We start from the raw sequence: 230,686 nt of genomic DNA on the forward strand, positions 1-230,686 counted from the left end.
CAATGATTTATGTTTGGGCATTTATCGCGCTTACCATTTTATCAATGATTTTAAATTATGTCATACCGGCAAAAACAAACCGGAAATATGGCGGAACACGCTGGGGAAGCATCGGATCAGTGATCGGAACTATAATCGGTGTATTTTTACCGATTCCTTTAGGATTTTTAGTCGGGATGTTTGCCGGCGTTTTTATTGGTGAACTGTTGCACGACAGCAAAGACATTAATAAAGCTTTAAAATCTACAAAGGGCGCGTTCATTGGTTTTCTCTACGGAACCGGATTTAATCTTGTCGTAGGAATAGCGATGTTTGTGGTGGTAATTCTTAATATGTGGGGAACAATTTAAAAAATGATGATATACAAAACTTTTCTGTCTGCCGTTTTAATGGCAAGTTTAACGAACTGTAATGCCAATAAAAACATGAGCGCAGACTCAGACAAAGCAAAGGTGGAAACTTCTGCACCAAGCAACAATCAGAAGAACACCGTTTATCTGAACGAAGGTGAAAATAAATTCCTGAGTGAATATCAGATGAATGTTACTTTTAAAAGCATTTCAGAAGACAGCCGTTGTCCGGAAGGTGTTCAATGCGTTTGGGCGGGAATTGCCGTGGCAAATGTAGAACTGATGAGCACAACAAGCCGTCCGATGACCGTTCAGATTGCAACCAGCGATCTGAAAAGTAAAAATCTGTCAAAAAAGGTCATGTTTAACGGATACGAAATCAGTCTTGTGCAGGTAAGCCCAAATTCGACGGAAACAAAAACGGCAGCGACTTTAAAGGGCAAATACAAGATCGGTTTGACCTTTAAAAAAGTGTAATAATTACCATTTAATTGCCTCTAAACCTTTTGAAAGAAGATATTCATTGATTTTTGAAAAAGGTTTACTGCCAAAAAATCCTTTATGAACAGAAAAGGGCGACGGATGAGGCGATTTCAAAATAAAATGTTTAGCCTGATTTATCAGTTCGGCTTTTTTTTGTGCAAATGCACCCCATAGAACAAAAACTACATTCTCTTTTTTGTCTGATATTTCTTTAATGATGTAGTTGGTAAACATTTCCCAGCCGATATCTTTATGAGAATTCGGCGTATGAGCGCGTACCGTAAGTGTCGCATTGAGTAATAAAATACCCTGTTTCCCCCAGTCGTCAAGCTCTTTTGAACTTCGCTCTATACCAAGATCACTTTTCAGTTCAATAAAAATATTTTTAAGAGAAGGTGGTGCGGAAACTGAATCTGAAACAGAAAAAGAAAGTCCGTTTGCCTGATAGTCATTATGATAAGGATCTTGCCCGATGATCACCACTTTCACCTCATCAAAAGGAGTAATTTCCAGAGCACGGAAAATCTGCTTTTTCGGAGGGAAAATTTTCGTGGTGGCGTATTCCTGTTTTACTTTTTCCCAAAGATTGGTAAAATAAGGTGTGTTTTTTATCGGAGCAAGAATTTCTGTCCAAGTCATTGGTGAGATTTAATATTAAAAATTCAATAATGAAGCCATGATGCGACTTCAAAGAAATACCGGCGGCAAATTTAGCTTTAAAGTTTAAGAAATTTATCTGCAAATCTCAAAAGCCACGATTCAAATAATACCGTTTCGGTTTTCAAATTAATTATCTTTGTACTGTGTATATTAATAAAGAAGATCTGAACGAACTGGAATTTCCGCAACTGCTTGCAGAGATTGCTCCATTCGCATATTCGCCGAAAATAAAAGAAAATATTCTTGCTCTGAGACCTATGAATATTGAGGAAGCTGAAGTTTCATTAAAAAAAACTTCAGAATATCTTTCAAGTTTTGAAAGTGCCAATGCGGTTCCTTTCAGCGAATATGAAGACATAGAAAATGAGCTGAAACTGATGCTCATTGAAAATTACCGCCTGGAAAACAGTGCGTTTTTAAAGATAAAATTACTGACAGAGCAAATAGGGAAACTCCAGAAGTTCTTTCCTACAATGCCCGAAACCTTCCCTACTCTGCTTCAGGATGTCTCTGTTCTGGAGTTCAAAAAAGAAATCATTGATAAAATCGACAAAGTTTTCAACCGTTTTGGTGAGGTAAAAAGTGAAGCATCACCGGTTCTTAAATCTTTACGTGCAGAAATTCAGCATGCTAAAAAAGCAATTCAGGAGAACTTTAACCGCGTTTTATTTAATTATGCCCAAAGCGATTTTCTGGATGACATCAGAGAAAGTATCATCGAAGATCAGAGGGTTTTAGCAGTAAAATCTGCCTATAAAAAGAGAGTTCCCGGGCGAGTTCTGGGATTATCCAAGACCGGTTCGATCACTTTTATCCAGCCTGACGGTGTGGTAAAACATCACTTCAAAATGCGTGAGAGTGAAGAAGAGGAAAAAAAAGAAATCGATAAAATTTTAAGACAGCTTACTGCGGAACTTGCAGAATTTCAACCACAGCTCTGGCGCTATCAGCAATATATTTTTGATCTTGATCTTACACGTGCGAAGGCAAAATTTGCGGAGATGGTTAATGGGATTTTACCGAAAATCAACCGTCACAAAACGCTACGCCTGAAAGATGCGTATCATCCGCTTCTTTGGCTCAGAAATAAAGCTGAAAACAAAACCATCTATCCGCAGTCGCTTACGCTTACCGATCACAACCGGATTATCTGTATTTCCGGACCAAATGCGGGTGGAAAATCGATCACGCTGAAAACCGTCGGACTTCTGCAGCTGATGATTCAGAGCGGAATTCTGGTACCTGTGCATCCGCGCTCAGAAATGTTTTTCTTTGATAAAATAATGACCGACATCGGCGATAATCAGTCGATCGAAAATCACCTTTCAACATATTCTTCACGTTTGAAAAAAATGGGCGGAATTATCCGCGAAAGTAATCCAGGAACGCTCCTGCTGATTGATGAATTTGGAACCGGTTCTGATCCTGAGCTGGGCGGTGCACTGGCAGAAAGTTTCCTTGAATTTTTCTATGATAAGAAAAGTTTTGCGATCATCACGACACATTATACCAACATCAAAATTGTCATCGAAGAACTGCCAAATGCGACAAATGCTGCGATGCTTTTTGATGAAAAAACTCTGGAACCGCTCTATAAACTGGAAGTTGGTCAGGCCGGAAGTTCATTTACTTTTGAAGTTGCTGAAAAGAATAAGATCCCTAGATTTATCATTCAGTCGGCGAAGAAAAAAGTGGAACACGATATTGTAAATTTAGATAAAACAATCGTGAAACTTCAGCAGGAAAAATATGAAGTGGAAAAACTGAAAACTGATCTTGTTGAGCGAAAAGGTTCTGTGGAAGATAAGCGCGATAATCTGCAAAAACTCAACGAGCAGCTACAGCAGAAGCTTTTCAACTTTCAGAAACTGTACGAAGATGAGCACCGCAAACTGCAGTTCGGAAATAAAATTGAAGCGTTTATAGACAGTTATACAAAGGGGAAATCGCGCAAAGATGTGGTGAAAGATTTTGTAAAAATTCTTGAGCAGGAAAAATTCCGTAAAATAGGCGCTGATAAAGATGAAACAAAACGTCTGCAAGTCGTAAAACGTAAAATCACTCAGCAACTGAAGAAAGTAGACGTGATCGAAAAAATCACGGAAACCAATGAAAAGATCGAAGAAAAACGACAGACTGACCGAAATGTCTGGCTGAAAATCGGTCAGCGCGTGCGTATTAAAGGAAGTACAAGTGTTGGAACGATCGAGAAAATTTCTAAAAATAAAGTAATTATCAACTACGGAACTTTTAAAACGACTATCGACTCGAACGAGCTTGAAAGAATTTAGATGACATATTAAAATTATTTTTTAATGATCTGAAAAGTCAGCTGTTCGCCGTTTGAAATGATTTTAACGAAAAATCTGTTTTTCATCAATTTTTGGAAGGACAATTCTATTTTCCTGGATGATGCCTTTTTGCAGAAACTGTCCGGAGTGTGTTACAATTTCGTATTCACAGTTTTCTTTCAGTTCTGAAAACAATAGAACATTGGCTCGAAAATCTTGCTTTACCGATATATTTTCGGTCTCGGAAACTGAAATTTGAGATAAGTTAATTTCAATTTGAAATGGCTTACCGGAAGACGCCAATAAAGATTGTGAAAGTACGAATGCTGCGGTTATGCTGAAAAATATTTTTGCTTTCATAATTTTAAATTTTTAATTGAATAAAACTTTCAAATTTTAGCAATACTTTAATAATATTAAATTTATTAAGGGTAATTTCTAAGCAATTATCAAAATAAATACCAATTTAGTATAAAAATAAAAATTTATGAACAGTAAAATAAGGTCTGTACTTTTTGCGTGTCTCGGATTACTTTTCGGGATGGCCGTGATGTGGGTTTTCAACAGTTTCTACCCTAAGAAAAACGAGGACTCTAAGAATAAAACCGAGAAAAATCATACTATAGATAAGAAACCGACACAGTCTGCAAACGATATTTTCATATTGACAAATGATAAAACGGTTGTTGCTTATGTAAAGAAAAATCATACACTTCCTGATTATTACATTACGAAGAATGAAGCAAAAAAACTCGGCTGGAAACCGGAAAGCGGAAATCTCTGCGAAGTTTTACCGAAAAAAGCGATTGGTGGAGACCATTTCGGAGACCGTGAAAAAAGACTGCCGGAAAACAGCAACTATTATGAAGCCGACGTCAATTACAACTGCGGAACCCGTGGTACAGACCGCATTATTTTTAGCACCGACGGAACGGTTTATCTTACAAAAGATCACTACAAAACTTTTCAGAAACAATAAAGTTTGATGAAGTTCACTGAAAACTATATTTTTGCACAAACAATTACAGAATGACGGTTTACATAGATTTTACAGATATTGGCGACGATGAAGATTTTTACGCTCAGCTTAAAGAAAAACTGACATTGCCTGAGCATTTCGGAGATAATATGGATGCGCTGAACGATGTTTTAACGGGCGATCTGGCAATGCCGCTTCATCTTGAATTTGTGAATATGAGCGTTGATCAGCTGGAAATTTTTGAAGATATGCTCACGATGCTTGAAGAAATTGAAGAAGAGCACCAAGGTTTTAGTTTTGCCTATTATCTTGAGCAATACGAAGATAACGAAAATACCGAAACGGAAGAATAAAAAAAAGTCTCTGCAAACTGCAGAGACTTTTTGTTTAAAAAATCACCATTCTGTTCGACCGGGAAATCGCATCCATTGCTTCTTCAAAATTACTGTCATCAGGTCGCGGCAGGTTGGCATTGTAAATTTTACCTTCAGGATCGACAATCATGAATCTTGGAATTCCGTTCACGCCCAACTGACCTAAAATTTTCGGATCTTCAATCCACCATTGCTGTACAGAAGATTTTTTGTTTTTAATATCAAGTTTCCACTTTTCTTTGTCTTCATCTACGCTTGCCGAGAGAAAAACAACATTGTCATTATATGCGTACTGCTCTGCCTGATACTCGAAAACAGGCGTCGTTTCTTTACACGGTCCGCACCAGGTTGCCCAAAAATCAATCACCACATATTTTCCTTTAAACTTCGAAAGACTCACTTTCTTCCCGCTTTCGTCCTGAAAAGCAATGACAGGAAAAGGTTTCCCTTTTTGCTGGTTATTGATCACCTGAAGCTGCTTCTCAATATACGATGCATACTTTTTATCATGAAACTGCCCTACTTTTGACATGAATAAAGCATTCCGCTGTTTTTCATCTTTAATCAAATCCATCATTTTTATCAGCTGAAAAGATAGCAGCTGATCCCGTTCAAGCCCTGAAGGCATGGCATGAATTTTATTAAAAATGATACTGTCGGGTTTATTCGTTCCGGAGGTTGGTAAAAGTTTTTTGATTCGGTAATCTTTATATTCTTTCACCGTGTATAAAATCGGAGCCGGTTTTTTCACAACATTCTGCAAAGTCTTTGTAAATTCTGCCGGCGGGGCAAACTTTTTATCGCTGAAAGAAGTCATTTTCTGATAATCGTAAATGGCATTCAGCATCTTCACGGCATTCAGCTGCTGCTGAAATTTTCTAAAATCATCCGCAAAATGTATATTCTCATTTGTGCGGTATTTTGCAAGATATTTTTCAGATTCTTTCCATTCATCCTGCGCTTCAGAATAAAACTTTTCAGGCTCTTTGGTGTATTTTTTCTGCGGAATAATCCAGCCATAAAAAGTTGACGGCCTTTCCTTCTGCGAAGCAATATACTGATCTTCAGCTTTGCGCGTACCTTTTACAACCACTTTGAAATCTTTAGGATCAACTTTAATATCAAAATTAATCTGATCTCCTTTTGACAAGACAAATACGTACCGCTTGCTGTCGACCACTAAATAATAAGTGCTCATCGGCAGATTTTGTTCAGATTTCCAGCTGAATTTTCCGTCTTTCACAGGAATTTTTGCCAGCGGCTCACCCATTTCTTCAGAAACAATGCTGATTTCTTTTACCGGCTTCGAAGACGAAATTTGCCCTGAGATCTGCGTATCGTAGCCTTTTACCGGATAAATAGGTTGCGTTATGAAAAAATAAAGCGCAACAGCAACTCCAATTCCCGCAAGTGTTTTTCCGACAGTAACGGTGTTTTTTGCAAAAGCATTTTTAAATCCTCGCCGGCTGTACCAGAAATATCCGAAGGCAAAAAAGGCAACCGTCCAGAACAAACTCAGGTATTCTGTATAATTAAAAAAATGATTGAGCTCCTGTGGATTTCCGTACGACAGCGCTGTATCAATATTATTGTACGGAGAAAAATCATAAATTTCCTGTCGCACTTTCGCAATGATATTAAGCACAAAACCCAAAAAACCGATAACAAAAGGCCAGATGAAACTCGGAATAATCACCGAAAGCATCAGCTGGAAAGATATAATCCCTAGACTTAAGACAAAAAGTCTTACAAATGTCTGAAACAGAAAATACATATCCAGCGAAAAATTAAGATTTTCCTGTGGAAAAAGTACCTGACACAGCGTGTAAAAAATTGCCGAACCGGCGAAATAAATCAACAGACTTATTGCAGTCAGCGCGACCAAAACCAAAAATTTTCCTGTATAAATGCTGAATTTGCTTAAAGGCTGTGTTTCAAGAAAAGTCCAGCCATTGTTTTTATGATCGGTCTGTGCGATTCTCACTGCACCAATGATGATAAATAAAAGCATCAGAAAACCGCCGTACGAACCTACTGTATCGATAATTCCATTCTGAATTGCAGACGTTGGGAAACTATCATAGACACGAGATTTTTCATTAAAAATTTCAATTACGAAATTCAAAACAGGTAAAAGCAGCGATACGATTGCTGCAAGAAGCATCAGCCCAAGATTCTTAGTTTTGAGCCATTCTGCGGCGAAAGCTGTCTTTATATAATGTAATTCTTTTTTCATCGTTTAGTTTTGTTTTGTAATATCCATAAACCATTCTTCAAGTCCGCCGGCTGCGGCAATCTGATAAATCTGAGCTCCATTTTTCACCAGAAATGTATTGATCGCGGCGATTTCCTCCTGAGAATTGGTGACGATAGCAATCTCGTTTTCAGATTTTAATTCGGTCGGATATTGGTCTTTCAGCAGATCGAGATACTTAGCAGCATCATTCAGCTGGAATTTTGTTTTCTGGAATTTATAAAGCGTATTTAAATCTTCCTTACTTCCCTGAAATTTTATTTCGCCGTGCGCGATAATTCCGAGATGCGTTACCATTTTCTCGATTTCCAAAAGTAAGTGACTGGATATAAAAATGGTCACGCCACGTTCGCGGTTGAGTTTAATAAGAAGTTCGCGCACTTCCAGCATTCCGTTTGGGTCGAGACCGTTCACAGGCTCGTCTAAAATCAAAAGTTCAGGATCGCTGATGAGCGCAAGGGCAATTGCCAGACGCTGTTTCATTCCCAAAGAATACTTTTTCATTTTAATATTTCGCGCGTGAGAAAGACCGACGGTTTCTAAAACTTCGTCTATTTTCCCAATATTAAGATTCCGGATAATGCATACGATTTTAAGATTGTCATAACCTGACAGATGATCGTAAAAAGCCGGATAATCAATCAGAGAACCAATATTCTGCAGGGCCTGCGGATAGATTTCGGAAACATTTTGCCCAAAAACTTTTACCGCATTTGTATCATCATTGAAAAGTCCCATGATGAGACGCATCGTCGTTGATTTTCCTGCGCCGTTCGCTCCTAGAAAACCGTAGATAGAACCTTTCGGTACCTGGAGATTCACATTTTTAAGAATCAGTTTCCGGCTGTCGAAACCGAAATTCAAATCCTCAATTTCAATGATGTTTTTCATGAAGTTTCTTTAGCAATAGGTATCGCAATTGTGAATTTTGTTACAAAAAAAAATGCGCAGACATCAGCTGCGCATGTAGTATAGAAGGTTGTTTTATTTACCTAACACTTCCATCAAAGGCTGACCGATATTACCGCTCGGATTTTCAATTTTTAAAAACTGTGCGATGGTCGGCGCAATATCTGTCATAAAATGAGAAGCATTGCTTTCACCTCTCGGCACTTTCCAGCCCATGAAAATCAGTGGAATATGTGCATCGTAAGAATTCCATACGCTGTGAGTCGTTCCTTTTTTAGCATAGTTCGGAAGCATTCCGTCGTGCGAAACAATCTGAATATCACCACTTCTCTGCCAGTTGTAACCGTTGATTACTCTGGTTTTTATCGGCTCCGGAATCGGTGCATTTGCTACATTTTTTAAATCAACCGCATACAAAACCCGAGGATCTTTATTTAGGTTTTCAATAATGCTTTTTTTTATGGCAGCTTCATCTAGATTTTTATCCTTAATTAACTGATGATCAAGATAAATCTGATAATTATCAATTCCCAGAATGATTTTGCTGGCAGCATATTTTGATTCCAATTCGGCACCTAGATTTTTCTCTAAGCCGTCATCAAAAAATCCGGTCATCATTTTATTTTCTTTCATATAACCTTCAGCGTGAGCGCCGCCGTGATCTGCCGTAAGGAAAACTAAATATTCACCTACACCTACTTTTTTATCAAGCATTTTAAAGAACTGTGCAAGTTCCAAATCTAGCCGCAGATAGGTGTCTTCCACTTCAATCGCATTCGGACCGTAAGCGTGTCCTACATAATCTGTCGACGCAATATTGATTGCTAGAAAATCTGTAACCGAATCTTCACCCAGCTGATAACCATTGATCGCCGCTTCCGCAAACCTCAGTGTATACGAATTTCCGAAAGGCGTTGTTCTCAGAACGCCTTTGTTGGCAGCGTAGTCTGATGCAAGACTGGAATAAGGAAACGTCGGATTTTTTGCCGAGCCCAGAGGTTTTTCCCAGGGAACATCATCACGTGTACTTTCGGTGTACTGACTGATCGGCAAAAGCGTATTCCACCCGTTGGCAACCAGTTTTTCTGCTATTTTCTGATTGTTAAAATCATTTACCCAAGCCGGAAGCGCATTCATATAGTAAGAACTTGTCACAAAATTTCCGTTCGTTTCATCAAACCAAAATGCACCGTTCGGATTGTGACCTGCCGGCAAAATCGAAGCACGGTCTTTGAGAGAAACGCCTACCACTTTCGACTGAAAATTGCTGGCGATACGCAGTTGATCCGTGATCGTTGTGCTCCAGAGATTTTTCGGTGAATGCCCACCTATTTTCTGATTTGTTGTGCCAACCCCTTTTACTTCAGAATCTTCTGTACAGTAAATATTTTTACCGGTTTGTTTGTCAGTCCAGTCATTTCCTGCAATCCCGTGAATTGACGGAACAGAACCTGTATAAATCGTCGTATGACCAATCGCCGTCACCGTCGGAACGTACGGAATCATCACATTATTAAAGGAAAACCCTTCATTCAGCATTCTTTTAAAACCGTCTTTGCTGTATTTATCGTAAAAACGGTAAAGATAATCCCAACGCATCTGATCGATCACAAGACCGACGACGAGCTTGGGCTTTTCAAGAGTTTGGTTGTTTTTTTTCTGTGCGTGAAAAGAGACAGCACATAAAAATGTCGCTGCAGCAATAGAAATCTTCCGTAACATGAAATATTTTTTGTCGGTGCAAATTTACAGTTTTTGACTGCGCGCAGAAATGAAATTCAGTTTAAATAAACCTTAAATATTCATCTTTATGAACAATAATTAATATGAGAGACGACTAATATTTATATTTTGAAATGAATTTAATGATTAAATTTAAGTACGAAAAACGATCATATGAATGATTTGCTTTGGAAGAAAACAGAAGATTTTGATTTTGACGATCCACCGAGCGAGTACAGTTTCAGCATTAGACTCGCTCATGAGAATTGCTGGACGGAGAATTTTACAATAAACGCAATCAAGGAATATAAAAAATTTATGTTTTTAGCAGCGGTTTCAGAAGAAATGGTGTCACCGTCAGACATCATAGATAAAGTCTGGCATCAGCATTTAATTTTCACCAAATCGTATCAGGTATTTTGTAAAATTTTAGGCAAACAGATCCAGCACATACCGTCAACGCATCACAGAAATGAGTCTGAAAGTTTTAAAGAAGCAAAAAAGAGAACAGAAAAACTCTACTTAAAAAACTTTGGTCACATTCCTGAAGAATTCTGGAAATCTGCATCAATTCCGAGCGGCTTATACCTAAAACAGTCGCGATTTAATGTAACCCAGATTACAAATTTAGTTATTGGCACAAGCATTTTACTGCTTTTTCCTTTATATCTTACTTTTCACGAAACAATTGCAACGGTTGAAAATGATCAATTTTACATCTCCTACTTTTTTTTAGTTACATTTTCACTGGCGATTGTTTACCGCTTTAATACTCTCGGAAAAAAAGAATTGATAGAAACGTTCAGAAATCAAAGTCTGATAAAAAATTTAAGCCGACCGGAAATTATCTATCTTATTTTCTCGGATGTTTCTCACTCTATAAAGCTCTCTGTTGACGGGTTAATCGGCAAGCAAATCATTAACGTTAATGATGATAAAACTTTAAGCGCAAAAAAATCCTGTGAAAATTTAAGCGCAGAAGAAACGCAGATGATACTGCAGATAGAAAGTTTTGGAAAAATTCATTTTGCTCATCTCAAAGCTTATCTGCTGAAGAAACCGTTTTACAAAAATGTTTCGCAAAGTATGGATGAAATAAAAAAACATTTGCTGCAGTCAAAGCTCTTTGTGAAAATATTTTCAGTTAACCTTACAGTTTGTGCGGTCCTGATGATTACCGGAATATTAAGGCTGGCTACCGGAATTTCGCGTGAAAAGCCTGTTGCCTGTTTATGCGTTCTGTTATTGATTATGATAACGGTTACTTTTCTGCACCTTAAAAGGCTAAGTCAGAATATGATCGTTGGTATATTTAGAAATAAATTCAGATCAAGACAAAAATCTTCAGAAAGTGAAGACACAGATTTTGAATTTGCTTATCTCACGCCCTTGCTGATGACTTCCAGCATGGTTTATAACAATTCATCAGTATTTTCAGAAGGTGCAGATTCCGGATTCTCTAATGAATCTTCCTGCGGCGGAAGTTCTTGTGGAAGTTGTGGCGGATGCGGTGGTGATTAAAAAAAATTCCGCGCCCTTCGGTCGCGGAATTCAATATATAAAGAGAAATTCTTAAAATTTCAGATCACCATTTACATCTCTCACTGCCTGAGCAGCTTCAGCAAATTTAGATTTTTCTTCTTCTGTCAAAGAAATATTTATGATGCTTTCTACACCGTTTTTCCCGATGATCGCCGGAACACCAAGACAGATGTCGCTTTCTCCATATTCACCATCAAGCATTAAAGAGCAAGGGATCATTTTTTTCTGATCACAGGCAATTGCCTGAACCATTACAGAAACTGCTGCGCCCGGAGCATACCATGCTGAAGTTCCCAAAAGTTTGGTCAACGTTGCACCACCTACTTTTGTTTCTTCGATTACATAGTTTTGTTTTGCTTCATCCAAAAACTCCGTTACAGGAACTCCGTTTCTAGTTGCTTTGCTCAACAAAGGAAGCATTCCTGTATCACTGTGAGCTGCGATTACCATTCCGTCAACATCAGAAATTGGGGCTTCCAAAGCTTCTGCCAATCTGTATTTGAATCGTGCAGAATCTAATGCGCCACCCATTCCGATAATTTTATGTTTAGGAAGACCAGAAGTTTTGTGTACCAAATACGTCATCGTATCCATCGGGTTTGCCACCACAATAATAATTACTTCAGGAGAGTTTTTCACCAGATTTTCTGTTACATCTTTTACAATTCCTGCATTGATGCCGATCAGTTCTTCTCTCGTCATTCCCGGTTTTCTTGGAATTCCAGATGTGATTACCGCGATGTGCGAACCAGCAGTTTTTGTATAATCGCCGGTAGTTCCGGTAATCTTGGTATCAAAACCATTTAAAGATGCAGTCTGCATCAAATCCATCGCTTTACCTTCTGCAAAACCTTCTTTGATGTCTACCAAAACAACTTCCGAACAGAAATCTTTCATGGCAATGTACTCTGCACAACTTGCTCCTACAGCGCCGGCACCTACTACGGTTACTTTCATAATATATTTTTTAATGTATTGAGTTTCTTTCTCTGATGCCCAAATTTAACAATTCCTGAAAAATTGAGCAATCTTTCAGGAATTTATATTTTATCAGTTTATATTAATTTGAAAATCAGTTTCCGCTTATTCTGCCAGCAAATGACTGTACTGTTTTTTGGCTCCTTTTAAAACTTCTGCGAAATGTTCTTCCTTAACTTCAGCATCCATCACTTCTTTGAAATTTTTCCACATCGCACCGATATTTTCTCTGTAGCAACCGAAGAAATGAAAAGTGACCTCTTCAAAACCTTCCGTTTTAGAAAGCTGTTTCGCAATTACATTTCCACCCAAAGTAGAACCTTCAATCACGTACATCGCGCCAAGCGCCTCATATTCATTTTCAAATTTTAAATCTGAATCTTCTTTTAGTTTTGGGAGTTTTAAAGAATCCGCATCTTTTTCAATTAATGACAGTTTCCTGCGATCTTCCAGCTGAAGTTTTTTACCAAATTTCTCAGTGAGCATCTCAAAAATCTCGTCTTCAGAATCATGTAGCATTTTGTGATTGCTTCCGATCATTTTCCGGTAATCTTCAAGAGTAAAAGTTTTACTGAAAATCTTTTTGGAGTTAAATTTCTCTTCTGCAGCGTCGTGATAATGCGCTGTATTTTGCTTTAAATATTCTGAAACCGTCATTAAACCAAACTTAAAACTTTAGGATTTTGAAACGTCAGAATAAATGATGTTCCGTTTTCGCTGCTCACATATTCAACATTACCGCCGATTCTTTTCATGATTCTGTGCACAATCGAAAGACCGACACCGTTGCCTTTAAACTTTTTGGCATTATCCATCCGGTTGAAAATTTTAAACATACGCTCTCTGCTGGCTTCAGGAATACCAATTCCATTGTCAGAAATCGTGTAAACAATTTTGTCTTCTTTTTCTTCACCCCGTATTTCTATTTTCGGCGCATCTTTTTGGGCTGAATACTTTACAGCGTTGTTGATGATATTTAAAAACACCTGATGAATCATTGTTTTATCCGCTAAAACTTCAGGCAAATGATGTATTTCCACTTCCGTTTTATCGCTACCGAAACTCATTTTTGCGTTGTCGGTAATTTTCTTAATAATCTGCTCGGTTTCAACCTTTTCAAGTTTAATATCGACGTGTTTGGCTTTACTTAACTGCAATACGTCGTGCATCATATCCGCCATGCTGTCGATCTCGTCGATGATGGCTTTTAGTTTTTTCTTCTGATTATCTTCAGCATTTTTCATCCCGTTCAAAAGCATCTGCGCATTCAGCTTCATGATGGTGAGCGGCGTTCCCAAATCGTGTGAAATGGTATAAGAAAAACTGTCAAGCTCTTCATTTACTTTTCTCAGCTGATCATTGAGACTCTTAATGGTCGAATACTGCTTGTGTGACGTTTCTAAAATAATATCACGAATCGCCTGAATAGCAATTTCGTTTCTTGTGCTCCAGCGTTTGCTGTGCCCTTTAATATCTTCTGTAAAAGCCTCAAAAGACTGTCTTGGCGAAACCATACTGCGCTCTTCTCCGTTTTCAGAAAATTTCTCAATTTTCTTCTCCGGATTTCCTGCCCAACTGATGTGTTCGTCAAATTCTTTCCGGAACCACATCAGAAGTTCTTTTTTGCTGCTGTCGATTATATAAATGACAATTCCTGCGCAAGATTCATCAAGCATTAATTCTGCTCCGAAATCCTTCAGAAAACTGCGGCTGATATAAACATTGTCTTCAAAGTTGTTTAAAGCCCACTCAGAAATATTAGTGATCGCTTCTCTATCCGGAACATTTCCTTCGACGATAATTTCTCCGTCATAAACCAATGCTACACCATCTGCCTCTATCAGTTTTCTGATTTTTTCTTTATTTTCTGACAGCGACTCCTGAAGCGTATCATAACGGAGGAAATCAGATTTTAAACTTGCCACTTTATCACTGAGGTTTACGCGGTATTCAAGTTCTTTTTTAGATTTAAACGAAGAAAAAGCGTTTGAGGCGAGCACGGTAAAAATTCCTGCCTGAACCCGGTCTTCAAGATCGATATGTTTTGGCGTAACATTCTGACAGGTCACCAATCCCCAAAGCTGATCATCAATGATAATCGAAACGCTGAAACTTGATGAAGCTCCCGAATTCTTTATGTACTGCGCATGAATAGGAGACATTGCGCGCGAACCGGCAAATGTTAAATCAATTAAATCTGGTTTTCGGCTGAGAATCGGCACGACATCAGAATGCACGTTGCTGAAGATTCTCTTTCTCTTTTTTAAATACAGTTCTCTTGCCTGTCTCGGAATATCAGATTCCGGATAATGCAAGCCAAGATAACTCTCAAGATTGTTATTGGTCTTTTCCGCAATCACTTTTCCGGAACCGTCGCTCATGAATTCGTAAACCATGATGCGGTCGTAGTTGATAATCTTGAACAGCGTACTGAGAAGCTGGTTCCAGATCTCTTCACCATCTTCGATGATGTAAAAATTATCGTATTTGTTGGTGATTCTTTTCTCAGGATTGCTGATAACTTCTTCGAATTCCAGGAAAACATTCTCTCCTGTACGGAAAACCGAAAAATGATAATTTTTTGCGCCGACCTGTATTTTATCAAAATACGTTTCATTTTCACGTCTCGTATGATACTCCAGATTGCGGAAAATATCCGACTGAGAAATACTGCGAAAAATCTCCGGCAGCTCACTGATCTTCTTTCCAAATAAATCATTTGGAGAACTAAAATTAAACAGACCGGTTATGTTTTCGCTAAAAAAGCTGATTTCGTGCGATGCAGCATCAATCCCAATAAGATATCCAAAACTCTGAATTGATCCGGGGATGTGAATGGGCTCATCGTGGCATTCTACAAAACTCATAGTAACTCTTAAAAACGATCAAAGTTAACTATTATTTTGAATTGTTTATAAAATCCCATAATAGATTTTATCGAACATAGATAATTATCTAATTATTATAAAGACTAGATTAAATTATTTAAATGATTTATTGCGAATTTATCAACCATTAAATATGAGAAACCACTTAAAATTATTTACATGATTTGTGAGTAGCTGAAATTATGCAGATTTGATAAAACAGATTATACTTCTTTATCGAAGTACAGCATATAATATTTTCCTTTTTCATCCTGTCCCTGCTCCAGCATTTTGCGGTCGCCGTGGATGTATATGTGAAAATTTTTATCCAGCTTAATAATGCTTTTAAAATGTCGCTGTGTTTTTTTTACCGCCGCCGGACTGATCGGGAATTCTTCAGCAATATTGACCTGCATTTCCTGCTCATAATCGGTTTTAAAATTATTAAAACTTTCGATAACATGCTCATCGGCAAGAACTTCAGCTGCAAATTCCTCCAATTTGAATTCTTCTTTTTCTTTAAAGAAATTGATCGATTTATTCAAAAAATCTGCCTGATCGGCTTTGCTCACTTCAAATTCCTGCGGAAGCTGCTTGGTGATATAATCTTTGTAGACCATCAGCTGTTCCTGTGTATGAAAATAATCGTCATCGCGCTGCTTCACCTTCAAAAAATCTTCGAACCAATAATACATATCGCCATTTTTGTTGTTGTCAACGACAGATAAAACGTAGCCGGTTTCCCTGGCATTATTATAAATCAATGCCGCTTTATCAATTTTTGAAAGGCTTATTCCCTGATCTTTTTCAAGTTCAAAAGCTTCATTTTTAGGAAAAATTTTGAGGAAAGATTCTCTTTTTTCTGTCTTAAAAATTCCGATTTTATCAACTTTTTCGTCACCTTCGCGGTCATCTTCAAAATAAACGATAAAAAGTTCACCGCCCTGTACACGCGGATTTTCTGCAGCAGCAAAAAGATGTTTGGCAATGTTTTCAGATTCCCAGAGAAATTTATCTTTATCATCAAAAATCTCTGAAACCGAGCTGTATACCGGATTATTAACGAGGTAAGAATCGCTGTAAAAGTGATACGTCTCTTCCGTTTTGAAAGAACCCAGAAAATAATTTTCAAGCATCTCTACAGTTCCTTCATCCAGCTGAAGTTCTTCCTGAGAAAGCGTGAGCGATTCGCTGTTAATCTTATTTCCGACGCGGTGTACAACTATTTTTGAAAACATAATATCGATTTTTTAGGGAGTGCAAATATATTCATTAAAAGAGAATTAGAAATGCTAATTTAAAATGGAAACTTGCGGAGATTTAAAACTTGATTTATGTATTTTAATTATGATTTCAAATTTTAACTGAACTTGGTATGTTTTTCGCAGCATGTTGATTGCTTATAAAAATCAGCACGATGGAGAATGTAGAAAACCAGGAAATGATCAATGAAAATGCTGCTGTTGATTATCTGATCATCAGTTATCCTGAGATTCAAAATGAAATTGCCGATCTCGCAGCCAAACAGAATTTTGCAGGTATTATACAGATTACGGTTGATCATCTTAAATCTTTGCTGATAGAATCGAAGACGAATATCGTCACTCAACGCATAAAAATGATGGATTGGTTATACCGGAACGGAACCTATTCTGTAAAACATATTATCGAGAATCTTTTCATCCGCGCTTTTGGAAGTTTAAAGAAACATACAAGCGGCAATCAATGGAACGAAATGTTTCAGTATCTGCCAATCGAATTTCAGCAAATTCACCTGAATCATGTAAAATTAGACCAAAGATTATTCAGTAAAAATTAAATAAAAACGCTCCAAATTCGGAGCGTTTTTTTTACTGAAGCTGAAATAGTCTCAACTGACTGTCGACGCCGGAAGTTTTTATAATTCTGTAAATCTGCTGATTATTAAGTGAATCTCTGATATACAGATCGGTTTCAAAATCGCTGTCGCGCTGAATATTTTTAGCCTTTAAGTACAGTCCGTTTTGACCGGATTCTGGAGGCGTAACCTGCATCGGAAGTTGATTTTCCCATTTAATATTGCCGGAAATATTTTTAATTTTAGTCAGTGTACCCAGTTTGCCGTTATTGGTCATCATCACACCGGAAATATCTCTCGAGTTATTGTATAAACCATACCGCAAATTTGCATTCTCTAAGTATGGCGATGCTATAGAATAAATATTTTCAATCTCATACCTATTTCCGTTTTTAAAAAAATCAACGCCATTTTTCTCAGGATTTTCTGTATTACCATAGGTTTGTGTGAGCGCTTTTGTAAAATCCTGACGTTCGATTTTCACAAGTTCTGCGGTATCTTTCTGCTTCTGATAGATGTCTCTGGCAGCAAAATAATTTGACGAATAGGTTTGATCCTGTACCAGTTTTTTACAGATGATTTCGTTACCATTTACTTTTTCGATTTTCAGCATGTACAGTTTATATTCTCCCATAATGGGTGTCCTTAGAACAAAAACCTGACTTGTATTGATGTTTTTCACACTGTTTTGCCTGAAGTCCTCTTCGTATTTTACCATATATCCGTTACTTTGCATCTGCGTGTACATCATCAGCAAATCGTCTCCTTTATAGTAAAATGAAAGGTAAGGAATCAGCAAGAGTAAAAACCAAAGCAGTTTATTGGTTTTGAAACCAACACGTTCTTCTTTCACCACATAAGTTTCTGAAAACCGGTCATGCCATCCGGTTTTCCAGAAAAATGAAACGGCATCAAACGGAATATGACGGCAAAGCGTTCGGAGAAAAATATTTCCTGATTGCGGATTCGTTGCCTGCGAAGTAATAACTCGGGATTCGGTGAGAAATTTTGCGGGCGTCGAACCAAAAACAATTTCAAAAAACGGATAATACAAAAATCTGCAGATAAATAAAAGCAGAAAAAGGGTAAGTTTACTCTCATTAAACGTTCGCATAAACGTCTCATTATTTCTCAAAAAGATTTCAAAAACCCGGAAAGCAACCGGCATAAAAACCAACGCCATAATCAACGTATCAACAAAAAAATGAATAAAACGCTGCATTTTTGGTGTGTCTGAGATTTTTACAGTTGTTTCAGAAACAGTTGTATCCAGCACTTTCTTTTCCCTGATTTTTTTTAAAATCATAAAAGCCAAAACAGCGTATGCAATGTTGAAAACCGGATATAAATACGGAAAAAAACTATACGCTTCACCATTTCTTTTGGGCAAAATAAAGAAAATAAACATCAGAATATTTACCAGAGAAGTTACATTTGAAATCAGTAATACAGCCATCGAGAAAGCGATCAACCGTGTATCTTTTTTGTTTTTAAGAAATATTGCAGCGCCGATAAGCATCATGAAACATACGAAAACTTCATATACGTCAAAGGGAGTTTTATCCGGACCGAGAAATAAAAGTATTGGTTTGAAAACCCAGTAAAGCTGCAAAAATGGCTGTGGCTCGTGAGCGTCAGTAAAAAATGTCTTTGCGAGAAAATAAGTTTTAAAGGAAAGTAAAATTCCAAGAATGGAAATTACAAGGGCAGAAAATCCGATTATGCGGACATCTTTTTTAGAATAAAGTTCTTGCATCAAGGTTTAATTTCAGCAAAAATAATTTTTTTGTAAAAATTTTCTGATTTAAAAATGCAAAGTTTAATATTATCTGATGTTTTATGGTAGATGAGAAATTTAACAGACTCTTTCTTCCAGCATTTGAATTGAAAATATCGGGAATTTGTCGCAATTCACTTTAAATGAAATGTTTTTTTCAGCTAAATACTCTTTGATCGTGCAGAAGAGAACACTTAGAATCCAGATATTGAGAGTCGCAGACTGCGGTTTGTAATTATTGATATTATTCCAGACTTTTTCGAATGTCTTATGAATGATTTCTTCAGCGTAAGACTGCGATTTAACTGCATTTAAAGCAACGCCGTAAAGCAGTCCGCAGTGTTTTGAATATAGATAATCAAAACCCACTTTCTTTTTCTGCTGAATAAGGCTGCAAAGCTCATCATCAGAATAGTTTTTCAAAATCTTTTCCATACTATTTGTGTTCACATTGTGATGAAAGATTTACCGGTACATCTTTATATTTATTAAAATGAAGAGAGTACTTCTTAAATGCTTCAATATGTGGTAATCAAATTATATGCTAAACTAGGGTTTTTATGACTGAAGTAATAAAGAATTAAATTATTCTGACTATTTAAATAAACTATTAGACTGTGTAAAATCTGATGGATTCTATTATTTAATACTATTCATGCTATCACATTTTGCTAATTTTCAGACTTTTAAATTCTTATGTTAGTAAATATAAAAGAACAGACGAAATTACTGCTTAAAGTTAATATCAGAATTTACAGTAAAAACGTAATCTTTTTTATTTAGAAATTAGACCTGTAGCTCCCGGTGTTCTCATGATTTTTCAAAATCCTGCTTTCAGACCGTCATCAAATTTCTTCACTTTTGTTTTTAGTCGTTTCTAATGACAAAAAATCATTCCTGTTTCATACGTCCAAAAAATACATTCTCTAAAAAAACACGAGATAAATGAGGATTGGGCATTATTAACAATAAAACTGAAATGAGACAGTAAAATTACTTCCTGTACAAACTCTCTGAAAAAAACAGCCATATTTTAAAGGACAATAAAGAAGAAGATATGCGTGAGATGAAATTCAAAAAAAAATTTAAACAGAACAAAATCGGCTTCCACATTGTGGAAGCCGATTTTAATGAACATTAAATAATTTGAAATTATTTTTTAACGATTTTTTTCGTCACTTTCTGTCCGTCATCAAGTGTGATATTGATTAAATACAAACCTGAAGGCAGACTCTGAAGATTCACCGATGAAATATTTTTATCATTTACATTCATCACACGCTGCCCTGAAGCGGCAAAAATCTGCACTTCAGTTATTTTAGATCTCGATTTAATAAACAACAGATCTGCAACAGGGTTTGGATAAATGGAAAGGTCATTATTTTCTTTAATCAGATCATCGACAGAAAGCGTACATCCTTGATTTACAGCAGCCACAATTGCTTGTCTTGGGCTTTCGCATCCGGTAAGGATTTTCCAGTTGTAAAAGAAATAATAGTATGCGGTTCCTAAACTACTTCCGGTAATATTAAGGGTACTGGGCACAGAATATGGATAAGATAAGTTGGTATCATCTCGGTACATATTTGTTATTCCTGTCCACGCACTTACACCCAATCTGTACGATGCTCCTCCAGCTATTGGAAAGTTCAAAGTAACCGTTTGAGGTGTTGATGCGGCCACAGAGTTTTGTCCAACCACATTAACTGTAGCAGAGGTAAGTGCTGTACCGGTAGCTGAAAATAAAGTAATTGTGGCAGTTCCTGCAGTTCCTGCAGTGGCTGAATACGGAAAAAGATCTACCGTTTTAAGTGTAAAATCTGACAGTGCTGTAAAAATCATGTATGAACTTAATGCTCCGCCAGTAGTTGCATTAGACTCAATAGATGTTTCTCCTGTACTAACAATTCCGCCGTTGCTTGCCGACACATAGTAATTCGTTGTTGTTGATAATGCCGGTGTAGTAAACACATTACCTGTTGCCAATGCATTTCCTCCGGTTGCGTTTGCATACCAGTTTGCAGTGACACCCGTACCCGTTGTAGCCGTAAACGTTGCTTGGCCACCAATACATACAGCTGGCGGTGCAGAAACAGAAAATGTTGGAATTGCACATAATGTGGTTAAAGATCCTGTAGCAGGAATCCAAGCGGTTTTATCAGTAGGTGAACAGTTTGATCTCACCCAAACAAAATACGATGTTGATGGATTTAATGGAGAAATAAGCTGCGAGTTTCCTGAAACTGATGTATATGATGGTACTGTAGCAGCTGTAGGAGCTATATTGGTAGTGCTAAAATATACGTCGTAACCCAATGCAGGTGCTGTAGCAGGAGAATTCCACTGAACAGTTGCCGAAGTGGTGGTGACATTGCCTGTCGTCACATTGTTTGGTACAAAACAAGTGGGTAATGTTTCCCAATAAAAATCATCATAGTAATATGATTTGCCGTCGGCAGTATTAACGATAGCCAATCTCGCTCCTGCCGGAACAGTGGCAGGGATTATTACCGTATATTCAGAACTGAGATCATAAGCAGTATTATTGATAGTGATGGCCTCAATGAGATTGAAAGATGATGAATTATTTACATCTGTTACATATCCTACATTTATTTTTCCTGGCAAAGCACTTACTTTTGCTTTAAATCTGAGCCAGTTTGTACCTGCATTAACGTTGCTAAACGGTGGCAGTACCGCAATGGTAGGGTTTTGTGTTGTAGAACTGAATTGATAAATATTTCTGGTGCCCGATGCAGGCGTTGTGCCGCTTATTGATAACGATCCTGTCCCATTTATTATACGGGCCCAGCAATCTGGAAAAATTGAAGCAATTGAATAGGAATCAAAATTTTCAGACAAAGAATTCACAGCCACACATAAAGTTTTAAAACTTGAGGCAGCTACCCAATTGCTCTTTTCTGTATTACTGCAAGAAGAACGCACCCAAAGATTATAAGTTGTATTTGCAGCAAGTCCATTTAAAGGTGCGGTGATTGCTGTAGGACCCACAGTGCCAGAAGGTGTGGTTGTTGAAATAGGTGCTGTGCTGCTCGTTGAATAATAAAATTCGTAGCCGAGAGCGGGGTTTGAAGGTGAAGCAGACCATAGTACAGATCCAGATGTAGATGAAATTACCTGAGACGTTAAATTAGTCGGAGGAAGACAGTTCGGTTTTTGTTCCCAAACCACATCATCCCAATAGTATGCGACATTGTCGGCTGAATTCATGACCGCCAAGCGAGCCGTTGAAGGAATCGTTGAAGGAATCATTACCGTATATTCTGAAGTCGCATCATAAACAGTATTGTTAATGTTTAAAGCCTGTAAGGTATTGAAAGTTCCCGCATCAGACGCATTTGTTACATATCCAATATACAAAACACCGTTACCTGAACCAACTTTTGCTTTCAAACGAAGCCAGTGGGTTCCCGCATTAACGTTCGAAAATACAGGCAAAACTACAACGGTAGGATTTTGAGTTGTAGAACTGTACTGATATATGTTTCTTGTTCCCGAAGCCGGGCTCGCAGAAGAAATAGACTGAGTTCCGGTTGTAGAAACGATCCTGTTCCAACAAAGAGGAACGGTATTTCCGGTGGCAAAATTGTCAAAATTTTCATTCAGTGATGTTCCTGAACCACAAAAACTTCTAAAAAGCGCCGATTGTTTCCAGGCACTTTTACTATTGGGCCCACAAGATGCACGTACAAAAAAAACATAATCTGTCTGTGGATTCAACGTTAAATTTATACTTGCCGATGTTGCAGTAGACCATGTAGTAGGCGTCATTATAGCCGCTGCCGGTAATACAGCATATTCCCAGCTTGTTTCAGATGCACCGGCTGCCCATATAGCAACTGCTCCTGTCGCAGAAAGAGAACTGATGAGGGGAACGCTTGGCGCAGGACACGTTACAGGAAAATTAAATCCTATTGCCGGTCTCTGTGCGGTACTTGACACCAAAAGATTATCCAATATTCCGGTCGTGGTGTTTACATATTTTGTCGTATTGAAGTTGCTTGTATTAACACATGGTGAATTAAAATCGTATAGCCAGGTAACATTTGTAGAATTACCGGTATTTACATATTCCATCAGCACCATGAGATTTTTCCCACTCGTATAACTGAAAGGAGTATTTAACGAAAACTGTTTCCATCCGGCAGCACCGGCAGCATTGCTTACCGGATTGCTGTCATATACCAGCGCTGCCCCGGTGATTAAGCCAGACCAGTCGGCATTTGCTACACCAAAATCATTATTATCCGTTTCCTTCAGATAAATTTTGAAGTTGGGAGATCCTGCGATATCTGTGCTGCTTACTTTATTAAAATACAGCGAAGTAATCTGCTGGTTTGCAATACCAATCAGTTGTGTCGACGGATAGATCACAGCAGTCCTGTTTGTAGACAGAGGACTTGTAGTGCTGTTCATGGGGCCGTAAGAATTGTTACCTGCTGTCGAACAGGTACCGCCAACCTGTACCAGTTGCGCGAAGGAAAAATTGGTAATAAGTAATGCCACAAAAATAGAGTAGCGTACCATTCCAACCTCCCGAACTTTCTTCTGAAGTAGAGAAAAGAGGTTAAGTTTCATCATAATTATAATATTTAAAGTTTTTTTTGATTAATATATTTGCCTCCTTCCACATCCAAAACAGGAATGATATACCTTATTTTGCGTGTAGCATTTTTCGTATAGAGTACTGATAAATAATAAGTAAGGAGGCGGTCAATTTTTTTTTAATAAAATTTTATTATGTTCTTAAAAACTATTTTTACTGTTTGTTTTTTACCAAAATCCAACCTGAGAATTTGATCGGTGTTTTGCTTTTTGTTTCGTTCCAGGTAATGCTGAACCAGTAATTTCCGGTAGAAACTTTCTTTGTTTTATTAATCGTTCCGTCCCATATATAACCAGAGGCCTTATCACCTCGAAAAATTTGAATACCATATCTGTCAAAAATTCCGAATACCAAATTAGATTTATTAGCAAGAGCGGAATAATCTAAAACATCATTTATCCCGTCGTTGTTTGGTGTAATTACGTTTATAATATTTGGTATGGTAACAGTAACCTGCAAAGGTAAGCACTGAAAAATATCTCTTACATATACTGTAAATTCTCCTCTCTTAATATTAGGAAAAACATTGGAATCCTGCCATTTCACATTGTCAAGTGAATATTGGTAGGGAGCCGTTCCTCCTACCACTGATACAGTAAGTCCGTCGCTGGCTATTTCGATATTTGATATAACAGGCTGTTTTGTAGGATAAACAGTTACAGTCTGTCTTGTCGTACACTCACCAGTTTTAAGATCAACCCAATATGGGCCTACATGTACATTAGATATAGCCTGTGTGGTTGCACCTGTACTCCATAGATAACCATTGAATCCAGGTCCTGCGTCCAAAGTGGTTTCACTTTCGATACAGATTTCCTTATCAATTAAAACCGAAGATTTTATCGGTTTTAAAACAAAGAGGGATATTTCGGCAACTCTGTAGCATCCGTTTGTATTGCTTACTCTTACATAGACAATACCATCTGCTGCAAGGTAATTTGTAGGATTAAGAATTTCATTGGTCTGGTCATTAGCATCAGGCAAAGACGGATAATAATTTTTAACGTTAGCTGGTTGAAGGGTAACAATTGCACTGGTGAGATCAAATATTCCCATAAGTGTATTACTTTCGGTAAAACATTTTCTTAAGGTTGCGTTAATCACTACAGGCCTTTCAGGTACTGTCAGGGTAAGCGTGATCTGCTCACAATCAACAAATTCAGGATCATTTCCGCAGAATTTATAGGTAATAACATCCGTACCTGTGAATCCTCCATTGGGAACATAGTTGATAACTCCTGTTGTAGGATTTATAATTGCTGTTCCGTTCGTAGGAGGCGTAATGATCTGAACAGTACTGGGAACTAAAGTTTGAGTAGAGGATGTAAATGCCGGAACAATATTTAAATAACCTTCGCATATCGTTTTAACAGCCGTAGATTCCTTTAGACAGGTAAATACCTGATAAGGAGCAGTTGTTGCAGGTGTACAAGATCCTACAGTGATTCTTACGGTATAATTTCCAGACTGCACGGGAGTATATGAGTTGCTGTTTGCTCCTGTAATAGGAACATCATTTCTAAACCATTGATACGTTTCATAACTGTCATCAACTTCCAAAACCAATCCGGGAACGCATTCTCCGGTTTGTTTTGCAATAAGCGGGATAGAAGAAAAACCTGCAAAATAACCACCGTATCCTACCAGACCACTTCCACCGGCAATTCCGGCTGTAACCGCTTTACTAGAAGTAATGGTAACGTTTCCTGTCATTCCGTTTAGAGAATACGTCTCCCAATCGCTGGTGCCAGTTACACTATACGGGCCCTGTGCAGGCGTTGGCGTTACGCCATTTACCAGTACCGCCGCCCCTTTTTCTGTTACGATATTAAGTTTCACATTGTTAGGAGCTTGGGGGAGCATTTCTATCATGCCGATTTCGTCAATTTTTCTTGGCAAAAGACAATTTAAGGGAGGAATAATATTAAATCCCACAGTTGCGCTGGAATTTGCTGTACCTGCAAGCAATTGATACAGATAAGCGTTTTTTGTGGTTTTTACATACATATTATAGTGATTACTTCCCTGATCGATGTAATTCATATTATTAGGCTCATTCACCCGATAATGTTGGCCTTCATTAATGGTAGCAACAGCAACAGGATTATTATTGATAAATATTTGAGTGTTGTCTTCTGTTGCTACCAAAAGCACATCTTCTGTTTTGGCGGCGATATTACCGAATCCTTTGATAATAATATACTCTTTTCCGAGCCTTTCGGTAGGAACAGACTGATCCATTATTATATCTCCACCTGTCAGCGGCGTTCCAATATTATATTCTCCCAGAAAGTTGCCGTTTGTTACTGATACCGGCTTGTTTGAAACTATTTTAGCACCTATAAAACCAGTTTTGTTTCCAGTTTGGTCACCTTTTCCTTCAATAATATAAGACTGTCCTTTGTTGAGTGTAATGTTTAAAACCGGAGAAGCTGCACCGGTAATACCATTGCTGAACACCACAGTAGGCGAATACCCAGAAATTGTAACAGTGGTATTGTCTTCCGTCGCCAGAATTCCTGTTGTGAAATTCATGATTGAAGTTGGATTTGTAATCGGGGCAGCAACTGCATAGAATTTTTTTCCAATTCCTGCTTTTCCTTTGGACGACAAAATTTCACCATGCAATGGAATCAAAAACCTGAATGTCGCAAAGAAAGGCTTGGTGCCTTTTAGATAGAGCCCTTTAGTACTTACCGTAAAAAGTTGTCCTACCGAAGAACCGATCATATCCCCAGCGTTTATGTCAAACACTTGCGGACTTCCTTTACTGATTGTTGAGGTTCCTAAGATATTTCCGTTATTGTAAATGGTAACCGTAAAAGGAGTTAATGAATCTGTGGAGAGATACAATGCCTGTTTCGCCACAATAGATAAATTGGAGGTAGAAAAAGGCGCAAACCAATGCTCTGTATCTCTCTGCGCTGAAAGTTTACTAAAGGCTAAAATTAATAATAGTGTAAAAAGTATTTTTTTCATAGTTTTTATGATCATAAAATAATAGTCCTTAAAAAGACACGTCATAGCAAAAATTATCAGTTTTGTTTAGTCTGCAGATTTTATTATCTGTTTCTCACAAGAATCCGCATGGTGTACTTTACAGGAATGCTCTCTTCGTTTGGTTCACTTATATTAAAGTAATACCTCGAGGTGCCTGTAGATTTAGCCTTGCCGGAGGACTTGCCATCCCATTTATAGTGATTGAACTCGCTGTAGTTTTTTATTCTTTAATAAATTTCTTCTGCACAGATCCTGTTATATCTTCAATATCAATGATGTACAGCCCGGAAATTAATTCGCTGACATCAATCTTGTTATTTGCAATAACGCCATTGGAGATTAACTGTCCTGATGCGCTGAAAATTTTATAATTTGCCTTTGCACTGATATTTTTCACATTAAGCAAAGACTTTACAGGATTTGGATAAAGCAGAATATCATTTTGATTAAGAGAATTCACTACAGGAAGTTTGCTGATTCTTACGCTGTAATCCTCAACTTCACCATTCTGGAAATTTGTACAGTTTACCGGAACGCCTCCTTTTTGCATTGCCACCCTCATCACTACATATTTAACATCGGTCATACTGATAAATGCATCTGTAGGCACGGTGAAGGTAGCGGTAGAAGTAGCATTAGAATTTGGTCCGTCTGCCATAATTCTTTCATTGATATCAAAATAACCGTTTCTGTTAAAATCGATCCACACTGCAACTCCGGAAGCTCCGCTTAGGGTTTTACTGATCGTGATCTTATTATTGGCAGATCCCTGAATCAACTCTATCTGAGCATCTGGAAGTCCCTTATAGTCGGTGTAATTTGATGCCGCAGAAATATTTTCCATTACCGGTTTACCATTCGGTACCACAGTTACTTTATTAATGAAATCAGCTGCAGAATTTCCGGAAGACATTTCACAGTAGACCACTGTTGGCGTTGCAAAAAGATAAAGTGGTGTAAAGTTTCCTGGCGTTCCGTTACAGACATTGACCACCTGCATCTCATACTTCGTCAGTTCCAAAAGCCCCGTAATTATATATGTATTTACATTTACAGAAATATTTGTCCAGCTGGGAACACCTATTTTTCTGTATCTTAAAATATACGAAGATACCCCCGGGAAGCTATCCCATTCCACTTCAGCAGTTGTTGGTGTAAGTGTGGTAATTTTGAAACCTGTAGGAGGCACCTCACACAACCTTACTGTTGTGAAAGCCTGCGTAGCAGACCAAGGATTTGGAGTTGTAGATCCTACACACTGACTTGCAACTTGTACCTCATAGAGTACATTTGAATTTAATCCGGTTATCGTATAGGAGTTTGAAGGCGGTTGGGGTACTGCAGGTGTATTCCAGGCAATTGTTCCTTCAACTCTCCATCTTAATACATAGGTCGCATTCGGTACAACAGGGTTCCATGTTACAACCGCAGAATTTGCCGTAATATTTGTGATCGTTACATTCGGTGGTGTAGGATCACATCTTGTCGTGAATGTTTGCGAAGGAGTATAGTTGCCTGCAACCCCATTTCCGCAGATTGCAGCAACTCTTACCTCGTAAATTGTGGCTGGCGTTAATCCCGTAAGCGATAACGGAGGGTTACCACCGAGAGCAGAAGCATTGAGAACCGTCCAGTTAGAGCCTGGTGTTGTTACAGGCCGGAATTCTACTTTAAAGAAATTATTATTTGCCGCAGAAACCCAATTAACGGTCGCTGAATTTTGTGTTATTGCATTAATATTCAAACCGGTTGGAGCAGAATTGCTACACGGTCGTAATTTCACTGCATAGTCTTCAACTTCCCCACTTCCCTGATTAACACAGCTTCCTGGTGCACCTCCACGGTTGAGAGCAACCCTCATCGTGGTGGTGTATGGCCCTGTGTAAACTCCTGTCGCTGGTACATCAAATACTGCCGATACGGGAGTTGATTGATTAGACGGAGACGTCAAAATTCTTTCTGAATCCGTAAAATTACCATCTCTATTCCAGTCGATCCATGCATTAACTGCATCAGAGAATGGTGTGCTGGGCCATGCTTTCGAAACTGAAATTTGATTTCCGGTAGATCCTACTTCCAAATTAATTAATGTTGCCGGAGTGGTGTAACTGATATAGTTTGTCTGAATGGATGTGTTATCCATTACAGGAAAATTCACAGGAGTTATTTTTACATTGGAAATATAATCATTCGTGCCAATTCCTGTCACACTGCAATACGTCAGGGAAGGTGTGGTGAAACTGATTGAAGGACCAAATGCACCCCACGTAGTTCCGCATCTTGCCTGTATTTGAACCTGATAAGCAGTTTGCTCCAAAAGACCTGTGATAGTATAAAAACTCTGTCCTGCAGCCAGTTCAACATATCCTAAAGGCTGCAATTGCCAAGCACCTGTCGCTCCTTCTCTCCATCTAACTCTATAGGTAGCGTTTGCAGTAGGTGTCCACGAAACGTATGCTGTTGATGATGTCAGATTACCCATAGCAGGCACTGGAGCCGTCGTACTGCATGGTTGAAGATCAATAAATTGAACCGCATAATCTTCAACCTCACCAAAGGTGTTTCCGGAGCAGGCGCCTGCAGAAGAAGCATATGACACTACGACCCTCATTTTAGTCGTAAGAGGTCCATTATATGTGACAGCTGGAACGTTAAACAAGCCTGTAACATTTGGTAGAGCACTGGGACCACTGGAATATATCAGCTCATTTGCAGCAAAAATTCCATTCCGGTCGTAATCGATCCATATACTTGTATAGTTGGCAGATTGTGAAGTAGTACCTGTCCATGTTCTTCCAACAGAGATAAAATTATTTTGAGTACCTCTTGCTAAGGTAATTGCCAAAGCAGGATTTGTCGAATAATCGGTATATTGAGATTGTAAAGATGTATTATTGAGGTTAGTGTTTGATCCTACCGGATTTACGGTAACATTTGAAATCCATCCATATACTCCGCTGTTGTTTTGTGCAACATGAGCACACCAGGCAACTGCAGGCGTTGTAAATTGTACAGGTAATGAGAAGTTCCCCTGTACACCATTACAGAGATACGCTACTCTGAATTCATACTGTATTTGTTCATTTAAACCTGTAAGGAGATAAGAGCTTACCGTGGGATTAGGACTTATTGTATTCCAGACAGAAGCTGGGCTGGTAACTGCTCTCCATTGAACGGCATAGGTTGCACCCTGAGCCGGCATCCATGACAGAACAGCACTGACAGGCGTTAGGTTTGCTGCTGCTAAATTTGTTGGTGCAGAACTCGTACAAGCTATTGGATCGATAAATCGAACAGCATAATCTTCAACTTCCCCATTCGTATTTCCGGAACATGCACCGGCTGTAGCTTCATTTGAAAGCTGAACTCTCATTCTGGTCGAATTAGGACCGGTATACGTTGTCAATGGAACACTGAATGTTCCTGAAACCGGTGTTCCTGAGTTGGCTCCGCTGGTATAGATTAAATCACTTGTATCGAAAAAACCATCCCTGTTAAAATCGATCCATACATTTGCGTAATTCACATTGGGTGTACCAGACCACGCTTTCCCAACAGAGATTTGGTTGTTTTGAGTTCCTCTGACCAACGTGAGATCCAAAGCGGTGTTGGTTGAGAAGTTGGTATACTGAGACTGTGCAGAAGTATTATTTATAGGAGTGGATCCTACCGGGTTTACAGTGACATTAGATATGTATCCAAAAACGGCACTGTTAAATTGAGCAGCATTCGGACACCATGCTACTCCCGGTGTTGTAAAGGTTACTGGAGTAGAGAACGCTCCCGCAGGACCTGTATTACAGATTGTAGCTATTTCTATCTCATATTGAGTAGACTCTAAAAGACCGCTACCAATCGTATAAGTATTGGTAAGCGGTGTTGTAAGATTTACAGTAGTCCAGGCACCGCCAGGCAGTGATCTGTATCTTAAAATATAGGTTGCGCCGGCGGTAGGTGTCCACGAAACATTAGCAGAACTTGAGGAAATATTATTTACTGCAATATTTGTCGGAGGCGTATTAGTACATGGAGCTAAAGTAGTTCCCTGAAGTTGCAGTGTAGGAATTGAAGATAGTCTGGTTGTTGATGCCGGCGGGGTTGCCGGATTAGGATTGGTTGTGAGATTGTAATAAATCATCCCTTTATTTGTTCCCGCAGTGTAGCCTCCCCAGTTGGCAGTACAGGCAGTTCCCGGCGAGTTTTCATCTACAGCAATCACTACATTGCTTGTTCCATCCCAGAGGAAAGGGGCGCTTAAAGGAATTGTTACCCAAGTTCCCGCAGTCATTGTCGGCAAGTTGCCGGAGTATACTTGCGTTAATGATGAAAACGGAACCCAGCTGGAGGTAGTTGCAAAGTCATTTTGAGCAGTATTTCCCATATAAACGACCCATTCGTTGTAAATCGACTGTGTGGCGGCAGTAGTTGAAACATAGAAATTGACAGCTGTAATATAAGTATTGGTTCCCACAGCAGTGGCCAATTCTGATGCGGTATAGATTTGTTGAGAATAATTAAACCCTGAACAGGAATATATCGGAAGAAACGCATTGTTTATGGGCGCTCCTCCGATCTGACCAGGCGTGAAAGGAGTTCCCGCCACCCAGATAGACTTATCTGCTGCAGAACATACTGACCGTACCCACCAATAATAAGTGGTGCCCGAAATCAAAGGAGATAGATTGGCTGTTAACCCCGAAGTTATCGTTCCTACGGTGGATGCAACGGGTGCAGTGTTGGTTGGAGAAAAATAGTATTCGTATCCGCCGGCAGGTGCCGGTGCCGGAGCCATAGGTGCAGTCCAGCTAATTGTTCCTGAGGTCGGAGCTAAATTTGTTACCGGCATTGCTGCAGGCTCAAAGCATGTTGGCGTTTCTATGATTTGCACTTCGTCCAATAAAATATCGTCGTAGAAATATCCATTTCCGAGAACGTCTTTATCAACGGTAAATTTTAGCTGCACAGTAGTCCCCACGTATGCCGCGGGTAAAGAGATACCAACGGTTCTCCATTGAGGGCTGTTGGTACTGCCTGCCCAGATCTGAACCCATCCCGCTCCACTGTTTACTTCAACCTTCAGCTGATTATTGTCATAATTAGGAACTGTACCTCCTGTAAGTGAAGTCAAATGATTTTTAAACCACTCAAATTTCACGTAAGGATTAGCTAATCCGGTAAGGTTGATTTGAGGTGAGATCAATTCTACGGTATGTTCGTTATCATACGGAAAGCTGGCACTTACAAATGCAACCGTTCCGGCAGGCCTTCCGCCATTTCCCGATGCTCCATACGACGCTGATCCGGAAAATTTCCATTTAACATTTAAATTTGTGGATGTGGTTGTAGGATTCTGACTTACCCAGCAGGCAGGTAAGGTGCCCGTACTGAATGATTGTAAAAAAGGTACTGGAAACGGTGCACATTGGGCAGATAATTTAGCTGTAAATGCCAATAAGAAAGCTGCTAAAAGTAAAAATTTATTCATACTTAGATACTATTGAATATAGATTTATTGTAATTTTTAATTTCTCTTAATCAGAACCAAAAAGATTCTCCACAGGAACATGCACAGTCTCATGCTTTGTCAAATCTGAATAACCTTTTTTTCCCTTTTCTGTTAATATTTTCTTGAAAGAAAGTGTTTCTGAGAAGAATAATTATAGAATATTAAATCTCCTGAAAACGGTAAAAATTTTTAAAAGCTAAAATTAAACTGACTGGAAAGTTTGGTCTTCACACGATAGAGGATCTTATTACAAAGAAATAGGTCAAATGCGAAATTGCGGAAAATCGGAATACTCAAAAAGTACTCTATTTTATAAAACGTTGAATATCATGACTATACAAAGTAAATAAAATGAGTTGGAAGTATCGGAAGATTAGGATTAAAATGAATATTTTAAAGATAAGTTAAGAAATAGGTAGCAAAAGTGGGTGGTTTGTTAACTATTATATCGTGTTTTGAGCCAGATATACAGATCTTCATTTGTAGAAATCCCCAGTTTTTTTCTGAGTGCGTATTTTTTATTCTGAATAGTTCGTACCGATTTAAATAATATATCTGCAATCTGTTTGGTATCGAAATTTAAGTAGATATACGCCAATAACAAAAAATCGCTGCTCTTCAGCGACGGCGAAATATCAAGCAGTATTTTTTCAAAATGTGGGAAGGTATCTATAAAATTACTGTAAAAATTAGAATCATTTTTTTTAGCAAGATTTATCAATTCATCAATCGTGAAATGGATTTTTTTCTTCAGATAATCGGTTTCCGCTTCAAATTCAGAGATCAAATGATTCTTCTCTGAAAGCCGTACATCTTTCTGCTGAAGCAATAGCTTGTTTTGTTTTGATTTATAACGGTAAAATATAAAGGACGCGATAGCTGTAACTGAAAATAGTAAAACAAACAATAGTTTTGCAGTGTTGTTTTCCCTGGATATATTACTTTTATTATCGGATAAAATAACACTTACAGCTTTTCTTACACTAATGGGATTAAGCTTTGTAGCCTTTTCGTTTTCTTTATTGTACTTTTCAAGAAATACATTCTGCTTTTCTTTCTCTCCAAGAATACCATATATTTTTGCAATGTTATCATACAGACTTACCCTTAATTCTGCCATTTCTATTTTTCTGCTCTCAATATCTTCTAAGGATTTGATATAATATGAAAGTGATAGATTATACTGTTTTTGCTTAAAATAATAATCACCAAAAGCCCTGTAGATGTACGCTTTAGTCTCGCCTTTCTCATTTGCAATAACGGCTAAGGATTTATTGAAATAAAAAAGCGCGGAGTCATTCTTTTTGAAATAATTAAGATAAACATAGCCTTTATTTGCGGATAGATTAGAAAAAGCTGCTTTGATATGTCTGGTCTTTAAAAGCAGCGGTTCTTTGGAATATTTTTCTTCCTTTTTCATCCATTCGACAGCTTTCTTATAATCACCCATATTCATATAAGTGGCTGCTATATTTCCGTAAGCTCGAAATTTAATTCTCGATGCCAGGGGCGTATTTTCATTGGCTACGAGTGTGAGTATTGATAAGTTTTCATTTAAAACCTCCGCAAACAGCCCTAATTTTCCAAAGTTGACAGAAGTTTCTTCTTTTACCAGTGCCTGCAAAACTTTATCCTTTTTAAAATACCGCTCTTTTTTTGCCTTTTCCAAATAGGTAAAACTTTCATTGGTAAGACCTAGATATCCTAATGTTTTCGCCATGTACACATAACTGTAGGCTTTTTTCTCAGAGTTGTCTATTTTTTCTGCAATCAGGCTTGCATCTTTAGCATAGCTAAGAGCCTTTAACCGGTTGCTCCATGCATATTCCTGATTAAGATCCAAAAGGCTATCAATTTTTGATATCTCTCTTTGTTGAGACATTATCAAATACGGGCTTACACTTAAAAATAAAATGATACAGTATTTATAAATAATTTTCATTTAGAGTTGAGTGTGATCAGGCCGTCAGTATACTTCAAAAATAGCACTTTTTTTATAATATTTGTTTTTAGAGAATAGGTAAAAATATTTTTGAGTATATGGTTGATTTTTTTTAGAATATAGCAGGGCAACAGCTTGCTGCCCTCTACCTCAATACATGATGACTTAATAATAATTTTATTCGCGATTATAATTTATATTCGTTCATTCAATAAGTATTTCAGTCTGCAGTCTTAGTGTAGGTTTTAAGTTATCGTTATAATAATTAACGTCGTTATAAAACTTCAAGCGGTGTAAGCAAATGTAAAATATTGCAACAGTAATAGAATTCTGCACAAGTTTAGATATCAAAAAACCGTCTTATAATTGCTTATAAGACGGTTTATCAATAATTATTATTATTCTAACTGAGGTTATTTCACTTCTTCAAAATCTGCATCCTGTACATCATCTGCACCGTTTGCCTGACCTTGATTCTGTTGAGCTCCTGCATCAGCACCCTGACCTTGAGCATACATTTCTTCCGAAGCGGCCATCCAAGCTGCATCCAAAGCTTCAGTTTTAGCTTTTACATCGTCTGAATTTTTAGCTTCATACGCTGTTTTCAGTTCTGCGTGAGCGCTTTCAACAGCTGCTTTTTTGTCAGCAGATAATTTATCTCCAAATTCTTTAAGCTGCTTCTCTGTCTGGAAGATCAATCCGTCAGCCTTATTAAAGATTTCCACTTCTTCTTTTCTCTTGTTATCTGCTGTCGCATTTTCCTGAGCTTCTTTTTTCATTCTTTCGATTTCCTCGTCAGAAAGTCCTGAAGATGCCTGAATCTTAATTGACTGCTCTTTTCCGGTTCCTTTATCTTTAGCAGAAACACTCAAAATACCGTTGGCATCAATATCGAAAGTAACTTCAATTTGCGGAACACCTCTTGGTGCCGGCGGAATATCTGTCAGATCAAATTTACCGATCTCCTTGTTATCATTAAACATCGGTCTTTCTCCCTGTCCCACTCTGATGCTTACTGCAGGCTGATTATCTGCTGCTGTTGAGAAAGTCTCAGATTTTTTGGTTGGAATGGTTGTGTTTGCATCAATTAATTTAGTGAAAACAGATCCCATTGTTTCGATCCCTAAAGAAAGTGGCGTAACATCCAAAAGAAGTACATCTTTCACATCACCAGTCAAAACGCCACCTTGGATAGCTGCACCGATTGCAACAACCTCATCAGGGTTAACACCTTTTGAAGCTTTTTTACCAAAGAATTTTTCAACCTCTTCCTGAATGATTGGGATTCTTGTAGAACCACCCACCAAAATTACCTCATCGATATCAGAAACTGACAAACCTGCATCTTTCAACGCTTTGGCCACCGGCTCCATAGAACGTCTTACCAAAGAATCAGATAATTGCTCAAATTTAGCTTTCGTTAAAGTCTTCACCATGTGTTTAGGACCTGTAGCTGTAGCTGTAATATAAGGAAGGTTGATCTCAGTCTGTGGAGAAGAAGACAATTCGATTTTTGCTTTCTCAGCGGCTTCTTTTAATCTCTGAAGTGCAATTGCATCAGATTTCAAATCAACACCTTCTTCAGCTTTAAATTCGTCTGCCATCCAGTTGATAATAACATCATCAAAGTCATCACCACCAAGGTGTGTATCTCCGTTTGTAGACAATACTTCGAAAACACCGTCTCCCAAATCAAGGATTGAGATATCAAAAGTACCACCACCTAAATCGTAAACTGCGATTTTCTGGTCTTTGTGGCTTTTATCTAAACCGTAAGCCAAAGCAGCTGCTGTAGGCTCGTTGATAATTCTTTCTACTTTAAGACCTGCAATTTCTCCGGCTTCTTTTGTAGCCTGTCTCTGCGCATCATTAAAGTAAGCCGGAACAGTAATTACCGCTCTTGTCACCTCCTGACCCAAATAATCTTCAGCCGTTTTCTTCATTTTCTGAAGCGTCATGGCAGAGATTTCCTGTGGCGTATATTCTCTGTCGTCGATTTTTACTTTTACCGTATCATTCGGTCCGCTCACTACTTTGTAAGGAACTCTGGAAACTTCAGAAGCGTCATCTTTAAAATGCGTCCCGATGAATCTTTTAATTGAATAAACGGTTTTTGTAGGATTTGTCACTGCCTGTCTTTTTGCAGGATCTCCCACTTTTCTTTCGCCATCTTCTGTGAAAGCCACAATTGACGGCGTTGTTCTTTTCCCTTCTGAGTTAGGGATTACTACAGGATCTTTACCTTCCATTACAGCAACACAAGAGTTGGTTGTACCAAGGTCAATTCCGATTATTTTACTCATAATATGTATATTTTTTATGTTTTAAATACTCACTAACAATCACACTTTCTCAATTTCTGTACCACTCAAAATTTTGTGACAAATTGACACATATATATAAATTTCTAAAGAATTGTTAATTTAGAATTAACCTGAAATATGGTAGAAGTTTTGCTTAAATTCTTATTTTTGAAACCACTATTTTATCAAATTTATGTCGCTACAATTCAATCCGAGAGATGTCACCTGGCTGGCTTTTAATGAAAGGGTTTTACAGGAAGCTATGGACGAAAATGTGCCACTGCAGCTCAGAATTCGCTTTTTGGGAATCTTCTCAAATAATCTCGATGAGTTTTTTCGTGTGCGTGTGGCAGGATTAAAACGCGCCATGGATTTTAAAGAAAAAGTCATCGCCGAATCTTTTTATCAGCCGCCTTCCAAGATTTTACAGAAAATTAACGAGATTGTTATCAAGCAGCAGGCAGATTTTGACAGAACCTGGAAGAAAATTCAAAACGAAATGGCTGAGCAGAAGGTTTTCATTAAATCTTCCAAAAACTTAAGTGCAGCACAGGCAGATTTTGTGCGTCAGTATTTCGATGAAGTGGTTGAATCGAATGTCATCCCCATACTGCTTCACGAAAACACGCCAATGCCTTATTACAGAGACAAAAGTCTGTATCTCGGTATTTCGATGCGGAAAAAAGAGTGGCATTATCACAGCAATTACGCGATTATAGAGATTCCTTCGCGGTTTGTAGGCCGTTTTGTGCTGTTGCCAAGCGAATTTCCTGAGGAGAAAAATGTCATGCTTCTGGAAGATGTGATTACATTTAATCTGCCGCATATTTTCAGCTATTTTGGCTATGACGAGTTTTCTGCCAATGCTTTTAAAGTAACGCGCGATGCTGAGATGGATATCGATAATGATATCAGGACAAATTTTGCAGAGAAAATAGAAAAAGGTCTGAAAAACCGACGTAAAGGTAAGCCGACGCGTTTTGTTTTTGATAAAGATATGGACAAGGCACTTCTTGAGCTACTCATCCGAAAACTAAATTTAAGCAAAAAAGACAGTATTATTCCCGGCGGGAAAATTCACAATTTCAAACATTTTATGGATTTTCCGGATGTTTTTGAGAAATACGTAAAACCTGTCGAGCGGACTTCATTCACACATCCTGCGTTTGAAAATACCGAGCGCGTGACGGATGTTATTTTAAAAGATGACGTTCTGCTGTCTTTTCCGTATCATTCATACACTCCGGTGATCGATCTTTTGCGCGAAGCTGCGATGGATCCTGATGTAAAATCGATTCAGATAACGGCGTATAGACTGGCGAGCAGTTCAAAAATTATTAATGCTTTAATTTACGCAGCAAGAAACGGTAAAGACGTTACGGTAATGCTTGAGCTTCAGGCGAGATTTGATGAAGAATCAAATTTAATGTGGAAAGAAATGCTGGAGCCGGAAGGCATCACTGTTTTGGTGGGAATTCCGAATAAAAAGGTACACGCTAAGCTTTGCATTATAAAGAAACGCGCAAACAACCGTACGTTGCAGTACGGTTTTGTAAGCACCGGAAATTTCAACGAAAAAACCGCAAGAATCTACGGCGATCATCTTCTGATGACGAGCGACCGTGCCATCATGGCCGATATCAACAAAGTTTTTTCTGTTTTAAAAAAGCCGAAAGAAGATTACATTCCGGTTTTGAAGACGTGTAAAAATCTGCTGGTTTGTCCGCAGTTTATGCGTGAAAAAATCGTGCAGCACATAGACCGCGAAATCGAAGAAGCCAAAGCAGGCAGAAAAGCTGAGATGATCATCAAAGCAAATTCGGTAAGTGACCGCGCGCTGATTACCAAATTGTATGATGCGGCTGAGCAAGGTGTGGTGATTAAAATGATCGTCCGCGGAATTTACTGCGCTGTCAATCAGAAAGATTTTAAATCCAAAATAAAAGCCATCAGCATCGTAGATGAATATCTGGAGCATGCGCGCGTTATGTATTTTTATAACAAAGGAGCGGAAGATCTCTACATTTCTTCTGCCGACTGGATGAACCGGAATCTCGATTACCGTATCGAAGCCGCCGTAAAAATCACCGATAAACTTCTGAAAAAAGAGCTGAAACACATCATTGATCTTCAGCTGAAAGACAATGTGAAAGCGCGGATTTTAGACAGGAAACTCAGCAATGAATACGTGAACAACAGCGAAGAAGAATGCCGCTCGCAGATAGAAACGTATCATTACCTGAAAAACCAGACTTTCGAAAGATAAATTTTTCGCCGTCAGATTTTTCTGTGAAAATATTGTACATTGAGATTTTTTAGCTTAAAACTCAGTTTAATTTCAACCAAAATTTTGATTCAAAAATGATCATTGCCGCGATAGATATTGGAAGTAATGCTGCACGACTTCTCATCAACGAAGTGAAAGTACGCGACGGAAAAACCGAATTTGTAAAACTCAACCTTCTGCGAATACCGCTGCGGCTGGGAATGGATGTTTTCACAATGGGAAAAATCGGAGACGAGCGACGGAATATGGTGATGGAATCGATGAAAATCTTCAGCGATCTGATGAAAATCTATAAGGTTGAACATTACCGTGCCTGCGCTACAAGTGCGATGCGTGATGCTGCCAACGGCCGTGAAATTATCGAAAAAGTGAAACAAAATTCAGGAATTGAAATCGAAATTATTTCTGGTGACGAAGAAGCTTCTTTAATTTATGAAAACCATGCTGAGGAAGGTTTAGACAAAAGTTTCGCCTATCTGTACATTGACGTTGGTGGCGGCTCTACCGAACTCACTTTCTATGAAAACGACGAAATGTTGTACGAAAAATCGTTTAACATCGGTACCATCCGTCTTCTTAACGATCTTGTGACCGACGAAAACTGGCGCGACATGAAAGAGGAAATCCGGAAAAATATCAACAGCAAAAAACCTATTGTCGCGATCGGTTCGGGAGGAAACATCAATAAAATCTTCTCGATGAGCAAAACCAAAGACGGCAAACCAATGGCAGCTTCTTATCTGAAAAAAGTCTACAAAGAATTCAGCGGTAAAAGTGTCGAAGAACTGATTACCGAGTACAAACTAAGACAGGATCGCGCTGATGTTCTCACGCACGCCCTAAATATCTACAATAATGTAATGACTTGGGCCGAAATCACACGCATCTACGTCCCGAAAATCTCGGTGGCGGATGGCTTGATTCATAATATTTATGAGAAGGTGGCGGGGAGGAAATAGATAAATTTATCGAAAACTACGGATGAAAATATTCTCTACAATTTTACTTGCAATTTTTCTATTCACGGCAAACTCTTGTGAAGGCCAAAACAAAAATTCTAAATTTAGTCATACAAAGAATGAAATTATGAAAGAGGGAAATGCTTTACCAGAAACAAATCAGAGTGACAAAATTGCTCTACTTAAAAAATCGATGCTCAACTATTTAAAGATCGCACAGCCTTCGTACACGAAAGCGGATGTGGAAATGTGTATTAAATTATTAGAGGATTATTGTGTGAAAACAGCTGCTTCAAAATCGAAAAATGAAGGGATGGAGATGGTAAAAATTACAGTTGAAAAGCTAAATGATCTAAATGAAAAATGTAATTCTGAACTGATAGAAACTTCAGAGCGCGAACAAATAGCAGATATTATCATTTCTGAAAGTGTGAACAAAGGGTACAGCAAACCTGATGATGATATTACTGAAGAGTGGCGGGAATGGTAACTTTTTTTAGATCATGAATTTTAAAATTACTGAAAATAAAAGTCTATTTAAACGGGAACTTCCGGTTATTCACAACAAAAATAATAGACAAAATAAAATTAGATTCACAAAAAGTGAGTACGAAGAGACTATCTTAAAATGGAGTTTATCTAAGTATATCAATGAACGAACTTACAATTCCGATGATTCCGAATTTTTTCCGATGTCATCATCTGAAAAACTTCAAAATGGGTTGACAAGCGATGACATTCTTAATTATATAAATAATAATATAATATTTGAAAATTACGAACCACAAGAGCAAGACTTTTTAAAAATTTGGTTAGAATATATACATCCTGAAATACACAGAAAGTCCAGACCATACATTTCAAACTATATGTCATTTATCTATTCAGGCGAGTGGTTTAGCAATAAAGGATTTGACCACTTGGATAATGTATATGAAGATTTATTTGAAGGCGAAATTTTTCTTTAGAAAATAAAATAAACATGCTTACACAAAAAAATGATTGTTTACATATTTAAAAAAATCAGTAATTTATAAAGAAGTACTCAATAAGATTGGCGCAATGTATTATATAATCAGGAGTGAAAAAATGCGTAAATTTTGATCTGATAACTAAAGCCAAACTTAGCTTTAGAAAATTATTACAAACAAAAACATCATTTTTTTGATTGCACATCAAATTAATATTATAGCCGCTTTTTTAACATAAATAATAATGACAGAAATAGAACTTAACAAAATTGAAAAGAGAGCAAATGATGCTCGAAAAGGTCCTTGGAAATTATACATAGAAGGTCGCGACCATTTTTGCGGATCAATTTTATAATGGTGTACGAAGGAACTAAAGATGAGTTAAACTTTGAAATCACTGATGCAACAATTGAAGATTATGAGTTTATAGCAAACGCTCGGCAAGATATTCCAATGTTAATAAAAGAAATTCGCAGATTGAATTTAGTTATAAAAAGCAATAATGGTAACTGCAAATAACAGCATTTTGCTGATTTTAATGGGTTTGAAAATGTTCGTGTTTACAAATAAACATTGTTTTGACGTGCTAATCTCAACATGTTTTACTCAGCTATTGAAGGTCACTTACCAAACTTAAACCACAACTAAATGAGCGATTTTCGACCAGAAACATTCTTGCAATTCATAAAAAAAACAAAACCATATTGGTCATTGAAGATAATATGGGTTTCAGCATTTATGTTTTTAGCTTTTGTTTTCTTCTGGACTTACAAAACTGATTTAAATGCATTTTGGGGATATTTTATTTTTTGTATAGTTGCACTGCCATTACAGGCAGGATTTGCATATTGGCTTTCATATAAAATGTACCATTTAGGCAGAATAGCTTTCCTCGATTTGAATGACAAAGAATTAAAAATTTTCAATGATGTGAATGTATTTGTAAAGGGCTTTGATTTATTTTCAAAAAAAAAATTTTATGATCTGAATGTTAGCAAGCCAATCTACGACTTTGAGCAAGCAGATATTATATTTTCGAAAAAGAGTATAATATTGTTAGGAAAATCAAAAATATTTGGAACGATAACTTTTGCTTCTCCGGTAGAATTATTTACGTCAAAAGCGAAAACAACCATAGCCAACGCAAAACTGATAGATTGGTCTGATTCTGGAAAAAGATTACAAATTGAAATTATAGACAGTAACTACGATAAACCAATAAAAATAGAATTTAAACGTAATTATGAAGAAATAAAACCTTGGCTAACAAAGGTTTTTCAATAGTAAGGTAAGACTGCATAGTTCTTTATATATATTTTCATCCCCGCTTCGCAAACTCTCCTGACTTTGCGACAGTTCTAAAACAAATTAATTCCAGCGTCAACTGAGCTTACGAAAAACGCGATTTAAGCTCCCGCATTTAGAAAACAGGCTCCCGCAATCAGTCTTTTAGCACCCGCAAAAAGAAAACAGCCACCCGCAAAGAGTCTTTGAGCACCAGCGATCAGTCTTTAAGCACCAGCAAAAAGAAAACAGCCTCCCGCAAACAGTATTTAAGCAACGGCATACAGTGTTTAAGCACCGGCGTTCAGTATTTAAGCTTCCGCAAACACGCAACTGGCACCTGCAAAACGTATTTTAGCACCGGCAAGTAGAAAACAAATTCCGGCAAGTAGTATTTTAGCTCCAGCAAGTTAGAAACGAGCTCCCGCGAGTAGTGTTTTAGCTCCGGAAAAAATGTTAAAATTCTGCAGCAATTAAAACTCTACGCACTGCGAAATGGAATCTGTGTTTTCTTAACTAATACTTAACAACAACCTTCATTTTCCCCAAAACCTTAATCATTTCGTAAACTTCCCGTAAAAGCCTCACAACGTTCATGCTTCATTTTTGCAAAAATTAATTTTGTTTACAATGAAGAAAAAATACTTTTTAAGAACATTGTTGCCGGTAGCAGCTTTATTCCACGGTGCACTTTCCGGGCAGACATTGCTTCATTACTGGAATTTCAACAACAGCAGTTCACTCGCTGCGATCACCACGCCTACGGCTACCCTTCTCAATGGCTCCATAACCGCCACAGCAACCGGAACCTCAGGAACCGATACCTTCATCGATTTTGCAAACGGTACGAATCAGAATTTTAATATCGAAAACCTTAACGCGAGAAACGGTGATGTCTCGGGAACGCATTTGAGGTATAATTATCCTATCAACGGAAACATTCAGTTTTCCTTGCCCACGACTGGATACAGCAATGTCTTGGTGAAATTTACGACCAGAAGATCAGGTTCGGGTGCGGGAACGCAGTCGTGGTCGTATTCTTTAGACGGAACGACTTTCATTCCTTATCAGACGATTTCTCCGCAGGATGGCAATCCGCAGCTGATTACTTTTGATTTCTCAGCGATTGCAGGCGTTTCAAACAACCCGAATTTTAAACTTAAAGCAGAATTTGCCACCGGCGCCGGAGGAAATGTCGGAAACAACCGTTTTGATAATTTCACAGTAGATGCAACTGCACTTGGCGGACTGGATACAACGCCACCTACAGTTGCGTATCTTCCTGCCAATAATGTAATCAATGCATCTACAACCGTTAATCCTACGATTACCCTTAATGAAAACGTGCGTCTTATAGACGATTCTGCCATCACCTCTGCAAATGCTCAGACTTTGGTTGAATTAAAATTAAATAATGCTTCCGGTGCGGCCGTTCCTTTCACGACAACATTTGCCAATAACCAGATTACGGTAATCCCGACTGGCGGTTTGCTTCCAAATCAGGCATATTATCTGGCTTTAAAACCAAATGTTATCGAGGATTTCAGCAACAATGCACAGACTGCGGCGACGTCATCAGTATTTACTACAGCCGCGACAAGCATCTCTTTTGATAAAACATTAATAAAGGTAAATGAAAACGCAGGAACTGCAGCTTTAAAAATCAATATCAATAATCCTGCTGCCGCAACGGTGAATCTTGTGGTAAAACCGGCGAGTTTCAATACGGCGACAAATGCAGATTTTACGCTCGCTAGTCAGACAGTTACCATCACACCTTCTACTACAAGCATTACGTTAAATGTTCCGATCATTGACGATAATTTGCCTGAGCAAAGTGCAGAATATTTCGTAGTAAGCCTCGAAAATCCCGTAGGAGCAACACTTGGAACGAATACCGTTTCTACAATTTATATCATTGATAACGATAAACCGGCACCCGCTCCTACAAATCAGATTTCATTAAATTATATCGGAAGCTTTGATCCGTCTGGCAACAGCACAAGCTCTACAGAAATTGTGGTGCACGATGCTGCAACGCAGAGATTATTTACCATCAGTTCGCTCACGGATGTTTTTGATATTATAAATTTTGCAAATCCGCTTGCTCCTTCAGTAATTACGACCGTAAACATGCTTCCGTATGGTGGCATCACCAGCATCGCTGTAAAAAACGGAATTGTTGCAGTTGCTTCACCAAATGCCACCAATCTACAGGGGAACGGGTCAGTAGTTTTCTTTGACACCAACGGAGTTTTCCTGAAACAGGTAAGCGTGGGTGTACTTCCCGACATGATTACTTTCACACCAGACGGCACTAAAGTTTTGACGGCCAATGAAGGTGAACCAAATGACGCGTACACAGTTGACCCTGAAGGTTCGGTGAGTATAATCGATATATCGGGAGGGATTTCGAATCTTTCCCAGTCAAATGTGACAACGCTTTCTTTCTCACCTTTTAACGGGCAGGAAGCAACTTTAGCTTTAACAGGCGGAAGAAAAGTAAAATCTACAAGTACGCTTGCTCAGGATCTTGAACCGGAATATATTACGGTAAGCACCGACAGCCAGAAAGCATGGGTTTCTTGCCAGGAGAATAATGCGGTTGTAGAGATTAATTTAGCGTCAAAAACACTCGGCAGTATTTGGGGATTAGGCAAAAAAGACATGAGTCTTCCCGGAAATGGCTTTGATGCATCTGATAACAACGGCGAAATTCTGATTGCCAATTGGCCTGTGAAAACCTATTATAATCCGGATGCAATGGCATCTTTCAAGATCGGAAACACAACATATCTTGTGACTGCTAATGAAGGTGATGAGAAAGATCTTGGCGGCTTCAGCGAAAGAACAACCGTAGGTGCGACCGGATATACGCTGGATTCTGCCATGTTCCCAAATGCATCGGTTTTAAAAGCTTCGCATAATTTAGGAAGATTCAGAGTGACCAACGTTAACGGAAATACCGATGGAGATGCAGATTTTGAAGAGATCAATGCATTGGGTGCTAGATCATTTTCTATATTTAATTCTGATAATAAACAGATTGTTTACGACAGCGGAGATCAGTTTGAAAGATATATCGCTGCCAATCACCCGTTGATTTTCAATGCCGATAATGAAGCCAACGGTGCAAAAGTAAGAAGCCGCGCAAAAGGCCCGGAGCCTGAAGGCGTTACTTTAGGAACCATCGGAACACAGACTTATGCCTTTATCACTTTAGAAAGAACTGGCGGTGTAATGGTCTATAATGTGACTGATCCGAACAACGTGACTTTTACGGATTTTAAACATTCAAGATCAACGTCTGCTTTTGGTGGAGACAATGGCCCGGAAGGTATCACGTACATCCCAGCAGCAAACATGAATAACGGAAAAGGCTATGTGATCGTTGCCAACGAGATCAGCGGAACGCTGTCAATGTACGAAGTTGCCCTTGCACCAACTTTATCGACAGGAGAGATCAAAACCGAAAAAGCGAGTTTCAATATCTTCCCAAATCCTGTGAATAAAGGAAACACACTCTATTTCAATAGAGCAATGGGTTACGAACTGTATGATATGAGCGGGAAAATTCTTTCAAAAGAAAAAACTGCATTGACTATTGATACTTCAAAACTTACCACTGGCGTTTATCTGATGAAAACTTCAGAAGGTGAGGCAAAGCGGATCATCGTGAAATAATTTTTTATTTTTATCTTTATTCTTCAACGCTCCGGAAAAATTTCCGGAGCGTTTTCTATGTCTTAATAAAATTGAATCAGAATAAATACACCCTTTTCCGTAAATGTTCTGGATTTTTAAAAACTGAAGATAAAACATGCTGAAAATACATTCCTCTATATTCACAGTCTCGGCTCCGACAGGTACTCTTGAAAGATTTTCAATCCAAAAAGATTATTTAAAGATCAATTTGATTATGACTTTATTGAATGGAAAAATGACAGCAATATTTACAGGCTTTTAGATGAAGCCGAAGTCAAGTGGGAAAACGTCGAACATTCTGTTTTTGATAGGTCATTTTACGGTAGATAATTTCGCATATCAGCTTCGGAAAGAAGATTGAAGAAACAATTGCAGATTGATTTTACCCTAATATTAGTTTCTCAATTAAAGAAGTTTAAAAAACCTTTTGACAAAGTAAAATTAAAATAAATCACTGATAATCAAAGTCTCGTAAAATTTAACGAAAGTCTTTCAGCAATTGAAGAATATATTATTGAACAGAAAAATCAGATCAAATATCACGAAAACAAAAGCCGAATTTCAAACGAAATCCGGCTCTTATTTAAATTAAAAAAAGATCTTACTCTACACTCACCACCTTATCGATTTCAGGAGCGTGTTGTTTAATTGTTGTTTCCACACCGAGTTTCAGCGTAGAAAAATTAAGCGAACAGCCAGAGCAGTTGCCGAGAAGTTTTACATATACAATCTGATCTTTCACGTCGATCAGCTCGATGTCGCCGCCGTCCTTATTCAGAAAAGGGCGAATACTCTCCAGCGCATTCATCACCTTGGTGACCGTCTGCTCGTGTGTTATATTGATTTCCATATTTTATGTTTGTTTTAGAAAATTTCTTCCGAAATTTATTTTTTTGGCGAACAACCAGCCATGGTTGTGATTTTTACAGCTTCAGTCGGCGGAAGAAATTTGTTTCTTTCTACCAGACTTTCTATCATTTTTTTCGCAGTTTCGTTGTAGATATCTGCGATTTTCGAATTCTCCTGCAACGCTGCCGGTCGGCCAACATCACCTGCTTCGCGAATGCTCTGTATTAAAGGAATTTCACCTAAAATCGGAATATTCAAATCATCAGCAAGATACTGAGCACCCTGATTTCCAAAAATGTAATACTTATTATCCGGCAATTCGTCCGGTGTAAAATACGCCATATTTTCTATCAGACCTAAAACCGGAATATTAATACTTTCCATATTAAACATCGCGATTCCTTTTCTCACATCAGCCAGAGCTACATGTTGAGGCGTACTCACAATCACTGCCCCAGTTACCGGAACTTCCTGAATGATAGACAAATGAATATCACCCGTTCCCGGAGGAAGATCTATCAAAAGAAAATCAAGTTCACCCCAAGCCGCATCCCTGATCATTTGATTTAAAGCTTTTGAAGCCATCGGACCTCTCCATACCACTGCCTGATTGGCTCCGGAAAAATATCCGATAGAAAGCATTTTTACACCGTAATTTTCAATTGGTTTCATTAGGTTTTTTCCGTCAATTTCTACTGAAATCGGCTTCTGACCTTCTGTATCAAACATCGTCGGCACAGACGGCCCGTAAATATCAGCATCCAAAAGACCAACTTTAAATCCCATTTTTGCTAAAGTTACCGCAAGATTTGCCGCAACTGTGGATTTACCTACGCCTCCTTTACCAGATGCGATGGCAATAATATTTTGAATTCCCGGGATTTGTTTTCCTTTAATCTGACTCAACTGAACTTCAGTTGGCTCCGGAGAAACGATTTTTAATTTTAAATGAACTTCTTCACCAAATTCACTCGCAAAAGCCTGCTTCATCGCTGCTTCAAGCTTCTTTTTCTCGTGCATGGCAGGCGAATGTGCCGTCATGTCGATGTACACATCATTTCCCATCACCTGAAAATTGGTAACAAGATCATCTACTTCTATTTCTTTCAGAAAATCCTGAACTTTATCTTTAGTCAACATATACTCAAAATTGTCTACAAATTTACAGAAAATTTGCGGGTTTCTCCGCATCGAATGCCCCTATAGATAAATTCACTGACTGGCCGAAATTCGTTTGATTTATTTGAAATTTTAAATTGGAATTCTAATAATTTCTATAATTCCCGTGTTCTCATCAGCATGCGCTGAGAAATAAGTTTTTACAAAATCTTTCGGATCTTCAGTTTCCATTTTTGCCTGAATATCTCTGGCTTTATGCGATTTTAAGAGCTTCGTCCACGGATACGATTTTTTAATACCGATTACATAAATCAAAATCTCACCATCGGTGATCTTAAATTTAAGAAAATTCTTATCGCCGGTATTGATTTTTGCGGAAGAAACTTCTGTAATATGAAGTTTAAAAAAACGGTAACTGAAAAATAAATACATCCCGAAAACCCACGAAAGCATGATGCCGGAAAAAACCCATTGAAAAATGAAATATTCTGCAGTTTCAGGAAGGATGATGTAGTTTTTTAATAACTGAATTTTCAGGCTGATCGCAACGTCTGCCAGTATTTTCAGTCCAAATTTCGGAAGTACAATCAAAACGGCAATCTGCACAGCAAGTGCCACACAGAAAAGTGATGAATGTAGAAATCGGTTTAAATTTCTTTCACGGTCCGAAGGCTCAGGATTGGCCACTTTTTTTACCGTAAAATATAGCATCAGCGGAAAAAGCAAAAGCATTAAACCTTTCAGCAAAGGATCGTCATTGTAATTCCAGATGTACGTGATCACAAAGGAGATCAGCAACATCAGGGCAGTATATTTATAATTGATAATGAAAAAAAAGGGAAGACCGGAAACGTCTTTTTTTGATTTTTCTTTGGAAGGAAAAACTTTTTTCAGATCATATTCAAGTGCAGAATTTCCGGTATGCCGCAGTTGCGGAACTTCAATTTTTTCCGGCAAAAAATCGGTAAGGTGACCAAAAGCGCCACCACCGCCGGATGTTATAAAATGCCTGATAAACCCTTCTGGATTTCCATCTTTTGAACTCAGTTCGTAGTGCGAATAATGATGAATGTCGCCCGTAAGCACGACATCAAATATCAGTTCTGAGCTGTTTTTATGATTTTTCGCGGTCTGGCAAAGGCTTCGGACAATAAATTCTAAACTGTCCATTCGCTGCCGCCGTTTGGCACGGTCCTTAAAGCTGTAATTGTACCAATAAGGTTCTGCAACAACCAATATCGCGTGATTTTTCTTATTTTGAGAAGAAATTTCCTGTACGTATTTCACAAAAAAATCAAGCTGCGGAATATCAATATCACCCAAAAGCTGATTATCAACACCAAATAAATGCACATTCTCGCGCAGTTTATAAGCAAAATAACTTCGGTTTTGCACCGTTTTGTAATTTCCGATTCTACATTTCTGACACATTAAACGAAAAAAAGCAGTCAGACCATCGTACCAATCGTGATTACCCGGAGTCGCAACGATAATGGGATTTTTATCGCTATTATCCGGCGACACAAATCGCAGCGGACCTTTAAAACGGTCCCGGTAATTGTCTTCTGAACCGGCAGGATATACCAGATCTCCACCAATGACGAGGGCGTCACCACGTTTTAAATCAATACTTTTATCTTGATTTTCACCCTTTGTAAGATTTGGAAAGCAATATTCAGGTCGTGTCAGATGATAAAAAACCGTTGTCGTCGGATCAAAACCGTCGCCTGTATCAGCAATGTAATCAAACCAGAATTCGTCTACAGACTGATTAGCAACATTGTCTATCAGCTCCCGACCGCTGTCTTTTCCCATCGCCGTCTGCACTTCCCTTTTATCGATGATGGAAAGAATGTCTCCGGAAAGAGAAACACGCCGAAAGGTATTGATAAGTCCGGAAAAATCAAACCATTTCACCGGCATCTGTGGTTTAAAAAAATAACTGAGATGGTAGTTTTTTCCACGCGAAATTTCCTGTTGCGGAGCGGACGATGCACGATGATTGTCTACAAAATAAGCGACGATGAAAGCTGCCGCGACCGCGAGCAAAATATAGAGTAAAATCATGACAGATTATTTTTGAGTAGGTTTGCCCAAAGTGCGCACATTGAGCATTTTTTTTAGCATATCAAACCAGAAATTCGATCCCAGACTTACCGCCAAAGCCGTAAGAAGAAAACCAAAAATCTTAAGCATCAACGACGAAAAATCATTTTTCATGTTAAAATTTTTCAACGTCAGGTTGTTGCTTTCATAGCCGAGCAGATTGTGCGAATCGACAAGCAGATTATCATACTCTTTGGCGATTTTTGCATTCAGAGAATCTTTTGAAACCTTGGCTGAAGCAGGAACTTCAGGATTATTCTTAATGTAATTCTCAGCCGACTGCACCATTTCTGTTCGGAGTTTTTCGTCATTGTTCAGCTTATCAATAATTCTCAGTGTATCGCCGTTGACGCCAATTGCGATGAAAAAGCCAAGGAAAATTAGCGTATACTGAACCTTTCTTGAATACCATGTATTCGCGCGCTGCATACATTCCTCAAACCAATGGCACATTTCTGTTTTAAAATTTTCAATACTGCCTTTCGACTTTTCAACCAGAAAATTGAGATGTTTTTTTGTGTCTTTAGAAAGCGATGCTTTGTCGATTTTCTCTTTAATAACGCTTAGTGACTCAGTGAATTCGCCATTATTGATAAACGTAAGAAAAGTCGTGTAAAAATCTTCATTCCGCATATAACTCGGCAGTTTTGAGTTTTTACCGGAAAATATCTTGTTTAAAAATTCAAAACCGGAAACATCATCACCGAGAAAAAGCACCAGAGGCTGAAGATAAAAAGCATTAATCTGCTGCGGATTTTCATCTTTATTGAACAGCATTTTCTCGATCGTTTTTTTAAGCTGAACCCCGCGCAGACGCATAAAAGTGGAAATCATTTCCATCAAAACCATTGCGAAAATACTGAGCAGAAGATAGACGAAGATCAGCCCGATGGCGACTTCGATAAGTTTGAAATTCATGGTGTTGTGTTTTTATTAGTTTACTTCAAATGTATCAAAATAAATTACTGCAAATCATGTTTTCTGAACGAAAAATTGCAACACTTTTAACAAAAGCATTCAGGCATTTCGTGACCCGCATAAAAGATGTATTTTTGTTGAAATCTGTTTTAAAAACTTCATGACAAAGATTTTTTATATGAACTCTAAAAAATTTACCCTTTTACTGATTTTGCTTTCGCTTAGTTTTCAGGCTCAGAATTTTTCGAAATATGTTAATCCGATGATCGGAACCGGCGGTCACGGCCACACCTTTCCTGGCGCAATAGTTCCTTTCGGCATGGTGCAGCTTTCTCCGGACACCAGAATCGACGGAAGCTGGGACGGCTGCAGCGGTTATCATTACTCAGATTCTGTGATTTACGGTTTTTCGCATACGCATCTCAACGGAACCGGCGTGTCGGATTACGGCGACATTATGCTGATGCCAACCATGGGAAAAGCAGGTCTGACGCCGAAAGAATATTCATCATCATTTTCGCATAAAAACGAAAAAGCAACGGCAGGATTTTATTCGGTAAAGCTTGACAAACACAATATTGATGTACGTCTGACGACCACCAAGCGCGTGGGTTATCATGAATATACGTTTAACAAAGCCGGAACAGCCAATATTATTTTAGATCTGAATCACCGCGACAAACTCCTTGACGGTGAAATTAAGGTTATTGATGATAAAACCATTGAGGTTTTCAGAAGAAGTGAAGCCTGGGCAACGAACCAGTATATTTATGCGAGAATTGAGTTTTCAAAACCGATGCCTTGGAGCAATAGTGTAAAGGGAACAGATAATCCGAAAATAGGAATTATCACGGAAGAAGCTACAACACTCCAGATGGTATTTTCAAATAAAGTTAAAAAAGGTGAAAAAATTCTGGTAAAAGTTTCAATTTCTCCTACAGGTTACGAAGGCGCGGCCAAAAATATGCTGGCGGAAGGAAAATCAAATAATTTTAATGAAATCCAGAAACTGGCAGTTGCCGACTGGGACAAAGAGCTTTCTAAAATCGAAGTTAAATCTTCCGACAAAGACAAGCTGAGCGTTTTCTACACGGCACTTTACCACGTGTTCACACAGCCCAATATCAATATGGATGTTGACGGGAAGTACCGTGGCAGAGACAATAAATTTTACATAGCCAAAGGTTTCGAATACTATACAGTTTTTTCTCTTTGGGACACATTCCGGGGAGCGCATCCGCTGATGACGCTGATCGACCGTAAAAGAACGGCAGATTTTATCAACACGTTCATCAAACAATACGAGCAAGGTGGCAAACTTCCGGTTTGGGAACTCGCTTCCAACGAAACCGAATGTATGATCGGATATCACTCGGTTTCTGTGATTGCTGATGCAATGGCGAAAGGCATTACAGGTTTCGATTATGAAAAAGCTTTTGAAGCTTCAAAAAAATCAGCGATGCTCGATATTTTTGGTTTGAATGCTTATAAACAGAATAATTTCATCAGCATCGATGACGAACATGAGAGTGTTTCAAAAACTGTTGAATATGCTTATGATGACTGGTGTATTGCGCAGATGGCGAAAATTTTAGGTAAAAAAGAAGATTACCAATACTTCATGAAGCGTTCGCAAAACTGGAAAAATCTCTACAACCCCAAAAACGGATTTATGCAACCGCGCAAAAACGGAAACTGGCTGGAGCCTTTTGAGCCTCGCGAGGTAAACAATAATTACACTGAAGGAAACTCGTGGCATTATTCGTATTCGGTGCAGCAGGATATTCCCGGACTGATTGCTGCGCATGGCGGAAAAGAAAAATTTGAACAGTTTATCGATGCAATTTTTGCAGCTCCTGACAAAACAACGGGACGAGAACAGGTCGATATTACAGGATTGATCGGACAATATGCGCAGGGAAATGAGCCAAGTCATCACATCGCGTATCTCTACAATTATGTAGGAAAACCTGAAAAAACAGACGCAAAAATTAAGTTTATTCTTGATAATTATTATAAAAACTCGCCTGACGGACTTATTGGAAACGAAGACTGCGGACAGATGAGCGCATGGTATATTTTGAGCTCGATGGGAATTTACGCCGTGACACCTGGCTTGCCCGAATGGCAGACGACTACGCCATATTTTGATGAAGTAAAAATTCATCTGGAAGACGGAACGACAAAAGTGATTACCAAAAATACTTCCCGCGAAATGCTTAAAACGTTAGGTTTTGAAAGCGCAAAAGCCTTTAAATATTTTAAATATGACGAACTCACTGCATCGCCGGTGATCGCGGCACCGAGAATTTTTGATCTGAATACATCCGTAGAAATTACACCGCTGAATCCTTCAGATAAAATTTATTACATGACTTTGGATGAAGATGATGCGAATGTGAGAAAGACTTTCAAACCATATAAAGGTCCTTTTACAATCGCAAAAACCACTCAGATCGCTGCATACGCAGAGCGAAAGGGAGAGAAAAGTTCGGTCGTACACGCCAACTCAAACCGCAGACCGAATAACTGGGATATTAATGTGGTTTCAAAAGCGACTCCTCAATATACAGCAAGCGGAAATCTTTCTTTAATCGATGGTATAAACGGCGATGCGAACTGGAGAAAAGGCGAATGGCTCGGTTATCAGGGGCAGACTTTTGAAGCGGTGATTGATATGAAGTCACCTCAGCAGATCAGCAATATATCTTCGTCGTATCTGCAGGACAGCCGGGCGTGGATTCTGATGCCGAAAAAAGTGGAATATTGGGCAAGCATGAACGGCAAAGACTATGTTTTGTTGAAAACGGTGGAAAATTCACTCGATGCTAAAGATGAAACAGTTCAGGTAAAAGATTTCCCGGCAGAAATTCTTCCGACGCAGGCGCGATATATTAAGGTGAAAGCCTATCATTACGGAAAACTTCCTGAATGGCATCAGGGAGCGGGCGGCGATGCTTATATTTTTGTGGATGAGATTTCGGTGAAGTAATTTTCTGCAAAAATAAAAAGTCCTCTTTCGTTTGAAAGAGGACTTTTTTATGGATTAAATTTCATCACATTCTGACCAGTTGAGCGGTTCTGGTAAAGACTGATTTGAAAACTCTATGTGAATCACTCTTCTTTTCTTTCCGTTTGTTGTGCGGTTTGAACCATGAAGAAGCAACGGTTTCATAATCATGATTCCGCCGCTTTTTACGGAGCAGATTTCTTCGGTTTCAATATTCCAGTCGATGGTTTCCGGCCGGTAAATGCCTTTTGCGTGTGATTTCGGAATGACCTTCAAAGCACCATTTTCTCCGTCGGTATCGTCGAGATGAATTCTTATGGTAAAGTTATTTTCAAGAATTTCTAAAGGTGGCTGAACGGCAAACTGATTCTGCTTGGTCGTCCACGGTCCGAAGTTTTCCAGATTAACTTTTTTATCGACAGAAATCGTTAAATCCTGATGATATGCAACATACCAGTTTGATTTTTCAGGCTTGTCGAAGTAAATGCTTTTCACAACGAAATAATCTTCGCCAGAGATTTCGCTGATGATCTGTTTTAAATTTTCATTAAAAATCAAATCTTTCACTTCCGGAATTTCCTTTAAAAACTGACGTATCGCAAAAAGATCTTCCGACTTTCTGAATGTATCTTTTGAAGTGTCAATATTCTGAATAACTTCTGAAATTTTTGCAATTTCTGAATCAGAATATATGTTTTCTAGAATGGTAAAACCTTTTTCGATGACCTCATTTTTATGTGGATTTAAATTGGTCTGCATAGCTAAAAGTTTGCAAAATTTTTATGTTATGTGAAATCTAAAACAGAAGATCACTTCCCTAGCCCCGATTGAAACGAAAATCCTTTTTTGAAAAAAAAGATCGAAGTGGAAAGCGGGAATAAGCTCCTAAAAAAGGTCAAACAGAAATTTACTGATGATCTTGTTTAATTTATCTACATATCTCCTCCATGGTTATCCAGCTGCCCTTCCCATTTTGAAACGGCTGAGGTGGCGAGCGCATTACCGAGAACGTTGGTCATGCTTCGGCCCATGTCACAGAAATGGTCGATCGGTAAAATCAACGCGATGCCTTCCGGAGGAATACCAAACATTGAACACGTCGCAACGATGATTACCAGTGATGCGCGAGGAACTCCGGCGATACCTTTTGATGTCAGCATAAGCACCAAAAGCATCGTGATCTGCTGCCCAACAGTCATTTCGACACCGTATATCTGCGCAATAAAGATGGATGCGAAAGTCATGTACATCATACTTCCGTCGAGGTTAAATGAATATCCTAGCGGAAGAATGAAAGAAACTACGCGGTTGTTACAGCCGAATCTTTCGAGCTCTTCAACCAGTTTTGGGAACACTGCTTCCGAACTTGTCGTGGAAAATGCAATGAGTAAAGGTGATTTTATTCTTCTTAATAATTCAAAAAGCCGGTTTCCTAAAATTAAATATCCAACCAGCAGTAAAACAAGCCAGAGAATGGCAAGTGCAAAGAAGAAATCCCGTAAGTAAATAGCGTAAACGGTAAATATTTTAAATCCATTAAGGGCGACGACCGCAGCGATTGAACCCAAAACGCCAAGTGGCGCAACCCACATAATGTAGCCTACCATTTTTAAAATCGCGTGTGCGATGACATCAAATATTTTAATAACAGGCTGAGCATAGTCGTCACCAAGATTCGCCAAAGCGACGCCGAACATTATGGAGAAAACCACAATTTGAAGCACTTCATTCGTTGCAAAAGCTTCAAATAAACTTTTCGGGATGATATGTTTTACGAAATCTTCGAGAGAAAAACCTTTACTTGTTTTCAGGAGTTCTTCAGCTGATGCAGCATCCTGAATCGGGAGCTTTGTCACATGGCCGGGCTCCAGCCAGTTTACCAGAATCAAACCGATGAAAAGCGAAACAAGCGATGCTGTGATAAACCAAAGCATAGCCTTCGTTCCTACCCTGCCGATCATTTTGATATCGCTCATCTTCGCAATTCCCACCACAAGTGTTGTGAAAACAAGCGGCGCAATAATCATCTGCACCAGACGGATAAACACCGTACCGAGAAGTTTAATATTGTCGCTGAACGGTTTTGCACTTTCCGGATACTGAAGATGTACAATGCCGCCAATCCCAACACCTATCAGCAGCGCCACAATGATGGCGATAAATAGCTTATTCTGACCTTTCATAAATTTAATGTATAGCCACAAATATAATCTTTTTCTGTTTTCGAGTCTCCATATGAACCTTTGTACCGATTATGGTATCTGGAATATTATTTGCCATCAAAATCCGCAAAAATAAAAGGTGCAGAATTTGCTGTGCAGTTGTTATTAAACTTGATTACTAACATTCAACATCAAAAAAATTCTATTATGAAAAAAACTATCGCAATGGCCGCTATGGCAATCGCAGTCTCTTTCGGATCGGTTTCATGTAAAAAAAACGTGTCTGATGCCGACCTGCAGACACAGGCGACAACGGTGATGACGGCAAACCCGAATGCATCTGTGGAGATCAAAGAAGGTGTTGCCCATTTGCAGGGAACATTTGCTGACCAGGCTGCCAAAGATGCTGCCATCAAGCAACTGAAAGAAATTAAAGGTGTAAAAGACGTACACGATATGTCGACCATAGCAGCACCGATGACTGCAACTGCGCCGGTTGAAACAAATTCGACAGCAGATCCTATGGTTCAGCAAAAAGTACAGGATGCCGTGAAAGATTTTCCGAATGTGAAAGTGGAAACCATCAATGGTGAACTGACAATAACAGGAAATGTATCGCAGCTTCAGGCAAGAAAAATCAAAGAATCTGTGGATGCTTTGAAAGTGGGAAAAGTAAACTACAATTACACCGTAAAATAATCTAAGATGAGCACATTACAGGACAAATATTCGAGCGTAGTATCTGCCGCGCAAAATGCAGAAGTATCAAATCTTCAGGTACAGGAGCAGGACGGAATTTTATACATTTCCGGTCACGCTTCCAACACCGCTGCTAAAGATGCAGTGTGGAATGCCTTAGGCGCCATCGACTCCAGCTATTCGGCGTCAGACATTAATATCGATGTACAGGTTGCCGGGCTGTCGGCTGGTGCAACGCTTACCATTGCAACCGAAGATTCTAATCTGAATATCAGACAGGAACCTTCTACAGATGCTGCCGTAGTCGGAAAAGCGACCAAAGGCTCTACCGTAACTTTGGTTGAACAGACCTCCGACGACTGGTGGAAAGTGAAAACTGCAGACGGAAGCGAAGGTTACGCCTACTCAAGATATCTGAGAGCATAATTTTAGTTTAAGTTAAAATAACAATCCCTGAAAGATGATTCTCTCAGGGATTTTTTATGGATTAAATGAAACCTATTTCGAACCCTTTGCCGATTTTACCAGTTCGTTGATCTGGGCATAAATATCATTGTAAGGCGGCACATTTTTCATCGCTGTGAGGAAACTCAGATACGCTTTTAAATTCTGCTCAAGACTTTTGCGGATGGAAGAAGCACTGTCGGTCTGGCGCAGTTCGGCATTGGCGGTTAACTGTTCGGCAATCGCCGTTTCAAAATCCTGCTGAAGCGTTTTCATTTCGTTAAAAGCGGTCTGCAGGGAAAGCAACGCGAGTTTCTGCGTATTGGCAGGAAGCTCAAGTTCCTCTATAAGCTTTTTCATCTGGGCGCTTTGCGACGAATAACTCTGGCGGTCGAGATCCAAACCATATTTTACGAAAACCTGATACAGATCTTCCGCTTCCTGAAAATGCGGCACCGATTCAAGCTGGCGGTGACCGTTCAGAAAAGCCTTCATTTTGCTGTACAGGGCATCCCGCGCATCATCGGCGGCGGCCACATCTTTTCCTTTTCCGCTGTACGTCTGTTTAGAATACACGGCATCATACGCGTTATACTCAGCTTCAATTGCAGTAAGCAGCGGATGATTGGCCAGCACCGGATATGTCGCGGAATCAGAAGCCTGCAAAATTCTGTTGGTAAGCGTTGCAAGGTCTTTGGTTTTGAGTTCAGATAATGTAATTTTCATATGATAGAAGTTCTTTTATTGTTGATTATATTAAAAATACGCCATTCAAATATAAATAAAATACCTTTTGATCTCAAACATTCTGTTTGAACAAAAAAAGATTTCCCGGAAAGCCCAAACAACGGTGTTTGTGATCAAACAGAAAACCGGGAAAGAACAAACAGGGTTGTTTGCGATCAAATGGAAATGCCGGAGGGGAAACAAGGGTGTTTTTAATGAAATGGATTTTTGTTTTTTGAACTTATGGTTTGCCATAAATTTATGTTAGTTGGAATTGTATATTTGAAACTTAGATAATCTTACTTTGAACCGAGAGAAAAATAGAAACTTCAAATAATATGTGATATGAAAATATTTCAATTCATTCTACTTCTGGTTATTGCCAGTTTAAATGCGCAGACAAGAGATGCCAGTGATTTTTTCGAAACTTTTCAAGTATATAGAAAAGTAAATAATGTATTATCTTTTATTGAAAAGTCAAATACAATTTTAATAAACGAGTATGAAAAATCTGTTATTTATGCTTTAGTTACGCCAATGCATGAGAAAGCTTTTGTAATCAGTTTAAAAAATCAAATGCCTACGAAATATATCAAACAACTAAAATGTTTTAAAATTAATGATAATAGGTTTATGGTATTTCTTGACAGATCGGATGAGAATTTTGGAGAAAACGAAATGTATAAAAAGAATTTTGAAATTAAAACGAATGAATTAGTTCCTTGCGACTATTTGTTTAAAAAGCTAAAAGAAAATAAACTGCCGAAAATTCCTGAAAACGTTTTTGCATACTCTATTTTTGAGGAAACTTTTGTTTATTTAGAAGACTTAGCTACATTTGATGCATTACAATATTTAGAAATAGAGTATGATCTGAATAGAACAAAATGATATTTGCATAATTAAGGAAACTTTCCACGCTGGCTTGAGCATATTGCTCGTGCTCATTGCAAAGCGGTAGCGAGCGTGACGCTCGCGCCTGCGGAAGAAATCTATACTAAAAGACCAGAAGAAATCCGGTCTTTTTTTATTTCAAAACCGCTGCTCAAACGATTAAATCTGTACATTAGCGGGAAAGATTTTTTATGAAGACTGCATTTTTATTTATCTTCCTCATGGTATTCGGAAACGCGCAGACGACGCCACCCGATACTTTCGTGAAGGATAATTTTACCAAACAGGAATTTTACATCCCAATGCGCGACGGTACCAAACTTTTTACCATCGCCTACATCCCAAAAGACATTTCGAAAAATAAAAAATATCCGTTCCTGATGCAGCGAACCTGCTACAGCATTGCACCGTACGGCGAAAACGAATACCGCAGAGCGCTCGGCCCAAATAAATACCTGATGCAGGAGAAATATATTTTTGTGTTTCAGGATGTGCGCGGCCGCTACATGAGCGAAGGTACGTTTACCAACATGACGCCGCAGGTAGATCACAAAACCAAAAAAGACGTCGACGAAAGTACAGATACGTACGACACCGTCGATTATCTCGTGAAAAACATCAAAAACAACAACGGAAAAGTCGGGCAATACGGAACGTCTTACCCGGGATTTTATACCGCAGTCGGTGTTTTGGCGCAGCATCCGGCGCTGGTGGCTTCTTCGCCACAGGCTCCGATCTCAGATTTCTGGAATGATGATTTTCTGCACAACGGAAGATTTATGCTCGGGTATTTCAGAACGTTTCCTGTTTTTGGTGTACAGAAAACAAAGCCTGAAACAAAAGCCTGGTACAGCGATTCTATGGTGAAAGTGCAGTCGGAAGACGGTCTGAAATTTTACCGCGAAATGGGAACTCTGAAAGACGGTTATGAGAAATATTATAAAAACAATTTCTTCATGACCGAGATTATGGATCACCCGAATTATGATGAATTCTGGCAAAAAAGAAGCCTTTTGCCACATCTGAAAAATGTATATCATGCGGTGATGACGGTCGGCGGCTGGTTTGATGCAGAAGATCTTTCCGGTCCGCTGAACATTTACAAAACCATCGAAAAAACCAGTCCGAAAGCCAAAAACACGATCGTGATGGGACCGTTTTCTCACGGTGCGTGGGCGCAGGAGCAGGGAAAACATTTTCATAATGAAATTTATTTCGGTGACAGCATCGCGACCTATTATCAAAAGAACCTCGAAACGAAATTTTTCAATCATTATCTGAAAGGCGATACCAAAAAAGATGCGGGTTTGCCGGAAGCGATGATGTACGATACCGGCGCGAAAATGTGGAGAGAATTTGCTTCTTATCCGCCGAAAGAAGCTAAGAAAGTAAGTTTTTATTTAGCTGATAAAACATTAAAAAATTCAGCAGGAAATGGTGTTTCAGAATATTACAGCGACCCGAACAATCCGGTTTTGAGCTCAGATAATCTTAAAGATTTTAACGGTTTTACGCCAAGAAATTACATGTCGGAAGATCAGCGTTTCGCAGAAGGCAGACCGGATGTTTTAACGTTCACAACAGATGTTTTAACGGAAGACATGACTTTTGCGGGAGAAATTATGGCGAAATTAAATATCGCTTCGTCATCTACTGACGCAGATTTTGCTGTAAAACTGATCGACGTTTATCCCGAAGATTTCAAACCTGAGCAGAAAAAAGACGGAGTTCTTTACGGAAATTATCATCAGATGGTTCGCAGCGAAATCATGCCTGCAAGATTCAGAAATTCACGAGAAAAAGCAGAAGCTTTGGTTGCGAATCAGAAAACGCCGGTGAATTTCAGACTACAGGACGTGATGCATACATTTAAAAAAGGACATAAAATTCAGGTGCAGATCAGCTCAACATGGTGGCCGCTTTTCGCGATCAACCCTCAGAAATTTATGGAAAACCCGAATTACGCAACGAAAGAAGATTACACAAAAGCGTTCATTAAAATCTTTGGCGACAGTTCGCTGGAAGTGGATGTTTTGAAATAAAGTTGACGGTTGACTGTAAGAGTTACGATAAAAATTAGCGGCAGAATGTGTCGCTTTTTTTATTTTTCAATCGTTCGGAAGGTGAGATTGATTCTCGGTGAATCTACTTTCTTTGTAGGCGGAAGGCGGTGCAGCCAGTGTTTCTGTGTTTCACCTTTCATCACCAGCAGACTTCCGTTTTCAAGATGAATATCGATCCGTTCGCACGTGGCTTTATGTTTAAAGGAAAACTTTCTTTCCGCGCCAAAACTTAAAGACGCAATCGCACCATTGTTCTTCAGATCTTTTTCGCCATCGCTGTGATATGCCATGCCTTCGCTGCCGTCGTGGTATAGATTCAGCAGGCATGAATTGTATGTTTCGCCCGAAACTTCTTCGCACTTGTGTTTTAATGCTGATAATTCCGGAGTCCAGAGTTTAGCTTTTTTGGTGCGTTTGGAATAGGTGTATTCGAATTCCTTTGCGCCAAACCATGCGACTTTTCTTTTGGTGTAAATCAGTTTTCCGAAAATCACGGCTTCATCAAATTCCCAGGGAATGTCATTCATTAAATACTGAAAATAAAACGCGCATTCAGCATCCGAAAAAATCTTACCGTAATAGTCTGCCGTACCTTCTTTCGGAAGAATATTGAAAGGAAAATGGTGATCGTCGTCAAAAAGGTTTTGCATTGCTGTTAAAATTGGAAATTCAGAATAATTTATTCTAATCCTGAGCTAAAACATTGATCTGCAATTCTCCTGAATAATGCAGGTAAAACAAAAATTTATGACTCACATCAGTAAAATGGTAATAAAAAAAATCACTGTCGCGCTGTGTCAGATGAAAAAAATGAAGTAAAAACTCGGTAAAAGATTCTGAATCAACAAGAATTCCTCCGTTAAATTTCTTTTCAATACCATTCGATTCAAAATAACCTAGCGTTTTTGTCAAATCTTTGAATACCTTTTTTTTATAGTTTTTTGAAATCCAAGGCTGATTGGTACCGTTGAAAAATAAAAGTTCTTTAATTTTTAAATCTTTAAAAATTACGATGATGTCTTTAATTACATTTTTTGGTGCATTTATTTTCGGCTTAACCCAATACGACGAATGAGTTTCAGGATGCCAAATAATATCTCTTTTCTTCTTCTCATCAAATTCAAACAATGGAAAATTGCGGTATTCAATTAGACAGATGTCACGCTTCTTTATTTTAATCATAGCTTTATTATTAGAGAAATTTAGCACTTTCCCACCCGATCATCAGCTCCTTTCTTTCACTTCCCCACATATAACCACCAATTTTTCCGGAAGCCTGAATAACGCGATGGCAGGGAATAATAAACGCAACCGGATTACTGCCAATGGCTGTTCCCACTGCTCTGGAAGCTTTTGTATTTCCAATTTGATCTGCTATTTTACCGTAAGTTGACAGTTTTCCCATCGGAATATTAAGTAAACTTTCCCAGACTTTGAGCTGGAAATCGGTACCTTTCAAATGAAGCTTAATGTTTTGAGGATTCGTCCAGTCTTTTGAAAAAATCGATAATGCACTTTGCTGTAATTCATTTTCCTTTTCAAAAAAAGATGCACTGGGAAATTTATTATGTAAATCTCTCAATGCATTTTCTTTATCTTCGTCGAAAGCCATGTAGCAGATTCCTTTATCAGTCGAAGCCACGATGATTTTGCCAAACGGACTTTCAGAAAAATGATAATCTATAGTCAAGTTTCTGCCACCGTTTTTATATTCTGCAGGCGACATGCCTTCAATTTTCACAAATAAATCGTGCAGCCTGCTGCTGCTTGAAAATCCGGTTTCTAAAGCGGCATCAAATAAAGTCGCCTTATCTGAAAGAAGACTTTTCGCATGTTCTAAACTTAAAAACTGTAAAAACTTTTTCGGACTCGTTCCTGCCCAGTTAGTAAACAGTTTCTGAAAATGCGCCGGACTCAAATGAACTTGTTCTGCCACTTCATCCAAATTGGGCTGAAGTTTAAAATTGCTGCGGATATATTGTATCACCTTTGCAATTCTGTAATAATCAATTTCGTCTTGTGCAGTCATTTCTCTCAGTTTAATCTCACAAATTTCAGCATAAAAACTCAAAAGAAAAATCCGTTTCCTGCGGAGTTTTAATCTCTGTTGATGTGATAATACGCCAGCATTTTATAATACAGTTTTGCCGCTAAAAATGCACTTGGTTTTGAATACGCAGAATCCATCAGCTCAACAATATCGAAAGCAACCACATTGCATTTTTCGAAAACTTTTCTCAGCAATTCTAAAGTTGGATACCACTGCAATCCGCCTGGTTCCGGCGTTCCCGTTGAAGGCGCAATAGAAGGATCAAACGCATCCAAATCGATGGTGATGTACACGTTTCCTGAAACTTTTTCCAGAACATCATTTACCCAGTTTTCATTATTGGCGATTTCGTGGGCAAAAAACACTCGTCCTTCCGGCAAATATTCAACTTCTTCCACATCCATAGAACGTATTCCTACCTGAATTAAATTATGCTTCTGATTCGCCTCGAAAACCGCACATGCGTGATTGGAAGTGGAACCGTGAAACTCCGGACGAAGATCAGTATGCGCATCCAGCTGAAGAACAGTCAAATTTTCAAATTTCTCTCCCACCGCACGAATCGAACCGATAGAAACCGAATGTTCTCCACCAAAAAGGGTGAAAAGTTTATCAGTCGCCAAAAGCTCTTTAGTTTTCTGGTAAACAGCTTCCGTCATCGCTTCCGGAGTTGAATTTTCAGAGATTTCACCAGCCATATAAACACCTTCCAGATAAGGTTCTGTTCCGGTTTCGATGTCATAAAGTTCCATATTTTCGGAAGCATCAAGAAACAGTTCCGGACCTTTGTCGGCACCTTTTCCCCACGTTGAGGTTCCGTCGTACGGTACAGTGATCAAAACTACTTTTGAGTTTTCTAATGAAGCATTTTCTTCGGGAATTCCTGCGTATGTTTTCATAATTTGATTTAAAATGTAAGATTTAAATATTTTCTCCAAATATATGAAGAACTTCGAAAAAAGCGGGAAACTCAATCTTAAGCGATGATTTTTATTTTAAATTTAAAAGAAAAATTCAGATTACTGAAATCATACATTCTGCATGAATTTCCTTCTTAATTCCTACCTTTACGAAAACTTTTTATGGCACTTAAAGCGGTACTTTTTGATATGGATGGCGTGATTGTAGATACCGAACCGCTTCACCGGAAAGCATATTTTAAAACTTTTGCAGAGCTCGGAATTGAAGTTTCTGAAGAACTGTACAATTCATTTACCGGCGCATCCACCAAAAGAGTTTGTGAAATACTTATTGCGCAATTTCATTTAAAACAAACCGTTGAAGAAATTACGGCGATTAAGAGAGACCATTTTAAAGATTATTTTTATCACGATGAAACGTTTGACCTGATTTTAGGGGTAAGACAACTTATCGAGCATTATTTCAATCACGGCATCAAACTTATCGTAGCATCATCCGCAAGTATGACCACGATAAATATGGTTTTTGATAAATTTAAACTTGAAGACTATTTTGGCGGAAAAATTTCCGGAGCCGATCTCACAGAATCAAAACCTGATCCCGAAATTTTTCAATTAGCCGCAAAAATGGCCGGCGAACCCATAAAAAACTGCCTTGTCATTGAAGATTCCACCAATGGTATAATTGCCGCTCACCGCGCCGGAATTTTCTGCGTTGCCTACAAAAGTCCGCACACGCACAATCAGGATTACAGTATGGCAAATATGATTGTCTCCGATTACTCTGAACTGGAAGTTGAGAAGATTGCCAAGTTTTTTTAAGCAAAACCAGCTCTCAAAATTATGAGAGCTGGTCTATATTGTTTGATTACTTTTTTACGATTCTTAGAGCAATAAACTTAATAACCTAAAATCTTCAAAATATCTTCCGGTTCCTGCTTTTCTCTAAAAATCTCATACTGAAACTCACCATCTTCATCTTTCTGAATCAAAACGTGTCTTGGCTGAGGCATTAAGCAATGATGCACTCCACCATATCCACCAATCATCTCCTGATATGCGCCGGTATGGAAAAACCCGATGTACAAAGGTTTTGTATCATTAAAAACCGGGAGATAAATTGCATTGGTATGTTGTTCAGAATTGTAATAATCGTCTGAATCACACGTCAATCCACCAAGAAAAACGCGTTCGTAAGAATCTTCCCAACGGTTGAGTGGCAACATGATAAAGTGACGAGAAATTGCCCACGTATCAGGAAGTGTGGTCATGAAAGAAGAATCAATCATATTCCATTTCTCACGGTCATTCTGACGTTTCTGAGAGATGATTTTATAAAGATTTGCGCCGCTTTCTCCGACAGTGTAACTTCCGAATTCGGTGTAGATATTCGGTTCCTCCACACCTTCTTCTTCACAGAACTTTTTGATCTGAGAAACGATTTCATCAATCATATACTGATAATCGTAATCAAAATTCAAAGAAGTTTTAATAGGAAAACCACCGCCAATATTCAGTGAATTTACTTCGGGTGCAATTTTTTTCAAACGTGCATATACACGAAGACATTTGTATAATTCATTCCAGTAATACGCAGTGTCTTTGATTCCTGTATTAATGAAAAAATGCAGCATTTTAAGCCTTGCATTCGGATGTTCAGCAATTTTCTGACTGTAATACGGAATAATATCGCGGTAACCGATCCCAAGTCGCGAAGTGTAAAATTCAAACTTCGGTTCTTCTTCAGAAGCGATTCTGATTCCGATGTCGAATGTTGTATCGATACTTTCTGTCAGTTTATCAAGTTCCCGGTAATTATCCAAAATCGGCGTAATGTTCTCAAAACCACTGTTGATCATCTCGGAAATTTTCGCCAGATAATCATCAGTTTTAAAGCCATTACAAATGACTTCGATATTTTTGTCGACCTTGCCCTTGTCATACAGCGCTTTCACAATATCCATGTCATAAGCAGATGATGTTTCAATTGAAATGTCATTTTTCAACGCTTCTTCAATCACAAAATTGAAGTGACTGGATTTTGTACAGTAACAGTACGTGTAACTCTTTTTGTAATCGTGCTTTTCAAAAGAAGCCTTAAACCACGATTTTGCTCTCTGAATATTCTGAGAAATTTTCGGTAAATAACTGATCTTTAAAGGTGTACCAAATTTTTCTATAACTTCCATTAGAGGAATATCATGAAAAAGAAGGTTATTTTCAGCAACATTGAATTCTTCCGTCGGGAAATACAATGTCTGATCGATCAGCTCAGAATACTTTATCTTCATTTTTTATTTAAACGTTTTTGCACTGCAAAATTGCTAAAAAAGTTTCGTTTTACAGTTTTAATTTATCTTAAAGTTTGCATCAGGCGGAATCGATGCGTTTTGCCAAAAACAAAGACGTTATACATAATCTGCGCCAACAAATAAAAGAATCTCGCCATCGTCGAATCTGATTTCAACTTCATCCTCATTTGCAAAATTTCGGGTGCTGATATTGGTTGTTACAGAAAGTGTTTCACCTGAAAGATTCCAGTTTAAACCTTTGGTAATGACGTTTTTAGTTTCAGGAAAAGGATATAATGACATCATTTTATTCTTTACATCGTTTATTTTATAATTTCTCCCAATAAAATAATACACAGAATTTTCATCAAAAAATTTAATTTCCAGATCATTTTTAAAACGAAAAGCGACGGTTAAATTCCCCAGAAAATGATCCTGTTCTCCTCCACTTCCACCAAAAACATCCACTTTTTTGTAACCTTTTTCCAAAATTATTTCCAAAGCTTTCTGAAAATCAGTTTTGTTTTGATCAGGTGTAAAAATAAATTTTTTGTGGTCAATTTTTTCATCAAAACCGTGATGCGAATCAAAGTCTCCCGAAATAAAATCAAGTTTATCCAACGAAAAACCCATCTTTTTTAAATAGTGAAAAGCACCGTCTGTGCAGGCAATAAGTTTGTAATGCTCGATATTTGGAAGAATTTCCGGCGGATTTCCGTTGATGAAAAGTAATGCTTTATCGCTCACTTGGATTCCAGTATTCTTCCGGTTCATTATTGATTTTCGAAATATATCGCGCCAAAACAAACAGATAATCCGACAGTCGGTTGAGATATTTGATCAGTTCGGCACGTACTTCTTCAGATTCATTTAGAAAAACCAATGACCGTTCGGCTCTTCTGCAGATCGTTCGCGCAGCGTGCAAAAATGTCGCAGATTTTCCGCCTCCTGGAAGTATAAAAAACTGCAAAGGCTCCAGTTTTTCCTCGAAAGCATCCATCCAGTTTTCAAGTTCTTCAATCTCCTCGTCTGAAATAATCAGTGGTAATCGCGATTTTCCATTGGCAAGCATCAGTTTGTCTGTGGGCGTTGCGGCTTCAGAACCAACAGTAAATAAGTCAAACTGAATTTTCTTCAGCTGTTTTAAAACCTCTTCGTCTTCAATAAAACTTTTGGCAATTCCGATGAAAGAGTTAAGCTCGTCGATCGTTCCGTAACTGTCAACGCGAGCGCTGGCTTTAGAAACGCGCGTTCCGCCATAAAGCGCAGTTTCACCTTTGTCACCGGTTTTTGTGTAAATTTTCATACGACTAAAATACCATTATTTTTCCACTTCCACATACTGCAAAACCGTATTGTCTTTAGGATTTATGATAATCGTGCTCGTGTTCGGGAATCGTTTGATCTTGTAATATTCGATGCTTTTATCATTTTTTAAATCATCCAAAAACTTCGGATCAATAACGTCGGCAGGAACAAATTTTTCAAGAAAACTTATTTTGTCGATAATCGACTGTCCATCTATTTTTCTCGCCGTCTTTTCAGATTTTGACTCGTCTGTTGTTGGCTGCGTTTCAAAAAAAGGCAAAACACTTGATTTCGGCGCTTTATATTTAAAAACAAATGCTTGAGAACCATTCGGAAACTTTATTTTTTTCCCTTTCAGTTCACTTACGGTGATGTTATCTGTATTTTTAAAAACCTGACTTAAAGGTACATCTTCCGATCCCAAAACCGAGTTGATAGATTCTGTAACGGTTTCACGAACGATCTTTTCTCCTGCTTCCGTTGCTCTTCTGGTAACGCTTTCTGTGGTTTTTGTTACCGTTTCGTTAATTTTTTCCTCCACTTTATTACAGGAAAACAAAACGCAGCTTCCGGCAATCGCAATCAATACTTTTTTCATCGGATTATTTTATCCTTTGTTCATCAATTTCACTGCCACAGCTTTCAAGCTCGCTGTTAAATAAAATTAAAAAAATCAGCATTTACAAAATACTACTGACAAACTGTTGTCACACAACGCCTGTATCTTTGCCTTAAGTTTAACATTTAAAACAAAAATTATGACAGCAACGACAACACAAACTGCACAGTTTATTTCTGCAGATCAATTACTTAAACATTGGCTTGGACACAGAAATCTCACGAGAAGAGTTATTGAATTATTTCCTGAAAAAGATCTATTTGAATTTTCTGTTGCAGGTTTAAGGCCATTTTCAAGCATGGCGATTGAACTGATCAGCATGTGCGGACCAGGATTAAAAGGTATCGTAGAAAAAAAAATGGACGAATTTTCTGAAGAAACTTTTAAGCCAAAGACCAAGAAGGAAATTCTGCAGAAATGGGACGAAGAAACAAAATTAATTAATGAATATTTTCCACAGATTTCGGAAGATCGTTTTCAGGAAACTTTTAATTTATTTGGTCAGTACGAATTTCCAGTGTTTGAAAATATCCTGTATTTTATTGATAATGAAATACATCACCGCGCTCAGGGAATCACTTATCTGCGTGCTTTGGGAATTCAGCCGCCGTTTTTCTGGGAACGTTTTTAAACTTTAAAACTGTTTTAAACTAATAATTCCTGTAGATTTCCAATTGAAAAAATTAAAATCTGCAGGAATTTATATGTTTTTATCATCCATTTTTTCAGATACTTTTTGCATCAAATCTTTCATTTTTTCTTTTAAAATTTCCGGTTCTAAAATTTGTGCAAAATCTGCGAAACTGATCAGCCAACGCGGAAATCCCTCGTCAATCCACTCGGTTTCAAAAGTCATTTCGACACCTTTATCGGTTTCTTTTTCTTCGGTTAAACCATAATAACTTTTAGAATTAATCAGATGCCCGACAATCTTTTTATCTACAAGTAATTTGACTTTTATGGAAGTTCGCGATGCCGTTTTCCGGTGATCATTAATTTTTCCGTACTCCTGCGAAAATGGAATTTCGGTTTTGATAATTTTTAAAATACGGTCGATTCTAAACTGCCTGAAATCTTTTCTTATAGTACAGAAAGCCAATATATACCAATACGAAAATTCATAAAAAACGCCAACCGCTTCAATATTCCGGACAGAAATTTCATCATTTGCGCCTTGGTAATCGAGCGAAAGCTGTTTTCTTTCGGCAATACTTTCGAGCACAATGGGTACTGTGTTTTTTACAGAATCATTACCTTTCGGAGCATAATCAAAAACATCAATCTGGTTTTCAATGGACTGAATAAGATTCTGATCGGTATTCCGCAGCACCGACCGGAGTTTTTCCATCGCGGTCTGATAATGTTTTCCCAAACTCTGATGCGAAAATTTTTGCATCAGTTTTTCAGCGGTAATAAAACTCAAAACCTCTTCTTTGGTAAACATCACCGGTGGAAGCTTGAAACCGTCCATCAGCGAATATCCGCTCCCGGCTTCACCTACAATGGGAATTCCTGCATTTTCTAAAGTTTTTATGTCACGGTAAATCGTTCTAATACTTACCTCAAATTTTTCGGCTAAATCCTGCGCTCTGACAAGCGGTTTCGACTGTAGCTGCGTGAGAATTGCGGTGACGCGGTCGATTTTTTTGAGGTAATTGTCGTTCATCTTCAGATTCTACTTGTAAGAATTCATCAGTTTATCAAGATTCAAACTTCTTGCGGAAGCGTCAAAAATTTCCCTATAAGTTCCATTCATCTGCACCAATTCATCGTGAGTTCCACTTTCTACAACATGGCCTTTTTTCATCACATAAATTTTATCTGAATCTAGAATCTGCGAGAGCGAATGCGAAATCATAATTACCGTTCGGCCTTCTTTAATCGCATCCAGCGAATTTTTGATCTGCTCCGTCGCGATCGCATCAAGACTTGCCGTAGGCTCATCCAGAAAAATAACCGGCGGATTTTTCAGAAATAATCTGGCAATGGCAATTCTCTGCTGCTGCCCGCCCGAAAGCTGCGTGGCATCGTGTTTATAATTCTCCGGAAGTTCCATTATCTGATCATGAAGATAGGCTTTTCGGGCCGCGTCCTGTACTTCTTCAAAACCTGCATCCATCTTTCCGTAGCGAATATTGTCTTCGATACTTCCCTGAAAAATATGATTTTTCTGCAAAACGATTCCAATTTCATCACGAAGAAAAGCATTATTGTAACTGTTCAGATTATTTCCGTCAAGCAAAATTTCTCCGGAATCAGGAAGATAAAATTTACATAATAGATTGATAACGGTTGATTTTCCGGCTCCGCTCAAACCGACCAACGCTGTGGTTTTTCCGTTTTCAATTATCATCGAAACATTCTGCAGCGCTTTCGCACCGTTTGGATAAGAAAAATCGACATTTTTAAGTTCGAAATTTCCTTTGATTTTGCTTTCGCTGAGCGTTCCGTTGGGCTCAGTTTCCTGTTCGGCATTCAGAATATCAAAATAACCTTCGGCATAAATCATCGCATCATTCATATCATCATAAATCCGGTGAAGCTGGCGAATCGGCGACGAAACATTACTGAATAACATGATGTGAAGCATAATTGCACCGATTGTCATCTGCTGATTCAGTACGAGATAAACCGTAAGCAGAATAATCAATACAACGCCGATCTGCTCGATAAAAGTTTTTAAACCTTCGTAAAGAAAACTGATTTTCCGTGTGTACATCTGGCTTTCCATCAGCTGCATCTGAAGATCGAACTGCTTTTTTCCTTCAAATTTTTCGCGCACAAAACTTTTAATTACCAGAATAGAATTGATCAGATTTAATAAACCTGACGTTTTCTGTTCGCGCTGATTTCTAAGCTGTCGCCGTACGCCGCCCAGTCTTTTTGCCTGTCTCGAAGTCACGTAAAAATAAACCGGAACAATAACCGTCGAAACAAGACCGACGTAGACATTCTGCATGTACATGATGACGAGCGCAATGAGCGCATTCGAAAACATCGGTAAAATATCAATGAAAAAATTCTGTACGAGTTTGGTTAAACTTTCGATGCCGCGGTCGATTCTGGTCTGTAGCTTTCCTGACGCATGGTTTTCATCATTAAAATAAGCCACGCGGTAGGTAAGAATTTTATCAATTGCAGACTGCGCCAAAACCGAACTTACATTAATCCGGATTTTTTCGCCGTAAAATTTCTGTCCAAAACTGATAAAAATATTAGCGATTTCTTTGCCTAATAAAATTGCAGAAATGATGAGAATCACATGCACTCCCTGTGACATCGGATTGGGAAGTTTGGTAAGTTTCTCGACTTCATCTACCGTGTATTTCAAAACTACCGCATTTACCTGAGCCGTAATCGCTCCGAGAAATGTGAGAAAAAGTGTTCCGTAAATCATCAAACGATATGGCTTGATAAATGGTTTCAACTGTTTGAAAATCCCAAAAATACTGATTGCTCTGTTGAAAGGTTTTGCCATGTTGCTATGAAAGAAAAAAACGCACCGATATTTTAGATTAAGGTACGTTTTACTGTAAATTTTAACGAAAAATTTTTTATTTCAAATTAAATTATCCTTCAAAAGTGTAAGTCGTCAGATAATGCAGTTCAGGTTTTCCTGCGGCAGCAGATTCGGCTTTTGCCTGATCTAAAGGATACAGAGAATTGATTTCCTTTTTTTGAAAAATAAATGAATTGTTGGCATTTTTATCAATGACATCAGAGAAAATATGTTCGATTTCTGAATTGGCTAGCGACGCAAAGCTGATGTCTTCAAAACCGTACATTAATCTTAAATCATCAAATTCTGAGAAATTTTCTTTTGTGAAACTTTCAAACTGAGATTTAGACTCAAAATTTCCTGCCCAGATATTGTACGCGTAGGTTTTAGATTTAGGCTTGTCAAAAATACTCTGATAAACAAAATTCTCTCCCAGATACGCTTCACGCACCTGAGGATCATTCGCCAAATCTTCCGGAAAGCCTTCTTTCAAAATCTTTCCTTCAAACATGATGTAGGTTTTGTTGGTGATCGCCAAGGTTTGCTGTACGTTGTGATCGGTGATGAGAATTCCGATGTTTTTATCGGTAAGACTGCGCACTATTTTCTGAATATCTTCAACAGCAATAGGATCTACGCCGGCAAAAGGCTCATCAAGTAAAATAAAACTTGGGCTTGTTGCAAGGCAACGAGCAATCTCTGTACGGCGTCTTTCTCCACCAGAAAGCAGATCACCGCGGTTTTTTCGAACATGCTGCAGAGAAAATTCTTCGATCAGTTCGTCCCGTTTTATCTCCTGCTCACGTTTGGAAAGATTCGTCAGCTGAAGTACACCCATAATATTGTCTTCCACCGAAAGTTTCCTGAAAACGGAAGCTTCCTGCGCGAGATAACCGATTCCCTTCTGAGCGCGGCGGTACATCGCATCCGTAGTAATTTCCTGCTTGTCGAGAAAAATTTTTCCCGAAGTGGGTTTTACCAAGCCTACGATCATGTAAAAAGAAGTGGTTTTTCCGGCACCGTTTGGTCCCAGCAATCCTACTATTTCGCCCTGCTGCACCTCCACAGAAACGCCTTTTACCACTTTTTTCGGACCGTATTCTTTGATTAAATTTTCTCCCCGTAAAATCATAGCAGCAAAGATAAAGATTTTTTCAGTCGGTAGACGTTGCCGCTGTTTTTTGATTTCTTTAAACATAAAAAAAACCGCAATTGCTGCGGTTTTCAGTTTTAAATCTTTTCAAATTATCTGTTTTGAAGTTCCTCAAGTCTTTCTTTTAAAAGCTCCTGATCGGTCATCGCATCCCAACCAATCACTGATCCCATAACCAATATAGTAATGAGGTAAAGTGCACTGAGAACAATTCCGATGATGGCCAAAATCTTTCCTGCATTAAGATTTCCGTAATCTGAATAAAGTGCTGGATTGGCGTCATACAGTTTTTTGTCTTTGTTGTAAAGCACCATCGCGATGATTCCGGTGATTAAGCCCGGAAGTCCGTAGCAGCAGCACGAGACGATTGAAACGATTCCCAAAACGAGCACAGCCGTAGCATTTGGTAATTTTTGCTGATTCATAATTTATAATTTTTAAAGTTTAGTTTAAATGAACAAAAAGGTGTTTGTAAAAATAAGAAATTATCATAATCAAAGAATTCAAAACGGCAAGCGTTATGATGATTACATTGTAATTTCTTTTCTTATCTAAAAAACCCAGTCCGGCAAAAAACAGAAATAAAATCAAAGTATATACCGCCGGAAACATGTGAAAAGCTTCTGAGAATTTCCCCTGAAAAACCATCAGCAAAGCTCTCTGAGTTCCGCAGCCAAAGCATTCTATCCCCAGAAATTTTTTGCTCGGGCAAGGCAGCATAAAGTCTTCAATCTTCACAGTTTACTTTTGAGGTTTGGCACGAAGATACTGTTTTGGAAAGAAATTTTCTTCATTTTCTTCAAAAGATCCATGCACCGCCAGATAAGGATTGCGAAGAATTTCACGGGCGACAAAGATAAGATCGGCATGGCCTTTTTCTAAAATTTCTTCGGCCTGTTCTGCAGTTGTAATCAAACCTACAGCGCCGGTTTTTACATCTGCTTCATTTTTAACTTTCGATGAAAACGGAACCTGATAACCATCAAAAACCGAGATTTTTGCGCCGTGAATATTTCCGCCGCTCGATACGTCGACCAAATCTACACTGTGTTCTTTTAAAACCTTCGCCAGTTTTACACTTTCATCCAGATCCCAACCATTTTCGGCGTATTCCGTTCCGGAAATTCGTACAAAAAGAGCAACATTTTCATTTAGTTCTTCATTAACTGCATCTACGATTTCCACTAAAAAACGAATTCTGTTTTCAAAACTTCCGCCGTACCGATCTTCGCGTACGTTCGAAAGCGGTGACAGAAACTGGTGAATCAGATAACCGTGTGCAGCGTGAATTTCAATTAAATCAAAACCGGCATCCACCGCTCTTTTTGCAGCAGCTCTGAAGTTTTCAACCTGATCTTTAATTTCATCTTCCGTCAAAACATGCGGAATTCTCTCGCCTGGCTGATACGGAATTGCGCTTGGGGCCAGAGTTTCCCAGCCTTCTTCCACAGAAATCTGCTTATTTTCCAACGTCGATCCTTTTCTTCCGGCATGAGATAGTTGGATACCTATTTTACTTTCGGAATTTCTGTGTACAAAATCTACAATTTTTTTGAGTTCGGCAGCCTGTTCATCATTCCATATTCCCATGCAGTGATTGGTGATCCGGCCCTTCGGCTCTACACCTGAAGCTTCCACTATAATCAGTCCGGTTCCGCCCTGTGCGCGGCTTCCGTAATGCACGTAATGAAAATCATTAGGAAGACCGTTCTCGCTGGAATACATACACATCGGCGACATTACCCAGCGGTTGGCAAGTTCTACATTCCGGAATTTTATTTTTGAATATAACATTGTTTGGTTTTTCTGATTCTAAATTTACAAAATAACATAGCTAACAAACATATTGCCAGCGTCGGCAAATTCAATTACTTTTACCGCCCTTTTATTTCAAGTTTATGAAAAAAGAACTCACGCTAAATTTCGATTATTTTACCGCGGCCGCAGAGCTTTCAGATATTGAAAAAACTTTATTTGAAAAAGCCAAAACTGCACGCGAAAAGGCATACGCACCATATTCTGATTTTTTTGTCGGATGCGCGGTACTTCTAGAAAACGGTGAAATTATCTGTGGCAACAATCAGGAAAATGCAGCTTTCCCTTCCGGACTTTGCGCTGAGAGAACTGCTGTTTTTTATATCGGAGCCAACTTTCCGGAGCAGAAAATTAAAAAAATATTCATCGTGGGCGGACCGAGAATTTTTTCTGAAAAAACACCTGCCATTCCACCTTGCGGTGCGTGCAGACAGAGTTTAATGGAATACGAAACGAAGCAGCACGAAAATATTGAAGTCTATTTCAGCAATCTGAAAGAAGAAATTTATAAAGTAAATGCTGTGAAAGATCTGCTTCCTTTTTATTTTGATTCGACGTTTTTGTAGTTTTAGGAATAAAATGCATACATTTTTCTTTTATTAAAAACTATATTTGCAAAAATTTTGGTTTCCAAGACATTGGAACGAAGAGGGAATCGGGTGCAAACCCCGAGCTGTCCCCGCAACTGTAAATCGCACGAAATTTTTTCTGTAGAATAACCACTGCTAACGCGGGAAGGTGCAGAAAAAGCGAAAGCCAGGAGACCTGCCAGGATTTTATAAAAAATAATTGTGCTCGGAGGAAGTGCAAAAGACTTATGGGTATAAAAAAATCTTCGGTTTTCGTTTTCAGCTTTCTGAATCTTGCGCTGTTCTTTGCGCAGGAAAAAAGCATTGATACAGTTGTAGTTTTCGACAATCAGATGAGAAAGGTAAAGCTTTTTCATCCGGTAACGACGCTTTCGCCGGCAGATATTCAAAAAAACTCTTCCAATCTTTCTGAGGTTTTACGTTTTCAGTCGCCGGTTTACATTAAAGAAAATGGCCGTGGCGCTGTTTCTTCGCCTTCATTCCGGGGAACAACGGCTCAGCAGACGGCATTTGTATGGAACGGAATTAATATTAATTCGCAGTTTCTCGGGCAAGGTGACATTAATAATATTGCGGTTTTTGGGTACGACAATCTCGAAATAAAATCTGGCGGAGGCAGTGTAATTTATGGAAGTGGCGCTATTGGCGGAAGCATTCATTTAAATAATGAATTAAGCTTTAATCAAGGTTTTCACGGCTCATTAAATTCTGAAATTGCATCATTCGGAACGTTCAATCATTTCCTGACGGCTTCCTACAGCAATGAAAAGTTCAGTTTTAAAGCCAGTGCCAATTATCTCATCAGCGAAAATGATTACGAAGTTCCTGAAAAGCGATACACGAATTTCAACGGAAAATTTCAAAACAATACTTTTAATATCAGTGCGGCTTATAAACTAAATTCTCAACAGATTATTTCTTTTCAAAGTCAGCTTTACGATGGTGAACAAAACTATCCGATCCGGGAAGAAAACGGCAACCGAAGCCGATACGACGCGCAGACTTTCCGCAGTCTTTTTGCCTGGGATTTTAAAACAAAAATTTTTGAAAACAGTTTTAAAGCAGCTTACACAGAAGATAATTTTCAGTATTTTGGAGATCCGAATAAAGCATACACTAGCGGCGGAATCAACAAAAATTATATTTTAAAAAACGACTTCAATTATTTTTTCAGTCCGAAATGGAATGTGAATGTCATTGGAGAACTTCAGCAAAATCAGGGTGAAGGTCTCGGAACTTCGGGTGTGGGAATTGTAAAGCGGAATGTGGGCTCACTATCAGGTTTGCTGCGTTATTTTGCTACTTCCAAGCTGCGTTTTGAGGCAGGTGTAAAACAGGATTTTGTAGAAGATTTCACCGCGCCACTTCTCTTTTCCCTTTCTGGAAAATGGTCTGTTTTCAACTTCTACTCTGTCAGTTTCAATACATCCAAAAACTTCAGATATCCTTCGTTTAATGATCTTTACTGGCAGCCCGGCGGAAACCGGAATCTGAGAGCAGAAAACTCTGTGCAGGCAGATCTTACGCAGGAATTTAAGTTCGGAAATCTACAGTTTTCATTTACGCCGTACTATATGAAAATCGATGACATGATTCAGTGGCTGAATACGCCATTTGGTTATTATTCGCCTTTCAACATCAACAGAGTTGAGTCTTACGGAATCGAATATCAGCTGAAATATTTTAAAAAATTTGGTGAGAATACACAACTTCGTCTGTCTGCAAATTATGCACTTACGAAATCGAAAAATTTGGACACCGGCTACCGGCTGATGTATGTTCCTTTGCATAAAGCCGCCGCTAACGCCGATTTTGAATATCGATTCCTGAAAATATACGCTCAGGGAATGTTTACCGGGCTCACTTATACTACTTCAAATGAAACCCGTAAAGACGCAATAGATCCTTATTTTGTAATGAACGTGGGAATTTCAGCAACTGTTTTGAAGGAATATACATTTGGGATGAGAATCAATAATATTACCGATACGGTATATGAAACTGTAGCGTTTTATCCTTTACCAAAACGCAATTACAGCTTTTACGCAACTTTAAATTTTTAAAAAATAAATATATTTTACATTATGAAAATCACTAGATTATTACAGCTTCTTTTCGGAATGCTTTTATTGTTAAATGTTGCCTGTTCGACAGAAGATGATTACGAAGAGGTGGCGAAACAAACGTATGATAACGGATATCTTCTTATTAATGAAGGAAATTTCGGCTCGCCAAATGCTGATGTTACGTACTTTTCTAAAGACGTAAACAATGTTCAAAACGGAATTTACAAAGCAAACAACGGCGAGGAAAATCTTGGTGATGTTTTGCAGACCATCGTTTTTGACGGAGATAAAGCATATTTGCTTTTGAATAATTCAAATAAAATACAGGTAGTAAACCGTTACACTTTCAAAAAAACGGCTCAGATCACAACTCAGCTTGATAATCCGCGTTACATGGCGATTACAAATGGGATGATCTATGTTTCTAATGACAAATATAACGGAGCAAAATACGTGAGTGTTTACAAAGTTTCTGATCTTTCTTTCGTAAAGAAAATAAACTTCACAGATACTGCCGAGCGCGTTTTGGTTGCCGGAGGAAATGTTTGGGTGCAGAATGCAACGTATGATTTTGGAAATAAATTCACAAAAATCAATACATCAACCAACGAAATCGACGGCCAGCCCATCACGCTTCCAAACGGAAATATCGTAAAAACTGTTACGAGCAACAACAATATGTACACGGTTACGAACGGAACCGCAAACTCATATATCTATGAAATCAACAGCGCGGGATCGATTACAAAAACGACAACGCTTACCGGAATTAATAACGCAAGAAATCTTCAGGTTGAAGGTGGAAAATATTATTTCAGTTCGGCCAACAAAATCTATTCGATGGATATGACAGCAACAGCGGTGCCTGCTTCGCCAATTATCACGGCTGTAGATGGCGGTGCGTATTTTACTCTTTATGGATTTACGGTTTTGGATGGAAAAGTTTTCACTACAGATGTTAAAAACTTCACGCAGGATAGCGAAGTAAGCGTGTATTCTTCTACCGGAACTTTCATCAAAAAGTTCACTTCGGGAAGAGGTTCTACAACCGTTTATTCTAATTAATATTTATCATCTTTAATAAAAATTCCGGGCGGTTTCTTCGAAACCGCCCGGAATTTTGCTTTATATAGGAAAAATATTTATTTACTCATCAAACTCAGTCCCAATATCTCAGCTTCTCTGATCACAAAATCACGCGCTTCCAGAGGGTCATTAGCAATCTCGCCTTCGAGAATCGCTTCTTTTACTTTTTCCTTTAGAATCCCAATTTCGCGGCCGGGCTTAAGATCAAACATTGCCATAATCTCTTCTCCCGAAATAGGCGGCTGAAAGTTTCTCACCTGATCTTTCTCTTCCACTTCCTTCATTTTCACGGCAACATATTCAAAGTTTTTCTTAAACTTTTCAACCTTTCTCGAGTTTTTGGTCGTGATATCAGCTTTGCAAAGGGTAAATAAATCTTCAATATCTTCTCCGGCATCAAAAAGCAATCTTCGAAGTGCCGCATCTGACGCGTCATCGGTAATCAGGGCAATCGGTCGCGAAGAAAGTTTTACCATTTTCTGCACATATTTCATGTCGGAATTCAGCGGCAGTTTCAGCTTCTGGAAAAGATTTTTTACCATTTTTGAACCTAAAAACTCGTGACCATGGAAAGTCCAGCCTGTACCTTCCACAAATTTTTTCGTTGGCGCTTTTCCGATATCGTGAAGTAAGGCGGCCCAGCGAAGCCAAAGATTATCTGTGTTTTCACAAATATTATCTACGACTTCCAATGTATGGTAAAAATTATCTTTGTGCGTCTGCCCTTCCACTTCTTCCACGCCTTTCAAATCGATCAATTCAGGAATAATTAACTTCATTAAACCTGTTTCTTCCATTAATTTTAAACCGACAGAAGGTTTTTCAGAAAGCATGATTTTATTAAATTCAACCATAATTCTTTCCATCGAAACAATTTTGATTCTCTCAGCTTCTTTTTTAATAGACTGAAGCGAATTTTCTTCAATAGTAAAATTTAAAGTTGAAGCAAAACGAATCGCGCGCATCATTCGTAAAGGATCGTCTGAATACGTCTGAGAAGACTCTAATGGTGTTTTTAAAACTTTATTTTCAAGATCATCTGTTCCGTTGAAAGGATCGATCAGTTCACCAAAATTCTCTGCATTCAGCGAAATCGCCATTGCATTTATCGTAAAATCTCTTCTTTTCTGGTCATCTTCAATTGTTCCACCTTCTACTTCGGGTTTGCGGCTGTTTTCGGTGTAACTTTCTTTTCGGGCGCCAACAAATTCAAGCTCAAGATCTTTAAACTTAATCATCGCAGTGCCGTACGTCTTAAAAACCGATACTTTCAGCTTCGGATCTAATTCTTTACCGACTTTTTCAGCCAACAAAATTCCGCTTTGTTCGGTCACAAAATCAATATCTGTCGACGCTTTCCTTTTCATGAGAAGATCGCGCACATAGCCGCCAACAACGTATACCGTTTGGTTATTTTCCGCAGCAACTTCAGAAATAAGCTTAAAAAGTTTCAGATTTTTATTCTGATTAAGATTGATCAACATTTTGAGAAGATGTTTGATTCTAAATTTGTTAGGTAATGTAAAACCATTAAAAAATCAGATTTCAGGGAAGATTCCGATTTTTTAATGGCTTTGTAATGTGCAAAGATAATTATTCTGAAAATTTTATTCACGCAAAACTTTTATCCTGTTATCATTCCAGATTTTTATCACGGACGAGCCTGCAAATTCTGAAACTTTTTCGCGGTTTTCTTCCACTGCATAATCTACGAGACTGATAATTTCTTTTGAAATATCAGAAAATTTCAACGGACTTTTATTGCCGCTGAAATTGGCTGAAGTAGAAACCAAAGGCTTGTTAAGTTTGGTAATCAGTTTTTTGCAGTACAAATCTTTTACAAGGCGAATTCCGATGCTTCCGTCTTCTGCAAGCAATTCTTTCGGCAAACCTCTTGGATTTTCGTACACAATAGTGACCGGCTTTTCGCTGAGATCCATGATTTCCCAAGCCATTTCCGGAACATCAACCAAATCCTGCAATCTTTTTTCATTTTCTACGAGAATGATCATCGACTTATTTTTCTCCCGCTTTTTGATGTCGAAAATTTTATTGATGGCGTCTATATTTGTAGCGTCACAGCCAATTCCCCAGATCGTGTCTGTTGGATAAAGGATTGTGCCGCCGGATTTTAATATTTGTACGATGTTTTCCATTTTTTAGGACGAATTACTTTAAAGTATTGATATTTGGGTTTTTTGAAGAAAAATCAATGTTATACAATCATTTTTTTTTAAAGAATCATTCACTGTAAAAATATATGTGAATTTTTTATTATTGTAGTTTAAGGTCGTATGTATATTTCTCCCACTTTTATTAAATGATACTGAATCGACAGTTAAAATCTTTTGAACTCCGAATTTTGATAACTGTCTTTTTTGATAATTCCTTTTAAATGCACAAAATATAAATATGAAAAAAATAAACAAAGGAAATATTAAAATGAAAGGAAACTTCTTTTTATAACTAGCTCCCAACATTTTTAAAACATTTTCATCCATTAAATCGGTAAGACCTATAAATTTATTTTTCAGAATATTCTTAGTTCTAAATAATCTTTGAACCAAAATTGCAAAATATAAGCACCCAAACCACAATATTGCTAACGGGAAAAAGAATATAACTTTTTTACCTACATTTTCATCATCGAAAAGCCACGAAAAAGCAAAACCAATTATAAAAGAGGCTGACATTAAAACAAATGAAATTGTCACATATTTTAAGACAATTTTTTTATGCATCAGAAATAAATTAAAATACTATTCTAAGTTATTACCTACTTTTTTAAGATTTTTTTAAAATCTCTTCTGGTAAGATGCTGCGAAAATAAAACAGGGAAATTCAATCGGGAACCTTCTTTTATTAAAGTGTAAAGAATCGCATCACCTTTAAAAAAAACCAAGATTGTCTTTTCAGTATTTTTCATACCAAAATCATCCGTAGGTTCATTTAAGAATATTAAATTATCCGATATTTTGGAAATTCTGTAATGATACTTTTTTCCGTATTCAAGAATTTTTTGCTTCGCATCTTCCTTATGAATTGAAAACTTAATTTCTCTGAGATTTTTTTCAAAAAACTTACAGTAAAAACCATACAGACACAAAGAAATAATTATCGGAAAAAGATAATAACCCACTCTATCGTTGCTTGATTGAGGATTGATTTGATCCAGACACAGAACTGAAGATATTCCCAATGCCACAAAAATCAAGTAGCTTATAAAACTATCAGATTTATCAAACCAGCTTTCTTCAAAAATCAGTTTTCGTGGTTTTATACTTTTTTCAATATCTAAATCCTTAAGCGTTCGCATCAACTAATATAAATATCTCTCCTCAACCACATTCAAATGATGAATATTATGCCCGACAATCATTTTAGCAATTGTTTCTACCGCAATTTCATTTCCGCTGGCAATTCCTTTATTCAATAAAACGGAAGGATTAAGCGTCTTACACATAATCTCAAAAGACTTTCGTACCGCCTGGTATTCCTCCAAAAGAGATTTGACGCTCCTCTCATTCGCAAAAGAATTTTCAGCATAACTTTCTTCATCAAACCCTGGTAATTCTTTCATTTCACCGCGGGCAAAAGCCAAAATTCGGTACTGAAAAATTCTTTCGGTATCGGTCAGATGAAGCAGAACTTCTTTCAGTGTCCATTTACCTTCAGCATAAGCAAAAATCGCCTGCGCTTCAGATAAACCAGAATACAAGTCGACTGTTTTCTCCTCTACAATTTTTAATTCGCGCAGCCAGTTTTCAGACGGAATAAGATCCAAATACCGCTGCACATATTTTTCAAAATCGGTCATGAGCGAAATCTAAGAAAATGCTTTTTCCAAATCTGCAATCAAATCTTCTGCATCTTCGATTCCAACGCTTAGACGAACTAAATCATCGGTGATTCCTAATTCTGCACGTTTTTCAGCAGGAATTGATGCATGAGTCATCAAAGCTGGGTGATTTGCCAATGATTCTACTCCACCCAAAGATTCGGCTAAAGTAAACACTCTAACTTTTTCCAAGAATCTAATCGCATCTTCTTTTTTACCCGATTTGAAAGTGAAAGAAACCATTCCTCCGAAATCTTTCATCTGAGCTTTTGCCAATTCATATTGCGGGTGAGATTCTAATCCTGGATAGATAACTTGCGCAACTGCAGGATGAGATTCCAGATATTTCGCCACAGCCATTCCGTTTTCAGAATGTCTCTGAACTCTTAATGCCAAAGTTTTAATTCCTCTTAACACCAAATAAGAATCGTGTGGACCCAAAATTCCACCGCTTGCAAACTGAATGAAGTGAAGTTTTTCACCCAACTCAGCATCTTTAGCAATCAAAGCTCCGGCGATTACATCGGAATGACCACCTAAATATTTTGTTGCAGAATGCATCACAATATCTGCTCCCAAATCGATTGGTCTCTGAAGATATGGCGTTGCAAAAGTATTGTCAACCGCAACCAAAATATTTTTTCCTTTTGCAATTTCTACAACTGCTTTGATGTCTACCAATTTCATCAAAGGATTGGTTGGTGTTTCAATCCAGATTAATTTGGTTTTATCGGTAATGACATCGTTGATTTTTGAAGCATCATCAAAATTCACGAAGATAAATTTCAGCTGATATTTTTCAAAAAGTCTGGTGAACATTCTATAAGTCCCACCGTATAAATCGTCCACAGCAACCACTTCGTCGCCCGGATTTAATAATTTTAAAACACAGTCAATCGCAGCCAAACCAGAACCGAAAGCCAAACCTCTCGCTCCGTTTTCAATGCTTGCCAAAGAGTCTTCCAAAGCCTGTCTTGTAGGGTTGGCCGCTCTTGAATATTCGTATCCTGAATGTACTCCCGGACTTTTCTGTGCGAAAGTAGATGTTAAAAAAACCGGAACGTTTACAGAACCTGTTGCAGATTCGTGGTGTTGTCCGCCGTGTATAACTTTTGTATTGAAATTCATTGTTTTATATTTTTGTTGGAAGTTGGGTGATGGAAGTTGGATGTTTTTGCAACTTTTCAAGATCCGCCTCCTTGCATTATTTTTCTATTAATTTTTCTGTTTCTTAGAGTTACCCAAAAGTATCAATTTTGAAAGAATTTTTGTGTTTCATATAATAACCTCTGTCAAGAGAAAGCCTCTGTCCATATTTCAAATCATATATTACAAATAACAAAAAGAGATGAAATGACGTTTTTTGCTTTATTCTATCGGTAATAATGTCTTCTTTAATTCTTATTCCGTTTTCATTCTCATACTCAATTTCTAAGTATTCTTCGATACCCTCGTTATCCCGAAAAGAATATTTCCATGATAACACTTCCCAAGAAATTGTTCTGGTATAATATTTCAAATAAGCTTTGTCAAAAGTCAGTACATTATAATTTTTATTTTTAACATAAGAATATTCTAAAGGGATTTTATTCTTTAAAATAAATTCTTCACAATGAAAACACTCTATAAAATCTTCTATTTCCTTTTTAGAAAAGTTTTTTTGAATGTCAAATTTATTATCATTAAAATATTCTCTGTAAAAAATAAAGCTTAAAAGGTTTTTATTATTTTTCAAATATTTATTTGCAAATACTTTTTCAAGCAAAGGAACGAGTGCTAAATAAAAAATTATAATACCTGCCAACCACGCAATTTCATATTCAGTAAGATTCAATAAAACTATAAAAATTGTGTTTATAATAAAAGCAAGAATAAAAGAGAATGTATTAATTCTATTTCTTAATTTCAAATATTTAGAAAAATCTTGCAAAAGAAACATCCTACATTTTTATCGCAGATTTTACCGCAAACTCTTCCGCTATTTCCTCAATCCATGCTGCAACATCTTCTTCGCCGGTAGCGCGCTGATAGGTGTTTCCGAGAGAAACCAGAATTTGATGCATGAACATTTTCATTTGGTCAACTGGCATTTCCTTAGTCCAAAGGTCGATTCGTAATGCTTCTGAAGTTTTTTCGTCCCAAACCGAAATCATTACCGCTTTGGTTTCCTCTTTTTCCACGCCGCCATCCGCAGCATTCCAAGTCATTTTTTCCGGGATGTGGTTTTCATCGAGTTCCACATCTATCGTGATCTGAGTTTTTCTCATTGTTTAATTTATTTGATAATCCTGCTAAAAAACAGCAGACATTTTATTATTCTAAGACGGGTTTGTAACTGCTTTCATTAAAAATTTTCGTAGCGTCCATTCTGAGGAAATCAGTCAGTTTTGTTTCCGGATGTTTAGCCAAATAAGCTTTACAGATTTGCCAGCCGGTAAAAATCCCGACCATCGGCGAAGACTGATTGTCTATTTCGGTATAAAATTTAGAAAAAGGTCCTGGCGCAATGAAACGCTCTGCCAGACGGTGATCGTCACCAAAAATTAAATTGCTTTCCACAAAATAATTATAAATATTCGCTTCATTTTGAGTTGCCCATGTGTACTGCTCTTTCGTATAATCCATTTTCAGATATTCCGGAGTTTCGGGCAAAAATGCATCCTGAAGTGTCATCATTTTTCCGTTGTAAATCATCAGATCAATAAATTTCTGACTTTTTCCGCTGTACGGAACAATATTTTCAGCGAAAACATGCGAAATTTTAGGAACCATATTTTCCACATTCATGCTTTTCTGAAAATAGAGTTCGAGACCTTTGTAATGTGGATTTTTAAAACCTAAAAAACCGGTAATATCGATAAACAGAAAATTGGTTTCCGGATCGTAGATGATCGGATCCTGCGCCATCTGAAGCGCAGACGAAAACAAATAGACTTTCGGTGTCTTAAACTGTGGAAAATAATATTTAATATGTGAAAAAAGATCGGTCAGCTCACGCGCAAGCTTCGGTTGATTAATCTTCTTAATGGCTTCCGTGTAGATTTTCACCTCCGTCGGATCACTGCGTCTTTTAGCAAAATCTTCGGCAGAAACCGTTCCCTGAAACCAAGGAAACTGCTTTGAAAAAGTTTCAATCGGCACATTCTGATCATAAAACATTTTTGAAATATCGGTGATCTGTACTTGTTGGGCCGGACTTTTTATTTCGACCTTCCAGTTGTTTTCGGTTTCCTTTTTGCACGACGAAAGACTCATGATAACAAGGCTTACGCATGCGGCAATTCTGAAAATCTTCATTATTTTTACCTAAATTTTGATGAGACAAAAATACAGAATTAATGGCAAAATCTTTTCATGCAAATGGAAAGACTTGATGGCTTAACCACTTTTAAGATAATTTACATGTTATTATCATTTAATGCAATAGCGAATTCAAATTCAAAAAAATTCAAACCTAATTAAAAAACAAAATATGCAGACACAAAAAGTAATCAATCATATCGTGCAATGGCTGACAGATTATGCGCAAAAATCAGGTGCGAAAGGATATGTAGTTGGAGTTTCCGGCGGTGTGGATTCCGGAGTGGTTTCTAAACTTGTGGCCATGACCGGTCTGAAAACTTTGCTGATCGAAATGCCGATCCGACAGAAAGAAGATCAGGTAAACCGCGCCAAAGAACACATGAAAGATCTAGAAAGCAAATTTGAAAACGTACAGGCAATGTCGGTAAATCTCACGCCGGCTTTCGAAGAACTTTATAAAACTTTTGACGTTCACGATGAAGAATTTCCAAATGAAAAGCTCGCATTTGCCAACACAAGATCGCGTCTAAGAATGCTGACCTTATATTACTACGGTCAAATCAACGGACTTTTGGTATGCGGAACAGGAAATAAAGTGGAAGATTTCGGGATTGGTTTTTATACGAAATACGGCGACGGCGGCGTGGATGTTTCGCCAATCGCTGATCTTTACAAAACGGAAGTGTATGAGCTTGCGAGAGCCTTAGATCTGATCGAAAGTATTCAGAATGCGATTCCTACAGACGGTTTGTGGGATGCAGAACGCACCGATGAAGATCAGATTGGCGCGACGTATCCGGAGTTGGAGAAAATCCAAAAAGAATGGGGAACAAAATCTGAATCTGACTACAAAGGCCGCGATCTGGAAGTGTACAAAATTTTCAGCCGTATGAGTAAAGCGGCGCAACATAAAATCAATCCAATTCCGGTGTGTGATATTCCTGAGGAGTATAGAAATTAATTTTTAAGTTTTAAAATCAAAAATAAATTATCTTTAAGCTTTAAAAATATACAGTATATGAACAGCTTTGCTGCAAAAAAATATCTTCTTTTACTCACTTTCTCAGTTTTCGGATGGTCTTTCGGGCAGAATAAAATACCGTTTGGCGTGGTAAAAGCCGAAGAAGGTTATGCAATGGTGCGTGTGCCCAAAGATAATTACCGCAAAATCGTCGATAAAATAAGGATGAAAAAAGGCGATGTTTTCGTCTATGTAAAACCTGCGCCGGGAGAAACCGACTGGATCTGGATCAAATATCCGGATAAAACCGACGACGAAAAACCTTTCGTACGATACGACAGCCTTAATAAAGAAGGTATGGTGAATAAAGACCGAATCGCTTATGTAGATCAGCTGCCGGCTTTCACCCCGACAAAATCTAAAAACGGAAGATCGGTTATTTTTACAGATAATTCTAACCAGAAAATACCTACGGCACAAAGAACGAAAGTGGTGATCGACGTTTATCCGTCCAATGCAGGCTTCAGAAAACAGGAAAAAGATGCTAACGGAAATATTATTAAAATCGATAAAGTAAAACCCTGGGGAATCAGCAAAGAACTTCCGGAAGGCATGACGGAAATTAAATCCATCCGTGTGCAGCAGCCAGGCAGAGGTTCGGTTTTTGTGCGGGAAGCGATCAAAAATCTTTTTCAGCCAACGATGGATTTTGAAAAAATGGGCGTGACTTCACTAGACGATAATAATATATTCCTATACATGATCAACGGAAGCGGAGAAAACAGATATGTGACTTTCTGGACAATCAAAGACGGCAAAGCCATCAGCCAGATTATTTATCATCAGCCGGAATAAATATCTTTAAAATTAATCAGTACTTTTGTGACTGAAACTGGTGCTGCGAAGTGTTTCGCAGCATTTTTTGTAACCGGTTCTGCCAAACGGCAGATGAAAAGGGAATCATGTGAAAATCATGAGCTGTCGCGCAACTGTATGTGACTGAAATTTTTATCAAAAAGCCACTGTGCTACGCATGGGAAGGCGGTAAAAATGTCACGAGCCAGGAGACCTGCCATTACTACTTTGAGCTAAAACTTTCGCGATTGAAGTTTGCCGGCTGTCGGTTTTATTTTTCCGGATATTTTCCGGGATAATATTCTGTTTTGCGGTGACTTTTTTCGTTTTTAAATATTTTAAAAATGACAACAGAACAGAGAATTGATTCTTCAGAAACACGAATTTTCAAAGCCGTATTTCCAAACACAACCAATCATTACGACACGCTTTTTGGCGGTACTGCGATGCAGCTGATGGATGAAGTAGCTTTTATCACCGCGACAAGATTTGCCAGAAAACGAGTAGTGACGGTGAGCAGCGATAAAATTGATTTTAAAAAACCAATTCCGGCAGGAACAATTGTCGAACTTATCGGAAGAGTCTCTCACGTCGGAAACACGAGTCTGAAGGTAAATGTAGAAATTTTTACAGAACAGATGTATTCTTATGAAAGGGAACGCGCGATCGTAGGAGATTTTACTTTTGTAGCGATTGATGATGAGAAAAAACCGGTGGTTATTTTGTAATGTCACTTGAGTTTTACAAATGATCACATTTTGATTTTGAATAAAATTGGGTTTCGGCGGGCAAAGCCCGCCGAAACCTTTTAAAATAAGCGTTAATTCCATCATATTTGCGCCGATTTCAAAGTAAATCCAGTCATATTCTAAGCAAATTTTCTCTCAATAAAAATCTAATTAAAAATTATCAGGCTCATTTTCAGCACTTTAAGTTAAAGTAAAAATTTATTTTACTACTTTGTATTGCATATTACCATTTTGTTTACATATCTTTGTAATGTAAAATCGAAGAAGGCAAGTCTAGCTAGCTGCCGAAAGAGATTTTCAAAGCAAACTATTTAAATCAATTACAAATGAATACTGAAAACACCAAAGCGCAAATGCGAAAAGGAATTCTGGAATTCTGTATTTTGAGCCTCATCAATCAACGTGAAATGTACGTGTCTGATCTGATCGACGAGCTGAAAAAAGGAAAACTGGATGTGGTGGAAGGAACACTTTACCCACTTCTTACAAGACTGAAAAACGGGGAATTCCTCTCCTACCGATGGGAAGAATCTACCGGAGGACCGCCCAGAAAATATTATCAGATCACCGAAAAAGGTAAAACTTTCCTCCAAGAACTGCTGATTACCTGGAAAGATCTGACAGATGCTGTAAACCAAATTACCCAAAAATCTTAAAAACTAAAGCTATGAATAAGACACTCTCAATAGGACTTGCCGGTTTTTCTTTTAATATAGAAGAACACGCATATATAAAACTCAGCGATTATCTGAACGCGTTGAGAAGCACGTTAGACGCCTCTGAAGCGGATGAAGTAATGCACGACATCGAAATCAGAATGGTGGAAATTTTCAAAGAATATCTTGCCAAAAGAGAAGTTATCAACGACGGAGATGTGGAGCGTGTAATCGCACAGATAGGTTCGCCAGAGATGATCGAAGAGCAGGAAGAAGCGTACTATTCTGATAAAAATACAAGAAAAGAATCAACTACAGGAACACTGTATACCGATAAAAAACAGCTTTTCCGCGATCCCGAAAGACAGAAAATCGCAGGTGTGTGTGCCGGTTTAGCTCACTACACCGGTTTAGACATCACAGCAATGCGGGCGATTTGGTTAGGAATATTTATTCTCGGAATTTTCAGCGAAGGAATTTCTTCAACTTTGATTTTCTTCGTATATATTATTCTCTGGATTATTTTGCCTAAAGCAGAAACCGCAGCAGATTTTTTGAAAATGAAGGGAAAACCTATCAATTTTGACAATCTAAAAACTGAGTCTAATAAACTGGTACAGTTTGCCAACGAATCTACACAGCGTGTCGGTGAGATTTATATCGAAAACAAACCCTACATCAACAGTGCTGGGAGCAGTCTTTGGAATGTTGTAAAATATATCTTCGGAGCGCTTTTTATTGTACTCGCCGTAGGGAGCATCATCGGAACGTTTGTGGTTTTCGGCCTCTTCGGCATCAGCAGTAATTTTCCGGGAGCGAATGAAATGAGATTCCTTTTCGACGACGACGGTCTTTACAGTGTGCTTTCTGCGATGATTATTATCGGATCATTAATTCCGGCGATTATTTTTACCCTGTTGAGCATAAAAATATTTTCTCCTAAGACAAAACTCAGAAATATAGGTTGGGTAATCGGCGCATTATTTTTAATATTAATGGGATTGGGAGCTTATTTCGCAGTGCAGATGGCACAGAAAGATATGTTGCTGAAAGGTCATAAAACAGATACACAGGAAGTAATGATTCCGACAGATTCTGATACGATTTATGTTGATATGAAGCAGATTGCGATTCCACAAAACTTTATTGGCTACGATGACGATTTGTATTCAGATAAAACCTCAGTGTACGAAAAAGAAGGAATTGATCTGGAAATCAAGCGTGTACCGAATCTTAAAACACCTTATTTAATCATTAAGAAAGATGCTAAAGGATATAACATACCTTTGACAGTTTCTGTACCGGTGGAAATTGTTGACAATAAAATTATTTTTCCCAATTTTATTAAATATCCATATGATCAGCGTTTCAGAAAGTATGACATCGATTACGAACTGGTAATTCCTGAAAGCTCGGTGGTTATTTCTCTGAAAAAAGATGATATTTACGTAAGCGGCGATGCCAACGGCGACGGTAGGGATGATAATGATGAGAACGAAAACGGCATCACGGTAGAAGAAAATAAAATTACCATCAACGGTTCTACGATTGAATACGATGAGAATAACAAAGACAGCGTCATAATCAACGGGAGAATATATGCTAATGATGAAGCCAAAAAAGTAACTGATTCTCTGAAGAAAGGTTTCAAAGACTCTAAAAATTTTGACATCAAAATAAAAGGAAAAAACGACGAAATCTCGATAAAAACCAGCAAATAACCTTGAGAGTGGATGAAGGTGTGAAAGGATAACAGACGTTTGAGATTCACATCCTTCTATTCTCAAAAGAATAAGAATTTTTTTTCAGGGATTCATTGCAAAAGCCCGAAAAATGTTTTATATTCGTAAAAAATTTCAACAACCAATAAACACATAGAAACAAAATGGTACAGGTAGTTTTAGAAATTGTAGTGAAAATCGCAGATTTGATCAGCGCATTATTTTAACGGAAATTAAATTTCGATATATTTGTAAGTATAACCAAAGTTTGGTTATACTTTTTTGTTTATACAGCATATGAAAAAAATATTTGCAAGACTTGTTTTAAAACTCATCGGCTGGAAGGTCGAGCTGCAGGGCGATGTAAACAATCTGAACCGTTGCATTCTCGTGGTGGCGCCACATACGCACAACTCAGAATATCTTCTTGGAAATCTCGCCTATCTTTCGCTTGGGAAACGGCTTAAAATCATCATCAAAGATTCGCATACAAAGGCTTGGTATGGCTTTTTGGTAAAGAGTTTTGGTGGTGTCGGAATCGACCGCGCACAAAAAAACGATCTCGTAAATTTCGTTGCGGAAGAATTTAGAAAAGATGATTTCAGTCTGGTAATCACTCCTGAAGGCACAAGAAGCTGGGTTCCAAAATGGAGAAAAGGATTTTATCACATGGCACTTGCAGCAAAAGTGGATGTAGTTTTGGCAGCCGGAGACTTTAAGCGCAAAACCATGTTCTTGGGCTATAAAATTCCGTTCGAAAGAATTGCTTCCATTTCTTACGATGATTTGCTTAAAGAAATTGAGGAATATTATATCAAATACGACATTACACCAAAAATCGCCGCCAACTGGAATCCAAAACTTTCGGGAGAATAGCGTAATTCTATTATATGAAAAGGAATAAAAAAGAAATTTTAGCATTTCTAAACAATTGGGGCAAAGAAACTTTAGGCAAAACTCTGGAAATACATTTCACTGATGTAGACCTGGAAAACGAGACTTTACAGGCGACGATGCCCGTGCAGCCAAAAGTGCATCAGCCATTTGGGATCTTACACGGTGGCGCGAGTGTTTCACTTGCCGAAACGCTGGGTTCATGTTTGTCTAACATTTTTATTGACGGAGAAAAGCAATACGCGGTGGGAACTAACATCAATTCCAATCATCTACGAAGCAAAAAAGACGGTATAGTAACAGGAACCGCCCGATTTATCAGGAAAGGTAAAACGATGCATGTTTCTGAAATCGAGATCCGCGATGAAAAAGATCAGCTGATCAATCATACGACGATGACGAATAATGTTTTGAATAAGTAAAAATGTAGACTCAAAAATAATTTGAGTCTTTTTTTTGCAACTTTTTCAGATTTAATCATCTTACAGTTAAATATTATTTATGAAAAAACTTCTCCTTTCTTTTTTATTCTTGCTCTGCTTATTGAATTCCTGTGCTGACGATGAAAATATTATGGAAAGCAAAGTGGCATCTTATGATGTGTATGTTGCCGGCAAAGAAAATAATATGGCCTGCTACTGGAAAAATGGCGTAAAGACTGATCTTACAAATGGCGCAGGCATTACTCCGATGAAAGTTATCGTGGAAAGTAATACTGTTTATGTATTAGGAGTTCAAAATAATACAGGATCTAACAGCGACTATTTTTTTTGGAAAAATAATGTGAGATATAATCTAAAAACCTATTTATCGGTCTCACCAACTTTCCGCCTCGTTATTAAAGATTTTGTTGTGAAAAATAACGTAGAATTATTCGCCGGATTGGTGGATGATGTGAATACACCATCGAGCTTCGCCGGAGATGTGTCTTACTGGAAAAACGGTGTCAAAACTGTTTTACAACTTAACCAATCACTTTACAACAAGATTTCGATCGACACGTATAATAATGATATTTATGTAAGTCCCAGTGGCAGCGGAGGATATTTTAAAAATAATACGTTCGTAAATACCGGTAGTGCCTGGTCCCAAAATTTCGCGCAGACAAACAACGACATTCATTTTCTGTATATACATAATAATAACCACAAACTAAGCTACTACAATACTGTAAACAACACAGTTTCGTACGAAAATGCATTCAACTACCCTAATATGACAGATTGTAAATTGATTGCCGATCCTTCGACCAATAATCTGTATGCTTTCAGTGAAGTTCTCGAAAGTGTTTATTATAAAAATAATCAGCAGATTACTGTTAATGATCCTGTATATCGGTTTATCGTAGATATGAAAGTCTTGCATGATAATATATATATGATCCGCGAAATTTCACCTTTTTCTACAACACCTATAAATTACAAAGTTTTTATTAATAATGTTGAGACGCAGGCAATAACCGGAAATATCGGCAGTTTCAATTCTGTTTTTGTGATTCCGAACTAATTTTTTACAAGCTTTTTTTTCTTTTTGCATCTACTATTTAAAAACCAATGACCATGAAAAATTTTATACTGCCTTTTCTGCTTTTGCTATTGTTTAATATATCTTGTGAAAATCAGGATGAACTGCTCGAAAGCAAAGTAGCGTCTTACGATGTGTATGTTGCCGGCACAGAAAATTTACAGGTTGCTTACTGGAAAAACAATCAGAAAACCATTTTACCAGGCGGTGATAATCTGAATGGTGTTCAGATAGAGGTTGATAATAATGATGTGTATGTTCTAGCTGTGAATATTGAATCCATAGATCAGGTTCCTGCGTGGTATTTTTGGAAAAACGGAGTGAAAAACAATGTTGCACAATACCTTAATGTGACTGAAAATACTACAACGGTAAAAGACAATCTCAGTCTTTCACGAAAAATGATCGTGAGCAATGGAAATGTCTATTTTGCCGGAACGATGAAAAACCCAAACCCTACATCAAGCGCAGATCAGTTTCAGATATGCTATTGGAAAAACGGAATTAAAACAGTTGTAAGCAGTACAAGTAGTGAATATGTTGGTGGATTTGAAATATTTAATAATGACATTTACATGGTGACACGCAAAAACTTTAACCCTTTAAATATGACCTGGGATCTTACGCATTATAAAAATGGTGCTGTTTTTTCTGCTGTTGCAAATACTTCCGTCGCGCCTGAAGACTATTATAAAAACTTGTCTGATCTTTTTCTGCTTGAAAAATCTTTTTCTAGTCCTCCAAATAATTATTCCTACACGCAGTCTTATAAAAATGTTCAGACTTCTGCTAATTTTAATATGCCAGCAAATATAAATACAGCTGCAATAAAATACATTTACTGGAATGATACAGACCAATACTACGTTGGAAACACTTTCTATTACAAAAACAGTACTTTGGTACAGATAAATGATCCCACTGGTTTTAATCAGATCGGACATCTTTTTGTAAATGATCAAAATATATACATGACAAGAATCCATAATAATATGGTGAAGTTTTACATCAACAATGTAGAAACAATGATGATTAATGATATAACGAAAGGTTGTCTTAACGATATATTTGTCGTTCAAAATTAAAAATATGATTCTTCAGAACTGGCAGAAAATATATATTGACTACTTTCCAAAACTTCTGGGGATCTGTCGGCGCTACATCACAGATCTGTCGACGGCGGAAGATATTGTACAAGACAGTTTTATAGCGGCTCTGCAGAAAGAAAATCAATTAAAAAACAACGAAGCAATATTTGCGTGGCTGAAGAAAATTGTGATCAATAACGCGCTTCAGCACATCCGGAAAACGCAAAACTCGAAAGTTATTTCCACAGAATCTGAAAATATTCCAGACACTTACACTGAGATGGCTTACACAAATATCGACGAACAAAAACACATTTTATCATATCATTTTACGCGGGAGCAGCTGTTGCAGTCGATCGACAGTCTGCCATCCCCCCAAAGATCTGTTTTCAATCTCTATTTCATAGACCAAAAGTCTCACGCACAAATTGCAAAACTTCTGGAAATACCGGTAAACACTTCAAAGTCACATTTACTGAGAGCCAAAAAATCGCTGCAAATTTATCTTAAAACACATTTCGTCAATAACGAATCTAAGAAAAATAGAGGGGCTTTACTTTTTGTATTTTTTGGTCTAAGCAATTTTGTCTGGGCAAAAACGTACGGCTCCTCCTTTGCGGATTTTACGATAAAACCACAAAAAAATCTTATCATTTCTGACAGAGATTTTAGAAAGGATTTCAAATTTCCATCATCACAAAAGCTTTTTAAAAAACAAATTATTGCTGGCGGAGTATTCCTACTTTTAATCATCAGCTTCTTTATTTTTTTTAAACCTTCATATTCGGGTAAAGCCACTGGTAATCAATTTTTAAAGAAGTCAAAAATTATAAAATCGTCAGAAGAAGAAATAAAAACATCTGATCAAAAAGTTTCTATCATTCAAAACATCGCCAATGAAGATATTTTAAAAGGTAAATCTGTAAAGAACAGCGTACCAGTAAAACAAACTGAAATCACTGTCAAAAAAAAGTCAGTTGACAGCCACGATAACGAAGATGAACCTGTGATTGTGGTGAAAAAAATCATTCAGAGAGATACCGTTTTCATAGAAAGATAATTGCCTGATGCTTACAAAAAAAATTCCCATCTTACTTTCCGTATTATTTTTATTTCTGGCGCAGGCACAACGAAAAAAGCGAAAAGACACGGTTGTGATCTATGAAAAAGTAATCGTGTACGATACCGTCTACAAATCTCGGGCTTTCAAAATAAAAGCTTCACCACTACATTTATCAAAACTTGATTTGAATTTCCGCAGAATAAATTTTCCGGCACCTCAACTAAAAAATACTGAAGAAAAACCAACTGAGAAAATAACAGAGAACTCATGGAATTATGGCATTTCTGCAGGTTTGGGTATGAAAAACAATAGTTGGTATTCTGATAAAAAACCGCAGTTTGGAGCATCAGGTTCACTCTGGGTATCGAAAACTCTTTTTACTCCAAAATTAACTTTAATGCTCTCAGCAAATGCCTTTTTGTGGAATTCAAGTTTTGATCTTGATGCGAATAAAGAAGAAACTTTTCTTGACGGTTTTTACTTTACGAAGGATCAACAGCCGTTGCTTTTCCAGCGCTTTAATAATAAATATTCGGAGTTTTTTCTTCAGCTAAAAGCTTTATATGAGTGGAAAAATTTCCGTCCGTTTGCTGGGATTACCGCGAGCCAAAGTTTTTATAAAATGCAGTTTTTAGTTCCTGAAAACAAAGTCTTGAATAAACTGAACGATTTTAAAAATAGATCAACAGACTTCGGTTTTGTACTAGGAATGCAATATAGAATAAGCAGGAAAATTTCTTTTGACCTTGAATATCAAGAGTTGACGAGGAAAGGTCTGAATCTGCGAAACAGCGATTTTGATTTTGAGATTTTTAAAGCAAACTCTAACTTTGCAGAGAGAAAAATTTTGGCCGGCATTTCGTACCGACTTTCAAGATAAAAAATTTCTTTTTCGATATGGTCTACTTCAAATTTCCTTTTAATGAAAAGCTTTTTTCAACTGATGAAAACACAGATGAAAGTACTGTTCAGTTCAAATCATTTGATGAAAATTTAAAAATTGAATTTCATGGTAAAATTATTGAAAGGCAAAGTTTGGAAATAGATTCTGAAAAATTTTATGAAACCTTAAAAAGTGGAGATCCACAAATTTTTAAAGAAGAAACGAAAGAAGAATATTTAGAGAAACTTCAAAATTTAATTCAGATCATAAAAGACAAAAACTTACCGAAAGTAGTTTTATCAAGACGAAAAATACGGGAAAACTATAAAATCGATCCTGAGAAAAGTTTTGAAAATCTTTGTAAAGCGTATCCTAATGCGTTTCGGTATATTTTCTTTAAAAACGGAATCTGCTGGATTGGTGCTTTTTCAGAACTTCTCGGAAAGTACAGTAAATCAGACGGCAGTTTTGAAACCATGAGTCTGGCGGGAACGCTTCCTGTAAGCGACGCGTGGACGGAGAAGGAAATCGAAGAGCAAAAACCTGTTTCACAGTACATCAAAAATATTCTGGAAAACTTCTCTGATGAGCTGAAAATTTCTGAAACATACGATCATATTTCAGGAAACATTAAACATTTGCGAACTGATTTTGAGGCGAAAATTCAGCGTAAAGATTTAGATAAAATCATCCATGAACTCCATCCCACTCCGGCGGTTTGCGGAATTCCCAAAGACATTTGTAAAACGATTATTTCAAATTTTGAGAAATATCCGAGAGAACTGTATTCCGGTTATATAAGGATAGAAACTGAAAGCGAAATTCATTTTTATGTAAATCTGCGTTGCGCGAGGATTTTTGAAAATTCAGTTCACGCTTTTGTCGGCGGCGGCGTTACCTCGCAAAGCAATCCAGAAAAAGAATGGCAGGAAACCGAACTCAAGTCTCATGCGATATTTAACAATCTGACAATCATAAAAAAAGGCATTTAAGAGAATTAAACGCCTTTTTTATTTTAAAAATTTTCTTATTTCTTCACACCGATTTTACTCCAGGTGTGCATTACGTACAGTAAAATAATTCCGATAATCGCTGTAGCAATCGAGAAGACTACTTTCGAATTATCTTCCGACATCATTTCTGATCTGTAATCAAAAGCGTATAAATTGATCGCAATGATTACGATTAAAATCACTAAAAATAACTTATAAAATCTCTGCATGATTCTTAAAAATTTACATAATTCTGCGCCAGTTGTGCAAAGTTGGCGGCAAATAATTTAATTGAAATCGCTAAAAGTATGATTCCGAAAACTTTCTGCAAAATGGAAAGGGTTGCCTCGCCCATTCTTTTCTCGAGCCACGTAGCCGATTTCAGCACCAAATATACGAAAATTGTGTTGAGTGCAATTCCTAAAATAATGTTAATATCATGAAATTCTGCACGTAAAGAAAGTGTCGTTGTTAAGGTTCCGGCACCTGCAACGAGCGGAAAAGCTATCGGAACAATGGATGCCGCTTTGGCTTCTGTAGTTTTATTGATTTCAATACCCAAAATCATTTCCAGTGCGATAATGAAAATAACAAACGCTCCTGCAATCGCAAAAGAATTCACATCAACACCGATAAATTTCAGTATTTTGTTTCCGACAAACAGAAAGACGATCATAATGACACCCGCCGTTAATGAAGCTTTTCTGGCCTCAATTTGGCCAAATTTCTGCTGAAGACTGACAATGATGGGAATAGAACCAATAATATCAATTACGGCAAACAAAACCATAAAGCAGGTAATGGTCTCTTTAAGTGAGATTTGCTGAATTATTTCCATCATAAAATTGAGAATTAATAATTTCGCAAAAATATAAATAAAAATTGTCTATTTGGTAATCCTGGAGTACAAATTGATAACTTCGTGATATAGATCATCAATTGATTCCTGAGACTGTACCGGTGAATATTTTTCAAACTGAAGTTTCTGATGCAGATTTTTATAATCTTCAACTGTCTGTCTTCCGGCTTGTTCTTCAATTATTTGATAAAAATCCAAATCATTCTGAGATGAATTTTCATATCTCAATTTCGAATCCATTTCATCGATGACCTGGTAAAATTTAGATCTGTTGTCTGATTTTTTTATCTGTTTTAAAAAGGAAAAATAATCTTCAAAATTAGTTTTCTGCTGAGATTTAAGATCCAATTCTGTTTCTGCTACCGAACCGACCGGCATCACCGGAATTGCTCTGGCAGCCAAAGATTTTCTTCTTTTTTTCTTATACGTAAAATACCCAATACCAATTCCGCCCAGAAGAACTGCATTTATAAACAGAATATTCCAGTTGAATTTTTCTTTTTCCTTAACCTTAAATGTCGCGGTTTTAATCACAGGATTATTGACGGTTTCAAGAATCGTATTGGTATATTCATTTACCTTTTCCACCGTTGTTCTAGCTGCCAACACTTCATCATGCGTAAAAGCTGAAAGTTTAAGCGAGTTTTCTCCTAAATCAATGTAGTCTTTCTGTTGAGGGTCAAAATAGGAAAAAGCTTCCGTTTTTACTTCAAAATCTCCGCTGTCTAACGGAATCAAAATATAATTTTCAAGAACTTCACCTTTCAAACCGTTTTTTCCCGGACGGGTTTTCACACTGATTTTCGGCGTAAAAATCTCGTATTTTTCTGAAGGTAAAATTTTGGGCAAAACAAGATCCGCTAAATTTCCTTCACCAGAAACTTTCACTGTGATATGAACAGGTTTCTTTTTTTCAACTTTCTGACCGGAAGTTTTTATTATTTTTACCGAAAAGTTTCCAACGGCGTTTTTAAAATTCTCCGGCGCACCTTCAGGAAGTTTTTTTACGTTGATTTTTACTTTATTAGAAAGTACTTTATTTTTTCCCGCATAGGAACTTAGCGACGCCGAAACCGAAGGCACTTCCACATAACCCGATTCTGTAGGAAACACCATAAATACCGCCAAAACCTGCGAAGGCATATTGGAAATCCCGGAAGGGTCGATGTCAGATCTGTTATAATTTACCGGATGTACATTTAGATTTTCCTGCTGTGGTAGACGCACATTTTTCACCTTCCGAAGGTTATCTATATTTTTAGAATACACGCGCAAAACCGCAACCGTTGGCTGATCTTGATACACTTCCCGGTCTTCTATTTCCATATTCAAGAAAACATCATTGACGTTGTTGGCCAAAGTAGTTTTTTTCTCTACATCACGGATGAAAACATTGAAAGGTTCCGTTTTATAAATTTTATTATTGACGGTAATCAGCACCGAACCAATTTTAATTTTACCTTTCTGCTTCGGCTCAAGCGCCAGACGTGTAACCAACTGCGTCATCGCAACATTGGTTTCTGGGTCAACCAAAGCATTGGTCACAGAACCCGAACCGATGATATTAAATTTTGATAAATCAGGAAGCTGCACCGGACTTTGCTGCACAAGATTATCACCATTCAGTTCAATTTTAATGGTAAGGTTGACTATATCTTTCGCGTTGTAATCAGATTTATCAGATTTCAAAGACATGTTTACCTGTCCGTAGGCGATTACGGAGATCAAAATAAACGATATGTAGATCAGTTTCTGCTGCATTACCAGTCTTTCTCATTGCTTTCCGGCATCGAGAATGTATTTTTATTTAAAATCTTTTTGGCTGTTTCCTTTTCTTTGTCGCCTACTTTGTCGAGAATCGCATCTTCGGTTCCTTTTGGCATTTTTCGGTTTGCAGTACCTTTGGGATCAGATTGATTTCCTTCCTGTCCTTTACTTTGGTTATCTACGCCTGTTCCGCCTTTATTTCCCTGATCTTTTGGATCGCCGCCGTTTCCTTTTTCTTTGTTTTTACCTTCGCCGCCACCGCCTTTACCAGATTTATTTTTCTGATCTTTTTTCTGCTGATTTTGTTTTTCTTTCAGCTTGGCGATCTCGTAATTTTTTCTTGTGGCTTCACTGTAGGGTTCCTGTTTCAGAGACTGCTTGTAGAATTCTGCCGCCTTTTCAGGTTGATTCATCTGCATGTATGTATTGCCAATATTGTGTAAGGCCGCAGCTTTATCAGGAATGGTCGATGAAAGTTTTTCGGCTTTCTGAAGTTCAGCTAAAGCTTCCTCATACTTTTTGTTTTTGTATAAAGCATTTCCCAGATTGTAATGTGCCGTAAAATCTTTCTGATTGGTTTTTATGGCTTCTACATAGCGCGCAGAAGCACCTTCAAAGTCACTTGCATTAAATTTCTGATTTCCTTCATACACCAAAGTGCGGTAACTTTTTTGCCCAAAGCAAAGTGCGCTAAGGGAAAAAGTGAGGAGAAACGTCAGAAAAATAATTTTAGTATTCATCACTTGCAAAATTATCCCTTTATATGTTAAGACGCAGGCAATTAATTGTTAAAATAGGGTTAAAGTAACAAGGCTTAAAATAGTGTGCAGAATACATTTAAATATTAAAATCTTTCTTAGGATTGAAAAAGAGAATAATCAGAAAAAAGAATATCGAAACGGCCAGAAAATACTGGTAATAATGATTGGCATTTTGCGACTTCACGAGCGAAAAACTTCCTGATCCGCTTTTGCTCAAAGCATCCAGAATCTGTGGTGGCGCATCATTCAGATTATTTCCGTCGATGTAGCTGCTGCCGGTAGATTCAGCAATTTTTTCAAGCGCTGAATTCTGGCGTTTTGAGATTACCGTTTGGCCATTCATATCACTTTTATAACCCATGAGTTGCCCGAGCAAATAATCCGGAACTGGCGCTCCCTCTTCTGTTCCGATACCTACAGTTGTGATCGCAATTCCTTCGTTTTTCGCCAAACGAATCGCAGCGTTGTCATTTCCTTCATTATCTTCGCCATCGCTCAGCATCACTACTTTTCTCGAACCTTTGCTTACATTTTTAAACTTATCGACGGCTGCTTCTACAGCTTTTAAGAAATCGGTTCCCTGCACTTTTATGCTTCCCGTTTCAATTGCATTAATATAATTTTCCGCTGAATTATAATCCGTTGTTAATGGCATTACTGAAACGGCCTGTCCGGCAAAAATCACAATTCCAACACGGTCATTTTTCATCTGCTTCATCGTGCTGATAACTACATTTCTGGCTTCAGCAAGACGCGAAGGTTCAACATCTTCTGCATTCATGGAATTTGAAACGTCAATCATGAAGATCACATTATTGAGTTTCTGATTGGTTTTTACTTCTTCCGAACCGCTTAATAAATCGATCGCCGCAAAAATCAGAAACAGCACTGCCAAAAAATACAGGGTCGGAAAAAATTTTATGAACTTTGAATCTTTTTCAAATAAAACTTCGTGAAATTTGCTTTCTGCAAACAGATTTCTTTTCCGTTTTTTCCAGCGGATGTAGCTCACCAAAAAAATAGCAAGAATCGGTAAAAGCAGCAGCAAAAGCAGAAACCAGTAATTTCCTAAATAAAAACCCATCAGCTTAAAAATTTATATAAAACCCACCGCACCATCGCATCCAAAAATAAAATCAGCAAAGCAAAAAGCAGAAAAACATTAAAATATTCTTCAAAATTGTAGAGTTTAGAAACCTTTGTATCGGTTTTTTCGAGCTGATTGATTTCGCTGTAAATCTCCTCCAAACTGCTGTTTGAAGTGGCACGGAAATATTTGCCGCCGGTGATCTGAGCAATTTCCTTCAGCGACGGCTCGTCGATTCTTACTTCAGTTTCAGTAAAAATTAAATCTCCGAAAGGATCAAGATTGGTCGGCATTAAGGCAAAACCATTGGTTCCCAAACCGATTGCATATACTTTTATGCCGTTGTTTTTGGCTAATTCGGCAGCGACCAGCGGTGGAATTGCATTTTCAATATTATTAACGCCGTCGGTCATCAGGATAATAATTTTGCTCTTCGCTTTGCTCGTCCGCAAATGATTCACCGCGACAGAAAGTCCTTCGCCGATTGCTGTTCCGGGATCGAGTTCTGTCGTATTCAAATTTTTCAGTTCATCAATAACCACCTGATGATCGGAAGTCACTGGAACTTTGGTAAAAGCTTCTGCCGCGTAGGTTACCACGCCAATTCTATCGTTGGGACGCTTATCCACAAACTGAATCGCAATATCCCGCAAAGCCGTCAGACGGTCAGGTTCCAGATCTTTTGAAAGCATACTGAGCGAAACGTCAATAGAAAACATGATGTCAACACCTTTTGTATCATCACGATCTTGCGATACTGTAAATGACCGCGGTCGTGCCATAGCAAGAAAGAGTGCAGAGAGAATCAGATATTTTGAAATTTTCAGGAAAAACAAAGCTGCACGTATGCCGCTGCTGCTTTCCATATTCTGAGTCGTCGGTACGCGAACGCCTTTTCTTTTTCCGGTACGCAGATCGCGGATGATCAGCGGGATGAAAGCCAGAAAAAGCAGCAAAAACCACGGGCTGTAAAATTCTATATCAGGCATCTTTCCTCAGATTTTTAAATTCAATATCTTTGGAAGAACGCTTCACAAAATCACGGATTCCAGCAAAATCCTGCTCCATTGTTTTTTGATCAGGGAAAGTTTTGGCAAATTTCACCAGATCTCCACGCACAAAAACATCTTCCACGGTTTTCTCATTCTCCTGCGAGATGGTATTATTTTTCCGCATAAGCGCGATCAGATCATCAGTGAGCAAAACATCAGCTGGAATTTCGTATTGTTTCGCAATAAATTTTCGCGAAATATCGATGAGCTCAACGTAGAACGAACGGTAATTTCCTTCTTCGATGTATTTTTTCTTTTTTAAAGAATCGAGTTCTTTCAAGGTGATATTGGTTGTCACAACCGGCGAACTTTTTGCTCTTCTGCCCCATTTTAAAATCATGATAATGGCGATGATTAAAGCAATAATCGCAAGCGCTGCCAAAATGTAAAATTTGTACATTTCCCAGTAATCCTGCGGATCGAGGCTCACTTTTTTGTTCGACATGATGTCGTTGATCTGATCATCTTTTGTCGCCGTATTGATGACCTCAATATCGTACGGAATCGTTTTTAAAACGCGTTCTCCAATCTTAAATTCAAGCTCGGGAACGGTAAAAGTTCCTTCTTCAAAAACTGAAAAATCGATTTTTCTGATGTATTCATTTTCGTTAACGCCAATGCTGTCTTTTATTTCTTCAAAATGAAAAGGAAGAAGTTCGTTTTGCGGTGCAGCAGAAACAGTTTGTCCGTTCAGGTTTTCGATTTTAATGATCAGATGATCGACTTCACCCAAAGCCAAAGTTTTCTTGTCAAGATTTGACGATAAAATCTGCGAAAAAGCCATTCCGCAGACAAAAACCATGAGTAATAAAAATATTTTTTTCAAGCTTTTAGATCAGTTTATTTAAAATTTTACTGCATTTATCTTTTCTGAAAGTACTGATACAGCAGTTTCGCATAATCATCCTGCGTGCTTATATTCAGGAAACTTGCAGAACTGCCGGTAAATTCCTGCTCCAGCGAACGTACTTTTTTCTTTTGTAATTCTGCGAAAGTGTAACGCCACCGGGCGCTCGAAGTATTCACCCAAAGCTGTTCACCGGTTTCAGAATCACTCATCAGCATATATCCGACATCCGGAATTTCATTGTCTTTTTCGTCATAAATGCGCATTGCCAGCATCTGATGTTTTTTAGCTGCAACCTGCATTATTTTTTTATCGTACGGATCTTCAAAATCAGAAAGAATAAAGACCAGTGATTTTCGTTTAAAAATACCCATCAGATATTCCATCGCACGGTCGATCTGCGAAACTGCCGGCACATAATCTGCAGTGAGAACCATGCTGATCATCGATAAAATATGCTTTCTTCCTTTCTGCGGCGGAATCATTTTGTACACTTTATCAGCGTAAAGAATCATTCCCACTTTATCATTGTTCCCCGCAGCAGAAAAACCCAAACTTGCGACAATTTCTGCGACATATTCTCTTTTTAGCTGTGTTTTTGTGCCGTAATCCATAGATGCAGAGATATCAACCAAAATCATCATCGTCAGCTCGCGTTCCTCTTCCATCACTTTCACAAAAGGCTCACGAAAGCGTGCGGTTTTATTCCAGTCAATACGGCGGATTTCATCACCGAACTGATATGGCCGAACTTCAGAAAACGTCATTCCCTGACCTTTAAAAGCACTGTGATACTGCCCCATCAGTGAAGCTTCCGTCTTCTTTCGGGTACGGATTTCTATCTGCTTTACTTTTTTGATGATGTCTTTTATCTGCATAAATGCTTAAAACTTATTTAAAACCAATCGCCACATTAAGCCATTCGTTATCAAACTTCGGATCGTACTTTCTGTAAAAATTAATCGCAGATTCATTCCATTCCAGCACCTGAAATACCATTCCGCTGTAAAGATTTGATTGTCCGTATTCCAAAGTCGCCTCAAACAACTTTTTTCCAATCTTCTTTCCCCGCAAACTTTCTGTTACCACCAAATCTTCAAGATACAGTCGTCTACCTTTCCATGTTGAAAATCGGTCATAAAAAAGCGATATTCCGACAATCTTTCCCTTAAGTTCTGCAACAAACGCGCCCCAAACAGGAGAATTTCCAAAACCATCTTGCGTAAACTGCTCTAATGTAATCGTCACTTCATGCGAAGCATCTTCAAATTTAGCCAGTTCTTTTACGAGATTGAAAATCGAGTAGCAATCTTCTCTGACAGCTTTCCTAATGATAACATTCATTATGGGGCCTGAATTTTTGCCAAAATGCGGTCTACAATATTTTCAGAAGTTATTTCTTCCGCTTCTGCTTCAAAGGTCAGTCCTATTCTGTGTCTTAAAACGTCTTTTGCGAGTTCTTTCACATCTTCAGGAATCACAAAAGCTCTTCCTTTCAAGAACGCATATGCTCTTGAAGCGATCGCTAAATTGATTGATGCTCGCGGTGAAGCTCCAAAACCGATATAACTTTTCAGCTCAGAAAGTCCGTAATTTTCCGGGAAACGGGTCGCAAAAACCATATCCAGAATATATTTTTCTATTTTTTCATCAAGATAAATCTGATTGACGATTTTCTTCGCTTCAACAATTGTTTCAAGAGAAATAACCGGATTTACCGAAGGCTGATGAGACGTAGAAACCATTCTCATCACCTTTCGCTCATCTTCAAACTCCGGATAATTGATGCGGCATTTCAGCATAAAACGGTCACTTTGCGCTTCCGGCAATAGATATGTTCCTTCCTGATCGATCGGGTTTTGCGTCGCCAAAACAAGAAAAGGTTTTGGTAAAGGCATGGTCTCGTCACCGATCGTTACTTGTTTTTCCTGCATCACTTCGAGCAGCGCAGACTGTACTTTTGCAGGCGCACGGTTGATCTCATCCGCAAGAACGAAATTTGCAAAAACCGGCCCTTTTTTTATAGAGAAATCGTTTTCTTTAATATTGTAGATCATCGTTCCAACAACATCTGCAGGAAGCAAATCGGGTGTAAACTGAATTCGCGAAAAGGCACCATGCACCGCATCTGCCAAAGTTTTTATCGCTAAAGTTTTGGCAAGACCGGGAACGCCTTCCAGCAAGACATGACCGTTGCCCAAAAGACCAACCAAAAGTCTGTCGATCATATACTCCTGGCCGATAATGACTTTATTAATCTCCTGCCGCAGCATCGAAAAATAATAATTCTGCTCGCGCACGCGCTCGGTAAGCTGACGGATGTCTTCTGCTTGAAATGATTCTGACATAAATTCTGATTAAAATAATGGGTAAATTTGAGATAAATCCTTGCAGTAATCAACACATTCAGTGCCGTTTTTGAGTTAAAGTTTGTTAAATATATTTCCATCTTTCTGCCCTTTGCATCACCGAAAATCCAAATAATTTTTAATAAATTTTTAGTTTTCATAAATTTTTAACAAAATGAAATGAATGCCTCTTTGAAAAATTGCCTTTTCCAGTTTATTAAACTATTTTTGGAGATTAAATAAAATGCAGAATGAATTATCATTTTCAGGCGCACAGACAGGTGAGAAAAAATCTGTTGCAGATCTTGCAGGAGACCTCGCATGATGATTTATTGCTGATTCCGGATGGTTTTAACAATAACATTTACTGGAATATCGCACACACCGTCGCCACGCAGCAGCTTTTGCATTATTATCTCAGCGGAAATCTCTTCAGAATCGATAAATACTGGATCGAAACATACAAGAAAGGTACGCTTCCCAATCTTGATGTGCAGAAATCTGAAATTGAAGATCTCGAATTTCTACTTACAGAGACTTCAAAAACACTGATGAAAGATTACGACAGCGATTTCTTTTCAGATTATACGCCATACACGACGAGTTTTGGGATGGATCTGAAAAGCATTCAGGATGCGATTATATTTAACAATCTTCACGAAAGCCTGCATTACGGCTATGCAATGTCGATGAAAAGAGCCGTTTTAGGAGAAAAAACAAGATAAGAATTGTGAATTTTTTGTGTTTAAATTTTTACTAAATGCAAATATTCATCATTAAAAAATAGAAATGACAGATAAAAAAGACGATTTTATTTTCGGGCTGCGACCTGTAATGGAAGCTCTGGAAGCCGGAAAAACGATAGATAAAATTTTTGTGCAGAATGCACTTCAGGGCGAAATTTATGCTGAGCTAAAAGGTGCTTTGGCAAAAAATAAAATCAGACCCAACTACGTTCCTGTAGAGAAACTCAACCGTTTTACCAGAAAAAATCACCAAGGCGTGGTGGCGTTTATATCAGATGTGCCCTTTCACAAAATTGAAAACATTATTCCGGAATTATTTGAGCAGGGAAAAACACCTTTCATTTTAATTTTGGACCGACTGACCGACGTGAGAAATTTCGGAGCGATATGCCGAACCGCAGAATGTGTGGGAATCGACGCTATTGTAATTCCTGAAAAAGGCGGCGCGCCGGTAAATTCTGATGCCATAAAAACTTCTGCGGGAGCAATGTATAATATTAAAATCTGTAAAGAACCGAATCTTGGTCATGTGGTAGATTTCCTTCAGCAAAGTGGAATCTCTGTTTTTGCAGCCACGGAAAAAGCTCAGAAACTTATTTATGATGTTGATTTTACAGAGCCTTGTGCAATTGTAATGGGAAATGAAGAAACCGGAATTTCGAAGGAAGTTCTGCATCATTCCGACGAAAAAATGAAGTTACCTATTGAAGGTAAAACGCAGTCACTAAACGTTTCTGTTGCATGTGGCGCAATTCTATACGAAGCGATGAGACAGAAAATCGTGAAAAACTAATTACTCTATTTTAAAAAAATCAATGAAAAATATAGCTGTTGCTGCCTTGGCGTCGTTAATGATCATCGCATGCAAAAAAGAAACGAAAACCGTAACCAAAGTTGATCCTAAAACCGGAAAAACCATCACGGTAGAAGTTCCTGTAGAAGACAAAAGCGAAGAAAAGCCTGAAAATTTTGCGATAAAAGATTCGGCAGGAATTTACAGACAGACTTTTAACCTCGAAAAGGGAAAAACCTATCCGCTCACAACATATCAGCGCGACACCAAAACCATCACCGATCCCGATGGAAAAACAATGAACGGTACGAGCGAGTCGACTGATGAGATGACTTTCACAGTGAATGATATAAAAGGAAATGTTTACGATCTCACTATTAATCTGATCGGAAAAAGAAGTTCGCAGTCTGCGGAAGGCAAAACGATCATCGTTGACACAAAAATGGCGATGCCTAAAGATGATAATCTGAAACTTCTCTGGAACGTAAACCGCGCACTTACCGGAAATAAACTGAATATGAAGATGGATAACACCGGAAAAGTGATTTCTATTTCAGGTTTTGATGCGGTATATTCTAAAATTGACAAGGCGCTTTCAACTTTAATTAAAGATGCCAACGAACGTTCACAGGTTGTGGCCGGACTTAAAAAGACGTTTAACGAAAAGGTATTGAAAGATCAGTTTGAAAAAAATCTGAAAATCATTCCAGCAAAAGGTGCCAAGATCGGCCAACAGTGGAAAACCAGCGAAAATGCTGAACCTTCCGGAAAAATAAAAGTGACATCGAACTATACTTTGAAAAATGTGGGCGATGGCGTTGCTGTGATCAACATTAGCGGCGGAATTCCGAAAAAAGAAGAAAAACGCAACCAAGGCGAGATGTCACACAGCATCAGCAGCGAACTTTCTCAAAACGGAACGATTACTTTTGACCAGGCAACAGGTTGGATTAAAAACCAAAATATTTCTGTAAAAACAACACAGATAGAAACGATTTCAGACGGAAAACAAACAAAATCAATGAAAAGCGTTTCAAATTCTGCAGTAATGGTAAATCCTGCGGGGAAATAAATTTTAAAATCTGAGTATCATGAAAGTCCTTTTAGAGCTCGTAATCGGCACCATTCTTATCTTTTTTATATGGAATATTTTGAAAAGAATTTTCTTTAATTACTTTTATAAATATACAGGCTTTAAACCTTTTCAGGAACCGGCGCAGGAACCAAAAAAAAAGGAAACCAGCATTGAAAAGAAAGTTCACTGGGATGCCGAAACCGTCGATTATGAGGAAGTAAAAGAAGACTCCAGAAAAAAATAAGTTTAAAAACGCTCCACTTTAGATCATGACAAAAAATAAAAATCTCATCTATATTGCCATTTCTTTAGTGGCTTTTTTAGTAATCGCTTTTCTCTATTCAACGCCGGTTTTCACAGGAAAACAGCTTTTTCAGCATGATATCGTGCAGTATCGTGGCGGCGCCAAAGAACTGCTCGATTACCGCGAAAAGTTTGATAAAGAAACTTACTGGAGCGATTCTATGTTTGGCGGAATGCCAACTTATCAGATGGGAAGCCGTTTTGAAGGTGATTTGATAAAAAAATTAGACAGTTATTTAAACATCCTTCCACGACCGGTCAATTATCTTTTTCTTTTATTTGCTGGATTTTTCTTCCTCGGAATGGTGGCTATCCGCAACTGGAAATACGCACTTTTGGGAGCCACTTTTTTCGGTCTTTCCACTTATTTTTACATCATTATTGCAGCAGGCCACAACGGTAAAGTAAATACAATTGAATATTTTGCGCCGTTTTTAGCCGGAATTTTACTCGTTTATATCAGGAAAAAATACGTCGCCGGATTTATCGTTACCACGCTGTTCTTTGGCTTACAAGTCGCGGCAAACCATCCACAGATGACCTATTATCTGTTCCTTGGACTTGCATTTTTATTCATATCCGAACTTGTGAGGGCGATTCAGAAAAAAGTTTCGGTAAAACATTTTCTTGTTTCTTCAGGAATTGTTGCATCTGCTTTAATAATCGGTGTTGGAATGAATTCACAGAGAATCATGGCCAATTCTGAATACGTGAAAGAAACCGTTCGCGGAAAACAGATTTTGACTAATGAAAGCACTGCTGCCGGAAAATCCGGGATGGATAAAGAGAGCATTCTCAACTGGAGTTACGGAAGACTTGAAACCTTAAATCTTTTCATTCCAAGACTGATGGGTGGTGGAAGCCAAGAGCCAGAAAGTGCTGAAATGATGGAAAAAGTACAGGCGCTTGTACAGGAAAATGTAAGTTCGCAGGCAGAATATGACCGAATTTCGAAAGGCTTCGGCAATTTGACCTACTGGGGCGACCAGCCGGGAACTTCCGGTCCTGCGTATCAGGGTGCAATTGTCTGTTTTTTGGCGCTTTTAGGATTTTTTCTTTCACCAAAAAAATACCGCTATTGGATCTTAGGTGCGACAATACTCACGATTCTTTTAGCTTGGGGAAGTAATTTTATGATTCTCTCCGACTTTTTCATTGATTACGTGCCGTTTTACAGCAAATTCAGAGCGCCTTCTTCGATATTGGTTGTGATAGAACTGCTGTTTCCGCTCATTGCAATTATCGGACTTTATCAGTTTTTGAAGAGCGAACATTTAGACGAAAATTATAAAAAGAAAATCCTCACATATGTAGGTGGTGGCACGCTTGCTTTTACCTTAATTTTATTGGTTTTTGGAAAATCAATCTTAGGCTTTGCAACGGCTGACGAAAAAACTTATTTACCGCCGTTTTTACTTGATTATTTAGTGGACGAACGCGCAAAAATGTTCAGAACTGATGCTATCAAAGCGCTTTTATACGTAGGGATTACCGTTGCGGTTCTGTTCTTAGCTTTAAAGCAGAAAATCAATCAAAACATTGCATTGGTTGTTATCGGAGCGGTGAGTCTTTTCGATCTTTGGTCGGTAAACAAGCGCTATCTGAACGACAGTAATTATGTTGATAAAAACATCGCTGAAAATCCATTCCAGACAGAAGGCTCAGATTATTTAGCAGAAAAAGTAGGCGAAAACCCGAATTTACAGTCAATTTTAGCAAGTGTTCCAGTAAATAAAACGCTGGAAACCATTGCTGAAAAAGATATAAAACACTACCGGATTTACAATCAGGTTTTAGGTGTAACAAGCGAAACCAATACCTCTTACTTTAAATCCTCAATCGGCGGTTATCACGCGGTACGACTGAGAAGATACGATGATGTCATTAATGAATACATCAATAAAACCGACAGCATAAAAACGCCAAATATCCTGAATTTGCTTAATACACGGTACATGATTTTTGGTGATGCACAACAACCGCAGGTCGTTCCAAATCCGAAAGCCAACGGTAACGCCTGGTTTGTGAGTGATGTGAAATTTGCTGCAACTCCGGATGAAGAAATCAAAATGCTTGGCGACATCGACAATAAAAAGTCTGCAATTGTAAATGTTTCAGATAAAAATTATTTCAACGGAAAAAATATCGTTTCAGATTCCACAGCCAACATTTCGCTGACCAAATATCAGCCGAATGAGCTCGAGTTTACTTCACAGTCAAAAACTCCGCAACTCGCTGTCTTCTCTGAAGTTTACTACCCGCATGGCTGGAAAATGTTTGTCGATGGAAAAGAAGTTCCGTACATCAAAGCAGATTATTTTCTGCGCGCGGTGCATGTTCCTGAAGGAAATCATCAGATAAAAATGATATTTGAGCCTCAGGTGATTGAAACCGGAAAATGGATTTCATTGATTTGTTTTGCGTTTTTTATTCTGATCAGTGCATTCGGAATTTACTGGATAATCAATAAGAGAAAGCCGGAAATTAGAGAAGCATAGAGGTTTATTATGCAGGAGAAAAAGCTTCTAATCATTACTTATTACTGGCCGCCTGCAGGTGGGCCAGGCGTTCAGCGCTGGTTAAAATTTGCAAAATATCTTCCACAGTTTGGTTTCAAACCGGTCATTTTCACGCCCGAAAATCCGAGTTATCCTTTGACCGATGAAAGTTTATTAAATGATGTTCCAAAAAATCTTGAAATTGTGCGCACCAAGATCTGGGAGCCTTATCAGCTTGCCGAAAAACTCAACAAAAGCAATAAGAAATTCAAGGCCGGCCAGTTTGATGTCGGTAAAAACCAAAGCTGGAAATCTAAACTTTCGATCTGGATACGCGGTAATTTTTTCATTCCCGATGCCCGGGTTTTCTGGGTGAAACCTTCGGTAAAGTTTCTTAAAAAATATTTAAAGGAGAACAACATTACAGCAATTGTAACATCCGGTCCGCCACATTCGATGCATCTCATTGGTTTAAAATTAAAAAAGAACAATCCAGATCTTAAATGGATTGCAGATTTCCGCGATCCCTGGACGGAAATATCATATTATAAACATCTTAAACTGACGAAAAACTCTGACCGGAAACACCGGTTTTTAGAAAGTGAGGTTTTCAGAAATGCTGATCTCACTTTGGCAACAAGTTTCACTGACGCAGAAAATTTCAGAAAAAACGGAGCCAATTCAGTCTGCATTACCAATGGTTTTGATGAGAAAGACTCTGAAAATTCAGTTCACACAGAAGCTTCGAATCACTTTACTTTGAGTTATATCGGGGTTTTGGAGCAGCTTCGAAATCCGGAAATTCTTTGGAAAGTTCTTGATAAAATGGTTCAGAATAATAAATATTTTGCTGAAAAATTTAGGCTAAAATTTGTCGGTCGCATCGATGATAAAATTTTGAAGGTAATCCAAAGCTCATCTTTAAAAAATAACACACATAATCTCGGTTATCTCTCTCATGATAAAGCCGTTTCGGAGATGTCTCATTCTGATCTGCTTTTGATCACTAACTTTCCGGAAAAAACCTCAAAAGGTATTATTCCCGGTAAGATTTTTGAATATCTCGCCGCGAAAAAACAGATTCTGTCTTTCGGTCCTGACAACGCTGACGTAGCGAAGATTCTTTCGGAAACCAATGCGGGACGGCATTTCAATTATTCCGATGAAGAGCAAGTTGAGCATTTTATTCTTGAAAAATTTGAAGAATGGAAAAATGGAAAAGCAGAAAACAGCAACCAGAACATTGAACAGTTTTCCCGTGTGAATCTCACAAAACAGTTGGCCGAAGTTCTAAATCAAATCGTCCACTGATCATTCACAATACCGACGAGAAAATATTTCCCATCATACTTTTCATAAACAAAACGCAGCGCAAACCAATCCATTTTACTGTGCTTTTCAGTTCCCGGAATATAAAATTCAACAAATTCTGCGTTCGGATAAGCATCTTTAGTATTATTGAGCGAGTTACCGGTAGCCATGCTTTTGTTTAATAACATTTGTGATTTTGAAAAATCTTTTTTCATTATCCAGTCAGAAACATAATTCTGCAAAGTCGATCTATATAATTCACCCGAACCATCTTTTTCGCCCCATGTAAAAAGTATATTTGTTTTGATATATCTGTCGAAATCTTCTTTTGTAAAAACTTTATCACGCTTCTGATTAATAAAAGCATACATCGAAAACCTAACCCCTTTTTCAGGATGAATTTTTGATGAAAAGTATACATAATTTTCACTTTTCAGCGCATTTATAAGTTCATAACTTAGTTGCTTTATATTTTTTTCCGGCGAAATTTTAGCTGAAATTTGTGAAGCAGAGATTTTTTCTTCAACAGGTTTGATCGTGGTTTTTTCAGGTTTTTTCTGACAGGAAAAAATGAGTACAAATAACCAGATATATCTTTTCATGGACTGAATTTTGCCATAAAAACCAAATCAAATGCCAGTTTAAATTTACATCCTTCATGGAAATATTAGATCTTATCATCATCGGCGGCGGCCCAATTGGACTGAATTGCGCACTGCAGGCGCAGAAAAATAATCTGAGTTATCTGATTATTGAAAAAGGAACGATTGTGAATTCCCTTTATAATTATCCTTTATATATGAAATTTTTTTCAACTGCTGATAAGCTTGAGATCGCCGGAATTCCTTTTATATCTGCGGCGCCAAAACCTGGCAGGCAAGAAGCCCTGGAGTATTATCAGGGAATTGCAAGGCTAAAAGATGTAAATATTCATCTCTATGAAAAGGTTTTAAAACTGTCTACGTCTGACGGAATTTTCGATGTCGAAACAATAAAGGATAATTATAAAGCAAAAAGCGTAATCATTGCAACAGGTTTCTACGACATTCCAAATCTGATGAATATTCCCGGAGAAAATTTACCGAAAGTACGCCATTATTACACCGAACCGTATCCTTACGCAAAGCAGAAAATCGTAGTCGTCGGTTCAAGCAATTCGTCTGTCGATGCAGCTTTGGAAACATTCCGAAAAGGCGCTGATGTCACGATGATTATACGAACAGATTCCATTTCAGATCACGTAAAATATTGGGTAAAACCTGATATAGAAAACCGAATTTCTGAAGGCAGCATTAAAGCTTACTTTAATGCAGTGCTCACCGAAATTACAGAAACTTCAGTTACTTATAAAGATAAAAATAACGAATTACACGAAATTGAAAACGATTTTGTTTTGGCAATGACTGGTTATTTACCCGATTTTGATTTCTTAAAAAATTCCGGAATTGAGCTTCAGAATGAATCTTTAAATCCAGTTTATAATCCTGAAACCATGGAAACCAATATTAATAATCTTTATTTAGCAGGCGTTGTTTGCGGCGGAAAAGACACGCATCTCTGGTTCATCGAAAACTCGCGAATCCACGCTGAAATGATTATCAATACTATCGTTTCCAGAAAAGAAACCTCTTAAAAATCGACTTTCACCCCCATCACAAAATTTCTTTTTGCCGCAGGATTATAATATCGGTTTCCAAACGCGTTGATGTCAAATCCAAGTACATATTCTTCATTAAAAATATTCTGAATCTGAAGAAAGAGATTTATTTGAGAATTATCGATTTTAAAAGGATATTTAAACTGAATATTTCCTACAAAACTGCTTTCAGACCAGACCGCATTAGCATCATTCAACGGAATTTTCGAAGTGTAATATTGAGAATAATCGACTTCAAGTTTTTTAAATAAACTGAAACTTAAAACAGAATTTACCGTTGTACGGGGAACTCCAGTGAGGTCGTTTCCAGAAAAATCAGAATTGTTTTGTCTGTAATTTTCAAACTTAAAATTATAAAAACTTCCGGAAATTCTCAGTTTGACATGACTGAAATAATCATTTGAGAGGCTGAATCTTGCAGTCTCCAACTGTGCTTCAAATCCTTTCTGCACCGTTTCTCCTGCATTCACAAAAAACTCCTGTCCTAGCTCATTTTGCCGTCTCACAATCGCATCTTTCATCCGAAAATCAAAATACGCAGCTTCCGCAAAAAGATAATTTCCGAACTGTTTTCTCAAACCAATTTCTTTATTCCAGCCATATTCCGGCGCAATATTCAAATTAAACTGCTGCGTAGAAGAACGGATTTCATCACTCGTCGGCGCAGAATTTCCTTTTCCGATTTTTCCTCTGACCGAAAAGTTTTTAGAAATTAAATACGTTACTCCAAAATTGGGCAGCAACTGATTTTCAAACTTCTTGCTGCCGTTTTCTGCAACCGGAAAAATCTTTTCCCAGCGGTACGAATTCATATTTAAACTCATGGAAATATCAGTAAAAAGTTTTTCATTAAAATTAAGTTTTTGAGAAATAAAATAAAATCCCGAAGTGTTTTTTAAACGGTCAAAATTCTGCGGATTGCCCTCATATCCTTTATTGTTGTCAAAATTTTTAATGAAAACAGAATTTTTGCCGCCTTCAAAACCTACTCGCCACTGTGCTGAAACTTTTGCCCAATTTTTATCATAATTGAAATGCGTTCGGAGTGCCAGATTATTTTCAAACCGGTTTTCAAAATTGGTGATAAAGGGGTTTTCGAAATCAACATACGAGCCCTGAAGAACGATAAAATGAGAGAGATTACCGGCAAATTTAATTTCATTAGATAATCCGGCGAGCACCATTTTATTTTGAATTCCGGCATCCTGTTCTGCTGCGCCGGGAACTGTTTTTGTGGAAGGCCGTGCCTGTTTTCGGTTGATCTGTAATTGTTCCAAAGTCAGTCCACCAGGCGTTTGATACTTCAAATCGGTAAGTAAAAGCATCGTTTTTAGCGTACCGTTTGACGAATAATTATAATGATCTTTGATAAAAATCTGCTTTCGGTCAACTGCAGATTGTTGGCGGTAAGAATCTGTGCGGTAATAGTTCTGAAAAACATGCAGAAAATGCTTTTTAAACTTTTTAGAAAACTGAAAACTTTCATTAAACGTGCCATAACTTCCGACTGAAAAACCGGCCGTTTTTGTGTCAGATTCTGTCGTTTTTAACAATAAAGTTCCACCCGTTGCGGCACCAAAATCACCACTTTCGGGACCTTTAAAAATTTCTATTCTGTTGATCAATTCAGGCGAAATAATATTAAAATAGGTATTTCCGGAAGCATCTGTAAGAATAAAATCATCAAAATACACTTTTACATTCCGCACTCCGAAAGGCGACCGTAAGCTGCTTCCGCGCAGTGCAATACGGTAACTTCCAGGTGACCGCTCTTCCATTCTCGCGCCCGGTGTCTGATTGACTGATTCAAGCAGACGCTCCGGTGTATTTAGTGAAAGCAAATCTGGTGATACAATGCCGACAGATTTCGTTGATGATATAAGCGTGACTGGTTTTTTATACGCATCAATTCTTACTTCAGATATGAGTTTTGCAGAATCTTTTTCCTGAGAAAAAATTGTAGAAGCTGTAAGAAAAAATGAGGCAATGTAGATTTTAGACATTCTGATTTTGTATGCCGCAAACATTACAAAAACCGTACTGCAAAAGGTTTTTTTAAATTTTTTAGTACCATTATTTAACTCAAATTTTACGCTCTTGTGTTGTCATTTTTGGAACGATAAAATAAAATCCTGAAGCAGCAATTAAAAGCAAAATCGCCGTTCCGCTCCACAAAATACCGAAGCCGAATTTCTGAGCTACGAAAGTTCCCAAAGTCGGTGTAATGATGAATGAAACAGAAAAGGCCATTCCTAAAATTCCCATATATACGCCTTTGTTATGTGAACCTGAACGCAGTGCCGTAACTGTCGCCATAAAGGGAAGTGACCAGATTTCTCCTATACTTAAAAGCGTGATCGAGAGTACCAAAAGCCAAACCGAGGTATCGAAAGCGAGTATCGCGAATGAAATCGCGCAGAGAAATGTTCCTAAAAACATGGTGTATTTAAGCTTTAAATATTTTTCGGCGGTCTGTACCAAAATCATTTCAAGTAGAACCACGACGATACCACTGAAACCGAGAATAAAACCAATATGCTCTTTTGAAAGTTTGGCTTCTTCACGGTAAAAAATGGTGAGCGTGTTTAGAAGCTGGAAAAAACACACCGAAAAAAGAAAACAACAGAAACAGAAAAGCAAAAAGCGGTAATCTTTATAAGGAGATTTCTGTGGGAGTATTACTTCAGATTTTAAGATTTCGGAGTTTCTATACAGTCGGTTTTTAAAGAAAAAAACGTAAACAAAACCGGCGATAACGGCGCCCGTGGCGTTTGCATAAAAAAGAAAATCGTAAGAGATCGCTGCGAGAATTCCGCCCATTGCAGGACCGACTGAGAAGCCAAGATTAACCGCCATTCGGTTGAGAGAAAATGCGCGCGTGATGTTTCCCGGCTTTGCATATTTTGAAACTGCTACGGAGTTGGCAGGACGGAAAGCTTCGCTGATTGAACTCTGAATAAAAATGATCGCTGCCAAACCTATTTCTGAACGGAAAAGCGGAATAAGGCAGAACATCGGGGCACTTAAAAAAAGACTCAAACTCTGCACCCGAAATTCACCGAATTTATCGGTAATCATGCCGCCAATCCATGAGCCGACGACAGAACCGATTCCGAAAAAACTCAGGACGATTCCTGTACTTTTGAGGTCGAAATGCAGATGATCAGTCATATAAACGCCGAGAAATGGCAAAACCATCGAGCCGGAACGGTTGATGAGCATAACCAAAGCGAGCATCCAGCTTTCTGATGAAAGCCCGCGGAAGGAATTGATGTACAGTTTCAGAAGTTTCATTTTTCTTTCTTATTATCATGATGCAGTGTGATGCAGCCCGGCTTGAACGGAGCTCTTTTTCTTTTACAAAAAAGAAAAAAGCGGGAGTGGAAGACGGTAATAGCTGCCTAAATGAAAAACAGGACTTAAAATACATTAAGCCCTGTCTATTTATATGGAAATAAATAATTTTTACTCCGGCTTGTAAGAATCTTTGAGCGTCACAGTTCTGTTGAAAACGAGACGTGAATCGGTAGAATCATGATCTTTTGTAAAATATCCAATTCGCTGAAACTGAAGCGGTTCGCCTACAGCAACATCTCTTAAACCTGGCTCACCGAATCCGTGAACGGTTGTCACAGATTCCGGATTGATAAAGTTTAGGAAATCGACATCTTTCTCAGCATCAGGCTGCTCTACTGTAAAAAGGCGGTCGTAATTTCTCACTTCCACAGGTATCGCATGTTTTGCAGAAACCCAATGAATGGTGCCTTTTACTTTTCTCAGACTCTCTTCGGTACCGCTACCCGACTTCGATTTTTCATCATACGAAGCATAAATCGTGGTGATTTCCCCGTTTTCGTCTTTTTCTACTCTCTCTCCTTTGATGATATACGCAGATTTCAGACGCACTTCGCCACCTAATTTGAGTCGGAAAAACTTGTTGCCGGCTTCTTCTTTGAAATCTTCGCGCTCGATATATAATTCGCGCGAGAAAGGGATCTGCCTTGTTCCGGCATTTTCCTGTTCCGGATTATTTTCCGTTTCGAGCATTTCTTCCTGATCATCAGGGTAATTTTCAATTACCAATTTAACCGGATCAACAACTGTCATCACACGTTTAGCAACTTTATTCAAATCTTCTCGCACGCAGAAATCAAGTAACTGAATTTCAATTAAATTTTCTCTTTTGGCAACCCCAACTTTATCAATAAAATTTCTGATGGAAGTTGGTGTAAAACCTTTTCTCCGCATCCCGGAAATCGTCGGCATACGCGGATCGTCCCAACCGTTGACAACATTTTCGGCGATCAGTCTTTGAAGTTTACGCTTGGAAGTAATCATATAAGAAACGTTCATTCTTGCAAACTCTCGCTGCTTGTTTTTGGTTTTGCCTTCTTCGTAAACCTGATCCAAATACCAATTGTATAAAGGTCTGTGATTTTCAAATTCAAGCGAACAAAGCGAATGAGAAATCTGCTCGATATAGTCTGACTCACCATGCGCCCAGTCGTACATTGGGTAAATCTTCCAATCTGTACCCGTTCTGTGGTGAGGTTTATTCAAAATTCTGTACATCACAGGATCACGCATATTCATATTCGGTGAAACCATGTCAATTTTTGCACGAAGTGACATAGAACCACTTTCGAACTCGCCGTTTTTCATTTTTTCAAATAAATCAAGAGATTCCTGTGTAGGTCGGTTTCTGAAAGGTGATTCAATTCCAGGCTCAGCCGGATTTTTTCGCTGTTCGGTAATGACTTCCGAAGGCTGCTCGTCAACATACGCTTTACCTTCTTTGATCATCTGAACTGCCCAGTCGTACAGCCGCTGGAAATAATCAGAAGCGTACAGCTCTTTGTCCCATGTGAAACCCAGCCATTCAATATCTTTTTTGATAGAATCTACAAACTCCTGCTCTTCTTTTTCAGGATTTGTATCATCAAAACGGAGGTTTACCGGCGCATTATATTTTTCACCCAAACCAAAGTTGATGCAGATTGCTTTGGTGTGACCCACATGTAAATAACCGTTTGGCTCTGGTGGAAAACGGAAACGTAAATCCTCACGTTTCATTCCGTTTGCCAAATCGTCTTCTATAATTTGCTCAATAAAATTGAGTGATTTTTTTTCTTCTTCCATGGAAAATTAGCTTTGATAGATTGCAAAAAGCGACTGCAAATTTATGAAATTTTGCGCTTTATCATATTTTAAATATTAAAAATGAAATTTCGATTGAATAATTCAATAATAATTATTTGAAATCATAGTATTGGTACAAAAATTGTTTATAGCTTAGCCGTAAATTTAAAACACAGCAAGATGAGACGATTAAAAACAAAATGGCGAAGACTGATGGAGCAAATCAAAAAATCAATATTCGTGGGAGATGTCGTTTAAAATGTAATCTAGATTTTAAACCACAGCCTTTCACTTTTCATGGTGAGATTCGCTTCAAAATTATTTACAAACAAGCCTCCGGTTCCCAAACCTTGAGGCATTTTGTTTTTTTGGAGGTAAGTGTACTGCGCAATTGCGTTCAATCCGATATTGCTTTCCAAGGCAGATGTAATCCACCAGCCGATATTCATTTTCTCTGCAAGGGCAATCCACTCATCAGTTCCCGAAAATCCACCAACCAAAGATGGTTTCAGAATAATATATTGCGGATTTATTTTTAAAAGTAAATTTTCTTTTTCGACAAAATCTTTTACACCAATCAATTCTTCATCGAGCGCGATTGGAATTGGTGTCGATTTGCATAAATTTTCCATAGCCTCCCAGCTTCCTGCTTTTATCGGCTGTTCAATAGAGTGAATTTTTAAATCTGCCAACTGCTGCAATACATAAGAAACTTCCTCAACAGAAAATCCACCGTTCGCATCTACGCGAAGTTCCAAAACATCAGGAGGATATTTTTCGCGCAGTTTTTTTAAAATTCTAAATTCTGAAGGCCAGTCGACACCGATTTTTAGTTTGATGCATTTAAATCCTAATGAAAGTTTATCTGATATCTGCTCTACCATAAATGAAACATCGCCCATCCAGATTAATCCGTTGGTCACAATTGAATCTTTTCCTTCTGTAAAATCGCTGGGGAAATAAATATTCTCTCCGTGTTTCAGATTTAAGATTGCCTGCTCGTAACCAATCCAGATCGAAGGAAAATCTTTTAATTTCTGTTTTAAAAAATCATAAGATTCGTTTATATTTACACAAAGCCATTGTAATTTATCTTCATAATCAGGAACATCGTCATCACTAAGACCACGGAAAAGCGCACATTCACCGACGCCCGTTTTTATACCCTCTTCAATTTCGAGAATATAGGTTTCTTTATCAAGCAAAACGCCGCGAGATGTTCCACTCGGGCGTTTAAATTGTAAAAGATGTTTAAAATATTTTGCTTTCATTTATTTTACACTGTCGATGCGCATAAATTCCTCAGCCTTTTCTACCATATTTACACTGCCACAGAAAAACGGAATCCGCTGATGAAGTTCGGTCGGCTCAATTTCCATAATTCTTCGAAAACCGTCTGTAGCTTTTCCGCCAGCCTGCTCAGCCAAAAACGCCATTGGATTACATTCGTACAATAATCTGAGTTTTCCGTTTGGAGACTGACCGTAAGACGGATAAATATATATTCCGCCTTTCAGCATATTTCTATGGAAATCAGCAACTAAAGAACCGATGTAGCGCGAAGTATATGGCCGGTCACCTTCTTCCATCTGGCAATATTTAAGATAATTTTTTACGCCTTGTGGAAATTTAATATAATTTCCTTCGTTGATCGAGTAAATTTTCCCAGACTGCGGGAACGTCATATTTGGATGCGAAAGATAATAGGTCCCCAAAGAAGGATCGAGTGTAAAACCGTTCACGCCATTACCAGTTGTATAAACAATCATCGTTGATGAACCGTAAATAACGTATCCTGCTGCGATCTGATTAACACCTTTTTGCAGGAAATCTTCAAGCTGAACAGGAGTTCCAGGCTCAGTTACTCTTCTGTAAATTGAAAAAATAGTTCCAACAGAAACATTGACATCGATATTTGAAGAGCCGTCCAAAGGATCAATCAATACAACATATTTGCTTAAATGTCCGTTTTCGCCACATTTGATGTCAATAAAATCATCATTTTCTTCGGAAGCAATTCCACAAACCACTTCACGCTGAGAAAGTGCTGTGATAAAAATATCATTCGCAATCACATCAAGCTTCTGCTGTTCTTCGCCCTGAATGTTCTGATTGCCGGCAGCACCGCTGATATCTACAATTCCGGCTTTGTTTACCTCACGGTTTACTATTTTTGAGGCCAGTCTTATCGCACTTAAAAGACGTGAAAATTCTCCTGTAGAATACTGAAAATCATCCTGTCTGTTGATTAAAAATTCTCCTAAAGTCTGTAAAGGTTGCTCCGACATATGTATTTTTTTATGTACTTCAAATTTCGTAAAAATTTATGATAACCGCATTACAATATTACCTAAAGATTAAGATGAAACATTTAGAACAAAAATAAAATGCTGCCAGGAAATTCTTCACATTAAATTTATATTTAAAATAAAATACCATTTTATTTATGACTAATTACTACTTATTTTTTAAAATATGTAATAATTCATAAAACGCTGTATCTCTTATTTTTATATATCGATTGTTATGTATAATTTTGTAGCTTCTCAAAAATCAATAACTAACTAACTTATTTTCAAAAATTTCATGAAGATTTTCAAGTTCGGCGGCGCCTCTGTGAAAGATGCAGACAGCGTTCGGAATGTCTCTATGGTACTGCAAAGCCAAGGTTTCAGCAACTGTCTTCTGGTGATCTCTGCAATGGGGAAAACCACAAACGCGCTGGAAGATGTGGTGGAGCTTTATTTTAAAAAAGATAATTATCAGGCAAAAATTGATGATGTCAAACAGAAACATCTCGAGATCGCCCACGGACTTTTTAAACAGAATCATGAGGTTTTTGAAGAAATTGACCTATTTTTCAACGATATCGTTGCATTTTTAAGACGGAATAAATCTCCAAACTACAATTTTGTTTACGACCAGGTCGTGAGTTGTGGTGAAATGATTTCTACGAAAATCGTGAGTGAATTTCTGAACGATGTAGGCTTTACTAATAACTGGCTGGATGCGCGGGATTATATTAAAACCGATGATTCTTACCGTGACGGAAATGTAAACTGGCAGAAAACTGAGCAGGTGATTTCTGCTTTAGACAAATCCAAATGTTATGTAACACAAGGATTTATCGGTTCAGAAAACAACAATTTTACGGTGACTTTGGGTCGTGAAGGTTCAGATTATTCGGCGGCGATTTTTGCGTATTGCCTTAATGCCGATGCGATGACGATCTGGAAAGATGTGCCCGGCGTAATGACCGGCGATCCTCGAAAGTTTGAAAATGTAGAGCTTTTATCGAACATTTCCTACGAAGAAGCGATCGAGATGGCGTACTACGGAGCAAGCGTTATTCACCCTAAAACGCTGCAGCCTTTACAGCAAAAAAACATTCCTTTTTACGTAAAATCTTTCGTAGACCCTTCTGCCCCAGGAACTAAAGTGGGAGCATCTGAGATCAATGAGCACCGTGAATCTTTTATTTTAAAAGAAAACCAAGATCTTCTGAAGATCTGCTCGCGCGATTTTTCTTTCATCGCAGAAGATCACATGAGTCAGATTTTTAATCTTTTGGCGAAGCACAAAATCAAGGTTTCGCTGATGCAGAATTCTGCAATCTCGCTGGCGCTTTGTCTGGAAGATAAATTCGATGTTTTGGATGAGCTGAATGCTGAACTTCAGGAAAGTTTTGAAACCCAGATTTCTAAAAATGTTTCGCTTTTTACCGTTCGTAATGCAAAACTGGAAAATATAGACCGGTTTTATCGTGAAAAAAACGTACTATTGGAACAGATTGCCAAAAATACGCTGCAAATGGTCATTCAATAAATTTTCTGAAAACTAATGAGTTTAATATCGAAAAATGATCTGATAAAAGCCTCCGGAATGAGCAAACTGGGTTTCCTGAAAAACCCCGTCGCTTCTGCGGTAATGAGCCTTACCAAAATAAATGAAGTCAACCGGCTTTATGATAAACTTCGCTACAAGGAAGGCAAAGATTTTTTTGAATCTTTCGTGCGCGAGCGCAATCTCAGCTACATTGCTTTTGAGGAAGATTTAGAAAAAATCCCGAAAACCGGACCTTTTATTCTCGTTTCAAACCATCCGTTGGGCGCTATAGACGGCATTTTGATGTGTAAAATCATTTCAGAAATCCGTCCCGATTTTAAGGTAATGGGAAATTTCCTGCTTGAAAAGATCGAACCGATGGCACCGTACGTGATTTCGGTAAATCCTTTTGAAGGCAAAAAAGACGTTTACAACAGTTCTTCCGGAATGCGCGGAACTCTGAAACATATAGAAAACGGTGGCTGTGTGGGAATATTTCCTGCCGGTGAAGTTTCGAATAAAAATAATGAATACGGTGAAATTTTAGATAGAGAATGGGAAAAAACCGCCCTCAAACTTATCAAAATGGCTAAAGTACAGGTAGTACCCATGTATTTTCACGCTAAAAACAGCACACTTTTTTATCAGGTTTCAAAAATTCATCCAAATTTACAGACGTTGATGTTACCCGCAGAAATGATGAAAGACCGTGAAGCGCCAATCCGCATCAGAATCGGTAAACCAATTTCTGTGAAAGCGATGGACGATCACGAAACCATTGAAGAATTGGGAGAATTTCTCCGCCGCAAAGTGTATATGATGAAGTCGTATTACGAAAAGCGGAAATCTCTTACCGAAATTTTTAATCTCAAAAATCTTTCGCTTAAATTCCCGATTCTGCGCGAAGAAAATATTGTACAGAATATCATCGACGAAACGCCGAAAGAAGATCTACTGAAAGACATTAAGAAACTGAAAAACACCGACAAAATGCTTTTCAGTAATGGAAATTACGAAATTTATTTTACGCCTTACGAGGATATTCCTTCGGTAATGCGCGAGATTGGCCGACAGCGTGAACTTACTTTCAGAGCGGTGGGAGAAGGCAGCAATTTACCTTTTGACCTTGATGAATATGACAAGCAATATCATCACCTTTTCCTTTGGGACAATGCTGAGGAACGGCTTGCCGGCGCATACCGAATGGCTTTGGGTAGAGAAGTAATGAAAAAATCGGGCATTAAAGGGTTTTATACAAGCTCACTTTTTGAATTTGAGCAAGATATTCATCCGTTTTTCAGGAAAGTGATTGAAATGGGACGCGCATATATTTCTAAAGAATATCAGCAGAAACCGCTTCCGCTTTTCCTGTTGTGGCGCGGAATCGTACATGTTTGCCTTCGAAATCCTGATCATAAATTTCTGATGGGCGGCGTAAGTATTTCGAACAAATTCTCTGAGTTTTCAAAATCTCTTATGATAGAATTTATGCGTTCAAATTATTACGACTCTGCTGTTGCGCAATATATTACGCCAAGAAATGATTACAAAGTAAAACTTCGCGAGCGTGATAAAAGTTTGTTTTTCGATGAAATGGAATCTGATTTAAACAAATTAGATAAGATCATCGACGATCTGGAACCGGAACTCAGAATGCCGGTTTTAATTAAGAAATACATCAAGCAAAACGCCAAAGTGATTGCCTTTAATGTCGATCCAAATTTTAACGATGCGATCGACGGCCTGATGTATATACGCATCAGTGATCTTCCTGAAAGTACGATAAAACCTGTTTTAGAGGAAATGAGCGAGCAGATCAGAAAGGAACAGGAAAATAATACGGCTGAAAATCAGTAGGTTTTTAAATAAAATCATAAAAACTGCCTTCTGCACTTGCATTGTCGCTGCAAACGTATTACTTTTGCATCACTTTAAACGACGAAGTCAACGACCAAATGATACGGTTTCTTAGCTCAGTTGGTAGAGCAATGGATTGAAAATCCATGTGTCCCTGGTTCGATTCCTGGAGAAACCACAAACCACTCTTTTTAGGGTGGTTTTTGTTTTTNTAGCTCAGTTGGTAGAGCAATGGATTGAAAATCCATGTGTCCCTGGTTCGATTCCTGGAGAAACCACAAACCACTCTTTTTAGGGTGGTTTTTGTTTTTATTAATTTTTGTAAAATTTTTCTTGCATTTTATAAAATATTAATTTACTTTTGCACCACAAAAAAACACAATAAACCAGATAGCATAATGGTTTCTTAGCTCAGTTGGTAGAGCAATGGATTGAAAATCCATGTGTCCCTGGTTCGATTCCTGGAGAAACCACAAACCACTCTTTTTAGGGTGGTTTNTGGTTTCTTAGCTCAGTTGGTAGAGCAATGGATTGAAAATCCATGTGTCCCTGGTTCGATTCCTGGAGAAACCACAAACCACTCTTTTTAGGGTGGTTTTTGTTTTTTTAAACCAAAAATTAATTGTGGTTTCCGAAAACAATTATCAATTCAGATTTATCCAATTTAAGTATCTTCGCTCTTTAAATCTTTCGAGATTATGACTAAAATATTTTCTGTATTATTATTAAGTTTCGCCTTCATCTGTAAGGCGCAGGGTGAAATGAAATTTGAAGAAATTCCCTTTAAAGAACTTATTGCAAAAGCCAAAAAAGAAAATAAACTTGTTTTTATCGATGCCTACGCTTCATGGTGCGGCCCCTGCAAAATGATGGAACGCAATATTTTTCCTAAAAAAACAGTGGGCGATGTCTACAACAAAAGTTTTGTAAACGCCAGAATTGATATGGAAAAAGGCGAAGGCAGAGAGATAGCCCAGAAATATGGCGTTCGGTCTTACCCAACTTATCTATTTCTGAATGGCGACGGAGAACTTATTTCGCAGAATTTTGGGTACATGGAAGAATCTGCTTTTATTGCTATGGCCAATGATCTCAATTCTCCAGACAACAAAAAAGGTTCGCTTAAAGACCGTTTTGCCGCCGGTGAAAATGACAGCGAGTTTCTCATCAATATTATGCGTCTGAATTCTTCTTCCGATTTTGATTTTGCCAAGAAAGCCAGCGAAAGATATTTTGACAACAAAAAGAAAACCGATGAATTTACAAAAGATGACGTCGGTCTTCTGCTCTACTTTTTAAAATCTCCTGAAGATAAAAATTACAGGGTTTTTACGGAAAGAAAAGCGGATATTATAAAATTTCTGCCGGAAGAAACGTACAAAGAATTTAATGATCAAATTGTTTTAGCCAGGATTCTGACAGAATCAATTGATGATAAAAGCAAGAAAATCAATGATGCATATTACTTTCATAAAGCAGTTCCTTTAGTAGGGAAAGAGGCGGCAGAGACAAAACTTCTTCAGACGAAACTCGCTTTTTATGAGCAGAACGGAAATTTTGCTGAATATGAAAAAGCAGCATTGGCCTATTACAGAGATTCTGAAAAATTTGACAAAAATGAATTACTGAAAGCGGCTTGGGTATTTTCAGATAACGTGAAAAACCATGCGTCACTGAAAAAGGCTGCAGAATGGGCAGAAAAATCTGTGATGACTGGCGAAACTGCTGAAAATACTTATATTTTAGCTAAAATTTATTCTCTTTTGGGAAATAAAGAACTCGCTAAAAATTTTGCTGAAATGTCACGCAACATCGCAAAACAGTCTGGTAAAGATGCCAGTTTAGCTGAAGAATTATTACAAAAATTTAAATAAAAACACATTGAAAAAACTTGCATTACTGGCGACAATCTCGCTCCTGACTTTCGGAAAAACTTACGCCCAGGAAAACCCCGCAATGGAAAAAACGGAAAAAGGGTTGCGTGTAAAAGTGAACGCACTCTTTATTCCCGTTGGAATGCTGAACGCGGGCGTAGAATATCAGCTCAGCAAAAAAATCACGATGCAGAATGATATTTTCATTTCGCCGTGGAAATCATTTGCCGGCCATGAAGCGCAGTACTACTCAACTTCTGTGGAAGGAAGATACTATTTTGAAGAAGCTTTTAAGCATTTTTTCGTAGGCGTAAATATCTCCGCGGCGAAATTTGTTCTTCAAAAATGGAATTACTGGAATGACAATGTGTACACCAACGACAAAGGCGAAACCTATGTTTCTTCAAACCTTTACCAGAAAGGGCATTCTATACTTTTCGGTCTGACTGCAGGATATAATTTCATGCTTTCAGAAAGATGGAATTTAGAATTGTACGCGACTGCAGGGACATCGCAGGATTATTACAAAGGATTCGACCGCACGAACGGAAGAAGATATGACTCAGCAACAGGCTACAACAAAAGTGGTGAAGTTCTGCCTTACCGTGGCGGTCTGATGGTCACGTATAAAATCAAATAATATGAAACTTTTTCAGAGAAATCACCTGATCATTTCGGCCATCACGTTTGCCATTTTGTTTCTGATGAATTACATCGGAAACAGTGAGCCAGACAAACTTTCGAGGGCTTTACTTACCGCATCAGCCGGCGTTATCGGGCTTTCTATCGGCCTTTTTATTTTAAATAAAGGAAAAGATGACAAAAATCCGCCGCAAAATTTTGATTAATCTTTATAGATCACATATTTTTTTCTGATCACTTCATAATCTCTCAGGTCTTTCTCCCAGGAAGATCTGATTTCTTTTTCAGACTTTTTGGCGATAATTTGATTTCGGAATTCGTCGCTTCCTGCAAGTTTATCAAAGAAAAGATTGGTCAGAAAAAAGTTTTGCTGCGGATTTTTATAATTCGAATAGGATTTTAAAAGCCAGGAGATGTCGAGTTTCCGTAAATCAGGTTTTCTGCCAGAAAGGTTTTCTCCATAGCAAATCTGTCCGTTTAAAAAGGGATCTTTGGCACCGAAAGAAGGCATTGGTGTAAACTGATACGGTAGATTTTTCGTCCATGGCGAACCGTAAATCTGAAAAGGAAGCGGCGTTCCGCGACCTACTGAAACCTGCGTTCCTTCAAAAAAACAGAGACTTGGATAAAGATTAATGGCGAGATCATTCGGTAAATTTGGCGAAGGTTTATCTGAAACGCCATATCTTTTTTTCTTGTGATAGTTCTGCATCGGAATCACCGTATATTTTGCCTGAAGACCTTTCGCAAGCCACTTTTGACCGTTGATCATTTTTCCGTATTCGGCAATTGTAAGTCCGTACACGACCGGAACTTCATGCATTCCGACAAAGCTTTCCCATTTTTTCTTTAAAATTGGCCCGTCTGTATAACCATCGTGCGGATTTGGGCGGTCTAGAACAATCACTTCAATATCATTCTGCGCCGCAGCTTCCATTATATAAGTCAACGTGGAAATGTAGGTGTAAAACCGCACACCGACATCCTGAATATCAAAAACAATCACATCAATACCTTTCAGCTGCTCGGGTTTTGGTTTTTTATTGGCACCATAGAGAGAAACTGTCGGAATTCCGGTTTTTATATCGATGCCGTTTTTTACTTTTTCGCCTGCATCAGCGTCGCCACGAAAACCATGCTCGGGCGCAAAGATGGTTTTCACTTTTATTTTATTTTCAACCAGGAAATCAACAATGCTTTTTTTATCGGTTTCAATGCCTTTTGCCCCGCCTGTTCCGTTATTTCTTGGAACATTTACATACGTCTTTTTGGTAACAATTCCTGTCTGATTGGTAACTACTGCTACGTTCTTATCTTTAAGTAATTTTAGATACAGCTCCGGTTGGTCTGCTCCGGTTTTGAATTCATCACCATTATAAATCTGAGCTTTGGTGAAACTGATTCCGCCTAAAAAAATTAGGCAAATCACAACTATTGTTTTAATTTTGAAATTTAAAGCCATACACTTGAACTTTCCTCTATATTTTTCGCGAAAAATTGCGTTTTCCAAAGATAACAAAAATAACCTCTCGCGGGTGATCATCTTCATTGGAAGGCTTTCTGTGGCCATCGGTATCATCGTTTCGCTCATCACTGTTTCTACAGGTTTTGGTTCAAAAAAAGCCATCAAAGAAAGACTTGCTGATTTTGGCGGACACGTTACCGTTAAATCTACCCGCAGTAATTCCTCGTATAATACCTCGATTGTTGATACAGACGGCTTAAATTTAAAGGCGATAAATAATCTGAAGCTCGTCTCTTCCACGCAGAAATATGCAACCGTCACCGGAATTATGCGTAACAAACACAGTTTCGCCGGAATTATTCTTAAAGGCGTGGGTAAAGATTTTGACAGTCTACGTTTTAAGAAATTTCTCGTTGCCGGCCGCACGCCAAAATTTACCGAAATTGGCTATAATAATGAAGTGGTGATTTCACAGAAAATCGCGAATGATCTTCATCTGAAAGTGAACGACAGCATTATCACCGTTTTTTCTAAAAACGATCAGAAACAGCCAATCTACAGGAAATTTGCCGTGAGCGGAATTTATAAAACCGATATCAAAATGATCGACGATCAGTTTGTTTTGGGTGATATCAACCAGGTTCGCAAGATCCTGAATATGGATAAAAACCAGTTCGGCGGCATTGATATTTTCTTTAAAGATGTAAACGACAGCGAAAAAGAAAATTCTGATATCGACAAGCTGATCGGGTATAAAAATTATGCTGAAAAAGCCGTCGATAAATTTCCGCAAATCGCTGACTGGATCAGTATTTTTGATGTAAATATCGCGTTGATTATCGCTATCATGCTGATTGTGGTGATCATCAATATCATCATGGTTTTGTTGATTTTGATTATCGAACGCACCAACTCGATCGGACTTTTAAAAACTTTGGGCGCGACAAACGGACAGATCCGTGCTACGTTTATCAATTACACTTTGATTATTATGGTTCCGGGATTGCTTTTTGGAAACCTGATCGGCGTCGGACTTTTGCTGCTTCAAAAGTTTTTCGGAATCATAAAACTGAATCCGGATAATTATTATGTAAGCGTTGTTCCTGTTGATCTAAATCCGGTTCCTATCATTGCTATATCAGTTGGAATTTTGGCTGTTTCAGCTTTGGCTTTGATTATTCCTAGTTATCTGATCAGTAAAATTTCGCCTGTAAAGGCGATTAAGTACAGTTAATTTTATCTGAATATATATTCTCAGGCAGTTTTATTCACATGTTTCATTGGCGCGGCGCTTCGCGCCGCGCCAATGAAACATGTGAATTTTCAAATAAAATTTATAGAAGAAAATCTATGAATTAATTCAGAACAAAGTCATTCAAAAAAGCTTTTCATCAGAAAACCTTATCTTTGCCACGCATACAATAAGGATATGAAATACGCAAATAATATTTTAGAAACGATAGGCAATACGCCACTGGTGAAGCTGAACAGAGTTTTGGGAGAAGATTTTCCGGCATTGGTTCTGGCAAAAGTAGAAACTTTTAATCCGGGAAATTCGGTAAAGGACCGAATGGCCGTGAAAATGATTGAAGATGCTGAGAAAGACGGAAGACTGAAACCAGGCGGAACGATCATCGAAGGAACTTCCGGAAATACCGGAATGGGACTGGCTTTGGCCGCAATCATCAAAGGCTACAAGTGTATTTTCGTGACCAACTCAAAACAGTCGAAAGAGAAATGCGACATTCTCCGCGCTGTGGGTGCTGAAGTCATTGTTTGTCCGACTGATGTAAAACCTACCGATCCGCGTTCCTATTATTCAGTTTCAAAAAGACTGGCAAAAGAAACGGAAAACGGCTGGTATGTGAATCAGTACGACAATTTATCAAACCGTGCGGCGCATTATGAATCTACGGCTCCCGAAATCTGGGAGCAGACTGAAGGAAAACTCACTCATTTTCTCGTTGGAGCAGGAACAGGTGGGACGATTACAGGTTGTGGAATGTTTTTTAAAGAAAGAAATAAAGATATTCAGGTAATTGGAGTCGATACATACGGTTCGATATTAAAAGAAATTCATGAAACAGGCGAGGTGCACTTAGAAAACGCCTATACTTATATTACGGAAGGTATTGGTGAAGACATTCTCCCCGAAAATTTTGATATGTCGGTGATCGATCATTTTGAGAAAGTGACCGATAAAGACGGTGCCATTTACGCAAGAAAACTGGCGAAAGAAGAGGGGATTTTCTGCGGTTATTCTGCGGGAAGCGCCATGGCAGCATTGGTACAGATGAAAGATCAGTTTACCAAAGACGACGTTATTGTGGTATTGCTGCACGATCACGGTTCAAGATATGTGGGGAAGATCTACAACGACGATTGGATGCGCGAAATGGGCTGGCTGGAATAATATTTAAAAATAACTATGAAAAAACTTTTATTACTCGCGATACTTGTATCAGGTTTGTCTGTGAAGGCGCAGACTCCGGGAACGCTTGATACAAGTTTTGGCACAAACGGAACAGTAGAATTTGTCATCAATAATGCGCCTACAAGTTCGTTTCAGGGATTTTCTGCTTATGGAACGGTCGTTAATCCTGACAATTCCTTAATGAATGTCGGTATTACCGAATGGGGATGCAACGCAAACAGCAGCTATGAAGGCTATACATTAAAATTTACGGCAAACGGTCAGCTCGATCAGACTTTTGGTACCAACGGAAAGAAGAGTACCGGACAATCGTATGCTAATTCTTTACAAAGAATGCCTTCGGGATCTTATCTGGGTAAATATATCAACACCATCAGAAAGCTCGATGCTGCAGGAAATTTCGATACCAGCTTTCAGTATTCTCTGCCAACGATGAGAGATTTTAAACTTCTGGCGTCGGGTGATATTTTGACAAATTCAAATATTGTTTCAGGCAACACCTATTACCCATCTATTACTAAAGTAAATCCAAATGGAACCGTAAATACTGCCTTCGGAAACAATGGAACGCTGTCATTTTCGACATTGCTAGGTCTCAGAATCCTCTCTTTTGATATGGATGCTGCCGGAAACTACGTTTTCGTAGGAAGAAAAATGGTGCAGCCGGATTTTCCTAATAGTTCAAACACGAAAATTATTGTTATTAAAACCGATGCCAACGGAAATCTTCTTAACAGCTTTGGACAAAACGGCATCTACCTTTCAAGTATAGAAACTACAGAATCCTACTATCTTGAAGCTTTTGTACAGCCAGACAGCAGTATTGTGATTATCAGCAATTCATTTTCGCCATATCCTACACTCAAAACACACATGATGAAATTGAACAGCAGTGGCCAGCTGGATATGGCTTTCAGCAACGGTTTCAAAACAATGAGTAATACGTTTAATCTCAGACAGGCTTTTATTCACAACAATAAAATATACGCTTACGGCTTGGGAAGCACAAACAAATATTGTCTGACAAGATTTTCGATAAATGGCGTGCAGGAAACGGGTTTTAATAATACAGGATACATCGAATTTCCAATCATCAATACCAATTCTAAAACATCGACTGTCTATATGCAGAATGACAGGTTGATTATCAAAGAAAATGCAGATTACTATCCTTGCGGAAACAATAATTACAAGCTGTATCTCAGAAGATTTTTCATCGACAACAGCAATTTATCTGTCAATAACCTAGTGACTGATAATGACGATTCCGCTATCTATCCTAATCCTGCTAAAGGCAACTTCATTTTTATTAAGACCAAAAAACTTACTTCGCTTACTATCTTTTCTCAGGAAGGAAGGCTGATCAGAGAAATGAAAGACTTTTCTATGCAAGATAACACTCAGAAAATAGATATTTCGTCATTACCGAAAGGTGTCTATATGTTCCGTCTAAAAACTTCTGAAGGAGATTTCACCAGAAAAGTGATTAAAGAATAGCGGAAATTTCCATAATAAAAAAACTCAGAGTATTTTGCTCTGAGTTTTTTATTGATTGAAATTTAAACCTAACTGTTGATAATATTTTTCTCAACTGTCTTTTTTAAAAGCGAAAAATCTGCACCACTCATCGCTTTTTTTGGAAACATATAATTAAATTTTCCTTCCACCGCGATGTAATTATCATTAATTTCAGCGTTCTGAAAATCTTTCCAAAGACTGAATTCTGATTGCCCATTTAGATTGACACCAAAAGAATCTTTATCAAAAACAATTTCGTAGACCTTCGCCGATTCCAGTTTCTTCAAATATCCGGAAACTTCTTTTTTCCATTTTGAAACTTTATTGATCGCCAGCGAAAGATAAACCGCGCACAGCAGAAACAGAAAACTGACAAAATAAATAATCCCGAATTTCTCCTTACTTAAATCATTCCGAAAAATAATGAGCACTATCAGAATCGCTGCCACGACAAGTGTTGTAACCGTTTTACCTTTTGTAGAAGGCGAAAAAAAGAGACTTTTCTGATTTCCGGTAAAATAGATTTCTTCAAAATCCTTTCGGTTTACGGTAAGTGGAATGCGTTTTTCGTCGGTATTCATAAGCTGATATAGAATGTTTTCGCGTGCAAAACTAAATTAAATATCTTCAAACCCGCCACCAACTGCTGAAAGTTTCTGCCTCAACTCACGGTTGATGCGGTTCATTTCTTCTATTTTCCCAAGCATATGATGAATCACTTCCAGCCCGGGAAGATTGATCTCCAGATCGTAATGCCAGTTGGCAAAACGCTCAAAAACCGGCAGCTCTTCATAGATAAGGTAATGTGTTTCGTTGTCGGTTTCTACGTGGAGCAGACCGCTGTCTACCAGCGAATCAAAAAAGGTAACCTCAACATTATATATTTTCACGAGTTCGTCGCGCGATATTCTTTCTTTCATAACGATGAATTTTTAAGCTGATTAAATAGATCTTTCTGCTGCTCATTCAGGTTGGTCGGCAGTTTCACTTCGTAGGTCACAAAGAGATCACCAAACTCGCCTTCCTTTTTATACACCGGGAACCCTTTGCCTTTCAAGCGAACCGTTGTTCCGTTTTGAGTTTCAGGTTTTACTTTAAGATTAACCGTTCCGCCTAAGGTTTTTATGGAAACATCACCGCCAAGAACAGCCGTGTAAAGATCAATAGGAACTTTTGCTTTGAGATCATTGCCACTCCTTTCAAAATCTGCATCAGGTTTGATATTAAAAGTAATGTAGAGATCACCGTTTGGACCACCATTCACACCCGGACTTCCATGACCGCCAACTTTGATCTGCTGCCCGTCATATACACCAGCCGGAATTGTGATGCGCACTTTTTTACCGTTGATATCAAAAACCTGCGAATGCGTTTCTGCGGCATCACGAAGGCTCAGCGAGAGTTCAGCCTGCACATCCTGACCTTTAAATTTACCTGAAGCACTTCCCCGCGAGCTTCTTCCAAAACCTCCTGCTCCACCAAACATGCTCTGGAAAAAATCGGAATACGCTTCTCCTTCCCCGAAATCTGCACCTGAAAATCCACCTCCAAAATCCTGCTGACTGTACTGATGTTGCTGCTGTTGCTGCGCCTTTTCGTGCGCTTCGCCATGCTTCCAGTTTTCCCCATATTTATCATATTTGGCGCGGCTTTCAGCGTTACTCAGCACTTCATTGGCTTCATTAAGCTCTTTAAACTTTTTTTCAGCTTCTTTATCGCCGGGATTCAAATCGGGGTGCAGTTTCCTCGCGAGCTTGCGGTATGCTTTTTTGATATCGTCGGCGGTAGCATTTTTGCTGATGCCGAGGGTTTTGTAATAATCTATGTAAGCCATTGGCGAGTATTGTTTACTCAAATTTAAAACATTTAAGGCAGAAATTAAACCGCAGAACTGCAAAAATTACTTTTATCTTTGGTAAAATCATCAGCACATTAATATCAGTTTCGCTCTCAGAATCATAGCCAAACAATACTAAAAAGATGCATTTTTGTATCAGATCAAACCAAACCTATTGATATGAAAGAAATTTTAAAAAACTACTCCGGCATTCTGTTTCTGCTCATTGGCATCACTGTCGGTAGCTTTATAGGCATTTTAGCGCCGCAGATCGTAGTTTATCTGAAGCCTTTGGGTGATATTTTTCTGAATCTGCTTTTTGTAAGCGTAGTGCCGCTGGTCTATTTTGCGGTCGCCAATTCGATCTCATCTCTGGAGCAGCAGTCGCGTTTCGGGCGGATTTTATTTACAATGTCGTTTACTTTTCTGCTGTTTATTCTCATCTCGGCAGTGTTTACGGTTGCTGTTGTGTATCTTTTTCCGGTAAATTCGGTGCAGGGAAGTGTCGGCGAGATGCTCCAGCCGCAAAAAGAAACGTCATGGAACGACCGCATCGTCGGATTTTTCACCGTAGGCGAGTTTACCGAACTTTTCTCGCGCCGGAATATGCTCGCACTACTGATCTTTTCCTTTCTTACTGGTTTTTCTGCCCGGAAAGCAGGCGATGCCGGCAAACCTTTCAGGATATTTATCGCGTCGGGATATGAAGTGATGAAGGAACTTTTGATGATGATTATGAAAATCGCGCCGGTCGGGCTTGGAGCTTACTTTGCCTATCAGGTGGCAACCCTCGGGCCGCAGCTTTTTGGGTTTTATGCTAAACCTTTGGGCTTATATTATGTGGCAGGTATCATTTATTTCTTTGTCTTTTTTTCGCTGTATGCTTTTATTGCCAACGGACAAAACGGCGTGCGATCTTTCTGGAAGAATGCGCCACTGCCCACGCTCACGGCGCTCAGCACCTGCAGCAGTTTTGCAACAATGCCCGCGAATCTTGTCGCAGCATCAAAAATCGGTATTCCGGCGGCGATCGCCAATTTAGTTATTCCTGTCGGCACCACACTGCACAAAAATGGTTCGTCGATGTCTTCGATTATCAAGATTTATGTCGCGTTTCAGATTATCGGGCAGGATTTCTTTGAGCCGAACAATCTTCTGCTGGCGCTTGGCATCACTGTTTTCGTAAGTATAGTTGCGGGCGGCATTCCCAACGGCGGTTATGTGGGCGAAATGCTGATGATCTCGGTATATCAGCTGCCACAGGAAGCAGTTCCTGCGGTTATTATTCTCGGGACCCTCGTTGATCCGCTAGCCACTGTTTTAAATGCTGTGGGTGATGTTGTAGCAGCGATGTTTGTGAATCGCTTTGTGAAGGTTTGATTTAATATCTGGAAGAAATTTATTTTCGAATAAATATTGAACTGTTAATTGATGAATAAATTAAATAATTGTATAAGATCTTTCGTTAAAAATATTGGGCTTTACGAAGAGATGAGTTTTGAAACTGCGATGACTAAAGCCGATCTTGCCGAAATACTGAATAAAAAAATTTACCCAAGCACATTCAGTATTTTTGACAATGCCGAATATTCTATACCTACGAGATATGAATACAGTGGCTATGCAGACCAAAATGGATTCTTGGTAAGACGAAGAAGTTATTATTTTGACAGTAAAATCCCAAACCCCAACATCAAAGGAACATTCTATGAGAATAATGGAAAAACTGTCATTAAAATAGAATTTACGCCGACCAAGTATTTTATTATAGGCTTTGTGTTGATACCAATTCCATTTATTTTCTTTATCGCAAGCGTATTTGTAAGCAGTCCTGAAATGTCTTTCATCTTATTAATTCCATTGATTATCGTTATTTCTCATTATTTCGCTATGAAAAGAAATATAAAACGCGGTAAATACGACTTCGAAAGAGAGCTGAATTTTACTTTTGTAAAAAATAATGGATTTAGAATATTGAACTAAATATAAATTTTAATTACTAGCATAGATTTATGCTTTCATTGCACGTAGGATTTAATTTAATACTTTTTTGAATATTGATTCTTGTCAACTTATTTCCAAAGATCAATCCTTTTAAATAGAGTTCTATAATAGCAACCAGTGTCAGTCATAATGCGATTTAAGTAAATATTAAATAATCATTTTCCCAAATAAAGTACCACAAAAAAACAAAAATTTATTTCACGTAATATCGTAAAACTCGGTCTGAAGCGAAGAGTATCGAGAATAAGTCTAATTTAACAGTCTACAATGCAGGTATACAATAAAATTGCATTATTTTTGTTACATTAATAATATTAAATATATTAACAATGAAGAAGTTCTCTACTTATTTTATTTTGCTGCTTTTTGTCGTCTGCGCGGGCTTTGTCACGCGGTTTCAGGCACAGGCAGCTGCTACGGTACCGTACACGCAAAATTTTAATACTGCTAACGATTTTACGTTTTTGAACGGAACTCAGACCAATAAATGGTTTTACGGTACTGCGTTTGGAAATCCTGGCGGAGCGATTTACATCTCAAATAACAATGGTGTTGCTAACGAATATACAATTACCACCAACAATGTTGTTCAGGCATACCGTGATATTATCATCCCAGCAGGTACTACCGCAGCTAATGTTGCAACCCTAAATTTTAACTGGAAAGCTCAGGGTGAAAGTTGCTGCGATTACCTTCGTGTTTGGCTTGTTCCTGCTACATTTACACCTACTGTAGGGACTCAGATTACTGCGGGAGCAGGAAGAATACAGGTTGGGGGAAACCTAAACCTGCAGAACACGTGGCAAACGTTTAGTAATACTACACTCAATGTCTCAACTTTTGCAGGTACTACGATGCGATTGGTTTTCGAATGGCGAAATGACACAAGTATCGGTACACAGCCTGCAGGAGCAATCGACAATGTAGAGTTCTTGATTCCGACATGTACTGCACCTACAAATCTTGCAGTGGGCACAATTACGACAACCAATGCTACATTCAGCTGGACCGCTTTAACTCCAGCACCTGCGAACGGATATCAATACTATTTTTCAACATCAAGCACGCCACCAAACGCTGGCACTGCTCCAACAGGGACAACTGCTACCAACTCGGTAACGGTAAATACGCTTGCACCAAGCACCACTTACTTCTGGTGGGTACGCGCAGTTTGCAGCGGAACAGATAGCAGTACCTGGTCAGCGGGCGGAAGTTTTAATACTGTGCAAATTCCTGCTACTATGCCTTACACGCAACCATTCAATGCAGCGAATGATTTTGCATTAGTTAACGGGACCCAAACCAACAAATGGTTTTACGGAACAGCATTCGGTAACCCGGGCGGTTCGCTATATATTTCAGATAACAATGGTACTTCAAACAGCTATACGATTACCTCTACAAGTGTTGTACAGGCTTACCGTGACATCGCCGTTCCTGCAGGAACAACAGCGACAACGCCTGCTATTTTATCTTTCGACTGGAAGGCCGTGGGAGAAAGCAGTTTTGATTATATCAGAGTTTGGCTTGTACCGACTACATTTACACCAACTCCCGGAACACAGATAACTGCTGGAGCAGGAAGAATACAGGTTGGCGGAAATCTAAATCAGCAGGCTGGTTGGCAGAATTATATCAATACCAATGTAAATCTAGCCTCTTTCGCAGGTTCTACACTTCGTCTGGTTTTTGAATGGAGAAACGACGGCAGCGGAGGAACTCAGCCACCGGCTTCTATTGATAATATTAATCTGTTAATTCCTACATGCAAAGTACCAACCGGACTTACAGTTGGAACGGTAGCTGCCACTACAGCAGGAATTTCATGGACAGGAACAACGCCTGCGCCAGCACTTGGTTACCAGTATTATGTTTCGACAAGCTCGGCGCCACCTACAGGAGCAACAGTTCCGACAGGAACAACTACAGCGACCAATGCAACATTAAACAGTTTACTTCCAAATACGGTATATTATTTTTGGGTACGTGCGGTGTGTAGTACAACTGACAGCAGTTTGTGGATTACCGGACCTAGCTTTACCACGACTCAAATCCCGGCAACATTGCCTTATGTGCAGCCATTTACTGCCAATGACTTCGGCTTTACAACTGCTGGTCAAACCAACCAGTGGAAATGGGGAAGCGCAACAGGAAATCCCGCCAATGCAATCTATGTGTCGAATGATAATGGTGTAACAAACTCGTACAATCTCTCTTCGACCTCAGTAACGCACGCATACCGTGATATTGCAATACCTGCTGGAACGACTAATGCCACATTCTCATTTGACTGGAAAGCACAGGGTGAATCCACTTTAGATTACCTTCGAGTATGGCTGGTACCAGCTAATTTCTTACCTGTTGCAGGAACTCTAATTACTGCAGGAACAGGAAGAATTCAGGTGGGAACCAATTACAATCTTCAGGGAACCTGGCAGTCTTATTTAAATAATACTCAAAACCTCGGCACCTTTGCAGGAACAACAATGCGTCTGGTATTTGAGTGGAGAAACGACGGAAGTCTTGGAACTCAGCCACCGGCAGCAGTCGACAATGTAAGAATTTTGGTTTGCAGCACAGCGACACCAACGGTAACTTTAGGAGCTGTAACCTTCAATTCGGTTGTTGTAAACTGGAACCAGGATTTGGGTGGTGCTACATACATCATCAGATACCGACCTGTAGGATCAACCGCACCTTATCAAACATTAAACGTCGCTGCAGCACCTTTCCCTGCAACAACCAATACTTCTACAGTCACAGGACTTTTACCAGCAACTCAGTACGAAATTGGTGTCGCAGCGGTTTGTAACGGTACCGCAGGAAATTACACCAGCAATACCTTTACGACCAGATGTGATCCAACGCCTCCGACGGTAACGATCAGTAATGTTACTTCAACTTCTGCAGTAGTAACATGGAATCCATTAGCGGCAAGTTCGACTTACATCATCAGATGGAGACCGGTAGGAACGACAACGTGGAATACACCAACAGCTCCGGCACCACCGGCAAACTCAATTACATTAACAGGTTTAACCTCATTTGTAACATATGAAGTGCAGGTTGCCAACATCTGTAATGGTGAAACTGTTCCAAACCCATGGTCGAATACGGTCGTATTTACAACCGTGAGAGTTTGTGAAATTGCACCACCGGGACTTACGATTACGCAATTAAACCCGACGACAGCTGAAGTAACATGGGATCCTTTCCCGGGAGCGACTTCTTATACTTTGAGATACAGAAAAGTAGGATTGCCAGGATTTACAACTCTTACAGTGCCAACGAACACGTATATTATTACAGGTTTACTTGAACTGACGCAGTATGAAATGCAGGTTGCGAATGTTTGCGGAACTTCAAACGGAAACTTCACACCACTGTATTTATTTACAACGCCTACAATTACCTACTGTAACATGAGCAGTGGTAACTCAGCATCAGAATATATTTCGAAAGTTCGTGTAGTGCCGACCGGTAAAACAGTAATGGAGAACACTTCATTAGGCTCAAACTACACCAGCTACATCGGCGTTCAGGATAAACTGATTGAAATGATTCAGGGATCGGTAAACAACCAGATAACTGTTGATAAAGTTCTGAACGGCGGAGCCAACGGCGGCGTAGCGGTTTGGATTGACTTCAATAGAAATGGAATTTTTGATATCGATGAAAGGATTCTGGCATCAGGACCGAATAATTCTACTACTGCAACTGCGACGTTTACCGTGCCTACAAGTGCATTTGTGAGCAACAGCACCTTCCAGTATGTAGTAATGAGAGTCGCTTTGCAGAAAGATGGAATCCCAGTAAACTGTACCAATTTTGCCAATGGCGAAGTGGAAGATTACTCAGTAAGAATTTCTAAAGCACCACTTGCCAACTCGGTAGATCAGACGCAGATTATTCTGTATCCGAATCCTGTGAAAAGCGAGCTGAACATTAAAAACATCAGCAGAAAAGCCAATTACAAAATTTACAGTGCAGCCGGACAACTCGTTGGACAAGGTCTTATTGTAAATAATAAAGTAAACGTGATGGGACTGGTAAACGGACTTTATGTGATCGAAATTGAAGATGCACAGTTTGGAACCATCCAAAAGAAGTTCATCAAAGAATAGTTATTACAAATTGCTTTCGAGTAATCAAAAAAGAGCTGCATCGTAATGGTGCAGCTTTTTTTGTTTAAAAACTTTGAATGATAAACCTCGTAATTTTCAGAACTAATATCATTCATATTTCATTCTTAAATCTCTCCTTTTACAACTTTATACTACAAAAAAACACCTCCGAAGAGATGCTTTTAGATTAAATCTTAAATATTATTTAAAATCCTGTATCGCTTTGTTAAGCGTTTCGATCTGCACATTTATGCTTGCTGCCTTCTGCGGATTTTGCTTTAAAAGTTCCATCTTTTTCGCCACACCGTCTTTCAGCATGGTTCCGATCATCATTTTAGCCTGCGGATTTTGTGCAATTTCGCTCTTCGCCTGTCCAAGCAATTTGGTTATTGCCTGCGTCGCCGCAGGACTGTCGGTCGTCATAATCCAGTTGAAACCTTCTTCAGCAGTTTTGCCAAGTTCAGGATTCTGGAATTTCAAGAAAGGATAAAAAGTCACCAGCGGCACAATGTTTACCATCTGAGACTCGATTTTATTTTTCACCACAACCGGAAGCAGCTGTGCCATCATTTTGTCTGAAGCACCTTCTAGATTGATTTTATCGGCAAGCGCCGTAGCTCTTGAAGGATCAATGGAAAGTACTGCCGCAAGAGAATTCCCCTTCACCGAATTTGAAACGGCACCAACACCTTTTTCAAAAACCGGAAGATATTTCTTATCATTTGTTTTAGCCAAAGCAGCTATCGCTGCACCCTGAACTAAAGTTTTAGTATCATTCACAGCCAGTTTCTCAACATCAGAAGAAAAAGCTTTTGCCTGATCTGCATTCGACAAATCAATCATTTCCAAAGTCTTCATCCGCACCCTGAAATAAGGATCTTTCAGTGCTGCAGAAACCATTTTTGTCGCAGCAGAATTTTTTCCTACCTGATCTTTTGCTGCTTTCAATGCGTTGTAACGGCTTTTCAGTTCTTTCGAACCGGTAAACTGCATCAAAGCCTGTTCGGGAGTTTTTGTTTCGGTAATATCTGCCAATAAAACTCCGTCTGCATTGATATTAATTAATTCAGGATCTTTTGCTGCATTAAATGTGAACGTGTTTTTAGCTTCCGCTTTTACCCAAACTTTTTCACGACGCGGTTTACCGTTTTCGTAAACATCAATCACCAAAGGAAACTCGAAAGGCTGTTCCTGAGACTGATCAATCGAAACCGTCACCTGTTTTTTCACAGGTTCAAAAGTGGAACTGTAAGAGATTTTTGGATGTCCGCTCCCGAAATACCACTGATTGAAAAACCAATTCAGATCTCTCCCGGAAACTTTTTCAAATGATAGTCTCAGCTGATGCGCTTCGGCATTTCCGTATTCATAGGTTTTAAGATAATCATTCATTCCCGCGAAAAATGCATCGTCACCCAAATAATTTCTCAGCATATGAAGAATGCCTCCACCCTTTTGATACGTCACCAGATCAAAAACATCCTCGCGCGAATCATAATCAAAACGCACCAGATCTTTCTTAAAATCTCTCGGGTTGTGAATATAATTGTTGACATCCGTCATCTGATGATAGTCCGCCTGATCTTTTCCGTATTTAAATTCATTCCATAGATATTCAGAATAATTTGCAAAAGATTCGTTCACCGTAAGATTACTCCAGCTTTCAGCCGTCACAAGATCGCCAAACCAATGGTGGAAAAGCTCGTGCGCAATCGTATCTTCCCAAGTATTCTCGTCAACAAGCTGTCCAGGTTTCTGTAGAATATCACTGCCGTGAAGTGTTGCGGTCGTATTTTCCATTGCACCGCTCACGTAATCTCTTACAGAAATCTGGGCATACTTTGCCCACGGATAATCGTACCCCAGTTTTTTTGAGAAAAACTCGATCATTTCCGGCGTGTTTCCGTAGATCTGCTTTGCGTAAGGCTCATATTCTTTCTCAATATAATAATCTACCGGAATATTTCTCCACTTGTCTTTCACAATCGCGTACTCGCCCACTCCCATGAAAAAGAGGTAAGTCGAATGGCGCTTATCCATCACCCAATGATCGGTTCGTAAGCTGTTTCCTTCCTTTTTTGAATCTTTTAAAACTCCGTTGGAAAGGGTTACATATTTGTCAGGAACCGTCATGTAAATTTCCTGTGTAGTTTTCTGAATCGATTTATCAATCGTTGGAAACCATGCTGAAGAAGATTCTGTTTCGCCTTGCGTCCATATTTGCGTCGGCTTATCGGGATCAGTTCCCTGCGCGTTGATGAAATACAGACCTTTCGCATCGCTGATGGCCTGACTTCCTTCCTGCTTTACCTCGTTCGGGCGCGCGGTATATTTTATGTAAACCGTGTAATCCTGATTTTTAGAATACGTTTTATCTAAAGTGATTTTCAAAACATCATCTTTATAATCATATTTCAGCGCGGTTTTTCTTCCGTTGCTGTCAAGCGCCACTTCGTGAATGAGCATTCCTTTCGCATCAAGAATGAGCTCGTTGGTCGAATAGAAAAATGGCGAAGCTGTCAGCCATTCTTCACCGTTCATCTGCTCTTTCTGATAATCAAAACTGACTTTCAGTTTGGTATGTTTCAGCTCTGTAAGCTTAGTTGGTGTAGCGCGGTACACTTTTTCGCGACCGGAAGTTTCAGTCTGTGCAGAAACATTTCCCGCAAACATGGCTCCGAGAATTGCCACAGACATGATGAGTTTTTTCATGTGGATTATATGATTTTACTTAGTATTGATGGTTTGATTTCCTTCAGTTTCTGAGTTTGACTTAAGCTGAATATCTGCATCAGCAACTTTTTCCGGATGCGTTTCAGTGGAAGGTTCCTGCTTTTTTGCGCTGGTTTTCGTGAAAATTTCGAAAATATCATTCACCACCGTTTCGTAATCGCCTTTTTTAAGCTGTTCTTTCGTTTTTGCAAACGCTTTTTTCAGCTCACTTTCCGGATTTTTTTCATCGATAATTTCTACAGATTCTACACCTTTCATCATCGAAATTGCATTTTTCAGAAGCTGTGGATCAGCATTTTTTTCGGTGTTTATTTTTAAATAAATCATTACTGTTTTTTAAATGTAAAATTATTAGTACCCTGAGAAAATTTCATCGTCCCGCTCGGAGAATCAAAAATCAATTTTATGCCCGCCTGAGTAAATTCAAATTCTGTTTCTGAAACTGCATCCAGTGGAAAAGGCCCCTGACCTGTTGCCTGAGCATTTAAAACTCCGTTTTCAGTAAAAATTTTAATATCCAGCGGGAAACCTGCAGCTTTGTAAAGGCCTTCATATTTTTTTAAAATTTCAGCTTTTACAATGGTATTTTTAAATTCAGGTATTTTGAAGTCTTTTCCAAAAGCCGCAAATGTTATTTTTTCTAAAAGCTCCTGCGGATCTTCCGAAGACTGATTCGTGAGGTAACTTAAAGCAATATCCGCCTGCGGAAAATAATAAACTCCAGACCTGAAGCCGTCAATCACTCCTTCATGACCAAAACCAGCTTGATTTTCAAACTGATTTTTAACCAACCCAAAACCATAATCATCCTGAAATTCGGTCATCAGCTGAAGACTTTTTTTGGAAACCAGTTTGCCGTTTGCCAAAGCTTTTATAAATGTTATAAGTTCTGTAGAGGTGGAAACAATATTACCGGCACCGATGGGCACGCTCATGTCTGATTCCGGCACCGGCACGTACATACCTAAATATTGGTAAGACTGCGCCTGGTTTTCTGCTGTGTTGATTTTGCCGCCGACCTTTGTTTTTTCAAGTTTCAGGGGTTTTGTAATCATTTTTTCAACCAGTTCAGCATACGGTTTTAAATAAATTTTTTCTAAGATCAGACCCAAAAGAATATAATTGGAATTACTGTAGGCGTACTTTTTTCCAGGCTCGAAATCGCTGGGAAACTTTTTTATAAATGAAACAAGCGCACTTCCAGTCTGTGGTTTCATGTAAATATTGAGAAAATCACTGTCCTCAGTAAGATTATGAATGCCACTTCTGTGCTGCAGCAGATTCTTTACGGTGATCTTTTCCGCATTGGGGATTTCCGGATAGTACTGTGAAAGTTTGGTATCCGTTGAGATCTTTCCTGTTTCCACTGCCTTCATTATTAAAACCGCTGTAAAAGTTTTAGAAACCGAACCCACACGGTATTCCGTATTCATATTGGCTTTCTGTTGCTTCGGTACATCTGCCATCCCAACAACTTTTAGAAACACTGAATTATTACGATCAGATATCGCAAAACTACCCATGACCTTGTGATGCACATACAAACTGTCTATATACGCAGCCAACTTTTCGCGTGGTTTGGTCTGAGAAAACATGCATCCGTAAAACCCGAGAATTGTAAAAAGATATATTTTTTTCAGCATATCATAAATTTACAGATAGGTTGAGAATTCCGATGATTTGTTACAAAAAAAGTGAAGTTTTCAGGCTTCACTTTTTTATTTATTAACTATTTAAAACAGTTTCTTTTAAATATCTAAATCGCAACTGGTGCTTTAATTCCCGGATGAGGATCGTAATTTTCAAGTGTAAAATCTTCAAAAGTAAAATCAAAAATATTTTTAATTTCAGGATTCAGTTTCATTGTTGGCAAAGCTTTTGGCTCGCGCGAAAGCTGTCTTTCAACCTGTTCAAAATGATTATTGTAAATATGAACATCGCCAAAAGTATGAATGTAATCGCCCACTTTAAGATCACATACCTGAGCAACCATCATTAATAAAAGCGCATAACTGGCAATATTGAACGGCACACCAAGAAAAACATCGGCACTTCTTTGATACAACTGAAGCGAAAGTTTGCCGTCAGCAACATAAAACTGAAATAATGCGTGACAGGGCGCCAAAGCCATATTCGGAATTTCTGCAACATTCCATGCAGAAACAATCAGTCTGCGGGAATCGGGATTTTTTTTAATCTGATCAATCACCTCAGAAATCTGATCAACAATTTTGCCATCGGCGCCGCTCCAGCTTCTCCACTGCGCGCCGTATACCGGACCGAGATCACCATTTTCATCGGCCCATTCATTCCAGATCGAAACGCCGTTGTCAGTTAAATATTTAATGTTTGTATCGCCTTTCAAAAACCAGAGCAACTCATAAATAATCGACTTTAAATGCACTTTTTTGGTCGTAACCAAAGGAAAACCTTCAGATAAATCGTAGCGTAGCTGATAACCAAAAATACTTCTGGTGCCCGTTCCGGTGCGATCGGTTTTATCGGTTCCGTTTTCTTTGATGTGACGTAAAAGATCAAGATAGTTTTTCATTTAATCTGGAAAAAATTAAAAAAAAGCAATTTAAAAATTGAAATGGAGATTGCAAATTTAGACAAATATCAAGAAAATTTACCCAAAAGATCACAAAAATAGGCATGTCTAAAGTAGAGAATGCCTTAATAATTAATCCTGAATAAATCTGTTACTTAAATTGCTGTATAACCGCCGTCTACCAAATAATAGCCGCCCGTCATAAAAGAAGCTTTGTCTGAACTCAAGAAAAGCACCAATTCTGCAACTTCCTGTGAAGTTCCAAGTCTTCCCATCGGATGTTTGGCTATCAGCGCTTCTTTCATATCTCCGCTGGCACTCTCCAGCAAAGGTGTCTCGATATAAGCAGGCCCAACGGAATTGCATCTGATATTTTTCTTTCCGTACTCTGCGCCTATATTTTTGGTTAATCCTACGACCGCATGTTTCGCACTGGTGTATGCAGATGAAAGCGGTGCTGCCACACTGCCATGAATCGAAGCAATATTCACGATTGCGCCGCCGCCATTTTTTTCCATCTGCTGAAGCTGATATTTGCAGCCATAAAAAACACCGTCCAGATTTATATTTAAGACTTTTCGCCAGTTTTCCAGAGAATAATCTCCGGTAAGATTTTGGTCGCCACCAATTCCGGCATTGTTGCAGGCAATATCCAGTCTGCCGTATTTTTCCACGGTAGACTGTACTAGATTTTCTACCTGAGTTGCATCAGAAGTATCAGCTTTTACAAAAAAAGCTTCCCCACCATCTGCTTTAATCTTTTCTACAGCCTGTTTTCCGTGTTCATCATTTATGTCTGACACAACTACTTTTGCACCTTCTTTGGCGTATAATTCCGCTATTGCCAAGCCGATTCCGGATCCGGCGCCTGTAACAAGTGCAACTTTGTTTTCTAAAATTCCCATAATATTTTATATTTTGATGTTTAAATTCATCATAAATTTACGGAAATTCTTTATTGTCTCAATTTTATTTAATAATAATTTTTTCTTAAATTCTGTCTATAAATTTCTAAATTACAAAACATTAAGAATTTTCTGCTGCATATTGTTGACAGCAAAAAGATCACCAGCAGTTTTACCATGCATCGCTTTTGCCAATGGAGAATCTGCTGAGACCGTCATGATTTTCTGATCTTCAAAAATAATTTCTCCCGCAGATACAGAAATATAAAAAAGTCCGTTTTCTGTTTGTATCAGAGCACCAGTCTGTACTCTTGAGCAGTTCTCTGTATTTAATTTCTGAAGTACATCCTGTTGTTTCAGCACTTCATTCAGCTGTCTCTGCACATTGTTGATTTCCTGCTGCAGCATTTCTCGCCCCGTTTCGTATTTGTCGCCCATCGAACTTTTGGTATCATTGCTTGAAGCGCGGGTTTCGGAAATCAGATTTTCAAAAGTCTGGATTTTCTCTGAAATTTTTTCTTTCAGAATATTTAAAATTTGTGCTTTCTGCATTTTAAAACTAAGATTTCTTTTCAAAAACAGCGAAATCAGAAACTTTGAAACTGAACTTTTTATCAGCAGTAAAATCTCTTTCAGACTGATCAAAAATATTTTTAAAACTACCGGAAAGTTGAGAATCATCGATGGTAAATTCTACCGCTTCTTTGGATAAATTTAAAACCACCAAAACCTCAACTTCACCATTTTTTCTGATATAGGAAAAAATTTTATCGTCTGCAGAAGTTTTTAAAATATGAGTATAGGCCGCCGGATCGCCACCTCGCAAAGCTTTATTTCTTTTTTTCAAATCAAATAATTTGCGGTAAAAATCTTCCAATTCGTAGTTGCCGTTCCATTTGATAGGATCTTTTTCAAAAAATTCAAGACGCTTCAGATTAGGCATTTCCTGTCCGGAATACAGCAAAGGAATACCGTTCCACGTTGCGGAGAAAACTGCTAAAGGTTTGGCAATCGCGCCGTATTTTTCGTACTCAGTTCCGTTCCATGTATTTTCGTCGTGATTTGAAGTAAACCATGCGCGCATCGAATGACCGCCGATTTCAGAATACTGTTTCAGCAAATCTCTCAACTCAGAAAGTGGCTCATTTTTTTTGTGATAATCTTCAGTTTTATGCATCCATTTCCAGGAATAACTTGCATCAAAAACTTTTCCGTAGTCAGGATTTTCAAGCTCATCAAACTCACCGATCCAAAAAAGAGGCTTTACTTTTTCAACTTCAGATCTCGCCTGCTGCCAAAAATCAAGTTCCACCCAAGAGGCAAGATCACAACGGAAACCGTCGATATTGGTTTCTTTTACCCAAAACTTCATTGCATCGATCATTGCCATGCGCAGTTCAGGTTTAGAAAAATCGAGTTCAATAATATCATCCATCCCGGAAGCGATGTGAAAACTGCCGTCTGCATCTTTCAGATAATATTCAGGATTTGTTTTCGTCCAGACATGATCCCAACCTGTATGATTGGCCACCCAGTCAATAATAACTTTAAAACCAAGCTTATGCGCCTCATCTACGAGCATTTTAAAATCATTCAGATCACCAAATTCCGGATTGATTGACGTGTAATCTGCCGCAGCGTACTGACTTCCTAAACTTCCTTTTTTGTTTTTCTGAGCAATTGGGGTAATGGGCATAAACCAGATCGTTTCTACACCCATTTTCCGTAATCTAGGCAACTCTTTCTGAAATGCTTTGAATGTGCCTTCCTTTGTATATTGTCTTACATTAACCTCATAAATATTGGTCGTATGTTTCCATTCTTGTGGTAAATCCATTTTTTTCTTTAAATTTTGTGTGCTGCAGGATGCGAGCGAAAACCCGATCATTAAAGCAAAAATTATTCTGATCATGAAACTGCTTTCAACAAAATTAATGATTGTTATTTAAAAATAAGTTTGCAGCAGCAGAGTTTTTAATCTAATAAAAAAATCCCCCGAAAAATTTTCGGGGGAAATATTTTATAATCTGTCGCGATCGTCTTCGTCGTCAAATTCATCATCGTGATAATCATCCACATCGTCTTCATCATCAAAATCATCGTCTTCATCTACGAAAGTTCCTGAGGAAGCAAAATCATCTTCGAAAGCAAAATCATCATCCATTAAAGGCATCGCCGATTTTTTACTTTTTGTGCCACCAGATCCTGATTTGCTTGGCGCTTTTAGCGGAGCATTCCCAAAACGGTATGTAGTAATCGGATAATTTACACCTTTTGTTTCGTCAACAATCTCTACCAGTTCGCAGAAAAATTCCCATAGATCCAGCAAACCGTACTGAAACTGAGCTTTGTCGCCGCTGTCTTCAAAAGCTTCATCAATGTAAACATCAGACATGATCTCGCCATCGCCATCGTCACTCATATCTTCCAGCGGAACACTTTTTACCACTGTGCCGTCTTCTTCCAAAAGATTGAAAGTAGAAAGCTCCTCACCACTCAGGTTGAAGGCACTTTTGATGCCTAAATGCAAATTCCAGAGTGTTTGTTTTCCTTTAATTTCTATATCTCGGAAGATGTCTTCCTTTGTATCTAATATTACTCGGATTTTGTAAACCATATCATTTTTCCAATTTCTTTAGCCTGTATCTCTTCATGATAACTCTACTGCAAATATATAATATTTGATACCGACAAAAAATATTTAAAGATTTTTTAGGAAATAATTTTTCGTTACATTCTCTGCTTTACCTGCAGTTTTCCAGCATGAAACTAAACTTCGTACCTTCCAGATAAACGCTTTCTACCGTGATGTTTTCGTTGTGCGCTTCCAGTATGTGTTTTACAATGGCAAGACCAAGACCTGAGCCACCCTGCCGACGGCTGCGACTGGTTTCTACACGATAAAACCGCTCAAAAATTCTGGGCAAAAGTTCAGCTTTAATGCCCATTCCGTTGTCGATGACATCGATAAGAACTTTGTTTTTTACCATTGTAGTTTTTACGGTCACTTTTGCTTCCTGGCGGTTGGCGTAATGAATGGCATTTGATATCAGATTAATAAAAACCTGTGAAATTTTCTGCTTGTCAGCTTCCACAAAAATCTGATTCTGCAAAGTATATAGCTGCAAAAGAGTGTTGTTTTTTTCGGCTTCAAGATCCAGCAGATCAAAAATTTCTTTCACCAAAAGATTGATATCAAATTTTGATTTATTTAAATTGATTTCACCAGACTCTAAGCGGTTGATCATATCTAAATCGTTAACAATCGCGATGAGCCGTTCTACGGAAATACCGATCCTTTCGAGATATTTGTCGCGGATATTTAAATTATCAACTCCGCCATCTGCTAATGTTTCTACATAACCCTGGATGGAAAAAAGAGGAGTTTTCAGCTCATGGGAAACGTTTCCGATGTATTCTTTACGGTAGCTTTCCATTTCCTTCATCATATCCATCTCGGTGACCTGCTGTTGATTGAAATCTGAAAACCGCTCACTAAGTTCCTTGAATGTGATATTATCCTGATTATCATACACAATTTCTTCAGGCAAAATCTTGGAAATTTTCCGAACCTGTTTCTTAGCGTAATAATTAAAAAGAAGTTCCAGAACCGTGTAATTGATAATAAACATCAGCACAATTCCAAGAAAAAGCCCAAGATTAAACTGTGAGGAATAATAATAGCGGTCTTTCAGTGTATCGAAAACGATCACTAAAAAAAACATCACCATCGTGAGGAGGCATGATGCGACGAAAGTAAGTCTGTAGAATTTCAAATATTAAATGGTAAGCTTTTATAAAGACAATTAAACAATCAGTTTATAACCAATACCTTTCAGTGTCTGGATGGTGTTGATACCCAGTTTTTCGCGGAGTCTTCTGATGTGTACATCAATCGTACGTTCGCCGACAATCACATCATTGCCCCACACTCTTTCAAGAATTTCTTCCCTTTTAAATACTTTTTCGGTGTTTGAAGCCAGTAAATAAAGCAAATCGAATTCTTTTTTTGGAAGCAAAAACTGCTGTCCGCTTTTTGAAACTCTGAAGTTGTCTTTATCTATAATAAGATCTCCTATTTCAATCAACTTAGCATTATCGGAAACCTGAGAAGTCAGCTGTAAAAGCGCATTTACTTTAGAAATAAGAATCTTTGGTTTGATAAGTTTCACCACATAATCATTGGCTCCCGCCTGAAAACCGGCCAACTGTGAAAATTCTTCACTACGGGCAGAGAGAAATACGATGAGTGTCTTCTGAAGTTCTTTAATCTTTCGAAGTTCCTGGCACGTCTCTATTCCGTCTTTCTCGGGCATCATTACATCTAATAATATAAGATCGGGAATAATTTCTTTGGCTTTCTCGATTCCTTCATTTCCATTAGTGGCCGTAGTGATGTCGTAGCCTTCTTTCTCTAAATTGTAAGAAAGAATCTCTAAAATATCGAGTTCATCATCTATCAGTAGAATCTTTTTCTGGTTCATTTTTATTTTTTACCAGCCAAAGTTAACAAAATTTAACCATCAGCACCGGCAATAAAATCCCGTTTACACAAACTTAATATAAACGGTGATTCCTTAATGTTCCGTTAAGAAAAAATTAAATTTGGGTAAACCAGATGAGAGGTCATTGTTTTATTCCTTTGCAGCGAAGAAAATAGTAAAAAAGAAAATGAATTTTAGAAAACTGAGTATCGCTGTTCTGTTTTTAACGGCCTCCGGAAGTTTACTGTATGCACAGGAAACCAAGAGCGACTCTACAAACAGAGAGAAGAAAATCGAAGGTGTGGTCATTCAGGGAAGTACCAACAGAAAGACTGAAACTGCTGTTTTGCTAGAGCAGAAAAAAGCGGTGGTACAGAAACAGGCCGTAAGCGCCGAAGAAATTTCGAGAAAAGGAATTTCGAACGTAGAACAGGGCCTTACAAAAATCACGGGAATCACAACGGTTGAAGGAAGAGGTCTTTTCGTAAGAGGTCTGGAAGAGCGCTACAACTATCTTTTGATAAACGGGCTTGGCTCACCTTCAAACAATCCTTTTCAGAAAATTATTGCTTTGAAGCAGTTTCCGACCGACGTTGTAGGAAAACTTAATATTTATAAAACATTCAACTCGAATCTTTACGGAGATTTTGCCGGCGCCACTTTCGACATCGAAACACTGACGATGGACCGTCCTTTTTCTAAAGTAGAATTCAGCGTGGGTGTGAATACGCTGAGTACTTTCAGAGATAATTTTCTTATTTCTGAAAATGCGGATGGTATGAAAGGATATTTGGGACTTAACAGTAAGGATCGCAGAATACCTGAGAATATACGAGATGTACGACCTTCGAATTTGCGCTTTACTGCGGCTCAGTCTCAGGAATATTTTAAAGACAGTTGGAATATTGATAAAGTAAAAGCAATGCCCAATACAAGCATTGGTTTTACAACAGCACAAAAAATAAAAGCAGGAGAGGGGAACATCGGGATTATGTTTTCCTTAAACCAAAGCTCAGAATATTCTTACCGCGAAGGAGCCAAAAACCAGTTTCTGGATAACGGCGGACAGATCGTTTTAAATAATGATCTGAACAGGAAGCAGTATAATTATGAACTTGAATCTTCAGCTTTATTAGGTTTAGGTTATAAAAACCGAAAGACTCAGATTAATCTTAACGCGATTTATTTACAAAACGCAAATAATTTTATAGAAGATTACTTCGGGTATAAAAATCAGCAGGTACAGAATAAAGACATTGGTTTTTTCAGAACCAATCAGCTTGATATTTCAAAATTTCTTGATCTTCAGTTGACTGGTTCACATAAAATAAATGAAAGAAACAGCTTAAAGGCTGGTGCAAGTTACGTTCTTAATAATTTCCAGCAGCCAGACAGAAAAATTTTTGAAGGCTCACGAAAAGATAATTTTGGAAATCAACTTAGCGATGATCAGATTTTTACAAGCTATGGTGGAAACAATATTATACGTCAATATTTAGATGTTAATTCAAGATTTTACGGTTCTGCTTTTGGTGAATATACTTTGATGCTTGGTGAAAAGGGTGACAGAAGAGAATTTCCTTTTCAGATCAATTTAGGATATAATGGTTTTGCTGATTTGAGAAAAACTTCTTATCGTTTCATCTTTGGTAAACCTAATGGAACTCCACAAAGTTTAATTCTGGATAGAAACAAACCTCAAAACAGATTTAATACAGATCTTCAAAACGGAACATTTTTCTTTCAGGAAGAATCTGATCCTTATCAGGCATTCTCATCAATCTATCAGTTTGTGAATGCAGGCTACGCCAATATTAATTACAAACCAAATGACACATGGGATATTTTGCTTGGCGCACGTTATGAAAGTGATTTGAATCTCATAAGATACAGCGATCTATCATCTGCAAAAAGGAATAATATTAAAAAAGATCAGAGTTTATTTTTACCATCAATTGCGATCAAAAAGGCAGTAAATGACAGAAATAATATCAGATTTGCATTCAGTAAAACGGTAACTAGACCCGTTCTGATTGAAAGAATGCCAATTCTCTATATCAACCCTGACAACGAGAATATTCTTGGTAATCCATTGATTTTGAATAGTGAAAACTATAATCTTGATTTAAAATGGGAATATTATCCTTCTAATAAAGAAATGTTTGCGGTAAATCTTTTCGCTAAAAGGATTAATAATGCGATTGAAAGATCATTTACCACTTTTTCAAATTCAAACGGGGTTACTGTAACCTACTATAATTCTCAAAAAGCTAATTTGATAGGAGCTGAAATTGAAGCAATGATCAGCTTTTCCAGAATATCAGAATCATTAAGAAATTTCAGTCTTGGTACCAATGCTACATTTATGTATAGCGATGTGGTGAGATCCGCCGATCAGCTAAGACTTGAAGGTCCACAAGGTTTACCAACTGATCAGTTGCATAGAAGAGGTCTGCAGGGTGCAGCACCTTATACAATAAATGCAGATCTTAAGTATGAAATGAAGAAAAGAAATGCACTTACACGTACAGTTTCTTTAGTTTATAATGTTACAGGATCAAAAATATTTGCTGTTGGAACTTCAGGTACAGATAATTATTACGAAAGACCATTTAATCAACTTGATATCATCTTTCAGGAGCAGATTACTAAAAATTGGAACGTAAAATTTGCAGTACAAAATATTCTAGATAATCAATACAGAATTGAGCTTGGTAAAAATAATTATTACCCGTTAAATACCAACAACAATTATCAGTACACAAACTTCTACAGAGGAACCAATTTAAATATGACTGTAGGATATACTTTTTAGTCAATAAGAAAAAATAAATAAGAAAATGAAAACAAAATTTTTACCAATAGCTCTTGCCTTAGTTTTAGGATTTGGAGTTACTTCTTGTACCATCGAGATCAACGACGGAATGGAAAACGGAACAGCTACAACTCCGGGAACTACCGAAAGCGTACTGAACGGAAGTGGAACTTTATCAGGAATTATCTCTAAAGATCTTTTAATAAAAAAGGGAAATTATACATTAGATGGCGTTGTAAAAATTACCAACGGCGCTACGATCACGATCGAAGCCGGAGCAATCTTTAATGTTGTTACCAATAAAACCAGTGCTCTTGTGGTTTTGAATGACGGTTTGATTAACGCTCAGGGAACTGCAAGTGAGCCGATTGTATTCACAACTTCCACTAAGACTCCCGGTGACTGGGGCGGAATTACGCTTTACGGAGAAGCGCCGATCAAAGCGCTGAATGGCAATACAACTGCAATCTCTGAAGATGGAAATGCACTTTCTTACGGTGGTACCAATGCAAATGATTTTTCAGGAACGATGAAATTTGTGCGTGTAGAATATGCCGGTAAAAAGATCGGTGACGGAACTTCTGAAACAAATACTTTCACATTCTATTCCGTAGGTGCAGGTACAGTTCTTGAAAATCTTGTGGCCTACAAAGGTACAGACGACGGTTTTGAGTTTTTTGGTGGAACAGTAAGTGCAAAAAATCTTGTTTCTTACGGAAACTACGACGATTCTTTTGACTGGCAGGATGCGTGGAGCGGACAGTTCAACAGCAACTGGTACGCATATCAGGTTGGAACAGGAAACTTCGGAATGGAAATTGAAGCATCCAGTAATGCTGATAACACCGCACCAAAAATCAGCAATATTACTTTAATCAGAGCAGCAGGCACAAACCCGGAAGGAGCAAATTCTCCGGAAATCTCTGCTATTCAATTTAAAAAACAGGGTTCTGGAATCTTCACCAATGTATACATCAGTGGATATAAAAATATAGGAACTCAAAAAGCTTATTCAGTATTAATACAAGACGCAGCTACTGAAACAGGACAGGTAAATACCAATAAGATAGTTGTTGCTCCAATGACTTATTTAGATTCAGACAATCCTTTAGTTTGGGGCTATGCGTACACTCCAAATGGTGGAAAAACTTTTACCAATACAGCAACAGTAACCAAAGTATCTCTTCCTGCAGGTGCTTGGGCAACGGTAGATGGTGTAAACCTTCTTTCTGCTCTGTAACACTATTTTTTACTTCATATTTTAAATCGAAAAATCCCTCGGAAAATCTTTCTGAGGGATTTTTTTGTCTTTATAATTTTTAAATCCACCTTAAATTATCATTTATTAAAACCATTTAAACCGTTTTCTCCTTATTAAAGGCAAAATTTCTGTATTGAAAACCTGAAAGAATACATCTGGAAACCCTATCTAAAATTATTTTTACTATTGTTCCGGGTGATTCTAGCATTAAGTTTAAATCTAAAGCTTCAACATAAATAAAATTTCTAAGTTTTTAACCTACAAAAAAGGATGAGCTACCAACCCATCCTTTTCTTTTATTTAAAATTTATTTTAAGAATATTCAAATTTTCTGACGGCTTCCAGCGTCATGTCGATTTCTTTTTCTTTGATCGCATCGCTGATAAAATAGGTTTCGTAGCCACTTGGCGGAAGATAAATTCCGCTCTTGAGAAGCTGGTGAAAGAAGTTATTGAACAGTGAATGATTCGCCTGTTGCGCTTCATCAAAATTTGAAACACTTTTGATGTGGAAAAACACCGACATCATTGATCCTTTTCTGTTGATTCTGTGCGGAATACTTTTCTCGCTCAGTATTTTACCGATTTCACGATCCAGAATTTCTGTGGTTTTATTAAGTCTTTCGAAAAATCCAGCGTCATTTTTAATAATCTGAAGCGTTTTCAAACCGGCTCTCATCGCAAGAGGATTTCCGCTCAAAGTTCCTGCCTGATAAACGGCACCTTTTGGAGCGAGATGATCCATAATTTCGTTTCGTCCAGCGAAGGCACCCACCGGAAGTCCACCGCCGATCACTTTCCCGAAAGTTACCAAATCGGCCTTCACACTATACACTTCCTGAGCACCGCCAAAAGCGAGTCTGAAACCGGTCATCACTTCATCAAAAATCAAAAGCGCACCGTTTTTATCGCAAAGTGTCCGCAGTTTTTGAAGGAAATCATTCTCTGGTAAAACGCAGCCCATATTTCCGGCGACCGGCTCGATGATCACCGCAGCGATCTGTCCTTCATTGTGTCTGAAAAGATCTTCTACCTGCTCGATGTCATTGTATCTCGCGTTGAGTGTATCTTTCGCTGTGCCTTCAGTAACGCCTGGCGAATTTGGGTTTCCGAAAGTTGCTGCACCGCTACCAGCTTTTATCAGAAATGAATCTGAATGACCGTGATAGCAACCTTCAAATTTTACAATTTTGTCTCTTTTTGTAAATCCTCTCGCCAGACGAATCGCACTCATACACGCTTCTGTACCCGAAGAAACCATTCTGATCTGATCGATATTCGGTACATTTTCGGTGATGAATTTTGCAATTTCAGTCTCAAGTTCGGTTGGTGCGCCGAAAGAAAATCCTTTCTCAGCCTGCATTTTCAGTTCTTCTAAAACTTCCGGATGCGTATGTCCCAGAATTGCGGGTCCCCACGAGTTAATGTAATCGACATACGTGTTGTCATCGGCATCGGTAAGATAAGCACCATTTGCAGATTTCATAAAAACCGGCACGCCGCCCACTGATTTGAAAGCACGGACAGGCGAATTTACACCGCCGGGAATGTATTTGTAGGCTTCGTCAAACAAAGCCGAACTTCTTTGATATTTCATTATAAACAGTTGAGAGTTTTTGGTTATGTGCTGACAGCGAATTATCATCAGAAATTAAACTGATAACTATCAAGTAATCCAAATACCAATTTAATTTCTTGGTTTTTTGTCGATGAGGTAAATCAATTGGCCAGTTGCCGGTTTCTGTCCTTCGTTCATGCGGTTTTTTGCGTAAAGTTTGCTGAGTTTCACGCCAAATTTCTGTGCAATATCATGCATATCTTCTCCGCTTTCCGCTTTGTAAGTCGGCGTATTTCCGTCTGAATTTTTAGATTCAAGGAAAAGAATATCGTTCTTTCTTAAATAAGTATTGTTGAGGTCGTTCCACTTTGCTAGCTTTACTTCAGGAATTTTAAATTTATCGGCAACCAGCTGCAGATTAATATCCTCAGGAATTACCACATATCGCAAACCTCCGTTCGGATGGGTTTTGATGATCATCGAACTTAGAATTTCTGCCTGCGTTTTGATATTTTCTACGCGTTTCTGCTGTTGCGCGTAAGATGTCGGTTTGTATGGAACTTTTACCGTGATCGGTTCTTTAGAAATCACTTTTGCAGGCTCGATGCTTGCCATAAAAGCGCGGTCGTTTTTCAGATCAGGATATTTTTTCAATACCGCAAACTGCACTTCTTTTGAGCTGATGTCATCAAACTCATACAGTTTATATTTTTCAATTTTCCCGATCAAAATATTGGCATAGCGCGGGTTTGTGGCGTATCCTGCTTTTTTCAGACCATGTGCCCAGGCTTTATAATCTTTTTGATCAAGCGTAAAAAGATTTGCGTAATATTTTCTTGTGGCCAGAAACACCGAGTGATCTTCGTAGGATTGCTTTGGGTCATCATACACCCGGAAACACTCATTCGGTGCATCATCGGTATGCTTCATCGATTTTCCCGTCCAATCTTCTTTACATTTGATTCCGAAATGATTTTTACCTTCCAAAGCCAATCGGCTCTGTCCGCCTCCAGTTTCCAAAAGTCCCTGCGCAAGTGTAATCGAAGCCGGAATTTTGTACTTTTCCATTTCCTCTACGGCATACTTCGCAAATTTCTGGATGTACTGATCTTCTGTAGCCCAAGTCTGAGCGGAGAATTTAGATAAAACTAAAAGGCTAATTAGTAAGAAAAGTCTTTTCATGTTTTGCTTTTTTAAACTTTAAAAAACGTCAGATCAGAGCTTTTTTAAAATGCTGAATTCTGCTGTTTACGGTTTATTATTTATACAATTAAATTTCTATTTTTTCTTCTCAGCATGTCGTTGGCGCCGGCAATTCCCTGAAGTCCGCCGGTATGAAAACACAAAATTTTGCTGTTTTCCGGGAAAAAATCTTCTGCAATCATTTCAAAAATCTTCTGAATCATTTTTCCGGTATAAATCGGTTCTAAAGCAATGTCAGTTTTTGATTTAAAATCATTAATAAAACGGATGTTTTCGTTGCTTATTTTACCATAACCTCCGTAAGAAGCATCAATTAAACTAAAATTTTGCTTTCCGGAAAGTTTTAAAACTTTTTCACTGAGCGAATCATCGCGTACCACGTTGAAACCTAAAACTTTCTGATTATCTTCACAATATGCCGAAAGTCCTGCAACCGTTCCGCCCGTTCCAACTGCGGTGCAAAGATAATCAAATTCTTTTGTTTGATTTGAGAGCATCATTTTTACGCCTTTTACAGCGTCACTATTCGTTCCACCTTCAGGAATGATGAGTGCGTGTGGAAACTCTTCCTGAAGATATTCTGTAAGTTTTTCTTTGTTACGGTAGATTTCACGGGAAACAAATCTTAGATTCATTCCATTTTTTTGGGCGAAAAGTAAAGTGGGATTTTCAATAATCTTTTCTGAAAGTTCTTCCCCACGAATCATTCCCAAAGTCTGAATCTGCGCCAGTTTTCCCAGCTCAGAAACCGCTGCAATATGATTTGAAAAGGCACCCCCAAATGTGATGAGCAAAGGCTTTTTAAAATTCTTTTCTAAATAATTATTGATATTAAAGAAAAGCTTCCAGAATTTGTTGCCAGAAATTTGCGGATGAATGAGATCTTCACGCTTCATGTAAAGACTTACATTTTTCGCGGTCTCAATTTTTACTATCGGAACTTCATTTTCAGGAATTATCAAAAAAGACATCGGGATTATTTTTTAAAATATTTCGAAAACGCCCACACAGAACGGTTTTTAAGATAATTCAGACTTCTTTCGTTATCGTACGCTTCGCGCTCAAACGAAATCGCCATATACGCTTTCTGAGCATTCTTCAGCCTGAATAAATGATAATAATATTCTGCGATATACATCAGGTAAAAAAAGATTATCAGCAGCTCTAATTGCTGTCTAAGATGTATTTTTTCATGATTAATAAGTATGCTATTGTGCTTATCCTCAGTATTTTTAATTAAAATAAACGGAAAAAGCGTAATGCCATTTATTTTTGTATTTTTGAGAAGCTTTTGGCACACAATTATCATAATAACAAATATAAAAGTTTTTAGAAGAAATAATGGCGAAAGATGAACTGAAGGAGCACGAAGACTTTTATTACAACGAGCAGGGCTATAAAGTTTTCACCGAAAATTTCCATCTCAAGCGCGGCTACTGCTGCAAAAGCGGCTGCCGGCACTGCCCATACGGATACGACAAAACGACTGATAGATTCAGAAAAATTAATAAAATAAAAAAGATATGAAAGCAATAATAAATGCAATCAGCAAAAAATATGTACTTGCAGCTTTGGCAGCAGGTCTTATACTAAGTTCGTGCAGCCCTTTTAGAGTAAAATCTGATTATGCACAAACCGCAAATTTCACATCATACAAAACGTATAAACTGAGAATTGATGATCTGAAATTAAATGACATTGATAAAGACCGTGTTTTGAACGAACTTTCAAAACAGCTTCAGATGAAGGGTTTGAGCTCGACCGGAAGCCCAGATTTGATCATTAATGTGAAAGCCAATCATAAAAAAGTAACAGACATCAACAATACAAGTCCTGGCGGAATGTGGGGCTGGGGCGGAGGTTTCGGCTGGGGAATGGGAATGAACAGAACCTGGACGAGCAATTATAACGAAGGTGCGATTATCGTAGATATGATTGATGCGAGAACCAATAAACTTGTTTGGCAGGGTGTTGGAAGCGGAATTTCTGTAGACCGACCAAAAGCAAAACAAAAGCAGATTCCGCAGATTGTTACCGAAATTATGGCAAACTATCCGCCGGATATGAAGAAATAAATTTTTTAAATTTTAGTTTTTATGAAAGCCAACATGTATAATGCTGGCTTTTTTTGTTTTTAAATATGAATGTGTATGATATGACCGAAATCAATAAGTGAATTGGTATTTTGGTATTTCAAATTTGAGACAATAGAAGCGGAATTTTTGTAAATAAACCTTAGATTAAAAGAACAATCGTAGATGAAGTGATCACTAATAGCAGAATTGTCAGACATTTAAGCTGAACATTTTCGGGAGTTGTTTGTTTGTATTCAAAAAAAATAACTAAATTTGCACACCTAAAATTTAAAATTTACAAAGGAATGACAAAGGCAGAATTGGTAAACACCATCTCAAATAAATTGGGTACCGAAAAGAATGAAACACAGAAAGTTGTGGAAGCTTTCATGCAGGAGATCAGAACGTCGATGTATAACGGAGACAATGTTTATCTTAGAGGCTTTGGTTCTTTCATCGTAAAGACAAGGGCAGCAAAAACGGGAAGAAATATCTCAAAAAACACTGCAATCGAAATTCCTGCACACAACATTCCTGCTTTTAAACCATCAAAATCTTTTGTGGAAAAAGTGAAAACAAAAGTTGCAGTAAAATAATTTATAATTGAATATTAACTAGTTACAAAAAAAATTTAACATTATGCCAAGCGGAAAGAAAAGAAAAAGACACAAGGTTGCAACGCACAAAAGAAAGAAAAGAAGAAGAGCAAACAGACATAAGAAAAAATAATCTCTCCTGAGATTCATTATATACAAATATAGTCGATGGGTTTTTAATTTTTTAATCTCCATTGACTATATTTTTGTTTGTTACCAACAGATTTGGGAGTTTTTGCAGACTGATACATTCGTTTTATCTACTGTACAAAATCCCAAAACGCAAAATTTACCTTAATAAAAATGAAGAAAGAACTTATCATTTCGCATGAGGGTGATCTAACGAAGATCGCACTGCTGGAAGACGGAAGACTATGTGAACTTCATGAAGAGGAAGACAAAAATGATTTTGTAGTAGGCGATCTGTTCATCGGGAAAATAAAAAAACTGGCACCCAACCTCAATGCAGCTTTCGTAAACATCGGTTATGAAAAAGACGCATTCCTGCACTATCAGGATCTGGGACCGCAGTTTCTTACGTATAAAAAATTCCTGAAAGAAGCGATTGCAAAGAAAGAAAACAGCTCCAGTCTAAAGAATTTCGAGATCCAGCCGGAGATCGACAAAAACGGAACTGTAGACAAGATCATTGCCAAAGACGACGTTGTTCTTTTACAGATCACCAAAGAACCAATCTCTACAAAAGGCCCGAGAATCTCTACGCAGATTGCTCTCACGGGGCGTTTTTTAGTTTTGATACCTTTTGACAACAAGATTTCTATATCTAAAAAAATACGCACTGCTGAAGAAAAAGAAAGACTGCGTACATTGATCGGAAGTATAAAACCTGAAGGTTTCGGAGTGATTATCAGAACAGTAGCTGAAGGCAAAAAAGTAGCTGATCTGCATAATGACATGAATCAGCTCGTACAGAAATGGGAAAACACGTTTAAAAACATCCAGAAAGGCAAAGTGCCTTCCAAAGTTTTGAGCGAAGACGATAAAGCATCATCCATCCTGAGAGACAATTTTAATCAGGATTTTGTAAACATCTACTGCGATGACGAAAGCATGGTAGAAGAGATGAAAAACTACGTGGAAATGATCGCTCCCGAACGCAAAAACATTGTACAGTATTACAATTCCCACATTCCTCTTTTTGAATATTACAACGTAGAAAAGCAGATGAAGCAAAGCTTCGGAAAGCACGTCAATATTCCAAGTTCAAAAGGCGCCTATCTCGTGATCGAGCATACAGAAGCGCTGCACGTCGTAGACGTAAACTCAGGAAACAACATCTCTGCCGGAAGCACAGCAAACAGAGAGCATGCGCTGCATGTAAACAAAATGGCCGCAACAGAGGTTGCCAGACAACTAAGGCTTCGTGACATGGGAGGCATCATCGTCGTAGATTTTATCGATATGACGAGCGCCGATCACCGCAGAGATCTCTTTGAGCATTTCAAAAACGAAATGAGCAGAGACAAAGCAAGGCACAAAATATTGCCGCCAAGTAAATTTGGGCTGATACAGATTACCAGACAGAGAAACCGTCCGGAAAGACAGATCGACACCCAGGAAGAAAACCCAAACAAAGTAGGGGAAATTTCGGCTCCTATTGTGATTGTAGAAAAGATGGAAGACACCATCAGAGGCATAATGCAGAAAGAAAAAGGCAAACTTTATCTGCACGTACATCCTTTCGTAGAAGCTTTCCTTACCAAAGGTCTGAAAAGCATCCAGATGAAATGGTTTTTAAAATACAAAAAATGGGTGATCATCATCCCACGAGACTCTTTCAAATATTTGGAATATAAGATTTACAATTCAGAGAAAAAAGAATTGGTCTCTTTTACCAATTAGAAAAAACTTTCAGAAAACCTTCGATTCTTTCGGAGGTTTTTTTCTTTAAATATCACTTCTAAAGCTGATCTCCAATAATTTTAAAACTAAATTAACACCGCTACTCTTTTCTTGTTTTAGATATATCGCTACATTTACGATATGGAAAGTTTGGGAAAAGATCTTCTGAAAAAAATAAAAAATGCAACATTGGGCGGCGCTACGGCACACGGAGTTTTTTCTCCGCCATACAGACCGCTCTTTACGTATGAAGAAATTCTAAAGAAAAACCCAAAATTTGCAGCGGTAAATATTGTGCTTTACCTTCGCGATGATGAATGGTTTTTCCCGCTGATCGTGCGCACAGAAAACGAACGCGACCGTCACAGCGGACAGATTTCACTTCCTGGCGGAAAGCGTGAAGATGATGACCTTAATTTTGCTGAAACTGCTCTGCGCGAAACTTCCGAGGAAATCGGTTTGGGGAAACCTTTCGTGAGAATCATTCGCGAAATGTCTCCTATCTACATTCCGCCAAGCAATTTTTATGTGCACGCTTTCATCTCTTACGGCCGCAAAAACCCGGAGTTTCTACTTCAGGAAACAGAAGCGGTAGAAGTCATAGAATTTCCTGTTTCTTCATTTTTAAAACTGCCCGACAGTCCGGAACTTATGGTACTTGATGCCGCAGGCGGAAAAGAAGTTCCGGTAATCAATTTCAACGGACATATTATCTGGGGAGCGACCGCAATGATCCTCAGCGAATTCAGCCAGTTGCTCAAAAAAATGTAACTTTGCGCCTACATGTTTGTTTAAGCGATGGCGAAGAAAAATATTTTTACCGATTCATTCGGCACACCCTATTTTCTGAAGAGGGCAATTATTTTTGTTTTAGGATTAATTTCTTACCGGAGATTCAACGGATTCAACAAACTTGTGATTACAGGTACAGAAAACCTGCTTGACCTTCCAGATTCCAACGTACTTTTTGTATCAAATCATCAGACTTATTTTGCTGATGTTGCCGCGATGTATCACGCTTTCTGCGCAGTAAACAACGGCTATCTCAATACCATTAAAAATCCTATTTATCTTCTCAATCCGCGCGTTGATTTTTATTATGTTGCCGCTGAAGAGACGATGAATAAAGGAATTTTACCTAAAATCTTTAAAATTGCCGGTGCTGTTACCGTAAAAAGAACATGGCGAGCTGAAGGTAAAAACGTAAACCGTCTTGTTGATTTAAATGAAATTGACAACATCATGAAAGCACTTGACAACGGCTGGGTGGCAACTTTTCCGCAGGGAACAACTGCCGCTTTTGCACAGGGAAGAAAAGGAACTGCAAAACTGGTAAAAAATCAGCGGCCGATCGTTATTCCGATTAAGATTGACGGTTTCAGAAGAGCTTTCGATAAGAAAGGCCTTCGAGTAAAAGTAACCGGAATCAAGCCTACCATGGAATTCAAAAAACCGCTCGACATCGATTATGATAAAGAAAACGCGCACGAAATTCTCCGCAAAATCATGATTGCTATCGAGCAGACCGAAGATTTTAATCTGTTGCATACGTACGACGAAGAATTGAAATCTAAAAAATCTGAGCAAAATAATCCTTAAAATTTACGGAATGAAAAAATTAATAGGAATGCTCATATTAATTTTAGTGGTACTTTCCTGCAACACACAGAAAGTATATTCAGATTACGATATCAGCTATTCCAAAAGCGGAGGCTATGCTCCGGTTTACGAAAATCTTCTCATTAAAGGCACAGATGCCTATTATTCTTTCGAAGGAAAAGGTAAAAAAACGAATTCTAGTTTTAAATTAACTTCCGCTGAACTTCAAAAACTTGATGAAATTTTAAGTGAAAAAAGATTCCGGTTTATAGAAGAAGATCATAAAAAAGTATATGACCGAATGTCTGTGACTATCGTTGTGAAAAACGGTAAAAACAGTGCCAGTAAGACAGATGCAGGATTTATTTTGGCAAAAGATCAGAAAAACTGGGCAGCCATCACCGGTGCTTTTCAGGAAATCATCAGTAAAAAAGTAAAAAACACTCCATAAATTTGAAAATCCATTTCATTGCCATCGGCGGAAGCGCGATGCACAACCTTGCTATTGCGTTAAAAGATAAAGGATATGAAGTTTCCGGCTCTGATGATGCCGTTTTTGAACCTTCAAAATCACGTCTTGAGAAAAAAGGAATTCTGCCCGAAGAACTGGGCTGGTTTCCGGAAAAAATCACTTCAGATCTTGATGCCGTCATCCTCGGAATGCACGCTCATCAGGACAATCCTGAGCTGGCGAAAGCAGAAGAATTAGGTTTAAAAATATATTCATATCCCGAGTTTCTGTACGAACAGTCAAAAAATAAAACGCGCGTCGTCATAGCCGGTTCGCACGGTAAAACGACGATTACTTCCATGATTCTTCACGTGCTGAATTTCCATCAGAAAGATGTCGATTACATGGTCGGTGCGCAGCTTGAAGGTTTCGACTGCATGGTAAAACTCACGCAGGAAAACGATTTTATGATTCTGGAAGGCGATGAATATCTTTCCTCTCCTATCGATTTACGTTCAAAATTCCTCCTTTATCAGCCAAATATCGCATTAATGAGCGGCATCGCGTGGGATCACATCAATGTATTTAAGACATTTGATGACTACATTGATCAGTTCAGAAAGTTCATCGCGAGCATCACTCCCGGAGGTGTTTTGGTGTACAACGAAGAGGATGCAGAAGTGGTAAAAGTGGTTGAAAATGCCGAAAACTTTTTTAGAAAAATCCCTTACAAAACTCCGGAATACGATATTGTGAACGGAAAAGTTCACCTGAAAACCGAGATGGGCGACATTCCGCTTTCTGTATTTGGTGCACATAATTTATTGAATCTTGAAGGGGCGAGACACATCTGTCACACTTTAGGAATCATGGATGAAGATTTTTATGAAGCCATCATGAGTTTCAAAGGTGCCAGCAAGCGTCTTGAGAAAGTTGAAAGACCTGACGGCGGAATTCTCTACAAAGATTTTGCACACGCACCAAGCAAAGTAAAAGCAGTAGTAAAAGCCTTCTGCGAGCAGTTTAAAAACGAAAAAAAATACGGATTTCTTGAGCTCCACACCTACTCCAGTCTCAACCCTGTTTTTCTGGAGCAGTACGATCACGCGATGGACGGACTCGACGAAGCCATCGTTTTCTACTCTGAAGATGCCCTAAAAATCAAAAGAATGGAGCCGATTTCCCCGGGTCTCATCAAAGAAAAGTTCAAAAACGAAAACCTGAAAGTCTTCACCAACGCTGCAGAACTTCACACCTACTGGGATTCTTTAGATAAAACCGACGGCGTGTATATGATGATGAGCTCGGGTAATTTTGGGGGCTTGGATTTGATGAAGTAGTTAATTAAATAAAAATCAGTAGTTAGTCACTATATATATATTAAGTATAAACATAGAATATAATTGATTGGCGCTACAATATAAAAATAATTATAGTTTGAATTGGCGCTATGTGCAAGTCCAGATGTTAGTTGCAACCTCAACAGACCACGAAAATGATACGAAGACAAAAATACATTCTTAGCTCAACACACTTGGACAGTCAAGGTTTTAGGATGACGAAGGATGCTCTTGACAGTATGTTGTCTCAACTAAATGGAATAAGAAAACCACGTTTAGGATTAGAACATATTAGGACTTTTCCACCATTTGGTACAATATGTAACGGAAAAGTTTTTCAAGGAGAGGATAAGCATTATTATTTGTCTGCTGAAATGATGTATTTTGATAAAAAAGAATTTATTACCCTTGACGATGGAACTCAATTGGTAAAAGAATATTTTAATGAAGGAGAGTATCCTTTTATTGAATGTGAAGAAACCGAGGCAACAAAATTATCTATTCCAACAGACCCAGCAAACTTTGAAAAAGTAAATGAGCATAAAGAAATTTATGAATTAGTAAAGCAAGAAAGTGATTTAGAATTTGACACGTCCGAATTTGGACGAAAGTCTCAGTTACCGGACCCAGAAACAGTTATCACAATAACTAAAATCCTTGCTACGACTCTTGGAATAATCAAATCAAAAGTTACAGAAAAATTAGGTGATGCAATTGGAGAAGACTTGGCTAAATTATATAAATTAATATCCCAACTTGCAATAGAAACAATAAAGAAAGCAAAACCATCAAGCAGACCAAAGAATTTTGTGATTTCTTATCCTAACATCGAATGTAATGTTGAATTAGTTATAACTACTCACAAGGCAGACAAAGTTCTAAATTCATTGACTACTGAAAAACTCAAAATTGTAGCCGAGAAAGTTGAACAACTAAAAAACTTTGAAGCTGAAAAAATTCAATTTATATTTAATGACAGCGACATTTGGGAGTTTAATTATTTACTTACAAAAACAGGTGCTGTTATTGGAACAATAAAATCTTTTAACAAGCGAAATGAACTGTATAATCAGATTTTAGAAAAACAGAATAACGAAGAAAAGGGCATCAGCTAAAAAGGACTTACCAAAAGCAGGAAGTTTTATTACTGTAATAAGAAAATTGATCTTTTATAATTCTTAATCCGTTTATTAGACCATCGTTGCTGCTATAAACCCCAAATTTGACGCTCACAACCTAATCGTTGACGTTCACAACCCCAAAATATACATCCTCCACCCCTCCGTTGCCGTTATTCAGATCATCGTTGCCGTTCCGGACCGAAAATTATACGTTGTGAACCCCATCGTTGCGGTTGCAAACCCCAAATTTGACGTTCAGAACCTCATCGTTGACGTCCCGAACCCAAAAACATACGTCCGGAACCTCATCGTTTCGGTCCACAACCGCAAAACTCCGGTAAATAACCCCAACCACGCGGTCTTTTACCTCAATCATCACCTTCCCGACCACATCAGATCTATTGAAAACGTCTTTCTTCAGATAAAAGTCCTGAATGTTTTTCTGAAAAATGCTTCGTAATACTAATAAAGACGGGACATCAAATAAAATCGTTTTTAGACAATAAAAAAATCCCCAAACTAAAGTTTGAGGATGATGTGTGTGCATTATAAAATAAATTTTATGAAGGTTTTTCTTCCGGAGTTTCAGGATCCGGCTTCGGTGTTCTGCTAAAAAACTGTTTCATATCGTTGTATTTCGTCTGGAAGCCGGGCGCCTGGCTGCCCGCCTTGTACACCGTGTAACTGTAGTCGTCCAACGCCGCTTGGTAGTTATCGTAGTCGTGAAGCACCTTTGCATCTCGAAGTCTGGAGAGTAGGTTTTCCAGACGCGAGATCAGTCCCTCCAGATTTTTGCGCGAGCTGTAGTCCTTCTCAAATTCCACCCAGTCGATATCGCTCACGCTTAGGTTGGGCTGGCTCTTGTTGTAATCGTAGACTTTGTTTACGAGCAGCTTATTCTGCTCATTGATGCTTCCGTACTTTTTGCGGTCCTGCGGCGTGAGATTCACCGTTAATCTCTGCAAAGCCGTTTCTGCAGCGGCGATGCCCTGTTCGATGGCATTCAGTTCGGCTGCGGTAAGATGGTCGTTGTTTAAGTTGCTGATCGGCATAATGAATAAAAGTTTTTAGTTAAACAAGTTTTTAAGTTCTTACTGAGATTTCTCATTTTCAGCATAACTAAATTAATACTTTTTTCTTACCAAAATACTCAATGGTAAAATTTTATTTAATCTAAACACTTAATTAATGTTATTTATTGGCTAAATCTATATTTAAAGCAATATAATTCGTTTGTAATACATTTACATTCTGCATTATATTAAAGTTCGGATGATTTTATGCCCGGCAATTGTTATTTTTACTGAAAATCACACTATGGAAATTGTTGCTAAAATTTTAATTGCGGTCGTGGCGATAGAGCATCTGTATATTCTCTGGATGGAAATGTTTGCATGGGAAACCGCCGGAAAAAAGGTTTTCAAAGCTGCCTTGCCGGAAGAACTTTTTAAGCCGACTAAAGGTTTGGCAGCCAATCAGGGTTTATATAACGGTTTTCTTGCGGCCGGACTGATCTGGTCTTTATTCATTAAAGTTCCTCTGTGGCAGGCAAATATTGCATTGTTTTTCTTAGGGTGCGTCGCAGTTGCCGGAATTTACGGAGCGGTTTCAGCAACGAAAAAGATATTTTTTGTTCAGGCTTTGCCGGCGATTCTGGCGATGGTTGCTGTGTATCTGAGCATAAATTAATTTCAATTTATAATCTTTTCTAAGTCGCGCTGCAATTGAGATTCAGCGTATTTTCCTTCATGATAATTCAGCAATTTTAAATTCTTATCTAAAACAATCCACAGCGGATAAACCGGTTGGTTTTTATTTTTAGATAAAGCCAAAACCAGTTCATGAATCCCGGAATTTCCGTTTGGCAGAAACTGAAATTTTCGACCCTGAAAAATGATTTCTTCTCTGGTTTTTTCAGCTTCAAAATGAATAAAGTAAAACGTGTCGTTCATGAGTTTTACCAAATCTTTATTTCTGTTTAAACCCTGCATTTCAATTTTGCAGACCGCGCACCAGTCGGAATACAAATGAATAATGACAGGTTTTGGATTGCTTAACTGTAATGTTTCAAGCTCTTTAAATGTTACCGCATTTAGCTGAGCAAATACTGAAGCTGTTGAAATTAATAAAATAACGGTCATAAATTTTTTCATTTCAAACTATATTTTATGCCTAAAAAACCACGGATTTTCTGCATCGGCGCGTAGCCGTATGTCGTATCAAAAGTATATCGGTTTGGATTGGAAACGGCATCATCCACGTTTCGGTCGAAAGGATCAAACGGCCGCAGGATCGGATTATCGGGCGTGAAATTGAAGAGATTTTTTACACCACAATACACTTCAAACCCTGAAGAAAAACTTTTGGAAACCTGAATATTTGCCAGTGAATAAAACGGCGAATATTCCGGGCGAAAATCATCAGTGACCGTTGGCAAACGCATCGGACCGTAGAACTGTCCGTTAAAATCAACCGCAATATTATTCTGAAAACGGTAGGTAAGACTGTAGGTGCCGCTCCATTTTGGCGCGTGAAGCTGTTGCACTTTTTCCCGCGAATCATCAAATTTCTGGTACACGTCGAGATACGAAACGCCGATCAGAAAACTTAGCGGAAAAGAAAATGTGTAATCAAAATTGAGCGAAAAACCACGTGAAACTCCGTAGCCTTTCAAATTGTCATAGATGATTTTATCAGGATCAGAATCAAAATCTCCGGTAATTTTATTGGTAAAATAAGTATAAAAAGCCGAAGCATCAACCGTAAAAATCTGTTCACTCACCGGAATTTTCCAGAGATAATTGAGGTTTCCATTAAATGACCTTTCAGGCATCAGATTATCTTTAATAACTACTTCCCGCGAACCTGTAAGCGCCGCATGATCTTCGGTAAAAAGATTGACCACACGAAAACCCGTTCCGATATTTAACCGTAAAGCATGAAGAGCATCAGGTGAAAACTTCCACGCAAAACGCGGCGAATGCACGGCGTGATGAATTTTGTCATAATCTAAACGGTAACCCAGAAGAAACGTGTTTTTCTCGCCAACATCCCACTGATCCTGCACAAAAATTCCAGCCAGCGGCGCATTCATCGGCTGATTATCAATTCCGTTTGCGGCTTTAGTTCCGGGCGTACTGTCGTCGTAATGCGTTTTTTTATACGTGACACCAAACAGCAAATCGTGGTTTTTCAACTTTTTGTTCCAGTAGGTTTGCAGGAACGCAACTTTTTGCGTCGCGGAAAAAAGACTGTTTCCATAGTACGAATTCTGATCATGAAAATTATACGAAAACTGGGTAAAAATCTGCTCTTTCAAAGGCCACTGATACAGTCCGAAGGCCTCTACCCGATTCGTATAAATACTTTCACCATAGATATCAGAACCGCCACGGTTGGCTTTCGTCCATTGCATTTCACCACCGAAACGGTCTTCGTACAAATATCTGAGTGCAAAGCTCGCCTGCCGGTTTTCAGCTCTTTTAAAATTGTATTTATTAAAAACAGAAATCCGGTTTTGCAAAGCACCGTCGGTAAAATTATCGCTGTTCTCGTCAAATCTCTTGGTAAAATTAAAATAATTGAGACTGAGAATAGAAGCTGCATTTAAACCCAGATTAAATTTTGTGGAAAGGTCGAGATTATTTTCACTCCAGGTTGTGGTCATCATATCAACACTGAATTTCGGTGCTGTAAGCGCATTTTTCGTAATAATATTGATGACGCCGCCCATCGCTTCAGAACCATAAAGAGAAGATGCGGGACCTTTTACCACTTCAATTCTGTCTACCAGACTGTTGGGAATTCCGCTCAAACCGTAGACCGTGGAAAGTGAACTGACAATTGGCATTCCATCAATTAAAATCATTGTGTACGGACCTTCCAAACCGTTAATATGAATATCTCCGGTGTTGCAGACCGAACAATTCAGCTGCGGTTTCACGCCATTTATCATTGCAATCGATTCGAAAATACTGGGCGTTGGATTTTTCTGGAAAAATTTTGATGTGTAAATTTCTACCGCAACAGGACTTTTCGACCGGCTCACCGGCTTAAGCGAACCGGTAATGATAACATCATCAATGGCGCTTACTTTTTCTTTATGTAGGCTTTCATTTAAAGCATCATTTGCAGGAAGCTGCAGAGAATCCTGATTTTGTGATGAGGCTAAAAAAGATAAGAGTACAGTAAAGAAATAAATTTTCTTCATAAAAGTATTTTGTTAGACAAAGCTAACAATTTATTTTTTAAATGAAGTATGTTCAGAAATTTAGATGAAATGAATTTCACTGAAAATGTTTAAATTTGAGAATCAACATAAAAGAGCATCATGAGATATCATCAGTCGGGAAATATTCCCCAAAAAAGACATACGGTTTTCAAATCTCCCGAAGATAAATTCTACTACGAGCAGCTTTTCGGTACCGAAGGTTTTCACGGAATTTCTTCGCTCCTGTATCATACGCACAGACCCACTCAGATAAAAAGCATTGGCGAAGCGAAAGATGTAACTCCCAAAATTGCTGTTGCTAAAAACGTGACACCGAGAATGTTTAAAGGCATGAACGTGACTCCAGAAGATGATTTTCTCGACAGCAGAAAGTTTCTGATGGTCAATAATGACCTGAAAATGGGACTTTCTAAGCCCAGAAATTCGATGGATTATTTTTACAAAAATGCGGAATGCGATGAAATGCTTTTTATACACGAAGGAAGCGGAATTCTAAAAACTTTTGTCGGAAATCTGGCATTTTCTGTTGGTGATTATCTTATCATTCCGCGTGGAACGATTTATCAGGTCGAGCTTCACTCAGAAAACACTGTATTTTTTGTTGTCGAAAGCCACTCGCCAATCTATACGCCGAAACGCTACCGCAACGAATTTGGCCAGCTCCTGGAGCATTCTCCGTTCTGTGAGCGCGATATCGTGGCACCAGTTTTTGTGGAACCAATAAACGAGAAAGGCGAATTTTTAATAAAAGTAAAAAAAGAAAATCAGATCACCGATTTCATCTACGCCACACATCCTTTTGATGTTGTCGGATGGGACGGTTATTTTTATCCGTATAAATTTAACATTAAAAATTTCGAACCGATTACGGGAAGAATTCACCAACCACCACCGGTTCACCAGACTTTTGAGGCGCACAATTTTGTGGTTTGTTCGTTCTGCGCAAGAATGTATGATTATCATCCGTTGGCAATTCCGGCGCCATACAATCACTCGAACATTGATTCTGATGAAGTTCTATTCTACACGGAGGGCGATTTTATGAGCAGAAATCATATCGATCTAATGGATTTCACACTACACCCAGGCGGAATCGTTCATGGGCCGCATCCTGGCGCCATGGAACGCAGCATCGGGAAAAAATTTACCGAAGAATATGCGGTAATGGTTGATCCTTTCAGACCGTTGCAGATTACCGAAGAAGCAATGAAAGTTGAAGATCCAACATACAAAACTTCCTGGCTGGAAAGCGAAGACCACAGCCTGGAAGACCGATCTCAGGAATAATTAAAAAGGCTGTCCACTTTTCAGACAGCCTTTTTTTATTTTTTATCTGCTACAAAATCCATTTCCGGATTGTTGGTGTACATAATATCTAATTTTTCAAAAAGAAAATTGGGCGTGATTTCCACGAAGCCGGAGCCATATTCTTTTTTAAGCTTAAACTGTGTATGCTCGGTCTTAAAATTTGAAAAAGAACTTTTCGATTCGTATTTTCTGGTTTTCTCTGCCAACGGAAGCAGAACCTTTTCAAGATTTTTATATTCACTGAGAATATTTCCCGGCGTTTTAAATGAAACGCTTTCTGTGATAATATATATGCCCGAATTTTTTGGTTCTACCGAAATACCGACACGCGACGTTTCAGGTTTAAAAAAAGGATGTCGCTTTGTAATAAGTGTACTGAAAACTTCACCATCTTTCATCCCTTTTATTTCGGGATTGGCCGGAATTTCTCTCTCTTCAAACTCAAATGAAGATTCTGACATAAATGTTTTAGCACTCTTTTCCAGTTTTAAACCGTAAAAAATTTCATTTAACACTTTTATTTCAGGATAATTATTCTGGCAGGAAATCAGACTGAAAAATACGATTACGCAGAATATAATTTTATTCATATTTAAAGCTAAAAAAAATCCGGAAATAAAAACTTCCGGATTTTCATGTTCATTATTTCAAAGGAATATTCGCTAAAATTTCTTTCGTGAAATCCCAGAATTTCTGAGCAGAAGAAATACTTGCCCTTTCATCCGGCGAGTGTGCGCCACGAATGGTCGGGCCATAACTTACCATTTCCATTTCAGGATAATTGGCTCCGATAATTCCACATTCCAAACCTGCATGACAGGCTACAACATGTGGTTTTTCACCAAATTTTTCACTGTAAATTTTTTCTAAAACCTGCACAATTTCTGAGCCTGGTTTCGGTTTCCAGCCTGGATATGAACCGCTGAATTCGGTCTGCATCCCCGCAAGATCAGCCACCGATTTTAGCTGCTCAGCCACCGAATTTTTTGATGAGTCTACGGATGATCTTGAAAGGTTTAATATTTTCAACGCAGCGTTTTTCAGTTCGACACGTGCCACGTTATTTGAAGATTCCACCAAATCCTGCACATCCGGGCTCATTCTGTACACACCGTTGTGAAGTGATTTTAATACCAAAACGATCTTTCGTGAATCTTCTTCTGACACAGAATTATCTGAGTTTTCTGTTTTCTCAATATTGATTTTCAACCCAGATTCTAGCGAAGCAAATTCTTCAAGGATATCGTTTTTAATTTTTTCACTTTCGCTGATAAAAGCTTCTGCATTTTTTACTGATAAAATCGCTGCCGCTTCCCTTGGAATTGCGTTTCTCAAACTCCCGCCATCCAGAGAAATGAGTTGCAAACCATTTTCTAAACCTTTATATAAAAGCCTCGCGAGAATGATGTTGGCATTTCCAAAACCTTTGTGAATATCCATCCCGGAATGTCCGCCCTGAAGTCCTTTCACTTCAATTTTAACAAATTCTCCAGTCGCGGGTTTTGCCTGATAATTTTGAGAAATGGTAACATCGATACCGCCTGCACAGCCGATATCGATCTCGTCATCTTCTTCGGTGTCAAGATTTAATAAAATTTTACCGTTTAGCTGTCTTGCCTTCAAACCTAAAGCTCCGGTCATCCCGGTTTCTTCATCGATCGTAAAAAGTGCTTCGAGCTCTGGATGAGCCAAATCTTTGCTTTCCAAAACAGACATAATCGTAGCCACGCCCAAACCGTTATCGGCACCGAGCGTCGTCCCTTTCGCTTTTACCCAATCGCCATCAACTTCCATCTGAATTCCCTGCGTTTCAAAATCGAAATCAACATCATTGTTTTTCTGGCAAACCATATCAAGATGCGACTGCATGATGATTGGCTTGCGGTTTTCCATTCCGGCAGTTGCAGGTTTTTTGATAATTACATTTCCTACTGTATCTACAGTCGTTTCAAGACCCAGATTTTCTCCAAATTCTTTGATGAATGCAATTACTTTTTCTTCTTTTTTCGAAGGTCTCGGCACCGCATTCAGCTTAGAAAAATTCTTCCAGATGATCTGCGGTTCGATGTTGGATAGGTCCATAAAATTATTTTTATCAAATTTACAAAATAAAAAATGCTCCCGAAATTCAGGAGCTGATTTTAGAAATATTTAAAACTGATTTTAGCACGCACATTCACCGTAAACCGGCAATTTTATAACGCTACCATCAGGTTTTTCAATCGTGATTGTTCCTTCAAAAAGCAGTGCTTCTTCACTTTTAATTTTACGGCCTTTTACCGATATTTTATAATTTTCGGCTTCTATTTCTTTGCTGAGTTCGTCATTTTCTTCCATGTCGCTGGACGAAAGCAGATTAAGCGTAAGCCGTTTTCCGTCGATTTTCATGTAAGCCGTTTTGCCCGCATCATCAGCGTAAATATATTTTTCGTTAATAAAATCTACTTTTGATTTGGCAAAATAGCACGAGCATTCTTTAATCTCTTTCGGGAAAGGAATGGTTTCTACCACGATTTTTTCACCCGAAGAAGTAACAGCAACAGAATCTTTCGGCAACTTTAGAGAATCACTTTTTGTCGTGATGAGTTCAGTTTCTTTCTCCTTCTTGCAGGCGGTTACAGCGAAAGCGCAGAGAATAATAATCAGATATTTTTTCATGTTTTTATATTTAAAATTAACCCCGCGAGCGTTCGAGAAGAACCATCATGAGCAAAGAAAGTACCACCAGACTTTCGTCTTCATCGTCAATATCGATTAATCGGTCGAGCTGAAATCTTCTCCCGAAAAACGATGGCATTTTTTTAAAAGTGAAAACTGCGCGGCCTTTAAGATCTTTCACCGTGTACGAAGGATTCAAAATGTAGCCTGTAAAAAATCCTAAAATGGGAATTTCGCCAACCATTCCGTCGAAAAATTTTACCCACGCATTATCTTCTGTCAATGTAAATTTGGCGTGATCATTACTGTCGACAATATCATAGGTAGATTTTAAAATCGACCGCATTCCCTTTCTGGCAAGGCGTCCGTAGTTTTTCCCAGTCGTTTCTCTGATGCTGTATGACGCGTTAAAATCAATCCATTGGTTGGCCTGAATGCGGAAAAGTTCCTTAGTTTTCGATTCATTATTAAAAACGACAACATCTTCTTTCAGCTTGAACATTTTCTGCCGAACGTATGCCACATGATTGCCGTTGCGGTCGGTGATATTGAAGTCGCTGGCAAGTGTAGTGATTTTAAATTTGAAATCCAGCGGATAATTCAGGTTGTTAAGTGCCATGAATGTTTATTTTTTATAGTTGATCAAAGATAAAATTTTTCTGTGAGGAAGCCGGCTGCGATTTCGTTCTAAATGTCTTTTTCCGTAAATTTGTGTCTATGGATTATCCGAGTAAAGTATTGGCAAAAGCGGTGGACGAAATTTCGGGTCTTCCCGGCATCGGCAAAAAAACCGCACTGCGTCTCGCACTTCATCTTCTGAAACAGCCATCATCGAAAGCGGCAAATCTGGGTAATTCACTTATCAGTCTTGTGAACGATATAAAATACTGCCGCGAGTGCCACAATTTTTCAGATTTTGAGATTTGCGAAATCTGCAGTAGCGAAAAACGCAGCGATGCGCTGATCTGCATTGTAGAAGACGTGCGCGATGTGATTGCTATAGAAAATACCGGAAAATACCGCGGAAAATATTTAATTCTAGGCGGAAAAATTTCCCCGATGGAAGGCGTCGGACCCAATCAGCTGAATATTTCAAGTATTGAAAAAAAACTGAACGAAGGCAAAGCTCAGGAATTTATTTTTGCTTTGAGTGCAACAATGGAAGGCGACACGACAGCGTATTACATTTATAAAAAATTTAAAAATACAGGCATTAATTTTACCAGCATTGCCCGCGGAATTTCTGTAGGAGACGAGCTGGAATATGCTGATGAAGTCTCTCTCGGCCGCTCGATTATCAACCGCCTCCCGTACAACGAAAAAGACTAACCAATGAAGCTGTCAATAGTTATTGTACATTATAATGTCGCGCCGCTTCTGCGAAACTGTCTTTTGTCGATTCAAAAATATATTACCGGAATTGAATTCGAAGTTATCATCGCCGATAATCTTTCTCCAGATGTTTCCTGGAAATCTTTACAACAGGAATTTCCGGAATTTTCATTTTTAGCTTTAAGTGAAAATGTAGGTTTTTCTAAAGCAAATAATTTCGCTGTACATCAGGCGAAAGGTGACTATATTTTAATTTTAAATCCTGACACCGAGCTGGAAGATTTTTACATGAAAGAAATTTTGGATTTTGTTGATTCAAAAGATAAATTTGGATGTCTCGGTGTGAGAATGCACGATGCAAACGGAAATTTTTTGCCTGAAAGCAAACGTTCTGTACCGGATATGTTCAATTCGTTTGAGAAACTTTTTAAAGGTTTTAAAATAAAAAAAAATCAATCGTATTACCGCAATGATATTGCAGAAAATGCAGTAGCAGAAATCGAAGTCATTACAGGTGCATTTCTTCTTATTAAAAAAGACGATTACCTTGAAATTGGCGGTTTCGACGAAAAATATTTCATGTACGGTGAAGACATTGATCTTTGCTACACGCTTTTAAAAAAGGGTTTAACAAATTATTATTACGGTAAAGCGGCGATTCTTCATCACAAAGGAGAAAGCACCGTGAAAGACGAAGTATATCTCGACCGTTTTTATGGCGCGATGCAGATTTTTATTGACAAATATTACCGAGAAGCAAAACCGCTTCAGTATTCGTTTTTAAAAGCAGGTTTAAAACTCAGGCATCAGATTGCCAGGATCAAGTTAAAATAAAAAAGCAACCCGAAAACAGGTTGCTTTTTTTATATCTGAAATTATTTGAATTATTTTTGAGCCGGAACTGGTGCAGAAGCCGGAGCTTGCGTACTTGCCGGAGCAGAATTTCCATTTGCTGCCGGAGCCTGAGTGGAAGTAGGAACAGGTTTTTGCTGAACCGTCTGTGAAGGTTTCCCGGTAATGACAACGCTGATCAAAATCAAAATGATGATAACGGCACCCAAAGTCCAGGTAGATTTTTCCATAAAATCGTTGGTTCTCTGTACCCCAAACTGTGCCGGAGAAGCGCCGCCAAATGTACTGGATAAGCCGCCTCCTTTAGGATTCTGAGCCATAACGACGATTACCAATAAAATGCTGGCAATCATAATAAGTACCATTAATAAAATAAATATAGTATCCATTGATTCTTTTATATTTTGAAAGGGCAAATGTAAACTTTTTTTAGCTAAAAGCAAAATAAGATTTCACAAAAAAGCGCTGCAACTGTCGTTGCCGCGCCTCAGAATAATCTGTGAAAGATTTATTTAAAATCAGAATCTTTAGCCTGATTTATTTCGTAAGATTTTACGTTCATCGTCATATCCATTCCCATTTGGTTTACCGTAATGGTGTAAGGCATTTTCACGCCTGCCACGTCCTTATAATTTGAGTAGGTAGTCGGAATCGTCATTGTCTGACCCTGAATTTTTTCGGTTTCCGTTTCACCTGTTTTCAAACCTGTTTTTACGCTGTAATAATAAGCTTTATCGCCGCCTTTGATTGCGTAAGAATCTTCACCGTTGATTTTCTCAATTCCTGTCACTTTGTAATCCGGAGATTTTGCAAAAGCCATTTCCTCGAAAACCTCAGTGTTTTTCATATTATCTGCGATTTCTTCTTTCGTCATCATAACTTTCTGACCCATCTGCTCAGAGAAACCTGTTTTTCCGTCGAAAACCTGCTTCTGGAAAGTCTGTCCGCCGGAAGAAACGGTATTCATTTCTTTTCCGCCTTGCGCACGAACGGCTTTAAAATCGATCTCACGACCCTGCATAGACATGCTTGCATTCATCGTGTAAGAATTAATTTTAGAAACTTTATCTTTCCCTCCGATCGCGTTAATGTATTTATCAACCACAGAAGCCACCGTTACAGATGCGTCAGCTTTCATCACAACAGGCTTGCCCATTGGGTTTGCTTCAGTATCGTAATATTTTACAGGGTAACCCAGCTTTTCTAGACCTTCAGAGATTTCTGATGCTTTTCCGGCAATGAAAATACGGCTCTGATTTGGCATAATCGTGCTTTTCACAGCGTTAGAAACATCTGCTGCTGTTACTTTGTCGATTGATTTTAGATAGTTTGTATAAAAATCTGCCGGCAGATTGTTTACTTTTTGGTTTACCGCAAATCTTGCGATTGTCGCAGGCTGCTCCAGAGAAAGGATAAAACTTCCTTTCAGTTTAGCTTTTGCATTCGCCAGTTCTTCAGGTTTTACGGTAGAAATTCCGTTGATCTCGTTCATGAATTCTTTCACGGCTTTATCGGTAACCTCATTTCTTACACTCGCTTCAGCAGAAAATTCCGGAGAATACTTGCTGGCACTCATGCTTGAGTAAGCCCCGTAAGTAAAACCGTTTTTCTCACGAAGATTCATGAAAAGTCTGGCCTCACCACCGCCGCCAAGAATATAATTAGCGATTGTTGCAGGGAAATAATTGGGATCGCTCATCTTCAGCGTGTTTAAGTTTCCAACGGAAACCACAGACTGTACTGCAGAAGGCACATCTACCACATCGATTTCAGTTTTAGCTACATTCATAGCAGGCTCAGGTGCCGGAAATGTCATGTTGCTTTTCTTCCAGTTGCTGAAGGCTTTCTCTACCATCGGCTTCACTTTGTCGTATTTTACATCACCTACGATTACCAGATATGCATTATCCGGAGCGTAGCTTTTTCTGTAAAAATTCTGTACGTCTGCCAACTGAATTTTATTCACTGATTCTACCGTTTGAAACTCACCTCTCGAGGTGTTTTTTCCGTACATCAAAGCATTAGAAACTTTTGAGGCAATCGCTGAAGCATTTTTTTCTTCGCTTTTAATACCTTCTACTGCTCTTTCTTTAGACTTCTGAATTTCGTCTGCTGAAAATTTAGGATTGATAATCGCGTCAGACATCAGATTCAAAACTTCCGGGAAGTATTTTGAAAGTGAATTTGAAGCTGCTCCGCCAGAAGAAAAACTTAGGTTTGCCCCAAGAAAATCAACTTTTTTATTGAATGCATCTTTGCTTAAAGTCGTGGTTCCGTTCCCCAACTGATCTGCCATGATGTCGCTCACACCAGTGATCGGGCTTTCCATAATCGGTGGTCTGTCCATGGAAAGGCTCATGTTCACGCGCGGCAGTTTGTTGTTTTCTACCACCATCACAGTAAGACCGTTTTTAAGCTTGAAAGTTTTTGGCTGTGCAATATTGATCGCAGGCGTCGGGCCCGGTTTCGGCATTGCATTCAGGTCTATTTTTTGTGCAGAAAGCATTCCTGTGAATAAAAATGCTACGGCAATATATGTTAATTGTTTTTTCATTTGTAAAAATTTAGATAGGAAAATCTGTTTTAAAAAACGCTTTCAGAAATTATTTTTTCTCCGGCATATAATTAATCACCACTCGCTGATTCGGGTTCAGATATTTTTTGGCCGCGTTCATCAGATCCTGTCTTGTGATCGATCTGTAGATGTCGATTTCTTTATTAATTAAATTCGTATCGCCCATCAAAACGTGGTTTGTTGCCAAAGATGCGGCAATTCCCTGAATGCTTGAGTTAGAATTTACAAACTGATTTTCAAACTGATTCTGAAGTTTCTGGTAATCTTCCTGAGAGATCAAAGTCGTCTGAAGTTTTTTGATTTCAGCATCGATATCGGTTTGAAGAGTCTGCTTCGTTGTAGTTCCCATTGGGATTGCGAAGAAGGCAAAAATTCCGTAATCTTCAAGACCTTGGTTGAAAGCCTGCACCTGAAGCGCTTTTTTCTCCTGATCTACTAGTTTCTTGTATAAAACTGAAGATTTTCCTGAGCTTAAGTAAGAAGAAAGCATATCTAAAATATACGCATCTTTTTCTTTGTTGGCCGGTGTTCTATAAGCGAAAACATAAGCTGGAAGCTGGATATTCGGATCTGTAGCCGTTACTTCTTTTTCTACAGTTATCGGCGCATCTTTCGGGAAGTTTTTAGGATAAACTGCTCCTTTAGGAATCGCTCCGTAATATTCCTGAATCCATTTTTTAGTCTGCTCTGGCTTGATGTCTCCGGCTACCACCAAGGTAGCGTTATTCGGAACGTAATATTTTTTATAGAAAGCTTTAAACTCATCCAGTTTTGCCTCGTTCAGATCTTCCATAGACCCAATAGTAGACCACGTGTACGGATGTTTGGTAAAGAGATTTTTCTGTACTGTAGGAAAGAGATTTCCGTAAGGCTGATTATCCATACGAAGTCTTTTTTCTTCTTTTACAACCTCTCTTTGCGTATCTACACCGATTTGGTTGATCTCTGCGTGACGAAGTCTTTCAGATTCCATCCAAAGGCCAAGCTGCTCGTTATTGGAAGGGAAAGTTTCGTAGTAATACGTTCTGTCGTTGGTTGTATTCGCATTGTTTGATCCACCGTTTGAAGAAACGATTTTGAACCACTCGCCTCTTTTGATATTCGGTGTACCTTCAAAAAGAAGATGTTCAAAGAAATGCGCAAAACCGGTACGTCCTATTACCTCATCTTTCGCGCCTACGTGGTACATAATTCCGGTAGTGACAACCGGTGCCGAATTATCCTGATGAAGAATTACATGCAGACCGTTTGGCAGGTCATATTCTTCAAATTTAATTTGTTGTGCATTCAGAAGTACTCCAAAAAAAGCAGCCGCTGCTACACTAAAGAGTCGTTTTTTCATAAATAGAAATTGTTTTTCAATAGGTGCTAAAAATACATAAATTGTTACAAACGGTGCAGATAATTTTGTAGTTTTATGCTCCAAATTTTTACTTTCAGATAAAATCATTCATCAGTAAGGTGTTTATTTGAAGTAGATCATAATACATTATAAATGAAGAATTTTTTTGAGAAGAATAATGTATCGCACGATTCTCTGCTTACCCTTTTCAGCCAGGCGCCGGTTTCTATCTGCCTTTTGCTGGGCAAAAATTATATTATAGAAAATGCTAACGCAAAAATGCTTGACCTTTGGGGAAAAGATCAGTCGGCAATCGGCAAACCGATTTTAGATGTAATGCCAGAATTAAAACCTCAGAGTTTTGAAGAAATTTTAAGCCAAGTTTACCACAAAGGAGAAATTTTCAAAGGCGACCGGCTTCCTGTCATTCTTGAAAAATATGGCAGCTTCGCAGAGCGTTTTTTTAATTTTATCTACACACCGGTAATTAATCAAAATCAGGAAATTATTGGAATAAGCGTCGTGGCAACCGAAGTTACCGATCAGATTTTATCCGAAAGAAAACTTGTAGAAAGTGAATACCGTTTTGAAGATTTAATTCAGAAATCAGATTATTCGATCGCAATTTACCGCTCAGAAGATCTTATTATCGAGCTTGCCAACGATCTCATGCTTAAAACATGGGGCAAAGACCGCTCCGTCATCGGAATGAAACTGGAAGATGCACTTCCTGAGCTGGAAGGTCAGCCTTTCATTGCGCTTTTAGAGAATATTTTTAAAACCGGAATTGGATATTCGGCTACGGAAGATGCTGCAGATCTTGTCGTGGACGGCATCAAGCAGACTTTCTATTTTAATTTCTCCTACAAACCGATGAAAGATTCGCAGGGCAAAGTCTACGCAATCTACAATATGGCGGTCGACGTGACGGATCTTGTTCTTACAAGAAAAAAAATTCAGGAAAGTGAGGTGAAATTCCGCGAGCTGGCAGATTCTATGCCGCAGTTTGTCTGGACGTGCACCACCGAAGGCGACATCAATTATATGAATGAAAACTGGTATCGCTACACAGGTTTCAGCAAAGATGAAGACCCTGAAATTTCGGTACAGCGGCTTATTAAACCTGATATTTATGATGAAGTAAGCCGCATTTGGGATGAAAGTTTAAAAACGCAGAAACCTTTTGAAGTTGAATATGAATTTGAAGATCCGAAAAATCCGGGAACTTACCGCTGGTTTTTGGGCCGTGCCATTCCTGCATTCGATGAAAACGGGAACATAAAACAATGGATCGGCACTTTTACCGACATTAATGAATTTAAACAGCTTCAGAAACAGAAAGATAATTTCCTCGGAATTGCCAGTCACGAACTGAAAACGCCACTGACGAGTTTGAAACTTTATACACAGTTCATCGAGAAAAGCCTGGTCATCGCCAATGATTTAAAAAATGCCAAAGTTGCGCAGAAAATGGATGACCAGATTGATCATCTGAAAGCTTTGGTGGAAGATCTTCTGGATGTCACAAAAATTCAGAATGGAAAAATTCAGCTGAATGAATCGTTTTTTGATTTTGATGCACTGATTGAAGAAGTTGTGGTCGAGCAGCAAATGTCTACACGGCACAAAATTCAGGTCTATAAAAATAACATCGGCGAGATCTATGCCGACCGACATCGTCTTTCACAGGTGATGAGCAATCTGATCAGCAACGCCATCAAATATTCTCCGGAAGCTGATGAAGTACACGTTTCTGCTTGGGACGAAGACGGGAAAATTTTATTTAAAGTCCGCGATTTTGGGATTGGAATTCCTGAAGATAAGCGTGAAAAAGTTTTTGAACAGTATTATCGTGTAAGCGGCACCAAAGAACACACTTTTCCGGGTTTAGGACTAGGTTTATACATTTCTTCGGAGATTATAAAAAGATCAGGCGGTAAAATATTTGTGCATTCTTTTGAGGGAAAAGGGTCTGATTTTTGTTTCGAAATTCCGAAAGCAAAAAATTTGAAGTAGAATGACTGGTTCAGCGAAGATTCTTGTGGTAGATGATAGTCCGGCGATTTTAGATTCAATTGAAATGATGCTTGATCTTGAAGGTTACGACATTTCAAAATTTTATAAAGGCTCAGAAATGCTTAATACGCTGAATGCTGACGCCAAACCCAACGTGATTTTAATGGATATGTGGCTTTCCGGCGAAGACGGGAGAGATATCTGCAGAGCTATAAAAGACAATGAAAAACTTCGTGATATTCCGGTTTTGATTATGTCTGCGAGCCGCGGTCTCGAACAGTCTGCTTTGGATGCGGGCGCCGATGAATTTATTGCTAAACCTTTCGATCTTGAAGATATGGTTGAAAAAATCAGAAGTTATATGTAGACTTTTATTTTTCGGAAGTTCAGGTCAAAAATCGAAGATTTTTGACCTGAACTTTTTTATTCTTTACAACAAACCGATGTTTTTAATGCATCACCGAAGAGACAATTCCGGTTTGAATTCTGCTCACAATACCGTAATTTTGTAGACTGTAAATAAGTGTGGTATGGACGGAATGGATTATTTGAAAGGACTTAATGAATCTCAGTTTGACGCGGTAACGACGCTCGAAGGACCGCTGATGGTACTTGCCGGCGCAGGTTCGGGGAAGACGCGTGTGCTCACCATGCGAATTGCGCATCTCATCACCAACGGCATCGATCCTTTCAATATTCTTTCGCTCACTTTTACCAATAAAGCTGCAAAAGAAATGAAGGAGCGTATTGCCAAAGTCGTCGGACAAAGCAATGCAAAAAGCCTTTGGATGGGAACTTTTCACTCCGTTTTTGCCAGAATTTTAAGAAATGAAGCAGATTATCTCGGTTATCCCTCAAACTTCACGATTTATGATCAACAGGATTCTTTAAATGTCATCCGGAAGGTTTTAAAAGACATGAACATCGACGCTGATCTGTACAAACCCAAAAAAGTACAGTCACGGATTTCAACTTATAAAAATAATCTCATCACGGTAAAAGCTTATTACGCAAACCCTGAATTAATCGAAGCTGACGAAAAAGCCAACATGAAATTCATCGGGAAAATTTACCAGAAATATGTTGAAGCCTGCTACAAAAACGGCTCAATGGATTTTGATGATCTTCTGCTTAAAACCAACGAACTGCTCACGCGTTTCCCGGAAGTTCTGGCGAAATATCAGGATCGATTTCGCTATATTTTGGTGGATGAGTATCAGGATACAAACCATTCTCAGTATTTAATTGTAAAAGCGCTGGCTTCGAAATTTGAAAACATCTGTGTGGTTGGCGACGATGCACAGTCGATTTACTCTTTCCGTGGCGCGAATATTTATAATATTTTAAACTTTAAAAAAGATTATCCCGAGGCTATTACAGTTTCTCTGGAACAGAATTACCGTTCGACTCAGAATATCGTAAACGCTGCGAATGTGGTGATCGCTAAAAATCTTCAGCAGTTTAAGAAAAATGTTTTCAGTGAAAATGAAGTCGGTGAAAAAATTAAAATTTACCGCTCACTTTCCGACGCCGATGAAGCCAATTTCGTGGCCGGAAACATCTGGGAACTTCACAACAGAGAGCAGAAAAAGTTTGCCGATTTTGCCATTCTTTACCGTACCAATTCGCAGACAAGAGCTTTTGAAGATGCTTTAAGAAGAAAAAATATTCCGTACCGTGTGTATGGCGGACTTTCATTTTACCAGAGAAAAGAGGTGAAAGATCTGATCGGCTATCTACGGCTTTTGGTAAACGAAAATGATTCTGAAGCGTTGAGCAGAGTCATTAATTTCCCTGTGAGAGGAATTGGGGAAACCACTCAGAACAAACTGACAGTTTTTGCTGACGAGCAAAATTTGACGATCGCGCAGGTTTTAAACGATCTTACGATGTACGCGCCACAACTGAAACTCAATAACGGCATTATTACCAAACTCAGCGATTTCTGGTCGATGATAAAAGCGTTTAAAGTCTTGCTTAAAACAGAAACCGCCTACAGCGTCGCAATGGAAGTAGCCAAAAGAAGCGGTCTCATCAAGTTTCTGAAAGATGATCAAACGCCTGAAGGAATTTCAAGAGTAGAAAACGTGCAGGAATTGATGAACTCGATGCAGGGTTTTATCGAAGAACAGATGCAGATCGAAGACGGAGACCCGAGTTTGCCGAATTTCTTGGAAAACATCGCACTTTCTGCCGATACACAAAGGAAAGACGATAATGAAGACGCGGTTTCTCTGATGACGATTCACCTTTCAAAAGGTCTGGAATTTCCCGTCGTACATCTCGTGGGAATGGAAGAAAATCTTTTTCCGAGTTTTATGAGTTCGTCTACACGCGAAGATCTTGAGGAAGAGCGCCGGCTTTTCTACGTCGCTTTAACGAGAGCTGAAAAGCAGGCTTTTTTCTCCTACGCGATCCAGCGATTTCAGTGGGGAAAAATCACGGAAGCTGAGCCTTCGCGTTTTCTAAGTGAAGTTGATGAAGAATATATCGAGTTTCTGAATCCGGCCATTGAGAAAAGATTTATCAATAATTCCGGCATCACGTCTAATATTTTTGATGAACATCCGTCGGAAATGCGAAGCTTCAGAAAAGTCGAGAAAAAAAGCATTGACCGAAGCATTGAAAAGGAAAAACCGCTGCCTGAAGCGCGAAAACTTAAACCTGTAAGTACGGCAAAAATTATCAATCCGAGTGGCGCTTCATCGCAGGATATCGAAGTGGGCGACAAAGTGCGTCACGACCGTTTTGGAATTGGCGAAGTGGCTTTCTTAGACGGCACAGATCCGCAAAACATCAAGGCGAAAGTTGTGTTTCTGCACGAGGGCGAGAAAAATCTTATTCTGAAATATGCTAAACTGACCAAACTTTAAAAGTTTGGTTTTTATTTTACCAGTTCCTCAAAAAGCCTCTCAAAAGTTTTTTCTAAATCTTTCGATTTTCCGGGATGTGGTCTTGAAGTCTGTATTACCGCGCTTCGCAACGCTGTAAGCCAGCGAAAACGTTCCGGAATTTCCATTTGCGCCACTGGGCCGGCAGTTTTTTTTCCCGCAGCGATTTCAGAAAAACTATTGAGATTTTGAGCGATATCTTCAAAATTCAGGCTGCTTTTCATCAGTTTTAATTTATCCGGACAGAGATAAAATTTCGTTTTAATAAATTTTTCCTTTTTAGAGAACATAATCAGCCCGACGTTGAAAAACTCTTCCCGCTCCACTTTCGGCACCATTCTGATGACCGCATATTCGTAGATTTTATCCTCTTGCATTTTTCGCTTCGTTTAAAAATATTTGAGAATGCGCAAGCCGCGTTTTCAGAAAATTAAAATAAATCTCACGGATTTCTTCCGGATTTTCTTCGGCATCATCCCAGTGCAGCCATTCTGCGGGCAGCATATTTACGATTTCCTGAAGCAGATTTTCCGTTAAAACTTCATGCGCAAAAGCGTCTGCTTCATCGAGCAAAGTCGCCTGTGGCAGAAGAACGTGATCTTTTACATATTTAAATGGCGTCTTCGCTGCCGCATCAAAATTCTGCCACGAATGATGAAAATAAAACGATGCGCCGTTATCGATAATCCAAAGTTCCTGATGCCAGATCAGAAGATTTGTATTCTTAAAAGTACGGTCGATATTGGTGATAAACGCATCCAGCCAGACAATTTTTGAGGCCAGCAAAGGATCAATTTTAATGCTCGGATCAAAGGCAATCGCTTCCGAAAGATAATGCAGACCGAGATTCAGACCTTCTGAAAACTTCAGCAGATCCTGAATTTCCTCATCAGCTTCTGTACGCCCAAAATCGACATCAAGATTGGCAAAAACCAGCTCGGGAATCGGTAAACCCAACGCTTCAGCGATTTTTCCGCCCAGCAATTCTGAGATCAGCATCTTTACGCCATGTCCGGCGCCGCGAAACTTCAGAACATATTTAAAATCATCATCTGCCTCAGCAAGCGCAGGCAGCGAGCCGCCTTCACGGAGAGGCAGAATATACCGCATGACGGTGACCGTGCGAGGATTTATCATGATGCAAAAATAAGATTTTACTTTGTTTTAATGGTTTTCATTTGTCCTAAATCTGAATCGGTACGCTTTCTGATGCATATTTTTAAATACTAAAATGATCGTTAAACAAAAAAATCTTGTTCTCAGCAATCCCGAAACGCGTGATTTTCTCGCCGATGCGTATTTTCCGGATGATAAAAATAATTTGCCGCTCGTGATTTTTGTTCATGGCTACAAAGGTTATAAGGATTGGGGTGCCTGGGATCTCATGGCTGAGCGTTTTGCTGAAGCCGGTTTTTACTTTGTTAAATTTAATTTTTCACACAACGGAACAACAGTTGAAGATCCTGAAAACTTTGGCGATCTGGAAGCTTTCGGAAACAATAGTTACAGCAAAGAACTGTCTGATCTGAGTTTTGTGATCGATTATTTTTCCGAAACCAAAAATGTCGATAGAGACAGAATTGCACTGATCGGTCACAGTAGAGGCGCAGGAATTACGATTATAAAAAGCTGCGAAGACAGCAGAATTCAGGCGTTGATAACCCTTGCCGGTGTCGATAATTTAGACCGTTTTCCAAAAGAAGAAGCTTTTGAAAACTGGAAAAAAGAAGGTGTTTATTTTTCAGAAAATGGCCGCACCAAACAGCAAATGCCTCATTATTTTCAATTTTATCAGGATTTTGAAAAAAATATTCACCGTTTCGATGTAGAGCGTTGTATGGAAATGGCTAAAGCGCACATTCTGATTATCCATGGGACCTCAGATGAAAGCGTACACGTTAATAACGCTGAACATTTAAAATTGCTCAATCCCCAATCTGAGAAATATTTAATAGAAAATGCGAATCATGTTTTCGGAGCCAGCGAACCTTGGAATTATCTAAATATGCCTGACGATCTTCAGAAAGCTGTAGAAAAATCTATCTGGTTTCTTCAGGAAAAACTATAGAAAAGCAGCAAAACTGCTCCTTTTTTTATTGTATCAAAATTTTCCAGGCTTCATTTATTTTATTTTGCAGCAAAAGTTGTTGAGCTTCTCTATGCATTTCTTGATCGGCGATATAATTACCTTCGGGTAAAACTTCGACGTTAGCCAGCATTCCAAGATCATTTCCTGTGAAAACCCGGCTGAGTTTAATTTCGTCTGGAAGCATATCAAATCCAATTCCTTTTGTCACCAGTGGTTTCGGAACTTCAAAAAGATTGTTTCCGTTGTTTCTAGAATACCAGTTGCTTCCCAAACGCGCCACCATATCGAGTTTTGCCTGATCAAGATTGCCGTTTTCGTCTAAATATTCTTCGCGAATGTGAATTTTAATAACTTCACAAATGACAAGATTTCCTGCACCTCCTTGTTCGCCTAGTGATTTTACTTCCAAAACTTTACACTCAAAATTGACCGGAGATTCAGCGATCAGTTTTGGTTTCACAAAATCGGCATCCATCATCGTCAAACCTGATTTTATAAACTCATTCACATCTTCACCGTATTCTGTTGATGCCAATGAAATCTGCTGCACAATTGGGAAATTTACCGTTCCGATTACTACTTCCGAAACTTCCAAAACGTTTTCCAATGTATGTTTTGTTGTATTATCTCTTACTCTTCTTGATGGCGAAAAAATCAAAATTGGTGGCACCGTACTGAACATATTAAAAAAGCTGAAAGGCGACAGATTGCTGTTTCCGTTTTTATCCACGGTCGAAGCCAGCGCAATCGGCCGGGGTGAAATAGCGGTCTGCATCACCGTTTGTAGCTGTACGGGAGTTATTTCTGATGGGATGAGTGTTTTCATATGGTCTGTTTTTGATACTTAAAACTTTAATATTCAGTATATATATATGATTAATGCTTCGGCAGGCTTAGCACGGCATTTCTAATATTAACTTTGGTAAACGTAATGTTTTAGCAGTTAATTTGTAGCAATGTCATGCTGAGCGGAGTCGAAGCATTTCAAGTATTTGATTAAAATTGTAATTATTTCGCAGGCAAGATTTTCCCTTCAACCTCACCAAATCCTACTCGCACGCCGTCTTTTTCGGCCCAGACTTTCATTGTTACTGTATCGTTATCATTGATGAATTTTCTTTCTTCACCGTTGCTCAACGTGATCGGGTTCTGTCCTCTCCATGTCAGTTCAAGCATCGAACCGAAAGATTTGGGATCACTTCCGGAAATCGTTCCGCTGGCGTACATATCGCCAACTTCCAGATTACATCCATTTATAGTATGATGTGCGAGCTGTTGCGTCATATTCCAATACATGAATTTATAATTGCTTTCTGAAATCAGGTTTTCTTCACCATTTTCCGGTGTAATAGAAACTTCAAGTTTCAAATCATAATTTTTATCACCTTCAAATTTCAGATAATCTAAAACCTCAGGTTCCTGCATTGGAGAAGCTACTTTAAATGGTTCTAAAGCTTCCAAAGTTACCACCCAGGGAGAAACTGATGAGCCGAAATTCTTACCCAAAAACGGCCCAAGCGGCACATATTCCCAAGACTGAATGTCTCTCGCCGACCAGTCATTAAAAATTACCATTCCGAAAATCGCATCTTCCGCATCTTTCGTGGAAACGCTTTCACCCATTTCGGTATTTTTATTTACGATGAAAGCCATCTCAAGTTCAAAATCGAGCTGTTTGCAGGGTCCGAAAACTGGTTTGTCGGCATCTGCAGGTTTCATCTGACCTTTCGGACGGATAATATCTGTACCCGAAACTACGATTGATGAAGCGCGGCCGTGATAACCAACCGGAAGATGTTTCCAGTTTGGCAAAAGAGCATTGGCAGGATCTCTGAACATTTTTCCGACGTTGGTCGCATGCTCAATGCTGCTGTAGAAATCGGTATAATTCGGGATATGAACCGGCATGATCATCTTCACCTCATCCAAATCGTAAAATGCTTCTTCAATCGTTTTTTCATCTTTAGATAAAATAGAACCTTCAAGAAGAAGCTGCTGAATTTTCAAACGAACTGCATTAGTAATCGGTTTGTCGAGTTCAATAAATTCATTGAGCGTATATGCTTCAAAGACATTATCGGTTAAACCTGCAATATCATCAAAATATCCAAGATCATAAAGCGTCGCAAGATCAACCACCTGATCGCCGATTCTTGTGCAGCAAGCGATAAATTCTTTATTGAAAACCGCTACACCAAAAGGAATATTGTGAATAGAAAAATCTGAAGCTGATGAATATTCTACGAATGATTTCATATTATTTTTTATGTAAAATTTAAATGATTTTATTTTTTGCTGTATGCCGCTTCATCGATCCAGCGGTCTTTAGAATTAATGTCGATGAGATACAGAATATCTTTTTGCTTTGTGAGCAGTAAAGTTTTGGTTACCGGAATCGGGATTTTTTTATTTTCAAGCTTGTCCGCGCGCATAGAAACGATATTTTTCTTACGAAGAATATCCCCTGTGAAAACATTTGAGGTTGATTTGCCGGTGGTTTTATCATCAAAAACCTCCACGAACGTTGCATCTTTACCTTTAATGACGATAAAACTGCGCTCGGTGCGGTCGGCAAAATCTTTTACCAAAACAAACTTTTTATTGTCGATACTCAGATTTTCAAGATTTTGATTGATGCCTTTGCGCTCTTCAAGTCGGTCGAGTACTTCATTGATTGCTCCAAAATTCTGTGCGTGCAGCGCAAAACTTCCGAATAAAGTAATAAAAAGGGCTATTTTTTTCATTGATTTTGGTAATAAAAAAAAGTTTTGCCAGGACAGAAATCCTGACAAAACCGTACTGTTAAAATTAAATTTAAAGATTTCCTCTTTTTTCCTGCTCACGCTCCAGCGCTTCAAAAAGAGCTTTGAAATTTCCGGCTCCGAAACTCTGTGCGCCATGTCTTTCGATAATTTCAAAAAACAAAGTTGGGCGGTCTTCTACCGGTTTTGTGAAAATCTGAAGAAGATAACCTTCCTCATCATGGTCGATCAGAATACCGAGTTCCTGAAGTCTTTTCAAATCTTCGTCGATCTGTCCTACTCTTTCCGGAACGTGCTCGTAGTAAGCTTCCGGTGGTGCGGATAGAAACTCAACACCTCTTTTTTTAAGTTCGGTCACTGTACGAATGATATCCTTAGTCGCCACAGCGATGTGCTGCACGCCTTCACCTTCATAAAAATCAAGATATTCTTCGACCTGAGATTTTTTCTTTCCTTCTGCCGGCTCGTTGATCGGGAATTTTGCAAAACCGTTTCCGTTAGACATTACTTTAGACATCAGTGCAGAATATTCTGTGTTGATCTGCTTGTCATCAAATGAAAGAATATTCACAAAGCCCATCACTTTTTCGTACCACTCTACTGTTGGCACCATTCTGTCCCAGCCTACGTTTCCTACGCAATGGTCTACATACAGCAATCCGGTTTCCTCCGGTTTGTAATCGCTTTCCATTTTCACGTAGCCGGGCATGAAAGCACCTGTATAATTTTTTCTTTCTACAAACATATGCACAGTTTCGCCGTACGTGTAGATGCCAGACATTTTCACCTCACCGAATTCGTCATTCAGTGTAACAGGCTCCAGATAAGGCTTTCCACCTCTTTTTACGGTTTCTTCAAAAGCAGAATAAGCATCGTCTACCCAAAGTGCCAAAATCTTTACGCCATCACCGTGCTTTTTCACATGCTCACAGATTGGCGAATCAGATTTTAAACCTGTTGTAAGAATTAATCTGATTTTTCCCTGTTGCAGAACATACGAAGCGCGGTCTTTCACACCCGTTTCCGGACCGGCATACGCTACCGACTGAAAACCGAAAGCCGTTTTGTAATAATGTGCAGACTGCTTGGCATTTCCCACATAAAATTCGATATAATCTGTACCGTTGATCGGCAAAAAATTCTCTGCCTGAGCAATCTTTTCGGCAAATGTAAGTGTAGACATAGATTCTGTTTTTACTTTTTGTTATTGACTGCAAATTACGAAATTCTGAATAAATCTTGAACAGCTATTCTTATGAAAAGTTATTCTTATTTCAATTTGATTTTAAATAAATCATATAAAGAAATAATGATTAAATTAAATATTTAAAATAAAACTGATAAGCAGATCTTGTAGAGCTTATTTAAAATAAAAAAAGCCTCCACGATTCACGGGAAGGCTTTATATAATTTAATAATGAATCTAAGGATAAGGTGCGATCTCCACTTCGAGACCTTCCATCGCATCGGCTATGTGAAGCTGACAACCGAGACGGCTGTTTTCCTGCACGTGGTACGCTTCTCCCAACATGGCATCTTCTTCTGCACCCATCGGCTCAAGTCCGGGATCATTTGTTACATAAACCTGACATGATGCGCACATCGCCATCCCGCCACAAACGCCTATTGTACCCTCCTCAGCCAGCTCATACGAACGGATGATTTCCATTAAATTCATCGACATATCCGTCGGCGCCACCACATCGTGTGTCACGCCTTCTCTGTCGGTAATTTTGATATTAATATCATTCATTTCAGTGATAAATTCTTAATGCTAATAATTAATGCATAACGGTCTTTTCAAACGAAAAATTGTCAACCAAATAATATTAATCTATTTTTTTTACAACAGCTTTCTCTGCCTCTTTACGGCTGCCGTCGAAACCGTCTACACCGCTTACGGTAGTATATTTCAACACAAATTTCTTACCAGGATTCAGTCGGTTGTATACACTCTGACACATCATGGTTGCTTCGTGAAATCCGCAAAGAATCAGTTTAAGTTTTCCGGGATAGGTATTAATGTCACCAATCGCGTAAATTCCGTCAATATTGGTTTGATAATCTAAAGCATTATTTACTACAATTGCGTTCTTCTCAATATTCAGGCCCCAGTTTCCGATAGGCCCCAACTTCGGCGTCAGACCAAAAAGCGGAATAAAGTAATCGGTTTCCAAATCGAAAGCTTCTTCACCATCAACTTTTACGGTGATGGCTTCTACTTTTCCTTCACCTTTAATAGCGGTAACCTCTGCCGGAGTAATGAGTTTGATTTTCCCCTGATCTTTCAGCTCCTGTACTTTTTCTACAGAATCTAATGCTCCACGGAACTCATTTCTTCTGTGAATAAGCGTCACATCGCTCGCCACGTTTGATAAAAATACGCTCCAGTCGAGTGCCGAATCTCCACCACCGGCGATTACCACTTTTTTGTCGCGGAAGTTTTCAGGTTCTTTTACAAAGTATTCAAGACCTTTTTCTTCGTAATCGGCAATATTTTCCATGGTCGGTTTTCTCGGCTCGAAAGTTCCCAGTCCGCCTGCAATCGCAATCGCTTTTGCATGGTGCACGGTACCTTTATTAGTAATTACCTCAAACCAATCATCTTCTGTCTTCGTATATGAAACTGCAGTTTCGCCTAATGTGAAACCTGGCTGAAACTGTTTAATCTGCTCCATGAGATTATCAACAAGTTCACCGGCATTCACTGAAGGGTAACCCGGAATATCGAAAATTGGCTTTTTAGGATAAAGCTCTGCCAACTGACCTCCAGGTTGCGGAAGCGCATCGATAATATGGCATTTCATTTTTAGCAAACCTGCTTCAAAAACGGCAAAAAGGCCCGTAGGTCCTGCTCCAATGATCAATATGTCGGTGGTAATCATAAATTGCTGATTAAAATGTATTAGTACGCAAATTTACTAATTTTAAAACGAAGCACAGAAGGCGTACCGCGATAAAAAAGGTGAGATTTGTCAAAAAGCGTACAAGAATAGGCGCTTTTTAATGGCAGTCTTTTTGTAAATTTAAAATATGAAAAAATTATCAAGTCTCTTACTGGTCTTCGGTTTTTTGCTCAGTTTTGCTCAGGTAAGCAATATCCAAAGCGGAGAATCGATCACCCTCAGAATACATTACGGAATTCTAAATGCGGGTACGGCAAATCTCAGTGCCAGAAATCTTTATTATAACGGCGTACCGCATCTTTATGTGAAAGGTGTTGGGCAAACGACCGGCGCGGTAAAGGCTTTTTTTAAAGTTGATGATCTTTACGAAAGTTTCATCAACATCAATACAGGTCTTCCGAGTTTTTATGTACGGAATGTAAAGGAAGGAAGTTATACCCAGCATCTGCAGACTGTCTTCAATCATGATAACAATACCTTGGTACTGACTGATAAAAAGGAGCCGAAAAACCCGCCGAGAACGATAAAATCTGTGAAAGGCGTGCAGGATATGCTGTCGTGTTTCTACTATCTCCGCAGCAAATCTGTGGAAGAACTGAAACCCGGCGCTGTTATTAATATGAATGTTTGGATTGATGATGAGCTGTTTCCTTTTCAGCTTAAAGTTTTGGCTGCAGAAAATTTAAAAACAAAATTCGGAACCATCAGTGCCTTAAAAATCGTTCCTCTGGTAAAAAGCGGCCGGGTTTTTAAAGGTAAAGAAGGTGTGACAATGTGGGTTTCTAATGACGCGAATCACATTCCGTTGCTTATCAAGGCCGAGCTCGCCGTAGGATCGATGAAAGCAAGTATTGAAGATTACAAAAACATTAAATATCCGCTGAAGATTGTAAAGTAAAAAAAATCCTGACTTGTAGTGAGTCAGGATTTTTTATTTATAAACTTTTAAACTGTTCCAGTGTGCGAATGTCGTTTTCAAAAAACATTCTGATGTCGCTCATTTGATAAAGCAGCATCGTGATTCTCTCGATTCCCATCCCAAATGCATAACCGGAATATTTTTCAGAATCGATATTTACATTCTTCAAAACGGCAGGATCTACCATTCCGCAACCCATAATTTCCAGCCATCCTGTTCCTTTTGTGATGCGGTAATCGGTTTCAGAATTCAGTCCCCAGTACACATCAATCTCGGCACTCGGCTCTGTAAAAGGAAAATAAGAAGGCCGGAGTCTGATTTTAGATTTCCCGAAAAGCTCAGTCGTGAAAAACTGAATCGTCTGTTTTAAATCTGCAAAACTCACATTTTCGTCGATATATAAACCTTCGATCTGATGGAAAATACAGTGCGAGCGCGAAGAAATTGCTTCATTTCTGAAAACCCTTCCCGGAGAAAGAATCCGGATCGGCGGCTCGTTGTTTTCCATGTAGCGAATCTGTACCGAAGACGTATGCGTTCTCAGTAAAATATCCGGATTTTGCTCGATGAAAAATGTATCCTGCATATCGCGCGCAGGATGGTATTCAGGTAAATTTAAAGCCGTGAAATTATGCCAGTCATCCTCAATTTCCGGGCCGTCGGCTACGGCAAAACCGATTGATTTAAAAATATCAATGATTCTTTTTTTTACCAAATTGATCGGGTGACGTGAACCAAGATTCATTGGAAAACCAGGTCTGGTAAGATCTTCTTTCTCCAAAATCAACGTCGACTGAGAAGCATTTTTTAAATCTTCCAGCTTCGTATTAACCGCCACTTTCAGTGAATTGATCTTTTGCCCGAAAGCTTTTTTCTGATCGTTGGGAACGGTTTTCAAAAACTCGTAAAAGTCATTCAAAACACCCTTTTTACCATTAAAACGGATTCTGAAATTCTCCACCTCATCTTTCGAAGTGGCGTTGAAATTATTAACCTCGAGCAGTAAATCTTCTATTTTATCTGTCATTATATTCCCTTTCAAAAAAAATCTGCTGCAAAAATACTGATTTCCAAGTGAAAAATCCTGTTCAAAAGTCATAAAAAAATCTGCCTTTTCGCAGGCAGATTAATACATTTTCAAGCAAACTTTTATTACTTTTTCGCTTTGATATTCACCTGAAGTGTCATTTCGTCTTTTATCACGCCGTTTTCTGCCGGACTGTTGAAATTCAGATTAAACTCTTTTCGGTTAATATCAAATGGTTCGGTACGAATGCTTATCTCATCGCCTTTCAAAGAAATATTCGCGCGAAACTGCACCGGATTTGTCTTGTCTTTTATCGTTAAATTTCCGCTGAGAAGCGTGTTGTAATCGCCTTCTGCCATCTGGGCTGTTTTTGTAATTTCAAAAGTTGCGTCGGGATATTTTTCTGTCTCAAAAAAATCTTTGCTTTTCAGATGACCGATAAGTTTCTGCATCTGTGCCGGATCATTCTGAAGATCTTCCGAAACAATCGAATTTACATCCACTGTTAATTTTCCGCTGATCAGTTTCCCATTTTCTGCTGAGATCTCTCCATTTTTAAAAGGAACCGTTCCAAAATGCGCCAGATTTTCAGATTTGAAAATCTTATAACCGCGCCATTCTATTTTGCTTGCGTCGGTTTCCAGCGTGTAAATATCGCTTCCGGTTTTGTTTTCCGCTAAATTCGTCTCAGATTTATGCGTTTTTTCTTTATTACATGAAACGAAAATCAAAGAAAAAAAAGCCGCGGAAAAAGTGAAAAGAAGTATATTTTTAATCATCAGAAATTAATTTTTAAGTCTCCGCTAATTTACTAAAAATATGCCATGCACACGGAAAAACCGTATTTTTGCGTATGCTTTTAAAGATCGATCATCTGCACTTTTCGCATCAGAGAGACCAAGTTCTATTTGAAGATTTTTCGCTGGAGATAGAACGCGAAAAAATAATCGCGCTAGCCGGAGAAAGCGGTTGTGGAAAATCTACGCTTCTCAGCCTCATTTACGGACTTCTTGACTGGGAAAAAGGTGAAATATATTTTGAAAACACGAAACTTCTCGGCCCAAAAGGAAATCTCGTGCCCGGCGAATCTCAGATGAAACTCGTTGCCCAGAATTTTGATCTGATGCCTTACGCAACGGTCGCAGAAAATGTCGGGAAATTTATTTCTAACATTAATTTAAAGGAGAAAAAAGAAACGGTTTCCGAGTTGCTCGATGTCGTTGGACTGACCGAATTTTCTTCAACTTTGCCTAAAAAACTAAGTGGCGGACAGCAACAGCGTGTGGCGATTGCGCGTGCACTTTCTGTGATGCCGAAACTTCTTTTGTTGGATGAACCGTTTAGCAATCTTGATTTTGCGCGAAAAATTGAGCTTCGCGACCGGCTTTTTGATTATGTAAAAAAGAATAAAATCACGCTGATTATTTCTACGCATGAGTTGCAGGATCTTCTTCCTTGGCTTGATGAAATTGTGATTTTAAAAGAAGGAAAAGTTGTGCAGAAAGGCGATGCAGAATCAGTGTATAAAAACCCGGAAAGTCATTATGTAGCCACGCTTTTCGGGGAAGTAAATCTTTTTTCGGAAGAAGAAATTTCTATTTTTAAACTTAAAAAACCGGCGTATTTTCCAAACGAAATCGTGCTTTCAGAAAATGGTTTTGAAGCTGAAGTTCTGGAAAGCCGTTTTGCCGGAAATTATTTCTGGAATAAAATTTTAGTCAGAAATAAAACGCTGATTCTTTACACAGACGAAAAAATTTCAGGACGAGTGAATATCTCGTTTAAAAATTAAAACAGATATTATCATCAAATAAAGAGAAAAAAAGCGCCTCCGAAAAAGAGGTTTTTTATGCTTATCTGACCGTATTATTTAATATCTTCATTGAGTTTTGAAGTTTCTTTCGTGTCTTTCATTCTTACGTAAACGATTAAAGAAAAGGAAATACAAACGGTAATGTACCAGAAAAAGTAATGTTCTACGTTCGCCTGCTTGAAGAGTAGCGCAATATATTCCGCAGTTCCGCCAAAGACAGCTACCGTGAGTGCGTACGGCAGACCGACACCCAATGCTCTCACTTCTGAAGGGAAAAGTTCGGCTTTCACAATCGCGTTTATCGAAGTATAGCCGCTCACAATAATCAATGCGATCATAATATACAGGAATGACATCCACATAGAAGTGGTGTGGCTCAGCGCGGTAAGCAAAGGAACTGTACAAATCGTTCCTAAAATCCCGAATCCTAAAAGCAGCGGTCTTCTACCAATTTTGTCTGAAAGTCCGCCGAAAACCGGCTGCAGACAGGCAAAAATAAACAGAGAAATAAATGAAATCAATGTTGACTGCTCTTTGGTAAGATGAACGGTATTCACCAGAAATTTCTGCATATATGTTGTATACGTATAGAAAGCTAAGGTTCCGCCGAGTGTAAGTCCGATCACAGTAACCAATGCTTTTGGATGTTTCAAAAGTTCTTTGATGCTTCCTCTGTTGTCTTTTTTGGTATCTTTTTTATTTTCAAAAGCTTCAGTTTCATGAAGGTTTGATCTCAAATATAAAGCGATCACAGAAAGTGTAGCACCGATGACGAAAGGAATTCTCCATCCCCAGTCTTCAAGCTGCGTTTCGGTAAGAAGGAGTTTCTGCAAAATCAGCTGAATTCCCAGCGCTATCAGCTGTCCGCCAATCAACGTTACATACTGAAAACTCGAATAAAAACCACGCCTTTCCTCACTAGCCATTTCGCTGAGATACGTTGCCGAAACGCCATATTCACCGCCAACGCTCAAACCCTGAAGAAGCCGCGCGGCAAGCAAAAGTATCGGTGCGAGAACACCAATTGTTTCGTAAGTGGGCGTAAGTGCAATAAGCAAAGACCCGAAAGACATTAAAAGAACAGATAATGTCATTGCTTTTTTACGGCCGATTTTGTCGGCAATACTTCCGAACATCCAACCTCCAAAAGGTCTCATCAAAAATCCTACAGCGAAAATACCTGCAGTATTCAGCAACTGCGCCGTCATATCAGAATCCGGAAAAAAAGAATTCGAAAAATAAATCGAAAACGCCGCATACGCGTACCAGTCGTACCATTCTACGAGATTTCCGACAGAACCTCCAATGATGGCTTTTATTCTCTCACCTGTACTGATGCTGTGTGTAGAAGTTTGCGTGTTCATACAATATTTGAGTGTTTAATTATAAACAAGTTGTGGAAATTGTGATGTTTTGCATTGCTGAGAAAATTATCCATTACGATAAGCAGTAAAATTTCCTTGATTGCCAACATCACCTTCTGCTGCAATTTAGTTTTTATCCAAATATTTCACCAATCTTTAGATTCAGGTTTGATAAAAATTTCATTAAAGCCAGACGGTGGTAAATGTCTTTGGTTTTTCTGCAGTAAAGCACTCTTATTCTTGCGGGAAGCTGGGGAAGCGCAAAAGGTTTGGTAATATAATCGTCGGCGCCTTCGTCTAAACCCCAAATTTTGTTATCAAGCGTCTCTTTTGTCGTCGCGATTTCGCAGATATCATCTTTTTTTTAAAGTAATCGGAAATACTGGACGCGAGCTCCGGACGATCTTCTACAATAAGCATTTTAATCACTCAGTAAGTGATGTTTAAGTAATCAATTACTAAGATATGTGCAGTAGAGATTATTTTTTAGTAAATAGCTGAATCAGGCTTTTTTAACAAACTCAGATTTTAAAGCCATAGAACCGAAACCTTCTATTTTACAGTCAATATTATGATCGCTGTCGGGTCTCAAACGGATATTTTTCACTTTCGTTCCCGCTTTCACCGGTTTTGGAGCGCCTTTTACAGGAAGATCTTTAACAACAACCACCGAATCGCCGTCCTGCAGTTCGTTTCCGTTTGCATCTAAAATTTTTCCTTCGATACTGTTTTCTGCCGATTCTTCCTTAGGATTCCATTCGTAGAAACACTGCGAACACACCATTCCATTATCATCTGGATAGGTAAATTCTGACTGACATTTCGGGCAAAGTACAAGATCGCTCATGGTAATTGTTTTTGCAAAGATAGTTTTCTTTAGGTTTTCGACTTAATGATTTAAAACAGAACTAGCTGTAAAATATTAAAATGAAAAATTCCGGTAAAAAATTGTATTTTTGCGGGTTCAAAACAGCACACTGCAATTATGGAATTGATTCACAGAAATTTGGCGATCGGAATTCACGATGCTTTACAGGAAACTTTTTTCGAGAAAAATAAATATGCCGACAAGGTAATCGAAAGACTTTTGAAAGCCAACAGAAAATGGGGAAGCCAGGATCGTGCGGTGGTTTCTGAGATTTTCTACAACATTATCCGCTGGAAAAAACGCCTGGAATATTATATGGGGGAAGGCGTGAAACCCAGCAATATTTATAAGTTAATCATCGCGTACTGCCTTTGGAGCGATACCAGATTCAAAAGATTTGAAGAATTTGAAGGCATAAAAGTAGCAGATATTACAACAAAACTGAAGAAAGGAACCGTCCCTACGAAATCTATTGAACATTCGATTCCAGATTGGTTGGTGGAAACTTTAGAAAAAGAACTTGGGGCAAACTGGGAAAAAGAAATGCGGGCGCTTAACGAACGCGCATCGACAGTTTTGCGTGCAAACACATTAAAAACCTCAACAAAAGAACTGATTGCAGATCTTGCCGAAGAAAATATCGTGTCGCATAGTGTGAGAAATTATCCCGATGCGGTGGAACTTGAAGAAAAGAAAAACGTTTTTCTTACCTCCGCTTTTAAAGATGGACTTTTTGAAGTTCAGGATGCTTCATCGCAGAAAATCGCATATTTTCTTGATGTAAAAGAAGGTCAGCGTGTGGTTGACGTTTGTGCCGGTGCCGGTGGAAAAACACTTCACATCGCTGCTTTGATGGGAAATAAAGGTCAGATTATCGCGCTCGATTTATACGAATGGAAATTAGCCGAGCTGAAACGCCGCGCAAAAAGAGCCGGAGCTCATAACATCGAAACGCGTGTGATTGCTGACAATAAAGTCATTAAGCGACTTCATGAGAAAGCCGACCGTTTGCTGATCGACGCGCCTTGCTCGGGTCTTGGCGTTTTGAAAAGAAACCCAGACAGTAAATGGAAAATCGATCAGGAATTTATCGACCGTATCAAAAAAGAACAGCAGCAGATTATTCAGGATTACTGTAAAATTATTAAAGTGGGTGGAAAAATGGTGTATGCCACGTGCTCAATTCTCCCTTCTGAGAACAACGAGCAGGTTGCAGAGTTTTTGAAAAACAACCCAGATTACAAATTACTGAAAGAAGAAAAAGTAATGCCGAGCGAAGGCTACGACGGCTTTTACATGGCTTTGATCGAGCGTATAGCGTAAGATTTTTTCTTTAAATATATCTCAACTACTCTATTTTTTGGAGTAGTTTTTTGTTGGCTAAAGATTTACCTTTGCTTAAATCTAAAAAAACCAATGACTAAACTTCTACTCAGCAGTTTTCTGTTTTTTTCGTGCTTTTTTGCGCATTCGCAAACATACGAAATCCAATATTCGACTTCGTCAAACGGAAAGGTGCAGCCCAATGAAAATCCGACAATTGTTTTTGTAAACGAGCGTGAAAACTGGATTGTCAGTAAGAAAATAAAAGAGCAGAAATTTGAATATCCTTTTGAGGCAACGAAAATTGAGAAACCTTCGAACACGATTGTCGCGTACGGTTATCTAAAACCTAATGAAGTTATTTCGACATCGGATGCCGAATCGGTTGGCAAGCAGACTTTTGAAATGAAACCCGAAACCAAGAAAATCCTCGGTTATCTCTGCAAAAAAGCAGTCACAAAAATCAATTCAAATACGATTGAAGTATGGTATACAAATGATCTGAATATTAAAGGCGGACCGTCAAGTCTTGGGCAAAATTTAGGTTTGGTTTTAGAAATCGAGCGCAACGGAAATGCAGCGACAACAGCAGTTTCCATTAAAAAAGTAAAGAAAACCGGCATCGAAAATTTAGCACAAACGAAAGCGAAAAATCTTGATCTTTTAAGCTACAAAGACCGCATTTGGAAAAGCCGTTTTGTGACTTTAAAAGTTTTTGAAAACGAAATAATCAATTTCTCCGACGAATCAAAATCGAATGATTCTGTAAAAAGATTTGCGAATGGAACCGTGATTTTGAGAAAGATAAAATTTCCGAAAATCAGTGAAGGTGAAAATATATTTGTCGAACTCAAACAGCAGTCTAACGGTGACGCGTACGACCGAACGGGAAGCGTTTTCTTTATTCCGCAGGAAAAATCGCAGTCATTTTTCGACGGTTTGGAAAAAGGCGTGAAAACTTTACCGCTTTTTGAAAACGGAAACAGCAAACAGTATTATGGTGTTACATCAACCGAAAATTATCTTCCGATTGTGGAAATGATGCGGTTTTTTACTTCTTTTGGTGTAAATAAATTTAATAATCTTCAACTGAAAGATAAAACCTGGGAAACGGTAAGTCCTTTCAGACAGGACATTACAGAACTGAAACCTTCTTTAGCAGATAAAGAAATCTGGATCGGCACTTTCATAGGAAATTACGATAAAGGCGGTCATAAAGTAAGTCTGGATATTACGATTCATAAAAGCGAACAGATTGTCAACAAAAATAATAAGTTGATTCCGCTATTTACGACGACAAATGTTTTGGAAATGGCCGGACAGGAATATTCGACAATGTTTAACAGTGAAAAAGGCCTCACGGTAGATTTTACACTGATAAAAGATCTTAAAAATGCATCGCTTCGCTACATCACGACGGGACACGGCGGCTGGGAAAACGGCGACGAATTTATACAGAAAGAAAACAGCATTTTCATCGATGGCAAAAAAGTTTTTTCATTCGTGCCATGGCGCACAGAATGTGGCTCTTACAGACTTTACAATCCAGCTTCGGGAAATTTTCCTGATGGACTTTCGTCTTCGGATCTGAGCCGATCAAACTGGTGCCCGGGAACGGTTACCAATCCGAATTTTATTTCATTGGGAGATTTGAAAGCGGGAAAACACAGTATTCAGGTTAAAATTCCGCAAGGTGAGCCCGAAGGCGGAAGCTTCAGCGCATGGAATGTAACCGGAGCGCTTCTGGGATCTGAATAAAACAAAACCTTCCCGAAACCAAAGTTTCGGGAAGGTAAAAACACAAATGATGAAAAAAAATTATTTCGAGTCACAAACATAAAAACTTTTTTTTAGAAACGCAAGCTTTAGCCGATTAATATTGATTTTTTTGAAAATAACAATTTTAATTTAGTGTAACATCAAGAGATTTTTGGAAGCTATTTTTTAGCATATTTCTGAAAGATTTAGATTAAACTGAAAAACTCCTCAACTGGTGCAATTATCTTTTGAGAATTTAACTAAGTTTTAAAGTTATTATCATATAAATAATTATATTTGAAAAATTAAAAATTTTTGCTGCAACATGAAAAGAAACATGACTATTTTATTTGTACTGTTATCCGTAAGTTTCGCTTTCGGACAGGGCAAATACGGAAAATTTCTAAATTCTAAAAAACTCGCCCTTTCTTATAAAAAAGTGAAAGATGCTGATAAAGAAGATTACTATCAGCAATATTACTGGCTTGTAAAAGCTGAACAGCTGAAAACGTTTCCTCACCTGAAAGATGTAAAACCTGTTGTTTTGTACGAGTTTGTGAAAAAAGTAAATCCGCAAAATCCTACAAAAAAGCTTGACGACAAAGGAAAAGAGCTAAGAAAAACTGCTGAACTTTCCCTCGATCAGTATTTTAAAAATAAAAAATTCGCAAACAACGAGGTTCTTCTGTACAATCTTGAATCTTATGTAGATCCTTCTCAGGGAGAATATTTCACAAAGGTTGATGCTGAACGTATAAAAGAGCTTGTCCCGAAAGAGTTTTTTGGTTTCACTTCGTTAAACAAGAAAACCGGTGAGGAGAAAAACTATTACCTTTGGGTAAATAAGAAAAAAGACGAATATGATATCGTAGATATTGTGCCAAGCGAAAAAGATAAAAAATTCTACGCGTCTTTGAAACAGTATCTTCCTAAATATAAGTTTGAAACGAAGTTTATGCCAACCGTAAAAAAAGGCACAAGAACCGATAAAACCGATAAAGACTTCTTCTACATTATGCCTTTCGAGCAGAATCAGGATAATATAGAATACAAAACGGATGACTTCAAAACCTTCACGCTGAGCCAGGTAAAGAAAACCGGCGAAGACTGGATCGGGGTTGAAAAACCAAGAAAATAAACATGAAAGTCCTGTGATAATTCACAGGACTTTTTTATTTTAGTAAGACTCAAAAATCATTTGAGGCAAACAGCATATATGTCACCACTCACATCACCGCGCCAGACGGTAAAAAAAGTTCTTCCACTCATTCTTGCTACTGCGATTTTTATGCAGATGCTGGATTCGACGATTCTCAATACTTCTCTTCCCGCCATTGCAAAAGACCTGAAAGAATCGCCGCTGGATATGCAGAATGCGATCATCAGTTATGTTCTCACGCTTGCCGTTTTTATGCCTGCAAGCGGATTTTTAGCCGACCGTTTTGGAACGAGAAAAGTTTTTATTTTTTCTCTGGTGCTTTTCAGTTTAGGATCAATTTTCTGTGCGCTTTCACAAAATCTTACGCAACTGGTGATTTCCAGAATCCTCCAGGGAGTTGGCGGAAGTTTGATGACGCCTGTCGGAAAATTAGCTTTAATTAAAACTTTCGACCGGAACGAAATATTAAAAGCCATGAATTTTGCAATTGTTCCAGCGCTGATCGGGCCTGTTCTGGGACCGCTCGTCGGTGGATACATGGTCGATTATCTTTCCTGGCACTGGATTTTTCTTATTAATGTACCGATTGGCGCGCTTGGGATTTTTTTAGGTTATAAATACATGCCTAATTTCAACTCCCGGGAAACCGATTTTGACCTGAAAGGCTTTCTGATCTTTGCTGCAGCCTCACTTCTGCTCTCATTTGCACTCGAATTGTTTGGCGGACTTCAAAATATCACGCCCGTTTTGCTGGTTTTTATTCTCGGTTTTGTTTTCCTGTATTATTATTACCGTCATGCAAAAAAAGGTCACAATCCTATTTTTCCGTTAAATCTATTTCAGGTAAGGACTTTCCGCGTGGGCATTGTAGGAAATTTAGCAACAAGATTAGGAATCAGCGCTGTGCCTTTGCTTTTACCTTTGATGATACAAATTTCCTATGGCCAGTCAGCGGTTATTTCCGGGTGGATTATTGCTCCGATGGCACTTACAGCAATGTTCGGGAAATCGTTTGTGATTAAAATTTTAAATAAATTCGGTTTCCGGCGAACGCTGATGGTCAACACCATTATTATTGGAACTTTGATTTGCCTTCTCGGCTTCCCAAACGCCCACAGCTCGATTTACTGGTTTGTACCGATTTTGGCGATTCTCGGCTTTTTTAATTCGATACAGTTTACTGCCATGAATACAATTTCGATTGCCGATCTACGGAATTTCCAGACCAGCAGCGGCAATTCTCTGCTTTCGGTAAATCAGCAGCTTGCGGTCGGATTTGGGATTGCGTTTGGTTTGATTGTTTTAAAACTCTATCAAAACAGTCCGTGGGTTCTTGACAGCGAAACACACAATGCCTTTAGATATACGTTTTTCACTGTGGGAATTCTAACCATTATTTCATCTTTTGTATTCCAGAGACTCCATGTTTCCGACGGAAAAAACATGAATTCAAATGATTAAAAACTAAATTTCTTTCAATTTCTGATCATTTTCCTGGTCTGTATACCTCGTCTACTTTTTTAAATTTTAAGTATATTAGCTTACAATTAATAAAAAAACTGAAAACATCATGTCAAATATTGGGTTAATTATTGAGGAAAAATCTGCCGATATCGGCAATTTTCTGGTAGGAAGGCTTTTACCTTTCCGGGAAAAAAGAGCAGTCGGCCCTTTTGTTTTTATCGATCACATAGGACCTGCCGAATTAAAAGATTATCAGAATCTTGACGTTCCGCCGCATCCGCATATCGGTTTATCTACCTTGACTTATCTTTTTGAAGGATCAATTTTTCATCGTGACAGTTTGGGAAGTGCACTTGAAATAAAACCTGGCGCGGTAAACTGGATGACTGCAGGCAAAGGAGTTGTACACTCAGAAAGAACTCCGGAATATCTCAGAACGACTGATAAAAAACTTCACGGTTTTCAGATCTGGGTTGGTTTGCCAAAAAATCTGGAGCAGACAGAGCCTACTTTTCATCATATAGAAGCGCAGGAACTTCCTGCCTGGCAAGAAAACGGCGTACATTATAAACTGATTGCCGGCGAAGCTTTCAGTAAAAAATCACCTGTCCCGGTTCACAGCAGACTTTTCTTTATTGAGATTAAAACTGAAAAAGCACAAAAAATAAGTCTCGGAAAAGATTTGTATGGCGAAGCGGCAATGTATGTTTTAGATGGAACCGTCACGATTGAAGATAATAAGTACGGTTCGAAACAGCTGTTAATTGCAAAAAACACCAAACTCTGTGAATTTGAAATGAGCGAAGATGCAACTGTTTATCTTTTTGGTGGTGAGCCTTTTGACGAAGAACGTTTTATGTTTTGGAATTTTGTAAATTCTGACAAAGAAATAATCGAGCAGGCAAAAACAGACTGGTACGATCAGAACTACGATGCTTTTCCGCTTGTCGCAGGCGACGAAAACGAATTTGTACCTTTACCGAAAGCTATTTTAAACCAAAAAAAACAATGAAAATATTTGCCTTTGCCGGAAGCAATTCTTCCACGAGCATCAACCGCGAACTGGTAAAATTTGCTTTAAAAAGTTTCTCAGAACACGAAATAAATTTCATTAATCTTAATGATTTTGAAATGCCCGTCTTTTCGGTAGATAGAGAGAAAAATGGCTTTCCCGAAGAAGCGAAAAAGTTTCTGAGCGAAATTGCCGCGAGCGACATAATTATCTGTTCGCTGGCTGAACACAACCGATCGTATTCTGCAGCTTTTAAGAATATTTTCGACTGGGCTTCGCGAATCGATGTCAAAGTTTTCCAGAACAAACCGATGCTTCTGATGAGCACTTCTCCCGGCGGATATGGTGGCGGAAATGTAATGGCGGAAGCACAGAAATTCTTTCCTATGTTTGGCGCCGATGTTAAAGAAACATTTTCCCTACCGAAATTTTATGAAAATTTTGATCTTGAAAATGGCGTAATCAATCCAGAGATGCTGAAAGATTTACAGGACAAAATTGAAAGATTTAAATCTGCAACTGCACTTTAATTTAAATAAAAAATATGGCAGTTAAGGTAAAAGCCACTTTAGGAAAATCTAAATATTACACGGAAGTCATTGCCGGCGAAAATTCGCTGATTACCGATGAACCCATCGAAAGCGGCGGACAGAATAAAGGTTTTAATCCGTACGAAATTTTGGCTACATCGCTGGCAAGCTGTACGGCAGCGACGCTTCGGATGTATATCGACCGGAAAAGCTGGAATGTGGAAACCATACACGTTTCGGTAGAACTTGAAAACTTCCCACTTACCAAAGTTGCGGTTTTTAAACGCATTATTGATTTTGCAGGTAGCAGTCTCTCGGAAATGGACTTGGCAAAACTTCACAAAATCGCAGATGCGTGCCCGGTGCATAAAATTTTAACTAACGAGATAGAAATTCAGACAAAAATTATATAAAAATGATAGATGTAAAACAGAACAACAATGAAAAGAACGGAAGTTTTGAAGCTTCTGTAGATGGTAAAAAAGCAGGTTTGATAACGTATACATGGGCTGGCGAAGATCGTTTTATCATCGATCATACCGAGGTTGAAGATGAATTTGGCGGCCAGGGCGTGGGAAAAGAAATGCTCATAAAAGCTGTTGATTTTGCCCGCGAAAAAGGTGTGAAAATTATTCCGCTCTGTCCGTTTGCTAAAGCGACATTTCATAAAAACAAAGATTTGCAGGATGTTCTGTAAATGATCACCTTACAAAATAATCAGAATTAATCTACAGCGTACAAAATTTAATAATGTTAAATCTGAAACGCTGTAGATTTTTCTGTATCAGCTTCGCGCTTCAAACTTCTTACCGCTTCTACTTTTCCTTTTCCAAAAAAACTATATTTGCTGAAATTTAAAACCTCAGCATGAACCCCGGAACTGTACTTCTGCTCTTCGTATTTGTCTATTTTGTCGGCCTTTTGGTGATCTCCTATTTTACCAGCCGAAATTCTGATAACCAGTCGTTTTTTATCGGAAACAAAAAAAGCAAATGGTGGCTGGTGGCTTTCGGGATGATTGGTACCAGTCTCAGCGGCGTTACTTTTATCTCCGTTCCCGGTACGGTCGGAAAAATGACTGGCGGCGAATATAAATTTGGCGGTTTTGAATATTACATGATGGTGATTGGCTTTTTTATCGGCTATTTCATCGTCGCGGCCATACTTCTTCCGCTCTATTATAAAATGAATCTGACCTCGATCTACACATATCTTGGCAGACGTTTCAATGTGGAAGCTCATAAAATCGGTTCAGTTTTTTTCATCGTTTCTCGGGCAATCGGCGCAACGGCGCGGCTGTATTTGGTTGTTAATGTGCTTCAGATTTTCCTCCTTGAAAATCTCGGTGTTCCTTTCTGGGTAACGGCTGCCGTACTTTTGCTGATGGTTTTGCTGTATACTTTTGAAGGCGGCGTAAAAACGATTGTAATTACCGATACGCTTCAGACTTCTTTTATGATCATCAGTCTTATCGCATGCATCGTCTTTATTTTATCTAATTTAAATCTTTCATTTGGCGAAGCGTACACAATTCTCGAGCAGAAAAATTATACACATTTCATAAATCTCGATCCCAATTCGAAAACGTTTTTCCTGAAAACAATTATCGGCGGAATTTTCATCACCATCGCCATGACCGGACTCGATCAGGAAATGATGCAGAAAAATATTTCAGTAGATAATCTTCAGAATTCGAAGAAAAATATGCTCACATTCGCCGGAACACTCCTTTTTGTGAATCTCGCTTTTCTCTTCCTTGGCGGTTTGCTGTATCTTTTTGCTTTACAGAACGGCGCAGAATATGGTTTTGAAAAGTCAGAAACGGTAACAAGTATTTTCGGATTTAAAGATGCTGCCGGAGATATCAAAAACATCATGGGCGACGATCTTTTTCCTGCTTTATCGCTTAACGGATATTTTCCGATGACCATCTCGGTGATCTTCATTATTGGACTAATTTCTGCGCTTTTTCCTTCTGCGGATGGTGCTTTAACGGCAGTTACGAGCTCGTATTGTGTTGATTTATTAAATTTAAATGAAGATAAAACAAGAAACGAAAAAGAGAAAAAACATCTCAGAATGAAAGTTCATTTGACTTTCACGATCGTATTTTTTATTCTGATTATGGTTTTCAAAGCGATGGATGACAAATCAATTGTTTACCTCATCATGGAAATCGCAGGTTACACATACGGACCACTTCTCGGACTTTTTGCTTTCGGAATTTTCACCAAATTTAAAATCTCAAAAAAATATTCTATTCTTGCCGTGACGCTTCTGGCACCGGTTCTCACCTATTTAATTAATTATTCTGTGACGACTTATACGGATTACAGAATTGGTGTAGAACTGATTGTTTTAAACGGTTTGCTGACTTTCATCGGTTTGTGGCTCGTGAAGAATAAAAATTATCTGAAACTGGTTTAGAATAAAATTATGAAAAAATACATTTACCTTTTTATCGCACTGATTGCACTTTCAGCTTGTGGAGACAACACGGACGAAGGTGAAAAGATTGAAAAGTGTCTGGTTACAAAGTTTAATCCGGCTACAATTAATGTTACTGGTCAATCTTTGTTTACTTCCGAATTTATTTATAACAGCAATAACGATCTAATCAAAAAATTAGATTTTACTATTATTCAATCTGGAAATTCAAATACATACAATACAGAATTAAAATCTACAACGCAGATTGAATACATCAACGGTAAGCCATCAAAAATTGTCGGTCAGCCTGATTATACAAATTTTCAGACGATAGAATATCTGAGCTACAGTAATGGTCGATTGTCTAAAAAGGAAATTGTCAATACAAATCTTACTGATAACTTGAGCAGCAAAAAGACTTTTGAATATAGTTATAACTCTACAGACTGGATTAATTCTGTTGTGATTAAAAATTATGACAGCATGAACAATCTTGACCTGAACGGAAACACTGCCGTCAGTTACGATACAAACGGCAATGTTTTATCTGTGATCACTACAACTTCAAATCCTACAAATCCAAATTACGAAACAAAGACGGTAATTGAATATTCTGATTATGACAGTTATAAAAACCCATTTTTCAATTTACAGGTTCCGTTTGAAGATCAGTTTTTCATTAGATTTTCACCAAACAATTACAGAAAATACTCCAGAAGATATTTTGTAAACAATCAGCTTATAAATTTTGAAAACAAGACATTCACCTACAATTACAACGATAAAAACTATCCGAAGATTGCTGAGTTTAAATGTTTTCTCAATTAACAAATAAAACTTTTAACAGTAAATTTCCGTTTTTCTCCCAACCAAAAACCGTGATTTCCCTGAAATAAAAAACTGTGCGCTGAGATAGATTTGCATTATAAATAATCAAACAAATCTTATGAACACAAGAATTTTTATGGCTTTATTCGCAATATCCACGATCATCGGATGCAGTAAAGAGGAAGACGAAGTTGCAGCACCGGCAAAAGTATATGCCGAAGAAAATCCGCTCGCAGCATATGTTGCCAATTCGGGTTTCAACCAAACCACAACCAATTTCATCAACGCCGGAAGCTACGAATTTGGGTTGCGTTTTACCCCAAAAGTGAAAGGTAAAATTAATGCGATTACCGTGAATATTCCTGATAATGCAACTACTTTGCGTGTGACAATTTGGGACGCTGAGGCAAAAACTGTTTTGAGAACCGTGAATATCTCAAATGTGGTTGCCAATACCGAAAAAAAAGAAACGATGGACCCTTTGACGCTACAGAAAGATGGCAAATACGCGATCACTTTCAACTCAAATGACTGGTACAACCGCACAAAAACCGGAAACGCACCTACCAACTATCCCATCACCGCTGGAAATTTCGTGATTGAAGGTTACAACTGGGCGTCGGGAACGACACAAGCGTTTCCGACAAGCGTGAGCAACGCTTATTACGCAGGAGATTTGGGTTTCGTTTTTCAACAGATGGATTAGTTTTTTTCACCTATTTTAATAGAGATTCCGTGTCAGAGATGATGCGGAATTTTGTTTTAAATATGAAAAATGCAGTTTTAAGGTAAATTTAAATAAGAAAAAATTGCGCAAAACCCGAATTGCTGTCATTTCGGTAAGCCGTCAAAAAATTGTAAATTCGCTGGCAAATAAATCTTATATAATGAGTAAAAGTTTTGAAGAGCTGAAATCTCTTACAACGCAGATCAGAAGAGACATTCTGAGAATGGTGCACGCGGTAAACTCTGGCCATCCGGGAGGAAGTTTGGGCTGTACAGAATATTTTACTGCGCTTTATGGTAAAGTGATGCACTACAACATGCCTTTCACAATGGAAGGAAAAAATGAAGATCATTTTTATCTTTCAAACGGTCATATTTCGCCTGTTTTCTATTCTACTTTGGCGAGATTTGGTTTCTTTCCTGTTGAAGAACTGAAAACTTTCAGAAAATTAAACTCAAGACTTCAGGGTCACCCGACGACTCACGAAGGTTTACCAGGAATCAGAATTGCTTCAGGATCGCTTGGTCAGGGACTTTCTGTGGCGCTTGGCGTGGCTCAGGGGAAAAAACTTGATGGCGACAATTCTTTGGTGTACACTCTACACGGCGATGGCGAGTTGCAGGAAGGTCAGGTTTGGGAAGCGTTAATGTATGCCGCTGCAAAAAAAGTTGACAACGTGATTTCCACAATCGATTTCAACGGTCAGCAGATCGACGGAAGCACAGAAAATGTACTTTCTTTAGGAAATCTTCACGCAAAACTTGAAGCCTTCGGATGGATCGTTTTGGAAGAGAAAAACGGTAACGATCTTGAAGCGGTAATCGGTATTTTGGAAAGAGCAAAAGCAGAAACCGGAAACGGAAAACCTGTCGCCATCATTCTTCATACAGAAATGGGCTTTGGTGTTGATTACATGATGGGATCTCACGCGTGGCACGGTAAAGCACCAAATGATGAGCAGCTTGATACTGCATTCAAACAACTTTATCTGGAAGCAGCGACCGATTATTAGTTATAAATATCTGATAGCAAGTAATTTTAAATTTTAATTGTAAAGTAAATAATGAAATATACATATACAGAAAAAAAAGATACACGTTCAGGATTCGGCGCCGGATTGGCTGAGCTTGCCGATACAAACCCAAACGTTGTAGCACTTTGTGCGGATCTTATCGGTTCTTTAAAGATGGAAAAATTCATCGAAAAAGCACCAGAGAGATTTTACCAAACCGGTATTGCCGAAGCCAATATGATGGGTCTTGCAGCAGGTTTGAGCATTACAGGAAAGATTCCTTTCACCGGAACTTTTGCTAATTTTTCTACATCAAGAGTGTATGATCAGATCCGTCAGTCGATTGCGTATTCGGATAAGAATGTGAAAATCTGTGCTTCGCACGCTGGTCTTACCTTGGGTGAAGACGGCGCTACACATCAGGTTTTGGAAGATATCGGAATGATGAAAATGCTTCCTGGGATGACCGTAATCAATCCGTGCGATTATAACCAGACAAAAGCGGCTACTTTGGCTATTGCAGATTTCCATGGGCCTGTGTATCTGCGTTTTGGTCGACCTGTAGTTCCTGTTTTTATTCCGGAAGATATGCCTTTCGAGATCGGAAAAGGAATTTTGCTTCAGGAAGGAACGGACGTAACGATCGTAGCAACCGGACATTTGGTTTGGGAATCTCTTTTAGCAGCTGACGCGCTTGAGAAAGAAGGAATTTCTTGCGAAGTGATCAACATTCATACAATCAAACCTTTGGACGAAGAAATCATTTTAAAATCAGTTGAGAAAACAGGTAAAATTGTGACGGCTGAAGAACACAATTATCTTGGTGGATTGGGCGAATCTGTTGCAGGAATGCTTGCGAGAAGAAGACCGACCAGACAGGAATTTGTTGCCGTAAATGATACTTTTGGAGAATCTGCAACGCCGGCTGAACTGATGAAAAAGTATAAAATTGATTCTGATGCTGTACAGGAAGCAGTTAAGAGAATTTTAGATAAATAATCTGTAAGTTCTTATAAAATAAAGGCATCCTCTTTTCGGGGATGCTTTTTTTATTTAAGTCTAAAAATTTTACCTGAAAAACTTCCATTTTGGAATAATCGCCAACATACCAAATCCTGTAAAAAGAAAAAGATTGGTCACATCAGAATACAGAAAAGTCGACAGATAATAATTGTGCATGAAAAAATGCAGCACCAAAGCAATTGGGAAAAGAAAAATTCCGATTTTACGGTAAAAGTAGATCAATACAATCCCAGCAATCATCAACGCGTCAACACTGAAAATAAAGTAAAAATATCCCGACGGAATATTCAGCGTTTCGTGCTGAAGATATTCATCAAAATCAAGTCCTACTCCCATCAAAGTGAAGAGCAGGAGCGATAACAGCGCAAGAATAAACCCCAGACCTTTCTTCGGATCTTCATCAAAATAGCTGTATTCTTTATATTCCTTTTCCATACTGCAAAAATAAAGAACTTACGAAAATCATAAGTTCTTTAACTGTTTATTTTAAAATAAATTAAATCGAGATTGCGTTGATCAATCTATTTTTGTCGCTTAAAAACTCTTCCATAGAAATCATACTTTCAGTTCTCATTACATCCTGAATGTCGTCGATCTGATAAATAATTCTCTTGGCATCGTTTGTATTTTTCGCGCGTACTTTACAGAAAATGTTGTACTTCCCTGAAATTACACTCGCCTCAACTACGTTTGGAAGTGTTCCCAGTTCTTTTAAAACCTCCTGTGTACGGTTTGATTTAGTCAAAAGAATACCAATAAAAGCGGTAAAATGATAGTCTAATTTTCCGTAATCAATGTTTAATGATGATCCCAAAATAATACCGGCATCTTCCATCTTCTTCACTCTCACGTGTATTGTACCTGCAGAAACATCCATTTGTTTTGCAATTTCAGTGAAAGGCATTCTGGTATTTTCTACTAAGAAATCCAGAATCTTCTTGTCTATTTCGTCTAATTGATAGTTCATATAATTATTATTATGCAATTCATAAAAAATCCGTAAATTTTTTACAAATCTAAAAAAAATTATTAAACTAAAAAAATTATATTAAATATTAACTATTATTAACATATATGATTAATATCATTACAACATTCAGACTATTTGGCATCAGACCTTACAGAATCCGTTTTTGCCGGCTCTTTTGAAACGTCTGTTTTTTTATCTTTTCTTTTTCTTTTAAACAGTGAATTAAAACTTTTGCTATAAACAATACCTGCTCCATATGCCTGATTTGCAGAACCGTTTGTGCCTACCGTTCCAACTCCCAGACCGATGTTTGTCGGTTTCGAATATCCTCTCAGAACGAGTGTACCGTCATTTTTCTTTGATAAATCGTATTCTACCGATCCTTCTCCCGATACAAAATTCTGCTGCGTACCTTCGGTTCTCGTTAAAGGAATTCCCAATCCGGTCTTGACGGTAATCTTGGGCGAAAGGTCGAAACTAACGCCAGCATTGGCTCTGTCGCCGGTATTGGAGAACTGATCTCCTCTTACATAGTTCAAATCAATTTGAAATTCGCTGCTCATCGTATTGAAAACCGAACCCAACTGTTTTAATAAAAGGTTGTATCCTGAAGATTCGGCAACGCCAACGGCATCGAAATCTACTCCGCCACTATTCGAAACATTGAAACTGTTTAATAAAAGTACGGAACCGAACTGCAACACGTTTTCCCCTTCAGTTTGATTTAATTTTGCTGCTAAAGTTTCTTTAACCTGACTGGAAACATCTAGCGCTGTGACGTTTAGATCAATTTTCGGATCGCTCAGGGTATTGGAAATATTTGCCTGAAGCAAAACGCTCACCGGCTGAAGCTGCCCGATATTTAAATATTCACCGACGTTTGAAACCATTCTTACATAATTGGCTTTAATATCCAGCGCGGGTGTCATCGCATCTCCATCCCACCGAATACTGCTGTTTCGCTGGATCTGAAACGTACGGTTAAGAATTGCTTTTGAGACAAAAGTTCCGCTGTCGACCATATAACTTCCATTAAGCGCAATATTTCCCTGTCGGCTCATCTGGAATCTCAGATCTTCTGCAACACCTTTTACGCTGATATTTCCGACATCATCACCCACCAAAACATTCACCGTTGTGCCTTTATCTACCGCCAGGCTGAAATCAAGATTCATATTGGCGCCTTTTTTCTTCTGCTCTTCAAGCGTCACCAAACCGTCTTTTCCTTCTTTCAGGAAACGCAGCATTTTAAATTCCTCCACACCCGATGTTGAGCTTGAATTAAAAGTAAACGTACTTCCATTCAAAGCTTTCATATTTGGTGTTGAAAGACTCAGTCCCGAAACCGGACCATCAATATATAAATCGCCCTGGCCGTAAACGCGACCCCAGAATAGATCATAATCCGCCTGCGTTGTGCTCAACATCAGAAGATTATCGGCACGCATTACAAGATTGACACCCATTGAGGACAGCGTTTCAAACTGAATCGCACCTGAAATATTTCCTTTAGAATTTGACCGGCCGTCATGTACACCAATGTTATTTAAAATCGCCAGACCTCGTGAAAGAGGAATGACCGTATCATCAAAAGAATAATCAACTCCGGTAAAAAGCAGTTTTAAACCGAACTGCTTCAGCGAAATATCGCCATTGTAGTCGAGATTTTTCATTGTACCGCTGATTTTCAGATCGCCGGTTGCTTTTCCACGCATATTACCAAAAACACTCTGCACAAACTGCTGCGTAAATGCAATATCAAAATCACGGAGTTCAGCTGTCAGATCAATCGTCGGCGTCGAGGTATTGTTGTTTACTGTTCCGGTAAGATTTAAATTATTATTCCCGATGACACCGGCGGAAGTCACTTTTACCTCAACATCATAAACATTGAGCGAAAAACTGTTAGTGGCAGAAATTGTGAGATCGCCCATGTCGTTTCCGTTCATCATAATATCGTCTACGGTAAGATCAACGAGTGGCTGAAGTGTATTCTTATCCATTTTGATCTTCAGATTTCCATTAGCCAGACCTTTGATCTGCATCGGATTTCCGCCAGACTGCATTTCCAGAAGTTTTTCTATGGCTAAATCTTTTACCTCAGCGTCAAGATAAAAATCTTTTGCCGATTTAAAAGTTGATTCGTTAATTGTAAGCGAACTGCTGTCAGAGTAAATTCTTAGATTTTTTATCTCAAAATCTGATGTTTTTTTACGGTAAATTATCTGATGATCGAGTTCGGGACTTGTGTCGACTGTCCATTTCACATCATTAAAAGAAACTTCCGTCGGCTCAAACCTGAATACAAAATCTCCCGCAGCATTGCTGCTTTGGTTCAGATTTATCGCATAGCTTTTCAGATTGTCATCCAGCTCATCTTCCGCACTACCGTGTTTGAATGTTGTTGCAATTTTGAGCGCGGTATTATTGTCATTCTTCCCTGTAAGCTGTACATCTTTAAGGATATTTTTATTGTAATTGATTCTTCCGATTTTCGCTAAAATCTGCTCATCGAGATTGGCGGTATTAATGCGAACCATCAGACTGTCAATCATGGCACTGTCGCGAATCACTTCCCTACTATTGATTTTATAAGCAGGATTTGCGCTGGCCAACGCTTTGTCTGCATCAGTGATTTCCTGCTCTTTCGTCATCACATATTTCAGCGATGCCGCATCCAGGTTAAGAATTAGATTATTTGAATTGCCGTCATACGATCCTTCAACCGTTGCGCCTTGAGGAAGTTTTAAATCCGGTAAAAAATAATTAACCAAACCCTGCTGTACATCAAAATTCATTGTAAAGCTCTGACCTCTATACAATGTTCTTGGCGGCGGGCCGACTAAAATTTTACTCAATCCGTTCTGTACCATATTGGCCAAATCAGCCAGATTATACTTGCCTGAAATCTTCCCGCTTACAGCGCCGGGAGCTATGACATCAATGGTTCTTTTGCCACCTTCTATAAAAGTTTTAAGCTTCGCAGACGGAATCGTGTATTTTTGAGTTGCCGTTGCAAAATTCAGATTGCTTGCATCAACATCCAGCGTCAAATCATTCAGCGTAGTCATCGCCAGTTTTCCGTTCACTTCGCCGCTTACGATCTGCTTGTCGCTTTTACCGGTGAAGTAGCTCATATTTAAATAAGAAACATTTGCATTGACGTCAGCTGAAATCCGCGATGTACTGAAATCAATCAGGCCTTTTACCGTTGCTTTTGCCTGCTCGTCATTTACGACGATCAAACCGTTGTATTTTTTATGATCAAGCAAACCGTCGAGCGTAATGTTGTTGATTTCTTTATTCATAATTGCGATGCTGGAAATCTGAGATTTCGTACTCAGCCGCATCGTATTGACATCGAAACTCTGCCCGTTCAGATTAAATTTACCTGAGATCAAACCGACTGCTTTATTTTTAGTGATCACCGAAGTATTCAGATCTTTTACTTCGGCATAGCCGACATATTTTGGAAGCGCAGTGCTGTAATCGGTTAAAGAAAAATCAGAAATTTTTGCCTGCCCAATTCCGGTCATCAGATTTCCTGATTTTACATAAACCTGCTTTGGTGTCACTCTTGCGGTACCGTTGTATTTTAATTTACCAAAATCATCCGCGAAGTTTTTCATTTTTGATGCGATAAAAGTCGGCATCATTTTTTTCAAATCTTTATACGTAAAATCGGCGGATAGACTGTTGGTTTCGATGTTAAAATTACCTTTAAGAAGATTGGTCATGCTCATCTTTCTGGTGGCAATATTCACGTCCGGATTTCTGATCAGGAAATTGTCTAGCGTAAATTTATTGAGCGGCCCATTCATCTTCCCCGAAATATTGAAAGGAATATAATTGTTCCAGTTGGTCACAAAATAGCTGATGTCGTAACCGCTGAGCTGACTTCCCAGCGCGAGATCCATATCCCAGCGCACGCGATCTGCAAAATCGGTCCATTTTCCATCATTCAGATTAAATTTAATATTTCCCTGAAGCAAAGAATGATCAGTGTTCAGCGTAAGATCTTTCAGAAATAGAAAATCTTTATTCATCGTAAGCTCCGTCGAAAAAGTTTCCACAAAATGCGATTTTCCCCAACGTTTGGTGACAAACGAGAAATTATTTATTTGGGCAAAAACATTAATGCCTTCTACTTTCACCTGCGGTGCACGGAGATTGACGTTGGTTGCTGTCAGCCATTTTCCTTTTTCGCCTGGAGAATTGAGATTAACGATAGAAACTTTAGAATCAATTAAATTCAATCGCGAATTAAGCTGAAAAGGCGGTTTATTCGGATCACTTTTTTTACCGCTATTGAACAAGTTGGTAAATCTGATGAAGTTTGAAATACTGTCGCCTTTATAGGTAATAACTTTAATGTCCGCATTTTTCAGCGTAAGACCGTTAAAACTTAGCGAGTTGTTTTTTTTGATATTTCCGGCAAGAGAAAGCCAGTCAGAATTGGCAATAAATTCTTTTACTTTAATGAATTCCAGACCTTTGTAGTCTTTTATTTTTAAACCTTTAATGGTAACGTCTCCGAAAAAATCCACTTCTACACTTTCGGTAGACATCTCCGCTTTGAAATCGCGGTTGACAATCTGAAGTGCCTGATCTGCGGCCCATCGTTTCGTAACAGGCAAATTAATGGCGATAAAAACCAAAACCACGATTGAGAGAACCGTCCAGAAAAGAATCAGCAGAAGTTTTGCCCACCAGGAATAGCTGGTGATATCTTTTGCGGCTTGCTTGCCAAATTCCTGCGCAGTATCTATCGGATGATTTATTGCATCTGAAGCAAGCTCAGAAGCTTCCTGCACCGTCTTTTGCACCTGATCTCCCAGATTCTTGGCGACCGATTTTTTATCTTCGTTCTCGTTATTATTCTCTAACTTTGCCATTACTATGAGTGACTCTATAATTTTAGGTATCGAGTCGTCGTGTGACGACACATCGGCAGCCATCATTAAAGGAAATTGTATTCTCTCAAACATCGCTGCCAACCAGGAAATTCACAAAGAATATGGTGGCGTGGTTCCCGAGCTTGCTTCAAGAGCGCATCAGCAGAACATCATCCCTGTTGTACAAAAATCCTTAACCAAAGCAAATATACAACAAAATGACATCGCTGCCATAGGATTTACGCGTGGTCCTGGTCTTTTGGGATCGCTTCTCGTAGGAACCTCTTTTGCTAAATCTCTGGCCATGAGCCTTAATGTTCCGCTAATCGAAGTAAACCATCTTCAGGCGCATATTCTTGCTCATTTTATCGACGATGCAAATCCTGAGCCGCCAACATTTCCGTTCCTTTGCCTCACAGTAAGTGGCGGTCACACGATGATTGTTTTGGTAAAAGATTATTTTGAAATGGAAATCATTGGAAAATCGATCGATGATGCTGCAGGCGAGGCTTTTGATAAAATCGGAAAAATAATGGATCTTGATTATCCTGCAGGACCGATTATCGACAGGCTTTCGAAAGACGGAGATCCCAACGCTTTTACATTTAATAAACCAAGGCTCGAAAGTTATGATTATTCTTTCAGCGGTATAAAAACATCGGTTCTGTATTTTATTCAGAAAGAAGTAAAGAAAAACCCGGATTTTATTAAAGAAAACCTCAATGATCTTTGTGCATCCGTGCAGAAAACCATCATTGATATTTTAATGATCAAACTGGAAAAAACTGCAAAAGATTTAAACATAAAAAATGTCGCCATTGCCGGTGGCGTTTCAGCAAATTCTGCACTGAGAAAAGCAATGCAGGATAATGAGAAGAAATTCGGATGGAATATTTTCATCCCAAAATTTGAATATACGACCGATAATGCGGCTATGATCGCAATGGTCGCAAAACTGAAGTTTGAGCGTAGTGAATTTACCGATTTGCGAACGACCGCAACTTCAAAATATGATTTGTAATGAAAATTTTACTGGAAGAAAAAGTGCTGGGAAAGCAGTCGAAAAAAAACTCAAAATACTACTGGGTTCTGGAAACCATCACCGGAAAAAATGAAGTTTCTGAAAATTCTGAGGACGAAGATTATCAGATGATCTGCGCCGACGAAGGCTATATTCAGAATATAAAAGAGGAAATTATCTCGACCATAAACGGTGAAAATGTTTTCAGTTTTGAATATGAGCCGAAAGAAGGCGATTTTCTATCAATCAAAAACAATCTCAGAAAAAACGAATATCTCTATCTGATTTTCATGAATAATGTCTGGATTGAAGAAATTTATGCGTGTTCGTACCGCGACTGCGAAGGCGATATTTACGAAACCATCAAAACCGGCGTTGCCTTTTTGAGCGATAACGAAATTTCTTTTTAAGTTTTAATAAGTTTGAAAAGATTTTAAATAAATTTTTAGATGAAACTTTTTTTTGGCCAAATAAACGGCGAAACGGCGATTATTAATGATGAAGAGCAGCAGCACATCATCAAAGTGTTGCGGATGAAAAATGGCGAAGATATTCATGTGACCGATGGCAAAGGAAATCTCGCTTTTGGAAAGCTGAGTATTGAAGGCAAAAAAGCCAATATTGAAGTTTTAGAATTGAAAACTGACACTCCGGATTTCAGTCCGAAACTTCACATCGCGATCGCTCCGACAAAAAATATTGACCGCATCGAGTTTTTTGTAGAAAAAGCCGTAGAAATGGGGATTTCAGAGATCACAATTCTCCAGACAGAAAAAACCGAGCGCAAAAATATCAACATCGACAAAATCAGAAAACAAGCTGTTGCCGCGTCTAAGCAAAGTCTGCGGTTTCATTTTCCAGTCATTAATGATTTGATTAAATTACCCGAATTTCTAAAAAATATCAATCCAGAAAATACTTTCGTGGCACACTGTAACGAAAATTTAGAAAGAATCAATTTGAATGAAATTCCAAAACTGGAAAATTATACTTTTCTGATTGGTCCGGAAGGCGATTTTTCTGATAAAGAAATTATGTTTCTATCCGAAAAAGGCATTAAAGCTGTATCGCTTGGAAATCAGCGCTTAAGAACGGAAACAGCCGGCGTTTTTGTCGCAGCCTGGAATTATAGTAAGATGATTTTTTAGAAACTCAGCTGATGATCGCGCAGATATTTATCCAAAATCTGCTCACCGCTTTTTATCGAATTTACCGCCCAGCGAATCTTCATTTTTAAAAGCTTTTCGTCATCAAGTTTGTAGCCGATTCCTGATTTTATCAGCTTTTGCTTTAAATCGTACAAACAGATCGAAGCTGCCACAGAAACATTAAAACTTCTTGTAAAACCATGCATTGGAATTGCCAGCGCTTCATCTGCAAAATCTAAAATTTCCTGGCTTACACCTTCTTTTTCCGTACCGAAAACGAGCGCCATAGGTTTTGTAATTTCGTAATCTGGCAACATTTTCGCATTTACTTCCAGCGAAACTGCAACGATTTTATATCCTCGGTCCCGAATTTTCTGCAAAGAATCCAGATTGCGTGGCATTTTTTCGACTTCTACCCAAGTGTCGGCACCTTTGGTGACTTTTAAATTGGGTTCAAAATTATTTTCTTCCTGAAGCGCCACAACTTTGTGAAAAGCAAATGCTTCCGCAGACCTCATAATCGCCGCGGCATTCCGGAACTGGTACACATCTTCTAAAACCGGAAGCACAAAATCTGAACTTTCGACCGAGTAATGTTCGATTTTAGAAAAGCGCTCGTCGCTCAGAAACTGCCGTAGATAGTCATAAATCTGCTGATCTTTCATGCGACAAAAATACTGATTTTAAAGGCGGTTGTTAATGGAATTATTAGATGAATAATTAAATTTAGACGCGAGCGAAGCGAGCGCCAAAAAGTGTTGAAAGGTTTTCTGTTTTTCAATTTCCTAAAAGTAATTAAAAAAACAAACTTTATGAAAAGACAGAAATGTGATCCAGCTTATAGAACTTCTTTTTGAGGAGCGAAGCGGAGCAAGAAAGTAAAAGTGGAAGATATAAATGAGAGAAAAGCGAACGCTTTTATCGAAATTTACGAAAGCAGTTCATGGCGCCCAAAAAATATCAGCCTTGCCGTTTTCTTTAAAAAATGTAATTTTGACCGCATGAAGCGAAAAGTATTGTTGATCTACACCGGCGGGACCATTGGGATGGAAAAAGATTACGAAACCGGAAGCCTTCGTGCTTTCGATTTCGGAAACATTTTTGAGAAAATGCCGGAGATGAATCTGATGGAATGTGAGGTTTTTGTGCATTCTTTCACCGTTCCGATGGATTCTTCTGATATGGGACCGATGGAATGGAAAATGATTGCCGAACTGATCTTTGAAAATTATAAAAAGTACGACGGATTTCTGATTCTGCATGGGACGGACACGATGTCGTATTCGGCATCAGCATTGAGTTTTATGCTGAAAGGCTTACAAAAACCGGTAATTTTCACTGGTTCTCAGCTTCCAATTGGCGATCTGCGGACGGATGCAAAAGAAAATCTTCTGACAAGTCTTTATTACGCCAGCCTCTATGAAAATGATGAAGCTGTTGTACAGGAAGTGGCGATTTATTTTGAGTACAAACTTTTCCGTGGAAACCGTACGTTGAAGTATTCTGCGGAGTATTTTGACGCATACGACAGTCCGAATTTCCCGATTTTAGGACAATCTGGAGTTCATTTAAAAATTGAAAAAGAACATTTATTCCGTCCAGATTCTGGGCTGGAGTTTTCTATTGATACACATATTTCTGAGGAAGTTTTGTTCTGGCGAATTTTCCCGGGTATGAAACTGAGTTTTCTGGAAAATCTTTCAGAAGTAAAAGTTCTGATTTTGCAGGTTTTCGGTTCGGGAACGATCTTCAGCACGAATGAAACTTTAGAAATTTTAAAAAAGATCCGCGAAAAGGGAATTGAAATTGTCGTTGTAAGTCAGTGTATTTCTGGCGGAATTTCTTTCGGAAAATACGAAAACAGCAATGTTTTCGGGAAAATCGGATCAATAAGTGGAAGAGATATTACCGCCGAATCAGCAATTACCAAAGCAATGCATCTTACCGGAAACAAAAATTACACTTCAAGCTTTGCCGAAAGCTTCACGAAAAATATTTGCGGCGAAATTAGCGTCGATTTATAAATCGGGGTCTTGGATATTCCGCAAAAAAGTCTATTTTTGCAGTCTTCAATTTAGAGAGGTGTCCGAGTGGTTGAAGGAGCTACCCTGGAAAGGTAGTATGCGGGTAACTGTATCGAGGGTTCGAATCCCTTCCTCTCTGCAAAAAAAAGCCAGATCTCAAATCTGACTTTTTCAGTAAAAATTATATTCAATTTTAAATAAGAATCCTTAGTTGAGAACCGTTAGGTAATTTCGGTTTTGCAGATGAACTTTTATCAGCGATTTAGATTTCAGTTCGCAATACAGACTTTCTTCAAAAGCATTCATTGACTGCATTTTAAAGTCGATAAAATCAGCAATTTTAGCTGCAGATGAATAGAAACTTCTATACAGACTGATATCTACCGTATTTCCGAATTTTGGTAAAAAAGCGTGTAAAAATGGTAAGGTTTTTTGATGTTTATGAAAATCGATACAAAATCCATTTGACTCTTTCATCGTAATGATATCGCGATCGTTAATGTAATCCAGAATACTTTCATTCTCTTTCATCGTAACATCATTTTTCTGGAAGTACAGATGAATTTTATCCAAAACGACCTGTGCATATTCCATCATCGTAATAGTTCTCACCTCAGAAACAATAGGAATTTTCGTTTTCGTCGTTCCGTTTTCGTTAAATGCAATCCCAAAATTTCCGCTGTTTGCAAAAAAGCAGTTTTTTACTTCTATAAAATCATTGATTTGTAAAGCGTCAGTTTTGTCATTGTATGAAATGTATGGCTTGTATAAGTCAGAAATGTTTTTTAAAAAATCCTGTTCAGAGGTATTATAATGTTCTTCAAACCACTGCTCCAAAAGATTGTAGTAGTTTTTTTCAAATTCTGTATAACTTAAATAAAATGGTGTTTTCATAGCTTTAAATTTTGTTACCCCAAAGCTATCGTTGTAATGCGACAAAACTTGACGTGTTATTTTACTATTAATTAATAAATAATAAAAAACTGTACCAAAAAAAATAAGCAGCTCTATAAAAGAGCTGTTTAACATAATTTTATGGTATACGAATCTATTTCCAGCCGCCGCCAAGACCTTTATAGATATCGACTATCGTTGTCAGCTGTTTCTGCTTCGCTTCAATAAGTTCCATTTTTGCATCCAATGCATCGCGCTGATTCAATAAAACTTCGATGTAATCTGCACGTGAATTTCGGAAAAGCTGGTTTGCAATATCAATTGACTGATCCAAAGCTTTAGATTCCTGCGATTTCAACTCGTAATATTTATCAATATTTTTCACCTTCGACATCAGATTGGCAATATCCAGATACGCATTCAAAATTGTTTTATCATATTCATACAAAGCCTGAATCTGCTTCGCATCGGCGGTTGCAAAATTTGCTTTGATCGCACTTTTATTGATCAGCGGACCGGCGAGTTCTCCGGCAAGATTATAGGCAATCGACTCTGGAAGTTTTACTAAATATGAAGGTTTAAAAGCTTCCAAACCTAAAGTCGCAGAAATTTCCAGATTTGGATAAAACTCTTTTCTCGCTGCTTCAACATCTAATTTTGCTGATTTTAATTCAAATTCTGCCTCCTTAATGTCAGGTCTGTTAGAAAGCAGCTGCGCGGGAATTCCCGTGTAAACGGTTTGCGGAATCATTGCCATGAAACTTTCTTTCGTACGCACAATCGGCTGCGGATATCGGCCACAAAGCGCATTAATCTCGTTTTCTTTCTCGGTTATTTCCTGACGAACCGTGTATTCTCTCGCTTTTGACTTCGCCAGTTCAGCTTCAAACTTTTTCACAGCAAGTTCTGTCGCAGCTGCTGCCTGTTTCTGAATTCTTGAAATATCTAAGGCTTTCTGCTGCAGCGTCGTATATTGCTGAATAATGTCAAGCTCATTATCAAGCGCCAAAAGTTCGTAATAATTATTAGCTACTTCTTCAATAAGGTTGGTCAGAACAAAATTTTTCCCTTCCACCGTCGACAGATAATGCGCTACGGCAGCATCTTTCTCATTTCTGAGTTTTTTCCAGATGTCGATTTCCCAGTTTGCAGTCAAACCACCACCAAAATTCATCAGAGGATCCGGGATAGGTTTTCCTGGTTCAATATCGGTCGTTGCATCGCCGGCACCTTCGCTGGTATATCTTCCGGGTTTATTAACGCCGGTTCCCAATCCTGCACGAACTTCAGGTGAAAGTTTTCCTTTTTTAGCAATCACTCCGCTGCGGGCAATTTCAATATCCTGTAGCGTGATCATTAAATCCTGATTGTTTTTTAATGAAGTTTCGATTAAAACTACCAGATTCGGATCGGTAAAAAACTGTCTCCAGGGCGTTGTCCCCGAATTGTTATTGGCATCCGCATCATTTTCCTGTGTGAAATTCTGCGGAACATTTTCTTTCACTTCGTCTTTGATCACCGTTGCCATCGGCGCTTTGCAGCTTGCCAAAGCCAGGGAAACGGCTGCAGCAGCTAAAAATTTACTATAAATCTTCATGTTTATCATCGTGTTGGTAAGGTTCTGTTTGTTCTGTAAGCGGGTTTTCCTCTTCGTACTTTGAAAGTCTCGATTTCTCTGCAATTCTTCCGAAAATATAATACAAGCCAGGAATGATCATCAGACCGAAAACGGTTCCGATTAACATACCGCCGGCCGCTGCGGTTCCGATGGTACGGTTTCCTGTTGCGCCCGGACCGGTTGCAATTACCAAAGGAATCAACCCTGCGATGAATGCAAATGAAGTCATCAAAATCGGTCTGAAACGGATGGAGGCACCTTCAATCGCAGCCTTTGCGACAGAAACTCCTTCAGCCTTCCTCTGCACGGCAAACTCAATAATCAAAACGGCATTTTTACCTAGAAGACCGATGAGCATTACCATCGCTACCTGCGCGTAAATATTATTTTCTAAGCCTAAAAGTTTCAGACATAAAAACGCTCCGAAAATCCCGGTTGGCAGCGATAAAATCACAGGTAAAGGCAAAATGAAACTTTCATACTGCGCCGAAAGGATCAGATAAACGAATCCCAGACACACAAGGAAAATAAAGACTGCTTCGTTTCCGCGGCTTACTTCATCTTTAGAAATCCCGGCCCAGTCAATACCAAAACCTCTCGGTAATGTTTTATCTGCAACTTCCTGAATGGCTTTAATAGCCTGACCCGAACTGTAACCCGGCGCTGGTGTTCCGCTCACCTCAGAAGAATTGTACATATTGTGACGGGTGATTTCCGAGAGACCATACACTTTTTCCATGTGCATAAAATCTGAATACGGTACCATTTCGTCTTTATCATTTTTCACATAAAGCTTCATCAAATCACTCGGCAACGCGCGATATTGTGGGCCAGCCTGAACGATTACCTTATACGGCCTGTCGAAACGGATGAAACTGGTTTCGTAGTTTGAACCGATTAAAGTCGAAAGGTTATCCATCGCTTTTTCGATGGTAACGCCTTTCTGCTCGGCCAGATCATTATCAACTTTAAGCATATACTGCGGGAAACTCGCCGAGTAAAATGTAAATGCAGAGCCGAGTTCAGGACGTTTTTTAAGTTCGCGGACAAAATCTGTACTCACTTTTTCCATTTTCTGATAATCGCCGCTTCCCGCTTTATCCAAAAGCCGGAGCTCAAAACCACCTGCGGCTCCATAACCCGGAATTGACGGCGGCTGGAAGAATTCGATATTCGCACCCGGAATATTTTTGGCTTTCTGTTCCAGTTTTTCAATGATCTCAGCCGCAGACTCTTTTCGGTCGCTCCAGTCTTTAAGGTTGATAAGACACGTTCCCGAGTTTGATCCTGTACCTTCGGTAAGAATTTCGTAACCTGCAAGCGAAGAAACTGACTGTACGCCATCGATGTCTTCAGATTCTCTCAGAAGTTCTTTTGCAATCTGATTTGTTCTTTCTAAAGTCGAGCCTGGCGGCGTCTGAATAATCGCGTAAATCATTCCCTGATCTTCACTCGGAATGAAACCTGACGGAATGCTGTTGCTTAAGAAAAATGCGCCAGCACAGAATAGAGCAAGCAAAGGCAGCGTGACCATTTTTCGTGTTACTGTTTTATTCAGCAAACGCTCGTATTTTCCCTGTCCTTTATTAAAAAGTGCATTAAATTTATCAAGGAAAACAGTAATCGGCGTTTTCTTTTTTGGTTTTCCGTGGGTGTTTTTTAAAATTAAAGCACATAAAGCCGGCGTTAAAGTTAAAGCAACAACTCCGGAAAGCATGATCGAGGAAACCATAGTGATCGAAAACTGACGGTAAAAAACGCCCACCGGACCAGACATAAATGCCACCGGAATAAATACCGCTGCCATTACCAAAGTAATCGCGATAATTGCACCGCTGATCTCGTGCATCGCTTCCTCAGTGGCTTTTAACGGAGAAAGATTTTTCTCTTCCATCTTCGCGTGGACAGCTTCAATCACCACAATCGCGTCATCGACGACGACCCCAATTGCCATGACCAAGGCAAAAAGCGAAATCATATTTAAAGTAATCCCAAATGCCGACATGATAGCAAAAGTTCCTACCAAAGAAACCGGAACAGCCAGCGCAGGAATTAAGGTTGATCGCCAGTCGCCAAGGAAAAGGAAAACCACGATCGCTACGAGAATAAATGCCTCAAATAAAGTGTGCACTACTTTTTCGATCGATGCATCTAAGAATCGCGAAACATCATAACTGATGTCGTAATGCATTCCTTTCGGAAAATTATTTTTCTCCAGATCAGCCATCAGCGCCTTTACGTTTTTGATAACATCGCTGGCGTTTGAGCCGTAGGACTGCTTTACCGTAATCGCGGCAGAAGGTTTTCCGTTTAGTGTAGAATAAATATCGTACATCGAACTTCCAAACTCGATATCTGCAACATCTTTCAGACGTACAAATTCGCCATCAGGTTTAGATTTAAGGATGATATTTCCGTAATCTTTTTCGTTGTTGTAACGACCGGGATATTTAAGAATATATTCGAAGGACTGCGATCTTTTCCCCGAACTTTCACCCGTTTTTCCCGGCGAAGCTTCCAAACTCTGCTCGTTTAAAGATTCCATCACTTCGTCTGCTGAAATATCATAAGCCGTCATGCGGTCAGGTTTCAGCCAGATTCTCATCGCATATTCACGTGTTCCCAAAATATCGGCAAAACCAACTCCACCGACACGGCGAAGTTCAGACATCACGTTGATATCCGCATAGTTAAAAAGAAATTTCTGGTCAGCCTTCGGATCGTCACTGTACAAATTGATGTACATTAACATATTCGGTTCTTCACGCGTGATTTTTACACCTTCACGCACGACAAGCGGCGGAAGTTTATTTACAACAGACGAAACTCTGTTTTGAACATTTACTGCTGCTACATTCGGATCTGTTCCCAAATCAAAAACCACCTGAATAGATGCTTCACCATCATTACCGGCATCCGAAGTCATATACTTCATTCCAGGCAAACCGTTTAATCCTCTTTCCAGAGGAATCACTACCGATTTGATGAGCAACTCGTTATTTGCTCCCGGATAATCGGCGGTGATATTTACTTTCGGTGGTGAGATCGCAGGAAACTGCGTTACGGGCAATTTTACCAGCGATAAAATGCCGAGAAAAACAATAATCAGCGAGATTACAATCGACAGAACGGGTCTGCGTATAAATTTTTTAAACATAATCTACTACTCTGCTTTTAATTTCAAAGACTGAAGAACTTTCTTCGGATCCTGATATTTTACCTGAACTTTTTGATCGTCTTTTACTTTCTGCACACCTTCCAGCAAAATTCTATCGTTTGCCGAAATTCCTGAAGCAACTACGTAAACATCCGGCAACTCGTACGCAATTTTGATATTTTTTGATCTTGCCACACCGTCTTTTCCAATCACGAAAACATATTTCTGATCCTGAATTTCATACGTTGCTTTCTGTGGAATGATGAGCGCTTTATTTAAAGGTAAAGTCATGCGAACTTTTCCGGTTTCGCCGTTTCTGAGAAGACGGTCAACATTCGGAAATTTAGCACGGAATGCGATATTTCCGGTTTCATTATCAAATTCACCTTCAATGGTTTGAATCACACCTTGCTGCGGAAAGCTTTCGCCATTTGCCATAATCAGTGAGACCTGATTATTGCCACGATCTGCCGCATGCATTTGATAACTTAAATATTCAGGCTCAGAAACATTAAAATAACTGTACATCGCGGTGTTGTCTGAAAGCGAAGTCAAAAGATCACCTTCATCAATAAGACTTCCCAGTTTCAAAGGAATTCTGTTGATCATTCCGGAAAACGGCGCTTTAATATCAGTAAATGACAAGTGAATCTGAGCCAGTTTCATCTCGGCATTTGCAGCATCAAGTTTTGCTTTTGCCATCGATCTTTCATTTTTAGATACAATGTTGTTGTTGGAAAGCGTGGTGGCATTTTTCAGTTCAATATTCGCCTGTTCAACTTCAGCTCTCGCTTTCATCAATTCTGCCTGATACAATTGCGGCATAATTCGGAAAAGGGTTTGTCCGGCTTTCACATATTGACCTTCATCCACATATATTTTTTCGAGGAACCCTTTTTCCTGCGCGCGGATTTCAATATTTTTTACAGACTGAATTTGGGCTACGTAATCTTTGTTGATAATCGTATCCATCACCACAGGCGTGGTCACAGGATATACAGTTTGCTCTTCTTTTTCTGCCTTTTCTTTGTTGCAGCTGTAAAGGAAAGCCATTGTGCAAAAAACAGCACAGGTAACAACTCGTTTAATCATGAGGAGTGTATAATTTCGTTAAAATAGTTTGAAGACTTGAGAATTGGGCTGTTACCTAAAATAAGATGCACAGCAAAATGCTTTCAGGAAAATTCTGAAAGAGTAGAAAGAATTAAAATTCTAAACTCTGATAGAGCGGATGAAAATGAATTTTTTTACAGAATATAAAAGCGAAAAAGCGCTGTAGAATTGATTTGCGCTTTGCTGTACTGCAAAAATAAAAGAGTAAAGAAGACCAAAAACTGTTGCGAAAACAGCCAGTTCTTCGATAGAATCAGCGATCTGAAAGCTGTCTTCTTCCAGTTCGATAAGTGAAGAACTTCCTGTGGAAGCCGCCGAAGCAGTGAGTTTCGCAGAATTGTTTGCGCCTGCTCCCGAAGTTTTTGGAAGACTGTGCGAGACTTTCCCCTGAAAATTTTTGTCGACTGTTTTCACATTCAGTTTACTCTCTACTACGAATAGCAGAAAGAGAACGGAAAAAAAGTAAACAACGTAATTCTTCATTTGATGGGACAAAGGTAAGTCTTGCCATTAAGCTTTGAAAAAGGATTAACAAAGTTTAACTCTAATTTAAAATGAATAAAGACAGTTTTTGGAATAAGAATATCATTATGATAAAATGAATCGATATATTAAATTTTGAATAATTAATAATAATTTATAAAATTTTAACATTTTTTAATCAAAATACTGTAACTTTACCGCACCAAAATAAACCGCTTAAAAAACACTAAAATGAAAAATTCATTC

Annotated in this window: 204 protein-coding genes, 5 tRNA genes, 1 pseudogene and 2 riboswitches (2 of these 212 cut by a window edge); of the genes and pseudogenes, 98 read left to right on the forward strand and 112 right to left on the reverse strand. The window is 38.5% G+C overall.

All coding sequences use genetic code 11. The features are described from left to right. Together ASG01_RS11625 and ASG01_RS11630 are read left to right on the forward strand one after the other, a co-directional pair. On the forward strand, positions 1–350 hold the 3' portion of the coding sequence (locus ASG01_RS11625; protein WP_055864270.1) for a DUF456 domain-containing protein. Its footprint begins 142 nt before the window's first position; the window shows 350 of its 492 coding nt (coding positions 143–492); the start codon falls outside the window, past its left edge; it ends in the stop codon at positions 348–350. Positions 351–353: 3 nt separating this feature from the next. Continuing rightward, positions 354–827: a hypothetical protein gene (locus tag ASG01_RS11630; protein ID WP_131725367.1), complete on the forward strand. Its 474-nt coding sequence runs from the start codon at positions 354–356 to the stop codon at positions 825–827. 3 nt (positions 828–830) lie between these two features. Here ASG01_RS11630 and ASG01_RS11635 read toward each other — a convergent pair whose 3' ends face one another. Beyond that, complete coding sequence (locus tag ASG01_RS11635) at positions 831–1,472, reverse strand: uracil-DNA glycosylase (protein ID WP_055863808.1); 642 nt, start codon at positions 1,470–1,472, stop codon at positions 831–833. A gap of 164 nt (positions 1,473–1,636) precedes the next feature. On the opposite strand from ASG01_RS11635, the gene ASG01_RS11640 reads away from it, so the two are divergent. Further along, positions 1,637–3,784 (forward strand): endonuclease MutS2, encoded by a 2,148-nt coding sequence (locus ASG01_RS11640; protein WP_055863810.1) that lies wholly within the window; start codon positions 1,637–1,639, stop codon positions 3,782–3,784. Positions 3,785–3,847: 63 nt separating this feature from the next. On the opposite strand, the gene ASG01_RS11645 is transcribed toward ASG01_RS11640, so the two are convergent. Next, positions 3,848–4,144: a hypothetical protein gene (locus ASG01_RS11645; RefSeq protein ID WP_055863812.1), complete on the reverse strand. Its 297-nt coding sequence runs from the start codon at positions 4,142–4,144 to the stop codon at positions 3,848–3,850. A 127-nt stretch (positions 4,145–4,271) separates the two neighbouring features. Here ASG01_RS11645 and ASG01_RS11650 point away from each other — a divergent pair, with 127 nt between their 5' ends. Beyond that, positions 4,272–4,763: a ribonuclease domain-containing protein gene (locus ASG01_RS11650; RefSeq protein WP_055863814.1), complete on the forward strand. Its 492-nt coding sequence runs from the start codon at positions 4,272–4,274 to the stop codon at positions 4,761–4,763. Positions 4,764–4,813: 50 nt separating this feature from the next. Continuing rightward, a complete protein-coding gene (locus ASG01_RS11655; protein WP_055863816.1) occupies positions 4,814–5,116 on the forward strand; it encodes a barstar family protein in 303 nt (100 codons plus the stop codon). Positions 5,117–5,150: 34 nt separating this feature from the next. On the opposite strand, the gene ASG01_RS16325 is transcribed toward ASG01_RS11655, so the two are convergent. The 3 genes from ASG01_RS16325 to pafA form a co-directional block, all read right to left on the reverse strand. Next, positions 5,151–7,373, reverse strand: a complete 2,223-nt coding sequence (locus tag ASG01_RS16325; protein WP_055863818.1) for a thioredoxin-like domain-containing protein — start codon at positions 7,371–7,373, stop codon at positions 5,151–5,153. Between the two features lie 3 nt (positions 7,374–7,376). Continuing rightward, a complete protein-coding gene (locus tag ASG01_RS11665) occupies positions 7,377–8,282 on the reverse strand; it encodes an ABC transporter ATP-binding protein (protein WP_055863819.1) in 906 nt (301 codons plus the stop codon). Between the two features lie 93 nt (positions 8,283–8,375). Then, the gene (gene pafA, locus ASG01_RS11670; RefSeq protein WP_055863821.1) at positions 8,376–10,022 is read right to left on the reverse strand and encodes an alkaline phosphatase PafA; all 1,647 of its coding nucleotides are present in this window, start codon (positions 10,020–10,022) and stop codon (positions 8,376–8,378) included. A 174-nt stretch (positions 10,023–10,196) separates the two neighbouring features. Here pafA and ASG01_RS11675 point away from each other — a divergent pair, with 174 nt between their 5' ends. After that, positions 10,197–11,543, forward strand: a complete 1,347-nt coding sequence (locus ASG01_RS11675) for a glycine-rich domain-containing protein (RefSeq protein ID WP_055863823.1) — start codon at positions 10,197–10,199, stop codon at positions 11,541–11,543. Between the two features lie 51 nt (positions 11,544–11,594). Here the strand turns inward: ASG01_RS11675 and ASG01_RS11680 are convergent, their stop codons facing one another. From ASG01_RS11680 to ASG01_RS11695, 4 genes are all read right to left on the reverse strand, one after another. Beyond that, positions 11,595–12,521 (reverse strand): malate dehydrogenase, encoded by a 927-nt coding sequence (locus ASG01_RS11680; RefSeq protein WP_055863825.1) that lies wholly within the window; start codon positions 12,519–12,521, stop codon positions 11,595–11,597. Between the two features lie 126 nt (positions 12,522–12,647). After that, on the reverse strand, positions 12,648–13,199 hold the full coding sequence (locus ASG01_RS11685) for a biliverdin-producing heme oxygenase (protein WP_055863827.1): 552 nt from the start codon (positions 13,197–13,199) through the stop codon (positions 12,648–12,650). After that, positions 13,199–15,409, reverse strand: coding sequence for an ATP-binding protein (locus tag ASG01_RS11690; RefSeq protein WP_055863829.1), 2,211 nt, complete (start codon positions 15,407–15,409; stop codon positions 13,199–13,201). Before ASG01_RS11690 ends, ASG01_RS11685 begins: the two co-directional genes overlap by 1 nt. 224 nt (positions 15,410–15,633) lie before the next feature. Continuing rightward, complete coding sequence (locus ASG01_RS11695; RefSeq protein ID WP_055863831.1) at positions 15,634–16,647, reverse strand: nucleoid-associated protein; 1,014 nt, start codon at positions 16,645–16,647, stop codon at positions 15,634–15,636. Between the two features lie 179 nt (positions 16,648–16,826). Between ASG01_RS11695 and ASG01_RS11700 the strand changes: the two genes are divergently transcribed. Then, the gene (locus ASG01_RS11700; RefSeq protein WP_055863834.1) at positions 16,827–17,228 is read left to right on the forward strand and encodes a hypothetical protein; all 402 of its coding nucleotides are present in this window, start codon (positions 16,827–16,829) and stop codon (positions 17,226–17,228) included. A 31-nt stretch (positions 17,229–17,259) separates the two neighbouring features. Here ASG01_RS11700 and ASG01_RS11705 read toward each other — a convergent pair whose 3' ends face one another. The 7 genes from ASG01_RS11705 to dnaK form a co-directional block, all read right to left on the reverse strand. Further along, positions 17,260–19,002, reverse strand: coding sequence for an RDD family protein (locus ASG01_RS11705; protein WP_055863835.1), 1,743 nt, complete (start codon positions 19,000–19,002; stop codon positions 17,260–17,262). A gap of 99 nt (positions 19,003–19,101) precedes the next feature. After that, complete coding sequence (locus tag ASG01_RS11710) at positions 19,102–19,458, reverse strand: RNA polymerase sigma factor (protein WP_055863837.1); 357 nt, start codon at positions 19,456–19,458, stop codon at positions 19,102–19,104. 717 nt (positions 19,459–20,175) lie between these two features. Next, positions 20,176–23,625: a fibronectin type III domain-containing protein gene (locus tag ASG01_RS11715; protein ID WP_082498358.1), complete on the reverse strand. Its 3,450-nt coding sequence runs from the start codon at positions 23,623–23,625 to the stop codon at positions 20,176–20,178. 178 nt (positions 23,626–23,803) lie between these two features. After that, positions 23,804–26,629: a gliding motility-associated C-terminal domain-containing protein gene (locus ASG01_RS11720; protein ID WP_082498369.1), complete on the reverse strand. Its 2,826-nt coding sequence runs from the start codon at positions 26,627–26,629 to the stop codon at positions 23,804–23,806. A 241-nt stretch (positions 26,630–26,870) separates the two neighbouring features. Continuing rightward, positions 26,871–32,135, reverse strand: coding sequence for a GEVED domain-containing protein (locus ASG01_RS11725; RefSeq protein ID WP_055863844.1), 5,265 nt, complete (start codon positions 32,133–32,135; stop codon positions 26,871–26,873). Positions 32,136–32,592: 457 nt separating this feature from the next. Then, positions 32,593–33,999: a tetratricopeptide repeat protein gene (locus ASG01_RS11730; protein WP_131725368.1), complete on the reverse strand. Its 1,407-nt coding sequence runs from the start codon at positions 33,997–33,999 to the stop codon at positions 32,593–32,595. Between the two features lie 512 nt (positions 34,000–34,511). Next, entirely contained in the window at positions 34,512–36,401 is a 1,890-nt protein-coding gene (gene dnaK, locus ASG01_RS11735; protein ID WP_055863847.1) for a molecular chaperone DnaK, read from the reverse strand. 193 nt (positions 36,402–36,594) lie between these two features. Between dnaK and ppk1 the strand changes: the two genes are divergently transcribed. The 7 genes from ppk1 to ASG01_RS11765 all read left to right on the forward strand — a co-directional run bounded on the left by ppk1 (position 36,595) and on the right by ASG01_RS11765 (position 45,586). Continuing rightward, on the forward strand, positions 36,595–38,667 hold the full coding sequence (gene ppk1 / locus ASG01_RS11740; protein WP_055863849.1) for a polyphosphate kinase 1: 2,073 nt from the start codon (positions 36,595–36,597) through the stop codon (positions 38,665–38,667). A gap of 95 nt (positions 38,668–38,762) precedes the next feature. After that, on the forward strand, positions 38,763–39,647 hold the full coding sequence (locus ASG01_RS11745) for an exopolyphosphatase (protein WP_055863851.1): 885 nt from the start codon (positions 38,763–38,765) through the stop codon (positions 39,645–39,647). Positions 39,648–39,774: 127 nt separating this feature from the next. Next, positions 39,775–40,137, forward strand: a complete 363-nt coding sequence (locus tag ASG01_RS11750; RefSeq protein ID WP_131725369.1) for a hypothetical protein — start codon at positions 39,775–39,777, stop codon at positions 40,135–40,137. A gap of 13 nt (positions 40,138–40,150) precedes the next feature. Then, positions 40,151–40,615, forward strand: a complete 465-nt coding sequence (locus tag ASG01_RS11755) for a hypothetical protein (protein WP_055863857.1) — start codon at positions 40,151–40,153, stop codon at positions 40,613–40,615. Positions 40,616–40,972: 357 nt separating this feature from the next. Further along, a complete protein-coding gene (locus tag ASG01_RS16125) occupies positions 40,973–41,137 on the forward strand; it encodes a hypothetical protein (protein ID WP_202966985.1) in 165 nt (54 codons plus the stop codon). A gap of 129 nt (positions 41,138–41,266) precedes the next feature. Then, on the forward strand, positions 41,267–41,902 hold the full coding sequence (locus ASG01_RS11760) for a hypothetical protein (protein ID WP_055863858.1): 636 nt from the start codon (positions 41,267–41,269) through the stop codon (positions 41,900–41,902). Between the two features lie 630 nt (positions 41,903–42,532). Continuing rightward, complete coding sequence (locus ASG01_RS11765; protein ID WP_055863860.1) at positions 42,533–45,586, forward strand: choice-of-anchor I family protein; 3,054 nt, start codon at positions 42,533–42,535, stop codon at positions 45,584–45,586. Positions 45,587–46,208: 622 nt separating this feature from the next. Here ASG01_RS11765 and ASG01_RS11770 read toward each other — a convergent pair. The 4 genes from ASG01_RS11770 to ASG01_RS11785 form a co-directional block, all read right to left on the reverse strand. Beyond that, a complete protein-coding gene (locus tag ASG01_RS11770) occupies positions 46,209–46,457 on the reverse strand; it encodes a NifU family protein (RefSeq protein WP_055863862.1) in 249 nt (82 codons plus the stop codon). Between the two features lie 35 nt (positions 46,458–46,492). Continuing rightward, the gene (locus ASG01_RS11775) at positions 46,493–47,596 is read right to left on the reverse strand and encodes an Mrp/NBP35 family ATP-binding protein (RefSeq protein WP_055863864.1); all 1,104 of its coding nucleotides are present in this window, start codon (positions 47,594–47,596) and stop codon (positions 46,493–46,495) included. Between the two features lie 111 nt (positions 47,597–47,707). Next, positions 47,708–49,642 (reverse strand): metallophosphoesterase family protein, encoded by a 1,935-nt coding sequence (locus ASG01_RS11780; protein ID WP_055863866.1) that lies wholly within the window; start codon positions 49,640–49,642, stop codon positions 47,708–47,710. A 6-nt stretch (positions 49,643–49,648) separates the two neighbouring features. After that, positions 49,649–50,599, reverse strand: a complete 951-nt coding sequence (locus ASG01_RS11785; protein WP_055863868.1) for a hypothetical protein — start codon at positions 50,597–50,599, stop codon at positions 49,649–49,651. A gap of 178 nt (positions 50,600–50,777) precedes the next feature. Here ASG01_RS11785 and ASG01_RS11790 point away from each other — a divergent pair, with 178 nt between their 5' ends. After that, positions 50,778–53,591, forward strand: a complete 2,814-nt coding sequence (locus tag ASG01_RS11790; RefSeq protein WP_055864272.1) for a GH92 family glycosyl hydrolase — start codon at positions 50,778–50,780, stop codon at positions 53,589–53,591. Positions 53,592–53,645: 54 nt separating this feature from the next. On the opposite strand, the gene ASG01_RS11795 is transcribed toward ASG01_RS11790, so the two are convergent. After that, positions 53,646–54,368, reverse strand: coding sequence for a phytanoyl-CoA dioxygenase family protein (locus ASG01_RS11795; protein ID WP_055863871.1), 723 nt, complete (start codon positions 54,366–54,368; stop codon positions 53,646–53,648). A 173-nt stretch (positions 54,369–54,541) separates the two neighbouring features. Next, positions 54,542–55,792, reverse strand: a complete 1,251-nt coding sequence (locus ASG01_RS11800; protein ID WP_055863873.1) for a dicarboxylate/amino acid:cation symporter — start codon at positions 55,790–55,792, stop codon at positions 54,542–54,544. A 186-nt stretch (positions 55,793–55,978) separates the two neighbouring features. On the opposite strand from ASG01_RS11800, the gene ASG01_RS11805 reads away from it, so the two are divergent. Both ASG01_RS11805 and ASG01_RS11810 read left to right on the forward strand, forming a co-directional pair. Continuing rightward, entirely contained in the window at positions 55,979–56,470 is a 492-nt protein-coding gene (locus tag ASG01_RS11805; protein ID WP_055864274.1) for a BON domain-containing protein, read from the forward strand. A gap of 6 nt (positions 56,471–56,476) precedes the next feature. Next, complete coding sequence (locus tag ASG01_RS11810) at positions 56,477–56,896, forward strand: SH3 domain-containing protein (RefSeq protein WP_055863875.1); 420 nt, start codon at positions 56,477–56,479, stop codon at positions 56,894–56,896. A 72-nt stretch (positions 56,897–56,968) separates the two neighbouring features. Here the strand turns inward: ASG01_RS11810 and ASG01_RS11815 are convergent, their stop codons facing one another. Then, positions 56,969–57,640: a DUF6261 family protein gene (locus ASG01_RS11815; protein WP_055863877.1), complete on the reverse strand. Its 672-nt coding sequence runs from the start codon at positions 57,638–57,640 to the stop codon at positions 56,969–56,971. A gap of 345 nt (positions 57,641–57,985) precedes the next feature. On the opposite strand from ASG01_RS11815, the gene ASG01_RS11820 reads away from it, so the two are divergent. Further along, a complete protein-coding gene (locus tag ASG01_RS11820) occupies positions 57,986–58,531 on the forward strand; it encodes a hypothetical protein (RefSeq protein WP_055863879.1) in 546 nt (181 codons plus the stop codon). 194 nt (positions 58,532–58,725) lie between these two features. Then, positions 58,726–60,576, forward strand: coding sequence for a CocE/NonD family hydrolase (locus tag ASG01_RS11825; protein ID WP_055863880.1), 1,851 nt, complete (start codon positions 58,726–58,728; stop codon positions 60,574–60,576). 59 nt (positions 60,577–60,635) lie between these two features. On the opposite strand, the gene ASG01_RS11830 is transcribed toward ASG01_RS11825, so the two are convergent. From ASG01_RS11830 to speB, 4 genes are all read right to left on the reverse strand, one after another. After that, a complete protein-coding gene (locus ASG01_RS11830; RefSeq protein ID WP_055863881.1) occupies positions 60,636–61,247 on the reverse strand; it encodes an alpha-ketoglutarate-dependent dioxygenase AlkB family protein in 612 nt (203 codons plus the stop codon). A gap of 34 nt (positions 61,248–61,281) precedes the next feature. Beyond that, positions 61,282–61,779 carry a hypothetical protein gene (locus tag ASG01_RS11835; RefSeq protein ID WP_055863882.1) on the reverse strand — a complete coding sequence of 166 codons (498 nt, stop codon included), beginning with the start codon at positions 61,777–61,779 and terminating at the stop codon, positions 61,282–61,284. A 10-nt stretch (positions 61,780–61,789) separates the two neighbouring features. Further along, a complete protein-coding gene (locus ASG01_RS11840; RefSeq protein WP_055863884.1) occupies positions 61,790–62,626 on the reverse strand; it encodes a bifunctional helix-turn-helix domain-containing protein/methylated-DNA--[protein]-cysteine S-methyltransferase in 837 nt (278 codons plus the stop codon). A 68-nt stretch (positions 62,627–62,694) separates the two neighbouring features. Then, complete coding sequence (speB, locus tag ASG01_RS11845; RefSeq protein WP_055864276.1) at positions 62,695–63,546, reverse strand: agmatinase; 852 nt, start codon at positions 63,544–63,546, stop codon at positions 62,695–62,697. 183 nt (positions 63,547–63,729) lie between these two features. Between speB and ASG01_RS11850 the strand changes: the two genes are divergently transcribed. Further along, positions 63,730–64,389, forward strand: a complete 660-nt coding sequence (locus ASG01_RS11850) for an HAD family hydrolase (RefSeq protein WP_055863886.1) — start codon at positions 63,730–63,732, stop codon at positions 64,387–64,389. A 77-nt stretch (positions 64,390–64,466) separates the two neighbouring features. Here the strand turns inward: ASG01_RS11850 and ASG01_RS11855 are convergent, their stop codons facing one another. The 4 genes from ASG01_RS11855 to ASG01_RS11870 form a co-directional block, all read right to left on the reverse strand. Continuing rightward, on the reverse strand, positions 64,467–65,858 hold the full coding sequence (locus ASG01_RS11855) for an arginine decarboxylase (protein ID WP_055863888.1): 1,392 nt from the start codon (positions 65,856–65,858) through the stop codon (positions 64,467–64,469). A 117-nt stretch (positions 65,859–65,975) separates the two neighbouring features. Beyond that, a complete protein-coding gene (locus tag ASG01_RS11860) occupies positions 65,976–66,632 on the reverse strand; it encodes a thiamine diphosphokinase (RefSeq protein ID WP_055863891.1) in 657 nt (218 codons plus the stop codon). After that, positions 66,595–67,164, reverse strand: coding sequence for a cob(I)yrinic acid a,c-diamide adenosyltransferase (locus ASG01_RS11865; protein ID WP_055863893.1), 570 nt, complete (start codon positions 67,162–67,164; stop codon positions 66,595–66,597). Before ASG01_RS11865 ends, ASG01_RS11860 begins: the two co-directional genes overlap by 38 nt. 15 nt (positions 67,165–67,179) lie before the next feature. Continuing rightward, entirely contained in the window at positions 67,180–67,764 is a 585-nt protein-coding gene (locus ASG01_RS11870; protein ID WP_055863895.1) for a hypothetical protein, read from the reverse strand. A 160-nt stretch (positions 67,765–67,924) separates the two neighbouring features. On the opposite strand from ASG01_RS11870, the gene ASG01_RS11875 reads away from it, so the two are divergent. Continuing rightward, the gene (locus tag ASG01_RS11875) at positions 67,925–68,416 is read left to right on the forward strand and encodes a DinB family protein (protein WP_055863897.1); all 492 of its coding nucleotides are present in this window, start codon (positions 67,925–67,927) and stop codon (positions 68,414–68,416) included. Between the two features lie 69 nt (positions 68,417–68,485). Here ASG01_RS11875 and ASG01_RS11880 read toward each other — a convergent pair whose 3' ends face one another. The 6 genes and pseudogenes from ASG01_RS11880 to ASG01_RS11905 all read right to left on the reverse strand — a co-directional run bounded on the left by ASG01_RS11880 (position 68,486) and on the right by ASG01_RS11905 (position 74,231). Then, complete coding sequence (locus ASG01_RS11880; protein WP_055863898.1) at positions 68,486–69,451, reverse strand: helix-turn-helix transcriptional regulator; 966 nt, start codon at positions 69,449–69,451, stop codon at positions 68,486–68,488. A 9-nt stretch (positions 69,452–69,460) separates the two neighbouring features. Then, complete coding sequence (locus tag ASG01_RS11885; RefSeq protein WP_082498370.1) at positions 69,461–71,182, reverse strand: ABC transporter ATP-binding protein; 1,722 nt, start codon at positions 71,180–71,182, stop codon at positions 69,461–69,463. A gap of 508 nt (positions 71,183–71,690) precedes the next feature. Then, positions 71,691–72,416, reverse strand: a pseudogene (gene lptB, locus ASG01_RS16330) (LPS export ABC transporter ATP-binding protein); the annotation flags it as partial. A gap of 113 nt (positions 72,417–72,529) precedes the next feature. Further along, the gene (locus tag ASG01_RS11895) at positions 72,530–72,862 is read right to left on the reverse strand and encodes a CCC motif membrane protein (RefSeq protein WP_055863900.1); all 333 of its coding nucleotides are present in this window, start codon (positions 72,860–72,862) and stop codon (positions 72,530–72,532) included. Between the two features lie 19 nt (positions 72,863–72,881). Then, positions 72,882–73,175: a DUF2752 domain-containing protein gene (locus ASG01_RS11900; RefSeq protein WP_055863902.1), complete on the reverse strand. Its 294-nt coding sequence runs from the start codon at positions 73,173–73,175 to the stop codon at positions 72,882–72,884. A gap of 3 nt (positions 73,176–73,178) precedes the next feature. After that, positions 73,179–74,231, reverse strand: a complete 1,053-nt coding sequence (locus ASG01_RS11905) for an NADH:flavin oxidoreductase/NADH oxidase (RefSeq protein ID WP_055863905.1) — start codon at positions 74,229–74,231, stop codon at positions 73,179–73,181. A 104-nt stretch (positions 74,232–74,335) separates the two neighbouring features. Between ASG01_RS11905 and cdd the strand changes: the two genes are divergently transcribed. The 3 genes from cdd (at position 74,336) to ASG01_RS11920 (ending at position 77,973) form a co-directional block, all read left to right on the forward strand. Next, complete coding sequence (cdd, locus tag ASG01_RS11910; protein ID WP_055863907.1) at positions 74,336–74,818, forward strand: cytidine deaminase; 483 nt, start codon at positions 74,336–74,338, stop codon at positions 74,816–74,818. Positions 74,819–74,859: 41 nt separating this feature from the next. Beyond that, positions 74,860–75,040, forward strand: a riboswitch (cobalamin riboswitch). 29 nt (positions 75,041–75,069) lie between these two features. After that, positions 75,070–76,905 (forward strand): TonB-dependent receptor plug domain-containing protein, encoded by a 1,836-nt coding sequence (locus tag ASG01_RS11915; protein ID WP_055863910.1) that lies wholly within the window; start codon positions 75,070–75,072, stop codon positions 76,903–76,905. A 21-nt stretch (positions 76,906–76,926) separates the two neighbouring features. Then, positions 76,927–77,973 carry a YncE family protein gene (locus ASG01_RS11920; protein ID WP_055863912.1) on the forward strand — a complete coding sequence of 349 codons (1,047 nt, stop codon included), beginning with the start codon at positions 76,927–76,929 and terminating at the stop codon, positions 77,971–77,973. A gap of 77 nt (positions 77,974–78,050) precedes the next feature. On the opposite strand, the gene ASG01_RS11925 is transcribed toward ASG01_RS11920, so the two are convergent. The 9 genes from ASG01_RS11925 to ASG01_RS11965 all read right to left on the reverse strand — a co-directional run bounded on the left by ASG01_RS11925 (position 78,051) and on the right by ASG01_RS11965 (position 85,129). Then, entirely contained in the window at positions 78,051–79,478 is a 1,428-nt protein-coding gene (locus tag ASG01_RS11925) for a CCA tRNA nucleotidyltransferase (RefSeq protein WP_055863914.1), read from the reverse strand. A gap of 123 nt (positions 79,479–79,601) precedes the next feature. After that, the gene (locus ASG01_RS11930) at positions 79,602–80,150 is read right to left on the reverse strand and encodes an L-threonylcarbamoyladenylate synthase (protein WP_055863915.1); all 549 of its coding nucleotides are present in this window, start codon (positions 80,148–80,150) and stop codon (positions 79,602–79,604) included. A gap of 18 nt (positions 80,151–80,168) precedes the next feature. Further along, positions 80,169–80,735, reverse strand: coding sequence for a hypothetical protein (locus ASG01_RS11935; RefSeq protein WP_131725370.1), 567 nt, complete (start codon positions 80,733–80,735; stop codon positions 80,169–80,171). Positions 80,736–80,770: 35 nt separating this feature from the next. Then, entirely contained in the window at positions 80,771–81,310 is a 540-nt protein-coding gene (locus ASG01_RS11940) for a hypothetical protein (RefSeq protein ID WP_055863918.1), read from the reverse strand. A 3-nt stretch (positions 81,311–81,313) separates the two neighbouring features. Beyond that, positions 81,314–81,811 (reverse strand): DinB family protein, encoded by a 498-nt coding sequence (locus ASG01_RS11945; protein WP_055863919.1) that lies wholly within the window; start codon positions 81,809–81,811, stop codon positions 81,314–81,316. A 9-nt stretch (positions 81,812–81,820) separates the two neighbouring features. Further along, positions 81,821–83,002, reverse strand: coding sequence for a cystathionine gamma-synthase (locus ASG01_RS11950; RefSeq protein WP_262483868.1), 1,182 nt, complete (start codon positions 83,000–83,002; stop codon positions 81,821–81,823). Between the two features lie 67 nt (positions 83,003–83,069). Then, on the reverse strand, positions 83,070–83,771 hold the full coding sequence (locus tag ASG01_RS11955) for a hypothetical protein (RefSeq protein ID WP_055863922.1): 702 nt from the start codon (positions 83,769–83,771) through the stop codon (positions 83,070–83,072). Position 83,772: 1 nt separating this feature from the next. Further along, on the reverse strand, positions 83,773–84,099 hold the full coding sequence (gene gldC, locus ASG01_RS11960) for a gliding motility protein GldC (RefSeq protein ID WP_055863925.1): 327 nt from the start codon (positions 84,097–84,099) through the stop codon (positions 83,773–83,775). Between the two features lie 46 nt (positions 84,100–84,145). Further along, on the reverse strand, positions 84,146–85,129 hold the full coding sequence (locus ASG01_RS11965; protein ID WP_082498359.1) for a gliding motility protein GldB: 984 nt from the start codon (positions 85,127–85,129) through the stop codon (positions 84,146–84,148). A gap of 175 nt (positions 85,130–85,304) precedes the next feature. Here ASG01_RS11965 and nadE point away from each other — a divergent pair, with 175 nt between their 5' ends. The 12 genes from nadE (at position 85,305) to ASG01_RS12025 (ending at position 96,521) form a co-directional block, all read left to right on the forward strand. After that, positions 85,305–86,096, forward strand: coding sequence for an NAD(+) synthase (gene nadE / locus ASG01_RS11970; protein WP_055863926.1), 792 nt, complete (start codon positions 85,305–85,307; stop codon positions 86,094–86,096). 57 nt (positions 86,097–86,153) lie between these two features. Then, positions 86,154–86,951, forward strand: coding sequence for a hypothetical protein (locus tag ASG01_RS11975; RefSeq protein ID WP_055863927.1), 798 nt, complete (start codon positions 86,154–86,156; stop codon positions 86,949–86,951). A 57-nt stretch (positions 86,952–87,008) separates the two neighbouring features. After that, a riboswitch (cobalamin riboswitch) is annotated at positions 87,009–87,188 on the forward strand. A gap of 107 nt (positions 87,189–87,295) precedes the next feature. After that, on the forward strand, positions 87,296–87,679 hold the full coding sequence (locus ASG01_RS11980; RefSeq protein ID WP_055863929.1) for an acyl-CoA thioesterase: 384 nt from the start codon (positions 87,296–87,298) through the stop codon (positions 87,677–87,679). Positions 87,680–88,026: 347 nt separating this feature from the next. Next, positions 88,027–88,356, forward strand: a complete 330-nt coding sequence (locus ASG01_RS11985) for a PadR family transcriptional regulator (RefSeq protein ID WP_055863931.1) — start codon at positions 88,027–88,029, stop codon at positions 88,354–88,356. Positions 88,357–88,367: 11 nt separating this feature from the next. Then, positions 88,368–90,077: a PspC domain-containing protein gene (locus ASG01_RS11990; protein WP_055863933.1), complete on the forward strand. Its 1,710-nt coding sequence runs from the start codon at positions 88,368–88,370 to the stop codon at positions 90,075–90,077. A 297-nt stretch (positions 90,078–90,374) separates the two neighbouring features. Beyond that, the gene (locus tag ASG01_RS11995) at positions 90,375–90,953 is read left to right on the forward strand and encodes a 1-acyl-sn-glycerol-3-phosphate acyltransferase (RefSeq protein WP_055863934.1); all 579 of its coding nucleotides are present in this window, start codon (positions 90,375–90,377) and stop codon (positions 90,951–90,953) included. Between the two features lie 14 nt (positions 90,954–90,967). Beyond that, entirely contained in the window at positions 90,968–91,393 is a 426-nt protein-coding gene (locus ASG01_RS12000; RefSeq protein ID WP_055863936.1) for a PaaI family thioesterase, read from the forward strand. Positions 91,394–91,472: 79 nt separating this feature from the next. Next, the gene (locus ASG01_RS12005; RefSeq protein WP_055863938.1) at positions 91,473–92,477 is read left to right on the forward strand and encodes a hypothetical protein; all 1,005 of its coding nucleotides are present in this window, start codon (positions 91,473–91,475) and stop codon (positions 92,475–92,477) included. 53 nt (positions 92,478–92,530) lie between these two features. Then, positions 92,531–93,580, forward strand: coding sequence for a hypothetical protein (locus tag ASG01_RS12010; RefSeq protein WP_131725371.1), 1,050 nt, complete (start codon positions 92,531–92,533; stop codon positions 93,578–93,580). Positions 93,581–93,584: 4 nt separating this feature from the next. Beyond that, complete coding sequence (locus tag ASG01_RS12015) at positions 93,585–94,643, forward strand: RNA polymerase sigma factor (RefSeq protein ID WP_055863942.1); 1,059 nt, start codon at positions 93,585–93,587, stop codon at positions 94,641–94,643. Positions 94,644–94,650: 7 nt separating this feature from the next. Further along, positions 94,651–95,526: an outer membrane beta-barrel protein gene (locus tag ASG01_RS12020; RefSeq protein WP_055863943.1), complete on the forward strand. Its 876-nt coding sequence runs from the start codon at positions 94,651–94,653 to the stop codon at positions 95,524–95,526. Between the two features lie 17 nt (positions 95,527–95,543). Beyond that, positions 95,544–96,521, forward strand: coding sequence for a chorismate-binding protein (locus tag ASG01_RS12025; protein WP_055863946.1), 978 nt, complete (start codon positions 95,544–95,546; stop codon positions 96,519–96,521). Between the two features lie 35 nt (positions 96,522–96,556). On the opposite strand, the gene ASG01_RS12030 is transcribed toward ASG01_RS12025, so the two are convergent. From ASG01_RS12030 to ASG01_RS12075, 10 genes are all read right to left on the reverse strand, one after another. Further along, complete coding sequence (locus tag ASG01_RS12030) at positions 96,557–96,751, reverse strand: hypothetical protein (RefSeq protein WP_055863948.1); 195 nt, start codon at positions 96,749–96,751, stop codon at positions 96,557–96,559. 5 nt (positions 96,752–96,756) lie between these two features. Next, positions 96,757–97,359 (reverse strand): MarC family protein, encoded by a 603-nt coding sequence (locus ASG01_RS12035; RefSeq protein WP_055864283.1) that lies wholly within the window; start codon positions 97,357–97,359, stop codon positions 96,757–96,759. A 48-nt stretch (positions 97,360–97,407) separates the two neighbouring features. Continuing rightward, on the reverse strand, positions 97,408–99,141 hold the full coding sequence (locus ASG01_RS12040) for a BatD family protein (RefSeq protein ID WP_055863950.1): 1,734 nt from the start codon (positions 99,139–99,141) through the stop codon (positions 97,408–97,410). Further along, the gene (locus ASG01_RS12045) at positions 99,141–99,887 is read right to left on the reverse strand and encodes a tetratricopeptide repeat protein (RefSeq protein ID WP_082498360.1); all 747 of its coding nucleotides are present in this window, start codon (positions 99,885–99,887) and stop codon (positions 99,141–99,143) included. The genes ASG01_RS12040 and ASG01_RS12045 overlap by 1 nt, the downstream gene beginning before the upstream one ends. A 97-nt stretch (positions 99,888–99,984) precedes the next feature. Next, positions 99,985–100,992 (reverse strand): vWA domain-containing protein, encoded by a 1,008-nt coding sequence (locus ASG01_RS12050; RefSeq protein WP_055863952.1) that lies wholly within the window; start codon positions 100,990–100,992, stop codon positions 99,985–99,987. Further along, on the reverse strand, positions 100,992–101,984 hold the full coding sequence (locus ASG01_RS12055) for a vWA domain-containing protein (protein ID WP_055863955.1): 993 nt from the start codon (positions 101,982–101,984) through the stop codon (positions 100,992–100,994). Before ASG01_RS12055 ends, ASG01_RS12050 begins: the two co-directional genes overlap by 1 nt. Further along, positions 101,977–102,873: a hypothetical protein gene (locus tag ASG01_RS12060; RefSeq protein WP_055863957.1), complete on the reverse strand. Its 897-nt coding sequence runs from the start codon at positions 102,871–102,873 to the stop codon at positions 101,977–101,979. Before ASG01_RS12060 ends, ASG01_RS12055 begins: the two co-directional genes overlap by 8 nt. A 35-nt stretch (positions 102,874–102,908) precedes the next feature. After that, the gene (locus tag ASG01_RS12065; RefSeq protein ID WP_055863959.1) at positions 102,909–103,772 is read right to left on the reverse strand and encodes a DUF58 domain-containing protein; all 864 of its coding nucleotides are present in this window, start codon (positions 103,770–103,772) and stop codon (positions 102,909–102,911) included. Positions 103,773–103,785: 13 nt separating this feature from the next. Beyond that, positions 103,786–104,238: a GNAT family N-acetyltransferase gene (locus tag ASG01_RS12070; protein WP_055863961.1), complete on the reverse strand. Its 453-nt coding sequence runs from the start codon at positions 104,236–104,238 to the stop codon at positions 103,786–103,788. After that, complete coding sequence (locus ASG01_RS12075; protein ID WP_055863963.1) at positions 104,238–105,242, reverse strand: AAA family ATPase; 1,005 nt, start codon at positions 105,240–105,242, stop codon at positions 104,238–104,240. Before ASG01_RS12075 ends, ASG01_RS12070 begins: the two co-directional genes overlap by 1 nt. Before the next feature lie 251 nt (positions 105,243–105,493). On the opposite strand from ASG01_RS12075, the gene ASG01_RS12080 reads away from it, so the two are divergent. From ASG01_RS12080 to ASG01_RS12105, 6 genes are all read left to right on the forward strand, one after another. After that, positions 105,494–105,967, forward strand: coding sequence for a DinB family protein (locus tag ASG01_RS12080; RefSeq protein ID WP_055863964.1), 474 nt, complete (start codon positions 105,494–105,496; stop codon positions 105,965–105,967). Positions 105,968–106,031: 64 nt separating this feature from the next. Next, entirely contained in the window at positions 106,032–106,781 is a 750-nt protein-coding gene (gene rlmB, locus ASG01_RS12085) for a 23S rRNA (guanosine(2251)-2'-O)-methyltransferase RlmB (protein WP_055863967.1), read from the forward strand. 22 nt (positions 106,782–106,803) lie between these two features. Continuing rightward, positions 106,804–107,853: a DUF6263 family protein gene (locus tag ASG01_RS12090; RefSeq protein ID WP_055863969.1), complete on the forward strand. Its 1,050-nt coding sequence runs from the start codon at positions 106,804–106,806 to the stop codon at positions 107,851–107,853. 19 nt (positions 107,854–107,872) lie between these two features. Next, complete coding sequence (locus ASG01_RS12095; RefSeq protein ID WP_185097238.1) at positions 107,873–108,100, forward strand: hypothetical protein; 228 nt, start codon at positions 107,873–107,875, stop codon at positions 108,098–108,100. 25 nt (positions 108,101–108,125) lie between these two features. Next, a complete protein-coding gene (locus tag ASG01_RS12100) occupies positions 108,126–110,657 on the forward strand; it encodes a YfhO family protein (protein WP_055863971.1) in 2,532 nt (843 codons plus the stop codon). 9 nt (positions 110,658–110,666) lie between these two features. After that, the gene (locus tag ASG01_RS12105; protein ID WP_055863973.1) at positions 110,667–111,968 is read left to right on the forward strand and encodes a glycosyl transferase family 1; all 1,302 of its coding nucleotides are present in this window, start codon (positions 110,667–110,669) and stop codon (positions 111,966–111,968) included. On the opposite strand, the gene ASG01_RS12110 is transcribed toward ASG01_RS12105, so the two are convergent. Beyond that, a complete protein-coding gene (locus ASG01_RS12110; RefSeq protein WP_055863975.1) occupies positions 111,953–112,570 on the reverse strand; it encodes a hypothetical protein in 618 nt (205 codons plus the stop codon). The two genes, ASG01_RS12105 and ASG01_RS12110, sit on opposite strands and share 16 nt — an antisense overlap. 56 nt (positions 112,571–112,626) lie before the next feature. Here ASG01_RS12110 and ASG01_RS12115 point away from each other — a divergent pair, with 56 nt between their 5' ends. Beyond that, positions 112,627–113,601: a YpdA family putative bacillithiol disulfide reductase gene (locus ASG01_RS12115; RefSeq protein ID WP_055863977.1), complete on the forward strand. Its 975-nt coding sequence runs from the start codon at positions 112,627–112,629 to the stop codon at positions 113,599–113,601. On the opposite strand, the gene ASG01_RS12120 is transcribed toward ASG01_RS12115, so the two are convergent. The 5 genes from ASG01_RS12120 to fbp all read right to left on the reverse strand — a co-directional run bounded on the left by ASG01_RS12120 (position 113,598) and on the right by fbp (position 121,052). Beyond that, on the reverse strand, positions 113,598–115,628 hold the full coding sequence (locus ASG01_RS12120; RefSeq protein ID WP_055864288.1) for a TonB-dependent receptor: 2,031 nt from the start codon (positions 115,626–115,628) through the stop codon (positions 113,598–113,600). The genes ASG01_RS12115 and ASG01_RS12120 overlap by 4 nt on opposite strands. Before the next feature lie 79 nt (positions 115,629–115,707). Then, the gene (locus tag ASG01_RS12125; protein ID WP_055863979.1) at positions 115,708–116,919 is read right to left on the reverse strand and encodes an MFS transporter; all 1,212 of its coding nucleotides are present in this window, start codon (positions 116,917–116,919) and stop codon (positions 115,708–115,710) included. Positions 116,920–117,090: 171 nt separating this feature from the next. Continuing rightward, a complete protein-coding gene (locus ASG01_RS12130) occupies positions 117,091–118,764 on the reverse strand; it encodes a glutamine--tRNA ligase/YqeY domain fusion protein (RefSeq protein ID WP_055863982.1) in 1,674 nt (557 codons plus the stop codon). A 266-nt stretch (positions 118,765–119,030) separates the two neighbouring features. Continuing rightward, positions 119,031–120,035 carry an o-succinylbenzoate synthase gene (locus ASG01_RS12135; protein WP_055863984.1) on the reverse strand — a complete coding sequence of 335 codons (1,005 nt, stop codon included), beginning with the start codon at positions 120,033–120,035 and terminating at the stop codon, positions 119,031–119,033. Continuing rightward, entirely contained in the window at positions 120,036–121,052 is a 1,017-nt protein-coding gene (gene fbp, locus ASG01_RS12140) for a class 1 fructose-bisphosphatase (RefSeq protein WP_055863985.1), read from the reverse strand. 298 nt (positions 121,053–121,350) lie between these two features. On the opposite strand from fbp, the gene ASG01_RS12145 reads away from it, so the two are divergent. The 9 genes from ASG01_RS12145 to ASG01_RS12185 all read left to right on the forward strand — a co-directional run bounded on the left by ASG01_RS12145 (position 121,351) and on the right by ASG01_RS12185 (position 127,168). Further along, the gene (locus ASG01_RS12145) at positions 121,351–122,589 is read left to right on the forward strand and encodes an aspartate kinase (protein ID WP_055863988.1); all 1,239 of its coding nucleotides are present in this window, start codon (positions 121,351–121,353) and stop codon (positions 122,587–122,589) included. A 15-nt stretch (positions 122,590–122,604) separates the two neighbouring features. Then, complete coding sequence (locus tag ASG01_RS12150; RefSeq protein WP_055863990.1) at positions 122,605–124,446, forward strand: lysophospholipid acyltransferase family protein; 1,842 nt, start codon at positions 122,605–122,607, stop codon at positions 124,444–124,446. A 105-nt stretch (positions 124,447–124,551) separates the two neighbouring features. Continuing rightward, positions 124,552–124,624, forward strand: a tRNA-Phe gene (locus tag ASG01_RS12155). A 27-nt stretch (positions 124,625–124,651) separates the two neighbouring features. Beyond that, positions 124,652–124,724, forward strand: a tRNA-Phe gene (locus ASG01_RS12160). 122 nt (positions 124,725–124,846) lie between these two features. Next, a tRNA-Phe gene (locus ASG01_RS12165) sits at positions 124,847–124,919 on the forward strand. A 27-nt stretch (positions 124,920–124,946) separates the two neighbouring features. After that, positions 124,947–125,019, forward strand: a tRNA-Phe gene (locus ASG01_RS12170). 125 nt (positions 125,020–125,144) lie between these two features. Beyond that, positions 125,145–126,320 (forward strand): thioredoxin family protein, encoded by a 1,176-nt coding sequence (locus ASG01_RS12175; RefSeq protein WP_055863993.1) that lies wholly within the window; start codon positions 125,145–125,147, stop codon positions 126,318–126,320. A gap of 7 nt (positions 126,321–126,327) precedes the next feature. After that, positions 126,328–126,960: a DUF3575 domain-containing protein gene (locus ASG01_RS12180; RefSeq protein WP_055863995.1), complete on the forward strand. Its 633-nt coding sequence runs from the start codon at positions 126,328–126,330 to the stop codon at positions 126,958–126,960. Between the two features lies 1 nt (position 126,961). After that, complete coding sequence (locus ASG01_RS12185) at positions 126,962–127,168, forward strand: hypothetical protein (protein ID WP_055863996.1); 207 nt, start codon at positions 126,962–126,964, stop codon at positions 127,166–127,168. On the opposite strand, the gene ASG01_RS12190 is transcribed toward ASG01_RS12185, so the two are convergent. Next, complete coding sequence (locus ASG01_RS12190; protein ID WP_055863998.1) at positions 127,165–128,424, reverse strand: exo-beta-N-acetylmuramidase NamZ domain-containing protein; 1,260 nt, start codon at positions 128,422–128,424, stop codon at positions 127,165–127,167. The two genes, ASG01_RS12185 and ASG01_RS12190, sit on opposite strands and share 4 nt — an antisense overlap. 4 nt (positions 128,425–128,428) lie before the next feature. Here ASG01_RS12190 and ASG01_RS12195 point away from each other — a divergent pair, with 4 nt between their 5' ends. The 3 genes from ASG01_RS12195 (at position 128,429) to ASG01_RS12205 (ending at position 132,358) form a co-directional block, all read left to right on the forward strand. Further along, a complete protein-coding gene (locus tag ASG01_RS12195) occupies positions 128,429–129,661 on the forward strand; it encodes an ABC transporter permease (protein ID WP_055864290.1) in 1,233 nt (410 codons plus the stop codon). A gap of 195 nt (positions 129,662–129,856) precedes the next feature. Next, positions 129,857–130,840 (forward strand): PLP-dependent cysteine synthase family protein, encoded by a 984-nt coding sequence (locus ASG01_RS12200; RefSeq protein ID WP_055864000.1) that lies wholly within the window; start codon positions 129,857–129,859, stop codon positions 130,838–130,840. 15 nt (positions 130,841–130,855) lie between these two features. After that, positions 130,856–132,358, forward strand: a complete 1,503-nt coding sequence (locus ASG01_RS12205) for a T9SS type A sorting domain-containing protein (RefSeq protein ID WP_055864002.1) — start codon at positions 130,856–130,858, stop codon at positions 132,356–132,358. Positions 132,359–132,426: 68 nt separating this feature from the next. Here the strand turns inward: ASG01_RS12205 and ASG01_RS12210 are convergent, their stop codons facing one another. The 3 genes from ASG01_RS12210 to ASG01_RS12220 are packed head-to-tail and all read right to left on the reverse strand — an operon-like array spanning position 132,427 to position 134,213. Then, positions 132,427–132,960 carry a hypothetical protein gene (locus ASG01_RS12210; protein ID WP_055864004.1) on the reverse strand — a complete coding sequence of 178 codons (534 nt, stop codon included), beginning with the start codon at positions 132,958–132,960 and terminating at the stop codon, positions 132,427–132,429. A gap of 36 nt (positions 132,961–132,996) precedes the next feature. Beyond that, a complete protein-coding gene (locus tag ASG01_RS12215) occupies positions 132,997–133,299 on the reverse strand; it encodes a chaperone modulator CbpM (protein ID WP_055864006.1) in 303 nt (100 codons plus the stop codon). Continuing rightward, positions 133,296–134,213: a DnaJ C-terminal domain-containing protein gene (locus tag ASG01_RS12220; RefSeq protein WP_055864008.1), complete on the reverse strand. Its 918-nt coding sequence runs from the start codon at positions 134,211–134,213 to the stop codon at positions 133,296–133,298. The genes ASG01_RS12215 and ASG01_RS12220 overlap by 4 nt, the downstream gene beginning before the upstream one ends. Positions 134,214–134,396: 183 nt before the next feature. Here ASG01_RS12220 and ASG01_RS12225 point away from each other — a divergent pair, with 183 nt between their 5' ends. From ASG01_RS12225 to ASG01_RS12235, 3 genes are all read left to right on the forward strand, one after another. Further along, positions 134,397–135,596 carry a dicarboxylate/amino acid:cation symporter gene (locus tag ASG01_RS12225; RefSeq protein WP_055864010.1) on the forward strand — a complete coding sequence of 400 codons (1,200 nt, stop codon included), beginning with the start codon at positions 134,397–134,399 and terminating at the stop codon, positions 135,594–135,596. Positions 135,597–135,707: 111 nt separating this feature from the next. Next, positions 135,708–136,199 carry a hypothetical protein gene (locus ASG01_RS12230; protein ID WP_238584551.1) on the forward strand — a complete coding sequence of 164 codons (492 nt, stop codon included), beginning with the start codon at positions 135,708–135,710 and terminating at the stop codon, positions 136,197–136,199. A 350-nt stretch (positions 136,200–136,549) separates the two neighbouring features. After that, entirely contained in the window at positions 136,550–140,344 is a 3,795-nt protein-coding gene (locus tag ASG01_RS12235) for a fibronectin type III domain-containing protein (protein ID WP_055864014.1), read from the forward strand. A gap of 201 nt (positions 140,345–140,545) precedes the next feature. Here the strand turns inward: ASG01_RS12235 and ASG01_RS12240 are convergent, their stop codons facing one another. From ASG01_RS12240 to ASG01_RS12285, 10 genes are all read right to left on the reverse strand, one after another. After that, a complete protein-coding gene (locus tag ASG01_RS12240; protein WP_055864016.1) occupies positions 140,546–143,056 on the reverse strand; it encodes a M1 family metallopeptidase in 2,511 nt (836 codons plus the stop codon). A 15-nt stretch (positions 143,057–143,071) separates the two neighbouring features. Beyond that, complete coding sequence (locus tag ASG01_RS16245) at positions 143,072–143,404, reverse strand: hypothetical protein (RefSeq protein WP_238584552.1); 333 nt, start codon at positions 143,402–143,404, stop codon at positions 143,072–143,074. Next, positions 143,404–144,720 carry a serine hydrolase domain-containing protein gene (locus ASG01_RS12250; RefSeq protein ID WP_055864017.1) on the reverse strand — a complete coding sequence of 439 codons (1,317 nt, stop codon included), beginning with the start codon at positions 144,718–144,720 and terminating at the stop codon, positions 143,404–143,406. Before ASG01_RS12250 ends, ASG01_RS16245 begins: the two co-directional genes overlap by 1 nt. A gap of 113 nt (positions 144,721–144,833) precedes the next feature. Then, positions 144,834–145,628 (reverse strand): thymidylate synthase, encoded by a 795-nt coding sequence (locus tag ASG01_RS12255; protein WP_055864019.1) that lies wholly within the window; start codon positions 145,626–145,628, stop codon positions 144,834–144,836. A 155-nt stretch (positions 145,629–145,783) separates the two neighbouring features. Next, positions 145,784–146,533, reverse strand: a complete 750-nt coding sequence (locus ASG01_RS12260; RefSeq protein ID WP_055864021.1) for an SDR family NAD(P)-dependent oxidoreductase — start codon at positions 146,531–146,533, stop codon at positions 145,784–145,786. A 111-nt stretch (positions 146,534–146,644) separates the two neighbouring features. Next, positions 146,645–147,085 carry a hypothetical protein gene (locus ASG01_RS12265; RefSeq protein ID WP_055864023.1) on the reverse strand — a complete coding sequence of 147 codons (441 nt, stop codon included), beginning with the start codon at positions 147,083–147,085 and terminating at the stop codon, positions 146,645–146,647. 7 nt (positions 147,086–147,092) lie between these two features. Further along, positions 147,093–148,445: an alpha-amylase family glycosyl hydrolase gene (locus ASG01_RS12270; protein WP_055864025.1), complete on the reverse strand. Its 1,353-nt coding sequence runs from the start codon at positions 148,443–148,445 to the stop codon at positions 147,093–147,095. 108 nt (positions 148,446–148,553) lie between these two features. Further along, positions 148,554–149,150 (reverse strand): IS1096 element passenger TnpR family protein, encoded by a 597-nt coding sequence (locus tag ASG01_RS12275; RefSeq protein WP_055864027.1) that lies wholly within the window; start codon positions 149,148–149,150, stop codon positions 148,554–148,556. 127 nt (positions 149,151–149,277) lie between these two features. Then, positions 149,278–150,309: a sensor histidine kinase gene (locus ASG01_RS12280; RefSeq protein WP_055864028.1), complete on the reverse strand. Its 1,032-nt coding sequence runs from the start codon at positions 150,307–150,309 to the stop codon at positions 149,278–149,280. 30 nt (positions 150,310–150,339) lie between these two features. Beyond that, positions 150,340–151,017, reverse strand: a complete 678-nt coding sequence (locus ASG01_RS12285; RefSeq protein ID WP_055864031.1) for a response regulator — start codon at positions 151,015–151,017, stop codon at positions 150,340–150,342. A gap of 187 nt (positions 151,018–151,204) precedes the next feature. Here ASG01_RS12285 and ASG01_RS12290 point away from each other — a divergent pair, with 187 nt between their 5' ends. Then, positions 151,205–153,832, forward strand: coding sequence for a TonB-dependent receptor plug domain-containing protein (locus tag ASG01_RS12290; RefSeq protein WP_055864034.1), 2,628 nt, complete (start codon positions 151,205–151,207; stop codon positions 153,830–153,832). A gap of 25 nt (positions 153,833–153,857) precedes the next feature. Continuing rightward, complete coding sequence (locus ASG01_RS12295; RefSeq protein ID WP_055864036.1) at positions 153,858–155,072, forward strand: hypothetical protein; 1,215 nt, start codon at positions 153,858–153,860, stop codon at positions 155,070–155,072. A gap of 333 nt (positions 155,073–155,405) precedes the next feature. On the opposite strand, the gene hemL is transcribed toward ASG01_RS12295, so the two are convergent. The 4 genes from hemL to ASG01_RS12315 all read right to left on the reverse strand — a co-directional run bounded on the left by hemL (position 155,406) and on the right by ASG01_RS12315 (position 159,162). Next, positions 155,406–156,689 carry a glutamate-1-semialdehyde 2,1-aminomutase gene (gene hemL / locus ASG01_RS12300; protein ID WP_055864037.1) on the reverse strand — a complete coding sequence of 428 codons (1,284 nt, stop codon included), beginning with the start codon at positions 156,687–156,689 and terminating at the stop codon, positions 155,406–155,408. Positions 156,690–156,779: 90 nt separating this feature from the next. Beyond that, positions 156,780–157,832, reverse strand: coding sequence for a glucosaminidase domain-containing protein (locus ASG01_RS12305; RefSeq protein WP_055864039.1), 1,053 nt, complete (start codon positions 157,830–157,832; stop codon positions 156,780–156,782). An 80-nt stretch (positions 157,833–157,912) separates the two neighbouring features. Beyond that, entirely contained in the window at positions 157,913–158,824 is a 912-nt protein-coding gene (locus tag ASG01_RS12310; RefSeq protein WP_055864041.1) for a 1-aminocyclopropane-1-carboxylate deaminase/D-cysteine desulfhydrase, read from the reverse strand. Between the two features lie 5 nt (positions 158,825–158,829). Next, complete coding sequence (locus tag ASG01_RS12315; protein WP_055864043.1) at positions 158,830–159,162, reverse strand: hypothetical protein; 333 nt, start codon at positions 159,160–159,162, stop codon at positions 158,830–158,832. Between the two features lie 32 nt (positions 159,163–159,194). Here ASG01_RS12315 and ASG01_RS12320 point away from each other — a divergent pair, with 32 nt between their 5' ends. The 9 genes from ASG01_RS12320 (at position 159,195) to ASG01_RS12360 (ending at position 166,892) form a co-directional block, all read left to right on the forward strand. Then, positions 159,195–159,380 carry a DUF5522 domain-containing protein gene (locus tag ASG01_RS12320; protein ID WP_055864045.1) on the forward strand — a complete coding sequence of 62 codons (186 nt, stop codon included), beginning with the start codon at positions 159,195–159,197 and terminating at the stop codon, positions 159,378–159,380. Beyond that, entirely contained in the window at positions 159,377–159,928 is a 552-nt protein-coding gene (locus ASG01_RS12325; protein ID WP_055864047.1) for a DUF4136 domain-containing protein, read from the forward strand. Before ASG01_RS12320 ends, ASG01_RS12325 begins: the two co-directional genes overlap by 4 nt. 305 nt (positions 159,929–160,233) lie before the next feature. Then, positions 160,234–160,524 (forward strand): HU family DNA-binding protein, encoded by a 291-nt coding sequence (locus ASG01_RS12330; RefSeq protein ID WP_034674127.1) that lies wholly within the window; start codon positions 160,234–160,236, stop codon positions 160,522–160,524. A gap of 303 nt (positions 160,525–160,827) precedes the next feature. Next, the gene (locus tag ASG01_RS12335) at positions 160,828–162,387 is read left to right on the forward strand and encodes an Rne/Rng family ribonuclease (protein ID WP_055864049.1); all 1,560 of its coding nucleotides are present in this window, start codon (positions 160,828–160,830) and stop codon (positions 162,385–162,387) included. A gap of 141 nt (positions 162,388–162,528) precedes the next feature. Beyond that, the gene (locus ASG01_RS12340) at positions 162,529–163,158 is read left to right on the forward strand and encodes an NUDIX hydrolase (protein WP_055864051.1); all 630 of its coding nucleotides are present in this window, start codon (positions 162,529–162,531) and stop codon (positions 163,156–163,158) included. A 27-nt stretch (positions 163,159–163,185) separates the two neighbouring features. Next, positions 163,186–163,986, forward strand: coding sequence for a lysophospholipid acyltransferase family protein (locus tag ASG01_RS12345; RefSeq protein ID WP_055864053.1), 801 nt, complete (start codon positions 163,186–163,188; stop codon positions 163,984–163,986). Between the two features lie 10 nt (positions 163,987–163,996). Further along, positions 163,997–164,437, forward strand: coding sequence for a hypothetical protein (locus tag ASG01_RS12350; protein ID WP_055864054.1), 441 nt, complete (start codon positions 163,997–163,999; stop codon positions 164,435–164,437). A gap of 2 nt (positions 164,438–164,439) precedes the next feature. Continuing rightward, positions 164,440–165,777, forward strand: coding sequence for a UDP-N-acetylmuramate--L-alanine ligase (locus ASG01_RS12355; RefSeq protein WP_055864057.1), 1,338 nt, complete (start codon positions 164,440–164,442; stop codon positions 165,775–165,777). Positions 165,778–165,992: 215 nt separating this feature from the next. Next, the gene (locus ASG01_RS12360; RefSeq protein ID WP_055864058.1) at positions 165,993–166,892 is read left to right on the forward strand and encodes a hypothetical protein; all 900 of its coding nucleotides are present in this window, start codon (positions 165,993–165,995) and stop codon (positions 166,890–166,892) included. A 211-nt stretch (positions 166,893–167,103) separates the two neighbouring features. Here the strand turns inward: ASG01_RS12360 and ASG01_RS12365 are convergent, their stop codons facing one another. Together ASG01_RS12365 and ASG01_RS12370 are read right to left on the reverse strand one after the other, a co-directional pair. Then, a complete protein-coding gene (locus ASG01_RS12365; protein WP_055864060.1) occupies positions 167,104–167,445 on the reverse strand; it encodes a hypothetical protein in 342 nt (113 codons plus the stop codon). A 13-nt stretch (positions 167,446–167,458) separates the two neighbouring features. Beyond that, a complete protein-coding gene (locus ASG01_RS12370; protein ID WP_055864062.1) occupies positions 167,459–167,950 on the reverse strand; it encodes a hypothetical protein in 492 nt (163 codons plus the stop codon). Between the two features lie 265 nt (positions 167,951–168,215). Here ASG01_RS12370 and ASG01_RS12375 point away from each other — a divergent pair, with 265 nt between their 5' ends. Continuing rightward, complete coding sequence (locus ASG01_RS12375; RefSeq protein WP_055864292.1) at positions 168,216–168,587, forward strand: DUF1304 domain-containing protein; 372 nt, start codon at positions 168,216–168,218, stop codon at positions 168,585–168,587. A gap of 2 nt (positions 168,588–168,589) precedes the next feature. Here the strand turns inward: ASG01_RS12375 and ASG01_RS12380 are convergent, their stop codons facing one another. Then, positions 168,590–169,051, reverse strand: a complete 462-nt coding sequence (locus tag ASG01_RS12380) for a hypothetical protein (protein WP_055864064.1) — start codon at positions 169,049–169,051, stop codon at positions 168,590–168,592. Beyond that, entirely contained in the window at positions 169,048–171,108 is a 2,061-nt protein-coding gene (locus tag ASG01_RS12385; protein ID WP_055864067.1) for a TonB-dependent receptor plug domain-containing protein, read from the reverse strand. Before ASG01_RS12385 ends, ASG01_RS12380 begins: the two co-directional genes overlap by 4 nt. A gap of 120 nt (positions 171,109–171,228) precedes the next feature. Here ASG01_RS12385 and ASG01_RS12390 point away from each other — a divergent pair, with 120 nt between their 5' ends. Then, positions 171,229–172,416, forward strand: coding sequence for a homogentisate 1,2-dioxygenase (locus ASG01_RS12390; RefSeq protein ID WP_055864069.1), 1,188 nt, complete (start codon positions 171,229–171,231; stop codon positions 172,414–172,416). A gap of 35 nt (positions 172,417–172,451) precedes the next feature. Here ASG01_RS12390 and ASG01_RS12395 read toward each other — a convergent pair whose 3' ends face one another. From ASG01_RS12395 to ASG01_RS12410, 4 genes are all read right to left on the reverse strand, one after another. Further along, a complete protein-coding gene (locus ASG01_RS12395) occupies positions 172,452–173,027 on the reverse strand; it encodes a hypothetical protein (RefSeq protein WP_055864071.1) in 576 nt (191 codons plus the stop codon). Between the two features lie 52 nt (positions 173,028–173,079). Next, on the reverse strand, positions 173,080–174,519 hold the full coding sequence (locus ASG01_RS12400) for an aminoacyl-histidine dipeptidase (RefSeq protein ID WP_055864074.1): 1,440 nt from the start codon (positions 174,517–174,519) through the stop codon (positions 173,080–173,082). A gap of 81 nt (positions 174,520–174,600) precedes the next feature. Further along, positions 174,601–175,095, reverse strand: a complete 495-nt coding sequence (locus ASG01_RS12405; protein ID WP_055864076.1) for a hypothetical protein — start codon at positions 175,093–175,095, stop codon at positions 174,601–174,603. Between the two features lie 16 nt (positions 175,096–175,111). After that, positions 175,112–175,714, reverse strand: a complete 603-nt coding sequence (locus ASG01_RS12410) for a hypothetical protein (RefSeq protein ID WP_055864078.1) — start codon at positions 175,712–175,714, stop codon at positions 175,112–175,114. A gap of 98 nt (positions 175,715–175,812) precedes the next feature. Between ASG01_RS12410 and recR the strand changes: the two genes are divergently transcribed. Together recR and ASG01_RS12420 are read left to right on the forward strand one after the other, a co-directional pair. Continuing rightward, positions 175,813–176,424 carry a recombination mediator RecR gene (gene recR / locus ASG01_RS12415; protein ID WP_055864080.1) on the forward strand — a complete coding sequence of 204 codons (612 nt, stop codon included), beginning with the start codon at positions 175,813–175,815 and terminating at the stop codon, positions 176,422–176,424. A 3-nt stretch (positions 176,425–176,427) separates the two neighbouring features. Next, positions 176,428–177,261, forward strand: coding sequence for a glycosyltransferase family 2 protein (locus ASG01_RS12420; protein ID WP_055864082.1), 834 nt, complete (start codon positions 176,428–176,430; stop codon positions 177,259–177,261). A gap of 50 nt (positions 177,262–177,311) precedes the next feature. Here ASG01_RS12420 and secG read toward each other — a convergent pair whose 3' ends face one another. The 3 genes from secG to ASG01_RS12435 all read right to left on the reverse strand — a co-directional run bounded on the left by secG (position 177,312) and on the right by ASG01_RS12435 (position 181,196). After that, positions 177,312–177,668, reverse strand: coding sequence for a preprotein translocase subunit SecG (gene secG / locus ASG01_RS12425; RefSeq protein WP_055864085.1), 357 nt, complete (start codon positions 177,666–177,668; stop codon positions 177,312–177,314). Positions 177,669–177,787: 119 nt separating this feature from the next. Then, on the reverse strand, positions 177,788–179,833 hold the full coding sequence (locus ASG01_RS12430) for a M16 family metallopeptidase (protein ID WP_055864086.1): 2,046 nt from the start codon (positions 179,831–179,833) through the stop codon (positions 177,788–177,790). A gap of 49 nt (positions 179,834–179,882) precedes the next feature. Beyond that, a complete protein-coding gene (locus ASG01_RS12435; RefSeq protein WP_055864294.1) occupies positions 179,883–181,196 on the reverse strand; it encodes a M16 family metallopeptidase in 1,314 nt (437 codons plus the stop codon). A 153-nt stretch (positions 181,197–181,349) separates the two neighbouring features. Between ASG01_RS12435 and ASG01_RS12440 the strand changes: the two genes are divergently transcribed. The 3 genes from ASG01_RS12440 (at position 181,350) to ASG01_RS12450 (ending at position 186,085) form a co-directional block, all read left to right on the forward strand. Continuing rightward, positions 181,350–183,212 carry an ATP-binding protein gene (locus tag ASG01_RS12440; protein WP_055864088.1) on the forward strand — a complete coding sequence of 621 codons (1,863 nt, stop codon included), beginning with the start codon at positions 181,350–181,352 and terminating at the stop codon, positions 183,210–183,212. Between the two features lies 1 nt (position 183,213). Beyond that, on the forward strand, positions 183,214–183,579 hold the full coding sequence (locus ASG01_RS12445) for a PleD family two-component system response regulator (protein ID WP_055864090.1): 366 nt from the start codon (positions 183,214–183,216) through the stop codon (positions 183,577–183,579). A 172-nt stretch (positions 183,580–183,751) separates the two neighbouring features. Beyond that, positions 183,752–186,085, forward strand: coding sequence for an ATP-dependent helicase (locus ASG01_RS12450; RefSeq protein ID WP_055864296.1), 2,334 nt, complete (start codon positions 183,752–183,754; stop codon positions 186,083–186,085). A gap of 11 nt (positions 186,086–186,096) precedes the next feature. On the opposite strand, the gene ASG01_RS12455 is transcribed toward ASG01_RS12450, so the two are convergent. Both ASG01_RS12455 and ASG01_RS12460 read right to left on the reverse strand, forming a co-directional pair. After that, positions 186,097–186,480, reverse strand: coding sequence for a DUF3037 domain-containing protein (locus ASG01_RS12455; protein ID WP_055864092.1), 384 nt, complete (start codon positions 186,478–186,480; stop codon positions 186,097–186,099). Beyond that, a complete protein-coding gene (locus ASG01_RS12460; protein WP_055864094.1) occupies positions 186,467–187,240 on the reverse strand; it encodes a HipA family kinase in 774 nt (257 codons plus the stop codon). Before ASG01_RS12460 ends, ASG01_RS12455 begins: the two co-directional genes overlap by 14 nt. A 94-nt stretch (positions 187,241–187,334) precedes the next feature. On the opposite strand from ASG01_RS12460, the gene ASG01_RS12465 reads away from it, so the two are divergent. Beyond that, positions 187,335–188,171: an alpha/beta hydrolase family protein gene (locus ASG01_RS12465; protein WP_055864096.1), complete on the forward strand. Its 837-nt coding sequence runs from the start codon at positions 187,335–187,337 to the stop codon at positions 188,169–188,171. A gap of 25 nt (positions 188,172–188,196) precedes the next feature. Here ASG01_RS12465 and ASG01_RS12470 read toward each other — a convergent pair whose 3' ends face one another. From ASG01_RS12470 to ASG01_RS12495, 6 genes are all read right to left on the reverse strand, one after another. Then, positions 188,197–189,018, reverse strand: a complete 822-nt coding sequence (locus tag ASG01_RS12470; RefSeq protein WP_055864098.1) for a flavin reductase family protein — start codon at positions 189,016–189,018, stop codon at positions 188,197–188,199. 182 nt (positions 189,019–189,200) lie between these two features. Further along, the gene (gene fahA / locus ASG01_RS12475) at positions 189,201–190,448 is read right to left on the reverse strand and encodes a fumarylacetoacetase (RefSeq protein WP_055864101.1); all 1,248 of its coding nucleotides are present in this window, start codon (positions 190,446–190,448) and stop codon (positions 189,201–189,203) included. Between the two features lie 29 nt (positions 190,449–190,477). Further along, complete coding sequence (locus tag ASG01_RS12480) at positions 190,478–190,936, reverse strand: hypothetical protein (protein WP_055864299.1); 459 nt, start codon at positions 190,934–190,936, stop codon at positions 190,478–190,480. Between the two features lie 70 nt (positions 190,937–191,006). Beyond that, positions 191,007–192,137: a 4-hydroxyphenylpyruvate dioxygenase gene (gene hppD / locus ASG01_RS12485; protein ID WP_055864103.1), complete on the reverse strand. Its 1,131-nt coding sequence runs from the start codon at positions 192,135–192,137 to the stop codon at positions 191,007–191,009. Between the two features lie 240 nt (positions 192,138–192,377). Beyond that, positions 192,378–192,707, reverse strand: a complete 330-nt coding sequence (locus ASG01_RS12490; RefSeq protein WP_055864105.1) for a 2Fe-2S iron-sulfur cluster-binding protein — start codon at positions 192,705–192,707, stop codon at positions 192,378–192,380. Between the two features lie 76 nt (positions 192,708–192,783). Continuing rightward, on the reverse strand, positions 192,784–193,839 hold the full coding sequence (locus tag ASG01_RS12495; protein ID WP_055864106.1) for an NAD(P)/FAD-dependent oxidoreductase: 1,056 nt from the start codon (positions 193,837–193,839) through the stop codon (positions 192,784–192,786). 148 nt (positions 193,840–193,987) lie between these two features. On the opposite strand from ASG01_RS12495, the gene ASG01_RS12500 reads away from it, so the two are divergent. After that, complete coding sequence (locus ASG01_RS12500; RefSeq protein WP_055864108.1) at positions 193,988–194,758, forward strand: DUF3108 domain-containing protein; 771 nt, start codon at positions 193,988–193,990, stop codon at positions 194,756–194,758. Between the two features lie 37 nt (positions 194,759–194,795). Here ASG01_RS12500 and pheS read toward each other — a convergent pair whose 3' ends face one another. Next, on the reverse strand, positions 194,796–195,806 hold the full coding sequence (gene pheS, locus ASG01_RS12505; protein WP_055864301.1) for a phenylalanine--tRNA ligase subunit alpha: 1,011 nt from the start codon (positions 195,804–195,806) through the stop codon (positions 194,796–194,798). 125 nt (positions 195,807–195,931) lie between these two features. Further along, positions 195,932–196,585 (reverse strand): YceI family protein, encoded by a 654-nt coding sequence (locus tag ASG01_RS12510; protein ID WP_055864110.1) that lies wholly within the window; start codon positions 196,583–196,585, stop codon positions 195,932–195,934. Between the two features lie 74 nt (positions 196,586–196,659). Here ASG01_RS12510 and ASG01_RS12515 point away from each other — a divergent pair, with 74 nt between their 5' ends. Continuing rightward, entirely contained in the window at positions 196,660–197,598 is a 939-nt protein-coding gene (locus tag ASG01_RS12515) for a sulfate/molybdate ABC transporter ATP-binding protein (protein ID WP_055864111.1), read from the forward strand. 74 nt (positions 197,599–197,672) lie between these two features. Here ASG01_RS12515 and ASG01_RS12520 read toward each other — a convergent pair whose 3' ends face one another. Next, the gene (locus ASG01_RS12520; RefSeq protein ID WP_055864113.1) at positions 197,673–198,983 is read right to left on the reverse strand and encodes an MFS transporter; all 1,311 of its coding nucleotides are present in this window, start codon (positions 198,981–198,983) and stop codon (positions 197,673–197,675) included. 502 nt (positions 198,984–199,485) lie between these two features. Beyond that, complete coding sequence (locus ASG01_RS12525; RefSeq protein WP_055864115.1) at positions 199,486–199,830, reverse strand: zinc ribbon domain-containing protein YjdM; 345 nt, start codon at positions 199,828–199,830, stop codon at positions 199,486–199,488. Positions 199,831–199,968: 138 nt separating this feature from the next. Between ASG01_RS12525 and ASG01_RS12530 the strand changes: the two genes are divergently transcribed. The 13 genes from ASG01_RS12530 (at position 199,969) to ASG01_RS12590 (ending at position 213,093) form a co-directional block, all read left to right on the forward strand. Continuing rightward, positions 199,969–201,174, forward strand: coding sequence for an RsmB/NOP family class I SAM-dependent RNA methyltransferase (locus ASG01_RS12530; RefSeq protein ID WP_055864117.1), 1,206 nt, complete (start codon positions 199,969–199,971; stop codon positions 201,172–201,174). A 93-nt stretch (positions 201,175–201,267) separates the two neighbouring features. Then, the gene (locus ASG01_RS12535; RefSeq protein ID WP_055864119.1) at positions 201,268–202,932 is read left to right on the forward strand and encodes a GLPGLI family protein; all 1,665 of its coding nucleotides are present in this window, start codon (positions 201,268–201,270) and stop codon (positions 202,930–202,932) included. 325 nt (positions 202,933–203,257) lie between these two features. Further along, on the forward strand, positions 203,258–204,070 hold the full coding sequence (locus tag ASG01_RS12540) for a hypothetical protein (protein ID WP_055864121.1): 813 nt from the start codon (positions 203,258–203,260) through the stop codon (positions 204,068–204,070). Positions 204,071–204,148: 78 nt separating this feature from the next. Next, entirely contained in the window at positions 204,149–205,552 is a 1,404-nt protein-coding gene (locus ASG01_RS12545) for an MFS transporter (RefSeq protein WP_055864123.1), read from the forward strand. A gap of 109 nt (positions 205,553–205,661) precedes the next feature. Further along, positions 205,662–206,567: a pirin family protein gene (locus ASG01_RS12550; RefSeq protein WP_055864125.1), complete on the forward strand. Its 906-nt coding sequence runs from the start codon at positions 205,662–205,664 to the stop codon at positions 206,565–206,567. Beyond that, on the forward strand, positions 206,564–207,097 hold the full coding sequence (locus ASG01_RS12555; protein WP_055864126.1) for an NADPH-dependent FMN reductase: 534 nt from the start codon (positions 206,564–206,566) through the stop codon (positions 207,095–207,097). Before ASG01_RS12550 ends, ASG01_RS12555 begins: the two co-directional genes overlap by 4 nt. Positions 207,098–207,111: 14 nt before the next feature. Continuing rightward, positions 207,112–207,510 (forward strand): OsmC family protein, encoded by a 399-nt coding sequence (locus tag ASG01_RS12560; protein WP_055864128.1) that lies wholly within the window; start codon positions 207,112–207,114, stop codon positions 207,508–207,510. 2 nt (positions 207,511–207,512) lie between these two features. After that, entirely contained in the window at positions 207,513–207,794 is a 282-nt protein-coding gene (locus ASG01_RS12565) for a GNAT family N-acetyltransferase (RefSeq protein ID WP_185097239.1), read from the forward strand. A gap of 170 nt (positions 207,795–207,964) precedes the next feature. Then, positions 207,965–209,524, forward strand: coding sequence for a sodium:solute symporter (locus ASG01_RS12570; protein WP_055864130.1), 1,560 nt, complete (start codon positions 207,965–207,967; stop codon positions 209,522–209,524). Positions 209,525–209,533: 9 nt separating this feature from the next. Beyond that, the gene (locus ASG01_RS12575) at positions 209,534–210,355 is read left to right on the forward strand and encodes a hypothetical protein (protein ID WP_055864132.1); all 822 of its coding nucleotides are present in this window, start codon (positions 209,534–209,536) and stop codon (positions 210,353–210,355) included. 118 nt (positions 210,356–210,473) lie between these two features. Then, positions 210,474–211,061: a DUF4082 domain-containing protein gene (locus tag ASG01_RS12580; protein ID WP_055864134.1), complete on the forward strand. Its 588-nt coding sequence runs from the start codon at positions 210,474–210,476 to the stop codon at positions 211,059–211,061. 181 nt (positions 211,062–211,242) lie between these two features. Further along, on the forward strand, positions 211,243–212,094 hold the full coding sequence (locus ASG01_RS12585) for a transketolase (protein ID WP_055864304.1): 852 nt from the start codon (positions 211,243–211,245) through the stop codon (positions 212,092–212,094). 51 nt (positions 212,095–212,145) lie between these two features. After that, positions 212,146–213,093 carry a transketolase family protein gene (locus ASG01_RS12590; RefSeq protein WP_055864136.1) on the forward strand — a complete coding sequence of 316 codons (948 nt, stop codon included), beginning with the start codon at positions 212,146–212,148 and terminating at the stop codon, positions 213,091–213,093. A gap of 69 nt (positions 213,094–213,162) precedes the next feature. On the opposite strand, the gene ASG01_RS12595 is transcribed toward ASG01_RS12590, so the two are convergent. From ASG01_RS12595 to ASG01_RS12605, 3 genes are all read right to left on the reverse strand, one after another. After that, on the reverse strand, positions 213,163–213,552 hold the full coding sequence (locus ASG01_RS12595) for a hypothetical protein (RefSeq protein WP_055864138.1): 390 nt from the start codon (positions 213,550–213,552) through the stop codon (positions 213,163–213,165). 61 nt (positions 213,553–213,613) lie between these two features. Further along, the gene (locus ASG01_RS12600) at positions 213,614–214,084 is read right to left on the reverse strand and encodes an Lrp/AsnC family transcriptional regulator (RefSeq protein ID WP_055864140.1); all 471 of its coding nucleotides are present in this window, start codon (positions 214,082–214,084) and stop codon (positions 213,614–213,616) included. A 134-nt stretch (positions 214,085–214,218) separates the two neighbouring features. Next, positions 214,219–218,982, reverse strand: a complete 4,764-nt coding sequence (locus tag ASG01_RS12605; RefSeq protein ID WP_055864142.1) for a hypothetical protein — start codon at positions 218,980–218,982, stop codon at positions 214,219–214,221. 4 nt (positions 218,983–218,986) lie between these two features. Between ASG01_RS12605 and tsaD the strand changes: the two genes are divergently transcribed. The 3 genes from tsaD to ASG01_RS12620 are packed head-to-tail and all read left to right on the forward strand — an operon-like array spanning position 218,987 to position 221,151. Continuing rightward, the gene (gene tsaD / locus ASG01_RS12610) at positions 218,987–220,003 is read left to right on the forward strand and encodes a tRNA (adenosine(37)-N6)-threonylcarbamoyltransferase complex transferase subunit TsaD (RefSeq protein WP_055864145.1); all 1,017 of its coding nucleotides are present in this window, start codon (positions 218,987–218,989) and stop codon (positions 220,001–220,003) included. Further along, complete coding sequence (locus ASG01_RS12615; protein WP_055864147.1) at positions 220,003–220,413, forward strand: hypothetical protein; 411 nt, start codon at positions 220,003–220,005, stop codon at positions 220,411–220,413. Before tsaD ends, ASG01_RS12615 begins: the two co-directional genes overlap by 1 nt. Positions 220,414–220,452: 39 nt before the next feature. Then, positions 220,453–221,151: an RsmE family RNA methyltransferase gene (locus ASG01_RS12620; protein ID WP_055864149.1), complete on the forward strand. Its 699-nt coding sequence runs from the start codon at positions 220,453–220,455 to the stop codon at positions 221,149–221,151. On the opposite strand, the gene ASG01_RS12625 is transcribed toward ASG01_RS12620, so the two are convergent. Continuing rightward, positions 221,148–221,816, reverse strand: a complete 669-nt coding sequence (locus tag ASG01_RS12625) for a TrmH family RNA methyltransferase (protein ID WP_055864150.1) — start codon at positions 221,814–221,816, stop codon at positions 221,148–221,150. The two genes, ASG01_RS12620 and ASG01_RS12625, sit on opposite strands and share 4 nt — an antisense overlap. 336 nt (positions 221,817–222,152) lie before the next feature. Here ASG01_RS12625 and ASG01_RS12630 point away from each other — a divergent pair, with 336 nt between their 5' ends. Continuing rightward, positions 222,153–223,175 (forward strand): asparaginase, encoded by a 1,023-nt coding sequence (locus ASG01_RS12630; protein ID WP_055864308.1) that lies wholly within the window; start codon positions 222,153–222,155, stop codon positions 223,173–223,175. Between the two features lie 52 nt (positions 223,176–223,227). Continuing rightward, a tRNA-Ser gene (locus tag ASG01_RS12635) sits at positions 223,228–223,314 on the forward strand. Between the two features lie 68 nt (positions 223,315–223,382). On the opposite strand, the gene ASG01_RS12640 is transcribed toward ASG01_RS12635, so the two are convergent. From ASG01_RS12640 to ASG01_RS12660, 5 genes are all read right to left on the reverse strand, one after another. Further along, positions 223,383–224,069: a hypothetical protein gene (locus tag ASG01_RS12640; protein ID WP_055864153.1), complete on the reverse strand. Its 687-nt coding sequence runs from the start codon at positions 224,067–224,069 to the stop codon at positions 223,383–223,385. A 154-nt stretch (positions 224,070–224,223) separates the two neighbouring features. Beyond that, positions 224,224–225,666, reverse strand: a complete 1,443-nt coding sequence (locus ASG01_RS12645; RefSeq protein ID WP_055864155.1) for a TolC family protein — start codon at positions 225,664–225,666, stop codon at positions 224,224–224,226. Next, complete coding sequence (locus tag ASG01_RS12650) at positions 225,653–228,844, reverse strand: efflux RND transporter permease subunit (protein ID WP_055864158.1); 3,192 nt, start codon at positions 228,842–228,844, stop codon at positions 225,653–225,655. Before ASG01_RS12650 ends, ASG01_RS12645 begins: the two co-directional genes overlap by 14 nt. A 6-nt stretch (positions 228,845–228,850) precedes the next feature. After that, on the reverse strand, positions 228,851–229,936 hold the full coding sequence (locus tag ASG01_RS12655; protein ID WP_185097240.1) for an efflux RND transporter periplasmic adaptor subunit: 1,086 nt from the start codon (positions 229,934–229,936) through the stop codon (positions 228,851–228,853). 120 nt (positions 229,937–230,056) lie between these two features. Further along, the gene (locus ASG01_RS12660) at positions 230,057–230,440 is read right to left on the reverse strand and encodes a hypothetical protein (RefSeq protein ID WP_055864160.1); all 384 of its coding nucleotides are present in this window, start codon (positions 230,438–230,440) and stop codon (positions 230,057–230,059) included. 231 nt (positions 230,441–230,671) lie between these two features. On the opposite strand from ASG01_RS12660, the gene ASG01_RS12665 reads away from it, so the two are divergent. Next, positions 230,672–230,686: the 5' end (the start) of a hypothetical protein gene (locus tag ASG01_RS12665; RefSeq protein ID WP_055864162.1), read on the forward strand. It continues 363 nt past the right edge of the window; the window shows 15 of its 378 coding nt (coding positions 1–15); the start codon lies at positions 230,672–230,674; its stop codon lies off the right edge, out of view.

Origin of the sequence: Chryseobacterium sp. Leaf180, from assembly GCF_001424585.1 — a bacterium.
Lineage (GTDB): Bacteria > Bacteroidota > Bacteroidia > Flavobacteriales > Weeksellaceae > Chryseobacterium.

Bases quoted from the DNA above. Each gene is read 5' to 3' on its own strand.
- ASG01_RS11630 (WP_131725367.1), top strand. From the start codon at position 354: ATGATGATATACAAAACTTTTCTGTCTGCCGTTTTAATGGCAAGTTTA.
- ASG01_RS11635 (WP_055863808.1), bottom strand. From the start codon at position 1,472: ATGACTTGGACAGAAATTCTTGCTCCGATAAAAAACACACCTTATTTT.
- ASG01_RS11645 (WP_055863812.1), bottom strand. From the start codon at position 4,144: ATGAAAGCAAAAATATTTTTCAGCATAACCGCAGCATTCGTACTTTCA.
- ASG01_RS11650 (WP_055863814.1), top strand. From the start codon at position 4,272: ATGAACAGTAAAATAAGGTCTGTACTTTTTGCGTGTCTCGGATTACTT.
- ASG01_RS11655 (WP_055863816.1), top strand. From the start codon at position 4,814: ATGACGGTTTACATAGATTTTACAGATATTGGCGACGATGAAGATTTT.
- ASG01_RS16325 (WP_055863818.1), bottom strand. From the start codon at position 7,373: ATGAAAAAAGAATTACATTATATAAAGACAGCTTTCGCCGCAGAATGG.
- ASG01_RS11665 (WP_055863819.1), bottom strand. From the start codon at position 8,282: ATGAAAAACATCATTGAAATTGAGGATTTGAATTTCGGTTTCGACAGC.
- pafA (WP_055863821.1), bottom strand. From the start codon at position 10,022: ATGTTACGGAAGATTTCTATTGCTGCAGCGACATTTTTATGTGCTGTC.
- ASG01_RS11675 (WP_055863823.1), top strand. From the start codon at position 10,197: ATGAATGATTTGCTTTGGAAGAAAACAGAAGATTTTGATTTTGACGAT.
- ASG01_RS11680 (WP_055863825.1), bottom strand. From the start codon at position 12,521: ATGAAAGTAACCGTAGTAGGTGCCGGCGCTGTAGGAGCAAGTTGTGCA.
- ASG01_RS11685 (WP_055863827.1), bottom strand. From the start codon at position 13,199: ATGACGGTTTCAGAATATTTAAAGCAAAATACAGCGCATTATCACGAC.
- ASG01_RS11690 (WP_055863829.1), bottom strand. From the start codon at position 15,409: ATGAGTTTTGTAGAATGCCACGATGAGCCCATTCACATCCCCGGATCA.
- ASG01_RS11695 (WP_055863831.1), bottom strand. From the start codon at position 16,647: ATGTTTTCAAAAATAGTTGTACACCGCGTCGGAAATAAGATTAACAGC.
- ASG01_RS11700 (WP_055863834.1), top strand. From the start codon at position 16,827: ATGGAGAATGTAGAAAACCAGGAAATGATCAATGAAAATGCTGCTGTT.
- ASG01_RS11705 (WP_055863835.1), bottom strand. From the start codon at position 19,002: ATGCAAGAACTTTATTCTAAAAAAGATGTCCGCATAATCGGATTTTCT.
- ASG01_RS11710 (WP_055863837.1), bottom strand. From the start codon at position 19,458: ATGGAAAAGATTTTGAAAAACTATTCTGATGATGAGCTTTGCAGCCTT.
- ASG01_RS11715 (WP_082498358.1), bottom strand. From the start codon at position 23,625: ATGATGAAACTTAACCTCTTTTCTCTACTTCAGAAGAAAGTTCGGGAG.
- ASG01_RS11720 (WP_082498369.1), bottom strand. From the start codon at position 26,629: ATGAAAAAAATACTTTTTACACTATTATTAATTTTAGCCTTTAGTAAA.
- ASG01_RS11725 (WP_055863844.1), bottom strand. From the start codon at position 32,135: ATGAATAAATTTTTACTTTTAGCAGCTTTCTTATTGGCATTTACAGCT.
- dnaK (WP_055863847.1), bottom strand. From the start codon at position 36,401: ATGAGTAAAATAATCGGAATTGACCTTGGTACAACCAACTCTTGTGTT.
- ppk1 (WP_055863849.1), top strand. From the start codon at position 36,595: ATGTCGCTACAATTCAATCCGAGAGATGTCACCTGGCTGGCTTTTAAT.
- ASG01_RS11745 (WP_055863851.1), top strand. From the start codon at position 38,763: ATGATCATTGCCGCGATAGATATTGGAAGTAATGCTGCACGACTTCTC.
- ASG01_RS11750 (WP_131725369.1), top strand. From the start codon at position 39,775: ATGAAAGAGGGAAATGCTTTACCAGAAACAAATCAGAGTGACAAAATT.
- ASG01_RS11755 (WP_055863857.1), top strand. From the start codon at position 40,151: ATGAATTTTAAAATTACTGAAAATAAAAGTCTATTTAAACGGGAACTT.
- ASG01_RS16125 (WP_202966985.1), top strand. From the start codon at position 40,973: ATGGTGTACGAAGGAACTAAAGATGAGTTAAACTTTGAAATCACTGAT.
- ASG01_RS11760 (WP_055863858.1), top strand. From the start codon at position 41,267: ATGAGCGATTTTCGACCAGAAACATTCTTGCAATTCATAAAAAAAACA.
- ASG01_RS11765 (WP_055863860.1), top strand. From the start codon at position 42,533: ATGAAGAAAAAATACTTTTTAAGAACATTGTTGCCGGTAGCAGCTTTA.
- ASG01_RS11770 (WP_055863862.1), bottom strand. From the start codon at position 46,457: ATGGAAATCAATATAACACACGAGCAGACGGTCACCAAGGTGATGAAT.
- ASG01_RS11775 (WP_055863864.1), bottom strand. From the start codon at position 47,596: ATGTTGACTAAAGATAAAGTTCAGGATTTTCTGAAAGAAATAGAAGTA.
- ASG01_RS11780 (WP_055863866.1), bottom strand. From the start codon at position 49,642: ATGATTTTACTCTATATTTTGCTCGCGGTCGCGGCAGCTTTCATCGTC.
- ASG01_RS11785 (WP_055863868.1), bottom strand. From the start codon at position 50,599: ATGAATTTCAAACTTATCGAAGTCGCCATCGGGCTGATCTTCGTCTAT.
- ASG01_RS11790 (WP_055864272.1), top strand. From the start codon at position 50,778: ATGAACTCTAAAAAATTTACCCTTTTACTGATTTTGCTTTCGCTTAGT.
- ASG01_RS11795 (WP_055863871.1), bottom strand. From the start codon at position 54,368: ATGCAGACCAATTTAAATCCACATAAAAATGAGGTCATCGAAAAAGGT.
- ASG01_RS11800 (WP_055863873.1), bottom strand. From the start codon at position 55,792: ATGAAAGGTCAGAATAAGCTATTTATCGCCATCATTGTGGCGCTGCTG.
- ASG01_RS11805 (WP_055864274.1), top strand. From the start codon at position 55,979: ATGAAAAAAACTATCGCAATGGCCGCTATGGCAATCGCAGTCTCTTTC.
- ASG01_RS11810 (WP_055863875.1), top strand. From the start codon at position 56,477: ATGAGCACATTACAGGACAAATATTCGAGCGTAGTATCTGCCGCGCAA.
- ASG01_RS11815 (WP_055863877.1), bottom strand. From the start codon at position 57,640: ATGAAAATTACATTATCTGAACTCAAAACCAAAGACCTTGCAACGCTT.
- ASG01_RS11820 (WP_055863879.1), top strand. From the start codon at position 57,986: ATGAAAATATTTCAATTCATTCTACTTCTGGTTATTGCCAGTTTAAAT.
- ASG01_RS11825 (WP_055863880.1), top strand. From the start codon at position 58,726: ATGAAGACTGCATTTTTATTTATCTTCCTCATGGTATTCGGAAACGCG.
- ASG01_RS11830 (WP_055863881.1), bottom strand. From the start codon at position 61,247: ATGCAAAACCTTTTTGACGACGATCACCATTTTCCTTTCAATATTCTT.
- ASG01_RS11835 (WP_055863882.1), bottom strand. From the start codon at position 61,779: ATGATTAAAATAAAGAAGCGTGACATCTGTCTAATTGAATACCGCAAT.
- ASG01_RS11840 (WP_055863884.1), bottom strand. From the start codon at position 62,626: ATGACTGCACAAGACGAAATTGATTATTACAGAATTGCAAAGGTGATA.
- speB (WP_055864276.1), bottom strand. From the start codon at position 63,546: ATGAAAACATACGCAGGAATTCCCGAAGAAAATGCTTCATTAGAAAAC.
- ASG01_RS11850 (WP_055863886.1), top strand. From the start codon at position 63,730: ATGGCACTTAAAGCGGTACTTTTTGATATGGATGGCGTGATTGTAGAT.
- ASG01_RS11855 (WP_055863888.1), bottom strand. From the start codon at position 65,858: ATGAAGATAAAGTATTCTGAGCTGATCGATCAGACATTGTATTTCCCG.
- ASG01_RS11860 (WP_055863891.1), bottom strand. From the start codon at position 66,632: ATGAACCGGAAGAATACTGGAATCCAAGTGAGCGATAAAGCATTACTT.
- ASG01_RS11865 (WP_055863893.1), bottom strand. From the start codon at position 67,164: ATGAAAATTTACACAAAAACCGGTGACAAAGGTGAAACTGCGCTTTAT.
- ASG01_RS11870 (WP_055863895.1), bottom strand. From the start codon at position 67,764: ATGAAAAAAGTATTGATTGCGATTGCCGGAAGCTGCGTTTTGTTTTCC.
- ASG01_RS11875 (WP_055863897.1), top strand. From the start codon at position 67,925: ATGACAGCAACGACAACACAAACTGCACAGTTTATTTCTGCAGATCAA.
- ASG01_RS11880 (WP_055863898.1), bottom strand. From the start codon at position 69,451: ATGAACGACAATTACCTCAAAAAAATCGACCGCGTCACCGCAATTCTC.
- ASG01_RS11885 (WP_082498370.1), bottom strand. From the start codon at position 71,182: ATGATTTACGGAACACTTTTTCTCACATTTCTCGGAGCGATTACGGCT.
- ASG01_RS11895 (WP_055863900.1), bottom strand. From the start codon at position 72,862: ATGAATCAGCAAAAATTACCAAATGCTACGGCTGTGCTCGTTTTGGGA.
- ASG01_RS11905 (WP_055863905.1), bottom strand. From the start codon at position 74,231: ATGTTATATTCAAAAATAAAATTCCGGAATGTAGAACTTGCCAACCGC.
- cdd (WP_055863907.1), top strand. From the start codon at position 74,336: ATGAAAAAAGAACTCACGCTAAATTTCGATTATTTTACCGCGGCCGCA.
- ASG01_RS11915 (WP_055863910.1), top strand. From the start codon at position 75,070: ATGGGTATAAAAAAATCTTCGGTTTTCGTTTTCAGCTTTCTGAATCTT.
- ASG01_RS11920 (WP_055863912.1), top strand. From the start codon at position 76,927: ATGAAAATCACTAGATTATTACAGCTTCTTTTCGGAATGCTTTTATTG.
- ASG01_RS11925 (WP_055863914.1), bottom strand. From the start codon at position 79,478: ATGTTGATCAATCTTAATCAGAATAAAAATCTGAAACTTTTTAAGCTT.
- ASG01_RS11930 (WP_055863915.1), bottom strand. From the start codon at position 80,150: ATGGAAAACATCGTACAAATATTAAAATCCGGCGGCACAATCCTTTAT.
- ASG01_RS11935 (WP_131725370.1), bottom strand. From the start codon at position 80,735: ATGCATAAAAAAATTGTCTTAAAATATGTGACAATTTCATTTGTTTTA.
- ASG01_RS11940 (WP_055863918.1), bottom strand. From the start codon at position 81,310: ATGCGAACGCTTAAGGATTTAGATATTGAAAAAAGTATAAAACCACGA.
- ASG01_RS11945 (WP_055863919.1), bottom strand. From the start codon at position 81,811: ATGACCGATTTTGAAAAATATGTGCAGCGGTATTTGGATCTTATTCCG.
- ASG01_RS11955 (WP_055863922.1), bottom strand. From the start codon at position 83,771: ATGTTTCTTTTGCAAGATTTTTCTAAATATTTGAAATTAAGAAATAGA.
- gldC (WP_055863925.1), bottom strand. From the start codon at position 84,099: ATGAGAAAAACTCAGATCACGATAGATGTGGAACTCGATGAAAACCAC.
- ASG01_RS11965 (WP_082498359.1), bottom strand. From the start codon at position 85,129: ATGAAGATTTTCAGAATTGCCGCATGCGTAAGCCTTGTTATCATGAGT.
- nadE (WP_055863926.1), top strand. From the start codon at position 85,305: ATGCAGACACAAAAAGTAATCAATCATATCGTGCAATGGCTGACAGAT.
- ASG01_RS11975 (WP_055863927.1), top strand. From the start codon at position 86,154: ATGAACAGCTTTGCTGCAAAAAAATATCTTCTTTTACTCACTTTCTCA.
- ASG01_RS11980 (WP_055863929.1), top strand. From the start codon at position 87,296: ATGACAACAGAACAGAGAATTGATTCTTCAGAAACACGAATTTTCAAA.
- ASG01_RS11985 (WP_055863931.1), top strand. From the start codon at position 88,027: ATGAATACTGAAAACACCAAAGCGCAAATGCGAAAAGGAATTCTGGAA.
- ASG01_RS11990 (WP_055863933.1), top strand. From the start codon at position 88,368: ATGAATAAGACACTCTCAATAGGACTTGCCGGTTTTTCTTTTAATATA.
- ASG01_RS11995 (WP_055863934.1), top strand. From the start codon at position 90,375: ATGAAAAAAATATTTGCAAGACTTGTTTTAAAACTCATCGGCTGGAAG.
- ASG01_RS12000 (WP_055863936.1), top strand. From the start codon at position 90,968: ATGAAAAGGAATAAAAAAGAAATTTTAGCATTTCTAAACAATTGGGGC.
- ASG01_RS12005 (WP_055863938.1), top strand. From the start codon at position 91,473: ATGAAAAAACTTCTCCTTTCTTTTTTATTCTTGCTCTGCTTATTGAAT.
- ASG01_RS12010 (WP_131725371.1), top strand. From the start codon at position 92,531: ATGAAAAATTTTATACTGCCTTTTCTGCTTTTGCTATTGTTTAATATA.
- ASG01_RS12015 (WP_055863942.1), top strand. From the start codon at position 93,585: ATGATTCTTCAGAACTGGCAGAAAATATATATTGACTACTTTCCAAAA.
- ASG01_RS12020 (WP_055863943.1), top strand. From the start codon at position 94,651: ATGCTTACAAAAAAAATTCCCATCTTACTTTCCGTATTATTTTTATTT.
- ASG01_RS12025 (WP_055863946.1), top strand. From the start codon at position 95,544: ATGGTCTACTTCAAATTTCCTTTTAATGAAAAGCTTTTTTCAACTGAT.
- ASG01_RS12030 (WP_055863948.1), bottom strand. From the start codon at position 96,751: ATGCAGAGATTTTATAAGTTATTTTTAGTGATTTTAATCGTAATCATT.
- ASG01_RS12035 (WP_055864283.1), bottom strand. From the start codon at position 97,359: ATGGAAATAATTCAGCAAATCTCACTTAAAGAGACCATTACCTGCTTT.
- ASG01_RS12040 (WP_055863950.1), bottom strand. From the start codon at position 99,141: ATGCAGCAGAAACTGATCTACATATCGTTTATTTTGATCTCCGTAATC.
- ASG01_RS12045 (WP_082498360.1), bottom strand. From the start codon at position 99,887: ATGAATACTAAAATTATTTTTCTGACGTTTCTCCTCACTTTTTCCCTT.
- ASG01_RS12050 (WP_055863952.1), bottom strand. From the start codon at position 100,992: ATGGGTTTTTATTTAGGAAATTACTGGTTTCTGCTTTTGCTGCTGCTT.
- ASG01_RS12055 (WP_055863955.1), bottom strand. From the start codon at position 101,984: ATGCCTGATATAGAATTTTACAGCCCGTGGTTTTTGCTGCTTTTTCTG.
- ASG01_RS12065 (WP_055863959.1), bottom strand. From the start codon at position 103,772: ATGCAGATAAAAGACATCATCAAAAAAGTAAAGCAGATAGAAATCCGT.
- ASG01_RS12070 (WP_055863961.1), bottom strand. From the start codon at position 104,238: ATGAATGTTATCATTAGGAAAGCTGTCAGAGAAGATTGCTACTCGATT.
- ASG01_RS12075 (WP_055863963.1), bottom strand. From the start codon at position 105,242: ATGTCAGAATCATTTCAAGCAGAAGACATCCGTCAGCTTACCGAGCGC.
- ASG01_RS12080 (WP_055863964.1), top strand. From the start codon at position 105,494: ATGAATTATCATTTTCAGGCGCACAGACAGGTGAGAAAAAATCTGTTG.
- rlmB (WP_055863967.1), top strand. From the start codon at position 106,032: ATGACAGATAAAAAAGACGATTTTATTTTCGGGCTGCGACCTGTAATG.
- ASG01_RS12090 (WP_055863969.1), top strand. From the start codon at position 106,804: ATGAAAAATATAGCTGTTGCTGCCTTGGCGTCGTTAATGATCATCGCA.
- ASG01_RS12095 (WP_185097238.1), top strand. From the start codon at position 107,873: ATGAAAGTCCTTTTAGAGCTCGTAATCGGCACCATTCTTATCTTTTTT.
- ASG01_RS12100 (WP_055863971.1), top strand. From the start codon at position 108,126: ATGACAAAAAATAAAAATCTCATCTATATTGCCATTTCTTTAGTGGCT.
- ASG01_RS12105 (WP_055863973.1), top strand. From the start codon at position 110,667: ATGCAGGAGAAAAAGCTTCTAATCATTACTTATTACTGGCCGCCTGCA.
- ASG01_RS12110 (WP_055863975.1), bottom strand. From the start codon at position 112,570: ATGAAAAGATATATCTGGTTATTTGTACTCATTTTTTCCTGTCAGAAA.
- ASG01_RS12115 (WP_055863977.1), top strand. From the start codon at position 112,627: ATGGAAATATTAGATCTTATCATCATCGGCGGCGGCCCAATTGGACTG.
- ASG01_RS12120 (WP_055864288.1), bottom strand. From the start codon at position 115,628: ATGTCTAAAATCTACATTGCCTCATTTTTTCTTACAGCTTCTACAATT.
- ASG01_RS12125 (WP_055863979.1), bottom strand. From the start codon at position 116,919: ATGAAACTTCTGAAACTGTACATCAATTCCTTCCGCGGGCTTTCATCA.
- ASG01_RS12130 (WP_055863982.1), bottom strand. From the start codon at position 118,764: ATGGAAGAAGAAAAAAAATCACTCAATTTTATTGAGCAAATTATAGAA.
- ASG01_RS12135 (WP_055863984.1), bottom strand. From the start codon at position 120,035: ATGAAAGCAAAATATTTTAAACATCTTTTACAATTTAAACGCCCGAGT.
- fbp (WP_055863985.1), bottom strand. From the start codon at position 121,052: ATGTCGGAGCAACCTTTACAGACTTTAGGAGAATTTTTAATCAACAGA.
- ASG01_RS12145 (WP_055863988.1), top strand. From the start codon at position 121,351: ATGAAGATTTTCAAGTTCGGCGGCGCCTCTGTGAAAGATGCAGACAGC.
- ASG01_RS12150 (WP_055863990.1), top strand. From the start codon at position 122,605: ATGAGTTTAATATCGAAAAATGATCTGATAAAAGCCTCCGGAATGAGC.
- ASG01_RS12175 (WP_055863993.1), top strand. From the start codon at position 125,145: ATGACTAAAATATTTTCTGTATTATTATTAAGTTTCGCCTTCATCTGT.
- ASG01_RS12185 (WP_055863996.1), top strand. From the start codon at position 126,962: ATGAAACTTTTTCAGAGAAATCACCTGATCATTTCGGCCATCACGTTT.
- ASG01_RS12190 (WP_055863998.1), bottom strand. From the start codon at position 128,424: ATGGCTTTAAATTTCAAAATTAAAACAATAGTTGTGATTTGCCTAATT.
- ASG01_RS12200 (WP_055864000.1), top strand. From the start codon at position 129,857: ATGAAATACGCAAATAATATTTTAGAAACGATAGGCAATACGCCACTG.
- ASG01_RS12205 (WP_055864002.1), top strand. From the start codon at position 130,856: ATGAAAAAACTTTTATTACTCGCGATACTTGTATCAGGTTTGTCTGTG.
- ASG01_RS12210 (WP_055864004.1), bottom strand. From the start codon at position 132,960: ATGAATACCGACGAAAAACGCATTCCACTTACCGTAAACCGAAAGGAT.
- ASG01_RS12215 (WP_055864006.1), bottom strand. From the start codon at position 133,299: ATGAAAGAAAGAATATCGCGCGACGAACTCGTGAAAATATATAATGTT.
- ASG01_RS12220 (WP_055864008.1), bottom strand. From the start codon at position 134,213: ATGGCTTACATAGATTATTACAAAACCCTCGGCATCAGCAAAAATGCT.
- ASG01_RS12225 (WP_055864010.1), top strand. From the start codon at position 134,397: ATGAAAGAAATTTTAAAAAACTACTCCGGCATTCTGTTTCTGCTCATT.
- ASG01_RS12230 (WP_238584551.1), top strand. From the start codon at position 135,708: ATGAGTTTTGAAACTGCGATGACTAAAGCCGATCTTGCCGAAATACTG.
- ASG01_RS12235 (WP_055864014.1), top strand. From the start codon at position 136,550: ATGAAGAAGTTCTCTACTTATTTTATTTTGCTGCTTTTTGTCGTCTGC.
- ASG01_RS12240 (WP_055864016.1), bottom strand. From the start codon at position 143,056: ATGAAAAAACTCATCATGTCTGTGGCAATTCTCGGAGCCATGTTTGCG.
- ASG01_RS16245 (WP_238584552.1), bottom strand. From the start codon at position 143,404: ATGATTTATTTAAAAATAAACACCGAAAAAAATGCTGATCCACAGCTT.
- ASG01_RS12250 (WP_055864017.1), bottom strand. From the start codon at position 144,720: ATGCTGAAAAAAATATATCTTTTTACAATTCTCGGGTTTTACGGATGC.
- ASG01_RS12255 (WP_055864019.1), bottom strand. From the start codon at position 145,628: ATGAAAAACTATCTTGATCTTTTACGTCACATCAAAGAAAACGGAACC.
- ASG01_RS12260 (WP_055864021.1), bottom strand. From the start codon at position 146,533: ATGGGAATTTTAGAAAACAAAGTTGCACTTGTTACAGGCGCCGGATCC.
- ASG01_RS12265 (WP_055864023.1), bottom strand. From the start codon at position 147,085: ATGCAGAAAGCACAAATTTTAAATATTCTGAAAGAAAAAATTTCAGAG.
- ASG01_RS12270 (WP_055864025.1), bottom strand. From the start codon at position 148,445: ATGATCAGAATAATTTTTGCTTTAATGATCGGGTTTTCGCTCGCATCC.
- ASG01_RS12275 (WP_055864027.1), bottom strand. From the start codon at position 149,150: ATGGTTTACAAAATCCGAGTAATATTAGATACAAAGGAAGACATCTTC.
- ASG01_RS12285 (WP_055864031.1), bottom strand. From the start codon at position 151,017: ATGAACCAGAAAAAGATTCTACTGATAGATGATGAACTCGATATTTTA.
- ASG01_RS12290 (WP_055864034.1), top strand. From the start codon at position 151,205: ATGAATTTTAGAAAACTGAGTATCGCTGTTCTGTTTTTAACGGCCTCC.
- ASG01_RS12295 (WP_055864036.1), top strand. From the start codon at position 153,858: ATGAAAACAAAATTTTTACCAATAGCTCTTGCCTTAGTTTTAGGATTT.
- hemL (WP_055864037.1), bottom strand. From the start codon at position 156,689: ATGAAATATCAAAGAAGTTCGGCTTTGTTTGACGAAGCCTACAAATAC.
- ASG01_RS12305 (WP_055864039.1), bottom strand. From the start codon at position 157,832: ATGAAAAGACTTTTCTTACTAATTAGCCTTTTAGTTTTATCTAAATTC.
- ASG01_RS12310 (WP_055864041.1), bottom strand. From the start codon at position 158,824: ATGTCTTTTTTGATAATTCCTGAAAATGAAGTTCCGATAGTAAAAATT.
- ASG01_RS12315 (WP_055864043.1), bottom strand. From the start codon at position 159,162: ATGATAATTGTGTGCCAAAAGCTTCTCAAAAATACAAAAATAAATGGC.
- ASG01_RS12320 (WP_055864045.1), top strand. From the start codon at position 159,195: ATGGCGAAAGATGAACTGAAGGAGCACGAAGACTTTTATTACAACGAG.
- ASG01_RS12325 (WP_055864047.1), top strand. From the start codon at position 159,377: ATGAAAGCAATAATAAATGCAATCAGCAAAAAATATGTACTTGCAGCT.
- ASG01_RS12330 (WP_034674127.1), top strand. From the start codon at position 160,234: ATGACAAAGGCAGAATTGGTAAACACCATCTCAAATAAATTGGGTACC.
- ASG01_RS12335 (WP_055864049.1), top strand. From the start codon at position 160,828: ATGAAGAAAGAACTTATCATTTCGCATGAGGGTGATCTAACGAAGATC.
- ASG01_RS12340 (WP_055864051.1), top strand. From the start codon at position 162,529: ATGGAAAGTTTGGGAAAAGATCTTCTGAAAAAAATAAAAAATGCAACA.
- ASG01_RS12345 (WP_055864053.1), top strand. From the start codon at position 163,186: ATGGCGAAGAAAAATATTTTTACCGATTCATTCGGCACACCCTATTTT.
- ASG01_RS12350 (WP_055864054.1), top strand. From the start codon at position 163,997: ATGAAAAAATTAATAGGAATGCTCATATTAATTTTAGTGGTACTTTCC.
- ASG01_RS12360 (WP_055864058.1), top strand. From the start codon at position 165,993: ATGACGAAGGATGCTCTTGACAGTATGTTGTCTCAACTAAATGGAATA.
- ASG01_RS12365 (WP_055864060.1), bottom strand. From the start codon at position 167,445: ATGCACACACATCATCCTCAAACTTTAGTTTGGGGATTTTTTTATTGT.
- ASG01_RS12370 (WP_055864062.1), bottom strand. From the start codon at position 167,950: ATGCCGATCAGCAACTTAAACAACGACCATCTTACCGCAGCCGAACTG.
- ASG01_RS12375 (WP_055864292.1), top strand. From the start codon at position 168,216: ATGGAAATTGTTGCTAAAATTTTAATTGCGGTCGTGGCGATAGAGCAT.
- ASG01_RS12380 (WP_055864064.1), bottom strand. From the start codon at position 169,051: ATGAAAAAATTTATGACCGTTATTTTATTAATTTCAACAGCTTCAGTA.
- ASG01_RS12385 (WP_055864067.1), bottom strand. From the start codon at position 171,108: ATGAAGAAAATTTATTTCTTTACTGTACTCTTATCTTTTTTAGCCTCA.
- ASG01_RS12390 (WP_055864069.1), top strand. From the start codon at position 171,229: ATGAGATATCATCAGTCGGGAAATATTCCCCAAAAAAGACATACGGTT.
- ASG01_RS12395 (WP_055864071.1), bottom strand. From the start codon at position 173,027: ATGAATAAAATTATATTCTGCGTAATCGTATTTTTCAGTCTGATTTCC.
- ASG01_RS12400 (WP_055864074.1), bottom strand. From the start codon at position 174,519: ATGGACCTATCCAACATCGAACCGCAGATCATCTGGAAGAATTTTTCT.
- ASG01_RS12405 (WP_055864076.1), bottom strand. From the start codon at position 175,095: ATGAAAAAATATCTGATTATTATTCTCTGCGCTTTCGCTGTAACCGCC.
- ASG01_RS12410 (WP_055864078.1), bottom strand. From the start codon at position 175,714: ATGGCACTTAACAACCTGAATTATCCGCTGGATTTCAAATTTAAAATC.
- recR (WP_055864080.1), top strand. From the start codon at position 175,813: ATGGATTATCCGAGTAAAGTATTGGCAAAAGCGGTGGACGAAATTTCG.
- ASG01_RS12420 (WP_055864082.1), top strand. From the start codon at position 176,428: ATGAAGCTGTCAATAGTTATTGTACATTATAATGTCGCGCCGCTTCTG.
- secG (WP_055864085.1), bottom strand. From the start codon at position 177,668: ATGGATACTATATTTATTTTATTAATGGTACTTATTATGATTGCCAGC.
- ASG01_RS12430 (WP_055864086.1), bottom strand. From the start codon at position 179,833: ATGAAAAAACAATTAACATATATTGCCGTAGCATTTTTATTCACAGGA.
- ASG01_RS12435 (WP_055864294.1), bottom strand. From the start codon at position 181,196: ATGAAAAAACGACTCTTTAGTGTAGCAGCGGCTGCTTTTTTTGGAGTA.
- ASG01_RS12440 (WP_055864088.1), top strand. From the start codon at position 181,350: ATGAAGAATTTTTTTGAGAAGAATAATGTATCGCACGATTCTCTGCTT.
- ASG01_RS12445 (WP_055864090.1), top strand. From the start codon at position 183,214: ATGACTGGTTCAGCGAAGATTCTTGTGGTAGATGATAGTCCGGCGATT.
- ASG01_RS12450 (WP_055864296.1), top strand. From the start codon at position 183,752: ATGGATTATTTGAAAGGACTTAATGAATCTCAGTTTGACGCGGTAACG.
- ASG01_RS12455 (WP_055864092.1), bottom strand. From the start codon at position 186,480: ATGCAAGAGGATAAAATCTACGAATATGCGGTCATCAGAATGGTGCCG.
- ASG01_RS12460 (WP_055864094.1), bottom strand. From the start codon at position 187,240: ATGATAAATCCTCGCACGGTCACCGTCATGCGGTATATTCTGCCTCTC.
- ASG01_RS12465 (WP_055864096.1), top strand. From the start codon at position 187,335: ATGATCGTTAAACAAAAAAATCTTGTTCTCAGCAATCCCGAAACGCGT.
- ASG01_RS12470 (WP_055864098.1), bottom strand. From the start codon at position 189,018: ATGAAAACACTCATCCCATCAGAAATAACTCCCGTACAGCTACAAACG.
- fahA (WP_055864101.1), bottom strand. From the start codon at position 190,448: ATGAAATCATTCGTAGAATATTCATCAGCTTCAGATTTTTCTATTCAC.
- ASG01_RS12480 (WP_055864299.1), bottom strand. From the start codon at position 190,936: ATGAAAAAAATAGCCCTTTTTATTACTTTATTCGGAAGTTTTGCGCTG.
- hppD (WP_055864103.1), bottom strand. From the start codon at position 192,137: ATGTCTACACTTACATTTGCCGAAAAGATTGCTCAGGCAGAGAATTTT.
- ASG01_RS12490 (WP_055864105.1), bottom strand. From the start codon at position 192,707: ATGAATGATATTAATATCAAAATTACCGACAGAGAAGGCGTGACACAC.
- ASG01_RS12495 (WP_055864106.1), bottom strand. From the start codon at position 193,839: ATGATTACCACCGACATATTGATCATTGGAGCAGGACCTACGGGCCTT.
- ASG01_RS12500 (WP_055864108.1), top strand. From the start codon at position 193,988: ATGAAAAAATTATCAAGTCTCTTACTGGTCTTCGGTTTTTTGCTCAGT.
- pheS (WP_055864301.1), bottom strand. From the start codon at position 195,806: ATGACAGATAAAATAGAAGATTTACTGCTCGAGGTTAATAATTTCAAC.
- ASG01_RS12510 (WP_055864110.1), bottom strand. From the start codon at position 196,585: ATGATTAAAAATATACTTCTTTTCACTTTTTCCGCGGCTTTTTTTTCT.
- ASG01_RS12515 (WP_055864111.1), top strand. From the start codon at position 196,660: ATGCTTTTAAAGATCGATCATCTGCACTTTTCGCATCAGAGAGACCAA.
- ASG01_RS12520 (WP_055864113.1), bottom strand. From the start codon at position 198,983: ATGAACACGCAAACTTCTACACACAGCATCAGTACAGGTGAGAGAATA.
- ASG01_RS12525 (WP_055864115.1), bottom strand. From the start codon at position 199,830: ATGAGCGATCTTGTACTTTGCCCGAAATGTCAGTCAGAATTTACCTAT.
- ASG01_RS12530 (WP_055864117.1), top strand. From the start codon at position 199,969: ATGGAATTGATTCACAGAAATTTGGCGATCGGAATTCACGATGCTTTA.
- ASG01_RS12535 (WP_055864119.1), top strand. From the start codon at position 201,268: ATGACTAAACTTCTACTCAGCAGTTTTCTGTTTTTTTCGTGCTTTTTT.
- ASG01_RS12540 (WP_055864121.1), top strand. From the start codon at position 203,258: ATGAAAAGAAACATGACTATTTTATTTGTACTGTTATCCGTAAGTTTC.
- ASG01_RS12545 (WP_055864123.1), top strand. From the start codon at position 204,149: ATGTCACCACTCACATCACCGCGCCAGACGGTAAAAAAAGTTCTTCCA.
- ASG01_RS12550 (WP_055864125.1), top strand. From the start codon at position 205,662: ATGTCAAATATTGGGTTAATTATTGAGGAAAAATCTGCCGATATCGGC.
- ASG01_RS12555 (WP_055864126.1), top strand. From the start codon at position 206,564: ATGAAAATATTTGCCTTTGCCGGAAGCAATTCTTCCACGAGCATCAAC.
- ASG01_RS12560 (WP_055864128.1), top strand. From the start codon at position 207,112: ATGGCAGTTAAGGTAAAAGCCACTTTAGGAAAATCTAAATATTACACG.
- ASG01_RS12565 (WP_185097239.1), top strand. From the start codon at position 207,513: ATGATAGATGTAAAACAGAACAACAATGAAAAGAACGGAAGTTTTGAA.
- ASG01_RS12570 (WP_055864130.1), top strand. From the start codon at position 207,965: ATGAACCCCGGAACTGTACTTCTGCTCTTCGTATTTGTCTATTTTGTC.
- ASG01_RS12575 (WP_055864132.1), top strand. From the start codon at position 209,534: ATGAAAAAATACATTTACCTTTTTATCGCACTGATTGCACTTTCAGCT.
- ASG01_RS12580 (WP_055864134.1), top strand. From the start codon at position 210,474: ATGAACACAAGAATTTTTATGGCTTTATTCGCAATATCCACGATCATC.
- ASG01_RS12585 (WP_055864304.1), top strand. From the start codon at position 211,243: ATGAGTAAAAGTTTTGAAGAGCTGAAATCTCTTACAACGCAGATCAGA.
- ASG01_RS12590 (WP_055864136.1), top strand. From the start codon at position 212,146: ATGAAATATACATATACAGAAAAAAAAGATACACGTTCAGGATTCGGC.
- ASG01_RS12595 (WP_055864138.1), bottom strand. From the start codon at position 213,552: ATGGAAAAGGAATATAAAGAATACAGCTATTTTGATGAAGATCCGAAG.
- ASG01_RS12600 (WP_055864140.1), bottom strand. From the start codon at position 214,084: ATGAACTATCAATTAGACGAAATAGACAAGAAGATTCTGGATTTCTTA.
- ASG01_RS12605 (WP_055864142.1), bottom strand. From the start codon at position 218,982: ATGGCAAAGTTAGAGAATAATAACGAGAACGAAGATAAAAAATCGGTC.
- tsaD (WP_055864145.1), top strand. From the start codon at position 218,987: ATGAGTGACTCTATAATTTTAGGTATCGAGTCGTCGTGTGACGACACA.
- ASG01_RS12615 (WP_055864147.1), top strand. From the start codon at position 220,003: ATGAAAATTTTACTGGAAGAAAAAGTGCTGGGAAAGCAGTCGAAAAAA.
- ASG01_RS12620 (WP_055864149.1), top strand. From the start codon at position 220,453: ATGAAACTTTTTTTTGGCCAAATAAACGGCGAAACGGCGATTATTAAT.
- ASG01_RS12625 (WP_055864150.1), bottom strand. From the start codon at position 221,816: ATGAAAGATCAGCAGATTTATGACTATCTACGGCAGTTTCTGAGCGAC.
- ASG01_RS12630 (WP_055864308.1), top strand. From the start codon at position 222,153: ATGAAGCGAAAAGTATTGTTGATCTACACCGGCGGGACCATTGGGATG.
- ASG01_RS12640 (WP_055864153.1), bottom strand. From the start codon at position 224,069: ATGAAAACACCATTTTATTTAAGTTATACAGAATTTGAAAAAAACTAC.
- ASG01_RS12645 (WP_055864155.1), bottom strand. From the start codon at position 225,666: ATGAAGATTTATAGTAAATTTTTAGCTGCTGCAGCCGTTTCCCTGGCT.
- ASG01_RS12650 (WP_055864158.1), bottom strand. From the start codon at position 228,844: ATGTTTAAAAAATTTATACGCAGACCCGTTCTGTCGATTGTAATCTCG.
- ASG01_RS12655 (WP_185097240.1), bottom strand. From the start codon at position 229,936: ATGATTAAACGAGTTGTTACCTGTGCTGTTTTTTGCACAATGGCTTTC.
- ASG01_RS12660 (WP_055864160.1), bottom strand. From the start codon at position 230,440: ATGAAGAATTACGTTGTTTACTTTTTTTCCGTTCTCTTTCTGCTATTC.